The organism is Fictibacillus sp. 5RED26 (assembly GCF_015903895.1).
GTDB lineage: Bacteria > Bacillota > Bacilli > Bacillales > Fictibacillaceae > Fictibacillus > Fictibacillus phosphorivorans.
On record NZ_JACZDU010000001.1, the window covers coordinates 1,090,134 to 1,320,819 of the forward strand.

238 protein-coding genes, 2 tRNA genes, 1 other RNA gene and 4 pseudogenes (2 of these 245 only partly in view) are annotated in these 230,686 nt (G+C 38.5%); 213 read left to right on the plus strand and 32 right to left on the minus strand.

All coding sequences use genetic code 11. The features are described 5' to 3' along the window. From lepB to hfq, 109 genes are all read left to right on the plus strand, one after another. A protein-coding gene (lepB, locus tag IHV10_RS05735; RefSeq protein WP_144700811.1) for a signal peptidase I crosses the window boundary here: on the plus strand, positions 1 to 312 show its 3' portion. The gene continues 240 nt to the left of window position 1, outside the view; only the last 312 of its 552 coding nucleotides appear in the window; its start codon lies beyond the left edge, outside the window; the stop codon is at positions 310 to 312. Between the two features lie 11 nt (positions 313 to 323). Then, positions 324 to 1,187, plus strand: coding sequence for a ribosome biogenesis GTPase YlqF (ylqF, locus tag IHV10_RS05740; RefSeq protein ID WP_197127703.1), 864 nt, complete (start codon positions 324 to 326; stop codon positions 1,185 to 1,187). 390 nt (positions 1,188 to 1,577) lie between these two features. Further along, complete coding sequence (locus tag IHV10_RS05745) at positions 1,578 to 2,363, plus strand: ribonuclease HII (RefSeq protein ID WP_197127704.1); 786 nt, start codon at positions 1,578 to 1,580, stop codon at positions 2,361 to 2,363. Further along, on the plus strand, positions 2,356 to 3,822 hold the full coding sequence (locus IHV10_RS05750) for a hypothetical protein (RefSeq protein WP_197127705.1): 1,467 nt from the start codon (positions 2,356 to 2,358) through the stop codon (positions 3,820 to 3,822). The genes IHV10_RS05745 and IHV10_RS05750 overlap by 8 nt, the downstream gene beginning before the upstream one ends. Further along, positions 3,819 to 4,094, plus strand: coding sequence for an EscU/YscU/HrcU family type III secretion system export apparatus switch protein (locus tag IHV10_RS05755; RefSeq protein WP_197127706.1), 276 nt, complete (start codon positions 3,819 to 3,821; stop codon positions 4,092 to 4,094). Before IHV10_RS05750 ends, IHV10_RS05755 begins: the two co-directional genes overlap by 4 nt. Before the next feature lie 46 nt (positions 4,095 to 4,140). Then, positions 4,141 to 4,299, plus strand: coding sequence for a small, acid-soluble spore protein, alpha/beta type (locus IHV10_RS05760; RefSeq protein ID WP_197127707.1), 159 nt, complete (start codon positions 4,141 to 4,143; stop codon positions 4,297 to 4,299). 202 nt (positions 4,300 to 4,501) lie between these two features. Beyond that, on the plus strand, positions 4,502 to 5,662 hold the full coding sequence (sucC, locus tag IHV10_RS05765) for an ADP-forming succinate--CoA ligase subunit beta (protein WP_137789680.1): 1,161 nt from the start codon (positions 4,502 to 4,504) through the stop codon (positions 5,660 to 5,662). A gap of 34 nt (positions 5,663 to 5,696) precedes the next feature. Then, entirely contained in the window at positions 5,697 to 6,611 is a 915-nt protein-coding gene (sucD, locus tag IHV10_RS05770) for a succinate--CoA ligase subunit alpha (protein WP_153238551.1), read from the plus strand. Between the two features lie 78 nt (positions 6,612 to 6,689). Beyond that, a complete protein-coding gene (gene dprA, locus IHV10_RS05775) occupies positions 6,690 to 7,556 on the plus strand; it encodes a DNA-processing protein DprA (RefSeq protein WP_197127708.1) in 867 nt (288 codons plus the stop codon). 99 nt (positions 7,557 to 7,655) lie between these two features. Further along, the gene (gene topA, locus IHV10_RS05780; RefSeq protein ID WP_197127709.1) at positions 7,656 to 9,731 is read left to right on the plus strand and encodes a type I DNA topoisomerase; all 2,076 of its coding nucleotides are present in this window, start codon (positions 7,656 to 7,658) and stop codon (positions 9,729 to 9,731) included. 13 nt (positions 9,732 to 9,744) lie between these two features. Continuing rightward, positions 9,745 to 11,049: an FADH(2)-oxidizing methylenetetrahydrofolate--tRNA-(uracil(54)-C(5))-methyltransferase TrmFO gene (trmFO, locus tag IHV10_RS05785; protein ID WP_197127710.1), complete on the plus strand. Its 1,305-nt coding sequence runs from the start codon at positions 9,745 to 9,747 to the stop codon at positions 11,047 to 11,049. 61 nt (positions 11,050 to 11,110) lie between these two features. After that, a complete protein-coding gene (xerC, locus tag IHV10_RS05790) occupies positions 11,111 to 12,016 on the plus strand; it encodes a tyrosine recombinase XerC (protein WP_197127711.1) in 906 nt (301 codons plus the stop codon). Positions 12,017 to 12,040: 24 nt separating this feature from the next. Then, positions 12,041 to 12,580, plus strand: coding sequence for an ATP-dependent protease subunit HslV (gene hslV, locus IHV10_RS05795; protein WP_137789675.1), 540 nt, complete (start codon positions 12,041 to 12,043; stop codon positions 12,578 to 12,580). Between the two features lie 22 nt (positions 12,581 to 12,602). Beyond that, complete coding sequence (hslU, locus tag IHV10_RS05800) at positions 12,603 to 13,997, plus strand: HslU--HslV peptidase ATPase subunit (protein WP_197127712.1); 1,395 nt, start codon at positions 12,603 to 12,605, stop codon at positions 13,995 to 13,997. Positions 13,998 to 14,021: 24 nt separating this feature from the next. Then, positions 14,022 to 14,801: a GTP-sensing pleiotropic transcriptional regulator CodY gene (gene codY / locus IHV10_RS05805; RefSeq protein ID WP_197127713.1), complete on the plus strand. Its 780-nt coding sequence runs from the start codon at positions 14,022 to 14,024 to the stop codon at positions 14,799 to 14,801. A 439-nt stretch (positions 14,802 to 15,240) separates the two neighbouring features. Then, positions 15,241 to 15,627 (plus strand): flagellar basal body rod protein FlgB, encoded by a 387-nt coding sequence (gene flgB / locus IHV10_RS05810; RefSeq protein ID WP_197127714.1) that lies wholly within the window; start codon positions 15,241 to 15,243, stop codon positions 15,625 to 15,627. Positions 15,628 to 15,629: 2 nt separating this feature from the next. Further along, a complete protein-coding gene (gene flgC / locus IHV10_RS05815; RefSeq protein WP_197127715.1) occupies positions 15,630 to 16,076 on the plus strand; it encodes a flagellar basal body rod protein FlgC in 447 nt (148 codons plus the stop codon). A gap of 12 nt (positions 16,077 to 16,088) precedes the next feature. Continuing rightward, entirely contained in the window at positions 16,089 to 16,391 is a 303-nt protein-coding gene (fliE, locus tag IHV10_RS05820) for a flagellar hook-basal body complex protein FliE (protein WP_231618137.1), read from the plus strand. A gap of 81 nt (positions 16,392 to 16,472) precedes the next feature. After that, positions 16,473 to 18,065, plus strand: coding sequence for a flagellar basal-body MS-ring/collar protein FliF (fliF, locus tag IHV10_RS05825; protein WP_197127716.1), 1,593 nt, complete (start codon positions 16,473 to 16,475; stop codon positions 18,063 to 18,065). Positions 18,066 to 18,079: 14 nt separating this feature from the next. Beyond that, on the plus strand, positions 18,080 to 19,093 hold the full coding sequence (gene fliG, locus IHV10_RS05830) for a flagellar motor switch protein FliG (RefSeq protein ID WP_197127717.1): 1,014 nt from the start codon (positions 18,080 to 18,082) through the stop codon (positions 19,091 to 19,093). Beyond that, positions 19,086 to 19,883, plus strand: a complete 798-nt coding sequence (gene fliH, locus IHV10_RS05835; RefSeq protein WP_197127718.1) for a flagellar assembly protein FliH — start codon at positions 19,086 to 19,088, stop codon at positions 19,881 to 19,883. The genes fliG and fliH overlap by 8 nt, the downstream gene beginning before the upstream one ends. Beyond that, the gene (gene fliI, locus IHV10_RS05840; RefSeq protein WP_197127719.1) at positions 19,880 to 21,196 is read left to right on the plus strand and encodes a flagellar protein export ATPase FliI; all 1,317 of its coding nucleotides are present in this window, start codon (positions 19,880 to 19,882) and stop codon (positions 21,194 to 21,196) included. Before fliH ends, fliI begins: the two co-directional genes overlap by 4 nt. Further along, the gene (gene fliJ / locus IHV10_RS05845) at positions 21,196 to 21,633 is read left to right on the plus strand and encodes a flagellar export protein FliJ (RefSeq protein WP_197127720.1); all 438 of its coding nucleotides are present in this window, start codon (positions 21,196 to 21,198) and stop codon (positions 21,631 to 21,633) included. The genes fliI and fliJ overlap by 1 nt, the downstream gene beginning before the upstream one ends. A 14-nt stretch (positions 21,634 to 21,647) precedes the next feature. Further along, entirely contained in the window at positions 21,648 to 22,214 is a 567-nt protein-coding gene (locus IHV10_RS05850; RefSeq protein WP_197127721.1) for a MotE family protein, read from the plus strand. Between the two features lie 25 nt (positions 22,215 to 22,239). Then, the gene (locus tag IHV10_RS05855) at positions 22,240 to 23,397 is read left to right on the plus strand and encodes a flagellar hook-length control protein FliK (protein ID WP_231619472.1); all 1,158 of its coding nucleotides are present in this window, start codon (positions 22,240 to 22,242) and stop codon (positions 23,395 to 23,397) included. Positions 23,398 to 23,403: 6 nt separating this feature from the next. Next, positions 23,404 to 23,856: a flagellar hook assembly protein FlgD gene (flgD, locus tag IHV10_RS05860; RefSeq protein ID WP_197127723.1), complete on the plus strand. Its 453-nt coding sequence runs from the start codon at positions 23,404 to 23,406 to the stop codon at positions 23,854 to 23,856. Between the two features lie 12 nt (positions 23,857 to 23,868). Then, positions 23,869 to 24,243 (plus strand): TIGR02530 family flagellar biosynthesis protein, encoded by a 375-nt coding sequence (locus tag IHV10_RS05865; RefSeq protein ID WP_197127724.1) that lies wholly within the window; start codon positions 23,869 to 23,871, stop codon positions 24,241 to 24,243. A gap of 83 nt (positions 24,244 to 24,326) precedes the next feature. Further along, on the plus strand, positions 24,327 to 25,199 hold the full coding sequence (gene flgG, locus IHV10_RS05870; protein WP_197127725.1) for a flagellar basal body rod protein FlgG: 873 nt from the start codon (positions 24,327 to 24,329) through the stop codon (positions 25,197 to 25,199). A 48-nt stretch (positions 25,200 to 25,247) separates the two neighbouring features. Beyond that, entirely contained in the window at positions 25,248 to 25,460 is a 213-nt protein-coding gene (locus IHV10_RS05875) for a flagellar FlbD family protein (protein WP_197127726.1), read from the plus strand. Further along, positions 25,461 to 25,889 (plus strand): flagellar basal body-associated protein FliL, encoded by a 429-nt coding sequence (gene fliL, locus IHV10_RS05880; RefSeq protein WP_197127727.1) that lies wholly within the window; start codon positions 25,461 to 25,463, stop codon positions 25,887 to 25,889. A 34-nt stretch (positions 25,890 to 25,923) separates the two neighbouring features. Continuing rightward, positions 25,924 to 26,916: a flagellar motor switch protein FliM gene (gene fliM, locus IHV10_RS05885; protein ID WP_137789658.1), complete on the plus strand. Its 993-nt coding sequence runs from the start codon at positions 25,924 to 25,926 to the stop codon at positions 26,914 to 26,916. Continuing rightward, on the plus strand, positions 26,910 to 28,046 hold the full coding sequence (fliY, locus tag IHV10_RS05890) for a flagellar motor switch phosphatase FliY (RefSeq protein ID WP_197127728.1): 1,137 nt from the start codon (positions 26,910 to 26,912) through the stop codon (positions 28,044 to 28,046). Before fliM ends, fliY begins: the two co-directional genes overlap by 7 nt. 18 nt (positions 28,047 to 28,064) lie before the next feature. After that, positions 28,065 to 28,427 carry a response regulator gene (locus IHV10_RS05895; protein ID WP_197127729.1) on the plus strand — a complete coding sequence of 121 codons (363 nt, stop codon included), beginning with the start codon at positions 28,065 to 28,067 and terminating at the stop codon, positions 28,425 to 28,427. 7 nt (positions 28,428 to 28,434) lie between these two features. Then, on the plus strand, positions 28,435 to 29,106 hold the full coding sequence (locus tag IHV10_RS05900; protein ID WP_197127730.1) for a flagellar biosynthetic protein FliO: 672 nt from the start codon (positions 28,435 to 28,437) through the stop codon (positions 29,104 to 29,106). Continuing rightward, positions 29,099 to 29,779, plus strand: a complete 681-nt coding sequence (gene fliP, locus IHV10_RS05905) for a flagellar type III secretion system pore protein FliP (RefSeq protein WP_137789655.1) — start codon at positions 29,099 to 29,101, stop codon at positions 29,777 to 29,779. Before IHV10_RS05900 ends, fliP begins: the two co-directional genes overlap by 8 nt. A gap of 13 nt (positions 29,780 to 29,792) precedes the next feature. Continuing rightward, a complete protein-coding gene (gene fliQ / locus IHV10_RS05910; protein ID WP_066393686.1) occupies positions 29,793 to 30,062 on the plus strand; it encodes a flagellar biosynthesis protein FliQ in 270 nt (89 codons plus the stop codon). Between the two features lie 4 nt (positions 30,063 to 30,066). After that, on the plus strand, positions 30,067 to 30,840 hold the full coding sequence (gene fliR / locus IHV10_RS05915; protein ID WP_197127731.1) for a flagellar biosynthetic protein FliR: 774 nt from the start codon (positions 30,067 to 30,069) through the stop codon (positions 30,838 to 30,840). 4 nt (positions 30,841 to 30,844) lie between these two features. Next, on the plus strand, positions 30,845 to 31,924 hold the full coding sequence (gene flhB / locus IHV10_RS05920) for a flagellar biosynthesis protein FlhB (protein ID WP_197128219.1): 1,080 nt from the start codon (positions 30,845 to 30,847) through the stop codon (positions 31,922 to 31,924). A gap of 23 nt (positions 31,925 to 31,947) precedes the next feature. Then, positions 31,948 to 33,981 (plus strand): flagellar biosynthesis protein FlhA, encoded by a 2,034-nt coding sequence (gene flhA / locus IHV10_RS05925; RefSeq protein WP_197127732.1) that lies wholly within the window; start codon positions 31,948 to 31,950, stop codon positions 33,979 to 33,981. After that, positions 33,981 to 35,102, plus strand: a complete 1,122-nt coding sequence (gene flhF, locus IHV10_RS05930; protein ID WP_197127733.1) for a flagellar biosynthesis protein FlhF — start codon at positions 33,981 to 33,983, stop codon at positions 35,100 to 35,102. Before flhA ends, flhF begins: the two co-directional genes overlap by 1 nt. Further along, positions 35,095 to 35,952 (plus strand): MinD/ParA family protein, encoded by an 858-nt coding sequence (locus IHV10_RS05935; protein WP_197127734.1) that lies wholly within the window; start codon positions 35,095 to 35,097, stop codon positions 35,950 to 35,952. Before flhF ends, IHV10_RS05935 begins: the two co-directional genes overlap by 8 nt. A gap of 7 nt (positions 35,953 to 35,959) precedes the next feature. Then, the gene (locus IHV10_RS05940; protein ID WP_197127735.1) at positions 35,960 to 37,006 is read left to right on the plus strand and encodes a protein-glutamate methylesterase/protein-glutamine glutaminase; all 1,047 of its coding nucleotides are present in this window, start codon (positions 35,960 to 35,962) and stop codon (positions 37,004 to 37,006) included. 18 nt (positions 37,007 to 37,024) lie between these two features. Then, positions 37,025 to 39,031, plus strand: a complete 2,007-nt coding sequence (locus IHV10_RS05945) for a chemotaxis protein CheA (protein ID WP_197127736.1) — start codon at positions 37,025 to 37,027, stop codon at positions 39,029 to 39,031. A gap of 11 nt (positions 39,032 to 39,042) precedes the next feature. Further along, entirely contained in the window at positions 39,043 to 39,507 is a 465-nt protein-coding gene (locus IHV10_RS05950; protein WP_231618138.1) for a chemotaxis protein CheW, read from the plus strand. 1 nt (position 39,508) lies between these two features. Next, the gene (locus IHV10_RS05955) at positions 39,509 to 40,141 is read left to right on the plus strand and encodes a chemotaxis protein CheC (protein WP_197127737.1); all 633 of its coding nucleotides are present in this window, start codon (positions 39,509 to 39,511) and stop codon (positions 40,139 to 40,141) included. Continuing rightward, entirely contained in the window at positions 40,134 to 40,622 is a 489-nt protein-coding gene (locus IHV10_RS05960; RefSeq protein WP_197127738.1) for a chemotaxis protein CheD, read from the plus strand. The genes IHV10_RS05955 and IHV10_RS05960 overlap by 8 nt, the downstream gene beginning before the upstream one ends. A gap of 29 nt (positions 40,623 to 40,651) precedes the next feature. Next, positions 40,652 to 41,416: a FliA/WhiG family RNA polymerase sigma factor gene (locus IHV10_RS05965; RefSeq protein ID WP_197127739.1), complete on the plus strand. Its 765-nt coding sequence runs from the start codon at positions 40,652 to 40,654 to the stop codon at positions 41,414 to 41,416. 11 nt (positions 41,417 to 41,427) lie between these two features. After that, positions 41,428 to 42,768: a DUF342 domain-containing protein gene (locus tag IHV10_RS05970; RefSeq protein ID WP_197127740.1), complete on the plus strand. Its 1,341-nt coding sequence runs from the start codon at positions 41,428 to 41,430 to the stop codon at positions 42,766 to 42,768. 18 nt (positions 42,769 to 42,786) lie between these two features. Beyond that, the gene (locus IHV10_RS05975) at positions 42,787 to 43,056 is read left to right on the plus strand and encodes a hypothetical protein (protein WP_197127741.1); all 270 of its coding nucleotides are present in this window, start codon (positions 42,787 to 42,789) and stop codon (positions 43,054 to 43,056) included. A gap of 10 nt (positions 43,057 to 43,066) precedes the next feature. Continuing rightward, complete coding sequence (locus tag IHV10_RS05980) at positions 43,067 to 43,489, plus strand: DUF6115 domain-containing protein (RefSeq protein ID WP_197127742.1); 423 nt, start codon at positions 43,067 to 43,069, stop codon at positions 43,487 to 43,489. Between the two features lie 157 nt (positions 43,490 to 43,646). Next, on the plus strand, positions 43,647 to 44,372 hold the full coding sequence (rpsB, locus tag IHV10_RS05985; RefSeq protein ID WP_137789641.1) for a 30S ribosomal protein S2: 726 nt from the start codon (positions 43,647 to 43,649) through the stop codon (positions 44,370 to 44,372). Positions 44,373 to 44,474: 102 nt separating this feature from the next. After that, complete coding sequence (tsf, locus tag IHV10_RS05990) at positions 44,475 to 45,353, plus strand: translation elongation factor Ts (protein ID WP_197127743.1); 879 nt, start codon at positions 44,475 to 44,477, stop codon at positions 45,351 to 45,353. A 325-nt stretch (positions 45,354 to 45,678) separates the two neighbouring features. Further along, positions 45,679 to 46,404 carry a UMP kinase gene (gene pyrH / locus IHV10_RS05995; RefSeq protein WP_066393724.1) on the plus strand — a complete coding sequence of 242 codons (726 nt, stop codon included), beginning with the start codon at positions 45,679 to 45,681 and terminating at the stop codon, positions 46,402 to 46,404. Continuing rightward, positions 46,404 to 46,961: a ribosome recycling factor gene (gene frr, locus IHV10_RS06000; RefSeq protein WP_137789640.1), complete on the plus strand. Its 558-nt coding sequence runs from the start codon at positions 46,404 to 46,406 to the stop codon at positions 46,959 to 46,961. Before pyrH ends, frr begins: the two co-directional genes overlap by 1 nt. Before the next feature lie 169 nt (positions 46,962 to 47,130). Beyond that, on the plus strand, positions 47,131 to 47,886 hold the full coding sequence (locus IHV10_RS06005; RefSeq protein ID WP_197127744.1) for an isoprenyl transferase: 756 nt from the start codon (positions 47,131 to 47,133) through the stop codon (positions 47,884 to 47,886). A gap of 13 nt (positions 47,887 to 47,899) precedes the next feature. Then, entirely contained in the window at positions 47,900 to 48,688 is a 789-nt protein-coding gene (locus tag IHV10_RS06010) for a phosphatidate cytidylyltransferase (RefSeq protein WP_197127745.1), read from the plus strand. Between the two features lie 16 nt (positions 48,689 to 48,704). Beyond that, entirely contained in the window at positions 48,705 to 49,862 is a 1,158-nt protein-coding gene (gene dxr, locus IHV10_RS06015) for a 1-deoxy-D-xylulose-5-phosphate reductoisomerase (RefSeq protein ID WP_197127746.1), read from the plus strand. Positions 49,863 to 49,867: 5 nt separating this feature from the next. Then, positions 49,868 to 51,130, plus strand: a complete 1,263-nt coding sequence (rseP, locus tag IHV10_RS06020; RefSeq protein ID WP_197127747.1) for an RIP metalloprotease RseP — start codon at positions 49,868 to 49,870, stop codon at positions 51,128 to 51,130. A gap of 27 nt (positions 51,131 to 51,157) precedes the next feature. Beyond that, positions 51,158 to 52,870, plus strand: a complete 1,713-nt coding sequence (locus tag IHV10_RS06025; protein ID WP_197127748.1) for a proline--tRNA ligase — start codon at positions 51,158 to 51,160, stop codon at positions 52,868 to 52,870. A 219-nt stretch (positions 52,871 to 53,089) separates the two neighbouring features. After that, complete coding sequence (locus IHV10_RS06030) at positions 53,090 to 57,391, plus strand: PolC-type DNA polymerase III (RefSeq protein ID WP_197127749.1); 4,302 nt, start codon at positions 53,090 to 53,092, stop codon at positions 57,389 to 57,391. A gap of 156 nt (positions 57,392 to 57,547) precedes the next feature. Further along, positions 57,548 to 58,018: a ribosome maturation factor RimP gene (gene rimP / locus IHV10_RS06035; protein ID WP_197127750.1), complete on the plus strand. Its 471-nt coding sequence runs from the start codon at positions 57,548 to 57,550 to the stop codon at positions 58,016 to 58,018. 19 nt (positions 58,019 to 58,037) lie between these two features. Continuing rightward, entirely contained in the window at positions 58,038 to 59,141 is a 1,104-nt protein-coding gene (gene nusA / locus IHV10_RS06040) for a transcription termination factor NusA (RefSeq protein WP_066393741.1), read from the plus strand. A 20-nt stretch (positions 59,142 to 59,161) separates the two neighbouring features. Next, a complete protein-coding gene (gene rnpM, locus IHV10_RS06045; RefSeq protein ID WP_197127751.1) occupies positions 59,162 to 59,428 on the plus strand; it encodes an RNase P modulator RnpM in 267 nt (88 codons plus the stop codon). Beyond that, positions 59,425 to 59,730, plus strand: coding sequence for a YlxQ family RNA-binding protein (locus IHV10_RS06050; protein ID WP_197127752.1), 306 nt, complete (start codon positions 59,425 to 59,427; stop codon positions 59,728 to 59,730). Before rnpM ends, IHV10_RS06050 begins: the two co-directional genes overlap by 4 nt. A 15-nt stretch (positions 59,731 to 59,745) precedes the next feature. Next, positions 59,746 to 62,064: a translation initiation factor IF-2 gene (infB, locus tag IHV10_RS06055; RefSeq protein ID WP_197127753.1), complete on the plus strand. Its 2,319-nt coding sequence runs from the start codon at positions 59,746 to 59,748 to the stop codon at positions 62,062 to 62,064. Then, complete coding sequence (locus IHV10_RS06060; RefSeq protein WP_144700710.1) at positions 62,061 to 62,339, plus strand: DUF503 domain-containing protein; 279 nt, start codon at positions 62,061 to 62,063, stop codon at positions 62,337 to 62,339. Before infB ends, IHV10_RS06060 begins: the two co-directional genes overlap by 4 nt. Before the next feature lie 31 nt (positions 62,340 to 62,370). Further along, positions 62,371 to 62,754 (plus strand): 30S ribosome-binding factor RbfA, encoded by a 384-nt coding sequence (gene rbfA / locus IHV10_RS06065; protein WP_197127754.1) that lies wholly within the window; start codon positions 62,371 to 62,373, stop codon positions 62,752 to 62,754. A gap of 82 nt (positions 62,755 to 62,836) precedes the next feature. Next, positions 62,837 to 63,748 (plus strand): tRNA pseudouridine(55) synthase TruB, encoded by a 912-nt coding sequence (gene truB, locus IHV10_RS06070; RefSeq protein WP_197127755.1) that lies wholly within the window; start codon positions 62,837 to 62,839, stop codon positions 63,746 to 63,748. A 25-nt stretch (positions 63,749 to 63,773) separates the two neighbouring features. Then, on the plus strand, positions 63,774 to 64,712 hold the full coding sequence (gene ribF, locus IHV10_RS06075) for a riboflavin biosynthesis protein RibF (RefSeq protein WP_197127756.1): 939 nt from the start codon (positions 63,774 to 63,776) through the stop codon (positions 64,710 to 64,712). A 139-nt stretch (positions 64,713 to 64,851) separates the two neighbouring features. After that, positions 64,852 to 65,121 carry a 30S ribosomal protein S15 gene (gene rpsO, locus IHV10_RS06080; RefSeq protein WP_066240919.1) on the plus strand — a complete coding sequence of 90 codons (270 nt, stop codon included), beginning with the start codon at positions 64,852 to 64,854 and terminating at the stop codon, positions 65,119 to 65,121. A 193-nt stretch (positions 65,122 to 65,314) separates the two neighbouring features. After that, positions 65,315 to 67,429 carry a polyribonucleotide nucleotidyltransferase gene (pnp, locus tag IHV10_RS06085; RefSeq protein ID WP_197127757.1) on the plus strand — a complete coding sequence of 705 codons (2,115 nt, stop codon included), beginning with the start codon at positions 65,315 to 65,317 and terminating at the stop codon, positions 67,427 to 67,429. Positions 67,430 to 67,628: 199 nt separating this feature from the next. Beyond that, positions 67,629 to 68,603 (plus strand): polysaccharide deacetylase family protein, encoded by a 975-nt coding sequence (locus IHV10_RS06090; protein ID WP_197127758.1) that lies wholly within the window; start codon positions 67,629 to 67,631, stop codon positions 68,601 to 68,603. Between the two features lie 76 nt (positions 68,604 to 68,679). Further along, positions 68,680 to 69,921, plus strand: a complete 1,242-nt coding sequence (locus IHV10_RS06095) for a M16 family metallopeptidase (RefSeq protein WP_197127759.1) — start codon at positions 68,680 to 68,682, stop codon at positions 69,919 to 69,921. A gap of 305 nt (positions 69,922 to 70,226) precedes the next feature. Continuing rightward, on the plus strand, positions 70,227 to 71,117 hold the full coding sequence (dpaA, locus tag IHV10_RS06100; RefSeq protein WP_197127760.1) for a dipicolinic acid synthetase subunit A: 891 nt from the start codon (positions 70,227 to 70,229) through the stop codon (positions 71,115 to 71,117). Positions 71,118 to 71,122: 5 nt separating this feature from the next. Then, positions 71,123 to 71,716 (plus strand): dipicolinate synthase subunit B, encoded by a 594-nt coding sequence (gene dpaB, locus IHV10_RS06105; RefSeq protein ID WP_197127761.1) that lies wholly within the window; start codon positions 71,123 to 71,125, stop codon positions 71,714 to 71,716. A gap of 153 nt (positions 71,717 to 71,869) precedes the next feature. Beyond that, positions 71,870 to 72,913 (plus strand): aspartate-semialdehyde dehydrogenase, encoded by a 1,044-nt coding sequence (asd, locus tag IHV10_RS06110; RefSeq protein ID WP_197127762.1) that lies wholly within the window; start codon positions 71,870 to 71,872, stop codon positions 72,911 to 72,913. Between the two features lie 21 nt (positions 72,914 to 72,934). Beyond that, complete coding sequence (gene dapG / locus IHV10_RS06115; RefSeq protein ID WP_197127763.1) at positions 72,935 to 74,200, plus strand: aspartate kinase; 1,266 nt, start codon at positions 72,935 to 72,937, stop codon at positions 74,198 to 74,200. Between the two features lie 12 nt (positions 74,201 to 74,212). Beyond that, positions 74,213 to 75,082 carry a 4-hydroxy-tetrahydrodipicolinate synthase gene (dapA, locus tag IHV10_RS06120; protein ID WP_197127764.1) on the plus strand — a complete coding sequence of 290 codons (870 nt, stop codon included), beginning with the start codon at positions 74,213 to 74,215 and terminating at the stop codon, positions 75,080 to 75,082. Positions 75,083 to 75,578: 496 nt separating this feature from the next. Continuing rightward, positions 75,579 to 77,246, plus strand: a complete 1,668-nt coding sequence (locus IHV10_RS06125; protein ID WP_197127765.1) for a ribonuclease J — start codon at positions 75,579 to 75,581, stop codon at positions 77,244 to 77,246. Between the two features lie 91 nt (positions 77,247 to 77,337). Beyond that, positions 77,338 to 78,081, plus strand: coding sequence for a ClpP family protease (locus IHV10_RS06130; RefSeq protein WP_197127766.1), 744 nt, complete (start codon positions 77,338 to 77,340; stop codon positions 78,079 to 78,081). Beyond that, a complete protein-coding gene (locus IHV10_RS06135) occupies positions 78,078 to 78,287 on the plus strand; it encodes a YlzJ-like family protein (protein ID WP_197127767.1) in 210 nt (69 codons plus the stop codon). The genes IHV10_RS06130 and IHV10_RS06135 overlap by 4 nt, the downstream gene beginning before the upstream one ends. Positions 78,288 to 78,406: 119 nt before the next feature. After that, positions 78,407 to 80,767, plus strand: a complete 2,361-nt coding sequence (locus IHV10_RS06140; protein ID WP_197127768.1) for a DNA translocase FtsK — start codon at positions 78,407 to 78,409, stop codon at positions 80,765 to 80,767. A gap of 196 nt (positions 80,768 to 80,963) precedes the next feature. Beyond that, on the plus strand, positions 80,964 to 81,689 hold the full coding sequence (locus IHV10_RS06145; protein ID WP_197127769.1) for a GntR family transcriptional regulator: 726 nt from the start codon (positions 80,964 to 80,966) through the stop codon (positions 81,687 to 81,689). 90 nt (positions 81,690 to 81,779) lie between these two features. After that, on the plus strand, positions 81,780 to 82,847 hold the full coding sequence (locus IHV10_RS06150) for a BMP family lipoprotein (RefSeq protein WP_305069412.1): 1,068 nt from the start codon (positions 81,780 to 81,782) through the stop codon (positions 82,845 to 82,847). Between the two features lie 82 nt (positions 82,848 to 82,929). Then, the gene (locus IHV10_RS06155; protein WP_197127770.1) at positions 82,930 to 84,456 is read left to right on the plus strand and encodes an ABC transporter ATP-binding protein; all 1,527 of its coding nucleotides are present in this window, start codon (positions 82,930 to 82,932) and stop codon (positions 84,454 to 84,456) included. After that, entirely contained in the window at positions 84,446 to 85,498 is a 1,053-nt protein-coding gene (locus IHV10_RS06160) for an ABC transporter permease (RefSeq protein WP_197127771.1), read from the plus strand. Before IHV10_RS06155 ends, IHV10_RS06160 begins: the two co-directional genes overlap by 11 nt. Further along, positions 85,498 to 86,460, plus strand: coding sequence for an ABC transporter permease (locus tag IHV10_RS06165; RefSeq protein ID WP_197127772.1), 963 nt, complete (start codon positions 85,498 to 85,500; stop codon positions 86,458 to 86,460). Before IHV10_RS06160 ends, IHV10_RS06165 begins: the two co-directional genes overlap by 1 nt. 113 nt (positions 86,461 to 86,573) lie before the next feature. Continuing rightward, on the plus strand, positions 86,574 to 87,878 hold the full coding sequence (gene yfmF / locus IHV10_RS06170; RefSeq protein WP_197127773.1) for an EF-P 5-aminopentanol modification-associated protein YfmF: 1,305 nt from the start codon (positions 86,574 to 86,576) through the stop codon (positions 87,876 to 87,878). Beyond that, positions 87,859 to 89,148: an EF-P 5-aminopentanol modification-associated protein YfmH gene (gene yfmH / locus IHV10_RS06175; protein ID WP_197127774.1), complete on the plus strand. Its 1,290-nt coding sequence runs from the start codon at positions 87,859 to 87,861 to the stop codon at positions 89,146 to 89,148. The genes yfmF and yfmH overlap by 20 nt, the downstream gene beginning before the upstream one ends. A gap of 59 nt (positions 89,149 to 89,207) precedes the next feature. After that, positions 89,208 to 89,936, plus strand: a complete 729-nt coding sequence (gene ymfI, locus IHV10_RS06180) for an elongation factor P 5-aminopentanone reductase (RefSeq protein ID WP_197128222.1) — start codon at positions 89,208 to 89,210, stop codon at positions 89,934 to 89,936. Positions 89,937 to 90,005: 69 nt separating this feature from the next. Next, complete coding sequence (locus IHV10_RS06185; RefSeq protein WP_066393818.1) at positions 90,006 to 90,263, plus strand: DUF3243 domain-containing protein; 258 nt, start codon at positions 90,006 to 90,008, stop codon at positions 90,261 to 90,263. 134 nt (positions 90,264 to 90,397) lie between these two features. Next, positions 90,398 to 91,174, plus strand: coding sequence for a DUF3388 domain-containing protein (locus IHV10_RS06190; protein WP_066393823.1), 777 nt, complete (start codon positions 90,398 to 90,400; stop codon positions 91,172 to 91,174). 18 nt (positions 91,175 to 91,192) lie between these two features. Continuing rightward, positions 91,193 to 92,059 (plus strand): helix-turn-helix domain-containing protein, encoded by an 867-nt coding sequence (locus IHV10_RS06195; RefSeq protein ID WP_197127775.1) that lies wholly within the window; start codon positions 91,193 to 91,195, stop codon positions 92,057 to 92,059. Positions 92,060 to 92,101: 42 nt separating this feature from the next. Continuing rightward, positions 92,102 to 92,680 carry a CDP-diacylglycerol--glycerol-3-phosphate 3-phosphatidyltransferase gene (gene pgsA, locus IHV10_RS06200; protein ID WP_066393829.1) on the plus strand — a complete coding sequence of 193 codons (579 nt, stop codon included), beginning with the start codon at positions 92,102 to 92,104 and terminating at the stop codon, positions 92,678 to 92,680. Between the two features lie 154 nt (positions 92,681 to 92,834). Continuing rightward, positions 92,835 to 94,076, plus strand: a complete 1,242-nt coding sequence (locus IHV10_RS06205; protein WP_197127776.1) for a competence/damage-inducible protein A — start codon at positions 92,835 to 92,837, stop codon at positions 94,074 to 94,076. Positions 94,077 to 94,202: 126 nt separating this feature from the next. Continuing rightward, the gene (gene recA, locus IHV10_RS06210; protein ID WP_197127777.1) at positions 94,203 to 95,249 is read left to right on the plus strand and encodes a recombinase RecA; all 1,047 of its coding nucleotides are present in this window, start codon (positions 94,203 to 94,205) and stop codon (positions 95,247 to 95,249) included. Between the two features lie 404 nt (positions 95,250 to 95,653). Then, on the plus strand, positions 95,654 to 97,219 hold the full coding sequence (gene rny / locus IHV10_RS06215; protein ID WP_197127778.1) for a ribonuclease Y: 1,566 nt from the start codon (positions 95,654 to 95,656) through the stop codon (positions 97,217 to 97,219). A gap of 340 nt (positions 97,220 to 97,559) precedes the next feature. Continuing rightward, on the plus strand, positions 97,560 to 97,820 hold the full coding sequence (gene spoVS / locus IHV10_RS06220; protein ID WP_010193268.1) for a stage V sporulation protein SpoVS: 261 nt from the start codon (positions 97,560 to 97,562) through the stop codon (positions 97,818 to 97,820). A 355-nt stretch (positions 97,821 to 98,175) separates the two neighbouring features. Further along, positions 98,176 to 99,918: a 2-oxoacid:acceptor oxidoreductase subunit alpha gene (locus IHV10_RS06225; RefSeq protein ID WP_197127779.1), complete on the plus strand. Its 1,743-nt coding sequence runs from the start codon at positions 98,176 to 98,178 to the stop codon at positions 99,916 to 99,918. 1 nt (position 99,919) lies between these two features. After that, positions 99,920 to 100,786, plus strand: coding sequence for a 2-oxoacid:ferredoxin oxidoreductase subunit beta (locus IHV10_RS06230; RefSeq protein WP_197127780.1), 867 nt, complete (start codon positions 99,920 to 99,922; stop codon positions 100,784 to 100,786). Positions 100,787 to 100,964: 178 nt separating this feature from the next. Then, complete coding sequence (gene tdh, locus IHV10_RS06235) at positions 100,965 to 102,005, plus strand: L-threonine 3-dehydrogenase (RefSeq protein WP_370568645.1); 1,041 nt, start codon at positions 100,965 to 100,967, stop codon at positions 102,003 to 102,005. Positions 102,006 to 102,028: 23 nt separating this feature from the next. After that, entirely contained in the window at positions 102,029 to 103,204 is a 1,176-nt protein-coding gene (locus IHV10_RS06240) for a glycine C-acetyltransferase (RefSeq protein WP_197128224.1), read from the plus strand. 230 nt (positions 103,205 to 103,434) lie between these two features. Continuing rightward, the gene (gene miaB / locus IHV10_RS06245; protein ID WP_197127781.1) at positions 103,435 to 104,955 is read left to right on the plus strand and encodes a tRNA (N6-isopentenyl adenosine(37)-C2)-methylthiotransferase MiaB; all 1,521 of its coding nucleotides are present in this window, start codon (positions 103,435 to 103,437) and stop codon (positions 104,953 to 104,955) included. Continuing rightward, a complete protein-coding gene (locus IHV10_RS06250) occupies positions 104,955 to 105,389 on the plus strand; it encodes a RicAFT regulatory complex protein RicA family protein (protein ID WP_197127782.1) in 435 nt (144 codons plus the stop codon). The genes miaB and IHV10_RS06250 overlap by 1 nt, the downstream gene beginning before the upstream one ends. Positions 105,390 to 105,847: 458 nt before the next feature. Beyond that, the gene (gene cotE, locus IHV10_RS06255) at positions 105,848 to 106,420 is read left to right on the plus strand and encodes an outer spore coat protein CotE (protein WP_144700658.1); all 573 of its coding nucleotides are present in this window, start codon (positions 105,848 to 105,850) and stop codon (positions 106,418 to 106,420) included. 104 nt (positions 106,421 to 106,524) lie between these two features. Next, a complete protein-coding gene (mutS, locus tag IHV10_RS06260; RefSeq protein WP_197127783.1) occupies positions 106,525 to 109,116 on the plus strand; it encodes a DNA mismatch repair protein MutS in 2,592 nt (863 codons plus the stop codon). A gap of 14 nt (positions 109,117 to 109,130) precedes the next feature. Continuing rightward, positions 109,131 to 111,005: a DNA mismatch repair endonuclease MutL gene (gene mutL, locus IHV10_RS06265; RefSeq protein WP_197127784.1), complete on the plus strand. Its 1,875-nt coding sequence runs from the start codon at positions 109,131 to 109,133 to the stop codon at positions 111,003 to 111,005. 9 nt (positions 111,006 to 111,014) lie between these two features. After that, on the plus strand, positions 111,015 to 111,965 hold the full coding sequence (gene miaA, locus IHV10_RS06270; RefSeq protein ID WP_305069413.1) for a tRNA (adenosine(37)-N6)-dimethylallyltransferase MiaA: 951 nt from the start codon (positions 111,015 to 111,017) through the stop codon (positions 111,963 to 111,965). Between the two features lie 31 nt (positions 111,966 to 111,996). After that, entirely contained in the window at positions 111,997 to 112,233 is a 237-nt protein-coding gene (gene hfq / locus IHV10_RS06275) for an RNA chaperone Hfq (protein WP_066393852.1), read from the plus strand. 62 nt (positions 112,234 to 112,295) lie between these two features. On the opposite strand, the gene IHV10_RS06280 is transcribed toward hfq, so the two are convergent. Next, a complete protein-coding gene (locus tag IHV10_RS06280; protein WP_197127786.1) occupies positions 112,296 to 113,273 on the minus strand; it encodes a tyrosine-type recombinase/integrase in 978 nt (325 codons plus the stop codon). Positions 113,274 to 113,375: 102 nt separating this feature from the next. On the opposite strand from IHV10_RS06280, the gene IHV10_RS06285 reads away from it, so the two are divergent. Next, positions 113,376 to 113,954, plus strand: coding sequence for a YhcN/YlaJ family sporulation lipoprotein (locus IHV10_RS06285; protein ID WP_197127787.1), 579 nt, complete (start codon positions 113,376 to 113,378; stop codon positions 113,952 to 113,954). 127 nt (positions 113,955 to 114,081) lie between these two features. Here IHV10_RS06285 and IHV10_RS06290 read toward each other — a convergent pair whose 3' ends face one another. Next, positions 114,082 to 114,705 carry a YitT family protein gene (locus IHV10_RS06290; protein WP_197127788.1) on the minus strand — a complete coding sequence of 208 codons (624 nt, stop codon included), beginning with the start codon at positions 114,703 to 114,705 and terminating at the stop codon, positions 114,082 to 114,084. Between the two features lie 274 nt (positions 114,706 to 114,979). Between IHV10_RS06290 and spoVK the strand changes: the two genes are divergently transcribed. The 5 genes from spoVK to glnA all read left to right on the plus strand — a co-directional run bounded on the left by spoVK (position 114,980) and on the right by glnA (position 120,446). Then, positions 114,980 to 115,933: a stage V sporulation protein K gene (gene spoVK, locus IHV10_RS06295; protein ID WP_197127789.1), complete on the plus strand. Its 954-nt coding sequence runs from the start codon at positions 114,980 to 114,982 to the stop codon at positions 115,931 to 115,933. A gap of 39 nt (positions 115,934 to 115,972) precedes the next feature. After that, the gene (gene hflX, locus IHV10_RS06300) at positions 115,973 to 117,229 is read left to right on the plus strand and encodes a GTPase HflX (RefSeq protein ID WP_197127790.1); all 1,257 of its coding nucleotides are present in this window, start codon (positions 115,973 to 115,975) and stop codon (positions 117,227 to 117,229) included. A gap of 1 nt (position 117,230) precedes the next feature. Continuing rightward, on the plus strand, positions 117,231 to 118,499 hold the full coding sequence (locus IHV10_RS06305) for an aminotransferase class I/II-fold pyridoxal phosphate-dependent enzyme (protein WP_197127791.1): 1,269 nt from the start codon (positions 117,231 to 117,233) through the stop codon (positions 118,497 to 118,499). A 136-nt stretch (positions 118,500 to 118,635) separates the two neighbouring features. After that, positions 118,636 to 119,037 (plus strand): MerR family transcriptional regulator, encoded by a 402-nt coding sequence (locus tag IHV10_RS06310; protein ID WP_066393870.1) that lies wholly within the window; start codon positions 118,636 to 118,638, stop codon positions 119,035 to 119,037. A 74-nt stretch (positions 119,038 to 119,111) separates the two neighbouring features. Beyond that, the gene (gene glnA / locus IHV10_RS06315; protein ID WP_197127792.1) at positions 119,112 to 120,446 is read left to right on the plus strand and encodes a type I glutamate--ammonia ligase; all 1,335 of its coding nucleotides are present in this window, start codon (positions 119,112 to 119,114) and stop codon (positions 120,444 to 120,446) included. A gap of 41 nt (positions 120,447 to 120,487) precedes the next feature. Here glnA and IHV10_RS06320 read toward each other — a convergent pair whose 3' ends face one another. Next, positions 120,488 to 121,327, minus strand: a complete 840-nt coding sequence (locus tag IHV10_RS06320) for a LysR family transcriptional regulator (RefSeq protein WP_197127793.1) — start codon at positions 121,325 to 121,327, stop codon at positions 120,488 to 120,490. A gap of 103 nt (positions 121,328 to 121,430) precedes the next feature. Here IHV10_RS06320 and IHV10_RS06325 point away from each other — a divergent pair, with 103 nt between their 5' ends. Then, positions 121,431 to 122,273 (plus strand): sulfite exporter TauE/SafE family protein, encoded by an 843-nt coding sequence (locus IHV10_RS06325; RefSeq protein ID WP_197127794.1) that lies wholly within the window; start codon positions 121,431 to 121,433, stop codon positions 122,271 to 122,273. Between the two features lie 93 nt (positions 122,274 to 122,366). Next, positions 122,367 to 122,663, plus strand: coding sequence for a rhodanese-like domain-containing protein (locus IHV10_RS06330; protein ID WP_197127795.1), 297 nt, complete (start codon positions 122,367 to 122,369; stop codon positions 122,661 to 122,663). Between the two features lie 57 nt (positions 122,664 to 122,720). On the opposite strand, the pseudogene IHV10_RS06335 reads toward IHV10_RS06330, so the two are convergent. Further along, a pseudogene (locus tag IHV10_RS06335) lies at positions 122,721 to 123,230 on the minus strand (hypothetical protein); the annotation flags it as partial. Positions 123,231 to 123,662: 432 nt separating this feature from the next. Continuing rightward, positions 123,663 to 124,277, minus strand: a complete 615-nt coding sequence (gene lexA, locus IHV10_RS06340; RefSeq protein ID WP_197127797.1) for a transcriptional repressor LexA — start codon at positions 124,275 to 124,277, stop codon at positions 123,663 to 123,665. 160 nt (positions 124,278 to 124,437) lie between these two features. On the opposite strand from lexA, the gene yneA reads away from it, so the two are divergent. The 28 genes from yneA (at position 124,438) to IHV10_RS06475 (ending at position 145,789) form a co-directional block, all read left to right on the plus strand. Continuing rightward, positions 124,438 to 124,704, plus strand: a complete 267-nt coding sequence (gene yneA / locus IHV10_RS06345; protein ID WP_066393884.1) for a cell division suppressor protein YneA — start codon at positions 124,438 to 124,440, stop codon at positions 124,702 to 124,704. Positions 124,705 to 124,722: 18 nt separating this feature from the next. Then, positions 124,723 to 125,367: a YneB family resolvase-like protein gene (locus IHV10_RS06350; protein WP_197127798.1), complete on the plus strand. Its 645-nt coding sequence runs from the start codon at positions 124,723 to 124,725 to the stop codon at positions 125,365 to 125,367. A gap of 60 nt (positions 125,368 to 125,427) precedes the next feature. After that, positions 125,428 to 125,667, plus strand: a complete 240-nt coding sequence (locus tag IHV10_RS06355; protein WP_197127799.1) for a DUF896 domain-containing protein — start codon at positions 125,428 to 125,430, stop codon at positions 125,665 to 125,667. Positions 125,668 to 125,771: 104 nt separating this feature from the next. Further along, entirely contained in the window at positions 125,772 to 126,056 is a 285-nt protein-coding gene (locus tag IHV10_RS06360; RefSeq protein WP_197127800.1) for a HesB/YadR/YfhF family protein, read from the plus strand. A gap of 173 nt (positions 126,057 to 126,229) precedes the next feature. Next, positions 126,230 to 128,233 (plus strand): transketolase, encoded by a 2,004-nt coding sequence (tkt, locus tag IHV10_RS06365; RefSeq protein WP_370568809.1) that lies wholly within the window; start codon positions 126,230 to 126,232, stop codon positions 128,231 to 128,233. Positions 128,234 to 128,383: 150 nt separating this feature from the next. After that, on the plus strand, positions 128,384 to 128,824 hold the full coding sequence (gene sirA, locus IHV10_RS06370; protein WP_197127802.1) for a sporulation inhibitor of replication protein SirA: 441 nt from the start codon (positions 128,384 to 128,386) through the stop codon (positions 128,822 to 128,824). Between the two features lie 77 nt (positions 128,825 to 128,901). Further along, complete coding sequence (locus IHV10_RS06375; RefSeq protein ID WP_066241071.1) at positions 128,902 to 129,120, plus strand: YneF family protein; 219 nt, start codon at positions 128,902 to 128,904, stop codon at positions 129,118 to 129,120. Positions 129,121 to 129,306: 186 nt separating this feature from the next. Beyond that, positions 129,307 to 129,792 carry a tyrosine-type recombinase/integrase gene (locus IHV10_RS22745; RefSeq protein ID WP_231619423.1) on the plus strand — a complete coding sequence of 162 codons (486 nt, stop codon included), beginning with the start codon at positions 129,307 to 129,309 and terminating at the stop codon, positions 129,790 to 129,792. Further along, entirely contained in the window at positions 129,789 to 130,217 is a 429-nt protein-coding gene (locus tag IHV10_RS22750; protein ID WP_370629641.1) for a tyrosine-type recombinase/integrase, read from the plus strand. The genes IHV10_RS22745 and IHV10_RS22750 overlap by 4 nt, the downstream gene beginning before the upstream one ends. A 665-nt stretch (positions 130,218 to 130,882) precedes the next feature. After that, positions 130,883 to 131,152 (plus strand): hypothetical protein, encoded by a 270-nt coding sequence (locus IHV10_RS06385; RefSeq protein WP_197127803.1) that lies wholly within the window; start codon positions 130,883 to 130,885, stop codon positions 131,150 to 131,152. 24 nt (positions 131,153 to 131,176) lie between these two features. Then, positions 131,177 to 132,130: a hypothetical protein gene (locus IHV10_RS06390; protein ID WP_197127804.1), complete on the plus strand. Its 954-nt coding sequence runs from the start codon at positions 131,177 to 131,179 to the stop codon at positions 132,128 to 132,130. A 314-nt stretch (positions 132,131 to 132,444) separates the two neighbouring features. Continuing rightward, on the plus strand, positions 132,445 to 132,639 hold the full coding sequence (locus IHV10_RS06395; protein WP_197127805.1) for a hypothetical protein: 195 nt from the start codon (positions 132,445 to 132,447) through the stop codon (positions 132,637 to 132,639). Positions 132,640 to 132,792: 153 nt separating this feature from the next. Then, entirely contained in the window at positions 132,793 to 132,981 is a 189-nt protein-coding gene (locus tag IHV10_RS06400) for a DUF5659 domain-containing protein (protein WP_197127806.1), read from the plus strand. A gap of 19 nt (positions 132,982 to 133,000) precedes the next feature. Beyond that, a complete protein-coding gene (locus IHV10_RS06405) occupies positions 133,001 to 134,071 on the plus strand; it encodes a hypothetical protein (protein WP_197127807.1) in 1,071 nt (356 codons plus the stop codon). Positions 134,072 to 134,294: 223 nt separating this feature from the next. Next, complete coding sequence (locus IHV10_RS06410; protein ID WP_197127808.1) at positions 134,295 to 137,606, plus strand: RNA dependent RNA polymerase; 3,312 nt, start codon at positions 134,295 to 134,297, stop codon at positions 137,604 to 137,606. Positions 137,607 to 137,901: 295 nt separating this feature from the next. Further along, positions 137,902 to 138,459 (plus strand): hypothetical protein, encoded by a 558-nt coding sequence (locus tag IHV10_RS06415; protein ID WP_197127809.1) that lies wholly within the window; start codon positions 137,902 to 137,904, stop codon positions 138,457 to 138,459. A 240-nt stretch (positions 138,460 to 138,699) separates the two neighbouring features. Beyond that, a complete protein-coding gene (locus IHV10_RS06420; protein WP_197127810.1) occupies positions 138,700 to 138,864 on the plus strand; it encodes a hypothetical protein in 165 nt (54 codons plus the stop codon). Positions 138,865 to 138,945: 81 nt separating this feature from the next. Continuing rightward, the gene (locus IHV10_RS06425) at positions 138,946 to 139,188 is read left to right on the plus strand and encodes a hypothetical protein (RefSeq protein ID WP_197127811.1); all 243 of its coding nucleotides are present in this window, start codon (positions 138,946 to 138,948) and stop codon (positions 139,186 to 139,188) included. Positions 139,189 to 139,279: 91 nt separating this feature from the next. Further along, positions 139,280 to 139,471, plus strand: a complete 192-nt coding sequence (locus IHV10_RS06430) for a hypothetical protein (protein WP_197127812.1) — start codon at positions 139,280 to 139,282, stop codon at positions 139,469 to 139,471. A gap of 44 nt (positions 139,472 to 139,515) precedes the next feature. After that, positions 139,516 to 139,959, plus strand: coding sequence for a hypothetical protein (locus tag IHV10_RS06435; RefSeq protein ID WP_197127813.1), 444 nt, complete (start codon positions 139,516 to 139,518; stop codon positions 139,957 to 139,959). A 66-nt stretch (positions 139,960 to 140,025) separates the two neighbouring features. Next, the gene (locus IHV10_RS06440) at positions 140,026 to 140,505 is read left to right on the plus strand and encodes a hypothetical protein (protein ID WP_197127814.1); all 480 of its coding nucleotides are present in this window, start codon (positions 140,026 to 140,028) and stop codon (positions 140,503 to 140,505) included. Positions 140,506 to 140,592: 87 nt separating this feature from the next. Next, positions 140,593 to 140,997, plus strand: coding sequence for a terminase small subunit (locus IHV10_RS06445; protein WP_197127815.1), 405 nt, complete (start codon positions 140,593 to 140,595; stop codon positions 140,995 to 140,997). A 128-nt stretch (positions 140,998 to 141,125) separates the two neighbouring features. Further along, entirely contained in the window at positions 141,126 to 141,710 is a 585-nt protein-coding gene (locus IHV10_RS06450) for a recombinase family protein (RefSeq protein WP_197127816.1), read from the plus strand. 37 nt (positions 141,711 to 141,747) lie between these two features. Further along, entirely contained in the window at positions 141,748 to 142,911 is a 1,164-nt protein-coding gene (locus IHV10_RS06455; RefSeq protein ID WP_197127817.1) for a PBSX family phage terminase large subunit, read from the plus strand. 228 nt (positions 142,912 to 143,139) lie between these two features. After that, positions 143,140 to 143,499, plus strand: coding sequence for a hypothetical protein (locus IHV10_RS06460; protein WP_197127818.1), 360 nt, complete (start codon positions 143,140 to 143,142; stop codon positions 143,497 to 143,499). 1 nt (position 143,500) lies between these two features. After that, positions 143,501 to 144,739, plus strand: coding sequence for an FtsK/SpoIIIE domain-containing protein (locus IHV10_RS06465; RefSeq protein ID WP_197127819.1), 1,239 nt, complete (start codon positions 143,501 to 143,503; stop codon positions 144,737 to 144,739). Then, positions 144,729 to 145,337 (plus strand): replication-relaxation family protein, encoded by a 609-nt coding sequence (locus IHV10_RS06470; RefSeq protein ID WP_197127820.1) that lies wholly within the window; start codon positions 144,729 to 144,731, stop codon positions 145,335 to 145,337. Before IHV10_RS06465 ends, IHV10_RS06470 begins: the two co-directional genes overlap by 11 nt. A gap of 53 nt (positions 145,338 to 145,390) precedes the next feature. Further along, entirely contained in the window at positions 145,391 to 145,789 is a 399-nt protein-coding gene (locus IHV10_RS06475) for a hypothetical protein (RefSeq protein WP_197127821.1), read from the plus strand. A gap of 11 nt (positions 145,790 to 145,800) precedes the next feature. Here IHV10_RS06475 and IHV10_RS06480 read toward each other — a convergent pair whose 3' ends face one another. Then, the gene (locus IHV10_RS06480) at positions 145,801 to 146,040 is read right to left on the minus strand and encodes a hypothetical protein (RefSeq protein ID WP_197127822.1); all 240 of its coding nucleotides are present in this window, start codon (positions 146,038 to 146,040) and stop codon (positions 145,801 to 145,803) included. A 17-nt stretch (positions 146,041 to 146,057) separates the two neighbouring features. Beyond that, positions 146,058 to 146,336 (minus strand): XRE family transcriptional regulator, encoded by a 279-nt coding sequence (locus IHV10_RS06485; protein WP_370629642.1) that lies wholly within the window; start codon positions 146,334 to 146,336, stop codon positions 146,058 to 146,060. A 143-nt stretch (positions 146,337 to 146,479) separates the two neighbouring features. Here IHV10_RS06485 and IHV10_RS06490 point away from each other — a divergent pair, with 143 nt between their 5' ends. The 10 genes and pseudogenes from IHV10_RS06490 to IHV10_RS06535 all read left to right on the plus strand — a co-directional run bounded on the left by IHV10_RS06490 (position 146,480) and on the right by IHV10_RS06535 (position 155,792). Beyond that, positions 146,480 to 146,923 (plus strand): hypothetical protein, encoded by a 444-nt coding sequence (locus tag IHV10_RS06490; protein ID WP_197127823.1) that lies wholly within the window; start codon positions 146,480 to 146,482, stop codon positions 146,921 to 146,923. A gap of 87 nt (positions 146,924 to 147,010) precedes the next feature. After that, positions 147,011 to 147,685 carry a hypothetical protein gene (locus IHV10_RS06495; RefSeq protein WP_197127824.1) on the plus strand — a complete coding sequence of 225 codons (675 nt, stop codon included), beginning with the start codon at positions 147,011 to 147,013 and terminating at the stop codon, positions 147,683 to 147,685. A gap of 138 nt (positions 147,686 to 147,823) precedes the next feature. Continuing rightward, positions 147,824 to 147,904 (plus strand): annotated as a pseudogene (locus IHV10_RS06500) (YneF family protein); the annotation flags it as partial. An 88-nt stretch (positions 147,905 to 147,992) separates the two neighbouring features. Further along, positions 147,993 to 149,039 (plus strand): tRNA 2-selenouridine(34) synthase MnmH, encoded by a 1,047-nt coding sequence (gene mnmH, locus IHV10_RS06505; protein WP_197127825.1) that lies wholly within the window; start codon positions 147,993 to 147,995, stop codon positions 149,037 to 149,039. Between the two features lie 138 nt (positions 149,040 to 149,177). After that, the gene (locus IHV10_RS06510) at positions 149,178 to 150,929 is read left to right on the plus strand and encodes an ABC transporter transmembrane domain-containing protein (protein ID WP_197127826.1); all 1,752 of its coding nucleotides are present in this window, start codon (positions 149,178 to 149,180) and stop codon (positions 150,927 to 150,929) included. Further along, positions 150,926 to 152,728: an ABC transporter ATP-binding protein gene (locus IHV10_RS06515; protein WP_370629643.1), complete on the plus strand. Its 1,803-nt coding sequence runs from the start codon at positions 150,926 to 150,928 to the stop codon at positions 152,726 to 152,728. Before IHV10_RS06510 ends, IHV10_RS06515 begins: the two co-directional genes overlap by 4 nt. A gap of 452 nt (positions 152,729 to 153,180) precedes the next feature. Next, entirely contained in the window at positions 153,181 to 154,026 is an 846-nt protein-coding gene (locus IHV10_RS06520; RefSeq protein WP_231619425.1) for a M15 family metallopeptidase, read from the plus strand. A 105-nt stretch (positions 154,027 to 154,131) separates the two neighbouring features. Beyond that, positions 154,132 to 154,842 carry a cytochrome c biogenesis CcdA family protein gene (locus IHV10_RS06525; RefSeq protein WP_197127827.1) on the plus strand — a complete coding sequence of 237 codons (711 nt, stop codon included), beginning with the start codon at positions 154,132 to 154,134 and terminating at the stop codon, positions 154,840 to 154,842. Between the two features lie 24 nt (positions 154,843 to 154,866). Continuing rightward, the gene (locus tag IHV10_RS06530) at positions 154,867 to 155,325 is read left to right on the plus strand and encodes a Na(+)/H(+) antiporter subunit B (protein ID WP_260858765.1); all 459 of its coding nucleotides are present in this window, start codon (positions 154,867 to 154,869) and stop codon (positions 155,323 to 155,325) included. Positions 155,326 to 155,327: 2 nt separating this feature from the next. Beyond that, positions 155,328 to 155,792, plus strand: a complete 465-nt coding sequence (locus IHV10_RS06535; RefSeq protein WP_197127828.1) for a CcdC family protein — start codon at positions 155,328 to 155,330, stop codon at positions 155,790 to 155,792. A 44-nt stretch (positions 155,793 to 155,836) separates the two neighbouring features. On the opposite strand, the gene IHV10_RS06540 is transcribed toward IHV10_RS06535, so the two are convergent. Next, positions 155,837 to 156,262 (minus strand): DUF2621 domain-containing protein, encoded by a 426-nt coding sequence (locus tag IHV10_RS06540; RefSeq protein ID WP_255520071.1) that lies wholly within the window; start codon positions 156,260 to 156,262, stop codon positions 155,837 to 155,839. 28 nt (positions 156,263 to 156,290) lie between these two features. Next, positions 156,291 to 156,387: transfer RNA gene (locus IHV10_RS06545), tRNA-Sec, on the minus strand. A gap of 401 nt (positions 156,388 to 156,788) precedes the next feature. On the opposite strand from IHV10_RS06545, the gene selB reads away from it, so the two are divergent. The 5 genes from selB to phnC are packed head-to-tail and all read left to right on the plus strand — an operon-like array spanning position 156,789 to position 162,109. Then, positions 156,789 to 158,681 (plus strand): selenocysteine-specific translation elongation factor, encoded by a 1,893-nt coding sequence (selB, locus tag IHV10_RS06550; protein WP_197127829.1) that lies wholly within the window; start codon positions 156,789 to 156,791, stop codon positions 158,679 to 158,681. Continuing rightward, positions 158,682 to 159,677: a glycosyltransferase gene (locus tag IHV10_RS06555; RefSeq protein WP_197127830.1), complete on the plus strand. Its 996-nt coding sequence runs from the start codon at positions 158,682 to 158,684 to the stop codon at positions 159,675 to 159,677. Positions 159,678 to 159,698: 21 nt separating this feature from the next. Further along, positions 159,699 to 160,592 carry a phosphate/phosphite/phosphonate ABC transporter substrate-binding protein gene (gene phnD / locus IHV10_RS06560; RefSeq protein ID WP_197128228.1) on the plus strand — a complete coding sequence of 298 codons (894 nt, stop codon included), beginning with the start codon at positions 159,699 to 159,701 and terminating at the stop codon, positions 160,590 to 160,592. Between the two features lie 9 nt (positions 160,593 to 160,601). Continuing rightward, positions 160,602 to 161,360: a phosphonate ABC transporter, permease protein PhnE gene (phnE, locus tag IHV10_RS06565; protein WP_197127831.1), complete on the plus strand. Its 759-nt coding sequence runs from the start codon at positions 160,602 to 160,604 to the stop codon at positions 161,358 to 161,360. Between the two features lie 8 nt (positions 161,361 to 161,368). Further along, positions 161,369 to 162,109, plus strand: a complete 741-nt coding sequence (gene phnC / locus IHV10_RS06570; protein ID WP_197127832.1) for a phosphonate ABC transporter ATP-binding protein — start codon at positions 161,369 to 161,371, stop codon at positions 162,107 to 162,109. Positions 162,110 to 162,145: 36 nt separating this feature from the next. On the opposite strand, the gene selD is transcribed toward phnC, so the two are convergent. Then, positions 162,146 to 163,201, minus strand: a complete 1,056-nt coding sequence (selD, locus tag IHV10_RS06575; RefSeq protein ID WP_197127833.1) for a selenide, water dikinase SelD — start codon at positions 163,199 to 163,201, stop codon at positions 162,146 to 162,148. A 93-nt stretch (positions 163,202 to 163,294) separates the two neighbouring features. On the opposite strand from selD, the gene IHV10_RS22940 reads away from it, so the two are divergent. Together IHV10_RS22940 and selA are read left to right on the plus strand one after the other, a co-directional pair. Further along, complete coding sequence (locus IHV10_RS22940) at positions 163,295 to 163,531, plus strand: Rdx family protein (protein WP_305069352.1); 237 nt, start codon at positions 163,295 to 163,297, stop codon at positions 163,529 to 163,531. 50 nt (positions 163,532 to 163,581) lie between these two features. Further along, positions 163,582 to 164,961 carry an L-seryl-tRNA(Sec) selenium transferase gene (gene selA, locus IHV10_RS06585; protein WP_231619426.1) on the plus strand — a complete coding sequence of 460 codons (1,380 nt, stop codon included), beginning with the start codon at positions 163,582 to 163,584 and terminating at the stop codon, positions 164,959 to 164,961. A 46-nt stretch (positions 164,962 to 165,007) separates the two neighbouring features. On the opposite strand, the gene IHV10_RS06590 is transcribed toward selA, so the two are convergent. Beyond that, positions 165,008 to 165,148, minus strand: a complete 141-nt coding sequence (locus tag IHV10_RS06590; RefSeq protein ID WP_137789571.1) for a small acid-soluble spore protein P — start codon at positions 165,146 to 165,148, stop codon at positions 165,008 to 165,010. A gap of 241 nt (positions 165,149 to 165,389) precedes the next feature. On the opposite strand from IHV10_RS06590, the gene IHV10_RS06595 reads away from it, so the two are divergent. Beyond that, positions 165,390 to 165,647: a hypothetical protein gene (locus IHV10_RS06595; protein WP_197127834.1), complete on the plus strand. Its 258-nt coding sequence runs from the start codon at positions 165,390 to 165,392 to the stop codon at positions 165,645 to 165,647. On the opposite strand, the gene sspO is transcribed toward IHV10_RS06595, so the two are convergent. Together sspO and IHV10_RS06605 are read right to left on the minus strand one after the other, a co-directional pair. Further along, positions 165,644 to 165,814, minus strand: coding sequence for a small acid-soluble spore protein O (gene sspO / locus IHV10_RS06600; protein WP_137789569.1), 171 nt, complete (start codon positions 165,812 to 165,814; stop codon positions 165,644 to 165,646). The genes IHV10_RS06595 and sspO overlap by 4 nt on opposite strands. Before the next feature lie 81 nt (positions 165,815 to 165,895). Then, positions 165,896 to 166,084, minus strand: a complete 189-nt coding sequence (locus IHV10_RS06605) for a DUF378 domain-containing protein (RefSeq protein WP_197127835.1) — start codon at positions 166,082 to 166,084, stop codon at positions 165,896 to 165,898. Between the two features lie 283 nt (positions 166,085 to 166,367). On the opposite strand from IHV10_RS06605, the gene acnA reads away from it, so the two are divergent. After that, positions 166,368 to 169,094, plus strand: coding sequence for an aconitate hydratase AcnA (acnA, locus tag IHV10_RS06610; RefSeq protein WP_197127836.1), 2,727 nt, complete (start codon positions 166,368 to 166,370; stop codon positions 169,092 to 169,094). Between the two features lie 41 nt (positions 169,095 to 169,135). Here the strand turns inward: acnA and IHV10_RS06615 are convergent, their stop codons facing one another. Continuing rightward, on the minus strand, positions 169,136 to 169,264 hold the full coding sequence (locus IHV10_RS06615) for an FbpB family small basic protein (protein ID WP_197127837.1): 129 nt from the start codon (positions 169,262 to 169,264) through the stop codon (positions 169,136 to 169,138). 148 nt (positions 169,265 to 169,412) lie between these two features. Here IHV10_RS06615 and IHV10_RS06620 point away from each other — a divergent pair, with 148 nt between their 5' ends. The 5 genes from IHV10_RS06620 to IHV10_RS06640 all read left to right on the plus strand — a co-directional run bounded on the left by IHV10_RS06620 (position 169,413) and on the right by IHV10_RS06640 (position 171,282). Further along, entirely contained in the window at positions 169,413 to 169,556 is a 144-nt protein-coding gene (locus IHV10_RS06620; protein WP_066241162.1) for an acid-soluble spore protein N, read from the plus strand. 108 nt (positions 169,557 to 169,664) lie between these two features. Then, a complete protein-coding gene (locus IHV10_RS06625) occupies positions 169,665 to 170,174 on the plus strand; it encodes a hypothetical protein (protein WP_066393947.1) in 510 nt (169 codons plus the stop codon). 66 nt (positions 170,175 to 170,240) lie between these two features. Next, entirely contained in the window at positions 170,241 to 170,477 is a 237-nt protein-coding gene (gene tlp, locus IHV10_RS06630) for a small acid-soluble spore protein Tlp (protein WP_066393949.1), read from the plus strand. Positions 170,478 to 170,563: 86 nt separating this feature from the next. Beyond that, positions 170,564 to 170,986, plus strand: a complete 423-nt coding sequence (locus IHV10_RS06635; protein WP_197127838.1) for an acyl-CoA thioesterase — start codon at positions 170,564 to 170,566, stop codon at positions 170,984 to 170,986. Next, positions 170,986 to 171,282, plus strand: a complete 297-nt coding sequence (locus IHV10_RS06640; protein ID WP_137789564.1) for a hypothetical protein — start codon at positions 170,986 to 170,988, stop codon at positions 171,280 to 171,282. The genes IHV10_RS06635 and IHV10_RS06640 overlap by 1 nt, the downstream gene beginning before the upstream one ends. Position 171,283: 1 nt before the next feature. Here the strand turns inward: IHV10_RS06640 and IHV10_RS06645 are convergent, their stop codons facing one another. Beyond that, entirely contained in the window at positions 171,284 to 171,577 is a 294-nt protein-coding gene (locus IHV10_RS06645) for a HesB/YadR/YfhF family protein (protein ID WP_231619427.1), read from the minus strand. A 99-nt stretch (positions 171,578 to 171,676) separates the two neighbouring features. Between IHV10_RS06645 and IHV10_RS06650 the strand changes: the two genes are divergently transcribed. Continuing rightward, a complete protein-coding gene (locus IHV10_RS06650) occupies positions 171,677 to 172,303 on the plus strand; it encodes a uracil-DNA glycosylase family protein (protein ID WP_197127839.1) in 627 nt (208 codons plus the stop codon). A gap of 10 nt (positions 172,304 to 172,313) precedes the next feature. Here the strand turns inward: IHV10_RS06650 and IHV10_RS06655 are convergent, their stop codons facing one another. Beyond that, the gene (locus IHV10_RS06655; protein WP_197127840.1) at positions 172,314 to 173,726 is read right to left on the minus strand and encodes a Na+/H+ antiporter NhaC family protein; all 1,413 of its coding nucleotides are present in this window, start codon (positions 173,724 to 173,726) and stop codon (positions 172,314 to 172,316) included. Positions 173,727 to 174,198: 472 nt separating this feature from the next. Here IHV10_RS06655 and IHV10_RS06660 point away from each other — a divergent pair, with 472 nt between their 5' ends. From IHV10_RS06660 to IHV10_RS06675, 4 genes are all read left to right on the plus strand, one after another. Beyond that, positions 174,199 to 175,737 carry a DEAD/DEAH box helicase gene (locus IHV10_RS06660; RefSeq protein ID WP_197127841.1) on the plus strand — a complete coding sequence of 513 codons (1,539 nt, stop codon included), beginning with the start codon at positions 174,199 to 174,201 and terminating at the stop codon, positions 175,735 to 175,737. 148 nt (positions 175,738 to 175,885) lie between these two features. Next, entirely contained in the window at positions 175,886 to 176,386 is a 501-nt protein-coding gene (locus IHV10_RS06665) for a metallophosphoesterase family protein (RefSeq protein WP_197127842.1), read from the plus strand. Between the two features lie 67 nt (positions 176,387 to 176,453). Beyond that, complete coding sequence (locus IHV10_RS06670) at positions 176,454 to 177,002, plus strand: GNAT family N-acetyltransferase (protein WP_197127843.1); 549 nt, start codon at positions 176,454 to 176,456, stop codon at positions 177,000 to 177,002. A 100-nt stretch (positions 177,003 to 177,102) separates the two neighbouring features. After that, positions 177,103 to 180,624, plus strand: coding sequence for a dynamin family protein (locus tag IHV10_RS06675; RefSeq protein ID WP_197127844.1), 3,522 nt, complete (start codon positions 177,103 to 177,105; stop codon positions 180,622 to 180,624). 154 nt (positions 180,625 to 180,778) lie between these two features. Here IHV10_RS06675 and IHV10_RS06680 read toward each other — a convergent pair whose 3' ends face one another. Both IHV10_RS06680 and IHV10_RS06685 read right to left on the minus strand, forming a co-directional pair. After that, a complete protein-coding gene (locus tag IHV10_RS06680; RefSeq protein ID WP_197127845.1) occupies positions 180,779 to 182,233 on the minus strand; it encodes a UDP-N-acetylmuramoyl-L-alanyl-D-glutamate--2,6-diaminopimelate ligase in 1,455 nt (484 codons plus the stop codon). Between the two features lie 128 nt (positions 182,234 to 182,361). Beyond that, a complete protein-coding gene (locus IHV10_RS06685; protein WP_197127846.1) occupies positions 182,362 to 183,519 on the minus strand; it encodes an aminotransferase A in 1,158 nt (385 codons plus the stop codon). A 161-nt stretch (positions 183,520 to 183,680) separates the two neighbouring features. Between IHV10_RS06685 and IHV10_RS06690 the strand changes: the two genes are divergently transcribed. After that, positions 183,681 to 184,940: an MFS transporter gene (locus IHV10_RS06690; RefSeq protein WP_197127847.1), complete on the plus strand. Its 1,260-nt coding sequence runs from the start codon at positions 183,681 to 183,683 to the stop codon at positions 184,938 to 184,940. A 59-nt stretch (positions 184,941 to 184,999) separates the two neighbouring features. Here the strand turns inward: IHV10_RS06690 and IHV10_RS06695 are convergent, their stop codons facing one another. Together IHV10_RS06695 and zwf are read right to left on the minus strand one after the other, a co-directional pair. Further along, a complete protein-coding gene (locus IHV10_RS06695) occupies positions 185,000 to 185,611 on the minus strand; it encodes a cyclase family protein (protein WP_197127848.1) in 612 nt (203 codons plus the stop codon). Positions 185,612 to 185,614: 3 nt separating this feature from the next. Then, positions 185,615 to 187,117, minus strand: coding sequence for a glucose-6-phosphate dehydrogenase (gene zwf / locus IHV10_RS06700; RefSeq protein ID WP_197127849.1), 1,503 nt, complete (start codon positions 187,115 to 187,117; stop codon positions 185,615 to 185,617). A gap of 95 nt (positions 187,118 to 187,212) precedes the next feature. Here zwf and IHV10_RS06705 point away from each other — a divergent pair, with 95 nt between their 5' ends. From IHV10_RS06705 to IHV10_RS06770, 13 genes are all read left to right on the plus strand, one after another. Further along, the gene (locus tag IHV10_RS06705) at positions 187,213 to 188,052 is read left to right on the plus strand and encodes a sulfurtransferase (protein ID WP_197127850.1); all 840 of its coding nucleotides are present in this window, start codon (positions 187,213 to 187,215) and stop codon (positions 188,050 to 188,052) included. Between the two features lie 43 nt (positions 188,053 to 188,095). Continuing rightward, positions 188,096 to 189,592, plus strand: a complete 1,497-nt coding sequence (locus IHV10_RS23085) for a TRIC cation channel family protein (protein ID WP_370629644.1) — start codon at positions 188,096 to 188,098, stop codon at positions 189,590 to 189,592. Positions 189,593 to 189,829: 237 nt separating this feature from the next. Further along, positions 189,830 to 190,684 (plus strand): putative beta-lysine N-acetyltransferase, encoded by an 855-nt coding sequence (gene ablB / locus IHV10_RS06720; RefSeq protein ID WP_197127851.1) that lies wholly within the window; start codon positions 189,830 to 189,832, stop codon positions 190,682 to 190,684. Between the two features lie 46 nt (positions 190,685 to 190,730). After that, on the plus strand, positions 190,731 to 192,137 hold the full coding sequence (locus tag IHV10_RS06725) for a sigma-54 interaction domain-containing protein (RefSeq protein ID WP_370629645.1): 1,407 nt from the start codon (positions 190,731 to 190,733) through the stop codon (positions 192,135 to 192,137). A gap of 168 nt (positions 192,138 to 192,305) precedes the next feature. Beyond that, entirely contained in the window at positions 192,306 to 193,733 is a 1,428-nt protein-coding gene (gene ablA, locus IHV10_RS06730; protein WP_197127852.1) for a lysine 2,3-aminomutase, read from the plus strand. 13 nt (positions 193,734 to 193,746) lie between these two features. Continuing rightward, positions 193,747 to 194,019, plus strand: a complete 273-nt coding sequence (locus IHV10_RS06735; protein WP_197127853.1) for a YokU family protein — start codon at positions 193,747 to 193,749, stop codon at positions 194,017 to 194,019. Positions 194,020 to 194,194: 175 nt separating this feature from the next. Further along, entirely contained in the window at positions 194,195 to 195,562 is a 1,368-nt protein-coding gene (locus IHV10_RS06740; protein WP_197127854.1) for an aspartate aminotransferase family protein, read from the plus strand. A gap of 14 nt (positions 195,563 to 195,576) precedes the next feature. Continuing rightward, positions 195,577 to 196,308 carry a CoA transferase subunit A gene (locus IHV10_RS06745; protein ID WP_197127855.1) on the plus strand — a complete coding sequence of 244 codons (732 nt, stop codon included), beginning with the start codon at positions 195,577 to 195,579 and terminating at the stop codon, positions 196,306 to 196,308. Beyond that, positions 196,251 to 196,913, plus strand: coding sequence for a 3-oxoacid CoA-transferase subunit B (locus IHV10_RS06750; RefSeq protein WP_197127856.1), 663 nt, complete (start codon positions 196,251 to 196,253; stop codon positions 196,911 to 196,913). Before IHV10_RS06745 ends, IHV10_RS06750 begins: the two co-directional genes overlap by 58 nt. A 19-nt stretch (positions 196,914 to 196,932) precedes the next feature. Then, positions 196,933 to 198,195, plus strand: a complete 1,263-nt coding sequence (locus IHV10_RS06755; protein ID WP_197127857.1) for a peptidase — start codon at positions 196,933 to 196,935, stop codon at positions 198,193 to 198,195. Next, positions 198,192 to 199,499: a 4-aminobutyrate--2-oxoglutarate transaminase gene (gene gabT, locus IHV10_RS06760; RefSeq protein WP_197127858.1), complete on the plus strand. Its 1,308-nt coding sequence runs from the start codon at positions 198,192 to 198,194 to the stop codon at positions 199,497 to 199,499. The genes IHV10_RS06755 and gabT overlap by 4 nt, the downstream gene beginning before the upstream one ends. Positions 199,500 to 199,640: 141 nt before the next feature. After that, positions 199,641 to 201,095, plus strand: a complete 1,455-nt coding sequence (locus IHV10_RS06765) for a hypothetical protein (protein ID WP_197127859.1) — start codon at positions 199,641 to 199,643, stop codon at positions 201,093 to 201,095. A 36-nt stretch (positions 201,096 to 201,131) separates the two neighbouring features. Beyond that, the gene (locus IHV10_RS06770; RefSeq protein ID WP_197127860.1) at positions 201,132 to 202,568 is read left to right on the plus strand and encodes a hypothetical protein; all 1,437 of its coding nucleotides are present in this window, start codon (positions 201,132 to 201,134) and stop codon (positions 202,566 to 202,568) included. Between the two features lie 38 nt (positions 202,569 to 202,606). Here IHV10_RS06770 and IHV10_RS06775 read toward each other — a convergent pair whose 3' ends face one another. After that, positions 202,607 to 202,858, minus strand: coding sequence for a DNA alkylation repair protein (locus IHV10_RS06775; protein WP_137789538.1), 252 nt, complete (start codon positions 202,856 to 202,858; stop codon positions 202,607 to 202,609). A gap of 107 nt (positions 202,859 to 202,965) precedes the next feature. On the opposite strand from IHV10_RS06775, the gene IHV10_RS06780 reads away from it, so the two are divergent. From IHV10_RS06780 to IHV10_RS06790, 3 genes are all read left to right on the plus strand, one after another. Then, positions 202,966 to 203,106 (plus strand): hypothetical protein, encoded by a 141-nt coding sequence (locus tag IHV10_RS06780; RefSeq protein ID WP_197127861.1) that lies wholly within the window; start codon positions 202,966 to 202,968, stop codon positions 203,104 to 203,106. A gap of 30 nt (positions 203,107 to 203,136) precedes the next feature. Continuing rightward, positions 203,137 to 203,321: non-coding RNA, 6S RNA (gene ssrS / locus IHV10_RS06785), on the plus strand. Positions 203,322 to 203,402: 81 nt separating this feature from the next. Further along, on the plus strand, positions 203,403 to 204,290 hold the full coding sequence (locus IHV10_RS06790; protein ID WP_197127862.1) for a 5'-3' exonuclease: 888 nt from the start codon (positions 203,403 to 203,405) through the stop codon (positions 204,288 to 204,290). On the opposite strand, the gene IHV10_RS06795 is transcribed toward IHV10_RS06790, so the two are convergent. Together IHV10_RS06795 and IHV10_RS06800 are read right to left on the minus strand one after the other, a co-directional pair. Next, positions 204,287 to 205,216 (minus strand): DMT family transporter, encoded by a 930-nt coding sequence (locus IHV10_RS06795; protein ID WP_197127863.1) that lies wholly within the window; start codon positions 205,214 to 205,216, stop codon positions 204,287 to 204,289. The two genes, IHV10_RS06790 and IHV10_RS06795, sit on opposite strands and share 4 nt — an antisense overlap. Then, entirely contained in the window at positions 205,209 to 205,616 is a 408-nt protein-coding gene (locus IHV10_RS06800) for a reverse transcriptase-like protein (protein ID WP_197127864.1), read from the minus strand. The genes IHV10_RS06795 and IHV10_RS06800 overlap by 8 nt, the downstream gene beginning before the upstream one ends. Positions 205,617 to 205,686: 70 nt before the next feature. Between IHV10_RS06800 and IHV10_RS06805 the strand changes: the two genes are divergently transcribed. The 3 genes from IHV10_RS06805 to IHV10_RS06815 are packed head-to-tail and all read left to right on the plus strand — an operon-like array spanning position 205,687 to position 207,354. Beyond that, the gene (locus IHV10_RS06805; RefSeq protein ID WP_197127865.1) at positions 205,687 to 206,355 is read left to right on the plus strand and encodes a reverse transcriptase-like protein; all 669 of its coding nucleotides are present in this window, start codon (positions 205,687 to 205,689) and stop codon (positions 206,353 to 206,355) included. Positions 206,356 to 206,407: 52 nt separating this feature from the next. Continuing rightward, positions 206,408 to 206,707, plus strand: coding sequence for a DUF6123 family protein (locus tag IHV10_RS06810; protein WP_197127866.1), 300 nt, complete (start codon positions 206,408 to 206,410; stop codon positions 206,705 to 206,707). A 2-nt stretch (positions 206,708 to 206,709) separates the two neighbouring features. Then, the gene (locus IHV10_RS06815; protein WP_197127867.1) at positions 206,710 to 207,354 is read left to right on the plus strand and encodes an HD domain-containing protein; all 645 of its coding nucleotides are present in this window, start codon (positions 206,710 to 206,712) and stop codon (positions 207,352 to 207,354) included. A gap of 131 nt (positions 207,355 to 207,485) precedes the next feature. Here the strand turns inward: IHV10_RS06815 and IHV10_RS06820 are convergent, their stop codons facing one another. Continuing rightward, the gene (locus tag IHV10_RS06820) at positions 207,486 to 207,812 is read right to left on the minus strand and encodes a 2Fe-2S iron-sulfur cluster-binding protein (RefSeq protein ID WP_137789531.1); all 327 of its coding nucleotides are present in this window, start codon (positions 207,810 to 207,812) and stop codon (positions 207,486 to 207,488) included. A gap of 179 nt (positions 207,813 to 207,991) precedes the next feature. Here IHV10_RS06820 and IHV10_RS06825 point away from each other — a divergent pair, with 179 nt between their 5' ends. The 4 genes from IHV10_RS06825 (at position 207,992) to IHV10_RS06840 (ending at position 212,429) form a co-directional block, all read left to right on the plus strand. Beyond that, positions 207,992 to 209,680, plus strand: coding sequence for a formate--tetrahydrofolate ligase (locus IHV10_RS06825; RefSeq protein WP_197127868.1), 1,689 nt, complete (start codon positions 207,992 to 207,994; stop codon positions 209,678 to 209,680). A gap of 54 nt (positions 209,681 to 209,734) precedes the next feature. After that, positions 209,735 to 209,884 carry a YycC family protein gene (locus IHV10_RS06830; protein WP_082861366.1) on the plus strand — a complete coding sequence of 50 codons (150 nt, stop codon included), beginning with the start codon at positions 209,735 to 209,737 and terminating at the stop codon, positions 209,882 to 209,884. Positions 209,885 to 209,963: 79 nt separating this feature from the next. Continuing rightward, positions 209,964 to 210,824: a CvfB family protein gene (locus IHV10_RS06835; RefSeq protein WP_197127869.1), complete on the plus strand. Its 861-nt coding sequence runs from the start codon at positions 209,964 to 209,966 to the stop codon at positions 210,822 to 210,824. Positions 210,825 to 211,010: 186 nt separating this feature from the next. Continuing rightward, a complete protein-coding gene (locus tag IHV10_RS06840; protein ID WP_197128234.1) occupies positions 211,011 to 212,429 on the plus strand; it encodes an amino acid permease in 1,419 nt (472 codons plus the stop codon). A 180-nt stretch (positions 212,430 to 212,609) separates the two neighbouring features. Here IHV10_RS06840 and IHV10_RS06845 read toward each other — a convergent pair whose 3' ends face one another. After that, positions 212,610 to 214,151, minus strand: coding sequence for a solute symporter family protein (locus IHV10_RS06845; protein ID WP_197127870.1), 1,542 nt, complete (start codon positions 214,149 to 214,151; stop codon positions 212,610 to 212,612). Further along, a complete protein-coding gene (locus IHV10_RS06850) occupies positions 214,148 to 214,483 on the minus strand; it encodes a DUF485 domain-containing protein (protein WP_197127871.1) in 336 nt (111 codons plus the stop codon). The genes IHV10_RS06845 and IHV10_RS06850 overlap by 4 nt, the downstream gene beginning before the upstream one ends. Before the next feature lie 209 nt (positions 214,484 to 214,692). Between IHV10_RS06850 and IHV10_RS06855 the strand changes: the two genes are divergently transcribed. Together IHV10_RS06855 and IHV10_RS23090 are read left to right on the plus strand one after the other, a co-directional pair. Further along, the gene (locus tag IHV10_RS06855; protein WP_197127872.1) at positions 214,693 to 215,373 is read left to right on the plus strand and encodes an MgtC/SapB family protein; all 681 of its coding nucleotides are present in this window, start codon (positions 214,693 to 214,695) and stop codon (positions 215,371 to 215,373) included. A gap of 19 nt (positions 215,374 to 215,392) precedes the next feature. Continuing rightward, positions 215,393 to 215,881: pseudogene (locus tag IHV10_RS23090) on the plus strand (cysteine hydrolase family protein); the annotation flags it as partial. Between the two features lie 30 nt (positions 215,882 to 215,911). On the opposite strand, the gene IHV10_RS06865 reads toward IHV10_RS23090, so the two are convergent. After that, positions 215,912 to 216,976: an SDR family oxidoreductase gene (locus IHV10_RS06865; RefSeq protein ID WP_197127873.1), complete on the minus strand. Its 1,065-nt coding sequence runs from the start codon at positions 216,974 to 216,976 to the stop codon at positions 215,912 to 215,914. 60 nt (positions 216,977 to 217,036) lie between these two features. Here IHV10_RS06865 and IHV10_RS06870 point away from each other — a divergent pair, with 60 nt between their 5' ends. Both IHV10_RS06870 and IHV10_RS06875 read left to right on the plus strand, forming a co-directional pair. Beyond that, positions 217,037 to 217,708, plus strand: coding sequence for an NAD(P)H-binding protein (locus IHV10_RS06870; RefSeq protein ID WP_197127874.1), 672 nt, complete (start codon positions 217,037 to 217,039; stop codon positions 217,706 to 217,708). 60 nt (positions 217,709 to 217,768) lie between these two features. Further along, positions 217,769 to 218,197, plus strand: a complete 429-nt coding sequence (locus tag IHV10_RS06875) for a BrxA/BrxB family bacilliredoxin (RefSeq protein WP_197127875.1) — start codon at positions 217,769 to 217,771, stop codon at positions 218,195 to 218,197. A gap of 158 nt (positions 218,198 to 218,355) precedes the next feature. Here the strand turns inward: IHV10_RS06875 and IHV10_RS06880 are convergent. From IHV10_RS06880 to IHV10_RS06890, 3 genes and pseudogenes are all read right to left on the minus strand, one after another. Continuing rightward, a pseudogene (locus IHV10_RS06880) lies at positions 218,356 to 218,469 on the minus strand (YjcZ family sporulation protein); the annotation flags it as partial. Positions 218,470 to 218,777: 308 nt separating this feature from the next. Further along, the gene (plsY, locus tag IHV10_RS06885) at positions 218,778 to 219,365 is read right to left on the minus strand and encodes a glycerol-3-phosphate 1-O-acyltransferase PlsY (protein WP_197127876.1); all 588 of its coding nucleotides are present in this window, start codon (positions 219,363 to 219,365) and stop codon (positions 218,778 to 218,780) included. Positions 219,366 to 219,454: 89 nt separating this feature from the next. Then, entirely contained in the window at positions 219,455 to 221,641 is a 2,187-nt protein-coding gene (locus IHV10_RS06890) for an MMPL family transporter (protein WP_197127877.1), read from the minus strand. A gap of 145 nt (positions 221,642 to 221,786) precedes the next feature. Between IHV10_RS06890 and IHV10_RS06895 the strand changes: the two genes are divergently transcribed. Together IHV10_RS06895 and ltaE are read left to right on the plus strand one after the other, a co-directional pair. Next, complete coding sequence (locus tag IHV10_RS06895) at positions 221,787 to 222,551, plus strand: class I SAM-dependent methyltransferase (protein ID WP_197127878.1); 765 nt, start codon at positions 221,787 to 221,789, stop codon at positions 222,549 to 222,551. A gap of 33 nt (positions 222,552 to 222,584) precedes the next feature. Then, on the plus strand, positions 222,585 to 223,607 hold the full coding sequence (gene ltaE / locus IHV10_RS06900) for a low-specificity L-threonine aldolase (RefSeq protein ID WP_197127879.1): 1,023 nt from the start codon (positions 222,585 to 222,587) through the stop codon (positions 223,605 to 223,607). A gap of 219 nt (positions 223,608 to 223,826) precedes the next feature. Here the strand turns inward: ltaE and IHV10_RS06905 are convergent, their stop codons facing one another. Both IHV10_RS06905 and IHV10_RS06910 read right to left on the minus strand, forming a co-directional pair. Beyond that, positions 223,827 to 225,281: an amidase family protein gene (locus tag IHV10_RS06905; protein ID WP_197127880.1), complete on the minus strand. Its 1,455-nt coding sequence runs from the start codon at positions 225,279 to 225,281 to the stop codon at positions 223,827 to 223,829. Positions 225,282 to 225,420: 139 nt separating this feature from the next. Beyond that, positions 225,421 to 226,161 (minus strand): DUF6081 family protein, encoded by a 741-nt coding sequence (locus IHV10_RS06910; protein ID WP_197127881.1) that lies wholly within the window; start codon positions 226,159 to 226,161, stop codon positions 225,421 to 225,423. Between the two features lie 188 nt (positions 226,162 to 226,349). Here IHV10_RS06910 and IHV10_RS06915 point away from each other — a divergent pair, with 188 nt between their 5' ends. The 9 genes from IHV10_RS06915 to dat all read left to right on the plus strand — a co-directional run. Then, positions 226,350 to 226,634 carry a hypothetical protein gene (locus IHV10_RS06915; protein ID WP_197127882.1) on the plus strand — a complete coding sequence of 95 codons (285 nt, stop codon included), beginning with the start codon at positions 226,350 to 226,352 and terminating at the stop codon, positions 226,632 to 226,634. Positions 226,635 to 226,733: 99 nt separating this feature from the next. Next, complete coding sequence (locus IHV10_RS06920; protein ID WP_197127883.1) at positions 226,734 to 227,108, plus strand: DUF2203 domain-containing protein; 375 nt, start codon at positions 226,734 to 226,736, stop codon at positions 227,106 to 227,108. A gap of 79 nt (positions 227,109 to 227,187) precedes the next feature. Beyond that, positions 227,188 to 227,262: transfer RNA gene (locus IHV10_RS06925), tRNA-Arg, on the plus strand. A 135-nt stretch (positions 227,263 to 227,397) separates the two neighbouring features. Further along, the gene (locus tag IHV10_RS06930; RefSeq protein WP_197128236.1) at positions 227,398 to 228,306 is read left to right on the plus strand and encodes a rhodanese-related sulfurtransferase; all 909 of its coding nucleotides are present in this window, start codon (positions 227,398 to 227,400) and stop codon (positions 228,304 to 228,306) included. Between the two features lie 128 nt (positions 228,307 to 228,434). Then, entirely contained in the window at positions 228,435 to 228,755 is a 321-nt protein-coding gene (locus IHV10_RS06935) for a hypothetical protein (RefSeq protein ID WP_197127884.1), read from the plus strand. Continuing rightward, a complete protein-coding gene (locus tag IHV10_RS06940; RefSeq protein WP_197127885.1) occupies positions 228,748 to 229,122 on the plus strand; it encodes a kinase-associated lipoprotein B in 375 nt (124 codons plus the stop codon). The genes IHV10_RS06935 and IHV10_RS06940 overlap by 8 nt, the downstream gene beginning before the upstream one ends. 53 nt (positions 229,123 to 229,175) lie before the next feature. Continuing rightward, the gene (nadE, locus tag IHV10_RS06945; protein ID WP_197127886.1) at positions 229,176 to 229,997 is read left to right on the plus strand and encodes an ammonia-dependent NAD(+) synthetase; all 822 of its coding nucleotides are present in this window, start codon (positions 229,176 to 229,178) and stop codon (positions 229,995 to 229,997) included. Between the two features lie 91 nt (positions 229,998 to 230,088). Next, positions 230,089 to 230,340: a hypothetical protein gene (locus IHV10_RS06950; RefSeq protein ID WP_137789510.1), complete on the plus strand. Its 252-nt coding sequence runs from the start codon at positions 230,089 to 230,091 to the stop codon at positions 230,338 to 230,340. A 209-nt stretch (positions 230,341 to 230,549) separates the two neighbouring features. Further along, a protein-coding gene (gene dat, locus IHV10_RS06955) for a D-amino-acid transaminase (RefSeq protein WP_197127887.1) crosses the window boundary here: on the plus strand, positions 230,550 to 230,686 show its beginning. 730 nt of this gene lie beyond the right edge of the window; only the first 137 of its 867 coding nucleotides appear in the window; it begins with the start codon at positions 230,550 to 230,552; the stop codon falls past the right edge of the window.

Consider the following 230,686-nt stretch of genomic DNA (forward strand, 5'->3'; position numbering starts at 1 on the left):
AGAGTAATCGGGTTACCTGGAGATACGGTCGAATATAAAGATGACACCCTATATGTAAATGGTAAACAGGTAAAAGAAGAATATTTAGAAGCGTATAAAAAGAAAACAAAAGATGGAAACTTCACTTATGATTTTAAGTTACTCGAAGTAACGGGTAAGCAAAAGGTTCCTCAAGGTCAGCTATTTGTATTAGGTGACAACCGAAGAAATTCTCAAGACAGCCGAAATATTGGAACTGTGGATGATGATACAATCTTAGGAAAAGCATCTTTCCGTTTCTGGCCGTTAAAGGATATTGGATTTGTAAAGTAGGGTGAGATAAAATGACCATTCAATGGTTTCCTGGACATATGGCCAAAGCGCGCCGGGAGATAACTGAAAAACTCAAAATGATCGATGTGGTATTTGAGTTAGTGGATGCTAGAATTCCTCTAGCTTCTAGAAATCCTATGATCGATGAAATTCTTGGACAGAAACCTCGAATTGTTCTTTTGAACAAAGCAGATATGGCTGATCCAAAAGTAACATCCATGTGGGAAAGTTATTTTTCAGAAAAAGGAATTCCCTCTCTTGCTATTAACTCGCAAGATGGTAAAGGGATTAAAAAAATAGAACCGCTTGCTCATGAGCTAGTAAAAGAAAAGTTCGATAAGATGAGAGCAAAGGGAATCGTTAAACCACGTGCGGTTAGAGCACTTATTGTCGGCATACCTAACGTTGGTAAGTCCACGATCATCAACCGTATGGCGGGAAAGAACATTGCTGTAACAGGTGACAAGCCTGGTGTAACAAAAAAACAGCAATGGATCAAAGCGGGTAAGACATTAGAATTATTAGATACCCCAGGGATATTGTGGCCGAAATTTGAAGACCAAACAATTGGTTTGAAATTAGCGGTTACAGGAGCTATTAAAGAAACGCTCTTTGATTTTACTGAAGTAGTGTTGTATGCGATCAAGTATTTAAAAGAGCACTATGAAGAGCGTCTAGTGGAACGATACAAGTTGTCTGAGATTCCAGATGATTCGTTGCCTCTTTTCGAAGAAATCGGAAAGAAACGTGGCTGTATGATGAGTGGCGGAGAAGTGGATCTTGAAAAGACCGCTGAGATTGTTCTACGAGATCTTCGTGCAGAAAAGCTAGGGCGCTTGTCATATGAGCGACCAAATGAGTTTGAAATTAAATAGTATTAACCGAACAGGCGCTGATGAAAGTGCCTGTTTTTAAAATTATAAAGGCTCTCTAAAAGTTTTTTTAAAGACAAAATTGTTTTTTGGAAGTGGTTGATTTCCATTATAGGTTGCTCGGTTTCCGGGGGCCGTGCGCCACCTATGCTTTCTTGGAAAAATATTTGCTCCTCCGTCTACAAGCAATGCTACTGAAGTGTGGGCTTCCTCGTCGCATGCCTTACAAGATGATTCATGCAGAAGGCACGCTGATCCCCCAGGAGTCTCGCACCTTGCACTCCTATCAACTTGTCAATGATGCCAATGAATAATAAACAATCTAATATGAAACACCTTCTAAAAAGAACTTATATATAAACCGATATTACATACATAAAGAGCGTGATAAACATGAAACTGTCGATAAAAGAATGGGAACTAAAATTAAAAGCTTGTGAAGATACTGAGTTGGTATCTCTACTGAGCATCCTCTCTGAAGATGAAAGAGTAGGTGCAAAAAAATTATTCCAATCTTTCTCGAAACGCTTAGAGCGAGAAGAAGCTGAGAGAACAAGACTGAAATTAATGCATACTTACGAAGAGCAATGCCAAAGACAGGGTAAAACTTTGATCGCGGGTGTAGATGAAGTCGGCCGTGGACCGTTAGCTGGTCCCGTCGTGGCTGCTGCGGTTATTTTACCTTTAGGGTACATGCTACCAGGGGTCAATGATTCTAAAAAATTGTCCGAGAAAAAAAGAGATGCCCTTTATGAGATCATTTTGAAGGATGCGATTTCTTACTGTGTCCATTTCGTGCAACCTGATCAGATCGACGCGATCAACATATATCAAGCATCTAAGTTAGCGATGACAGAAGCTGTGCGCTCGCTAAATGTTACTCCAGATCAGCTATTAATTGATGCTATGGAAGTCCCATTAGCGATCGATCAATTGAAAATCATTAAAGGGGATGAGAAGAGTATTTCTATCGCGGCTGCATCAATCGTTGCAAAAGTTACAAGAGACCGCCATATGAAGATGTTAGATGGAAAATATCCCCAATATGGATTCGAATCAAATATGGGTTATGGAACGAAGGATCATTTAAACGCCCTTCAGCAGTATGGGCCAACAGAGATTCATCGTAAATCATTTAGTCCGGTAGGAGAACTTATAAAAATTACAGGAAGTGATTAACCTGTTACAATTCAACCAAATTCATGGTAAACCGTTAACTCCGGCTAGAACAATGGATCAGCCATTGTTGTTAAAGCTTAATCAGTTTATAACTGCTAAGATTTTAGAAATCTTCCCTGATCAATCAGCGAAGGTTCTTTATAATGGGTCAACACTTCATGCCAAATTAGAAGCACCATTAATCAAAGGAGATAACTATCTATTTGAAGTGTCAGAGAAAAACAATACGATCTATTTGAAAAAGGTAGATACGGATCCAGTTAAGTCTACTTCAGAGCAGATTTTATCGAGATGGAGCCTTCCAGCATCCGATATAAACAAAAAAGCAGTTGAATTTGCCATCATAGAAAAGTTACCTCTATTAAAAGAGAACATAAAAACCGTTTCCGAGGTTATGAAATTCACAAACGAGTTGCCACTACATGAAAAAAAAGCAGTAGTTCAGCGTATGATGGAGCTTCAATTGCCTCCTAAGCAAGAGATCGTTCAAGCAGTTGCTTTCAGTCTAAAAAGCCATGCAGGATCAAGTAATGAATTCAAACAGCTCTATGAGGCTCTCATGCCCTTTATTCATAAAGATAAAGCTGTTTCGAAAACCATTGAGCTATTACAAGAACTCTATGCATTTAAAGGTAATGAGGCAAGTAAGCAACAGGCTGCCATTCAAGATAGAGTACGAAGTATGGATTTAAAAAACACAGCAGACATCGTTATGCCGTTGAATGGAAAACTTCCAGATCCATTAAAGGTTCAGACAACAAGTATATATGACGTGCAAGAAAATCTACCCACACAATTAAAAGGCGATGTAATGAAGGTTTCTAAAGAAACAAATCTGAACCCATCAGAAGAATTTATTACAGCCGCAAAAAAGTGGTTGATTAAATCTGGTCTACTGCATGAAAAAAACATTTTATTAGACCCGATACAACTAAAACAAACGGAAACGCTAAAGTCACAACTACTGAACCTGCAACAGAACGCTGACCGCATAGAGCTGCCTGAGATCATACAGCAAAAAACAGAACAAGCCTTAAATAAACTTACAGCTCAACAGTTACAGAATATACAAAGCAACGAGAACATGCAGCAATTTATCCTTCATATTCCGTTTAATGGATCGGAAAATCCGAAAGAGATGACCGTTCGTTGGGAAAGCAAAAAGCAAGATGGAAAAGGGATCGATCCAGACCATTGTAGGATGCTTTTTTGGTTAGAGATGAAGCATCTAAAAGATGTAGCTGTAGATGTGCATATTCAAAACAGAATCGTTTCATTAAAAGTGTACAATTCGCATCCAGCTATCGAAAAATTTTCAGAACCGTTATTGAACACGTTAAAGATTAGTATGAAGAACATGAATTATACACTAACATCCGTAACATTCAGTTCTCAAAATAAGAAGATAAAAAATACCGAAACTTCTATTTCATACAAAGGATTGGATCTGAGAATATGAGTGAAAGTAAAAAAGAAGCTGTGGCGTTAAAGTATAGTCCTCTTGAATCTAACTCGCCTGTCGTTATCGCGAAGGGTAAGGGCGAAACAGCCGAGCGTATACTAAGGTCAGCTGAAAATCATGATATTCCTATTCAGGAAGATCCGTCTCTTGTCCATTTATTATCGAAGCTAGAGATCGACGAGAGTATACCTGAAGAATTGTATGAAGTGGTCGCTGAACTGTTTGCTTTTATTTATAAATTAGATAAAGAAGCAGGGGAAACTACATAAATATAATTGAAACGGGGCATTCCTATCTTTAAAGGAGTGTGTTTTAATGCCTAGAAATAAATTAGTCGTACAGCAATCGGAACAACTAGTGAACCAATTTAAAGAAGAGATGGCTGAAGAGTTTGGGATGTATCGTTCAGTAGCCGAATCTGAAGCGATAACACCAAAAATAATCAAGAAACAGAAAAACGAAAAAAATAAATGAAAAAAGAAAGTGTTTTCGTTCCTAAAGGGGACGAAAAAGCGATGAAACCAAAGTCATTTTATAGTGATTTTGGTTTTTTATTTTGGCTAAAAAAGGTGTATGCGCTTGCAATTTTCTGAAGAATAGTAGACATAATAGACTAGGTCTTATACAATGATAACGGTACTTTAAGTTTTCACCATGATAGGAGGATGGAGAGTAAATGAATATCCACGAATACCAAGGTAAAGAGATACTTAGAAAATATGGTGTGGCTGTTCCAAACGGGAAAGTAGCATTTACCGTTGAAGAAGCAGTAGAAGCTGCTAATGAGCTGGGGAGCACTGTATCTGTTGTTAAAGCACAGATCCACGCAGGTGGCCGCGGTAAAGCAGGTGGCGTAAAAGTCGCTAAAAATATCGATGAAGTGCGTACATACGCAAATGAAATTTTAGGAAAAGTTCTTGTAACTCATCAAACAGGTCCAGAAGGTAAAGAAGTTAAGCGCTTACTTATCGAAGAGGGCTGTGATATTAAGAAAGAATACTATATCGGTCTTGTATTAGATCGTGCAACATCTAGTGTTGTTATGATGGGATCTGAAGAAGGCGGAACTGAAATTGAAGAAGTGGCTGAAAAGACACCTGAAAAAATCTTCAAAGAAGTAATCGATCCAGCGATCGGCCTTCAAGCATTCCAAGCAAGAAGACTTGCTTATAACATCAACATCCCTACTGAATTAGTAGGAAAAGCAGTGAAATTCATGATTGGTCTATATACGGCTTTCGTTGAAAAAGACTGTTCAATCGCAGAAATCAATCCATTAGTTGTAACAGGTGACGGAAATGTTATGGCACTTGATGCAAAGATGAACTTTGATTCTAATGCTTTATACCGTCACAAAGACATCTTAGAATACAGAGATTTAGAAGAAGAAGATGCAAAAGAAATCGAAGCATCTAAATACGATCTTAGCTATATTTCTCTTGATGGAAATATTGGCTGCATGGTTAATGGTGCTGGACTTGCTATGGCAACGATGGACATCATTAAACATTACGGCGGCGACCCGGCTAACTTCCTTGACGTTGGGGGCGGCGCGACTACTGAGAAGGTAACAGAAGCATTCAAAATCATTCTTTCTGACCAAAATGTTAAAGGGATCTTTGTTAACATTTTCGGTGGAATTATGAAATGTGATATCATCGCGAACGGCGTTGTTGAAGCAACGAAACAAGTTGGTCTTGAGTTACCTCTTGTTGTGCGTTTAGAAGGTACTAACGTTGATCTTGGTAAAAAGATTCTTAAAGAATCTGGTCTAAACATTACAGCTGCAGATTCTATGGCTGATGGTGCAGAAAAGATCGTAGCTTTAGTTAAGTAATAGAGAAAACATCGTAGGAAGGATGGATTGATGCATGAGCATTTTTATTAATAAAGATACAAAAGTTATCGTTCAAGGTATTACAGGTTCTGTTGGTCTTTTTCATACAAAACAAATGCTTGAATATGGTACGAAAATTGTAGGCGGTGTTACACCAGGTAAAGGTGGTACGGAAGTTGAAGGTCTTCCTGTTTTCAACACGGTTGTTGATGCAGTTAAAGAAACAGGAGCTAACGCTTCTGTCATCTATGTTCCGCCTGCATTTGCTGCAGAAGCGATCATTGAAGCTGTTGACGCTGAACTTGATCTAGCAATCTGTATTACTGAAGGTATTCCAGTATTGGATATGGTAAAAGTTAAGCGTTATATGGAAGGCAAGAAGACACGTCTAGTTGGTCCGAACTGCCCGGGTGTAATCACTCCTGAAGAATGTAAGATCGGTATCATGCCAGGCTATATCCATACAAAAGGCCATGTTGGCGTAGTGTCACGTTCTGGAACATTAACTTATGAAGCTGTACACCAGCTTACAGAGCGTGGAATCGGTCAATCTACTGCAGTTGGTATCGGTGGTGACCCAGTCAATGGTACAGACTTTATCGACGTATTAAAGGCATTTAACGAAGATGAGGACACATATGCTGTAATCATGATCGGTGAGATCGGTGGAACAGCAGAAGAAGAAGCTGCTGAATGGGTAAAGGCGAACATGACTAAACCTGTAGTAGGTTTCATCGGTGGTCAAACAGCACCTCCAGGAAAACGTATGGGGCATGCTGGTGCGATCATCTCTGGTGGTAAAGGTACGGCAGATGAGAAGATCAAAACGATGAAAGCTTGTGGAATTAAAGTTGCAGCAACACCATCTGTTATGGGTGAGACTTTAGTTGAAGCTTTAAAAGAAAACGATCTATATGATCGCTGTGTAACAAACAAAGCAAAAGCGTAATAACGATTACAACGTGAAAAGCTCCCAGATCGGGAGCTTTTTATTTACATTGAATGGTTTCATGAGGAGGAATGAAGTTTGGATAAAGAACGCTTAATTTTTCTTCATCATTGCGAAGGACTCACTTGGAATCAATTAAAATCAATAGTTGTTGCTGATCCTGAACTAAAATCTGTTTTTTCAATGGACATTCGCAGGTTGAAAATGTCGTATGGTTTGAGTGAACTGACGGCAAAGCGTCTCTATCATCACATGAAACAAAATAATAGTACATACATAATGAAGAATCTAGTAAAACGATCTATTTCAGCTGTAACGATATTCGATGGAAATTACCCTCCGCTATTAAAGAATATTTATGACCCGCCATGGGTTCTTTATGGACAAGGCGATTGGACGGTCCTAAATCGGGATAAAATGATTAGTGTGGTCGGCACTCGAAATCCTAGCAGCCATGGAAAACAAGCGTTACGAAAGGTTCTTAGTCCTTTAATTGATGATAGATGGGTCGTGATCAGCGGATTGGCTAAAGGAATCGACACGTTCGCTCATGAGTTAAGTATACAAAAGAATTCTTTGACTGCAGCTGTTCTGGGCTCAGGGTTATTACAGGTCTATCCGAATGAAAATAGAGAACTCGCACATAAAATAAGTGAGCAAGGAATTGTATTATCGGAGTTTTCACCACACGTTTCACCAAAACGCTGGCATTTTCCGTTGCGTAACCGTATAATAAGCGGTCTCACCCGTGCAACGCTTGTTGCTGAAGCAAGAACAAAGAGTGGTTCGTTGATTACAGCTGATCAAGCACTCGAGCAAGGAAGAGATGTGTTTGCGATTCCAGGATCGATTTTAGAAGAGTGTGCAAACGGGACCAATTTTTTGATTCAAAATGGAGCAAAATTGGTCATGAGTGCAGAAGATATTCAAAATGAAAGTTTCTAACCGTTTTCATTTAAATGAGGAAACAGTTTGACAAATGCAGATACATTATTTAATAATAGGGAAGATTTCACTAAACCCTTAAAGGGGGATAAACTGTAAATGGAAAAATATTTAGTCATTGTTGAGTCTCCCGCAAAAGCAAAGACAATAAAAAAGTATCTAGGGAGCAAATATGACGTTAAAGCATCTATGGGACATGTTCGTGATCTTCCCAGAAGCCAGACTGGCGTAGATGTAGAAGCAAACTATGAACCGAAATACATTACGATTCGTGGTAAAGGTCCAATTTTAAAAGACTTGAAAACTGCAGCGAAAAAAGCGAAACGCATTTTTCTCGCAGCTGACCCGGATCGCGAAGGTGAAGCAATTGCATGGCATCTTGCTCACAGTTTGGACATGGATTTAGATTCTGAATGTAGAGTTGTGTTTAATGAGATTACAAAAAATGCGATAAAAGATTCTTTTAAACGACCAAGAAAGATCAATATGGACTTAGTTGATGCGCAGCAAGCAAGAAGGGTGCTAGACAGACTAGTAGGATACAAAGTCAGTCCATTATTATGGAAGAAAATAAAAAAAGGGTTGAGCGCTGGCCGTGTACAAACGGTGGCGGTTCGATTGATCGTTGAACGTGAGAAAGAAATAGAAGCTTTCCAACCGGAAGAGTATTGGAAGATTAAAGGAACCTTCAGTGCTTCTGGAGAGGAATTTGAAGCTCAGTTTCATGGAGTCGGCGGCAAGAAAAAAGATCTATCAAATGAAGAAGAAGTAAACGATATTCTAAAGACGATAAAAGGCAAACAATTTAAGATTGATTCTGTTCAGAAGAAAGAAAGACGCAGAAATCCTTCACCACCTTTTATCACTTCTTCACTACAACAGGAAGCGGCCAGAAAATTAAACTTCCGTGCTAAAAAGACAATGATGCTCGCACAACAATTATATGAAGGAATTGATCTAGGAAAAGAAGGTACTGTCGGTCTGATCACGTATATGCGTACAGACTCTACACGTATTTCAGATACAGCTAAAACCGAAGCTGCTGAATTCATAGAGAAAGAATATGGAGAGCAGTTCGTCAACAAATCAAGAGTGGAAAAGAAATCTGGTAAGAACGCTCAAGATGCCCATGAAGCGATTCGTCCTACTTCTGTTATGTATCACCCACGAGATTTGAAGACTTACCTTTCAAGAGATCAACTCAGATTATATAAATTAATCTTTGAGCGATTCTTAGCAAGCCAAATGGCATCAGCAGTTCTTGATACGATGACAGTGGATCTAGAGAACAATGGAGTCTACTTCCGTGCGACAGGATCTAAAGTTAAGTTTCCTGGATTCATGAAAGTCTATGTTGAAGGCAACGATGATGGAAAAAAAGAAGAAGATCGTATTCTTCCAGATGTTCAAGAAGGCATGAAGGTAGAAAAGAAAGAACTTGAACCAACTCAGCATTTTACGCAGCCTCCTCCACGTTATACAGAAGCTAGGCTTGTTCGTACGATGGAAGAACTGGGTATAGGCAGACCGTCAACATATGCACCAACACTTGATACCATTCAAAAACGTGGATATGTAGCTCTCGATGAAAAGAAGTTTGTTCCAACAGAACTGGGTGGTCTTGTTTTAGAGATGACATTGGAATTCTTTCCTGAAGTATTCAACGTTGAATTTACCGCTAAGATGGAAAGCGATCTTGACGAAGTAGAAGACGGAAAAGAGAACTGGATCAGAATCATCGATGACTTCTACAAAGGCTTTGAAAAGAAGCTTAAGATTGCAGAAGAAGAGATGCAAAAAGTAGAGATTAAAGATGAGCCAGCCGGTGAAGACTGTGAGAAATGTGGACATGAGATGGTCTATAAGATGGGACGCTTTGGAAAGTTTATGGCTTGTTCAAACTTCCCAGATTGCCGAAACACGAAACCAATCGTGAAAGATATCGGTGTTACGTGTCCGACCTGTCATGAAGGAACAATCGTAGAGCGGAAGAGTAAGAAAAAAAGACTGTTCTATGGATGTAACCGTTATCCAGATTGTGAATTCGTTTCTTGGGACAAACCTATTGCCAGAACATGTCCGAAGTGTAATAGTATGTTAGTAGAAAAGAAAACGAAAAAAGGCAAAGTCGTACAATGTGTATCTTGCGATTATGCTGAAGAGGAAGCAAAGTAAGGAGTTTATCTTCATGAATCAACATGTAAACGTAATCGGTGCAGGTCTTGCTGGCAGTGAAGCAGCTTGGCAGATCGCTAGCCGAGGAATTCAAGTAAAATTATACGAGATGAGACCGGTTAGACAAACGCCGGCTCATCATACAGAGAAGTTTGCAGAACTAGTGTGTTCGAACTCACTTCGTGCTAATACACTTACAAACGCTGTTGGTGTACTAAAAGAAGAGATGAGAAAATTAGATTCTGTTATTATTTCATCAGCAGATGATTGTGCTGTTCCAGCTGGTGGAGCTCTGGCGGTTGACCGTCATGAATTTGCTAGCCTTGTAACAGAGCGGGTTAAGAACCATCCAAATGTAGAAGTAATCACTGAAGAAGTAACAGAGATTCCAGAAGGTCCGACCATTATTGCGACAGGACCTTTAACTTCTGATAACTTATCAAAATCGCTAAACTCGTTAACGGGTGAAGAGTACCTCTATTTTTACGATGCAGCTGCTCCGATCATCGAAGTAGACAGCATCGACATGGACAAGGTGTACTTAAAGTCTCGTTACGACAAAGGCGAAGCAGCTTATTTAAACTGTCCGATGACAGAAGAAGAGTTTGACCGTTTTTATGAAGCATTGATCACTTCAGAAACAGTCCCTTTAAAAGAATTTGAAAAAGAGATCTTTTTTGAAGGATGTATGCCAGTTGAAGTAATGGCTAAAAGAGGAAAGAAAACATTATTGTTCGGACCGATGAAGCCTGTTGGCCTCGAGGATCCAAAAACAGGAAAGATTCCTTATGCTGTTGTTCAATTACGACAAGATAACAGTGCAGGAACTTTATATAATATCGTAGGTTTCCAAACACATCTAAAATGGGGACCACAAAAAGAGCTTCTAAGACTGATTCCAGGCTTAGAGAATGCTGAGGTAGTACGTTACGGTGTAATGCATAGGAATACATTCCTGAACTCGCCACGCCTCTTAGAAGAGACGTATCAGTTAAAAGCAAGAAAAGATCTTTTCTTTGCAGGTCAGATGACTGGAGTAGAAGGGTACGTTGAAAGTGCGGCTTCAGGTTTGATCGCAGGAATCAATGCAGCGAAGCTGATAAAAGGCGAAGAACTGGCTGTATTCCCGAAAGAAACAGCGATTGGAAGCATGGCGTATTATATTACTACGGCTAACCCAGATAATTTTCAGCCGATGAATGCTAATTTTGGCCTTCTCCCACCTCTTGAAAAGAGAATCAAAAACAAACAAGAACGCAATACAGCTCTAGCTGAAAGAGCACTGGAAACTATTCAGAATTTTATAACAAATTTGTGAACATGTATTGATTTAGCCCCTAAATTGTGTTACGATTTAGGGGCTTTGTGAGGTGTATGAAATGGTATCAGAACGCCAACATGTGGTGGATTTCTTGAATTATTTAATGATCGAGAAGAACTGTTCACCTTATACGATTGAACACTATGAAAAAGACATTAATGATTTTACTTCTTTTTTGAAACAGCAAGCAATCGAAGGATTCGCTGCTGTTTCTTATGTTTTAGTCAGGCAATATTTAGTGACGCTTCATGAGAAGAAGTATGCTCGAAATACGGTAGCAAGAAAGATATCGGCGATGAGAAGTTTTTATCGTTTTTTGAACCGCGAAAAAATCGTTGAAGAACATAACCCTTTCGCTATGGCATCACTCCCTAAAAAAGCAAGAATGCTTCCTCAATTTCTTTATGAAAAAGAGTTGGAGAGGCTTTTTGATGTGTCTGATGTTACAACACCCATGGGACAGAGAAATCAAGCAATCCTCGAAATACTGTACGGAACTGGAATGCGTGTCAGTGAATTGTGTAAGATGCAGTTGAAGGATCTTGATTTGAATGTAGAGATAGCGCTTGTTAAAGGAAAAGGAAAAAAAGAAAGATATGTACCGATCGGATCGTTTGCAAGAGAATCTCTTGCAAAGTATATACAAAACGGCCGCAACCTGCTGCTTGAAAAAACAGAAAAGAAGTCGGATGCATTATTTTTAAACTATAAAGGGGAACCTTTAACCGCGAGAGGCGTAAGAACTATATTAAATAAACTAATTGAGGAATCTTCCCTTACCATACATATCAGTCCGCATGTTTTGCGGCACACGTTTGCGACGCACATGCTGAATGAAGGTGCAGATCTAAGAGCAGTACAGGAACTTTTAGGGCACTCAAACCTTTCCTCTACACAAGTTTATACACACGTTTCAAAAAGTCATTTAAAAAAAATCTATAATAATGCGCATCCTCGAGCATAAAAACAAAAAGGGAGGGATTTTTCAATGTCAACATTTCATGCTACTACAATTTTTGCGATTCAGCATAACGGCAAATCCGCTATGACTGGAGATGGTCAGGTTACGTTCGGCAACGCAGTTGTAATGAAACATACAGCCAAGAAGGTTAGAAAGCTGTTTGGAGGAAAAGTGCTTGCCGGATTTGCAGGATCGGTTGCAGATGCATTTACGCTTTATGAAAAGTTTGAGAGCAAGTTAGAAGAATATAGCGGAAATCTGCAACGCGCTTCAGTAGAGATGGCTAAAGAATGGAGAACGGATCAAGTTCTAAGAAAACTTGAAGCTCTGCTTATCGTAATGAACGAAGAGCATATGTTATTGATTTCAGGTACTGGTGAAGTAATTGAGCCGGATGACGGGATTCTCGCGATTGGATCAGGTGGCAACTACGCTCTGGCTGCTGGTCGGGCACTGAAGAATCATGCACCTGAACTCTCTGCAAAAGAAATCGCACTTGCATCTTTAAAGACTGCTGGCGAAATTTGTGTTTACACAAACACAGAGATTGTTTTAGAAGAATTGTAAAAAAAGTAAAGGAGCGGTTGCAATGAACAGTCAATTAACTCCAAGGCAGATTGTTGAAAAGTTAGATCAGTATATTATAGGTCAAAATGATGCAAAGAAAGCTGTCGCTGTTGCGCTTCGAAATCGTTATAGAAGAAGTTTGCTCGACGACAAGCTGCGTGATGAAGTTTCACCTAAAAATATACTGATGATCGGACCTACGGGTGTAGGAAAGACAGAGATTGCTAGAAGATTAGCAAAGCTAGCTCAAGCTCCTTTCATTAAACTAGAAGCAACTAAATTTACTGAAGTTGGTTATGTAGGACGTGACGTTGATTCGATGGTTCGTGACCTAGTAGAAACTTCAGTAAGACTCGTAAAAGAGCTAAAGATGAATGATGTAAAAGACAAAGCTGAGCAAAATGCCAATAAGAGACTGGTAGAGCTTTTAGTTCCTGGTAAAAAAACAGAAACGAGCTTCAAAAACCCGCTAGAGATGTTCTTTGGTGGCGGTAATGGAGAACAAGAGCAAAAACCACAGCAAGACGATGTAGCGGATCTTAGACAGAGACGAAATCAAATGGCGCAGAAGCTGGCGCTCGGTGAGATGGAGGATCATCTTGTTTCGGTAGAAGTTGAAGAACAGAATCCTTCGATGCTAGACATGTTTCAAGGTTCAGGTCTCGAACAAGTAGGTATGAACATGCAAGACATGATCGGCGGTCTTATGCCGAAGAAAAAGAAAAAACGAAAACTCACTGTTCGAGAAGCTCGTAAAGTATTGACGCAAGATGAAGCGGCAAAGCTAATCGATATGGACGATGTTACGAGTGAAGCAGTTTACAAGACCGAACAAACAGGTATTATATTTATAGATGAGATCGATAAGATTGCAGGAAAGAACCAAAACTCTGCGGATGTGAGCCGTGAAGGTGTACAGCGAGACATCCTTCCGATCGTTGAAGGTTCTACGGTAATGACGAAATATGGTTCGATTAAGACGGATCATATACTGTTTATTGCAGCTGGAGCTTTTCATATTTCTAAGCCATCTGATCTCATTCCAGAGCTACAAGGAAGATTTCCGATCCGAGTTGAACTAAATAGCTTGTCTGTTGAGGATTTTACACGTATATTAATAGAGCCTGATAATGCGATCATAAAACAGTATAAAGCTCTATTGAGTACGGAAGGTATAAATGTTGAATTTTCTGACGATGCTATTGCTAAGATTGCAAGCATTGCTTATGAAGTGAATCAAGACACCGATAATATCGGTGCACGAAGACTTCATACCATATTAGAACGCTTATTAGAGGATCTATCTTTTGAAGCGCCTGATATCAGCTTAGATCAAATTACCATTACACCCGAGTATGTAGAAGAAAAACTGGCTAACATCGCAAAGAACAAGGATCTGAGCCAATATATATTATAGGATGCAGTAGGAGGAAGAAATACAATGAACTTATTGAACAAAGCAAGAAGTATCAACTCGATGCTTCAACAAACAGGTGGTAAACAAGTAAACTTTAAAGAGATGGCTGAAACACTAAGTACGGTGATTGAAGCAAATATTTTCGTAGTCAGCCGTCGCGGTAAACTGTTAGGCCTCGCTCTTAAACAAGAAATTGAGAACGAGCGTATGAAGAAGATGATCGAGGATCGTCAATTCCCTACAGATTACACGAAGAATCTTTTTAACATTACAGAATCACTTTCGAATATTGATATAGAGAGCGATTATACGGCGTTTCCAGTTGAAAACAAAGATTTGTTCTCTACAGGATTAACTACGATTGTTCCAATCGTAGGTGGCGGTGAAAGACTAGGAACTCTTATCCTTTCTAGACTTTCTACAGCGTTTGAAGAAGATGATCTAGTTCTAGCAGAGTATGGTGCTACAGTAGTTGGAATGGAGATCCTTCGTGAGAAAGCAGAAGAGATCGAAGAGGAAGCTCGTAACAAAGCAGTTGTTCAAATGGCGATCAGTTCACTATCATACAGTGAGCTTGAAGCGATCGAACACATTTTTGAAGAATTAGAAGGAAACGAAGGATTGCTTGTAGCAAGTAAGATTGCAGACAGAGTGGGAATTACACGATCTGTTATCGTCAATGCACTTCGTAAACTAGAGAGTGCTGGTGTAATTGAATCACGTTCTCTAGGTATGAAAGGTACGTATATCAAAGTGTTGAACGACAAATTCTTGCTTGAACTCGAAAAGCTTAAAACTTCATAACAATAAACGATAAAAAACCAGTTCTGAAAAATCAGAGCTGGTTTTTTTGTTGAATATACTAGATACATGTAAAAGGTAGGATTTTTTTGTTTTAGTTGTTCTTTTTAGAGAGCAGTGAGACAAGTGAGTATTTTTATAGAAAACATACAAATTCTTTATCCATTTTTATTATCCATGTAAAGGTATTGTGTTAAATTGTAAATAATTGTCGAGTTGGTCAAATATGGTAAAGAGGTACCAAAAACCGTATAAATATAGGGATTTTCTTACTAGTTTTAAATTTGGGTATAAAGTCACGGTCGAAATATAGTCCTTTCTATCGAAAAAAGTCAGTTTGGGAAAAAATACATAGACACTTTTTGGATATATCCCTTAAAATATGATAGTGAGGTAAGATTTAACATAATATGAAACTTCTATAGTAAAAAAGAGGGAAGTGGTGAACTTGTTCTCTGGCTCAGTCTTGAAAAACTTAGAAATGGCATTAGATGGATCTGCATTAAAACAAAAGACCATTTCAAATAACTTGGCTAATGTGGACACACCTGGATATAAAGCAAAAGAAACTGTTTTTAGCCAGGAATTCAAAAAAAGCTTGCAAGCACATCGAACAGATCAGCGACATTATTCATTCGGTAATGAATCATCAACTTCTTTTAGTGTTAAAGAAAAAACGAATACTGTGATGAATCATAACGGAAATAATGTAGATGTAGATAAAGAGATGGCTGAATTAGCGAAGAATCAGCTTTATTATCAGACACTTGTACAGCGGATTAATGGAAAGTTTAATTCGATTAAGATGGTTGTTAAAGGTGGGAGATAAATATGGGAGTTTTTGATGCAATGAATGTATCGGCATCCGGCTTAACCGCTCAACGGCTTAGGATGGATGTTGCTTCCTCGAATATGGCGAATGTCGATTCGACACGTGGAGAATTTAAGAATGGTGTGTGGGAACCTTATCGACGCAAAATGGTCGTATTAGGTTCAGGCGAATCTAGCTTTAAGAACATGTTTAATAAAGCAGTGAATAACGGAAAAATGTCTGGCGTTAAAGTCAATGGAGTAATCAGTGATCAAACTCCATTTAAAACGGTTTATCAACCTGAACATCCTGATGCTAACGAAGAAGGATTTGTTCGACTTCCAAATGTAGATCCACTAAAAGAAATGGTTGACTTAATGAGTGCTACTCGATCTTATGAAGCAAATGTTACTGCATTAAACGCAGCAAAAGGAATGTACTTAAAAGCATTAGAAATTGGCCGTTAGGGGTGTTAAAACATGGACAAAATTTCAATGAGTTCACTTCAGAATATTAGTAACCCTACATCATCAGTTGCAAAAGTGACACCATATGAAGCTCAAGAAGACTTTAAAAGCTATCTTAAGGGAGCTTTAGATACGCTGAGTGAAACACAAGCACAATCTAATCAAGCTACTCAAGGTTTGATGAACGGAAACATGGATAATCTTCACCAAGTTATGATCACTGCCGAAAAAGCAAGTGTAACGATGCAAACGACTCTTGAGATTCGTAATAAAGTTGTTGAGGCCTACCAAGAAATTATGAGGATGCAGGTATAGGCTCTGTTATATGATTCGATATTAGCATTCGATTTTGGGGGTAGCTTTTAAAAATTTTTATTGCGTTTATCGGGGGAAAAAATGAAAGAAAAATGGAAAAACATCATCAAGCATACTACAGAGCGGTTTAAAACTCGTTCCAATTTACAAAAGGGATTTATTCTCGGAGGAATCTTTCTAATTATCGCAGCTTTTATCTTTGTAACCATCATGATGTCATCACCCAACCTTGTTCCTTTGTATTCAAATCTTTCCCCTCAGGAAGCTGGTCAAATACAGGAGAATTTAAATAGCAAAGGTGTGGCAAATGAAGTACAAGATGGCGGGAAAACAATATTAGTTCCTGAAGAACAAGTAAACAACCTTCAAGTGCAGCTTGCTGCAGAAGGATTGCCTGAAAGCGGGAATATTGATTTTTCATATTTTGGTGAGAAATCAGGTTTTGGAATAACAGACAAAGAGTTTGGTGTTCTAGAAAGAGAAGCGACACAGACCGAGATTGCTAGTTTAATAAAGAGCATAAACGGGGTTGAAGATGCGAGCGTTATGATCACACTTCCTGAAAGCAGTGTTTGGGTGAATCAGGAAGAAGAGAAGGCATCAGCTTCTGTTGTCCTATCTTTAGGAGCGGGAGCCAAATTAGATGAAGATCAAGTAAAAGCTCTTTATCACCTTGTCTCAAAGAGTGTAAGTAATCTACCGATGGAAAATATCGTCATTACGGATCAATACTTTAACTATTATGATTTAAATTCTGTGAACTCTAGTTCTTCAGCTTCTAAATATGAGGAACAGAGAAAGATTAAACAAGATGTTGAAAGAGATTTACAACGAAGAGTTCAACAGATGTTATCAACGATCATGGGACAAGGAAAAGTGGTTGCTACTGTTACTACAGATATTGACTTTACGGAGGAAAAACGTGAAGAAAACATTGTAGAACCCGTTGACAAAGAGAACATGAAAGGCATTGAAGTAAGCGTAGAACGAATAAGAGAGACGTTTACAGGAGAAGGTGCAGGAGAAGGCGGAGTTGGAGGAACGGGTGATCAAGAGGTACCTACCTATCCAGGTTCAGCTGCAGGCTCAAACGGTGACTATGAAAAAGTTGAAGAACGTATCAATAACGAAGTCAACAAGATTCGTAAAGAAATCGTGGAAAGTCCTTACGAGATAAGAGATCTAGGTATTCAAGTCATGGTAGAGCCACCGACTCCAAACAAACCAGAATCGTTACCACAAGAACGATTAGATGATATTGAACAAATTTTGAGTGCGATCGTTAGAACAAGTATCTCAAAAGATATAAATGAAACATTATCAGAAGATGATATTCAAGAAAAAATCTTTGTATCTGCTCAGCCGTTCAACGGTAAGCAAGAAGCAACTGCCGTTAAGACTGGAATTCCAGTATGGATCTATATTGTAGGTGGAATCTTGTTAATCGTTATCCTTCTATTAATCTTCTTGCTTACTAGAAAAAGAAGAAGTGAGACGGAAAGCAAGATTGAAGAGTTTGAGATGGATGAACCACAAGAGTCGTACTATGTACCTGATGTAAACCAAGAAAAAGGGTCAGAGGGGACAGTTCGTAAGGAACAATTAGAAAGAATGGCAAAAGAAAAGCCAGAAGAATTCGCTAAGCTAGTAAGAACATGGCTATCAGAAGAGTAAGGAGGTAACGATCGATGGCAAAAGGCATGAAAGAACTATCAGGTAAAGAGAAAGCGGCAATCCTCGTTATCTCTTTAGGACCTGATGTGGCTGCGCAAGTATATAAACATTTAAGTGAAGAAGAGATTGAGAGATTAACACTTCAAATCTCACAAGTTAGAAAAGTAGATTCAACGTTAAAAGATGATATTATCACACAATTTCATCAGCTAGCTCTTGCTCAAGATTATATTACCCAAGGTGGAATCGGCTACGCGAAGACGGTACTTGAGAAAGCGGTAGGTAAAGATGAAGCGATGCAGATCATCAATCGTTTAACTTCGACTTTACAAGTAAGACCGTTTGACTTTGCTCGAAAAGCAGATCCAGGTCAAATATTAAACTTTATTCAAAACGAGCACCCGCAAACGATTGCTCTGATCTTATCATATTTGGATTCTTCTCAAGCTGGACAGATACTTTCTGAACTTCCACAAGAGATGCAAGCAGATATTGCTAAAAGAATTGCATTAATGGATCGAACATCACCTGAAGTGATCAATGAAGTGGAGCAGATTTTAGAAAGAAAGTTATCTGCTACTGTTACACAAGATTTCACACAAGCTGGTGGAGTTGAAGCGGTTGTTGAAGTGTTGAACGGTGTAGACCGGAGCACGGAACGAACGATTCTGGATGCGCTTGAAATCCAAGATCCGGAGTTAGCGGAAGAGATCAAGAAAAGAATGTTCGTGTTCGAAGATATCGTTACCCTTGATAACCGTGCAATTCAAAGAGTTATACGTGAAGTGCAAAACGAAGATCTGCTTCTTGCTTTACGTGCATCAAGCGAGGAAGTAAAAGAAGTGATGTTCAATAACATGTCACAGCGTATGGCCGAGAACTTTAAGGAAGAAATGGAGTTTATGGGTCCTGTTAGACTTCGTGATGTAGAAGAAGCTCAGTCTAGGATCGTTGGAACCATTAGAAGACTTGAAGAAGCCGGAGAGCTCGTTATCGCTCGAGGCGGAGGAGATGATGTGATTGTCTAAAGTCATAAAATCTTTTCACGATCACAAAGAAAAAGCGGAAAAAAATGAAATAGTGATCGGTATTCAAGCACTTTCATTATTTAACACGAGAAACTATGCAAGTTTAGAAGATGAGGATGAAGAGACAAAGGTCATCCGTTTAAAAAATCAAGCGTATACCTTGCTCGAAGAAGCAAAGAGCGAAGCGGCTTCTATAACAAAGGAAGTAGAAGAATATAAGGCTGCGCAAATCAAAAGCTTAGCTGAAGAAGAGGCCGCTTGGAAGTTGAAATTAGAAAGTGCTTATGAACAGGCGAAGAATGAAGGATACGATGCTGGCTTTCAAAATGGTTTAGAACAAGGCCATGAAAGCTGGGCTTCGCAATTAAATGAAGTCAAAAGCTTTATGGATACGTTAAGAAACGACTATCATAACATCCTGAGTGAAGCAGAGCCACAGATAGTTATCCTCGCTATGGCAGCTGCTGAGAAAATCTTAGGAAAAAAGCTACAAGAAGCACCTGAAACATGGATTGCTATCGTAAAGCAACTTGTAAAAGAAGCTCGAGAGTTTGAAGAGATAAAGCTCTATGTTCCACCACAATGGTTCGAACTTACGCAAAACTATCGTGAGGAACTAAAGAACATGCTTCAATCGACAGCGACTCTTTTCATCTATCCAGACGAGAACTTATCTGAGAATGGTGCAGTAATCGAGTTTCCGTTTGGAAAGATCGACGCAACACTAGACGTTCAGTTAAAAGAGATCAGAGAAAAACTGCTAGAACAACTTGAGGTGTCAGATCAATGAACGTGGAACACATGATCGACTCCCTTCAATCACTAGATTCATATAAAAGATATGGAAAAGTGATCAGGGTAGTTGGGCTAATGATCGAATCAAAAGGACCTAAAACGTCAATCGGTGATGTCTGTTATATACACACTGGGAATAACAAGCAAAGAATTAAAGCAGAAGTAGTTGGCTTTCAGGAAGAGAATGTCTTGTTGATGCCATTTACATATGTGAAAAATATTGCAGTTGGCAGTTTGGTAGAAGCAACACATCGAGCGTTGGAAATAAAGGTTGGACCTTCTTTGATCGGAAAAGTACTTGATGGTATGGGTGTTCCTTTAGATGGCTCTCCTCTGCCTCGCGGGTTGTTTCGCTATCCTTCAGAGAACGAGCCGCCGAATCCGATGGAAAGACCAAGAATTCATGAAAGCATTCAGCTCGGTATTCGGTCGATCGATAGTTTGTTGACGGTCGGGAAAGGCCAGCGGGTAGGTATTTTTGCCGGAAGTGGAGTGGGTAAGAGTACGTTGCTTGGTATGGTGGCACGTAATTCGACTGCTGACCTGAATGTTATCGCTCTAATCGGTGAACGAGGACGCGAAGTTCTTGATTTTATTGAACGAGATCTAGGTGAAGAAGGTTTAAAGCGATCCATTGTAATCGTTGCGACTTCAGATCAACCGGCTTTAATGCGGATAAAAGGTGCATTGACGGCAACGAGTATCGCAGAATATTTTCGAGACCAAGGGAAGAACGTCATGTTGATGATGGATTCAGTAACTCGTGTTGCTATGGCGCAACGTGAGATCGGTTTAGCTGTTGGTGAGCCGCCAACAACAAAGGGATACACACCAAGCGTATTTGCAGTTCTTCCAAAATTATTAGAACGGTCTGGAACGAATAAGAATGGAACGATTACAGCATTTTACACGGTTTTAGTAGATGGAGATGATTTCAACGAGCCGATTTCAGATACTGTTCGAGGAATTCTAGATGGACACTTTATCTTAGATCGAAACTTAGCTAACAAAGGGCAGTTTCCTGCTGTAAATATTCTAAAGAGTATTAGCAGGGTTATGAATGATATCGTTCCAAAAGAGCATCGACAAGCTGCTGAACGACTTCGAGAACTTTTGTCTTCCTACGTCGAAGCAGAAGACTTGATCAGCATTGGCGCATATAAGAGGGGATCCTCTAAATCAGTGGATGAAGCGATTCAGATGTACCCTAACATTCTAGCGTTTTTGAAGCAGCAAGTAGATGAAGATGTTAGTTATGAACAAGCTCTTGAGCGGCTGTTGATTGAATTTGGAAAGGATGAACGTTGATGTCATTTCATTTTTCTATGGAAAAAGTTTTGTCTGTTAAACAAAAGGAGAAAGAATCGATTGAACAAGAATTAGGAGAAGCTGTACAAGCGTTCGAGAGCATCGCAGAAGAGATATACAGCCTCCTTAAGAGGAAAGAAGACATTGAGAACCAATCGAATTATACCTTTCAGCAGAGAATCATAGTAAATGATCTTCAGAATACACAGCGTTTTCTTTTATCCATGACAAACAAGATCAAAGAATTACAGCCGTTATTACAAAGAGCAAGAGAAAGAATGCAAGTTATCCAGCAAAGGTTATTACAGCAGACGATTGAAGTGAAAAAATACGAAAAGCTAAAAGAAAGACAACTCAGCGCATATAAAGTGGAAGTTGCTTCTTATGAGAATAAGCAGAACGACGAATTTTCGGTTTTGCGTTTTGCGAAGTCATAAAATCGGGTGATCAGATGAAACAGAACGAAAAATCCAGCAGAATGGTTTGGTTTTTATTAGTAGTCTTCGTACCTTTCGTTTTTGCACTAACTGTATTCGGTATCGTTCTGTCGTTCATGGGAGTGGACGTATGGGAAGAGGCAAAGAACACGAGTAAAAACATGCCTATAATTAAAAATATTTTTAGCGAAAAGTCCGAAGTAGCTGTAACAAACAATGGACAAGAGAAACAGTGGAAATCAAAGTTCGATGAGCAAGAAGATTACATCAAAATACTATCTGCTGATCTGCAAAAGAAAGAAAAAGAAGTCAGGGATTTAAAAAGTAATATTGCACTATTAGAAAAGCAAGTAGAAGATGCAGAAACTAGTGTGAAAGAAGAAGAGAATGAACAATTAAAAAAATTATATGAAGCAATGTCAGCAAAAGATGCTGCGGCCGTAATGTCAGAGATGAACAACAATCAAATCATGGGCATCTTAATGCTTTTAAAATCGGAAACACAAGCTGCGATTCTTGCCAAACTTGATGCAAAACGTGCAGCAGAGCTTACGGTACTCATGGCAAACAAGTCTCTATAAAAGGAGGTGTAAAAACGTGCAAATAATGATTTCGCAGCCAGCTGTTTCAGGAGCACAGACATCACAAATATCAGTTTCTTCGGAAAAAGGAAACAATGTGGATTCTCTCTTTTCTCAATTGCTAGCATCTTCTGGCGCAGAGAGTGAACAGCTTCCTGAAGGTTTAGGAGATATGATCGCAAGTGTCTTAGGAAGCATTGAGGGGCTTGACTGGAATGCTGACCTACTGAATAACGAGACCGTTCAATCATTATTAAACGAACTGCCACCAGAAATGAAGGAAGTTATTGAAAACCTTCTTGAGAATGAGATCGATTTCTCACACCTTGTAGTAAACGCCACTCCTGAGATGAAACTAGCAATCTTATTGCAGGTTGCTTTTAACGAAGAGGCAGGTCCATTATCTCAAAAAGACCAGAAGCAAATGGCAGATATTATAGGACGATGGTTTCCGGGAGTGAAGCTAGACCAAAAAGATTCAATACCAAAACAAACAGAGCAGATCTTTGGAGAGATAAAAAAGCTTTTGAGTGACTCAACAAGTAATGATAAGAATGCTTTCATGAAAGTCTTTGAAACCTTATCAGCCGAGAAAAAGGTAAAAAGCTTTGCAGATCATGCATTTCAACGGTTCGTCCCGACAAAATCGATCGAACCAAATGTTTCAGCTCCAAAGGAACTGCAAACCGTTCAAGCTCCACTTTCTCCTATAGAACAATGGACGTTGAAGGTTCCTGCTACAGGAGGAGAAGGACAAAAAGAACAATTTGTTCGTGAGGTTCAACAGATTATTTCAAGAGGAAAGCTGGTCGTTACAGAAACTGGATTTACGAAAATGCAGATTCGTTTAACACCTGAACATCTCGGTAACATCGAGATTCAGCTTATCCAAAAACATGGTGAGATCACTGCAAAGATCATCGCATCTAGTCAAGGTGCAAAAGATGCCTTAGATAGTCAACTCACACAATTGAAACAAGCTTTCACTAGTCAAGATATAGACTTTGAAAAGATTGATGTCTTTCTAAACGGAGACGAACAGTCCTTTGATTTCCGTGATCAAAGTAATCAAGAATTTGAAGATCAACAGCAAACAGATGAAAGTATGTCTGAGGAAGATATATCAGAACATCTATCATTTGATGAACAATTATCACAATTGGTATTAAACGAAAAGGTGTGATGAGTCATGACCAAGATCTCTGAAGATCTGATGCTTTCTAATTATCAAGCAAAAACAAAGCAAACAGGTTCAAACATTTTGGGGAAAGATGATTTTTTAAAGATATTAATTACACAGCTTCAAAACCAAGACCCAACAAGTCCGATGCAAGACCGAGAGTTTATCGCACAGATGGCAAGCTTTTCATCACTAGAACAGATGACAAACATGAACCAAACGATGCAGCAGTTCTTATCGTTTCAAACAGAATCTTCCTTGTTACAACAAAGCGAGATGATCGGTAAACAAGTAACGTACGAAACCGAAACAGTAGATGAAGAAGGTAACAAAAAGATAGAGGAAAAAGAAGGTCTAGTTAAATCTGTGTTATTTGAAAAAGGATCTGTCATGTTGGAAATGAGTGATGGAACAAAGATCACAAGTTACCAAGTGATCAAAATATCTGATCAGGCAAAGTAAGGAGTGGATAACATGAGCGAACGTATACACGCTCATCAATTGTACCAGCCGATCCTTTACCCGAATCATCAACAGCAGAAAAAAGTAAATCGATCTTTTCAGTCAGTTCTTTATAAAGAGCTTGAAAACCAACTAACCGTTAGTAAACACGCTCAAAAAAGATTGCAAGATAGAAATATTACGATATCAGAAACAAGCTGGAACAAGATAAGTGAAAAGGTGATTGAAGCTGGGCAAAAAGGCATTAAAGACTCGTTGGTGATCATGAAGAATGTCACTCTTGTCGTAAATGCTCCGAATCAAACCGTAATCACAGCGTTAGATCGAAACGAAAGCACATCTCAGATCTTCACAAACATCAATGGTGCCATCGTCATAGACGAATAAACGAGCTGGACCTTTACAGGAGGCTCACAAAACTGCCGATTGACAGAGGCAGTCATTAAACCAAGTAAGGGAGATAAAAACAAATGTTACGTTCTATGTATTCAGGAATCAGCGGTATGAAAAATTTTCAGGTGAAGCTAGATGTAATCGGAAATAACATCGCAAACGTTAATACGTATGGCTTTAAGAAAGGCCGTACAACTTTTAAAGATCTTGTGAGTCAGCAGATTGCTGGGGCGAGTGCACCAACTCCTGGAGCTGGGGGCAGAGGTGGGGTTAATCCTAAACAAGTCGGATTAGGGTCTCAATTGGCAACCATTGATACGGTGCATACTCAAGGTAGTTTACAAACAACTGCTCGACCTTTGGATTTAGGAATTTCAGGAGATGGTTTTTTTGTTGTAAACGATGGAACAAATGATTATTTAACAAGAGCAGGGAACTTCTATCTCGATAAATCAGGAAATTTAGTGAATTCAGATGGAATGTTTGTAAAAGGTTATGAACCAAATCCATCAAATAGTGGGGTAAATACAACAAATGCAAGTAATATTGTAATTCCTTCTACTGCAAAAAGTTTCAGTATTGGACCTGATGGAACCGTCAATTACATTATTGAAGGTTCAAGTGAACCAAAAGTAGCAGGTCAAATCTTTATTGCAAAGTTTTCAAATGATGGAGCATTAGAAAAAGCTGGTGGTAATCTTTATCGCGAAAGTGCAAACTCAGGTCTACCACTAAAGAATAGTGCAACAACTTACAATGGAGCAGTTGTTTCTGCACCAGGTAAAAATGGAGCAGGTACACTAGTAGCTGGTGCTCTTGAAATGTCCAACGTAGACTTATCTGAAGAGTTCACGGAGATGATTGTTGCACAGCGTGGGTTTCAAGCGAATACAAGAATCATTACAACATCTGATGAGATCCTTCAGGAGCTTGTGAACTTAAAACGTTAACGTGAAGGGAGGCAGGGGTGAGCAGGAAAAGGCTTAGCTCCGAAACTCATGATTTCTTTAACTCAGTTAAACGGGAATACGTTTACGCTGAATGCGATCTATATTGAACAGATCCAATCGTTTCCCGATACGACGATCACTTTAACAACAGGCAAAAAGTATGTTGTTAAAGAAAGTGAAGAACAGGTTGCTCAATTGATATCAACTTTTTATAGAAATATTAATTTGCTGCCACTAAGTCAGAAAAAGGAGGGTCTGTAGTTGGGAAAAAATAAAGCGGTAACGATCATGATCTCTATGCTCGTAGCGATCGGTTTAATCGGTGCAGCAGGATATTACGGGTTTAAGCAGTTCTCACCTAAAACCGAAGCTTCAGAACCTACAGCAGAAGAGCTGGACAAGCTGATGGTCGAAACCAATGAAATGACAACCAATCTTGCAGATCAATCTTATGTGAAGATTCAGTTCAAGATTCAAGCGGATAATGAAGATGCGAAACACGAACTTGAAAAAAGATTATTTCAAGTAAACAACCTTATCATCTATGAGATCTCGAACAAGAAAACAGAAGAACTATCTGGGCAACAAGGATTGATCTCTCTTGAAGACAAGTTGAAAACAGAGATTAATAAGGTTATGCAAGATGGGAAAGTAGTCAGAGTCTACACAACTCAAAAGATCATACAATAATTCACTAAAAACGGCATGAAAAGAGGTGAGACTCTTGGTTGATGTTTTGTCACAAAACGAAATAGATGCTCTTCTCTCCGCCCTTTCCACAGGAGAGATGGATGCAGAAGAGCTTAAAAAGGAAGAGTCAGAGAATAAGGTTAAAGTTTACGATTTTAAAAGAGCCCTTCGTTTTTCGAAAGAGCAGATCCGCAGTTTAACGAGATTGCATGAGAACTTTGCAAGACTCTTAACGACTTATTTTTCGGCACAGCTTAGAACGTACGTCCAGATAGGGGTAGCGTCTGTTGATCAGCTACCATATGAGGAATTTATTCGTTCTGTTCCGAAGATGACTTTATTGAATGTGTTTGAAGCACATCCGTTTGAAGGGCGCATCTTAATGGAAGTAAATCCGAATATCGCATATGCCATGCTTGATAGAGTGATGGGCGGCAGCGGGGCAGGGATGAATAAGATCGAGAATTTAACTGAGATTGAGACACGAATCATGAATCAGTTATTTGAAAACACACTTGATAGTTTTAAAGAGGCTTGGACAAGTGTGATCGAACTGGAGCCGTTCATGCTCGATTTGGAAGTAAATCCACAATTTTTACAGATGGTTTCTCCGAACGAAACGGTTGTCGTCATCTCGTTAAACACGACGATTGGCGAAACGAGCGGAATGATTAATATTTGCCTTCCGCATGTTGTCATAGAGCCGATCATACCAAAGCTATCTGTTCATCATTGGATGCAGAATAAAAAGAAGACAAGAATTCCGGGAGAAACTGAATTTATTGAACAAAAGATAAAGAACGCCTTTTTGCCATTTAAGGTTGAGTTAGGATCTTCAGACATGTCGATCGAGGAGTTTCTGAATTTATCTATCGGTGACTGTATTGAATTAGATCAACGAATCAATCAACCGCTCGTGATTAAAGTAGAAAACAATCCTAAGTTCTACGGTCAACCCGGAAAGGTGAAGAAAAAGTTAGCCGTTCAAATTATCGAAACCATTAAGGAGGATGAGGATCAATGGTAAGTGGAGATATGCTTTCACAAGACGAAATTGATGCTTTGTTGAATGGTGGAAGTCCTTCCTCGTCCGGAGCGACCGAAACCGAAGAATACCTATCATCGATTGAACGAGATGCGTTAGGTGAGATCGGAAACATCTCATTTGGAAGTGCTGCAACAGCACTATCCACCCTGTTAAATCAAAAGGTAGATATTACGACGCCACAAGTAACAGTCGTAAAACGCACTGAGTTAAAAGATGAGTTTCCGATTCCACATGTTGCGGTTCAAGTTACATACACAGAAGGCATCGAAGGAGCAAACTTGTTAGTGATCCGTAAGACGGATGCACAGATCATTGCAGATTTGATGCTTGGTGGTGAGGGTACTAATCCTTCTCCGGATTTTGGAGAACTGCAATTAAGTGCTGTTGGTGAAGCGATGAATCAGATGATGGGGTCCGCTTCAACATCGATGTCTACGATCTTTAATAAAAAGGTAGACATATCGCCGCCAAAGATTGATTTTCTGGATGTTGAATCAAACACGAGTTTGATTCCTGATGAAGAGATTTTAGTAAAAGTTTCTTTCAGACTTAAAGTGGGTGAACTGATCGATTCAAATATCATGCAGCTGATTGATGCTGAGTTCTCAAAGGACCTTGTACATAAGCTAATGAATCCTGAACCTGTTGTTGAAAATGAGCCGGTTGCCGATTATGTCCCTCATGAAGAAGTGGCTCCACCATCTCTACCGGTAGATTCTTATCAAGAACGTGTTCATAGTGAGCCGAGAAATGACCATCAACCTGCTTATCAATCTCAGATGAGAGACGTTTCCATTCAGCCGGCAAGTTTTTCGGACTTTGGAGATTATGAGACGAATCAAAGAGATACAAAAAACCTAGACATGTTGTTAGACATTCCGCTTCAAGTCACAGTGGAGCTAGGAAGAACAAAGAAAACAATCAAAGATATTTTGGAAATGTCTCAAGGTTCGATTGTAGAGCTCGATAAACTAGCTGGTGAACCAGTGGATATCTTTGTTAACCATAAGATGATCGCAAAAGGCGAGGTCGTTGTTATTGATGAAAATTTTGGAGTCCGCGTAACAGAGATTTTAAGCCAGCGTGATCGTTTAGAAAAATTGAAATAATTATCGGAGGTAAGTGAAATGGGAGAGCGTATTTTAGTTGTTGATGATGCAGCATTTATGAGAATGATGATCAAGGATATCTTAGTTAAGAATGGATTCGATGTTGTCGGTGAAGCGGCTGACGGTGCACAAGCGATCGAGAAATTTCAAGAGTTAAAACCAGATCTAGTTACGATGGATATTACGATGCCTGAAATGGACGGCATATCAGCTTTAAAAGAGATCAAAAAAACAAACCCTGATGCAAAAATTATCATGTGTTCAGCCATGGGACAGCAAGCGATGGTAATCGATGCGATCCAAGCTGGGGCAAAAGACTTTATCGTTAAGCCCTTTGCAGCTGACCGTGTAATTGAAGCGATCAAGAAGACTTTAGGCTAAGCGTTTCATGTATCGATGGTTAATTAGTTTTTTTGCAGCAGTTTGTCTCTCGCTTGTACCGATTAGTGTACAAGCGGAAGGCAGCAGTTCAGGGAAAAGTGTTTATGACACCATAAATAACTCAGATCAAAAGGGCGAGAAGGAAAAATCACCAGCAGAAACTAGCCCTGTGAATGCTAAGAGCGAAAGCACATTTATGATGCTCGTCAAGCTCGTGTTTATGCTTGGAATTGTTCTAGCGATCTTATTTTTTGTTTTACGATTTATTCAAAGAAAGTCTGTTAGTTTTCAAGACGGTAAAAATCTTCAGTCTTTAGGAGGAATCGGAATCGGACAGAACCGTTCTGTGCAACTCATCAAAACAGGTAATTCTGTCTTGGTAGTAGGTGTTGGAGATTCGGTAACACTTCTAAAAGAGATTACCAATGAAGATGAAGTTCAGATGATGCTCGATCAGCGTCCATCCCAAAACGTTTCAACGATGACGAACCAATTGAAACAAAAATGGCTGAAAAGTAGAACCGAAGAGTCAAGTAAGACTTCCAATGAAACAAGACCAGCAGAAACTAAAGATCATACGCAATCTTTTAAGACTATGCTTCAATCGATCGTTCAAGATAAGAAGAATCAGCAAAAAGATCTTCAGAGAGTACTTGAGAAAGGGAAACATCATGAATGAATTTATTCCTGGATTAGACTTGGATTTTATAAATAATAGCGATCCAGCGAACATGGAAACTACCATTCAGCTGTTGCTGCTCTTAACGGTCCTTTCGCTTGCTCCAAGTATATTAATACTTATGACTTGTTTTACGAGGATCATTATCGTTCTGTCCTTTGTTAGAACTTCACTGGCAACGCAGCAGATGCCACCTAACCAAGTTCTGATTGGGATTGCTTTGTTCTTAACTTTTTTTATCATGGCGCCAGTGATGCATGAAGTAAACAAAGAGGCGGTTCAGCCGTTAGTAAAAGGTGAGATTTCTCAGGAGGAAGCCTTTGATAAAGGAAGTCTTCCCATCAAAGAGTTTATGGCTAAGCATACACGACAAAAAGATCTTATGCTGTTTATGGAATATTCAGGTGCTAAGAAACCGGAAAGTATTAAAGACATCCCTTTAACGACTCTTGTTCCAGCGTTTGCGATTAGTGAATTAAAGACAGCTTTTCAGATTGGGTTCATGATTTTTGTTCCTTTTTTGATCATTGATATGGTCGTTGCGTCTATTTTAATGGCTATGGGGATGATGATGCTGCCACCCGTGATGATATCACTGCCATTTAAGATCTTATTATTCGTACTGGTTGATGGCTGGTACCTCATCGTTAAATCATTGCTATTAAGCTATTAAGGCAGGTGTAAACATGGATTCTCAATTTGTAATTTCTTTAGCTGAAAAAGGGGTATACATGACCTTGCTTTTGTGCGGTCCGCTTATGCTATTAGCCCTGATTGTAGGTTTGATCGTCAGTATTTTTCAAGCAACAACACAGATTCAGGAACAAACACTCGCATTTATACCAAAGATTGTTGCCGTTTTAGTAGGACTCGTGTTTTTCGGACCTTGGATGCTATCACAAATATTAGGTTTCACATCAAATATCTTTCAAAATTTACACACTTATATAGGATGATAAAATGGTAGATTTAGTTGCTTTCCCTGCTTTTTTATTAATCCTAACTAGAGTATCGGCATTTTTCTTAACAATTCCTGTGTTTTCCAATAAAAATTTACCTGTTATGCATAAAATCGGATTATCCCTATTTTTATCGTGGATCATGTTGTACGCGATTGACCCAAAACCGATTCCGTTAGATGGTTCATTTTTTCTGTTAATCATTAAAGAAGCGATGGTAGGACTATCCATCGGATTTATTGCAGCGATTGTTTTCTACGCGATTCAAGTAGCTGGTGGATTTATTGATCTTCAGATGGGTTTTGCGATAGCGAACGTGTTTGATCCGCAGACAGGCATTCAGACTCCTTTGATGGGTAGGTATCTGTATACGTTTGCGATTCTTTTCTTGTTAGCTACCGATGCTCATCACATGTTACTCGATGGAATCTTTTATAGTTATCAATTTTTACCGCTTGATTCAACCATATCTAATTTTGGAGATGGCGGGATTACGAGATTTGTAATAAGTGTGTTCTCAGGTATGTTCTTAGTTGCTCTGCAGATGGCGATTCCGATCGTAGGCACGTTGTTTCTAGCAGATCTAGCACTTGGGATCGTAGCAAGAACCGTTCCTCAGATGAACATTTTTGTTATCGGCCTACCAGTGAAAATATTAATTGCTCTTGTGTTGTTTTTAGTAGTAATGCCCGCATTCTTCGTATCTGTTCAGATGCTAGTCGATCAGATGCGTGACAGCATGATTAACTTAATGGAATTGTTGGGAGCGGCTTAAGTTGATGAGATATCCAATTACTTTACAGTACTTTTCAGGAGAAAAAACAGAAAAAGCAACACCGAAAAAAAGGCAGGAGAGCAGGAAAAAAGGTCAAGTAGCCAAAAGTGCTGACATCAACGCTGCACTTGTACTGTTTGCATCCGTTATGTTTCTTTCCTTTATGGGAAGCTGGATGGGTCAGAGGTTGCTTCATCTCTTCGCATATAGTTTAGATAAGAAACTTCTCTATAACGTAACTGAATCGAGTATTCCTAAACTATTTTGGGAGCTTTCGCTTGAAGTCGCGATCATCATAGCTCCCGTAATGATTGCGGCTATGATAGCCGGAGTCTTAGGAAACTATTTGCAAGTTGGGTTTTTGTTATCAACAGAAGCGATTCAGATGAAACTCGAACGAATCAATCCTTTATCTGGATTTAAGAGGATCTACTCGGTGCGTGCATTAGTAGAGCTATCAAAATCAATACTTAAAATTCTGCTTATCGGTGGAGTGACATTTTTTATCCTTTGGAGTGAACGTGATATCTATTTAAGAATGAGCCTAGTGAGTATTGAATCTTCACTTCCTGTCTTTGGAGGACTTGCTGTCAAGATGGGTTTTGCAGCTTCACTCGTTTTACTTTTTCTTGCGTTTCTTGACTATATGTACCAAAAATACGATTTTGAAAAAAATATTAGGATGTCGAAACAAGATATCAAAGATGAATACAAAAAATCTGAAGGTGATCCAAAGATTAAAGGGAAGATCAAGGAAAAACAAAGGCAGATGGCTATGAGGCGAATGATGCAAGAAGTGCCTAAAGCAGATGTGATCATCACAAATCCTACACACTATGCGATCTGTTTAAAGTATGACGATAACAACATGGATGCTCCCGTTGTTGTGGCAAAGGGAGTGGATCTTATCGCTCAACGCATCAAAGAAATCGCAAAAGAGCATAACGTAGCGGTTGTAGAAAACAAGCCTCTAGCAAGAACGCTTTACGCTCGCGTTGAGATAGGGCATGTGATTCCTGAAGATCTTTTTAAAGCAGTAGCTGAAATTTTAGCCTTTGTATACCGTGTAAAGAAAAAAGCGTAAGGAATGAATAGGAGAGTTAACAGATGAAAGCTAGAGACATGAGTGTTTTAGCGGGCGTTATTCTCATTATCGCCATGCTCGTCATACCAATGCCAACGTTTATGTTGGACTTCTTAATCATAACAAATATATCTCTGGCACTTTTAATCATATTGATTGCCATGAATACAACACAGCCTCTCCAATTTTCTATATTTCCGTCATTGTTATTGTTAGTGACGCTTTTCAGACTTGGGCTAAACGTTTCGACAACGAGGAGTATCCTTTCAACCGGAGATGCAGGAAACGTTGTACATACTTTCGGTGAATTTGTAGTTGGTGGAAATATTCTTGTTGGTATCGTTGTATTTTTCATTCTAATCATCATTCAATTTATCGTAATTACGAAAGGATCTGAACGTGTATCAGAAGTAGCGGCAAGATTTACACTTGATGCGATGCCTGGTAAGCAGATGAGTATCGATGCAGACTTAAACGCTGGCATGATTTCAGATCGGGAAGCGAAAGAAAGACGTGAAACGATTGAACGCGAAGCAGATTTTTATGGAGCGATGGATGGTGCGAGTAAATTTGTAAAAGGTGATGCTATAGCAGGTATAATCATCGTTTTGATCAATATGTTGTTCGGAATCATCATCGGAATGCTTCAGATGGGTCTAAGTTTTGGTGAGAGTGCAGAATTGTTTACAAGAATGACGGTTGGTGATGGATTAGTATCTCAGATCCCTGCGCTTATCATTTCAACAGCGACAGGAATTATTGTTACTCGTGCGGCCTCAGAAGGAAATTTAGGGTTTGATATCAGTAAACAATTGCTTGCATATCCTATCATGCTTTTTGTTGCTGGCGGCACCATCATCATGCTTGGCTTGTTCACACCGATCAATGACTTTTTCACGATTACGATCGGAGGAATTTTAGCAATCGGCGGCTATCTTCTATTAAAAGCAGAACGTGAACAAAAAGTAAAAGAAGAAGTGGTGGAAGAGGATATTCAGACAGAACAGCTGAAAAGCCCTGAATCTGTTGTGAACCTTCTACAGATCGACCCGATCGAATTTGAATTCGGCTACAGTCTTATTCCATTAGCAGACACTTCGCAAGGCGGTGACCTGTTGGATAGGATTGTTATGATCAGAAGGCAGCTTGCATTAGAACTTGGAATGATCGTACCGGTCGTTCGAATTCGCGACAACATTCAGCTTCAGCCGAATGAATACAGAATTAAAATAAAAGGAAGCCAAGTCGCAAAAGGTGAGCTGCTGTTGGATCATTATTTAGCGATGAGCCCAGGTATCGACGATGAAGAGGTGCAAGGTATCGAAACGATGGAACCAGCTTTTGGTCTACCAGCTATTTGGATCGGTGAAGAGATGAAAGAGCGAGCTGAATACTCAGGATATACAGTCGTAGATCCGCCGTCAGTCGTCTCGACGCATTTAACAGAAGTAATCAAGAAGCACGCACACGAATTGATTGGCAGACAAGAAACGAAACAACTTGTAGATCACTTAAAAGAATCGTATCCAGCGATCGTGGAAGAGGTAACTCCGGATGCTCTTACCATCGGAGAGGTTCAAAAAGTGTTATCAAAACTTTTACGAGAACGAATCTCAATTCGAAACTTAGCAGTAATTTTTGAAACGTTAGCTGATTTTGCAAAAATGACAAAAGATACAGATCTATTAACAGAGTATGTAAGACAAGGCTTATCCAGACAGATCTCAAAAAGCTATAGTAATGAAAATGAGCCTCTGCATGTTATCACACTTGGCGGTTCGGTGGAAAAGAAGATAGCTGATGCAGTTCAGCAAACCGAACACGGGAATTATCTGTCTTTAGATCCGCAAGATTCTCAAGTGATCTTTGACAGCATTACTACTGAACTTGAATCCGGGCGGGGTTTTGACCAATCTGTTGTTCTCTTATGTTCACCGGCTGTAAGAATGTATGTAAGACAACTCATTGAACGTTATCTTCCTGATGTCGCGGTTTTATCATACAACGAATTGGAACCTGAGCTCGAAGTGAAAAGTGTAGGGGTGGTGAACATCTGATGAAAGTGAAGAAATATACAGCGCAGAACTTGCCAGAAGCTATGAAATTAGTTAGAGCGGATCTGGGCAGTGGTGCAGTCATTTTAAATACAAGAGAGGTTCAAGTTGGTGGCTTCTTCGGATTTTTCACAAAGAAGAACGTTGAAATTTTCGCTGGATTGGATCAAGACGTAGATTATCATCCAACAAAGAACACTAACAAGAATATTGTGAAAGAAAAGCAAGCTGTGTTCCAGGACGAGGAGCTGACAAAGGAAATTCGTCAGCTGAAGAACATGGTTCACTCTTTGACCGTACAATCAAAATCTGCAGATGATGCAGCTCCATTCTTTAAAGAATGGGAAAATTTTCTTTTAAGTCAAGAAGTAGACTTAACGATAATCGAAGAACTCATCCCTTCTTTATCAAATAAATACGAAAGTCTCGATGAAATGGAGCGAGACAGCTATGACTGGAATACATGGATCAGCAGCTACTTAAGCGCAAGAATGGCTAAAAGCGAATTTGGCGGCTTTCATTATGAAACAAAATTCTTAAACTTAATCGGACCTACCGGTGTTGGTAAAACAACCACCATAGCAAAGATTGGAGCAAAAGCGGTTTTAAAAGACGGAAAAAAAGTGGCGTTTATTACGACTGATACGTATCGTATTGCAGCTATCGACCAACTAAAAACGTACGCTGAGATATTAAACATACCATGTGAAGTCGCTTATACTGCTGATGATTTTAAGAAGGCTAAGGAAAAGTTTGAAGATTATGATCTAGTCCTCGTAGATTCGGCAGGCAGAAACTTCTTAAATCGTTTTTACATCGAAGAATTGCAACGTATCATTCATTTTGATAAAGATATGAAAAACTATCTCGTTCTTTCTTTAACTTCAAAATACCGGGATATGGAGACGATTTATAGTCAGTTTAAGAGTCTGCCGGTTCATAAGGTGATATTTACGAAGAAAGATGAAACGACGACGTACGGTTCATTATTGAATCTTGCAATCTTAAACAGTGTACCGATCGGATATGTTACGAATGGCCAGAACGTACCTGATGACATGTTTGAGGCTGACGCGGATGAACTTGTTCAGGCTCTAGTAAAGGAAAAGCTACTTCATGCTTGATCAAGCGATAAGTCTTCGTAAACAATTAATCTCTGCCTCATCAAACAGTGCAAGAGTTATCTCTGTAGTCAGTGGTAAAGGTGGAGTGGGTAAAACGAACGTCACGGTGAATCTTGCTCTTTCCTTGGTTGAAATGAAAAAACGTGTGTTAGTACTAGATCTTGATATAGGTATGGGAAATGTAGATTTGATTCTAGGCAGAAGATCTGACAAGCATATGATGGATATGCTGCAGAATCAATTATCCGTATGGGAGATCATCGAAGAGGGTAAAGACGGACTTCATACGATAGCCGGAGGAAGGAATTTCGGTTCGCTTACAAGCATAACGGATGACATGTTGGTACATTTTATGAAGCAACTGGAAGAATTAGAGAGGTTTTATGACTATATTTTTTTAGACATGGGTGCAGGTGCAACAGAAACAGCTTTAAAATTTGTACTTTCCAGTCATGAGATATTGGTGATAGCTACACCTGAGATCACCTCACTAACAGATGCATATTCTATGATGAAATTCATTTATATGAAAGATAAGGACCTGCCCTTTTACTTGGTCATCAATCGATATGAAAATGTGAGAGAAGGAAAAGAAACGGTTGAAAAGTTAAGTCATGTTTGTAAACAGTTTCTGCAAAAAGAGCTGATCTGTTTAGGTAAGATACCGATGGATCAGGATGTATTACATGCTGTGAAAAAACAGATTCCCTTTTCTATTCATAAACCTTCATCAATAGCATCCAGAGCTGTATTTCAGCTAGCGGAAACCTATGTTGGTACAGTAAAACAGCAAGAAGTATCTTATAAGTCTTTCATCGGTAAGCTAAAGTCATTTTTCAGAGAAAGGTAGATGCTGCATGAAACAGATCAGAGTGCTAATTGTGGATGATTCTGCCTTTATGAGGAAGCTGATCAAAGAGTTCTTAAGCGAAGATCCTAGAATTTTGGTGATCGATACAGCAAGAAATGGACAAGAAGCAGTTGAAAAAACACTAAAAATAAAACCAGACGTGATAACGATGGATGTTGAGATGCCCATTTTAAATGGGATCGACGCAGCGAGAACGATTATGAAGAGTTTTCCTGTTCCAATCATCATGTTATCTAGCACAACAAAAGTCGGTGCAGAAAATACGATTCTAGCTATGGAAGCAGGAGCTATTGATTTTATCGCTAAGCCATCAGGAGCTATATCCTTAGATTTACATAAGGTAAAGACTAGTTTGATAGAAAAAGTGATTGCTTCCTCTAAAGCGAATATTGTAACAAAAAAAGCACTGTCGCCTTATACACTTGAAAACAAAGCGCCTAAAAGATCAAACAGAATTGATCATAGAGAGAAGCTAGTCTTAATAGGTACATCTACAGGCGGCCCAAGAGCTTTACAACAAGTGATTACTAAGCTACCTATAGACCTGGATGCACCTGTTGTTGTCGTACAACATATGCCAGCAGGATTTACGAAATCATTAGCAGATCGATTGAATTCACTATCAGACATCTTTGTAAAAGAGGCTGAGCATCATGAACGGCTACAAAAAGGTCATGTTTACATCGCACCCGGCGGTTTTCATGTACGACTATACGAAAAAATGGGACGGTTATATGTTTCGTTAGATAGTGATGCTCCAGTAGGAGGTCATCGACCAGCGGTTAATGTGCTTTTCAGTTCAGCCTGCAAGCTTAAAAACTATCAAAAGGTCGCTGTCATCATGACTGGAATGGGCTCCGACGGTACAAATGGAATCGTAGACTTAAAAGAAGCTGGTTCAACCGTAGTTATTGCGGAAGCTGAAGAATCTTGCATCGTTTATGGAATGCCAAAAGCCGCGGTTCTCACTAAAAAAGTAGATGAAGTTGTTCATTTAGAGTCAATTGGATTAGCTATTCAGAACCATTTGTAAATTAGGAGGAATTATACGATGGAAATGACACAATATCTTGACATATTCATTGAGGAAAGCAAAGAGCATTTACAATCTATTAATCAACAAGTGCTTCTGCTGGAGAAAAGACCAGGAGAGCTTACAATCGTAAATGAGATATTTCGTTCTGCTCATACTTTAAAAGGAATGTCAGCTACGATGGGTTATGAGGATCTGGCCAATCTTACGCACTGTATGGAAAATGTTCTTGATGCGATTCGAAATAACAAAATAGAAGTTTCATCTTCTGTCCTAGATGTTCTGTTCGCGTCGCTTGATCATTTAGAAGCGATGGTAGTGGAGATTTCAGAAGGTGGAAGCGGTAAACGTGATGTGACGAAGACAGTGAGAGATTTAGAGACCCTTGAAAAGGGAGAAGCTCCGAAGATGATTCAAGCTGAATCAAAAAAGGAAGCAGAGTCGTTACATGTTTATGATCAATATGAAAAGCAGATTATCATTCAATCAAAAGAACAAGGATTTAACGCTTACGAGCTTTCGATCTCATTAAGGGACGACTGTATCTTAAAAGCTGCAAGAGTATATATGGTCTTCGAAGTGATCGAACAGATCGGTGAGATCATAAAAACGATGCCAGCAGTAGACATGCTTGAAACAGAACAATTCGGAACTCATTTTACTCTTTCCATCCTCACGAAAGAGTCCGCCGAAAACGTACAGGAACGTATCTTAAAAGTGTCTGAGGTAGATGTAGTAGAAGTGGTTGACATTCAAGGAGATAAACTCAACATCTCGTCAAACACTGAGAGCGACAAGAATGATAAATTAGAGCAACAAGAAGTGAAACTAGAAGATAAAAAAAGCGAACCTCAACAAACTTCAATTTCAGGAAGCAGCGGAAAAACGATTCGTGTCAATATTGAAAGGCTCGATCAGCTCATGAACTTGTTTGAGGAACTCGTTATTGACCGAGGACGGCTTGAAGAGATATCGAAATCATTAAAAAGCATGGAACTCAATGAAACGGTTGAACGAATGTCTCGTGTTTCAGGAGACCTTCAAAATATTATCCTGACGATGAGAATGGTACCGGTAGAACAAGTTTTCAATCGCTTTCCAAGGATGATCAGAGGATTAGCGAAAGATCTCGGTAAAAAAGTAAACCTTGAGATCGTAGGTGCTGAGACTGAGCTTGATCGAACCGTAATCGATGAGATCGGTGATCCGCTTGTTCATCTACTTCGAAACTCGATTGACCATGGCATCGAAAACCCAGGGGAACGCTCTTCTAAAGGCAAAAATGAAACGGGGACCATCTATTTAAGAGCATTTCATAGCGGAAATCATGTGTTTATAGAGATTCAAGATGATGGAGCGGGTATAAATAAGCAAAAGGTATTGAGTAAGGCGATTGAAAATGGGGTCATCACGAAAGAAATGTCTGAAAATTTGACCGATAAACAGTGTTTTGAATTATTGTTCGCTTCAGGCTTTTCTACAGCCGATGTTGTTTCTGACATTTCAGGCCGTGGAGTGGGATTAGATGTTGTGAAGAATAAGATTGAATCGTTAGGTGGTTCTATCGCTGTCGATTCAACCGAAGGCTCTGGGACGATTTTTTCCATACAGCTTCCTCTTACTTTATCAATCATGTCAGTTATGCTCGTTGAAATTAGTCGTGAGAAATATGCGATTCCACTATCATCAATTATTGAAACGGCCATTATTAAGAAAGAAGATATTCTTTCAGCTCATAATCAGAAAGTGATTGATTTTAGAGGTAAAGTCGTACCGCTTGTAAACATGAAGGACATTTTTGAAGTCCCTGGTTCAACTGAAGCCAGTCAGCACGTTCCTGTAGTGGTAGTGAGAAAAGGTGACAAGATGGCAGCATTAGTCGTTGATTCGTTTATTGGACAGCAAGAAATTGTCTTGAAATCACTTGGTCAGTATTTGACATCTGTATTTGCTATCTCTGGTGCAACGATTCTAGGAGATGGACAAGTAGCATTAATTCTCGATTGCAATGCACTCATAAAATAAGGTGGTTAATCATGATGAATGAAGAAAAAGTGATCATATTTCAATTAAAAGATGAAGAATATGCAGTTCCTGTTCAGCACGTAAAATCGATTGAAAGAATGCAACCGATTACGAGAATTCCAAGAACAGTTTCTTTCGTAAAAGGGGTAATTAACTTAAGAGGAGTCGTTACTCCCATTATCGATCTGCGTTCACGATTCGAAATTGAAGAAGTAAGTCATACGGATACAACTCGCATCATCATTGTTTCAGTAGGTTCCATTGAAGCTGGACTGATTGTCGATGCAGCAAACGATGTAATCGATCTGGATAAAGAGTCGATCGAGCCTCCTCCTGAAGTAGTAGGTGGTGTAGATGCAGAGTATATCCATGGGGTTGCGAAGATTGAAAAGCGACTATTGATCTTGCTCGACCTTGTGAAGGTGTTGAATCCAGAAAAGTTGGATGTTCAACCTACAAAGGAGAGTATCCTTTGAGATGGATTTTTTAAAAATTCAGCCGATTCATCTGGATGTCTTACGAGAGATCGGAAATATTGGAGCAGGACATGCAGCCACAGCCTTATCAACGATGCTGAACAAAGCTGTTGATATGAAAGTTCCTTCAGTAAACGTGATCTCATTTGAAGAGATATCTGAGATGGTTGGCGGAGCAGAGAACGTTGTGGCATCTGTTTTCTTGAGAATCGTTGGCGATGCTCCTGGATGTATGTTCTTCATGCTTCCAGTTGAGCAAGCTGAGCAGCTTTTAGAAGACTTATTAATCGGCCAGACAGTGAAGTTAACAAACGGAGAAGAATCTGACATCTCATTATCTGCTCTTCAGGAAGTGGGAAACATTCTATCAGGCTCATATCTAACATCGTTCTCTGATTTCACAGGGTTGAATTTACAGCCATCAGTACCTGCAACAAGTATTGATATGGCAGGGGCGATCTTGAGTTTTGGACTTTTCGAAATTTCCACTGTGAGCGATTATGCCATTGTTATTGATACTGCTTTTACAGATATAGAAAGACAAGACGAGGTAAAAGGTCACTTCTTCTTGTTGCCTGATCCTCTTTCCTTCTCAAAAATTTTTGAAGCATTAGGAGTTCCGTTGGATGAGTGAAATCATAAAAGTTGGAATCGCTGATATAAACGTCGTTTCCCCTCCAAACACAATTAGAACAACAGGTCTTGGTTCATGTGTGGGCGTTATACTTTTCGATCAAGTAAAAAAAAAGGCAGGGATGGCGCATATCATGCTTCCGGATTCGTCTTTATCAAAAACTCCCACATTGAATGAAGGAAAGTATGCGGATACAGCAATCAAGAGTTTATACGACATGCTGATCAAGAGTGGTGCTAACGGAAAAGCGCTAAAAGCAAAAATTGCTGGCGGCGCGCAGATGTTTAAGTTCTCATCCGGAAGTGAAATGATGCGAATCGGCCCAAGAAACGTAGAACGTGTCAAAGAAGAGTTGTCTGCTCTGAAAATTCCTTTACTAGCAAGTGATGTAGGAGGTTCGAGTGGCAGGACCATTGAGTTCAATCCAGAGAACACATTACTAACGATTAAAACAGTTAATGCAGGAACGAAAGTAATTTAGAAGTTCACAAAAAAACGAGGAGGATTACCATGACGGAGCCATCTTTAGTAGAAGAACAATCTTGCTGGGAAAAGTGGAACACTAGTCGTGATCGAGAAGCAGGTGACGAACTGATGCGTGCATATTTACCACTTGTCAATTATCATGTACAACGTATATCGGTTGGTTTGCCGAAAAGTGTTAACAAAGATGAACTCCGATCCCTCGGTATGCTAGGGTTATACGACGCTCTTAAAAAGTTTGAGCCTGAAAGAGACCTGAAATTTGATACATACGCATCATTTCGAGTTCGTGGTGCTATTTTGGACGGCTTAAGAAGAGAAGATTGGCTGCCAAGAAGTTTAAGAGAAAAAACGAAAAAAGTTGAAGCTGCCATTGAGAGGTTAGAACAAGAAAATCTGCGTTCTGTAAGCGCGAAAGAAGTTGCTGATGAATTAGGATACTCAGAAAATGAAGTAACAACCGTAATGTCTGAAAGTTTTCTTGCCAATGTATTATCGATCGATGAAGAGAATAAAGAAACAGAAAGTCGTGAAAAAGTTAGTTATACAATTGAAGATAAAAAAGCGATTACACCTGAAAATAGTTTGCTGCAAGAAGAACTTCATGGCGAACTTGCATTAGTGATCAAGGAATTATCTGAAAAAGAGCAGCTTGTAGTGAGTTTGTTCTACTTTGAAGAATTAACATTGACTGAAATCGGTCAAGTACTTGGTCTATCGACATCCAGAATATCTCAAATACACTCAAAAGCACTCTTTAGAATTCGACAGGTTCTACAACGATATATGTAAGGGGTAGGGATATGGATCAATGGTTTCATGTTAAATATGAAGATAATGAAACGCAGGCTCTTTTATTAAAAAAAGAAGTTGAAATCCCATCTGGAGAAGTCACATTTTCGAGTCTTTTAGCTTGGATCGAATCAAAAGGTATACGACATGGAATTCGAAATGAAGTATTGAGTTTGATAGCAGAGAATCTAGATACATTTATTTTCCCGGCTGAAATCGCAAAAGGAAAACAACCGAAGGACGGAGAACCTGCAAGACTTATACCGTCTATCTCAAATGAGAAAGTTGTTACGGTCAACGAAAATGCGAAGCTGGATTTTAAACGACTTTTTACAATTCCAACAGCTGAGTTCGGAGAGATCCTAGCAAGAAAAGTAAATGGTACAAAAGGCATCGCAGGAATAAGTGTTTTCGGAAAAGTGCTACCTGCAAAAAACGGAAATGATCTGCTAGTGAAAAATGGTATGAACACCGTATTTAACGAATCAGAGCAATACGTTTATGCTTCAGCAAGCGGGGAAGTAACCTTTCAAAAGAACAGAGTAAATATTTATCCCGTTTATCGAGTGGATGGAGATGTTTCTTTAAAGACTGGTCACATAGATTTTGTTGGAAATGTTCATATAACGGGCGATGTTCCTTCCGGATTTAAAATATCAGCAAAAGGTGATGTGAGGATTGAAGGAGTCGTAGAAGCAGCAGATATCACTACAGACGGAAACGTTGTTATCGGTGGTGGTGTCTTAGGCCAAGGTAAAGGAACGATCCGTTGTGGAGGAGACTTTACTTCACTGTATATTAGTCAAGGAAATGTCTACGCCAATGGAAATATAATGGTAGCTCAAACGATTCTACACAGTCATTGTGAGGCAGAATTGACTGTTACATGTACAAGCGGAAAAGGGAATATATCGGGTGGTACATGTATTGCTGGGAACGGAATATCAGCGATTGATATAGGCAATGAAACGTACTCCAAAACGCTATTACACATAAAAACAAATGCTAAAATGGAGAACGATATCGTAAAATACGAACAAAAAATTCTTGAACTGCAAACAAATTTAGAGAAATTAAATCATTTAAAGACTGTGTTGATTCAGAAAAATTCAGAACGACAAACGATTAATCGTATCATTAATACAATCTCTCAAGCGAAACACGAGATCGTTGACCTACAAAAGAAAATCCAAAGATGTAAAAGTTCTTCAAACTCATCTATAAATATAAAAGGCACGCTTCACCCTAATGTTGAGATCTGTATTGGAAAATACAAACGAAAAATTCAATCTCCATTTAATGCTGCAAAAGTATTTATAGAAGAGAAAGAAATTGTTGTTCACTCCCTATAAGAATTGGATGTGGATGCTGTGAGTCTGAAATTAATAGAACTTCAAGTTGCAATTCCAAGAACAGTTGATGCGTCAAAAGCAAGTCTAGATCTAATGAACAGAGGACTTCTACAACAACATCAGACCACTGAAGAAATACGTAAGAAAGACAAGAATGAATCGAAACGGGTCAATCAGAAAGAAGCGGCTGATGCAGGCTTGTTTCAATCAAATCAACAACAAGAAAAGACGAGTTCTAGAAGTCAGAATCATCCTTATAAAGGGAAGAAAATTGATTATACAGGTTAGGATGAATGTGATGTACTCCTTAGTTTTTCTAAGTTTCTTATTAAATGTAATCTGTCTTTATTCTGTTTTTAATTTGCGCAAAAAACTACAGCAGCAGAGTGCCTCAAATGACACAAGAATAAGTGAAGAGGTAGAAGAACTTCTGGAGCTGTTCTCAGAAGAGATGAAGCTTGAAAATGAACGTTTGCATAAGATGATTTTAAAATTCACAGAAGAGCAACAGCAGAAATATCATTCGACAGTGGTTAATGAGATTTCTCCAATCCAATCTGTAGAGACCCAAACTGACAATACTTCTCTAGATGATCACTTATCTAAAGATACGAACGAAGTATTAACATTAGCTCAAGAAGGATATAATGCTGAAGAAATTGCAAAAATGCTGCAAAGAGGTAAAGGCGAAGTAGAGTTACTTTTAAAATTTTATCGATAACAAGCAAAAAGACTTGCAGAAATTACACGAAACATGTTATATTATTTCTCGGTGTTAATCACACACGTTTGCGGATTTGAGTAATGTGGTGCTGACTAAGTCAGTTATTGCTCAAAGGTGAAACAAACGGAGGTAAACAAACCTAGGAGGTGCCATTATGGCAGTAATTTCAATGAAACAATTGTTAGAAGCTGGTGTACACTTTGGTCATCAGACTCGCCGTTGGAATCCGAAAATGTCTCGTTACATTTTCACAGAAAGAAACGGTATCTACATCATCGATCTTCAAAAGACAGTAAAGAAAGTTGAAGAGTGCTACAATGTTATGCGTAACATCGCAGCTGACGGTGGAAAGATCCTTTTCGTAGGAACTAAGAAACAAGCTCAAGATTCAGTAAAGGAAGAAGCTGAACGTTCTGACATGTACTACATCAACCAACGTTGGTTAGGTGGAACATTAACAAACTTCGGTACAATCCGCAAGCGTATCAACCGCTTAAAAGATCTTGAAAAAATGCAAGAAGACGGTACTTTTGAAGTACTTCCTAAGAAAGAAGTTATTCTTCTTAAAAAGGAAATGGATCGTCTTGAAAAGTTCCTAGGCGGAATTAAAGACATGAACAAGCTTCCTGACGCATTATTCGTAGTTGACCCTCGTAAAGAGCGCATTGCGATTGCAGAAGCTCGTAAATTAAACATCCCGATCATCGCTATCGTTGATACGAACTGTGATCCGGACGAAGTTGATCACGTTATCCCTGGTAACGATGATGCAATTCGTGCAGTTAAACTTCTTACTGGTAAGATGGCAGATGCTATCATCGAAGCTAACCAAGGCGGAGAAGAAGTAGCAGAAGCAGCTGAAGAAGAAACTACTGCTTAATTAAATGGAATGCTCAAGGGTGGTAGAGGGGATGACCCTTTATCACCCTTTTTATGTAAAAGCACAACTAGCACTACATATCCCATAAGGAGGCAAAAACACATGGCTATTACAGCACAAATGGTTAAAGAATTGCGTGAGAAAACTGGCGCAGGTATGATGGATTGTAAGAAAGCATTAACTGAAACAGATGGTAACATGGAGGCGGCAATTGATTACCTTCGTGAAAAAGGGATCGCGAAAGCTGCTAAGAAAGCTGACCGTATCGCTGCAGAAGGTTTAACTTCTGTAATCGTTGAAGGCAACAAAGCAGTAATCCTTGAAGTAAACTCTGAAACAGATTTCGTTGCAAAAAACGAAAACTTCAAAAACTTAATCGCTGAACTTGGTAACCACTTGTTGGCTACAGAGCCTGCTTCTGTTGAAGATGCATTGGCTTCTGAGTTTAACGGAACTACTGTAAATGATTACATCAACGCAGCAATTGCAAAAATCGGTGAAAAACTTACTCTTCGCCGTTTCGAAATCTTGAAAAAAGACGACAATGCAGCATTCGGCGCATACCTACACATGGGTGGTCGTATTGGAGTTCTTTCAGTTGTTGAAGGGACTACAGAAGAAGAAGTTGCAAAAGACGTTTCTATGCACGTTGCAGCAGTAAACCCTAAATACATCTCTCGTGACGAAGTTAGTGAAGAAGAAGTATCACGTGAGCGTAAAGTGTTAACTGAACAAGCACTTAACGAAGGAAAGCCTGAAAACATCGTAGCTAAAATGGTAGAAGGACGTCTTGGTAAATACTTCGAAGATATTTGCTTAAACGACCAATCTTTCATTAAAGATCCAGACCAAAAAGTAGGTAAATATGTAGCTTCCAAAGGTGCTACTGTTAAAGCCTTCATTCGCTTTGAAGTAGGAGAAGGTCTTGAAAAGCGTGAAGACAACTTCGCTGAAGAAGTAATGTCTCAAGTTAAAAAGTAAGCACAGTTTGAAAAAGAGGGGAGCACGTTGTGTTCCTCTTTTTTTACAGAAATAACCTTGGTTTATTAATGGTTTTCAAAAAAGATTGCTGCTTATGCTTGATAAAGACATCTTTGACTAGTTGATTGAAGTGTAAGGTGCGAGACTCCTGCGGGACGAGCGGTCAGGTGAGACACTTAAAGGCGCAAAGCGGCAAGTGGCTCACCGGTCGCCCCGCGGAAAGCGAGCACCTGAAACGGAGATTAACTACTTTCATAAGCAACATAGCTTTACAGAAAAGCCTTAACACCAAAGTAAATACATTTTTTAGGTGATGGAGGGACAAATGACTACTTCAAAATATAAACGAGTCGTCTTGAAACTAAGCGGAGAAGCATTAGCAGGTGAACAAACTTCTGGAATCGATCCAAAAATCGTTCAGTCAATTGCTGAACAAGTAAAAGAAATCGTTGAACTCGACGTAGAAGTTGCTGTAGTTGTAGGCGGCGGAAACCTATGGCGCGGTAAGACGGGTAGTGAGATGGGAATGGACCGTGCCTCAGCAGATTATATGGGCATGCTTGCTACAGTTATGAATTCATTAGCTCTTCAAGACAGTCTTGAAAACATCGGGGTTCAAACAAGAGTACAAACATCAATAGAAATGCGTCAGGTTGCAGAACCTTATATCAGAAGAAAAGCCATTCGTCACCTTGAAAAAAAGCGCGTTGTCATATTTGCAGCAGGAACGGGTAACCCGTATTTCTCAACCGATACGACAGCAGCACTGAGAGCAGCAGAAATTGAAGCGGAAGTCATCTTGATGGCTAAGAACAACGTGGATGGCGTGTATTCTGCAGATCCGAAGTTGGATGAGAATGCAGTGAAGTATACGACATTATCTTATCTTGATCTTTTAAAAGACGGACTAGCTGTAATGGATACAACAGCTTCGTCACTATGTATGGACAATGACATCCCGTTAGTTGTTTTCTCGATCATGGAAGAAGGAAACATCAAACGAGCAGTTGCTGGAGAAAAAATTGGAACCGTTATAAGGGGGAGAAACTAATGGCAAAAGAAGTTTTAACTCAAGCAGAAGAAAAGATGCAAAAAGCAATCGGAGCTCTAAGACGCGAATATTCAACACTTCGTGCAGGTAGAGCAAATCCTTCTCTATTAGACCGAGTACAAGTTGATTACTACGGAACTCAAACACCAATCAATCAATTAGCAGGTGTAACCACTCCAGAAGCTAGACTTTTAGTTATTCAGCCTTACGACAAATCTGCAATGGCAGATATTGAAAAGGCGATCCTAAAGTCTGATCTTGGTCTAACACCTTCTAACGATGGGCAAGTGATTCGTATTGCGATTCCAGCTCTAACAGAAGAGCGCAGAAAAGAATTAGTTAAACTTGTTAAGAAGTTTGCTGAAGAAGCGAAAGTAGCTTTAAGAAACGTTCGCCGCGATGCGAATGATGATTTGAAGAAACTTGAAAAAGAAGCTGAGATTACAGAAGATGAACTACGCCGTTATAACGATGATGTTCAAAAGCTTACTGATAAATACACAGCTGAAGCTGATTCTGTAAGTTCTGCTAAAGAAAAAGAAATCATGGAAGTATAAAGCTTTTCCATGTACAATTAAATATAAAAAGCCCTCTATAAAAGGGGGCTTTTTTATTAGACAATATCGCCATTTTGCTAGATTTAAATTGATAAGTGGTGATAGGCATTAGGAGAAAATCTCTTATAGAGGTTGATTCTATGAAGTCTAAGAAGATGGAGGCTTATACATGCTTGACAAGCTTTTCTTTAAGAAAAAAAGTCCAGAGAATCATACATTTAAAGAAGAAAACATCCCTAAACATGTAGCTATTATTATGGATGGTAATGGTCGGTGGGCAAGGAAACGAGCGATGCCACGAATTGCCGGACATCATGAAGGGATGAAAACAGTTCGGAAAATCGTTAAAGAAGCGAATAAGATTGGGATTGAAGTGCTGACCCTTTATGCGTTTTCAACTGAAAATTGGAAACGGCCACGTGAAGAAGTCGACTTTTTAATGAAGCTTCCTGGAGAATTTTTAAATACTTTTCTGCCAGATTTGATTAAAGAGAACGTACAAGTGCGAATAATGGGTAAAAAAGAGTTATTGCCCCTTCATACTGTTAAAGCAGTAGATGAGGCGATTAACAAGACGAAGAACAATACAGGGTTAATCTTAAACTTCGCTCTTAATTATGGCAGTCGTGATGAGATTACAGCTGCAGTAAAAGCATTGGCTTCTGAAGTTAAACAAGGAAGATTAGAGCCTTCAGATATTGATGATTCTATGATCGAGCAGCATTTAATGACGCATGATCTAAAGGACCCTGATTTATTGATTCGTACAAGCGGTGAAGTTCGATTAAGTAACTTTATGCTATGGCAGCTTGCGTATTCTGAATTTTGGTTTACTGAAGTGTTATGGCCAGATTTTTCTGAGGAGCATTTAAGAGAAGCTGTATCACAATTTGCCGGACGAGGCAGGCGGTATGGCGGTGTTTAATTAAGGAGGACTTATGAAACAACGGATAATAACAGGTGTAATCGCAGCCGTTTTATTTATAGGGATTACCCTTTATGGAAGCTGGCCGTTCTCACTATTAATACTATTGCTAACTGGGATTGGCATGTTTGAATTATTACGTATGAAAGGGATGGAGCGAAGTTTCGTCGGGGGAATCGGCTATCTTTTAGCAGTCTTGGTGGCATTGCCAGAAGATTGGATGAGTTCATTAGAACCCTTTACTAAAACTGATGCCATTATACTTGCAGTTCTTCTGCTGCTAGTCGTAACGGTCATACAAAAGAACAATACAGATTACAATCATATTTCTTTTGTACTATTTAGTTCTATTTATGTAGGATTTGGCTTTTTCTATCTACTAGAAACGAGAATATTAGAGGACGGTGTCCAGCTACTATTCTTGATACTATTCATGATTTGGGCGACTGACTCTGGAGCATATTTTGTTGGGAAATCGATTGGAAAGCGAAAACTTTGGCCGGTTATCTCCCCAAACAAAACGATAGAAGGTGCAGTTGGCGGAATCTTCTTTAGTATTGTTGTAGGGGTGATCAGCTATTTCACTTCTTTCGTTGATACGTCGATATTTAATATTCTACTTATCTCACTTGTCGTAGGCATATTTGGTCAGATTGGTGACTTGGCAGAATCGGCATTCAAACGAATCTACGATGTAAAAGATTCTGGTACTTTACTTCCTGGTCATGGTGGGATATTAGATAGACTAGACAGTGCGTTGTTTGTATTCCCGTTGCTTCACGTGCTTCATTTGATAGGATAACGCTAGGAGGTATTGTATGAAATCAGTTAGTTTACTTGGTGCAACAGGTTCGATCGGCATTCAGACCTTAGATGTTATCGCCTCTCATCCACAAAAGTTCAAATTAAGTTCGATGTCTGTAGGTAAGAATATTGAGGATGCTGAAAAAATCATACAGAAATTCCAGCCTGAAATTTGTGCCGTTCAAAACGAAGAAGATGCAAAAGTACTTCGGTCTAGGGTGAATTCATCAACAAAAGTTGTTTCAGGGATGGATGGATTGATTGAAGCCGCGGTTTCTACTGATTCAACGGTTGTTGTGAACGCAGTAATCGGTAGTGTAGGCTTACTTCCTACATTAAAAGCAATCGAAGCAAAAAAAACGATCGCTTTAGCTAATAAAGAAACACTTGTGACTGCAGGTCACCTTGTTATGGAAAAAGCGAAAAAACACAACGTACCTATTCTTCCGGTCGATTCAGAACATTCAGCGATCTATCAGTGTTTAAACGGTGAAGACCCAAACCGTGTAGAGAAGTTGATATTGACTGCTTCTGGTGGAAGTTTTAGAGACCGAACTCGTGAAGAATTAAAAAACGTTACAGTGCAGGAAGCTTTAAATCATCCAAACTGGTCTATGGGTGCGAAAATAACGATTGATTCCGCAACAATGATGAATAAAGGGTTAGAAGTTATTGAAGCTCACTGGTTATTTTCCTTTGATTATTCGAAAATAGACGTCATTTTACATAAGGAAAGTATCATACACTCTATGGTAGAGTTTGTTGATACAAGCATTATCGCTCATTTGGGACAACCAGATATGAGAGTGCCGATACAGTACGCTCTTACATATCCCGATCGGCTTGAATTAATAAACGGGAAAAGGTTAAACTTATGGGAAGTTGGGAAGTTACATTTTCAAGAAATGGACTACGACCGGTTCAGGTGTTTAAAACTGGCATTTCAAGCAGGAAAAGCAGGAGGCTTGATGCCGACGGTTTTAAATGCTGCGAACGAAAAAGCGGTTGAGCTATTCTTGAATGGTCATATCTCGTTTCTTGAGATTGAAGAGATGATTGAACGTGCTATGCAAGAGTTGTCTAATGTCAGTACGCCAGACCTTGAGACAATACAAGAAACAGATAATAGGACTCGTCAATATGTGGAGTCACTACTTAGTAAAGGCAGGTAATGGGAATGAACACTGTGATAGCCATTATCATCATTTTAGGTGCTTTAATTTTCTTTCATGAACTCGGACATCTATTGCTAGCAAAACGTGCAGGCATCTTGTGTCGTGAGTTTGCAATTGGATTCGGCCCAAAAGTGTTTGCCTTCAAGAAAGGGGAAACGGTCTATACGATCCGTCTTTTACCACTTGGAGGGTTCGTGCGCATGGCTGGAGAAGATCCAGAAGGTATTGAACTTAAGGCAGGTCACAGAGTTGGTTTGATCTTCAACCAAGCAGAAGAAGTGGAGAAGATCGTTGTAAATCACCGTGATAAGTATCCGGTTCAAAAGACGATCACCATTGAAAAAGCTGATCTAGAACGCGAATTGTATTTGACAGGTTTTGAAAATGAAGACTCTGGATCTTCGACTTACAAAGTTAAAGAAGATGCATTATTTGTAGCAGATCACCAAGAGATGCAAATCGCACCTTATAATCGACAGTTTGGATCAAAGACGATCATGCAGAGAACACTTGCTATCTTTGCTGGTCCAGCTATGAACTTTCTACTTGCTTTTGTGATCTTGGTCGTATTCTCACTCATGCAAGGTATACCGACAAATGAATCAAGACTTGGTACCCTTCAAGAAGGAGCAGGCGCTGAGAAAGCCGGTTTAGTAAAAGGGGATAAAATTATTGCGGTTCAGGGCGAAAAAATGGACGACTGGAAAGAGTTAGTTTCCGTAATCCAAGAAAATCCTGGCGAAAAGTTAATGTTTACGATAAACCGTGATGGTGAAGAGAAAGTGGTTCCTGTTACGCTTGGCTCTCGCAAAGGTGCTGATGATAAGAACGAAGGATTTATCGGAGCACATCCATATACTGAATCCTCTTTTGTTGGTTCATTAGAATATGGAGCTAAACAAACATGGTTTATGACAACAGCTATATTTACGGGTCTCGGACAGCTTATTACTGGTCAGCATGGAATCGACCAACTTTCGGGGCCGCTCGGAATCTATGAATATACAGATCAAGCTGCTAAAGCTGGTGTTTATATGCTACTTCAGTGGGCAGCTATACTAAGTGTAAACTTAGGAATCTTTAACTTGTTGCCTTTACCGGCACTTGACGGAGGACGCCTTTTATTCTTAGGTGTTGAAGCATTGAGAGGAAAACCGATCGATCCACAAAAAGAAGGAATGGTTCATTTTATCGGATTTGCCTTTTTGATGCTATTGATGCTTGTTGTAACATGGAATGATATACAGAAAATTTTTCTTGGTTAATCAGGGATGATTTGAGGAGTAGAGATAATGAGACAAAGTCAATTGTTTATGCCAACATTAAGAGAAGTTCCTGCAGATGCAGACGTAAAAAGTCACCAGCTCTTATTAAGAGCTGGCTTTATACGTCAGAATGCTGCCGGCATTTACTCATTTCTACCTTTGGGGAAAAAGGTTCTTCATAAAGTAGAGAATATTGTACGAGAAGAAATGAATCGTGCTGGTTCACAAGAGATGATGATGCCCGCACTGCAGCTTGCTGAACTTTGGCAAGAAAGTGGCCGATGGTATAGCTACGGTCCGGAACTTATGAGACTAAAGGACCGACACGAGCGTGATTTTGCTCTTGGAGCTACACATGAAGAAGTGATTACAAGCATCGTTCGAGACGAAGTGAAATCATATAAGAAGCTTCCTCTTAACTTATATCAAATTCAAACGAAGTTCAGGGATGAAAAGCGTCCTCGTTTCGGACTGCTGCGCGGAAGAGAGTTCATTATGAAAGACGCATACTCTTTCCATGATAAACAAGAAAGTCTTGATGCTACGTATGAAGCGATGAAAGATGCCTACTCCGCTATCTTTAGCCGCTGCGGACTAAACTTCCGAGCGGTTTTAGCAGACTCAGGCGCAATCGGTGGTAAAGATAATCATGAGTTCATGGTCTTATCAGAAATCGGTGAAGATTTGATCGCGTATTCAACGGATTCAGATTTTGCAGCGAACATCGAGATGGCTCCTGTTGTAATACGTGAAGAGCGTTCATCTGAAACACTTATGGAGCTTGAGAAAGTAGAAACAAAACAAGCAAAAACAATTCAGGAAGTTTCAGAGCTATTAAAGGTTACACCATCAAAAGTTATGAAATCTTTGCTTTATATCGCTGACGAACAACCTGTTTTAGTGTTAGTCCGAGGAGATCATGAGGTTAATGAGATCAAGCTTAAGAATGTGCTTTCTGCTAAAGAAGTAGAATTAGCTTCAGCGGAAGAAACAAAAAAATGGTTGAACGCGGAACACGGATCTATCGGACCGGTCAACTTGTCAAAAGACGTTAAAATCATCGCAGATCAAACAGTCCCTTATATGGTTAACGCAGTTTGTGGCGCGAATGAAACAGGCTACCATTATACGAATGTTAATCCAAATAGAGATTTTGAGTTTAATGAAACAGCTGATCTTCGTTTTGTTGTGGAAGGTGATCTGTCACCTGATGGTAAAGGGACAATCGTTTTTGCAAAAGGAATTGAAGTCGGTCATGTGTTCAAACTTGGTAAAGTATACAGTGAGCCAATGAAAGCCTCTTACTTGGACGAAAATGGCAAGAATCAGATTATGTCAATGGGTTGTTACGGGATAGGTGTTTCTCGTACATTAGCTGCAGTAGCAGAAGAAAACAATGACGAAAAAGGATTAATCTGGCCGTTATCACTAACTCCGTTCGATGTTCATTTAATTGCTGTCAACAGTAAGAATGCCGAACAAGCAGCACTTTCAGATGAATTGTATATTCAGATCAAGAATGATGGTTTTGATTGCTTATATGATGACCGCCCTGAACGTGCTGGTGTGAAATTTACAGATAGCGACCTTATCGGATTGCCAATTCGTGTTATGGTTGGCAAGCGTGCTTCAGAAGGAATCGTTGAAGTGAAGATTCGTAAGAGCGGAGAATCTTTCGAAGTGCCAGTTTCTGAACTTAGCGATTTTATGAAAAACGAGTGGGACAAACTTAAGAATTAAAGTGAATTTTTGTGTTAATCTATAAAACTAATAGAGGAGGTGCCTCTCATTCAAGAGGTGCCTTTCTCTTTGTACTTTACGAATTAGAATCTAATCTTTATGATGATATTCGAGGCTGAAAGATTTATAGCTATAGTATAATAAATAAAGACACGTATAAAAAAATACGTAGGTTAGTCATGTGAAAACATAATTAAACCCCTTTAAAAGGAGGTTCGTATGAGCGGAAATGATCAGCAGATTAGACAAGAAAGGCTATCGCTTCTTTTAGAACAACTAGGTATGCCCCTTGAGATGAAAGCCGGTTTTTCGGAAGGAACGATCGAAAAACTTACGATAGATAAAGCAAATAGAAGCTGGCATTTTATTATAGGCCTCCTGCGCCCATTAACGCCGGACAGCTATGCTTGGTTTAGTGCCAGCCTTCGCCAAACTTTTCAACATATTGCTACAGTGTCTTTTTCTATTCAAACGAAGGAGAGTTTTCAAGCAGAAGAGCTTCTTGGTTTTTGGCCGTTGTGCAAAGAAAAGTTAGTAGAGACAGCGGCACCGAGTCTAGGAAGCATGCTTTCTACACAAGATCCTATTGCCGAAGGAAATTTTTTGTGTTTGACCGTAAGAAATGATGCGGAAGAAGCATTGGTGCAGAGAAAGCTATCTCCTGTTATCAAAGAGATGTACAGTCAGTTTGGTTTCCATTCTGTAATGGTAAAAACAGAGATTAAACACTCTGAAGAAGATTTTCAAAAGTTTATCGAACAGAGAAAACAAGAAGATCAGAATAAAGTAATGGAAGCTTTAGTTGAAAAAGAAAAAGCTGCCAATCGATCTGAAGGTCCTGCAGCAAGAACAGATATTATGATCGGATATTCGATCAAGGATGATCCTGTTCCGATTCAAACGATTCAAGATGAAGAAAGACGCATAACGATCCAAGGTTACGTCTTTCATTCCGAAACGAGAGAGCTTAGAAGCGGACGTACGCTTTTAACGTTTAAAATTACCGATTACACGGATTCTCTACTCATTAAAATTTTCTCTCGAGACAAAGAAGATATCCCTATCCTACAAGGTATTCAAAAGGGAATGTGGTTAAAAGTTCGAGGCGGAATACAAAATGATACGTTTGTAAGAGATCTGGTCATGATCGCTAACGATATTAATGAGATCAAACCTGAATTCAGAAAAGATTTAGCGGAAGAAGACAACAAACGTGTTGAGCTTCACCTTCACACACCGATGAGTCAGATGGACGCGATATCCTCTGTCTCCTCTTTAGTGGGACAAGCGAAAAAATGGGGTCATCCAGCTATTGCGATAACTGATCATGCTGGTGTTCAGTCTTTTCCAGAAGCTTATAATGCAGGAAAGAAAAACGGAATCAAAATCCTGTATGGACTTGAAGCAAATCTTGTAGATGATGGTGTACCGATCGCATATAATGAGGCGCCGAGAAAATTAACGGATGAAACATACATTGTCTTTGACGTTGAGACGACAGGTTTATCAGCCGTTTATAATAAAATCATTGAACTCGCTGCTGTGAAGATACGTGGTGGAGAGATCATTGATCGTTTTGAAAGGTTCGCGAATCCTCATGAATCTCTATCTCAAACAACGATTGAATTAACTGGAATTACAGATGATATGGTCGAGAACGCACCTGAGATCGAAGAAGTGCTTCGTGATTTTCACACGTTTATGGGTGATGATATCCTAGTAGCTCATAACGCGAGCTTTGACATGGGGTTCTTGAACGAAGGTTTACGAAAGATAGGATTAGGCGAAGCGAAGAATCCTGTTATTGATACACTTGAATTGGCAAGATTTCTGCTGCCGCAATTAAAGAATCATAGATTGAACACCCTTTGTAAAAGGTTCGATATCGAACTTACTCAGCATCACCGAGCCATCTATGATGCAGAAGCAACCGGTTATCTGCTATGGAAACTGTTAAAAGAGACGTTTGAAAAAGAAATCTTCTATCACGACCGTTTGAACGATAACATGGGGCAAGGTGGATTTCAGCGATCAAGACCGTTTCATTGTACGCTCTTAGCTGCAACCCAAGAAGGTTTAAAGAATTTATACAAGCTCGTTTCTGAGTCACATCTATCTTATTTTTATCGAACACCACGTATCCCTAGATCACGATTAAGCAAACTTCGAGAAGGTATACTCGTCGGTTCAGCTTGTGATAAAGGTGAAGTGTTTGAAGGTATGATGCAAAAACCGATCGAAGAAGTTGAAAAGATCGCGGAGTTTTATGATTACTTAGAAGTTCAGCCGCCAAGTAACTATTATCATCTTATCGAAAGAGAATTAGTCGCAGATGAGATGAACTTAAGAGAGATCCTTTCTAATATCGTTCAGCTTGGAGAGAAATTGAACAAACCGGTTGTCGCAACAGGAAACGTTCATTATTTAAACCCTGAAGATGCGATCTATCGAAAGATCTTGATCTCTTCTCAAGGTGGAGCGAACCCTCTAAACAGACAAACTCTTCCAGATGTTCATTTTAGAACAACGGATGAGATGTTAGACTTGTTCTCTTTCTTAGGTGAGGAAAAAGCACAAAAAGTAGTTTGTGAAAATACGAGACAGGTCGCTGACATGATACAGGAGATCAAACCGATCCCTGATGATCTATATACTCCGAAGATCGAGGGCGCAGATGACGAAGTACGCTCGATGAGTTATAACAGAGCTAAAAGCATCTATGGAGAGAACCTTCCTGAGTTAGTTGAAAAGAGACTGGAAAAAGAATTAAAGAGTATTATCGGACACGGATTTGCGGTTATTTACTTGATCTCACATAAACTTGTGAAGAAATCCTTGATCGATGGATATCTTGTAGGATCGCGTGGATCGGTCGGTTCGTCGTTTGTTGCGACAATGACTGAGATTACTGAAGTGAACCCACTGCCTCCGCATTATGTTTGTCCGAAATGTAAAGAATCCCATTTCTTTAATGATGGTTCCGTAGGATCCGGTTATGACCTTCCAGATAAAGAATGTCCAACATGCGAAGTGCTTTATATAAAAGATGGACAAGATATACCGTTTGAAACGTTCCTTGGATTTAAAGGAGATAAGGTACCGGATATCGACTTGAACTTCTCTGGTGAATATCAGCCTAGAGCGCATAATTACACGAAAGAATTGTTTGGTGAAGATTATGTGTATCGTGCAGGTACGATTGGTACGGTAGCTGAAAAAACGGCTTACGGTTATGTAAAAGGATACGCAGGAGACAATAACTTAACGATTCGATCTGCAGAAGTAGATCGCCTCGTATCTGGATGTACAGGAGTAAAGAGAACTACAGGTCAGCATCCGGGTGGAATCATTGTTGTTCCAGATTATATGGATATTTATGATTTTTGCCCTGTTCAGTTCCCAGCCGACGATAGTGGTTCAGAATGGAAGACGACTCATTTTGATTTTCACTCGATTCACGATAACTTATTGAAACTTGATATACTAGGGCACGATGATCCAACTGTTATCCGGATGCTTCAAGATTTAAGCGGTATTGATCCGAAGACCATTCCTGCATCAGATCCAGAAGTAATGAAAATCTTCTCAGGCCCAGAAGTATTAGGTGTATCAGAAGAACAGATCATGTGTAAAACGGGCACTCTAGGAATTCCAGAGTTTGGAACAAAGTTCGTAAGACAGATGCTTGAAGAAACAAAACCAAGTACTTTTTCTGAACTTGTACAGATTTCAGGACTCTCTCATGGTACAGACGTATGGCTGAACAATGCCAACGAACTGATCGCAAACGGCACTTGTGTGCTAAAAGACGTTATCGGATGTCGTGATGATATAATGGTCTATCTGATTTATAAAGGCCTTGAGCCATCACTTGCATTTAAGATCATGGAAAGTGTACGTAAAGGAAAAGGTCTGCCGGATGAGTGGATCGAAGAGATGAAGAAGAACGATGTACCTGATTGGTATATTGGTTCATGCTTGAAGATCAAGTACATGTTCCCTAAAGCCCATGCAGCAGCATACGTGTTGATGGCCGTTCGTATCGCATATTTTAAAGTTCGCTATCCAATTTGGTTCTATGCGGCATATTTCACCGTAAGAGCGGATGATTTTGATGTGGAGTCTATGATCAGAGGATCTAAAGCATTACGAACAAAGATTGAAGAGATCTCAGCTAAAGGTCTTGATGCTTCTACAAAAGAGAAGAACTTGCAAACGGTTCTAGAACTTGCACTTGAGATGTGTGAAAGAGGGCTATCATTCCAAAAGATCGATCTGTATCGATCGAGCGCAACAGACTTCCTAGTAGAAGGTGATACATTAATACCACCTTTCAATTCAATCGCAGGCTTAGGTACAAATGCAGCATTAAACATTGTAAAAGCAAGAGAACAAGGTGAATTTCTTTCTAAGGAAGATCTTCAGCAGCGTGCGAAGTTATCTAAGACCATTATTGAGTACTTAGATGACCAAGGATGTTTAGAAGGAATGCCTGATGCAAACCAGCTTTCGCTCTTTTAACAAGGGCTTTCTGAAGGCTTGATAAGTTGCAGTATTTTATTGGTTATGGTATAGTATTTTTGGAAATACTGTTGAATGAATAACTGTCGGCGAAAGAGTGGGGCTCCCCACTCTTTCGTTACGTTTTGAGGTCATTCAGTAAGAAGGAGGGCAGCAATGAGTCAGAAGATTACAGAGCTCACAACAGAGCTTGTAACCCCAATCGTTGAAAAACTAGGACTTGAACTTGTTGACGTTGAATTTGTTAAAGAGGGTAAAAACTGGTTTCTCCGTGTATATATCGATTCCACGGATGGGATTGATATTGAGGAATGCGGGACTGTCAGTGAACAATTAAGTGAAAAATTAGATGAACTTGATCCGATCGAACAGCCCTACTTTTTAGAAGTATCTTCTCCAGGTGTTGAAAGACCGCTAAAGAAACCTGAAGATGTAAAAAATGCTATCGGCAAAAATGTAAACATTAAACTTTATGAGCCATTAAACGGCGAAAAAGTATATGAAGGACTTTTAAAAGACTTTGACGGTGAAACGCTGTTCATGGAGATTAGAGTGAAAACGCAAGTGAAAAAGGTAGAGTTACCTTATGCTAAAGTGGCCAACGCCCGTCTTGCGGTTGTTTTTTAATGAAGAGGGGAGAAGACAAATGAGTACCGAGCTTTTGGATGCACTTACATTGTTAGAAAAGGAAAAAGGGATTAGTAAAGAAGTTATTATTGAAGCAATTGAAGCAGCCCTTATTTCTGCGTACAAGCGCAATTTTCATCAAGCGCAAAATGTTCGTGTTGATTTTAACAGAGACACAGGAAGTATCCGTGTTTTTTCAAGAAAAAATGTGGTTGAAGAAGTTGAGGACGATCGTCAAGAGATCTCAGTGGCAGAAGCTCAAGCGATCAACCCTGGCTATGAATTAGAAGATATCGTAGAAGAAGAAGTTACACCAAAAGATTTTGGTCGTATTGCTGCTCAAACAGCTAAACAAGTAGTTACACAGCGCGTACGTGAAGCAGAGCGAGGCATCATCTTCTCAGAATTTATTGATCGTGAAGAAGATATCATCACAGGAATCGTTCAACGACAAGACCACCGTTATATGTATGTCAGCCTAGGCAGAGTGGAAGCTCTTCTTCCTGCTGCTGAACAGATGCCTGGGGAATCTCATACCACGAACGACCGCATCAAAGTGTACATTACTAAAGTTGAAAAGACGACAAAAGGTCCTCAAATTTTAGTATCAAGAACTCACCCAGGTCTTTTAAAACGCTTATTCGAGCTTGAAGTGCCAGAGATCTATGATGGTACGGTTGAGATTAAATCGATCGCTCGTGAAGCGGGTGACCGTTCAAAGATTGCCGTTCATGCTGCTGATCCAGAAGTAGATCCGGTTGGTTCTTGTGTTGGACAAAAAGGTGCACGCGTTCAAACAATCGTAAACGAATTGAACGGAGAAAAGATCGATATCGTTCGATGGAGTGAAGATCCGGTCGTATATGTAGCTAATTCACTTAGTCCAGCTAAAGTTCTAGAAGTACAAGTGAATGAAGAGGAAAAGATGACAACGGTTATCGTTCCAGACTATCAACTTTCGTTAGCGATCGGTAAAAGAGGCCAAAATGCGCGTCTAGCTGCAAAGTTAACAGGTTGGAAGATTGATATTAAAAGTGAAACAGAAGCAATAGAATCAGGTGTGTACGATCCATCAAACGCTCGCAGTGATTTTTTTGAAGATACTGATGAGGATGAAGAGTAAGAAAAGACGAGGTGGAGACAATGAAAACACGTAAAATTCCGATGAGAAAATGCGTAGCCTGTCAAGAGATGAAGGCTAAAAAAGAATTAACACGTATTGTCCGCTCACCAGAAGGAGAAGTCTCTGTCGACACGACGGGGAAAAAATCCGGAAGAGGAGCCTACCTTTGTCATGAACCAGCTTGTATTGAACAAGCAAAAAAGAAAAAGGTTCTTGAGTCACATCTCAAAACAAAGATTCCAGCTGATCTATTTGAACAGCTAGAAAAAGGAAGTCATACATCTTGAAACCAACTCCTTGGGCAAACTTTCTTGGAATAGCAGCTCGAGCCGGTAAAGTCATTTCCGGCGAAGAACTAGTTGTGAAAAGCATCCAAAAGCAAAACGCTAAAATTGTTCTGCTATCAAAAGATGCTTCTGATAATACAAAGAAAAAAGTTACCGATAAGTGCCTTTACTATAAAATAGATCTTGCTTGGATAGAAGATCGCAATATTTTAGGCAGGGCTATCGGTAAGGAGCAACGAGTTGTAGTTGCTGTAAATGATCAAGGATTTTCAAAGAAATTAAAGGAACTTCTTGATCACTAACTCGGGGGTGAACATATGAGTAAAATCCGCGTATATGAATATGCGAAACAGAAAAATGTTCAAAGTAAAGACATTATTGAAAAGCTTAAAACGATGGATGTCCACGTTGCGAATCATATGTCTATGATTGATCAGGCAGCTCTTAAAAAATTGGATGAAGCATATCGTCCAAAGTCTAACAAAGATCAACCAAAATCAACAAATCAAAATCAACTCCCTAAATCAGATGTGAAAAATAGCAACCCTGGTAATGACACCAAATCTAATAAAAAGGAAGTTCAAAAAGAGAGTAATATGAAAATAAAAAAAGAGAACAATAACTCGTCACAAGCTAAAGGATCAAAGTCCACTAATACTAACAGCCAAAATAATCAAAACAAAACTAGCAACAGCAATCAGAACAAAAGCACTAACAGCAACCAAAACAAGAGCAATAACAGCAATTCAAACAACAAGAATAACAACAACAGAAACCAAAACAACAATAGAAACAACAACAAGAACAACAACAATCGCAACAAGCAAAACAGAGGCGGCGGAAACCAGCAACAACAAGCTCCTCAAAAGAAAGTACTAGAAACGCCAAGTAAGATTACGTTTACTGATTCACTACAAGTTGGTGAACTTGCTAAAAAGTTGAACAAAGATACTTCTGAGATTATTAAAAAGTTAATGGGTCTTGGAATCATGGCAACGATCAATCAAGAGCTTGATAAAGAAGCGATTGAATTGATCGCAGCTGACTACGATGTAGAAGTAGAAGAAGAAATCATCGTTGATGAGACTGAATTCGAAAACTACGAAATCGTAGATGAAGAAAAAGATCTTCAAGTTCGTCCGCCAGTCGTTACGATCATGGGTCACGTTGACCACGGTAAAACAACGCTTCTTGATGCGATCCGTAACACGAAGGTGACTGCAGGCGAAGCGGGTGGTATCACACAGCATATCGGTGCATATCAAATTACGAACAACGGAAAACAAATTACGTTCCTAGATACTCCTGGACATGCTGCGTTTACAACGATGCGTGCTCGTGGAGCTCAAGTAACGGATATCACGATTCTTGTTGTAGCTGCTGATGACGGTGTTATGCCTCAAACAGTAGAAGCGATCAACCACGCAAAAGCAGCAGAAGTTCCAATCATCGTTGCTGTAAACAAAATGGATAAAGAATCTGCTAACCCAGATCGTGTTATGCAAGAACTAACTGAGCACGGACTTGTTTCTGAAGCTTGGGGTGGAGATACGATCTTCGTAAACGTTTCTGCGATAAAAGGTGATGGAATTGACGATCTGCTTGAAATGATCAACCTTGTTTCTGAAGTTGAAGAATTAAAAGCAAATCCAAACCGTACAGCAATTGGAACTGTGATTGAAGCACAGCTTGATAAGGGCCGTGGTTCTGTTGCAACTCTTCTTGTTCAATCAGGTACGTTAAACGTTGGAGATCCAATCGTTGTTGGACACACATTTGGTCGTGTTCGTGCGATGGTGAACGATCTTGGACGTAGAGTTAAAACGGTAGGACCTTCAACACCTGTTGAAATTACTGGATTGAATGATGTTCCACAAGCCGGAGATCAGTTCATGGTCTTCGCTGATGAGAAAAAAGCTCGTCAAGTTGGTGAATCTCGCTTCAAAAAACAGCAGGATGCACAGCGTAAAGAGTCTTCTAAACTAAACCTTGATGACCTCTTTAATCAAATTAAAGAAGGTGACATCAAAGAAATTAATGTTATCATCAAAGGTGATGTTCAAGGTTCTGTTGAGGCACTTGCAGGTTCATTACAAAAAATCGATGTTGAAGGCGTAAAAGTTAAAATCATCCACTCTGGTGTTGGAGCGATCAACGAGTATGACATCATGCTTGCTTCTGCTTCAAACGCAATCGTGATTGGTTTCAACGTTCGTCCTGATAATGGTGCGAAACGTACGGCTGACGCTGAAAAAGTCGATGTTCGTCTGCATAGAATTATCTACAACGTAATCGAAGAGATCGAATCAGCGATGAAAGGGATGCTTGATCCGGAATTCGAAGAAAAAGTTATCGGGCAAGTTGAAGTTCGTACGACTTTCAAAGTTTCTAAAGTGGGTACGATCGCTGGATGTTACGTAACGGAAGGTAAGATCACAAGAGATTCCACAGTTCGCTTGATTCGTGACGGCGTAGTATCTTACGAAGGTAAGATCGATGCACTTAAACGTTTTAAAGACGATGCTAAAGAAGTATCTGCTGGATACGAATGTGGAATCACGTTAGAAAAGTTCAATGATATTAAAGAGGGCGACATCATTGAAGCTTATATCATGGAAGAAATTAAAGTAAAATGATCGGGTTCTTAACGGTTGAGTTTTTCATCTATGAAGCACAGTCGTTAAAAGATAAACGTTCAGTTGTTCAAAAAGCGGTAAACAGGCTGCGTCAACGATTAAACGTGGCTGTATCCGAAACAGATCATCAAGATTTGTGGCAGCGCGCCGAGATAAGTATGGTTACCGTTTCTTCGGACAAAATAATAGCAGAAAAAGAATTGCAAAGAGCACTTGCGATTATTACATCTATTACTGAGTTGGAAGTTACACGTTCAAACATCGAGTGGCTGTAACGCAAGTGGCAAGAAACGGGGTGTAGTAAAAATGGGCACAATCCGTTCCAATCGTATTGGGGAACAGATGAAAAAAGAGCTTAGTGACATTATAGGCCGAAAAATCAAAGACCCCCGCGTAGGTTTTGTGACCGTTACGGCGGTAGATTTAACAGGTGATTTACAGCAGGCTACTGTTTATGTTTCTGTGTTTGGTGATGCCGATCAAAAGGAACAAACATTACGAAGCTTAGCGAAAGCAACAGGTTTTATTCGTACAGAAATCGGAAAACGCATCCGCATGCGTAAAACACCAGACATCTTTTTTAAATTTGATGAATCTCTAAATTATGGAAGCAAGATCGAGAGTCTTTTGTCTGATATCAAACGTGAGGATGAAGAAGACGAAGAAAATGAAGAGCATCCGAAGCCATAATAGCAAATGGATAGGCAATTAATTTTGTCTATCCATTTTTTGCTTATTAAAAAGAGATAATGTGATCAAAGGAGAAGCTTTTATGAGTGCAAGACAAGGAATTTTGGCATTGAAGAAACCTGCTGGTATGACATCACATGATTGCGTGGCAAAGATACGAAGAATCTTTTCAACGAAAAAAGTGGGTCACACAGGTACATTAGATCCTGAGGTGACAGGAGTTCTTCCTATATGTATAGGGAGAGCGACGAAGGTCGCAGAGTACATGTCAGACTATGGCAAGGAATATATAGGTGAAGTCACTTTAGGATACTCTACAGAAACAGAAGATGCTCACGGTGAAAAAGTACTAGAGAAACAAGTAGTAAAAGATATCTCATTTTCTGATATAAAAGACATTTTAAAGGCTTTACAAGGAGAGATTGAACAGGTTCCTCCGATGTATTCAGCGGTTAAAGTAAACGGAAAGAAACTTTATGAATATGCGAGACAAGGACTCACTGTTGAACGCCCGAAACGAAATGTGACCATCCATGAACTCGAATTAATTGACGATGGTGACGTTTTAAGTAAAGATCAACCTGTATTTTCATTTAGAGTACGATGTTCTAAAGGTACATACGTGAGGACGCTTGCTGTTGAGATCGGTGAAAGACTTGGATACCCTGCACACATGTCATCTTTGATCAGAACAGCATCTGGACCTTTTTCTATTGAAGACTGCGTAACATTTGAGCAGCTTGAAAGCGGAGAGACGCCATTAGAAGATTACTTGTTTCCACTTGAAAAAGGAATTTCTCACTTTCCTAAATGGACAGTTTCAGAAGAGCTGTTGTTCAAGATAAAAAATGGTTCTGTGCTTGAAGCGCCAAAAGATTTGGTACAAAGCCCGTTTGGTGTTTATAATGAAGAAGGAAAATGTCTAGCCATATATGAGCTTCATCCTTCAAAACCAGGTTTAATAAAACCGGTTAAAGTGTTAGCCATTGATTAATGAAAGAAGTTAGTAGGTGAGTTTTTTGGAAACGATTGTTATAAGTCATCCGCATCATTTTCAACAAGATGACCTTCCACCAACTTTTTTGGCTCTAGGTTATTTTGACGGAATTCATGTAGGACACCAACGTGTGATCAACACCGCAGTAGAACTTGCTAAGAAGAACAACGCTGTTCCTGCTGTTATGAGCTTTCACCCGCATCCGTCTGTCGTGTTAGGCAAGAGTGATCATAATTGGACATACATCACACCTCTTGAAGAAAAAAAGAAGATTCTAGAGGAGATGGGTGTAGAAAGATTTTATCTTGTAAAATTTGATCATGTTTTTGCGGGTCTAGATACGCAGGAGTTTGTTGATCAGTATGTGATTGGTTTGAATGTGGTCCACGTTGTTACCGGTTTTGATTTTTCATATGGAAAGTATGGAAAAGGTAATGTTGAAACTTTAGTGAAAGAATCTAACGGTCAATTTGGGCAGACTGTTATTGAAAAGATCGAAAAAGATGGTCAAAAAATAAGCTCCACATTGATTCGAAACCATCTTAAAGAAGGTCTAGTCGATGAGCTTCAGCCTTACCTTGGTAGAAGGTATACACTCACCGGCACAGTGATACATGGCGATAAACGTGGTCGGACGATAGGATTTCCAACAGCGAACTTAGACACCGATCAATATTCATTGCCAAAAGTAGGAGTTTACGCAGTAGAAGTTATCATCGATAATAAGAGTTATTTCGCGATGGCGAACGTAGGGTACAAACCTACATTTAAAGATGATCAAAAAAAACCATCTCTCGAAGTTCATATCTTCGATTTCAACAAAGAGATATATGGGGAAGATGTTCGAATCACTTGGTTGAAGAGAATTCGTGATGAGAAGAAATTTAGCGGAATAGACGAACTTATTGCCCAGCTTCATGCTGATAAAAGCAGAACATTTGAAATCATACAGTCCCTGTAATAAAAAACTTGCATTTATTCTATAAAAAGTCTATGATAATAACTGTACATTTTAATGTGCATATAACCATTGCTTGGCAAATCGAGTCACCGACGTTTGCTCGGTAATTGGTGTTTCTATTATTAAGGAGGTGAAAAGGATGGCTATTACTCAAGAGCGTAAGAACGAACTAATCAGCGAGTATAAGGTACATGATACGGACACTGGATCTCCAGAAGTTCAAATCGCTATCCTTACTGAACAAATCAATGAGTTGAATGATCACTTGCGTACACACAAGAAAGATCACCACTCACGTCGTGGTCTATTGAAAATGGTTGGTAAGCGCCGTAACTTGTTAACGTATCTACGTAACAAGGACATCACGCGTTACCGCGAATTGATCGGAAGACTTGGATTACGTCGTTAATCCAGCAAAGCGGGATATATTTCCCGCTTTTTTTATTGCAAGCATTCATCCATAAACGGCACTAAACATGTTATTCTTGGTATGTATGAGTAAATTCTTTCGAGTTTTTCTTTTTAGGAAGGACTACGTTAGGATATAATAGAACCATAATATGATAGGATTTTTCTAAGTGTTGAGAGGAGTACCAAGTAAAATGGATCAACAAAAAAGAACTTTTACAATGGACTGGGCGGGTAGAACGCTTACGTTCGAAATTGGAGAATTAGCAAAACAAGCGAACGGTGCTGTAATGGTCAGATATGGCGATACTGCAGTACTTTCAACAGCTGTTGCATCAAAACAGCCTAAAAATCTTAGCTTCTTTCCGCTGACAGTAAACTACGAAGAGCGTTTATATGCAGTAGGTAAAATCCCAGGTGGATTTATTAAACGTGAAGGACGACCAAGCGAAAAAGCGGTATTAGCGAGTCGTTTGATCGACCGCCCTATCCGTCCTTTATTCGCAGATGGGTTCCGTAACGAAGTACAAGTTGTCAGCACAGTAATGAGTGTGGATCAAAACTGTTCTTCAGAAATGGCTGCAATGATTGGATCATCACTTGCGTTGTCTATTTCTGATATTCCTTTTGAAGGACCGATCGCTGGAGTAACAGTTGGTCGAATCGAAGGCAAATTTGTGATTAATCCAACGGTTGAACAAAATGAAAAGAGTGATATTCAACTGATTGTGGCAGGTACTAAACATGCCATCAACATGGTTGAGGCTGGTGCAGAAGAAGTTTCTGAAGAAGTTATGCTTGAAGCGATCATGTTCGGTCACGAAGAGATCAAACGCTTAATCGCTTTCCAAGAAGAGATTGTTTCTGAAATCGGTAAAGAAAAGATGGAGATCGTTCTTCATGAGCTAGATAAAGATGTGGAACAAGAAGTTCGTGAATTTGTTGGAAACGATGTGAAAGAAGCAGTTAAAGTTGTTGAAAAGCATGCTCGTCAAGAAGCTTTAGACGCTGTAAGTGCAAACGTCGCTTCTCGTTACGAAGAAGATGAAGATAAAGCCAGCGAAGCTAAAGAGGTTTTACATAAACTCATCAAAGAAGAAGTGAGACGCTTGATCCTTAAGGAGAAAGTACGTCCGGATGGAAGGAAGACAGATGAAATCCGTCAACTTTCTTCAAAAGTCGGCATCTTAGCAAGAACGCATGGTTCGGGTCTATTTACACGTGGACAAACTCAAGCCCTCAGCATCTGTACGTTAGGAGCTCTTGGCGACGTTCAAGTTCTAGATGGTCTAGGTGTAGAAGAATCAAAACGATTCATGCACCAATATAACTTCCCTCCATTCAGTGTGGGTGAGACAGGATTTATGCGCGGACCAGGTAGACGTGAGATCGGACATGGTGCATTAGGTGAGCGTGCTTTAGAGCAAGTGATTCCGAACGAAGAGGAGTTTCCATACACGATCCGTCTTGTTTCAGAAGTATTAGAGTCAAATGGTTCTACATCGCAAGCAAGTATTTGTGCAAGTACGCTTGCATTGATGGATGCTGGTGTCCCGATCAAAGCTCCAGTTGCTGGTATCGCTATGGGTCTGATCTCAGACGGTGAAGATGTAACGGTTCTAACAGATATTCAAGGTATGGAAGATCATCTTGGAGATATGGACTTTAAAGTGGCAGGAACTCCGAACGGTATCACTGCTCTTCAAATGGATATTAAAATTTCAGGTATCAACCGTGAAATTCTTCAAGAAGCTTTAACTCAAGCAAAAGAAGGACGTATGATCATTCTGAAGTCTATGCTCGCTACACTTTCAGAATCTCGTACACAACTTTCTCAATATGCACCTAAGATCTTAACGATGAAGATCAACCCAGATAAGATCCGTGATGTAATCGGGCCAAGCGGGAAAATCATCAATAAGATCATCGAAGAAACCGGTGTTAAGATTGATATCGAGCAAGATGGTACAGTCTTCATCGCTTCAACTGACGAATCTATGAACAAAAAAGCGAAGAAGATCATTGAAGATATTGTTCGTGAAGTTCAAGTTGGAGAATACTACATGGGTAAAGTTAAACGTATTGAAAAGTTTGGTGCGTTTGTAGAACTATTCAGCGGCAAAGATGGACTCGTTCATATCTCTGAACTTGCTGAAGAACGTGTAGGAAAAGTTGAAGATGTTGTGAAGCTCGGTGACGAGATCATGGTTAAAGTTATGGAGATCGATAATCAAGGTCGCGTAAACTTATCTCGCAAAGTTGTGTTGAAAGAAGAAAAAGCAAAGAACGAACAGCAGCAAAACGTGTAATATAGGAAGTAAAAAGACTGCACCAAAAACGGATACCTCTGTATCCGGTTGGTCAGTCTTTTTTTTGTTTATTTTTCGATTTGATTTGAATATAAACTTGATAATGCAGCCATACTAAATCTCTCTTCCCTACGAGAATCGTATAAACGTTCTAACCTGTCCAACACATACATACCTTGATTACAGGGAGGGAGTTTACGTGAAAAATAAAATTCTTCAATGGTCCTTAGTAGTATTTGTTATCACTGCGATAGCGTTTTCGTTGCATAATCCATTTACAAGCACCTATATCGAAAGTTTGAAGGCTCAGAGCACAGCCGTTTCACAAATGGAGTCTAATTCAATCTATCAGCAGATCAAAGAAAAAGCGAAGGAGCTAAATCGTCCTCCTAAAAATGCAGAGATCGATCCAGTCTGGAAAGCCACTCCCGGTTATAATGGCATTGTTGTTGACATGGAAGCATCCTTTAAAGCGATGAAGAAAGCAAATAAATTTGATGAGAATAAACTTGTTATAAAGCAAATAAATCCAAGTGTTCATCTTGAAAACCTTCCTGCATCTCCGATCTATAGAGGTAATCCAGAAAAGCCTATGGTTACAATGTTAGTGAACGTAGCATGGGGTAATGAGTACCTGCCTGGTATGCTTCAGACGATGAAAAAGAATAATGTGAAGTCAACGTATTTTCTAGATGGGTCTTGGGTGAAAAAGAACCCGTCACTCGCGAAAATGATTGCAGAAGAAAAACATGAGATCGGTAATCACGCTTACTCTCATCCGGATTTAAAAAAGATGACCAATTCACGGATTACAGAGGAACTCAAACAGACCAACGAAGTGATACATGCAACACTAGACATCCATCCAAAATGGTTTGCGCCTCCAAGTGGAAGTTTTCGAAACGACGTTGTGCAGATCGCCTCAGAGATGGATATGAAAACGATACTTTGGACGGTTGATACGATCGATTGGAGAAAACCTAATCCTGACGAAATGGTAAGCAGAGTTCTTAGCAAAGTACATCCTGGTGCAATGATTCTAATGCACCCAACAGAATCATCTTCAGCTGGTTTAGATAAATTAATTAAAGGAATAAAAGAAAAAGGATACAGCATCGGAACGGTGTCAGATTTGATGGATGAGAAGAGATTAGTCCCTAAAACAATCAAGTAAAGTTGTGTACGTGTTATGATAATGGTATATTGTTCCTATGATTAGTGGAACAACTGACAGCTAGGGGGAAACAAGTTTGATTAACAGATATACATGCTCAAACGGCGTGCGAATTGTTTTGGAAAACATTCCAACAGTACGCTCTGTTGCGATCGGTGTATGGATCGGCACAGGCTCCAGATTTGAAAACACAAAAAATAACGGAATCTCGCATTTTCTGGAGCATATGTTCTTCAAAGGTACAAAGACAAGAACAGCACGAGAAATTGCAGAATCTTTTGATAGCATCGGTGGACAAGTGAATGCTTTCACTTCAAAAGAATACACATGTTATTATGCAAAAGTTCTTGATACGCATTCACCATATGCTCTTGAAGTACTAGCAGATATGTTTTTTAACTCAACCTTTGACGAAGGAGAGTTATTAAAAGAAAAGAATGTTGTGTTAGAAGAAATTAAAATGTATGAAGATACACCAGATGATATTGTTCACGATATGTTGAGCCGTGCTAGCTTTCAAAACCACGAACTCGGATTTCCTATATTAGGAACGGAAGAAACATTGAACACGTTTACGGGGAATACACTTCGAGATTATATGGATACTCATTACGTTCCGGAAGAAGTAGTCATCTCTGTCGCAGGAAACGTTGATGAATCTTTCATAAAGGAAGTTGAAAAATGGTTCGGTGACTACAAAACAAGTGGAGTTATTAAACCAGTAATTGAAACGCCGGTTTTCTATCCAGAGAAACTTTCTCGTAAGAAAGAAACAGAACAAGCACATCTATGTCTTGGTTTTCCAGGACTTTCTCTTAAAGATAAACGCAGCTACAGTTTGATCATTCTCAATAACATTTTTGGATCAAGCATGTCTAGCCGTTTGTTTCAAGAAGTAAGGGAGCAGAAGGGATTAGCTTATTCGGTGTTCTCTTACCATTCAGCGTTTCAGGATAATGGGATCTTTACTATTTATGGAGGAACAGCTCCACATCAATTAGATGAGCTGTATGATACGGTCTTAAATATAGTTGATGATTTAAAAGAGAACGGAATTACTGACAAAGAGCTGAAAAACTCTAAAGAACAGATAAAAGGAAACTTGATGCTGAGTCTTGAGAGCACGAACAGCAGAATGAGCCGCAATGGAAAACATGAGCTCATCTTAGGTTATCATCGTACCCTTGATGATATGGTCGAATCGATCGATAAAGTGTCCAAAGACGATGTGGACACGTTAGTTCAGTCTATCTTTAGTGAAGGATGTTCAGCATCTCTAGTGAGTCCAAATGGAGAACTTCCAAAAGGACTTCAATAGCATACAGTTATTCTTAAAAAACCCGGAGTTCATCCGGGTTTTTTGCGTTTTCAAAAAACCTCTTTAAAAATGGGCTAAACGTTTCCTAAAATGCCCCAAACATAGGAGTTGCTCGTGAATATAATGATGTTGATTGAAAACTTATGATCGTGTTACTTAGCGTATTGAAATGATGACTTTAAATATCAGTTTTACCGTTGTACAGAAAGTCTTTCTGTAACCAGATAGGCGGGGTGTTCATATGATGTTGAGCGTGGATAGCAATCCCCTGCAAGAAATGGAACAACGGAGAAAGGGGAGAAAGAATGTTAACGGATTTGCATATCGCAGTTTTTGGCGGCGATGCGAGACAGTTAGAGGTTATTCGGAAACTAACAGAACTGGATGCGATACTTACACTTATCGGTTATGACCAACTTGATCACGGATTCACTGGGGCTTCAAAAATGAATATAGATGAAGTAGATTTCTCAAAGTTAGACAGTATCATTCTGCCTGTGAGTGGAACTGGACTGCAAGGGGAGATCGATACCATTTTCTCTAATAAAAAAATGATTCTAACAGAAGATCATCTTAAAAAGACGAAAGACCACTGCCAAGTATTTTCAGGAATCAGCAATTCTTATTTAGATGGTATTACAACAAACAGCAACAGAAAACTAACGAAGTTGTTTGAAAGAGATGATGTTGCGATCTATAACAGCATTCCTACTGTTGAAGGAACGATCATGATGGTCATCCAACACACAGATATAACCATCCATCAATCTAATACGGTTGTTCTAGGCTTTGGACGTGTAGGAATGAGCGTTGCAAGAACTTTCCAAGCATTAGGGGCACGCGTAAAAGTCGGAGCGAGAAAATCTGAACATATGGCTAGGATCTCAGAGATGGGGATGATTCCGTTTCATTTAGATGATCTGAAAAATGAGGTCTATGAAACGGATGTTTGTATCAATACGATTCCTACACAGATTGTTAATGCTGATGTAATCTCAAAGTTTCCTTCACATACATTAGTTGTTGATCTGGCTTCAAAGCCTGGAGGCACTGACTTTAGGTATGCAGAAAAACGAGGGATTAAAGCACTTCTTGCACCTGGACTGCCAGGAATTGTTGCACCTAAAACAGCGGGTAAGATCGTTGCAAACGTACTTTCGCAGCTCTTAATCAATGAATTTAAGCGGAAGGGGTAATTATAATGGATTTTAAAGGTAAACATATCGGTTTTGGTCTAACGGGATCTCATTGTACGTATGATGCCGTATTTCCACAGATTCAAAAGCTAGTAGAGCTCGGGGCGAATGTTTCTCCATTCTTTACACATACCGTAGGGCACACGTCTACACGCTTTGGAGAAGAAGGAGAATGGGTGGAAAAGATTAAACAGATCACAGGAAATGATCCAGTGGATTCCATCGTAAAGGCTGAACCATTTGGACCAAAAACACCACTAGATTGTATGGTTATTGCTCCGTTGACCGGAAATTCGATAAGCAAGTTTGCTAATGCTATGACAGATTCTCCTGTATTGATGGGAGCAAAAGCAACACTTCGTAACCAAAAACCGGTTGTTCTCGGAATATCGACAAACGATGGTCTTGGATTGAACGGTGTAAATATCATGAGGTTGATGGCGACAAAGAACATCTATTTTATTCCGTTCAGTCAAGATGATCCAGTCAAAAAGCAAAATTCATTAGTCGCTCACATGGATACCCTTATTGAAACAATCGAGCTAGCCATACAAGGGAAACAGCTCCAGCCCGTTCTTAGGGTAAGAGATTTAGGGTAATAGATTGAAACAACAGAAGAAAATCCGTTCATAACCTCAAAGTTTATGATAAAATATGATAAATTATATGGATTAACTAGGAGAAACTAAAACTTTGAGTTTCTCCTTCTGTTGTAGATTGCTTACCTTAAACAATAAAGGAGTTAATAAAGTATGAGCCAAAAATCATTTCATGTAGCTGTAGTAGGAGCAACTGGCGCAGTTGGCCAGCAGATGTTAAACACGTTAAGTGAAAAAAATTTTCCAATAAAGAAACTATCCCTTCTTGCAAGTAAACGTTCAGCAGGACAGGTCATTTCCTTTAATGGAGAATCTCATACGATTCAAGAAGCAACACCAGAAGCATTTGAAGGTGTAGATCTTGCTTTGTTCTCTGCTGGAGGTTCAGTTTCAAAAGCTCTTGCACACGAAGCGGTGAAAAGAGGAGCAATCGTTGTAGACAACACGAGCGCATTCAGGATGGATCCGAACGTACCACTCGTTGTACCAGAGGTAAACGAACAAGATCTATTAAAACATAATGGAATTATTGCAAATCCGAACTGTTCGACCATACAGATGGTCGTTGCTCTTCAGCCTCTTCACGAAAAGTTCGGCCTTAAAAAAGTTATTGTTTCTACTTATCAAGCTGTTTCAGGAGCAGGAGCAAAAGCAGTTGAGGAATTAAAAGAACAATCAAGAGCGATTCTAAACGATGAATCTTTCGAGGCTTCCATCATGCCTTGTGCTTCAGACAAAAAGCACTATCAGATCGCTTTCAACGCGGTTCCACAAATTGATAAATTTGAAGAGAACGGCTATACATTTGAAGAGTTGAAAATGATGAACGAAACAAAAAAGATTATGCACTTAGAAAATCTAGAGATCGCAGCAACGTGTGTGCGATTACCTGTTGAGACAGGACACTCAGAATCTTTGTATGCAGAATTTGAGAATGGCAATCCTACCGTTCAAGAAATAAGAGAACTATTAAAAACATCTCCAGGCATCACGCTTCAGGATCAGCCTGAAGAACAGATCTACCCTATGCCTGCAATAGCTGCAGGTCTGCCTGATGTTTTTGTTGGCAGAATACGTAAAGACTTAGACCGTGATAACGCCTATCACATGTGGGTAGTATCAGATAACTTACTTAAAGGTGCTGCATATAACTCCGTTCAAATCGCAGAGAGCTTAATCAAATTAGATCTGCTTTAATTTTATAAAGAAGGTGCATTCATGAAGATAATCGTTCAAAAATTTGGGGGAACTTCTTTAAAAGATGACACAGGACGTGTTGAAGCGATCCGTCATATTAAAAATGCTGTAGAAGAAGGCTATAAAGTGGTTTGTGTCGTTTCAGCAATGGGACGTTTCGGTGATCCTTATGCTACTGATACTTTATTAAGCCTTGTAGGGGATAAAAATAAGATTTCTAACAGAGAACAAGACCTCTTGTTGTCTTGCGGAGAAATCATTTCATCAGTTGTATTCTCTGGAATGTTAAATACAACAGGTCTTTCATCTGTAGCCTTAACAGGTCCACAAGCAGGCTTTAGAACCAATGATGACTTCTCAAATGCTAGAATTATAGATATGAAAGTAGATCGGATAAAGTCAGAACTTGAACATCATCAAGTAGTAGTTGTTGCAGGTTTTCAAGGCCAATCTAAAACTGGAGATATCGCAACACTTGGTAGAGGTGGAAGTGATACGAGTGCTTCGGCATTAGGAGCTGCTTTAGAAGCTGAGTTTATTGATATTTTTACAGATGTAGAAGGGGTAATGACTGCTGACCCTAGACTTGTTAAAGATGCAAGACCGCTATCCGTCGTAACATATGCTGAAATTTGCAACATGGCTTATCAAGGAGCAAAGGTCATTCATCCACGTGCTGTAGAGATCGCCATGCAAGCCAAGATCCCGTTAAGAATTCGTTCAACCTATTCAGATCTTCCAGGAACCCTTGTTACATCAGCCGTAAAGGGACCTGCTGGTAAAGACGTTCAGGAATCGATCATCACGGGTATTGCACATGTTTCAAACATTACTCAAATTAAAGTGTATGCCAACGATGGTCAGTATGACCTTCATACAAAAGTGTTCAAAGCCATGGCCCAAGAACAAATTTCAGTAGACTTTATCAACATCAGTCCAAAAGGTGTCGTATATACGATCATGGAAGACAAGACGGATATGGCTTTAGCAAAATTAAAAGATCTTGGATATGAACCTGAAGTGAACCGTGATTGTGCTAAAGTATCAGCAGTGGGAGCTGGCATCGCAGGAACGCCAGGGGTTACAGCAGCTATCGTAGAATCATTATCTAGCAGGAACATACAAATCTTACAATCTGCTGATTCGCATACGACGATCTGGGTGCTGGTTAAGAAAGCAGATCTGATTGAATCGGTAAATGCTCTTCATTCCGCTTTTCGTTTGAATGAGGAAGGAATATCTGCGAACTTACAAGAAATTGTACAGCAGCAGTTTAATGAGTATTGAGGAGTGAAGTAAATGAATTTTGGTAGTATTAGCACTGCGATGGTAACGCCTTTTGACAGCAAAGGGAACATCGATTTTGGCAGAACGACGAAACTGGTTAACCATCTGCTTAACAATGGAACGGATAGTCTAGTAGTAGCTGGGACTACCGGAGAGTCTGCGACTTTGACTACAGAAGAAAAAATAGCGCTTTTTAAACATGTTGTAAAAGTAGTCGATGGCAGAGTACCTGTGGTTGCAGGAACAGGAAGTAACAATACGAAAGCATCCATTGATCTTTCAAAAAAAGCTGAAGAAATCGGTGTGGATGCAATTATGATCGTAGCACCGTATTATAATAAACCAAGTCAAGAGGGTATCATCGCTCATTATAAAGCTATTGCAAGTGCAATCAGCCTTCCAATCATGGCGTATAACATACCGGGAAGATCAGTAATTACGTTTTCGGTTGAAACCGTGCTTCGACTAGCTGAAGTACCGAACATTGTTGCATTAAAAGATGCAGGCGGAAATTTAGATACAATGAGTGAAGTTATTGAGAATACTCCGGACGACTTTGTTGTTTACAGCGGTGACGACGGTCTAACCCTTCCTTCTTTAGCAATAGGAAGTGCGGGAATCGTTTCAGTAGCTTCACATGTGATCGGTAACGAGATGCAAACGATGATTAAAGCGTTTAGCAATGGCGAAAATAAAGAAGCTGCTCGTATTCACCGAAAGTTGCTCCCGGTTATGCAGGAGCTCTTTAAAGCACCGAGTCCCGCTCCTGTAAAGACAGCGCTACAATTAAGAGGGCTTGATGTTGGTGGAGTCAGATTGCCGTTATTACCTTTAAATCAATCTGAAAGAGAAGCACTCTCAAACAGATTAAACAGCTTGTAAAACAGTAAAACAGGGCTTCGCATGTGATTTGTATGCGCTGCCCTTTTTTGATGTTGCCGCATTTTGTCGAAAATCGGTTAAATAATTTTATCCGTGAAATTATTGGCTCTATATGTGAATATATTTTGATTTACCGTGAAAATAAAATATATTACCGTGAAATTATTTAACTTTGCGATTTCCACAAACAAAACGAACGTTTCAATCTAGATCAAACAGCGGCAACGGCTCCCATGTAAAACAAAAAAGCCCTGATTCAATCAAGAAACATCGAATCAGAGACTTAATTCTACTCATTATTGATCGTACTGACAGCTGGTGTCTAAATACAGAAAAACTTAGTCCAAAGTTTCAATACTATTACGTACAACGATAACCTTATTTTTATTTGTCTTTTGCTCAGTCTTGTTTTGTATTCCTCTCATAGAGTATAATGTCTTTAAGTGACGTGATCGGGAAATATTTTTTTACATACAACATAGGAGGAATATACACATTGTCAAAACAAAATAGAGATAAAATTAAAGTTTTTGCCTTGGGCGGAGTCGGTGAGATCGGCAAAAACATGTATGTAGTGGATACAGGTGAGGAAATTTTTGTTATGGACTCAGGTCTTATGTTCCCTCAAGAGGAAATGCTTGGAATCGACATCGTCATACCAGATGTGACCTACTTGAAGGAAAACCTGGAGCGTGTGACTGGAATCTTCTTAACTCATGCCCATGAAGACCATATCGGTGGCCTTCCATATGTCTTAAGACAAGTACCTGTACCTGTTTATGGAACGCGTTTGACATTAGGACTAGTAGAAGCAAAATTAAAAGAAGCGGGACTTTTGCGATCCACAGAATTAAATATGATTGAAACGAACCAAAAGCTTTCATTCAACAGTGCGAAGGTAAGCTTCTTCCACGTAAATCACAGTATTCCAGATGCAGTAGGAATTGCAATTCACACGTCACAGGGAATTATTGCAAATACTGGTGATTTTAAAATCGATCATACACCGATCGATGGACAGCATACCGAATTTGGGAAGATTTCAAGCCTAGCTGAAGAAGGAGTATTGTGTCTGCTTTCAGACAGTACGAATGCAGAACGACCAGGATCTACAGGTCCAGAAGCACAAGTTGGACAAGAGATCCTTGATGTATTCCAAGCGGCAAAGGGAAGAATCATCATTGCATCATTTGCTTCAAATGTTCATCGTGTTCAGCAAGTAATGAACGCAGCTGCCAAAACAAACAGAAAAGTAGCTGTTAACGGAAGAAGTATGGTAAAAGTTGTTGATATTGCATCACAGCTAGGTTATTTGACGATAGAAAAAGATCTGTTAGTTACGATCGATCAAGCAAACGATTACAGCGATGAAAAGGTTGTCATCTTAACAACAGGAAGCCAAGGAGAATCAATGGCGGCGTTGTCTAGAATGGCGCAAAAATCACATAAACAGATCGCACTTCGACCTTCAGATACAGTCGTTATTGCCGCTACCCCGATACCTGGCAATGAAACTTCTGTCGCGAAGATGGTTGATAAACTGATGCGTACAGGAGCAGATGTTATCTTTGGCCAGAAGAAGGTTCATGTATCAGGACACGGTAGTGCTGAAGAGCTTAAGTTCATGCTCAGTATGATGAGACCTAAATATTTTATGCCGGTTCACGGTGAATATAAGATGCAAAAAGCGCATCAAAAATTAGCGATTGAAGTTGGAGTTGAAAAAGACAACATTTTTATCGTTGATAAAGGTGAAGTGGTAGAGTTCGCTAACGGATTCGCGCAAAAAACCGGAAAAGTGCCTTCAGGAAACGTATTAGTAGATGGACTCGGTGTAGGAGATATCGGAAACATCGTGCTTCGTGACCGTAAACTTTTATCACAAGATGGAATCTTAGTCGTTGTCGTTACGATCAGCAAAGATTCACATAAGCTGATCTCAGGACCTGAGATCATCTCAAGAGGCTTTGTATATGTTCGTGAAAGTGAAGCTCTTCTTCACGAAGCAAATACAAAAGTTCGTGATGTACTTGAAAAGTGCATGAACGAAAATATGAAAGAATGGTCTAGTCTGAAATCAAACGTCAGAGATACATTAAGTCAGTATCTATTTGAAAAAACAAAGAGAAGACCAATGATCATGCCGATTATTATGGAAATTTAACCCGCTGATAAAGCGGGTTTTTATTTTTTTCTCATATGAATGGAAATTACGCCCATACTAAGAAGAACCTAACTTAGAAGGGGTATGAATTATGGATCAGACACCAGAAACAGAAGCACCACAAACAGATGCACCATCAAAGAAGGACGAAAGCTCAGGACTTATTCAGAAGATACAGTCGCTAGGACAGACGAACGTTCCCACAATGGAAGGCTCAAGCATACATTGTTTGACGATTGTAGGTCAGATCGAAGGACATATGCAGCTTCCTCCTAACAACAAAGCGACCAAATACGAACATTTGATACCGCAATTAGTAGCCATTGAACAGAATCATAAGATCGAAGGGCTACTTGTAATCTTGAACACAGTTGGTGGAGATGTGGAAGCTGGCCTTGCTATCTCTGAGATGATCGCCTCTCTTTCAAAGCCAAGTGTATCCCTCGTATTAGGAGGAGGACATTCCATAGGAGTTCCAATAGCGGTAAGCGCTAATTATTCGTTCATCGCACCAACGGCTACCATGACGATCCATCCGGTTCGATTAACAGGTCTGGTCATTGGGGTGCCGCAAACGTTTGAGTATTTAGATAAGATGCAGGACCGTGTGATCTCTTTCGTAACGAGCCATTCAGATATCACGGAAGAGCGATTTAAAGAACTGATGTTTTCTAAAGGGAACCTGACACGAGATATTGGTACGAATGTCATTGGAACAGATGCGGTGAGTGATGGACTCATAAACGCAGTAGGCGGAGTGGGTCAAGCGATCAAGAAGTTGAATGAGTTGATCGAAGCGAACAAAAAAGAAGAGGATAAAGGGTTGCCGCAATGATCTGGTATACGATGCAGCCTTTTGAATTGATGTTTCCGGAAGAAGGAAACGAACCGTCGGCGCAGAATGTAATACTTTATAATAATGTCCCTGTCCTCGTAGAACGTATCGGTGATGAGAAAAGAATCGTTCAGATCATGAGCACAGATCCTTCTCATTTTTTACTAGAAGACTGTCAACCTGGAATGGTGCTGCGAAATTTTTAAAAAAGTCATCTAAGAATTATGCTATACTATTTTAAAGCAGCCTTCTGATTTGCAGGGCTGCTTTTCTTTCTATTTTTGTTCATACATACATAATATTGCATGCTAGTGAGGTGAAAAAAATGGCAAAAAACAAAAAAAAGAAAGCTAAAAATAAAGGCAGATGGAAAGAGCAGCTGACGTTTGAGATTGCAGGACTCACCATCCTCGCATTATCATCTCTAGCACTTGCTAAGATGGGTAATGTAGGAATGGCATTTGTTCATCTACTGCGATTCTTTAGTGGAGAATGGTACGGTATACTTCTGCTTGCTTGTATATTATTATCTTTTTATTTGATATGGAAAAGAAGCTGGCCGGTCTTGGTATCCAAAAAATTAACAGGTGTGTATATACTCTTCTTCTCATTTCTAGTATTGAGCCACCTAACCTTGTTTGAACATTTAACGAACGGTGGGGAATGGAAAGACGCTTCTGTTATAAGAAACACTTGGGATCTGTATTGGATGCAGCTTCAAGGGGAAACCTCAACCAACGATATTGGCGGGGGACTTGTAGGATCTATCGGTTTTGCTCTATTTTATTTTTTGTTTGGAGCTGGTGGAACAAAGCTTGTCATCTTCTTTTTAATAATAGGGAGCCTTTTGTTGATCTCGGGTAAATCGTTATCCGTTCTTCTTCAGAAACTAGTCGATACATCCAGTTCAGCAACTTCTAAAATGAAAGAATACATACAAGAAAAGAAAACGTCACTTGCTGAAGAAAGAACAAAAAAAATAAAAGAAAAGAAAAATTTAACGCCGGCAACTGTAGATGATGAAGAAGATACGGAAGAGATCATCATCTCTGAAGATCCAGTAATTGAAGATTTTACAAAAAGGGTTCAACAAACAGAGAGCGGCGTTCAGTTGAAATTTGCTCCTCAGGTGTACGGTGAGAATGAAGAAAAAGAAGATGTAAAGGATGCTAGAGGGTCTGAAGATGAGCCGACACCTTCACCTTTACCTGTTAATTTTGGTGATGAAGTAATCCAGAACGAACATTATCAGCTTCCGACGATGAAACATCTTAGAACGCCTCAAAATAGTGGTCAGCACAAAGACAAGCAATATGCTGCAAGCAAGAGCAACGCGAAGAAACTTGAAAAAACGTTTGAAAGCTTTGGGGTAAAAGCAAAAGTTCTTAAAGTTCACCTGGGACCGGCCGTTACAAAGTATGAAGTGTACCCAGATGTAGGTGTTAAAGTAAGTAAGATTGTTAATTTATCAGATGACTTGGCTCTTGCATTAGCAGCTAAAGATATACGGATCGAAGCACCGATACCAGGAAAATCAGCTGTTGGAATCGAGGTGCCCAATCAGGAGATCTCGATGGTAACATTAAGAGAAGTGCTGGAGGCACCACAATTCTCTGGACAACAATCACCACTCGCTATCGGTCTAGGAAGAGATATCTCAGGTGAACCGATCATCGCAGATCTTTCTAAGATGCCTCACTTACTTGTGGCAGGAGCAACCGGAAGCGGTAAAAGTGTGTGTGTAAACGGCATTATTACGAGTATTCTAATGAGAGCTAAACCACACGAAGTGAAAATGATGATGATTGATCCAAAGATGGTGGAATTAAATATGTATAACGGGATACCACATCTCTTGGCGCCAGTCGTCACTGAACCGAAGAAGGCAGCTCAAGCATTAAAAAGAGTGGTCTCTGAGATGGAGCGTAGGTATGAGCTATTTTCCCATAGCGGTACACGAAACATCGAAGGTTACAATGAATCGATAAGAAAACAAAATGCTAAAGGTGATGCAAAACAGCCTTTTTTACCTTATATCGTAGTTATAGTTGATGAACTAGCTGATTTGATGATGGTTGCTTCAGGTGACGTAGAGGATGCGATCACTCGTCTTGCTCAGATGGCTCGAGCAGCAGGGATTCACTTAATTATTGCGACACAGCGTCCGTCTGTTGATGTAATAACAGGTGTTATTAAAGCGAACATTCCGTCACGAATTGCGTTTAGTGTTTCTTCACAAACTGACTCTAGAACGATACTTGATATGGGAGGGGCAGAGAAGCTTTTAGGGAGAGGAGATATGTTGTTCTTCCCTTCAGGAGCATCAAAACCCGTTCGCGTTCAAGGGGCGTTTCTATCAGATGAAGAAGTAGAAGCGATCGTAGATCACTGTGTGACACAGCAAAGAGCTCAATACCAAGCAGAGATGATTCCTACTGAAGAAGCAGAACCTGCGGTCATGGAGTCTGAAGATGACCTGTTTGGTGACGCTGTAAGATTAGTCGTTGATATGCAGACAGCTTCAGTTTCTATGCTTCAAAGAAGATTTCGCATCGGTTATTCAAGGGCGGCAAGATTAATCGACTCGATGGAATCGAAAGGAATCGTAGGACCCTATGAGGGATCCAAACCTCGTGAAGTGCTGATATCTGCTATGCCGGACGAAAAAGAAGCTTCTAGTTCATAGGTCATAGGAAAACGGGCTCATACGGGCTCGTTTTCCTTTTTTGTTGGAATTTAATTCAATTTATGTAAAATCCAAAGAATACCTATTAAAAATTTGTAAAAATAGTATTTATTTATAGAAATAAAAATGGTATAGTAATGTCGATTCTACTAATAATTTGTCATACGTCGAACAACTTAGTTAAGGTGGTTTTGGAATGTCAATAAAGGCTGACCATCGCTTGTTATATATAAAAGTGATTGAAAAGTTAAAAAAAGATATTGAAGAAGGTATTTATAAAGAAGGAGAAAAACTTCCTTCTGAGTTTGAACTATCAAAACAGCTTGGAATCTCAAGAGCTACACTGCGTGAGGCGCTTCGTATTTTAGAAGATGAAAACGTACTCATTCGAAAACATGGTGTGGGTACTTTTGTAAGAACTCGTGCTTTGTTCTCATCTGGCATTGAAGAACTTTACAGTGTGACCGATATGATAGAAAGAGGCGGCAAACGCGCTGGGACTATTTTCCTAAAGTCCCAGATGACTGACGTTACAGAAGAACTACTTAGCAAGTTTAACGATTCATTGCCTGAAGGACTCATGATGATGGAGCGTGTCCGTACTGCAGATGGTGAACCAGTCGTTTTTTGTATTGATCATATGCCAGCGCACCTTTTCCCTGCAAAAGGATTGCACGATTATGAATCATTCTTAGAGATGTTGGAAAAAGAAACGGGTAGACGTGTTATGTATGCGGTAACAAACATTGAACCGATCGGATATCACGAAAGAGTTTCTGAAATATTGGAAAGCGATGAACGCGTTCCACTCCTCATCTTAAAACAAATGCATTACGATCAATTTGATGAACCTGTACTCTATTCTTGCAACTATTTTAGATCTGATAAGTTTTTGTTCTCTGTTTTAAGAAAGCGCTTATAGTTAAAGTCTTTTTTAGGGGGTGATCGGTACTTTATTTTGCAGCATTGGTTTTAGTCATTAAAATGAAAACACTTACAGGGGGAAAATGACTTGAAAAAGAAATTAGGATTAATGGTAACTGCAATGTTAACTGCCGGTACGATTCTTGCCGGATGTGGATCTTCTGATGACGGGAAGTCTTCTGACGGAGGAGAGAAAAAAGACTTTAAAGTAGCGATGGTAACAGACACTGGCGGTGTAGACGATAAGTCTTTCAACCAGTCAGCTTGGGAAGGTCTAACAAAGTTTGGTAAAGATAATAGTTTAGAAGAGAGCAAAGGATACAAGTACTTGCAATCTACTGCACAAAGTGATTACAAGCCGAACCTAAACTCACTTATTCGTCAAAAATACGATGTAGTTTTTGGAATCGGATTCTTGATGGGAACTGATGTAGAAACAGTAGCGAAACAACAGCCTGATGCAAAACTTGCAATCGTTGATATGGTTGTTAAAGGTGATAACGTAGCGAATATTACTTTCTCTGAACATGAAGGTTCGTTCTTAGTAGGTCTAGTTGCTGGTATGCAATCTAAATCGAACAAAGTAGGATTCGTTGGTGGTGTTAACAGTGAACTGATCAAGAAGTTTGAAAATGGATTTAAAGCGGGAGTTCTAACAGCGAACCCTAAAGCTGAAGTTCTTGTTCAATATGCAGAAGACTTCAACAAAGCTGAAAAAGGACAACAGATCGCGAACACGTTCTATCAACAAGGTGCTGATGTAATCTATCATGCTGCTGGTGGAACAGGTATGGGTGTGTTCACTGAAGCGAAGAACCGTAAGAAAAACGGTGAAGATGTTTGGGTAATCGGAGTTGACCGTGACCAACACGAAGAAGGTATGCCTGAGAACGTAACACTTACTTCAATGGTAAAACGTGTAGACCAAGCAGTTTACGAAGTTTCTGAACAAGCGATGAACGGTAAGTTCCCAGGTGGGAAAATCGTAGAATTCGGTCTTAAAGAAGATGGAGTAGGTATCGCTCCAACTCAAGAGAACGTTGAAGAGAAATCACTTCAATCTGTAGAAGATTTCAAAAAGAAAATCATCGCTGGCGAAGTGAAAGTTCCTAAGACAGACGCTGAATTTGAAGAGTTCAAGAAGAACTTAAAATAATTCAAGTGAAACAAGTTAAATAATTGGCCAGGACTTGGCATAAGCCAAGTCCTTCCTTATGCAATAAGGGGGGAGCAAGAATATGGAATATGTAATCGATATGCGCAACATCCGAAAAGAATTCCCTGGAATCGTCGCGAATGATAACATCACGCTTCAAGTAAAAAAAGGGGAGATCCATGCATTACTAGGAGAGAATGGTGCAGGAAAATCAACGTTAATGAATGTTTTGTTCGGTCTTTACGAACCTGAACAAGGGGAGATCTTCGTAAAAGGAAATAAAGTGGTGAACAATGATCCGAATATTGCCAACTCGCTTGGTATTGGGATGGTTCATCAGCACTTTATGCTCGTTGATAAGTTTACTGTTACCGAAAATATCATTCTTGGAAAAGAACCTACTAAAGGCGGAAGAGTAGATTTACAAACAGCTGCAAAAGAAGTACAAGCTCTTTCAGATCAATATGGACTTCGTGTAGATCCTAACGCAAAGATTGAAGATATTTCAGTTGGTATGCAGCAACGTGTAGAAATTTTGAAAACGCTTTATAGAGGAGCGGATATTCTCATTTTTGATGAGCCGACAGCCGTTTTAACTCCTCAAGAAATCGTAGAACTTATTCAGATCATGAAAAAGCTTGTTAATGAAGGCAAGTCTATCATCCTTATCACTCATAAATTAAAAGAGATCATGGAAGTTTGTGACCGCTGTACGGTTATAAGAAGAGGGAGAGGCGTTGGTACGGTAGACGTTAGCGATTCTAACCCTGATTCTTTGGCAGCGATGATGGTTGGTCGTGAAGTAAACTTTAAAGTTGAAAAAAATGATGCTGTTCCTAAAGAGGCTGTATTGAAGATTAAAGATCTTGTCGTTCAGGATAGCAGAAAGGTGCCTGCGGTTAACGGTCTGAACTTAACTGTTCATGCTGGGGAGATTGTTGGAATCGCAGGCGTTGACGGAAACGGACAATCTGAACTATTAGAAGCAATCACAGGTCTTCATAAAGTTCACGAAGGATCTATACATCTGCGTGATAAAGAGATTACGAATAAGTCTCCTCGAAATGTTACAGAGAACGGTCTGAGTCATATTCCGCAAGATAGGCATAAACATGGGCTTGTATTGGACTTTTCAGTAGGAGAGAACATGGTACTCCAAACGTATTATCAAAAGCCATATTCTAAGTCTGGAATTTTAAACTTTAAACCGATTTTTGATAAAGCGAAAAAATTGATCGAAGAATACGATGTTCGTACACCTGATGCTTATACGCCAGCACGTGCACTATCCGGTGGGAATCAGCAAAAAGCGATCATCGCTAGAGAAGTTGACCGTGATCCGGACTTTTTGATCGCCGCTCAGCCAACTCGCGGTCTTGATGTTGGGGCGATTGAATTCATTCATTCCAAGCTGATCGAACAAAGGGATAATGGAAAAGCGGTTCTGCTTGTTTCTTTTGAGTTGGAAGAGATCATCAACGTGAGTGACCGAATCGCAGTGATGTATGAAGGAAAGATCGTTGCGATCGTAAATCCGAAAGAAACAACAGAACAAGAATTGGGTCTACTGATGGCTGGAGGAAAGAGAGGTACCGTTCATGCAGAATAATACAAAGAAAATAAAATTTATAGTGCCTCTTATTTCTGTATTTCTAGGTCTATTGATTGGTGGCATCATCATGCTGATCAGCGGATATAAGCCGATTGAAGCTTATGTAGCGCTTTTTCAAGGTATTTTTGGTGGATCATATTATATAGGTGAAACAATTAGGCAGATGTCACCTCTTATCTTGTCAGGACTTGCTGTTGCATTTGCGTTTAGAACCGGATTATTTAATATCGGAGTAGAAGGACAGCTTTTAGTCGGTTGGTTAGCTGCTGTTTATGTAGGGATTTTTGTTGATGCCCCGGCGATCATTCATATTCCACTCGCTGTACTTGCTGCAGGTGTTGCCGGTGCATTATGGGGATCTGTTCCTGGTATTTTAAAAGCGCGCTTTAAAGTTCATGAAGTTATTACAACGATTATGATGAACTATATCGCACTTTATAGCACAAATGAAATCATCCGTAATTTTATGCTTGCTCCGGGTGAGCGAACGGAGAACGTAAAAGAATCTGCTTCTCTTGCTTCACCGTTTTTACAAAGTATTACTGAATTTTCGACATTGCATTTTGGAATCATTGTAGCGATCGTTGCAGCAGTAATCATGTGGTTCTTATTATGGAGAACAACATTAGGTTATGAACTACGTGCTGTAGGTTTCAATCAGCATGCATCTCAGTACGCTGGAATCAACGTTTCGAAAAACATCGTTCTATCCATGGCGATCTCAGGAGCATTCGCAGGGATTGCAGGAAGTATGGAAGGATTAGGTACGTATCAATACATGACGATCAATGCCGGATTTACCGGTGTAGGATTTGATGGGATCGCCGTTGCACTTTTAGGTGCGAACAGTGCGATCGGTGTTATTTTAGGTGCTGCACTATTCGGCGGACTAAAGATTGGTGCCCTGAACATGCAAGCTATTGCAGGTGTTCCAACTGAACTTGTAGGTGTTGTAATTGCTCTAATCATCTTCTTTGTAGCGTGCAGCTATCTTGTTCATTGGTTGATGAACCGTGTGAACAGAGGAGGTAAGATCTGATGAGTTTTATGGATATTCTAGCACTAATCATACCTGCTGCAATCGTGTCTGCTGCTCCTTTAATCTTTACCGCTCTAGGTGGCGTTTTTAGTGAACGGTCTGGAGTTGTAAATATCGGATTAGAAGGTCTCATGCTTTTTGGTGCTTTTACAGGAGCCGTAACGATCTATTACGGAGAACAGTTCGGATTAGATGGTGCAGCACCATGGGTCAGTTTTGTTGTAGCTATGATCGTAGGAGCACTATTTGCATCTATTCATGCCGTTGCAAGTATCTCGTTAAAAGCGGACCAAGTTGTTAGTGGAGTTGCAATCAACTTCTTGGCGGCTGGACTCGCGATCTTCTTAACGAAAAAAATCTTTAATGCAGGACAAACACCTGTTATTTCAGAACGTATCTCAAAAAGTGACATTCCGTTCTTATCAGATATTCCGATAATCGGTAAACTATTTTTCTCAAATGCGTATCTGACTTCTTATCTAGCAGTATTTGTAGCCCTAATCGTGTGGTATGTTCTTTACAAAACCCCATTTGGTCTTCGCCTTCGTTCAGTAGGTGAACACCCGATGGCTGCAGATACGATGGGAATCAATGTTAAAAAGATGCGTTATGTCGGAGTTCTGTTGAGTGGTGCTCTAGCTGGTCTAGGTGGAGCTGTTTATGTAGCTTCTATCTCAGGTAACTTCACGCACTCTACGATCACAGGACAAGGCTTCATGGCTCTAGCTGCCATGATCTTTGGTAAATGGCATCCACTTGGAGCTTTAGGAGCTGCTTTATTCTTTGGACTAGCACAAGCGATCAGTATCTCTGGCGCACAGATTCCAGGTCTTCAAGATATTCCAAAAGTATTTCTGCTGATCGCACCATACGTTCTTACGATATTAGCTTTAGCTGGACTTGTAGGACGTGCGGATGCGCCGAAAGCTCTTGGTACACCTTACGAAAAAGGAAAAAGGTAACAAAAAAGTCCGCCATTCGGTGGACTTTTTTTGTTTTACAAGGAGGAATGTCATGTCAGGTATCGAAAATGGGTAAACTAGGATGTAGACATAATGAAAGGGGTACTTATTCAATGGGAATTGTTAATCATAAAAAAACCAATCTCCACGGCATGACTGTACATACGATCGAAACAAAAAAGTATAAGACCACATCGTTCATACTTCAGGTAAAAGAACCGATCAACGAAAAGAATGTAACAAAGCGAGCTCTGCTTGCTTATGTTTTACAGAGCGGAACGAAGGATTTTCCTTCTTCAAAAGAGTTGAGAAGTGCTTTGGATGATCTTTATGGAGCTACATTGAATGCTGATCTTTCTAAAAAAGGTGAGAATCAAGTGATCAGTATTCGGATGGAGGTAGCGAACGAGAAATTTTTATCCAATTCAGAACCTGTTCTAGATAAAGCCTTCCATCTATTATCTCAAGTTCTTCTAGCGCCACCTTTAGAAGGTGACGTGTTTAAAGAGGGAATTGTAAAAAAAGAAAAACGCAGTCTGAAACAACAGATCGAATCGATCTATGATGACAAGATGCGTTATGCAAACAAACGACTGTTAGAAGAGATGTATGACACAGAGCCATACCGGTTAAATGTGTATGGAAACGGTGATGAAGTGGATTCGATAACATCAAAAGAGCTGTATGATTATTATCAAGAAGTGATTAGAAACGATAAAATCGATCTTTATGTGATCGGTGATATTTCAACAGATGAGATGGTTGATAAGGTTAGTAAGCATTTTCGTTTTTCGAAAGATAGAAAAGAAGATGAGACTAAAGCTGTGAATGCTAGAGATGAAAAAAGAATCTCTGAAGTTAAAGAAATCTTTGAAGAACAGGATGTACAACAAGGAAAGCTGCACATGGGTTATCGCACGTATACCACTTATGCAGATGATGATTATTTCGCTCTACAAGTGTTTAACGGTATTTTCGGAGGCTTTTCTCATTCCAAGTTGTTCATGAACGTTCGTGAAAAAGAAAGTTTGGCTTATTATGCAGCTTCTCGGTTCGAGAGCCATAAAGGAGCTGTTTTTGTAATGAGCGGAATTGAGACTGCCAATTACGAAAAAGCTGTAAAAATTATTAAAGAACAACATGAAGAAATGAAAAAGGGTAACATCACGGACTCTGAATTTGAACAGACGAAAGCGATGATTAACAACCAAGTGTTAGAGACGATCGACCATCCGATCGGTCTATCGGAAGTACTATATCATAATGTTGTTGCAGGGACAGATCGCTCCATCGAAGAGTGGCTGGAAGGAATAAAGAAAGTAACAAAAGACGATGTGGTTGCAGTAGCAAAAAAAGTAACACTTGATACGATTTTCTTCTTGAAGGGAGCTGGCACGAATGGGAATGAAAACGTTTGATCAATTAGATGAAACCCTGCACTATGAAGAACTGCCGAACGGGTTAAAGGTATATGTTCTTGAAAAGAAAGGATTTAACAAGACATACGCTACGTTTACGACTCATTATGGATCTGTGGATAATCACTTTAAACCATTAGGTAAAGATGAAAATGTCAAAGTTCCTGATGGAATCGCACATTTTCTGGAGCACAAACTTTTTGAAAAAGAGCATGGAGATGTTTTTCAAGATTTTAGTAAACAAGGTGCTTCTGCCAACGCGTTCACGACATTTAACAGAACCGCTTATCTGTTTTCGACAACCGGTGATGTGAAGAAGAACTTAACCACTTTGATCGACTTCGTACAAGAACCATATTTTACAGAAAAGACGGTCGAGAAAGAAAAAGGAATCATCGGTCAAGAGATCAGAATGTACGATGATAACCCGGATTGGCGCGTTTATTTTGGCCTGATTGAAAATATGTATCACCATCATCCGGTCAAGATCGATATCGCTGGAACAGAAAAATCCATCGCTAAGATTACAAAAGATGATCTTTATGAATGTTATGAGACGTTTTATCACCCTAGCAACATGATTCTTTTTATCGTAGGGCCAATAGATGCTAAAGAAATTTTAAATTTCGTTAAAGACAATCAATCACAAAAATCGTTTAAGGAAAAAGAACACATCGAAAGATTTTTTGATGAGGAGCCACAAACGGTCGCAAAATCAAAGAAAGTCATCGAGATGACGGTGCAGACGCCGAAATGCTATATGGGTTATAAAGAAGCTACTCCTAATCGCCAAGGAAAAGAGTTGATGAAACATGAACTAAGTGTCAACCTTCTTCTAGAAATGATGTTCGGGAAAAGCTCGCCGAATTATGAAACATTGTATGAAGAAGGGTTGATCGACCAGACGTTCTCTTTTGATTACACAGAAGAAAATGGATTTGGATTCAGCATGCTCGGAGGAGATACTCGTTCTCCAGATGGATTCGTTGAAAGAATCTCTGGGATGGTTGAAGCCTTTAAACAACAGTCGATCGATGAAGGTTCATTTAATCGTGCTCGTAAAAAGAAGATCGGTGCTTTTTTAAGATCATTGAACTCACCGGAGTTTATTGCAAATCAGTTCACTCGCTATGCGTTCAATGAAATGGACCTTTTTGATGTGATTCCGGTTTTCGAATCACTTACAGTTCCCGATGTTGAAGAAGTCTTACAGAATCACTTTAAAAAAGAAGCGATGACCGTTTGCCAAGTTCAAAAAAAGAAGTCATAATAAATGAAAAAAAAACATCCTGCTGAGGTAGGGTGTTTTTTTAGAGCAATGAGGGATTAATATTGAAAAATGCGCTTGTCACAGGAGCATCCGGAGCAATCGGGAGCGAGATCAGCCATATGTTGGCATCAAATGGTTGTGGATTATACCTTCACTACAACACCAATCTAAGTGCAGCAGAAAAGCTGCAGAAAGAATTAAAGGATAAATACGGAGTACCTGTCTTTATCGTGTCTGCTGACCTGTCTAAAGCAGAGGGACCAAAAGAATTGTTGAATCAAATTCAAGAGCCCATCGATGTGTTCGTTTTTAATTGTGGTTCTGCTCAATTTGGTCTACTCACTGATTTTACTGAACAATCCATAACAGAGACGATGCAGTTGCACCTTTTAAGTGCGATCTCACTAACAAAAGCCATTGTTCCTAACATGATTCAGAAAAAATCAGGAAAGATCGTCATGATCTCTTCTGTTTGGGGAGAAGTAGGTGCTGCGTGTGAAACTGTATACTCTGCTGCAAAAGGAGGGTTGAATACGTTTGTTAAAGCACTGTCAAAAGAATTAGCTCCTAGTCACATTCAAGTGAATGGTGTTTCTCCTGGGGTCATCTCGACGCCAATGATGGATCAGTTTTCAGACGAGGAGAAGCGTATGTTAACTGAGGACATACCTGCAGGACGTTTTGGAGAACCACGTGAAGTTGCTCATGCTGTTGAATTTTTAATGAGCGAAAAAGCAGACTATATCTCCGGTCACATCCTTTCTATAAACGGATCGTGGTTTACTTAAAAAAACATGTATAAAAAGAGTGAAACTAAGAGATATTAATGCTGTATCAACCTTGAAGGAGGAGACAGCATGTCTGTATTAGACAACTTTGGTCAATGGAAAGATTTCTTGGCAGAGCGTTTAAATCACGCGGAACACGAAGGTATGAACCACGATACGATCTCGAACTTAGCAACGGAGATCGGTGGATACTTAGCGAACCACGTTGAACCAAAAAACGAGGAAGAAAAAGTTCTTGCCGATCTTTGGAAAGTGGCTGATGAAAACGAAAGACACGCCATCGCTAACATGATGGTAAAGCTAGTTCAAAACGACGGTAGCCGCTAAATGGTGAAGGATGTTAAGAATTTTTTCTTAACATCCTTTTATTTTGCTTTCATAATAAATTGAAATCATTTATTATTAGAAACAAGAATAGATGTAGAATTTTGTTTCATTTTGAAAGAATAAGGAGATGAATTATGGGAGAGCAAGAATGGTATTTAGAGTATGAGATACATAAAAACCGGCCGGGTCTCCTAGGGGATATATCTTCCTTATTAGGTATGCTTGGAATTAACATCGTCACGATTAACGGTGTTGATAACGAGCGACGTGGAATGCTTCTGATCATTGATAACGAAGAAAAGATCAACCGGCTTCAATCGATCTTAGATTCAATGGATAACATTACAGTAACCAAGTTTCGAAAACCGAAGCTTCGCGATCGTCTCGCTGTAAGACACGGCAGATATATTGAACGCGACGCTGACGATAAGAAAACGTTTCGTTTTATTAGAGATGAACTTGGTATATTAGTTGACTTTTTAGCTGAATTATATAAAGTTGAAGGACATAAATTAATCGGCGTTAGAGGCATGCCGCGTGTGGGGAAAACTGAGAGTATCGTTGCATCCAGTGTTTGTGCGAATAAACGTTGGGTCTTTATTTCATCGACGTTATTACGTCAGACCGTTAGGAGCATGCTAGCGGATGATGAATACGATTCTGACCACGTTTTTATTATTGATGGTGCAGTCTCAGCACGTAATATGAATGATAAGCATTGGCAGCTCATACGAGAGATCATGAGGCTTCCTGCAGCGAAAGTTGTGGAACATCCTGATCTTTTTGTTCAGCAAACGGAATATACACTTGATGATTTTGACTACATTATCGAGCTAAAAAGTCATCGTGATGAAGAAATTACATATGAAGCTCTGAAACAAGATCAAACAGGATTCGGAAATTTAGAATGACGTAAGTAGGTGGGAAGGTTGACAGAACTCGGTAAGTTATTAAAAGAAAAACGTGAAGAAAAAGGAATGTCACTCGAAGAACTTCAAACAGCGACAAAGATACAAAAACGATATCTAGTAGCGATTGAAGAAGGAAAGTATGAAGTACTTCCTGGATCGTTTTATGCTCGAGCGTTTATTAAAAATTATTGTGAAGCTGTAGGTTTGCATTATGAGACCATCTTTGATGAATATTCTCATGAGATTCCAAAATCGGCAAAAGAACCGACAACAGAGTTCGAACCCCGTTCAAAAAGAGAGAGATCCGGAGTATCAGAAGACCATTCACTTTTAAAGAGATTGATTCCAATCATACTTATTGGAATCTTAATCGTGGTTGTTCTCTTTGTCGTTTGGAAGCTTCTTCCTGATGGGAATGATCAAGCTAAGAGCGGGAATGATGCGCCAGGTGTTTTATTAGATGCAGATGAAAACAAACCACAGAAAAAAGAAGAAACAAAAAAAGACAAAGAAGATTCTACTGAAGAAAAAGATTCTGAAGCTCCAAAAGAAGAAGTGAAACAACAAACGTTAACAAAGCTTGAAACGATCGGAAAAGTAACGACTTATGATCTGAAAGATACGGATAAACTCGTTGTAGAGCTTAGCGCAAATGGTCCTAGTTACGTAGGTATTCAAGATGAGACGAAGAAAAGCTATTTCGATAACCAGATGAAAAAGGGTCAAACAGAAACTTTTGATCTATCTTCTGCAAAAGAGGTAACACTAAATATTGGCGCGTCTCATGTAACATCTATTAAGATCAATGGGGAAGCATTCACATATCCTGTCCCTGCTACTGATCTGATCCATCAAAAAATCGTGATTCGTAAGGCTCAACAATAGTTATAACAAAATTGATTTTGACCGTATTTTGGAGGAATTTCATTGAACTTACCTAATAAGATTACCATTTCTAGAATTTTTTTAATTCCACTCTTTATGATCGTTCTTTTAGGCGATTTTGATTGGGGAGTCTGGAAAATTGCTGGTGAAGAATTGCCTGTCACTCATTTTGTTGCTGCGCTGATCTTTATCTTTGCATCCAGCACCGATTGGGTTGACGGCTATTATGCACGAAAATATAATCTCGTTACGAATTTGGGGAAATTCTTGGACCCATTAGCAGACAAGCTACTCGTTTCGGCTGCACTTGTAGGATTAGTTGAACTTGGAGCTGCTCCTGCATGGATGGTTATCGTTATCCTTAGCCGAGAGTTTGCTGTTACAGGCATCCGTGCTGTTGCTTCAGCAGAAGGCGAGGTCATTGCAGCAGGACAGATGGGCAAGCTGAAGATGTGGATTCAAATTATTGCGATCTCCGCGTTGTTGCTTCATAATCTTCCATTTGCATGGATCGGATTACCATTTGCAACGATCAGTCTTTGGGCAGCAACACTCATTACCTTGTATTCTGGCTGGGAGTATTTCGTGAACAGCAAACATATTCTATTAAAATCAAAGTAATCCAGAATGAAGAAAAAACAGGAGCAGATAACTCCTGTTTTTTTATTAGCCGTAGTAGAAATTGCAGAAAACATGAAGAAAAGATAGAGAATCTTAGAATAGTTAAAGTTGAATGATGTGATATCAGAGAATACAATCAGGGAGCGTGTATGAGTTGAACGCAGAAATCATAGCAGTTGGCAGTGAACTTTTATTAGGACAGATCGCAAACACGAATGCTCAATTTATTTCAAAAGGACTGGCTGACATCGGAGTGAACGTCTTTTATCACTCAGTAGCGGGTGATAATCAAAACCGTCTCTCATCTGTCATTCAAACAGCTAGGACAAGATCCGATCTGATCATCTTTACTGGAGGTCTAGGACCAACAAAAGACGATCTTACTAAAGAAACAATCGCAAAACTGTTTCAGAAGGAATTGGTTCATGACGAAGCTGCGTTAGAGTATATAACCAATTATTTTGTTCAAACCAATCGAGAGATGACACCTAACAATAAGAAGCAAGCCCTCATAATAGAAGGATCTGTCGTCTTGCCAAACGATAACGGTATGGCGCCGGGAATGGCGTTTACTCACGGTAACAACACGTGTATACTCCTACCTGGACCACCTAGTGAGATGAGACCGATGTTTAACAACTATGTTATTCCTTATCTTTATTCTAAGATGGATGTACAGACTAAGTTTCATTCGCGGGTATTAAAGTTTTTTGGTATTGGAGAATCGGTCTTAGAAACGAAGCTTCAAGATTTGATTGAAAAACAAAGCAATCCTACTATTGCGCCGTTAGCATCTGAACATGAAGTTACGATTCGGCTAACTGCAGCTCACCCTTCAGAAACTGAGGCGAAGAGACTGCTAGATGAAGTAGAACAAGAAGTATTAAGTCGTACAGGTTCCTATTTTTATGGATATAACGATGAAACGCTAGAGAGTCAAACTTTCGACCTTCTTCTAAATAATCAGCTGACGATCGCTTCGGCAGAGAGCTTGACTGGAGGACTATTCAGCAAGATCATCACTGATTTTCCTGGTGCTTCTGCTGTTTATCAGGGAGGAGTCGTTGTTTATTCAAACGCATTAAAACAATCGATGCTTAAGGTACCTCTTAACTTGATCACAGATCATGGTGTTGTTAGCTCAGAATGTGCAGAGTGGATGGCAGAGGAGATTAGAAAGCAATCAAAGACTGACATCGGCATCAGCTTTACTGGTGTTGCGGGTCCTGATGCACAAGAAGACAAGCCTGCAGGAACAGTGTTCATCGGAATTTCAATTGGGAATCAAACCTATTCTTATTCAATAAAACTTGCAGGATCAAGAAAAGGGATTCGAGAAAGAGCAGTAAAGCATGGATTTCGCTATTTAAATCAATTGGTCAAAGAAGGACAATAAAAAAATCGAATAAATGTTCGTAAAATGATTGGCAAATGAACAAAAAAGAGATATGATAGAGAAGTAGCAAGTAACAGAATTAATGAAACAAAAATACATGTAAAATGAATTTGAGGAGTGAATTGAATGAGCGATAGAAAAGCAGCTTTAGATATGGCTCTACGCCAAATTGAAAAGCAGTTCGGTAAAGGTTCTATTATGAAATTGGGTGAACAAACCGAACAGCGAATTTCAACAGTATCCAGTGGATCGATCACTTTGGACATCGCACTTGGAATCGGTGGATATCCTCGCGGAAGAATTATCGAAGTTTACGGTCCTGAATCATCAGGTAAAACAACTGTTGCCCTTCATGCCATCGCAGAAGTTCAACGTAATGGTGGACAAGCTGCATTTATTGATGCAGAGCATGCGCTTGATCCTGAATATGCACAAAAGCTAGGCGTGAATATCGATGAGCTCTTGTTGTCTCAGCCGGATACAGGTGAACAAGCACTAGAGATCGCTGAAGCTCTTGTAAGAAGTGGAGCAGTAGATATTTTAATTATTGACTCCGTTGCTGCCCTTGTTCCTAAAGCTGAGATTGAAGGGGAAATGGGAGATTCTCATGTTGGTCTTCAAGCTCGTCTTATGTCCCAAGCACTTCGTAAACTTTCGGGTGCCATTAATAAATCGAAAACCATCGCAGTATTTATCAACCAAATTCGTGAAAAAGTTGGCGTTATGTTCGGAAACCCTGAAACGACACCAGGGGGAAGAGCGCTTAAATTCTACTCATCCGTTCGTTTAGAAGTACGTCGTGCTGAACAGTTGAAACAAGGTCAGGATGTTGTTGGTAATAAAACAAAGATTAAAGTTGTAAAAAATAAAGTTGCTCCTCCGTTTAGAACGGCTGAAGTGGATATTATGTACGGAGAAGGAATTTCATATCAAGGTGAGATTCTCGATATCGGTTCGGACATTGATATCGTTCAAAAGAGTGGTGCTTGGTATTCTTACGAAGGCGAACGTTTAGGTCAAGGACGTGAGAACTCTAAGCAATTCCTTAAAGAAAATCCTGAGATTGCATCAGCAATCGTTGCAGAGATCCGCAACTATTATCAGCTAGAAGGCAAAGCAACAGCTGAAGTAGAAGCTCCTTCAGCAGAAGAAGAGTTTGAGTTAACAGAATAGTAAAGAGTGAAGACTGGTCAAGTGCGACCGGTCTTTTTTCTATAACCGGATCATTTTTAAAAGAATGGTTGCTTAAAACGATATATTTTCATAGCCAAGTGAAGAGCAAAAGTTGGAGATGGAGGTGAACTCCTTTTCGAGTGTAACAATATAACCAAAGCAATATTCGCTATTATTGCAGGCAAAATATGCTCCTTGCTATTTTTAAGTCAACCAATTATTATAGAAGATTGACTCTCTTGACAAGCCTTTGGCACACCTATAAAATGAAGATATATTTTGATTTCTTATGAAATTAAAAGATATGTATAGAATTTGTACGACATGAATGGTGCACAGCACATGTAAGACGATTGACGCCAAAAATGCAGTATGAAAAGCAGAAAGCAAGAGGAGGTGGGAATATGCCAAGTTTAGCAGTATTCATCTCCAGTTTGCTTGTCTCACTAGGTGTCGGTGCTATTGTCGGATATCTTGTTAGGAAATCAATTGCTGAAGCGAAGATTTCAAGCGCAGAACGAGCAGCTGCGCAAATTGTTGAAGATGCAAAGCGCGATGCTGACGCCAGCAAGAAAGAAGCGCTGTTAGAAGCAAAAGATGAAATCCATAAGCTACGTACCGAAGCTGAACGCGAAATTCGCGAACGTCGAAACGAGCTTCAAAAACAAGAACATCGATTGGTTCAAAAAGAAGAGATCCTAGACAGAAAAAGTGAAACTCTTGACAAAAAAGAGGAATCTTTAGAGCGACGTGAGGAGTCTCTCACCAAAAAACAGCGACAAATTGAAGAGATTGAAAGCAAAGTGGAGGAATTGCTGAAAGAACAACAGCGAGAGCTTGAGCGCATTTCCAGCATTACCAGGGATGAAGCCCGCCAAATTATCATGACGGAAACTGAGAACGAGATGACACATGAGTTGGCGATGATGGTAAAAGAGATGGAAAACCGTGCAAAAGAAGAAGCGGACAAGAAAGCAAAAGAAATTCTTTCCCTAGCTATCCAACGCTGTGCAGCCGATCACGTAGCAGAAACTACAGTTTCTGTAGTAAACCTTCCTAACGATGAAATGAAGGGAAGAATTATTGGACGTGAAGGGCGAAACATCAGGACGTTAGAAACGTTAACTGGAATTGACTTGATTATTGATGATACTCCAGAAGCCGTTATTCTGTCTGGATTTGATCCGATCCGCCGTGAAATTGCACGGATGGCTTTGGACAAGCTTGTACAGGATGGAAGAATTCACCCTGCACGAATTGAAGAGATGGTTGAAAAATCACGTCGAGAAGTGGATGAGTATATCCGCGAAGTAGGAGAGCAGACAACGTTCGAAGTTGGTGTTCACGGACTTCATCCTGATTTGATTAAAATTCTTGGACGTTTGAAGTATCGTACAAGTTACGGTCAAAACGTACTAAAACATTCAACTGAAGTGGCTTACTTAGCTGGATTAATGGCAGCTGAAGTAGGAGAAGACGTTCATCTTGCAAGACGAGCTGGTTTGCTTCATGACATTGGTAAGGCGATTGATCATGAAGTTGAAGGCAGTCACGTTGACATTGGTGTGGAACTTGCTACGAAGTACAAGGAACACCCAGTAGTCATCAACAGCATTGCGTCTCATCACGGAGACACTGAAGCAACTTCGATCATAGCTACTCTAGTTGCAGCAGCAGATGCACTTTCTGCAGCAAGACCAGGAGCACGCCGTGAAACACTTGAAACGTATATACGCAGACTTGAAAAGTTAGAAGAAATTTCAGAATCATTTGATGGTGTTGAAAAATCTTTTGCGATACAAGCAGGCCGTGAGATACGTATCATGGTTAAACCGGATCTGATCGATGATGTAGCATCATACCGACTAGCACGTGATATTACGAAAAAGATTGAAAGTGAACTGGATTATCCAGGACACATTAAAGTTACAGTCATTCGTGAGACTCGAGCAGTTGAATACGCAAAATAAACAAACAAAGCGGTGGGAGATCAATCCCATCGCTTTTTTATATGAAGAAATTTCGTAACTAGTAGAAGGTGTGGAATTTGAGCAGGAGTAAACCGAAGATCGCTCACATAGAAAGCTGTATACGTATACAGTGAATCGCAGTTTTTTTCCGAAAAAACCACATTATGGTTTGAAAGAAGTTTGTTAAGGGTACTAGAATACCGGGGTTTATTCATAGGGCAGCTGCTTTAACAAAACAACAAAATAGAGAGAGTAAGCACAATTTTGTTTCGGCAGGAATACAAGCCTTAATCAATGAATATAGTAGAACAGGTATCTATCCTGAAGGAGGTTCAAAACAATGGAAATATTAAAAGTTTCAGCAAAATCCAACCCCAACTCTGTAGCTGGTGCACTTGCTGGTGTTCTCCGGGAACGTGGAGGCGCTGAAATTCAGGCAATCGGAGCAGGTGCATTAAACCAAGCTGTTAAAGCAGTAGCTATCGCACGAGGGTTCGTAGCACCGAGCGGAGTTGACCTCATTTGTATTCCAGCATTTACAGATATCTTAATCGATGGGGAAGAAAGAACGGCCATTAAATTAATTGTTGAACCGCGCTAATTAAAGTGAAACCTGCTTGCTCGTTCGATAGAGCAAGCAGGTTTTTAGTTTTGTAGACTTATTTTCATTTTGTAAGGGATGCCGAGAATCGTAGAAGGAAATGCGGAAACAAATCTAGAATTTATATAGAGAAGCATCTTAATTAAAGCGTTTTCATTTATTTACTTTTTTTGTAATAGTTTGAATTATACTAGGCGAATACTTGCATTTTTATGAAGTTAAGTCTAGAATTGTAGACGTTTAGTACATAATTTAAGTAAACGTGATAATGCGCGTTCAACACAACATGAAACCATACTAAATCAAACTATTGATTGAAAAAATTAACGTTTGGGTTACTGAAAGGGTGGAGTACATGATTGATCAACTTTCTTGGAAAGTTGGCGGACAGCAAGGTGAAGGAATTGATAGTACAGGTGAAATTTTTGCGATGGCACTCAACCGCCAAGGCTACTATCTGTATAGCTATCGACACTTTTCTTCCAGAATTAAAGGCGGTCATACCAACAATAAAATTCGTGTAAGCACGAGTGAAACCCGTTCGATCTCTGATGATCTTGATATTTTAATAGCATTCGATCAAGAAACAATTGATGTGAATGTACATGAGCTTCGCGATGGAGGAGTTGTGATTGGAGATTCAAAATTCAATCCTACTGTTCCTGAGGACCTTAATGTTAGATTATATGCTGTACCATTTACAGAGATTGCAAGTGAACTTGGCACATCTCTAATGAAAAACATGGTAGCGATCGGAGCGACGAGCGCTGTTTTAGGTCTTCCTGTAGAAAGCTATTTAGAAGTTGTAGAAGAGATTTTTGCTCGTAAAGGAGCAAAAGTAGTAGAAAAGAATATGGAAGCTATTCAAAAAGGCGCTGATCGTTTCAATGAATTATCTGGTGGCCAGATCGATGGTTTTCAATTAAATAAAGCGGATGGCAAGAAGCGAATGTTCATGATCGGAAACGATGCGATTGCTCTAGGATTCGTTGCAGGAGGCGTACGGTTCATGTCCGCTTATCCGATCACACCGGCATCTGAGATCATGGAATACCTAATTAAAAAACTGCCTGAGTTTGGCGGGACTGTCATTCAAACAGAAGATGAGATTGCCGCTTGTACGATGGCGATCGGAGCGAACTATGCAGGTGTTCGTACGATTACATCATCAGCAGGACCAGGTCTATCATTAATGATGGAAGCGTTAGGTCTATCTGGAATGACAGAAGTTCCTTTAGTTGTCGTAGATACACAGCGTGGAGGTCCATCAACAGGACTGCCTACAAAACAAGAACAATCTGATTTGATGGCGATGATCTATGGTACTCATGGTGAGATTCCAAAAGTGGTTATGGCACCAAGTACGGTTGAAGAAGCCTTCTATGATGCTGTTGAGGCGTTAAATATTGCAGAAGAATATCAGATTCCTGTTATCTTACTGACAGATCTTCAACTTTCTCTAGGGAAGCAATCGGTAGAACCGTTAGATTATAGCCGCGTAGAGATTCGTCGCGGTAAGCTTGATCCGAAAGAAGAGCTACCTGATACGGATGATAAAGATGGGTACTTTAAGCGCTATGAAGTAACAGAAGACGGTATTTCTCCTCGTGTAATACCAGGTATGAAGAATGGTATCCACCATGTAACAGGTGTTGAGCATGATGAGACAGGAAAGCCTTCTGAAGTAGCAGCTAACCGTCAAAAGCAGATGGATAAACGTTTACGTAAACTTCAAAATCTGCGTTTTAACGTTCCGGTTGTTAAGCAGGCCCCTCATGAAGAAGCAGATATCCTTTTAGTCGGGTTCAATTCAACAAGAGGAGTTATTGAAGAAGCGATCCCTCGTTTAGAAGCAGATGGATTAAAAGTCAATCATGCTCATATTCGTTTGATTCATCCGTTCCCTGCCGATGAGATGAGATCAATGATCGACAAAGCAAAGAACGTAATTGTAGTCGAGAACAATGCGACAGGACAGCTGGCGAACATTTTAAAGATGAATGTTGGACAGCATGAGAAGATTAAAAACTTGTTAAAATATGATGGGAATCCTTTCTTGCCATCAGAAGTTGTCATGAAATGCAAGGAGCTGGTTTAATATGGCTACATTTAAAGATTTTCGTAACAGCATCAAACCGAACTGGTGTCCAGGATGTGGAGATTTTTCTGTACAGGCGGCTATTCAAAGAGCAGCTGCAAATGTAGGTTTAGAACCAGATAATCTAGCTGTAGTATCAGGAATCGGCTGTTCAGGACGTATTTCAGGGTATATTAAGTCTTATGGTTTTCATGGTATTCACGGCCGCTCATTGCCAATCGCACAAGGTGTTAAGATGGCAAACCGTGATCTGACAGTTATTGCTTCAGGTGGAGACGGAGATGGGTTCGCGATCGGAATGGGTCATACCGTACATGCGATCAGAAGAAACATCGATATTACCTATATTGTTATGGACAACCAGATTTATGGTTTAACAAAAGGACAAACATCACCTCGATCTGATGTTGGATTTAAAACAAAGAGTACGCCAGAAGGATCTGTAGAGTCAGCGATTGGCGTTATGGAACTTGCTTTAACGGCTGGTGCTACGTTTGTGGCTCAAAGTTTCTCAACAGACTTAAAAGAGTTAACTTCGATTATCGAAGCTGGGATCAATCATAAAGGGTTCTCGTTGATCAATGTATTCTCTCCATGTGTTACTTACAATAAAGTAAACACATATGATTGGTTTAAAGAGCATCTCGTATCCTTAGGCACGATCGAAGACTATGATTCTTCAAACCGTATGATGGCTATGCAGACATTGATGGAAAACAAAGGTCTTGTAAAAGGGATCATCTATCAAGACAAGGTAAAGCCTTCATACCAAGATCTGGCTCATGGATACAGTAAGAAAGCACTTGCGAAGGTAGACTTGAATTTACCTGAGGAAAAGTTCAATCAATTGATGTCAGAATTCATGTAAGACCGAGCCCTTCTCCTAAAATTAGGAGAGGGTTTTTTTCTAAATAAAAAAATTTCCGCAATTTTTTTTGGTATCTGCGATTGTCCACGTGAAATGGACACTGCTCTTTACCTTGTTGTTCAATCCATGTACAATTATTATGGATATGATATTTAAGGTTTTAGTGAGGGGTGTTTCTGTGCAAGGAAAAATGAAAGCAATTGTTAAGCATCATGCGGGTTATGGAGCTAGATTAGAAACAGTAGATATTCCTGAAATCAACGAGAGTGAAGTATTAATCAAAGTTAAAGCGACTTCAATCTGTGGAACAGATGTCCATATTTACACATGGGATGAGTGGTCACAGAGTCGTGTGAAAACGCCATATGTATTTGGACATGAGTTTTCAGGGGTTGTTGAAAAAGTTGGAAGCGCTGTTACTAATGTATCTGTTGGAGATCATGTATCAGCTGAAACACATATAGTCTGTCATTCTTGTCCACAATGTTTAAAAGGACAGTTTCACATCTGTAAGAACACGAAGATCATCGGTGTCGATACGCACGGGTGTTTTGCAGAGTATGTAGCAATGCCATCTGAGAACATCTGGAAAAACGATCCTAAGATGCCATTTGAACATGGATCGATTCAAGAGCCGATGGGAAATGCTGTTCATACTGTTTTAGCTGGTGATGTTGCTGGGAAAACAGTGGCTGTCATCGGATGCGGACCGATCGGTGTCATGGCGGTTAACGTTGCTAAAGCGGCAGGTGCAAGCCAGGTGATCGCTATCGATCTGAATGATTATCGTCTAGATCTTGCTAAAAAGATAGGTGCGACAGAAGTGATCAATCCAAAATCGATCGACCCTGTTGAAAGAGTAATGGAACTAACAGATGGTAATGGTGTGGATGTTGTTTGTGAGATGAGCGGTCATCCTGTTGCGATTGACCAAGGGTTTAAAATGATCACAAACGGCGGTCGCGTTTCTATTTTAAGTCTGCCTGTTAAACCTGTTGAGATCGATCTAACAAACGATGTTGTGTTTAAAGGAGTTACCGTACAAGGGATCACAGGAAGAAAAATGTATGAAACATGGCAACAAGTCTCAGGTCTTTTACAGTCAGGAAGCATGCACCCTGAAGCAATCATTACTCACACACTTCCACTTGAAAAGTTTGAAGAAGGCTTTGACTTAATGATAAAGGGGAATTGCGGGAAAGTAGTACTTATTCCTTAAAATCGAAAGGGGCAAACATCGTGATGAAAGGTTTTGAATACCTACAAGAAGAATTGGACCATATGAAAGAAGAAGGTACGTTTAGAAAGCTTGTACCACTAGAATCAGAGCAAGGTTCTAAAGTTGTGATCAACGGAAAAGAAGTGATTCAGCTTTCTTCCAACAACTACTTAGGACTTACAAGTCACCCTAAAATGAAAGAAGCAGCCCTACAAGCTGTAGAAGAATTTGGCGTTGGTACGGGCTCTGTGCGTACGATTGCTGGAACACTTTCTATGCATGAAGAATTTGAAAAAAAATTAGCTGAATTCAAACACACAGAAGCATGTCTTGTCTTCCAATCTGGTTTTTCAACGAACCAAGGAATTCTTTCTGCTATATTAACAGATCAAGACGTTGTTATTTCTGATGAGTTGAACCATGCATCGATTATTGATGGCATTCGTTTAACGAAAGCAAAAAGAAGAATCTACAAACACGTTGATCTAGAAGATTTAGAAGCGGCTTTAAAAGAGACACAAGAGTTTAGAAAAAGAATCGTCGTAACAGACGGGGTTTTCTCTATGGATGGAAACATTGCACCACTTCCTGGAATCGTAGAATTAGCTGAGAAGTACGATGCACTCGTAATGGTAGACGATGCTCATGCGAGTGGTGTACTAGGAACGAACGGTCGCGGTACGATCGATCATTTTAACTTGAACGGTCGTGTTCACATTCAAGTGGGAACATTAAGTAAAGCAATTGGTGTACTAGGTGGCTATATTGCGAGTACGCAAACGTTAAGAGACTACCTGATTCATAAAGGTCGTCCGTTCTTGTTTAGCACATCACATCCGCCAGCAGTAATCGCAGCAAGTTCAGCGGCGATCGACGTGTTAGAAGAAGAGCCAGAACATATGGAAAGACTATGGGAGAACACGAAGTTCTTTAAAGCGGGATTAAAAGAACTAGGATTCAATACAGGAGTTAGTGAGACACCTATTACACCAGTACTTGTAGGTGATGACGCGCTTGCGCATAAACTATCGGATACTTTATTAAAATACGGTGTATTCGCTCAAGGTATCGCTTTCCCAACAGTAGCTAAAGGTAAAGCTCGCGTAAGAACAATCGTAACAGCTCAGCATACGAAAGAAGAACTACAAGCTGCGTTAGATGCATTTGAAAAAGCAGGAAAAGAATTAAATATCATTTAAATACGTGTAAAGTTGACTTTAAAGGCGCATCAGGAAGCTTTTGGGGTCAACTTTTTTTATTGACCCTACCAAAAGGCACCTTTTAATAACCGTAATTTTATTATGTAAACTAAAACGATTACAAGTTTAACTATAATCCAATTTTTGATATAATGTTACAGTTGGATGAAAAACTAGATTTAAGATGAACGGATTACCAAGCAGTAAAGGCAATAAGGAGTGAATATGTCTTGGATATTACGAAAGACAATCAAAAAGTGAAGACAAACGAAAAAGAAAGAGACTACTCACAATACTTTCAATCTACGTATGCACCGCCTTCTTTAAAAGACGCGAAAAAGCGTGGTAAAGAGCAAGTACAAATATTAAAAGATTTTTCTATTCCGGAAAATTTAAAAAATATTGGTGTTGGTAAAAAGTTCTATATTCGTACGTATGGCTGTCAGATGAACGAACATGATACAGAGGTTATGGCAGGAATTCTGAATGAAATGGGTTATGAAATCACTTATTCTACTGAAGATGCCGATGTGATCCTTCTTAACACATGTGCCATTCGAGAAAATGCAGAGAACAAAGTGTTCGGTGAACTGGGACATTTAAAACATACGAAAGCGAACAACCCTAATCTACTTCTTGGAGTATGTGGCTGCATGTCACAAGAAGAATCTGTTGTTAACCGTATTCTTTCCACGTACCCTCAAGTTGATATGATCTTTGGTACTCATAACATTCATCGTCTGCCTCAAATCATCGAGAACGCATTATTCTCAAAAGAGATGGTAGTTGAAGTTTGGTCTAAAGAAGGGGATATCGTCGAGAACCTGCCAAGAAAGCGTAAAGGAAACGTTAAAGGCTGGGTCAACATTATGTACGGCTGCGACAAATTCTGTACATATTGTATTGTTCCTTACACGCGAGGAAAAGAAAGAAGCCGTTATCCTCAAGATATCATCGAAGAAGTAAGACAGCTTGCGAGAGAAGGATATAAAGAAGTAACGCTTCTCGGTCAGAACGTGAATGCATACGGCAAAGATTTTGAAGATCTAGAGTATGGTCTTGGCGATCTAATGGATGAGATCCGTAAGATCGATATTCCAAGACTGCGTTTTACAACAAGTCATCCACGAGATTTTGATGATCGGTTAATTGAAGTACTAGCTAAAGGCGGTAACATTGTAGATCATGTGCATCTGCCTGTCCAACACGGAAACAGCGATGTACTCAAATTAATGGCTCGTAAATATACACGTGAACATTATTTAGAGCTTGTAAACAAGATCAAAGTTGCAATGCCGAATGTAGCATTAACTACGGATATTATTGTTGGGTTTCCAAATGAGACGGAAGAACAATTCCAAGAGACTTTATCTCTAGTAAAAGAAGTGCAGTATGATGCTGCTTACACGTTTATCTATTCCCCGCGTGAAGGCACTCCAGCTGCGAAGATGCAAGACAATGTTCCGATGGAAGTGAAACGAGAGCGTCTGCAAAGACTGAACGCCATGCTGAATGATATCTCATTAGAAAAGAACAAAGCATATATCGGTAAAGTCGTAGAAGTGCTGGTTGAAGGAGAAAGTAAAAAGAATCCTGATGTACTAACAGGTCACACAGGTTCCAACAAAGTAGTAAACTTTAAAGCTCCTAAGCACTTAATAGGTGAAATCGTCAAAGTTCAGATTACCGATGCTAAAACATGGAACCTTGGCGGCGATTGGGTAGAAGAAAAATCAGAGGTGGTAGGCTAATGAGCACATATACGAAAGAAGAAATCTTGGGAAAAGCTAAAGAACTGGCTAAAATGATCGCAACGACTGATGAAGTAGAATTCTTCAAAAAAGCAGAAGCTCAGATCAATACAAATTCAAATGTAGCAAGATTGATGGGACAGATTAAGAATCTTCAAAAACAAGCTGTCAATCTTCAACATTATCAAAAGCATGAAGCATCAAGAGAAGTAGAAGAAAAAATCGATGCACTGATGGCAGAGCTTGATAGCATTCCAGTCGTACAAGAGTTCAAACAATCTCAAAGTGATGTGAATGATATCTTACAGATGGTTTCACATACGATCTCGAACAAAGTAACAGATGAGATCATTGAATCCACTGGCGGGGACCTTTTAAAAGGAACTACTGGTTCTCAAGAAGGCTGTTCTCCGGGCGGCTGCGGTTGTCACTAACCATAAACACGATGTCTTTTGTAGACATCGTGTTTTTATTTGAGATTCATTCCAGTTTATTGGATGTTTCGCACATACCCATAGAGGTATTAGGTTCCTTCAATCCAGAAGTTTTGGTATGCAATCCAAAAGTTTCTGCTGTTTATCCACGAGATTTGGCTCTCAATCCAAAAGTTTTCCCCATTTATCCACGAGTCTACAAACCTCGACAAATTCCGCATTGCGTTTTAGACTCACATACCCGTTAAGAGAGTATCCTAGAGGGATAATCAACCACTTGCAAAAGCAATAAAAACGCAAAAATAATTTCACGTACCGTTTACCACATATAATATTTTGAGAACATTGGACAACAAACGCCCATATACTTAGACTAATTGTGTTTCAAATAAATGAAGACACAATAGGCATCCGCCCAGCATATACTGTATGGAGATTGGTAGAGGAGGGATTCATGTATGTCAAGACGCGTAGAACAAGAGTTGACTTACAGAGAAATCATCACAAAAGCGGTCTGCGGCAAAGGGAGAAAATTTTCTCAAGCAACGCATACCATTGCACCGAGTCATCGTCCGAGCAGCATTTTAGGATGCTGGATCATCAACCATGCATATAAACCGAAGCGGAATGGTGAAGCAGTAGATGTAGAAGGAAGCTATGATATCAACGTGTGGTATTCATACAATGATAATACTCGTACGGAAGTCGTAACAGAGACCATTCATTTTGTAGATAAAGTGGATCTCAGTGTAAGAGATAAGAATGCGTTAGGCAATCAATATGAAGTTACGTGCCGTGCACTTCAAGAACCCAATACGTTAGAAGCGACGATCTCTCCGAACGGAAATAAAGTGATTGTTCAAGTAGAAAGAGAGTTCGTTTGTGAAATTATCGGAGAAACAAAAGTTTGTGTATATGTGAATCCGGACGGTTTTGATGATGTAGAGACAAGAGATTGGGAATATGATGTAGAAGATGAGAATTTTGAAGACCTGGATCCGAACTTTTTAATAGGTGATTTGGAAGAATAGAAAACGGGGAGAGAGCTTCCCGTTTTTTTCATGCAGAGAAAACGATAGATGCTGTGAATTATGTTATAATAGCGACATTGAAATGTTATGAAAAAGGTGAAATTATGGCTCAATATACTCCAATGATACAACAATATTTATCAATTAAGGCAGCTCATCAGGATGCCTTTTTATTTTTCCGTCTAGGAGATTTTTATGAAATGTTTTTTGAAGATGCTGTTCGAGCATCTCAAATCCTTGAAATTACACTAACAAGCAGAGATGGAGGCTCTCAAGATCGAATTCCGATGTGTGGGATACCTTATCATTCGTCAGCAGGTTATATAAAAACATTAGTTGAGAACGGACATAGAGTAGCGATCTGTGAACAAGTAGAAGATCCTAAACTATCTGTTGGGGTAGTGAAACGTGAAGTCATCCAGATTATTACGCCAGGAACGGTTATTGATGACCACCTTCTTCAAGATAGAGAGAACAATTTTCTTGTATCGATAGAAAAAGAAAACGATTCTTATGGATACGTTCTTTGTGATCTTTCAACAGGTGAGTTGAAGGGATATACATATGACGGAAATCAGTTATCGTTCATTCAATTACTTTTAAGTCACGGTGTAAAAGAGATTGTTGGAAACAAAGAATTGTATGATGCTTGGACGCACACAGTTACACAGACAGGACAAGCTTCCGTTTCTATCCAAGAAGAGAATTCTATAGATAGTCAGTTTAATCAACTTGTTCAGACGATCTCTGATCCAATCTTATTACGTGCTTCAGGACGGTTGTTCAACTATCTATCTCATACGCAAAAACGATCTTTCCACCATATAAAAGCTGTTGAATTTCAGCAGAACGATAAAAGAATGAAGCTTGATGCCTTTTCAAAACGGAATTTAGAATTAACAGAATCAATCAGAGCAAAAGGAAAAAAAGGTTCACTATTATGGCTGTTAGATGCCACGATGACAGCAATGGGTGCTAGAAAGCTTAAACAATGGGTGGAAGAGCCGTTGTTCGTAAAAGAAACGATTGAGAAGCGGCTTCAGCTCGTTGAAAACTTAATCGGAGAATTCTTTATTCGTGAAGAGATCAAAGAACAATTGAAGTCTGTTTATGATATGGAACGATTGATAGCCAAAATATCTTATGGAAACGCTAGTCCAAGAGATCTTGTACAATTGAAAAGATCTCTGTTCAGTGTTCCGGTCTTAAAAGAAAAGATCAAGAGTATTGAAGGGAAATACGCACTCGAGCTTCATGCGAAGATGAATGAACATAAAACACTCAGAGACTATTTAGATTCTGCTATTCATGATGATGCACCCATTCAAATTAAAGAAGGTGGTCTGATCAAAGCAGGTTACAATGAGCAGCTGGATCAATATAAAGATGCGAGCAGTAACGGTAAAGCCTGGATCGCTTCTCTTGAGCAACAAGAAAAGGCAGCTTCAGGCATTAAGTCTTTAAAAATAGGTTTTAATAAGATTTTTGGATACTACATTGAGGTTACAAAATCGAACCTTTCACAAGTACCAGATCGTTATGAACGAAAACAGACGCTCGCGAACGCTGAAAGATATGTTACGCCAGAACTGAAAGAGAAAGAAAGAATCATCTTAGAAGCAGAAGAGAAGATCTCTGGATTAGAATATACACTCTTTTTGGAAGTGAGAGAGTATGTAAAACAATTCATTCCAGGGCTTCAAGAGCTTGCATCAGCCATTTCTGAACTAGATGTCATGCAATCTTTTGCTGCAATCAGTGAGCAGTACCGTTATGTAAGACCGATAGTATCAGAGGATGGAATCGTTAATATTGTGAACGGCAGACATCCGGTTGTAGAAAAAGTCATGGATGCCCAAGAATACGTACCTAACGACATTGTTTTAAATAATGATAGAAATATGCTCCTTATAACGGGTCCAAACATGGCAGGTAAGAGTACGTATATGCGCCAGTTGGCACTTACAGCTGTCATGATGCAGATCGGCTGCTTTGTTCCAGCAGATCGTGCTGAGCTTCCAATGTTTGATCAGATCTTTACGCGGATTGGAGCTGCTGATGATCTAGTAGGAGGGCAAAGTACGTTTATGGTCGAGATGCTCGAGACGAACTTTGCTCTGACGAGTGCAACTGAGAACAGTTTGATCCTTTTAGATGAGATCGGACGAGGGACTTCCACATATGATGGGATGGCATTAGCGCAATCAATCATTGAATTCATTCATGAAGAAATAGCTGCAAAAACATTATTCTCTACTCATTATCATGAACTTACTGTCTTAGAAGAGTCTCTTCAATCTTTAAAAAATGTGTTTGTAAGTGCAGTTGAAGAGAATGGAAGTCTCGTATTTTTGCATAAAGTCATTGATGGACAAGCAGATAAAAGTTTTGGTATACAAGTGGCGGAACTCGCTGAACTACCAGAACCAGTGATCTCTAGAGCAAAAACAATTTTACAAACCTATGAAAATCAAGAAAAACGAGAGGCGCTTCCCATTCAAGAAGTTTCAGTGACCAGGGAAGAGGATCTTCAAGAAAGTCAATTGAGTCTTTTTGTAGAAAAAAAGGATACGACGAATAGAAGAGACAATAAAGAGCAAGAGTTGATCAAAGAGTTAAGAAATTTAAACGTATTAGAGATGACTCCTCTTGATGCGATGAACGCGTTATACAAACTGCAAAAAAAAGTAAGATAAAGGAGGCGTGACGAATGGGCAAAATTGTACAACTAGATGAACATCTTTCCAATAAAATCGCTGCTGGTGAAGTTGTTGAACGCCCAGCCTCTGTCGTTAAAGAGCTTGTTGAAAATTCAATCGATGCGAACGCGACGAGAATAGAGATCGAAGTTGAAGAAGGTGGGTTATCACTCATTCGTGTACTAGATAACGGGGACGGAATCGAGCCGGAGGATTGCGTGCTCGCTTTTAACCGCCATGCAACGAGTAAGATTAAAAGTGAGCAAGATTTAATCCACATTCGTACCATGGGGTTTAGAGGAGAAGCATTACCGAGTATCTCCTCTGTTTCTCAAGTCGAACTGAAATCATCAACGGGTGACGGACCAGGTGCTTACTTGTTTATCGAGAATGGTAAAATCATAAAACAGCAGCAGACGAACAGCAGAAAAGGCACAGACTTTACTGTTCGTAACTTATTCTATAACACACCAGCTAGATTGAAGCATGTTAAGACCATTCAGACGGAACTAGGCACGATCAGTGATCTAGTGAACAGACTGGCTCTTGCTAACCCAGATGTTTCTTTTCGTTTAAAGCATAACGGAAAAGAACTTCTCCACACGTCTGGTAACGGAAATATGCTGCAGATCATTGCATCTGTTTATGGGATACAAACAGCTAAAAACATGATCTCAGTCTCATTTTCTTCATTAGATTATGAAGTAAGGGGATATATAGCAAAACCAGAGATGAACCGAGCTTCACGTCAGTATATGTCCTTTTTTATGAACGGAAGATATATTAAGAACTATGCACTATCAAAAGCTGTACAAAATGCTTATCATACGTTCCTGCCGATCGGTCGCTTTCCGATCGCTATCTTATCGGTTAAGATGGATCCGACAATTATTGATGTCAACGTTCATCCTTCAAAACATGAAGCAAGGTTGAGTAAAGAAACTGAACTGGTTCAGCTTATTGAAAACGAACTCAGAAAAGTGATCAGAAATCAGCAGTTGATCCCTGATGTTCAGTTTAAGAAAAAAGAACAAAGACAGAATGATCGAGAAGAACAGCCTTCATTTTCTTTTGATTATCAAAGGAAAAAGGAAGAAGTTCAAACCGACGTAACTGCAATTTTAGAAACGACTCTAAGTGCCAACCGTTCAATTATTGAATCTGATGCTGTTCCTTCTCATATTAGAGAAGCATCGCATCCAGTTATCGAGAATGAGGATCTTCCGGTGGAATCATTTCATCCCGAAATGAATCAAGCACCAGATTCCCTAGAGCATGAACATCTTAGAGATGAGTCAATTGATAAAATTCCCGTTATGTATCCGATCGGACAGATGCATGGTACGTATATCATTGCTCAAAATGAGAAGGGATTATATCTAATCGATCAGCATGCTGCCCAAGAACGCATTAAATATGAGTATTTCAGAAAAAAGGTGGGGCAAGTGGATCGAGAAACTCAACTGTTAGCAGTTCCATATACCTTTGAATTTACAGCGAGTGAATCTGCCTTTCTAGAGAGTCACTTAGAGACTCTCAGCGAAGTGGGTCTGTTTTTAGAAACCTTTGGACAGAATACTTTTATCGTTAGAGAGCATCCACAATGGTTTCCGAACGGATATGAAAAAGAGATCATACTGGATATCATCCAGCAGGTACTCGATGATAAAAAAATCGATATCGATAAATTAAGAGAAGATGCAGCGATCATGATGTCATGTAAAGGATCTATCAAAGCGAACCATCATTTAAGGAACGATGAAATTTTTGCTTTGTTAGAATCTCTTCGAACTTCAAGAGATCCTTATACTTGTCCACACGGCAGACCAATAACGATCCATCTATCAAAGTATGAACTTGAGAAGATGTTCAAAAGAGTGATGTAGGAGTTAATGATGAAAGATAAATTAGTTGTGATCGTAGGCCCAACGGCTGTTGGGAAAACAAGAACCAGTATCGAACTTGCTAAGGCGATCGATGGTGAGATCATTAGCGGGGACTCTATGCAGATCTATAGAGGTCTCGACATAGGTACAGCAAAGATTACGGAGGAAGAGAAAGAAGGAATCCCTCATTATCTTATTGATATTAAAGATCCTAAGGAAGCATTCTCAGTTGCTGAGTTCCAAAAGTTAGCTAGAGAACGAATATCAGATATAAATAGAAGAGGTAAGATTCCGATTATTGTTGGTGGTACGGGGTTGTACGTAAGGGCTGTTACTCATCACTATGAATTTTCTGATGCGAACCGAAATAACGAGATGCGAAATGAACTTCAAAAAAAGGCAGAAATCGAAGGGCCAGAGGCATTGCACGCTGAACTACTAGAAGTCGACCCGGAGCGTGCTAAAGAAATTCATCCGAACAATGTACAACGTGTTATAAGAGCGCTTGAAATTTACTATACAACAGGAAATGCTCCTTCTATTGAACAAGGAAAGAAAAAGAGTGATGAGGAATCGCTTTATCAGCTAGCTTTAGTAGGATTGACGATGGATAGAGAGCACTTATACAAACGAATAAACGAGCGAGTGGACCTTATGGTTCAACAAGGGGTACTTAACGAAGCGAAGATGCTTTTTGAACAAGACATTACGAATAGTCTGGCAGCTAAAGCGATAGGCTACAAAGAGTTTTTTCCATATCTTTCAGGGGAAAGTACTTTAGAAGAAGCGATCACATTGTTAAAAAGAGACTCAAGGCGATACGCAAAAAGACAATTCACATGGTTTCGCAACCAGATGGATGTAGAATGGTTTAGTATGGACGAAGATCCCTTTCACAAAAAATTTCAAGAAATTCAGCACTTTGTTGAAGGGAAATTAGAAATTTCCGAGAATGTATAAGGGTAATGCCCAAAGAGGAGGATCTGTTCACATGAAGCAATCAATCAATTTACAGGATCATTACTTAAACCAATTACGTCGCGAAAACATTTATGTGACCGTATATTTGCTGAATGGTTTTCAGCTTAAAGGTTTAGTAAAGGGGTTTGACAACTTTACGGTTGTACTAGAGGCAGAAGGAAAACAGCACCTCATTTACAAGCATGCCATTTCAACGTTCACCCCACATCGAAATGTCGATTTGTCTTCTGCAAATACAAATGAATAAAAAATACTCCCTGTTGACCTTTAAGAGGTCGATAGGGAGTTTTTAATGTCTACATATTCGTCTTATTGCTTTACTTCAGCTGCTTCTAAGTATGCTTCATAGCGGTTTAAAGTAAGGTTTGATTTTAATCCGAACCACAATTGAACATCTTCTTCATCTTTTCCTTCTTTTAAAAGATTTAAAATGGCTGTTCTTCTTAAGTGTTGAGAACTGATCCCTTCTCTTAGTCCAGAACGACGGACCTCTTGTCTCAGCATCTTCTGTATAGCGATAACAGTTAACGGTTTTGGCTCATACTTCCCATAATCAAATCGATACGTTCCTCTCTGGTAATCAAACGCGATAAAGAAACGATCTGAAGAATAAACCCTTGGCCGAATAACTTCAGGAATCTTTTCCTTGTATTCATATAATAATTGTTGTGTCTCATCATCAAGAGCGATCAGTCTTGTTTCTTTTTTGTTGATCACTGTTAATTCATGCTGTGTGAAATGAACATGTTTCATTTCAATATTCGTGATTTCCTGTAGTGTAATGCCATACCGATAAAGAAGTGAAAGGATGGCTTCATTTCTTTTGATCAACAGGTGCCTATATTTTTGTTGTTTCTCCGTTAGTCCCTCATAAGAAGAGAGAGTTTGGAAAAGGGTCTTGTATTCCTCATCCGAAATAAAGTCATCATCTGTAAATTGAGTGTCTTCTTTAAGGGTTTGCTCCAGTTCATTAAATGGATTCGATGAAATTTTTCTATTTGTATGCAGATAGAAAAAGAGACTTTTTATAACTGTGAAAACTCGTTTGCTTGTGGCAGTTCGATATTCTCTCTGCTCTGAAAGAAAAAGAAAATATTCTTTTAGCGTCAACGTATCTAGGCTTTGTATCACTCTTAAGTCATCTGTTTTCTTAATAACTCGAACCCATGCAAAAAAATCTAAAAGATCATAATAATAACGCTTTATCGTACTCTTTGTTCTATCTTTTTTCTGTAAGTGCACAATAAATGAATCGGCATATTCGGGTAAGTGTGGATAATCTTCCATAATTGCCTCCTATAACCTCTTTTTACCATTATAACAAAGGGTGTTTTTTTTGCATATTTCTACAATGTCCAAAGGAAACTATAGAAAAAAGGATGGTTAAATATGCGGAAATTAGGAGTGCTCGTTCTATCTTCAGTTTTCATTTTTAGTGCTTGTTCAGGCAAAACCGGTTCTGGAGATGAAACTCTAGATACAGAGCAAGTGAAATACGATTCATCAGAAAGAAAACCAAACACACAGATAGATTCACCATTAGTCGTTGAAAAGTCTGATGAAGTTCATCAATCAAAGGATCTTGTGCAGCTTGCGGAAAAAATAAACGGAGTAGATCAGGCGTATGTCATTGTAAGTGGTATTTACACACTAGTTGGCATCGTTCCGAATGAGCCTGTTTCACCGGGGAAAGAAAACGATCAACTAAGAAGAGAAGTTTATAATGGAATTAAGGGGAATGCACATGGAAGGAATGCAGCGATCACTACGGACCCTGATAAGATAGAGCAAATAAAGAAGCTTGGAAACACTGCGTCACATAGTAAACATGATTCAAAAAGTGGAGTCTATAATGAGCTAGGGATATTAATTGGGAAAATTAAACCGTTAAAAGGGCAGTCGAAATCAACAGAGAGGCAAGAAATGCATGAAGAGAAGAATCGCACGCGGGATGATCTCTACGAATAAAAGCTTTTATTTCCTAAGCAAGCGCAGAAAATGACAACAATAGACATTTGTTTACATAATAATTACTATGTAAACAAATGGTGATTAGAGGAATAAAAAAAGCATTCTCCTATTGCGGAGAGTGCTTTTAACTATTTTGAAGTGTTTCTGTATCAGTTGATCGATAAACAGCTTCTGATGGCTTAACTGTGCTTTTTAATTTTCCAGTTAAGAAGGAAGCTATAGTTATTGCAATGATGGATATCAGAGCGTTTCTAAAACCAAACATGACTACAGCAGATGACACGATAATAAAATCTGTAACAAACAAGGAGATTCCTCGATTTATATTAGATTTTTGCTCTAAATATAGAGCTAGAATATGTATGCCACCTAATGATGCTCCTGAATTCAATACAAAACTTACGCCTATACCTATCAAACTTCCGGCAATGATCGCAGCAGCAATCGGGGAGATTAGCGGAAGAGCAAGATAATCCATGAGATCGGATATGGCTGAAATGAGGATGATGCAAAGAAACGTTAAAAGTGAGAAATTCCATCCCAATTTTTTGATTGATAAAATAAAGAAAGGTAGGTTCACAATAAGGAATAGAATGCCCCATGTCCAATTCGTCATAAATGAAACCAAAGTTGCGATTCCTGCAGTTCCACCGAACGTTAATGTGTGTATGTTAAGTAATTTTATCCCGATCGCAGTTAAAAACAGCCCGATCAAGATATACAAGCTTTTCTGTAATTTTATATGCATGATTTCTTCTTCCATTCAATTCGTACTTTTTTCACATTATTTAACATAACACGGAAATACTGCATACTTGAGTATTTTTATTCATCTGAAAATAGAAAACGCTTACAAATTCATTGGTAATTATTCATTGTAAAAACAAGGCTTGTCTTTGTAGTAGATCATAAGACTACAACATAAATTGATAACAGTGGATCAAGAAACAATATAGGCATTTGTCACGGAAACATATAGTGTTGCGTATAATGATTTGACTGGCAAAGTGAGGTGGTTCCTTTTGAATGAACCTATTGCGATAAAAAAGCAAAGGCAGATCAATATCGTTTTGAATCAAACGAATGAAAAATCAAAGATTGATGATGGAGCTGCACTAGCAGGAAAAAAAGAGAAGACAATTGAAAAGCACCAACCGCTAATAAAGATGGAAAAAGATTTGAACCGTTTAGTCGGAATGGATGATTTAAAATTTCATGTTAAAGAGATCTATGCATGGCTTCATATTAATAAATGTCGTCAAGAATTAGGGTTAAAAGCTGAGAAACAAGCTCTTCATATGTTATTCAAAGGAAACCCAGGTACTGGAAAAACCACGGTAGCTAGAAAATTAGGCACTTTGTTTCATGAGATGAAAGTACTCTCAAAAGGTCATCTGATCGAAGCAGAGCGCGCTGATCTTGTCGGTGAATATATTGGGCATACTGCTCAAAAAACGCGAGAGCTCTTAAAGAAGGCAAGCGGTGGGATATTGTTCATAGATGAAGCCTATTCCTTAGGCCGCGGAGGAGAAAAAGACTTTGGGAAAGAGGCCATTGATACACTCGTAAAAGCTATGGAAGACCAGCAACACGATTTCATACTCATTTTGGCAGGTTATCCTAAAGAAATGGATCGTTTCTTAAAACTCAATCCGGGTTTACCTTCTAGGTTTCCAATTGTTATATCGTTTCCTGATTATTCGGTCGAAGAATTAATGGAAATTGCTAAAAGAATGATCACAGAAAGGGAATACATGCTGACAAGAGATTGTGAATGGAAACTAAAAAGTCATATCGAGCGGATAAAGAACAGCAATCCCGGATCATTTTCAAATGGAAGATACATTCGTAATATGGTTGAAAAAGCGGTCAGAAGGCAATCAGTAAGGCTACTGAACGAAACGAATCAAGACAGAAGAGCGTTGATGACGATTCAAAGTGATGACCTTGTGCTAGAAGAACGGGATTCGATTTGATATGATGAGAGGAGACTATGGAAAGCAGGGATCGCAAATTTGAACAAAAACAAAGATTCAGTTCATGAAAAAGCGATACTCGTCGGATGTCAGCTTCCACGGCAGAACGACGAGCGTTTTTTTTATTCAATGGAAGAATTAAAATCTTTAACAAAAACAGCTCAAGGGACTGTGTGTACTGTTGTTACACAAAAAAGAGACCGATATGATTCAGCTACTTTTATTGGTAAAGGTAAAGTAGAGGAAATTATCACCCTTGAAGAAGAACTTGAAGCAGATATCATTATTTTTAACAGTGAATTATCTCCTTCTCAAGTTCGCAATTTATCATCGCATTTCAACGCAAGAGTCATTGATCGAACACAACTGATATTGGATATCTTTGCGCAAAGAGCGAAGACGAGAGAAGGGAAGCTTCAAGTAGAACTCGCTCAGCTTGAATACTTACTGCCCCGTTTATCAGGTATCGGCGCCAGTCTTTCGAGGTTAGGTGGGGGAATCGGAACACGTGGTCCTGGTGAGACCAAACTTGAAAAAGATAGACGTCATATTCGGTTTCGTATACATGAGCTTAAAACACAGATCAATTCTGTTGTAAGTCATAGAGAAAGATATAGAGAACGCCGCAAACATCAAGGCGCTTTTCAAGCAGCACTTGTTGGCTATACGAACGCAGGAAAGTCGACGATCTTTAACAAATTAGCAGAAGCTGATAGTTATGAAGAAGATCAATTATTTGCGACGTTAGATCCGTTGACTCGAAAAGTAAAACTGAAAAGCGGGTTTCAGATGCTATTAACAGATACGGTAGGCTTCATTCAAGATCTACCAACATCATTGATCGCGGCCTTCAGGTCAACTTTAGAAGAAGCCGCAGAAGCAAATCTTCTTATTCATGTGATCGACGGTTCTAGTGAGGATCGCATTCAACATGAACAAACGGTTAAACGTATTTTAAGCGAGCTGAAGGCATCTCATATACCTATGCTCACGGTTTATAATAAAAAAGACCAGTTCAAAGACGATTTCATTCCAGAGAATCCGTCCATTTCTATTTCTGCATTAGAGAATAAGGATATTTCTTCATTACTTGAAACGATTGAAAAAGAAGTGATGAAGCAGATGACATACTATGAAGTTAAAGTTTTAGCACATGATGGTAAGCTTCTATCACAACTTCGTGGAGAAACCATACTTATCACACAAGAATTCAATAAAGAAGAATTGGTCTATGAATGCAAGGGATACGCGTTATCTTCCTCTTCCATTCCGTCCATCAGCAACAAAGGAGAATAACATGTATTCACAGTTTCAAAATGAAGACGTACTTAAAAAAACTACTGAAAAAGTAACAGAACGAATTGCAGAACAACATAAACTGATCGATGAGAAAAGTGAATTTAATCAGTTAAAGGTGTTGAGAGCCTTTCAAAACAATCAAGTAGGAGATCACCATTTTCATCCTTCAACAGGATATGGATACGATGATACGGGTCGTGATACTCTCGAAAAGGTATATGCGGATGTTTTTGGAGCAGAGGCTGCAATCGTTAGGCCACAAATCATCTCTGGTACTCATGCGATCACTCTGTCTTTATTCGGAATGCTCCGTCCTGGAGATGAACTCCTCTATATCACGGGTAAACCTTATGATACGCTCGAAGAAATCGTAGGGATCAGGGGAACGGGTGAAGGGTCCTTAAAAGATTACAACATTTCGTATCAACATGTAGATCTGACTTCTGAAGGAGCGATTAACTTTACAGAAGTCCAACGTGCAATTTCGGAAAAAACGAAAGTGATCGGAATTCAACGCTCAAAAGGTTATGCTGATCGTCCATCTTTTACAGTGAATGAAATAGAAGAAATGATATCTTTCGTAAAAGAAATCAAATCTGATGTGATCGTATTTGTGGATAATTGTTATGGAGAGTTTGTTGAAGAAAGAGAACCGATCGAAGCAGGAGCCGATGTAATTGCAGGTTCTTTGATTAAAAATCCTGGCGGTGGTCTTGCTAAAACAGGTGGCTATATCGCTGGAAAAGAGAATTTGATCGACAGGATCTCTTACCGATTAACTTCCCCTGGAATCGGCCGTGAAGCAGGAGCGTCACTTTACAGTCTTCAAGAGATGTATCAAGGGTTCTTCCTTGCGCCTCATGTAACGGCACAAGCATTGAAAGGAGCGGTGTTTACAGCTGCTTTCTTAGAAGAATTAGGAATGGAAACGCGTCCTTCATATGATGCAAAGAGAACAGATCTTATCCAATCTGTAGTCTTTAATGATCGAGAGCGTATGATCAAATTCTGTCAAGCTATTCAAAAGGCATCTCCGATCAACTCTTATGCGATTCCATACCCTGATTATATGCCTGGTTATGAAGACGATGTAATCATGGCAGCGGGTACTTTTATTCAAGGTGCAAGCATCGAGCTAACAGCTGATGGTCCGATCAGACCGCCATACATAGCGTTTGTGCAGGGTGGGCTAACGTATGAACATGTTAAGATTGCCGTATTATCAGCTGTCGATGAACTTTTAACACAAGGGCTTATTAGTAGATAACTTATCCTTAAAAGAAACAAGAAAAAGAGGCGGTAAGCCTCTTTTTTGTTTTGATGTTAATTTTTCTAACATTAGGATTGACATGTGAGCTTTTGTGACATAAGATATAAAAAGAAGTTGAAAGGAGGTAGGCAATATGAACGATATGAATCGTAGGAACTTACCTTTGTTCCCCATCAGCATCGTCATGCAGCTGACTGAACTATCAGCTCGTCAGATTCGTTATTACGAAGAGCATGATCTTATTCATCCTGCACGAACTGAAGGGAACCGTCGTTTATTCTCATTTAATGATGTTGATAAACTTCTTGAGATCAAAGCACTACTTGAACAAGGTGTGAATTTAGCCGGTATCAAACGAGTCTTTGAGCTAAATGAACAGGCAGCAGAATTAATTAAGAACCAGCCGAATGTGCAAGGTGTTCAACAAATTTCCGAATCTGCGCTTCATCGCAGGTTAAAAAGGGAATTGATTCATGCTGGCAGACATGGAAAAACCTCATTGATTCAAGGAGAACTATCCAGGTTTTTTCATTAAAAATCATTTAATAATACTTACGATGTGAACAATCGCCATAACCAGGCGCTTTATATTTAAAGGAGGAGAAAGATTTGTCTAAGTACACTAAAGAAGATATCTTAAGAATGGTAAAAGAAGAAAACGTAAGATTTATCCGTTTGCAATTTACTGATTTATTGGGTGTTATCAAAAATGTTGAGATTCCGATTGGTCAACTTGAAAAAGCTTTAGAGAACAAGATGATGTTTGACGGATCTTCTATTGAAGGATTCGTTAGAATAGAAGAATCAGATATGAATCTTTATCCTGATTTAGATACATTCATGATCTTCCCATGGACTTCTGAAAAAGGTAAAGTTGCACGTTTGATCTGTGACATTTTCATGCCTGACGGAAATCCGTTTGATGGAGATCCTCGTGGAATCTTAAAGCGCGTATTAAAAGAGATGAAAGACCTAGGGTTCTCTGATTTCAATATTGGACCTGAACCAGAATTCTTCTTATTCAAGAATGACGAGAAGGGTGAGCCGACTCTAGAACTAAACGATAAAGGTGGATATTTCGACTTAGCTCCAACTGACCTTGGTGAAAACTGCCGTAGAGATATCGTTTTAGAACTTGAAGATATGGGCTTTGAAATCGAAGCTTCTCACCATGAAGTAGCACCTGGTCAGCATGAGATCGATTTTAAATATGCTGATGCAGTAAGCACATGTGATAACATTCAAACGTTTAAGTTAGCTGTAAAAACGATCGCACGTAAACATGGTCTTCATGCAACATTCATGGCTAAACCATTGTTCGGTGTGAACGGATCAGGTATGCACGCAAATATGTCTCTATTCAAAGATGGAGAAAACGTGTTTTATGATGCGAAATCTGAAACAGGATTAAGCGAAACAGCAATGCATTTCCTAGCAGGTATCTTAAAGCATGCACAAGATTTTACAGCGATCACGAACCCAACTGTAAACTCTTATAAGCGTCTTGTACCTGGTTACGAAGCGCCTTGTTACGTTGCATGGTCTATGCAAAACAGAAGCCCGCTTATTCGTATTCCAGCTTCTCGCGGCATAAGTACTCGTATTGAGGTAAGAAGCGTTGACCCAACGGCTAACCCTTATCTTGCTATGGCAGTATTGCTTGCAGCAGGTCTTGATGGAATCAAGAACAAGCTAAACGCTCCAAAGCCAATCGATAGAAACATCTATGTGATGGATAAAGAAGAGCGCGAAGCAGAAGGAATCAAAGATCTTCCAGCAACATTAAAAGAAGCCCTAACTCTATTCAGCAAAAACGAAGTTCTTACAACAGCTCTAGGAGCACATGCTACAGAGCACTTCATTGAAGCGAAAGAGATCGAGTGGGATATGTTCCGTACACAAGTTCACCCTTGGGAACGCGAACAATATATGAGCATGTACTAAAAGGATTACCCCTGATATCATTATCAGGGGTTTTTTTGTTCTTAAGAAAATTTCCGAAGTACCTTCAATACTTCTGAATAAATGGTGCCTATGGCGTACTCTTCAGCATATACCGCATAAAAGGGACGATAAACAACATGTGGATCGAGTGGGACAAGCTTTCCTTCTGATACTTCATCCTTAACCATCCAATAGGATAGAAATCCAATGCCAAGTCCTCTAACAGCTAACTGTTTAATCAAATAATGACTGCTTGCTTCAATGATCTCTGTCGGTTCAATTCTTTCGGAACGCAGAAGTTGATCAGCATATTCCCTTGTACCAGATCCTTTCTCTCTAAGAATAAGTGGAGAGTTTTCAAGAGACATTTTATGCTGTGCATAAAAGCGCAGCTCATCTCTGCTGACTACTTCTACCTGAAAAGGATCTAATCCACTTGTTCCTTCAACTAAAGCTATATCAATCTTCTTCTTTTGTAATTCCTCGACTATTTGTTCGTGATTATGAATCATGAGCTTTAGACGGATAAATGGATAGAGTAACTTTATCTTCTTTACGAAGTCTGGTAATAATACGTCGCTTACGGTATGTGTTGCTCCGATTCGGAGTAGAATTTCTTCATTTTTTTCTTTTATTGATTCAATCGTTCTTGAAATTTCTAACATTTTCTTACCTTGTTCGAATACTTGTACCCCAGCGTTTGTTAATTCAAAAGATTGATTCATTCCAGACCTTTGAATAAGCTTCAAACCTAAATAATCCTCTAGCTTTCTGATGTGGACGCTTATAGTGGGTTGAGATAGGTTTAGGAATTCGCTTGTTTTTGTAAAATGTTTTAGGTGAGCAAGTGTCACAAAACTTCTGATCCAATCTAATTGCATAATGAAACCTCCATTAAGATTCGTAATGGTTCCAATAATATTTATTCATTTTTATTATAAATTAACTGGAGTTACAATGAAAGGAGGAAGGAAGTGTTATGAAATGGAGTGGCTTTTGTTTATTATTGGTGGAGCAGCAATCGGTGTTATCTCCGGTTTTTTTGGGATTGGCGGGGGTATTATACTGACTCCTGTACTTTTAGTACTTGGTTACGAACCTAGCGGAGCCATTATACTCTCTTTAATGTTGACATTGGGCTCAACAGTTACTGGCACACTATCTCACATAAAAATGAAAAATGTAAACGTTCGTTTGGCGTGTATACTCGGATTATTCGGGGTAATAGGGGCTGTTTCAACTGTGCCATTCGTACATTGGCTCGAAAAAATAAATGGAGCATCAACGGTTATTTCAACTGTATATGTTCTGATCTTGAGCTGGTTCGCACTTCAATTTTTAACCAATAGACAATCTGTTAGAAAAGAGAGGGGAAAGTCTTGGATTCCTTTAATTGGTTTGTTTACAGGAATCATATCATCACTTATGGGGGTTAGTGGTGGTTTCGTGATGACACCATTACTTACAAAGAAAGTTGATATTGAACTCAATAAAGCAATCGGTACAAGTGTTGCGGCAGCTTCGATTATTGTGATCTCTGGAATCGGATCTTATGTGTATGGAGGAGCAGAAATGGATTATCGCCACGGTTTGCTACTGATCGTCGGAGCACTTATTGGTACTCCATTTGGTATCTTCAATTTGAAGAAGTTTTCTGAAGATAGGGTGAAAGAAATGCTTGCTGTCTTTTATATTGTAGTCGCATTGAGTGTGGTTTTTAAAATGTTATCTTTAACGATATTATCTCTTGGACTGTTACTCACAGCGGTAGGACTATTCTTTATCGTACTATTTTATAACAAAGTTTCTCGATTATTAAGAGCTTAATGAGATTGGCTTCTGACATTTGGGAGAGAGGAACACCTTGGCAATATACCCCATCAGGGTATATTGCGGTCACATGTATAGGAGGAATAGAGAGTGAAACAGTTAACGGCTAAAGAACTTGAGAAAAAATTAAAAGAAGGGCAATCTCTTCATATGATTGATGTTCGTGAAACATCTGAAGTGAAAGAAGGAAAAATACCAACAACCATGAATATCCCACTAGGTTTGTTAGAGTTTCGTATACATGAATTGGACAAATCTAAAGAGTACGTATTAGTTTGTCGTTCTGGAGGTAGAAGCAGTCGGGCATATAAGCTTCTTCAAAGCTACGGTTTTAATGTGATCAATATGGTAGGTGGTATGGAAGCATGGGAAGGGAACACCGAATAACTTTATACTACTTAGAAACAAAACCCCTGACAGCATAAGAAGTCAGGGGTTTTAAAATCATTTGATCTCGATAGCGGAAGCAATATTGTTCCAGTCAGATGCCATGTTTGCAGTCTTACCATACCAATCAGAGTGCTTAAATAAGACTCCTTTTCCATAGCCTTGTGATGAAGTATGCTGCCAGAGCGTGGTCGAGTAGCTTGATGAAGGTGATGCAGTGCTTAGTGATGAGATTCTATCATTCCAGCTTGAAGGGAGGTTCTTAAAACCGTCTCTCCAATAAATGTAGGCGCCACCTTTGTTCTTGTTCTCATAAAAGTCTGTACAACAAGCACCTGTACCCATCGTATCGATTTTCTTTTGTTGTTTAAGCTTGTCCTTTTCGACATAGGCATTTAATTCTTTCATGTTTGTGAATCCATATGCCAACCAATCGCCGCTCTTATTCTGTTTTGGAAGTACCATAGTCACTTTGATGTGATCATCTAGTAGCTTAAAAGCATTAGATTCGACAGCTTTACCGTCCACATTCACGTAGTCAAATGACTTAATCGTATACTCTTTTTCTGCATATGTCTTAGGTGAAAATACTACTGCGGCAAGAGCAAAACAAATCATATAAAGATATAGTTTTTTGCGCATTATTCTCACTCCCATTATTCGTAATTTTTTATTCTGAAATAATAACACTTGTCCTCCCTTCGATCACCTCCTATCAATTCATACGATTGTTATTAAAATGATTAAAGTTAAACGAAGAGAAAAGGAGTTTTGGTTAACCTCGTTACATTGCCAATTTAAACTATTTAGGTATAATATGTAAATGGATAAAAAGACTTAATATTCAGTCAATTAATTGAACTAATCCTTCATTAGTCGAGCACCGGAGTGCCTATGAATGATCTTTTAAAAGTATTATTAATCTATGAATTAGTAAAGTAATAGGACGAAAAAAAGAAGTATCTAGTCAATTAGATACTTCTTCTAAGGAAAATTCAGTTAATGAATACTTCGGTATACGCCGATTACTTTACCTAAAATCGTACAGCTCTGTAAGATGATCGGTTCCATCGATGAATTTTCAGGTTGCAAGCGGATATGGTTTCTTTCTTTGAAGAATCTTTTTACAGTCGCTTCATCTTCATCGGTCATAGCTACGATGATATCTCCATTATTTGCTGTAGGCTGCTGTTTTACAACAACTAAGTCCCTATTGAAAATTCCTGCTTCAATCATACTATCACCAACAACAGATAACATGAATACGTTCTCGTCCCCAACAACGTGCTCAGGTAGAGGGAAGTATTCTTCTACGTTCTCAACTGCACTGATTGGAAGACCTGCCGTAACTTTACCGATCACAGGGATTGAAACAGAACGAACAGAAGGGATGTTGTCTTCTAGACCTAATACTTCAATTGCTCTTGGCTTTGTTGGATCTCGCCTTATAAGCCCCTTTTTTTCAAGTCTTGCTAAATGTCCGTGAACGGTAGAGCTTGATGCAAGGCCAACTGCCTCTCCAATTTCACGAACTGAAGGCGGATACCCTTTTTGTGATACTTCCTCTTTTATGAAAGCCAATATATCCAATTGTCGTCTGGATAATTTAGTCATTTTTTAGCACCTCACCGAATTTTTTATCTATAAAAAGTATATCATGGAGAATTAAGAGATACAAACATAAGTTCGAAAAAATAGTTGACACCGAACAAACGTTCCAGTTATTATGAATGTAAGAGATGCGAACAAACGTTTGTTGAAAGGGGATATCACAATGAAACAAGGGACAATGCATGTTATTGTATTTTTAGGGTTGTTAGGTGGTATATTTTTTACGTTATCAAATCTTGCCTCACAAGAAGCTCAATATATCGAAGTAACCATACAGGAGGGGGACTCACTGTGGAGTCTTTCTGAAGAGTATAATGCCAAGCACCATTATTCCAATTGGGAATTTATAAAATGGGTCGAAAAGAAGAACAGTGTAAATGCGGCAGCTGTTTTTCCAGGTCAGAAAGTAATCATACCAGTCAATAAATAAAAAAGCGGGTTTAAAACAATGAAAGCAATCATTTACTCCAGAGTTAGTACAGATAAAGATGAACAAATAACTTCATTAGAAAGACAAGAAGCGGAACTAAAGAAGTTAGCACTACAATTTAAATTTGAAGTTGTGAATTGTTACCGTGAAAAAGCAAGTGGTTTCTCTTTAGATCGAGAAGAGTTGCTAAATATATTAGATCTTGCAAGGGATGGAGAGTTTCAGTGCCTTCTTGTACAAGATGATACTCGTTTAGGCAGAGGAAAAGCTAAGATGGCATTACTTCATCAGTTGATCAAATACAACATTAAAGTTTATACGCTCTCTAATAACGGAGAATACACATTAACAGAAGCGGACGAAATGGTGCTTGATATTGTGTCTACTGTAGAAGAATACCAACGAAAGCTTCATAATATGAAGATCAAGCGTGGAATGAGAAAAGCTGTTAAAGAAGGGTATAAACCTCAAAAGAATTTAAAAAATCAAACTGGTGGTGGCAGAGACAAAAAGGAAGTGCCAATCTCTGAAATCGTACGATTAAAGAACATGAAGCTTACATTTCATGACATTGCTTTAACGCTTAGAGGGCTGGGCTTTGATGTGTCTAAAGCAACCGTACATAGAAGATATAAAGAACATGTGGAAAATACAGATAACTAGAAATTCCTTTCATTCTGCTGTAGGATAGAGTGAAGAATGCTTTAAAAAGGAGTTTTTACTATGTTATCTAAAGATAAGATGCAACGTATAAATGAACTGTCTAGAAAATCTAAACAATCAGATTTAACATCAGCAGAAAAAGCTGAACAAAAAAAACTACGAGAAGAATATTTACAAGTTTTCCGTAAATCCTTCGTTCAAGATTTGCATGGTATGACCTTTGTTGATCCGAACGGGGATGATGTAACACCTGAAAAATTAAAACGAAGTAAAGATAATAAAAATAACCTCAAACATTAATAAGAAATGCCTATTTACTCACTGTAAATAGGCATTTTTTTCTGTTGCAATCTATACACATTAGTATATACTGTTATATAACAACTTTGAAAGGGGAGAATATTTTGACTTTTTCAATTACAAGTGCAGCTGCGAACCTTTATAAGGATATTGCTTTAGAAGCGTCAGAGGCTTTAAGACTTTTCGTAAAATATGCAGGAAGTGGTGACTCGGGAGGTTTTTCCCTTGGTGTGACCGCTGATGTGCCTGAAGAGAACGATTACATTCAAGAGATTGAAGGTCTTCGATTTTTTGTTCGAAACGAAGATAAATGGTTCGTTGAGAATATGAAACTTGATTATGATGAAAATACGGATCATTTTTCATGTCACTTACCAGGTCTCGCATAATAAAATTTAACCGCCTGTTCTAATACAACGAAAAAGTTGTAGGATAACAGGCGGTTTTTGTATGTTTTCATGAGTAGATGGTAAAATAACTATAGTTAAAAATGTGTTTGTCTTGTCTAATTGCATTTGAACGTTTATTATGAAAGTCAAAACTGTTTAGTACATATGAAGGGATGATTTTTTTGTCACGAACTATTGATGAATTAGCAATTAATACAATAAGAACACTTTCTATCGACAGCATAGAAAAAGCGAACTCAGGGCATCCAGGTATGCCGATGGGTGCTGCGCCTATGGCATATAGCTTATGGTCTAAATTCATGAACCATAATCCTGCAAATCCTGAATGGTTCAATCGTGACCGTTTTGTACTATCAGCAGGACATGGATCGATGTTGTTATATAGCTTGCTACATTTGAGTGGATATGGTTTAACAATTGATGATCTGAAGAATTTCAGACAATGGGGAAGTAAGACTCCAGGTCACCCAGAATTCGGTCATACGGTTGGTGTTGAAGCAACAACTGGCCCGCTTGGTCAAGGGATTGCGATGGCTGTAGGTATGGCTATGGCTGAGCGTCACTTAGCTGCAAAATATAACCGTGATGGACATGAAGTGATCGATCACTTTACTTATTCTATCTGTGGTGATGGAGACCTTATGGAGGGTGTTTCTGCTGAAGCAGCTTCACTTGCAGGTCATCTTGCGCTTGGTAGAATGATCGTACTTTACGATTCAAATGATATTTCTTTGGATGGGGACCTTCATCACTCATTCTCTGAAAGTGTAAAACAAAGATTTGAAGCTTATGGCTGGCAAGTCCTTTATGTGGAAGATGGAACAGATCTTGATGAGATCGAAAAAGCACTATCAGAAGCGCGTGAAGAACTTAACAAGCCAACTCTTATTGAAGTGAAGACTGTGATCGGACATGGTTCACCAAATAAATCAGGAAAATCTGCTTCTCATGGAGCGCCGCTAGGTAAAGATGAGATCTTACTAACAAAAGAAGCGTACAAATGGACGTTTGAGCAAGATTTCCATGTTCCTGAAGAAGTACAATCACACTTTGAACAACTGAAGAGTGAAGGACAAACAAAAGAAGAAGAGTGGAACAAGCAATTCGATGCTTATGCAGAAGCTTATCCAGAATTAGCTAACGAGCTTCAAGAAGCAATCAAAGGAAATCTTCCTGAGAATTGGGACAAAGACCTTCCTGACTACGACAAAGCTATAGCTACTCGTTCATCTTCAGGTAAGGCGATCAATGCTTTAGCTAAGAGTGTGCCATCACTATTTGGTGGATCTGCTGACTTAGCAGGATCAAATAAAACACTTATTGAAGGCGAAAATAATTTCAGTCGCAACGACTACAGCGGACGTAACATCTGGTTTGGTGTTCGTGAGTTCGCTATGGGAGCAGCACTGAACGGAATGGCTCTGCATGGCGGACTGAATGTGTTCGGTGGAACATTCTTTGTGTTCTCTGATTATGTAAGACCTGCTATTCGATTATCTGCTCTAATGGGGCTTCCTGTAACGTATGTATTAACGCATGACAGTGTAATGGTAGGAGAAGATGGTCCAACTCATGAACCAGTTGAGCAACTTGCTTCTCTTCGTGCGATGCCAAATCTTAACGTGATTCGTCCGGCTGATGGATATGAGTCAAACGCAGCTTGGAAGTTAGCGCTTGAGAGCAAGAACCAGCCGACTGCATTGGTATTAAGCCGTCATGACCTACCGATCTTAAAGAACACAAAAGAGAATGCTTATGAAGGTGTTAAGCGAGGAGCTTATGTTGTTTCGCCAGCTGAAGCTGATGCAGATGTATTGCTTCTTTCTGCAGGATCTGAAGTTAGTATTGCAGTTGCTGCACAAGAACTACTTCAAAAAGAAGGAATTTCAGCTTCAGTCGTTTCTATGCCATCTTGGGAAAGTTTTGATAAGCAAGATAACGACTATAAAGAATCTGTACTTCCAAAGAATATTACGAAGCGTTTAGCGATTGAAATGGGAGCTTCACTCGGTTGGCATAAATATGTTGGCCTTGAAGGAGATACGCTAACAATCGATACGTTTGGTGCATCTGCTCCTGGAGAAGTCATTCAAAAAGAATTCGGATTTACTCCAGAGAACATCGTAAAACGTGTTAAAGACATGTTAAATAAATAAAAAATTCGCATGAATAAGGAGGTTTCCGAGAGGAAACCTCCTTTTCTTACTGATTCGACAAAAGTAGTTAGAATCTGCACACCTTTTTAGACAAGCTTCTTTACGTATATTGTATATACTTTTAGAAAATGATTGGAGAGGAGCTTGTTCATGAGAGAATTTTATATCTATCTAATCACAAAAGAAGTTGCTCATTCCTATTATGGCAAGGAAAATAAGCTGTTTCAGTTGTTTTTCGAAGAACAGCGCTCAAATGGCTTATCTAAAACCATCCTACAAAAGCAGATCAGTTACATAACCTCTCTATTATCTGTTTCTCAACTAGAAAAACACTTTTGGAACCATTTAAGTGGTGCACAGGAATGGCGTTCAGAAGGAGAAACATATTCTTTATCTTGCAAAGATAGCATCGTGAGAATAGAACTCACTGATCAATATATCCACCTTTACAGTATCGGAAACTTTGAAGCAGAAACGATTATATTTGAGGCGCTTCGCCAATATGAACCTTACTTTCTTGCGATGGACTATGGTGAAAGAAAATTTGGATGGCTTTCACCGTTTAAATTGAACATGGTCTATGCCACTTAATTCTCTTTCAATCTTGTATGTGTAGGTAAACTTGTAGTAAACTAGTTCTAGACAACATGAAGGAGGAAGTTTTAACAATGGGTACTGGTATGATAATCCTTGTGTGTGCACTCTCACTGATTGCAGGTGTTGCGATCGGATTTTTTATTGCCCGCAAGTATATGATGAGTTATTTACAAAAAAATCCACCGATTAATGAAAATATGTTGCGTGTGATGATGATGCAGATGGGGCAAAAGCCTTCACAGAAGAAAATTAATCAAATGATGCAGGCTATGAACAAGCAGATGAAGTAAGAAAACCCTTTAATATCAAGGGTTTAGAGACTTCTAATGAGACTGAAACAAGTCATTCCTATAGGAATGACTTAATCTTTCTCAATCAAAACGAGTGATTACAGCTTAATCATTCAAAAACGAATGATAAACCACTTTTTTCTATTGAATTCTTAACCAATTCATAGAGGAAGGTGGTTTTTTATTTTGCAGTTAGAAGATGTTTTAGAAGAGTATTTGTACCATTGTATGGCTCTTAATTTTACACATAAGACAATGATTAATAAGCGTCAAGAATACAAGCATCTTTTATTGTTCCTTAGAGAAAAACGAGGAATAACTCATTTAGAAAGTGTTACGGAACATGATCTAAAATCCTACATACGAGGTAAACAGCTAGAAGGGTTACAGCCAGTAAGTATAGTTGCTAAATGTAAGTTAATTAAAGCTTTTTTTAATTGGTGTGTAAAAGATGAGGGTTATCTGTCTGTGAATCCTATGGACAGAGTAGAGATTCCAAAGGTAGCGAAAAAAGTTAAACAAGGATTAAGTGTAGATGAAATACAAGCTATGATAGATTCTTTTAGTTATAAGAGTTATTTAGAGGCTCGTAATAAGGCGATTATCGCTTGTTTGGCTGATCTAGGACACTTAGGTCTATTGAGCTTAGAACTCTTCTTACAACCAATGTGAAGGACTCTACAATATTGGTTACAGGTAAAGGAAACAAAGAACGGTTACTGTCAATAAGTCCTATATTAAAAAAGATATTAATTAAGTATGAACGACATAAAAAACAGTATTTCAGTGAGAGACTGGTTAAGTCAGATAAATACTTTCTTTCATACACAGGTGATGAATTAAGTCATGTGGGACTATACAACATAACGAGGTTAGCAGCGAAGAGAGCTGGAATTAAAAACAAGAAAATTCATCCTCATTTATTCCGTCACTTCTACGCTTTGAAGAGTTTAGAGAGGTTGGATCTACACAGTTTAAGCCTGTTGCTAGGACACTCAGAAGTAAATACCACACAGATATATTTATCTTCTATGAGTAATCAACAATTATTAGACAAGGCAATAGCCTGTAGTCCATTAATGAATCTTAGAAAGTAAAAAATAAACAAAAAAAATGAGGCTCAGCTGTTGTCGCAGCTAAACCTCCAAAAAGTTTTATCGAATCCCATACAATTAAATATGGAATAACCCTAAGCTTATCATATCTCAAAAAAATAAGATGTGTCAAGTTGTATTAAGTATTGTCTTTTTTAGGGCTTCCCTTGCTGGACTGCCAACTTACAGCAAGTAAAAATAAACTGGAAAGCTTATGACTTAAGCGATGCAATGACTAAGTCTAGGAAAGCACAAGTACAGTTCCCTATTTCTGTATGCTTTCTGAATGTGGAGAACGCACATAATCGGTTCGGATGAGGAAGGTTTGAAGCATATACGCTTGCAAGATGATTCATACAGGTGATCAATTCACTAAACTGTCAGGGCAAACTGTAGCAGTAGAATCATTTGAGAGAAAATCTCACGACAAATAGGGTGAAGCGATTCGATCACAGAGCCGATATACAAAAGTTTCAGTCGATTGCCAGTTGTCATTGATTTTTTTATCTTTGATACCTGGCAACAACTTTGCTCATCTCCTCCATCGCCTCAACCAAAAGTAAAAGGTCAAGATCTTCCAGTCAAGCGTTTTATAAAAAAATATATCCATTCCAATCCAGATATCCTATAATTGCATTATATTGAAACTATTGGGAGTTGGAGTGAAAGTGGGTATTAGGACAACGCTTGTTATTGGATTATCAATTGTATTGGCAATCTTTTGTTACAGTAAGTTTGTAGATGTTGATTCTTCATCTAAAGTAAGTAGCCAGGAAACATGTTCAGATCCAGATATTAAAGGTAATCAAACTACTTACAACGGAGAACTTATTTACCATCTGCCAGGTGGAAGATACTACGAGGTAACTAATGCAGAAGAATGGTTTTGTACAGAAGAAGAAGCAGAAGAAGCTGGTTATAGAGCAAGTGAGTATTAAAAGATGTAGAAGGTGGTGCTTAAATTGTACGTTGATCCCTTTAAAAACGTTGATCCCTTTAAAAACATTGATCCATTTAAAAATAGTCCATTATTAAAGACAATAGAGCAAAATCAAAAATGGATTGAAATTGCTAATCAACAGCAAAAAAATATGGATGAATTGGTTAAGCCTTTAATTCAACATCAAAAAAGAATTGATGAAATGCTTGGACCTTTTAGAGAAGCTCAAAAAATTACTGAAACATTTAAGAAGATTGCAGATGGATTTATAGAAACTGAAGAAGATATTAAGACGTTTAAAGTGGCTATAGTAGAGCTTGGTTATCCTCCTCATGATACTATTGACATTCCACTCTTAAAAAAAATAGCAAGGGATTATAGAGATAATGGAAAAGAACATGTACAAGAATATATAGATGAGTTTATGGTTAGTTACTATGATGAAGAGACTATTCAAGAAATAGGTAGTGAATGGGAAGAAAAAGACCACCTTAAAAAAAGATTACCTCTCTTAAAAGAAGTTATTAAAGCGAATGAATTAAAAATGTACAACCTTATTGTTCCTTCTTTATTATCTCAATTTGAAGGTTTATTGATTGATGCTTTTAAAATAAAAGGTCACGTTAATGGAGCAATTCAGACTATACTTCTTGACTATTTATTAATAAATAATAAAGAAGATCAAAGCGTTCTAAGTTTTGATAATTCGATTCATAGGTATTACTCTGGTAATATTTTAGTTAGTTTCGCTCATGGGAAAGCAATAGCTTCCGATATTAGTCGCCATGCAATTCTCCATGGCGCTGATACAGAGTTTGGAAAAGAAACCGTATCTTTAAAGGTAATTTTACTTTTTGATTATATTTCTAATGCTATTGAAAAACTCGATGCTGAAAGAGTAGAGGCAGGCAGAAATGCTGTTAATGATTATAGAGAAGAAAACCGAAGAAATAATAAAAAGAAAAAAACTTCTTAACCTAGAGTGCAAATTGCACTCTTTTTTATTTGGAAATCGCACGACGATATTCGACAGTTATACAATGTTTTTGAATAAATATAATTTATATTGACTATCTAATGTCATTATAGGGGCATTTAAGGCTTAACAATGCAGTGTTAACCGTATGGAAATAACTTCTCAAAACTATATATTTATTCATTATTCCGTTATATATTGTACTTATAAAAAGGAAAGGAGTTGTAAATGTGACTAAGTAGTAAATAAATTTTGTATTTGTATCTGTGTAAATCCCTCATTCTATCTAAAGTGAAAGGAAGGTGAACCAAAAGATGAAATCCGAATTTGAAATGATGAAGGAAAATATTTTAAAACAAACATATGAAAATTTAGAAATATCAAAACATCAATTAAAAATGGCAAGAGCAGAACTTGAAGTGTTAAACAGCTTTCATGAAAAAGGAAACATATTAGAGGAAGAGCTTAATATTACAGTAGATATAATTGAAAGAGTAAGGAATACATAGAGGTGAGTATTTGCTTTAGGGGACTATTTCAACTCGTTCCCCTAAAGTCTAACTATTTCACGGCTAACCGCCGTGTGTGGCGGAAGATAATGAGAATTAATTATCTTCAATAAATAATCTTACAACTTAATCAAATATTGGAGGTTTTACATAATGGAAAATGTTAGTGAGAAAGACTTTGTAGTATTCAGTCAACGTATGGCAGGTTATTTAATGATGAATAGCTGTCGATTGAAGAAAATGAAAGTTGATAAAGACAACTCTACAAAATTTGTATATTTCTTTACGGACAATCAAAATGTTCGAAAGTTAGCAGCTCAGTATAAATTTATAAACAAATAAATTAAACGGAGGGTAATTATTGAAAACAGAAAAGTTAAAAGCAGGTCAAAGCATCAAGAATTACAAAGCATTATGTGAGTTGTTAGAAATACCAGTTAAAAGTAGTAGCAAGAGTAAGATGTATCAATTTAAAGAATTAGAACGGTTCTGTAGTTATAGAAAATCAGGACATAACATCCTTATAGATGAAGTTTTTGAGGAAGAAAAAGAAAAGGTTGAAAACAGAGGTAAAAGTGCTGGTAGTCGAAGAAATATTTACGGTAATGCTATTCAGTTATTGATTGTTGATTTACTTGCTCAATGTAATGGTCATATATCAATAAGTAGAAGTAGGTTATTAAACAGAATCGGAATGATAAACAACAACTATGGTGGATGTGGTGAGCTTGTCCCAAAACTATCCAAGTATACAAGAATTAATGAAAAGGTTATTTATGATTTCTACAATACAAGTAACAGTAACTTCAAAAGTACAATTGAATCCGCTTTAAATAATCTTATGGATAAACGGATCATCATGTACAACACAGTAATTAAGGTTAGAGAAAAAGGAGAATTTATAACAAGGATTGCCTCAGAAAATGAATTATCAGTCATTATGGATTGTGAAAAAGAAGTCCTCGAGAAAATGAAATATAAGAAAATGTCACATGTAAGGATTTCTAGGGACTGGAAAAAGTTTAAAGGTAAAGTAAAAAAATATCTAAATGAATATAGTGATATTGAATACTATTATACCGCCTATGACATTAATGTAAATGAGAAATACATAGAACAGGAATTAATTGAACTAGCAGACTTATTACTTGAAGAAGTTAAACGAGAAGAAGAAAAGAATAACTTAAATACTACGGTAATAGACAACTTGTTAAAGAATGCTGAACACAGAAATGAAAATTCATTTACAGCAGGTAAGATGGGAAAAGTTAGATCAGAAGTTACATACATAGATAATATTAAAAAATTGGCTAGTTTGCTAATAGATAAAAGTACATCTGACATTACTCAAAATGTGATGGATGTTTCACTTGAAACACTTCCACAAGACTTATTAGACGACATAGAAGAAGCATTTTTAATGTTCGGATAAAATGACACCTTTCAAGTACCTATAAGTATCATTTTAACATATAGGTATCTGAAAAGTATCACAATATATTTTTACAAAATTACAATCCGAGTGAAAAACGAAGTTTTGAACTCGCAAGCTAGTAAATGGAAGGCACTTCTCCATTTACGTAGCGCAATCTTTTGAACTTGTATTTTCTACATAATAATCAAATTACCAATAAACAAAGGGAGTAGATAAATAGATGTCACTTAAACGTAAACAGTACCATGTAAATTATTATAAATTCTCAAATTTAATCTCAAATGGAGGAACACGCTTAGAATTCTCAAAAGAAGATGCAATTGTGTATCAGAACAGTGAGAACATACTTTATTCCACAGTTCATAGGTTAATGGATCGTACTTTTAATGAATCAACTAAGAATTTTGTTAATGAAGTATTCGTTTTGAACGCTGAGAATATTTCAACAAAAGAAGAAGAGGGTCAACTAGTATTATATAAGCAGTTAATGAGTAACGGTGTTTACATAGATGGTGTTAAATATATCCGTTTTGGAAAGTCATCAAGTATGGCTATGAATCAAAGAACATTGTTTGTCACTGAGAATTTACATAACCTGCTAAAAGAATACATCTCTTTATCCAAACAACCTGAACAAACAGTTATATCTAAATATGAGACTGCATTAGGATTAACTTTAAGCAGCGTTAACCTAATTCAAGGATTGCCGAGAATTGCAATCATTTCTGACTTTGAAACATCGGTAATAGAAGACGTTAAAATGGTGAAGAAATTTACTGTTGATGAGTCTGCTCCTGAATATCAAGAATACCTGAAAGTTAAGGAACTTGAAGAAAAATATAAGAAGAAAACTGACTTGCTAAAAGATTTGAATCCGCCTTCAGTGATTAGACAAACGCCACTTTCTATAGATAAAAGTGATAAAGGTAAGTCTGCATGGATTAGAGAAGGACGAAGAGTTAAGCTAGACCAACTTGAAAAACCGAGAGGATATAAAGTCTACAATGATGTTCCCTATTATGTTTACTCGGTTGATCAGACGGAAGAATGTCCTGATCTTATTAACAAGTACAGTCTTGGTTATGAAATACAAGTTGTTGAAAATCATGAAAACAAAATAGAACCGTTCGATGGTCAGGGATTAATTAGCCTTCAATATGCAGAGAAGATATCCAAGAAATTAAAGCTTGGTTACGTGAGTAATGGCTTTCAGATTCGGTTACCTTATGTGAAAGGGTTAGTCATAAGCGTAGATTTTAAGTCGTGGTTTTCTGAGAACAGTGTAACTCTTATTACAGACATCTGGAACAATCCTGTTGATATTAATGAAGTGGATATTATCCTTACAGAAAGTTGCTTTAAAGCCAAAATGGAAGCAACAGAAGGTAAGAGTAAGCAATTATTTTTAAGTATGGATGAGTATGTTTCATTACTTGAAAAATACGGTCATGATTACATTGGTATAGCAAACCATGTTAAATCACATGAAGAAACGGATATTTATACCGATCTAAATTACCAGTTTATCAATTCGTTGAACTTGAGTTTACAAGACCTTGTTACCTTATCAAAAAAGCCAGGTAAGTTCTATATGGATATTTTAAACCGTGGAGATACGGCAGCAGTTAAAGCTTTTCTTAACATGATGGTAAAAGATGATGAAACATACGAGATGAGTAGACTTGATACTGACGTACAAAAGGCGATAGAGTTAGATGCCCGAATGATATTTGATCCTAGGGTACAGAAGTATTTGAGAAGGCAAGTTCAGAAGGCTATTGAGAAGTTGGCTATTGGAAGAATCCCTGTAAAGGGAAATTACAAATTCACAACTGGTGATGTAATTGCATTTTTAGAATTTGCAGCAGGGTTTGATGACGTAGAAGGATTTTTAAATAAAGATGAGTACTACTGTTCAGGTAAACTAGGTGAACATGTCATGATGAGAAATCCCTTAACATCTTGGCATGAAGTGAAGAAGGGTAACTTTGTAACTTACGAAAATAGGTATGTTGAGCATTTGAATAATGTCATCCAGATAAACACTAAGGATCTGACTATGCCTCAACTTTCGGGACTAGATAACGATGGGGACAAAATTCTTTTAACTGATTCATCTGTTATTCGAAAAGCTGTAATAGAAGATTTAGTTATTGTAAATGATGATGACAAGATTCCAGGTAAAACCCAATCTTATGCAATGGATAGTATTCTTGATTTTGAACTAAGAAACTTATCGAACATGACTCCTATTGTTACAAACATTGATACGTTTATTCAATCGAAGGCATTAGAAGTGGGAGATTTAAGAGGTAGTGAATTAGCAATAGCAACATGTAAGCAGCTCCAGGCTGAATTCATTGACTCAGTTAAAAAGGGAACTAATCCTCAGATACCTGATGTACTTCTTGAAAAACAAAATTTCAAACCATACTTTCAAAAGTTTATCTATGAGGATATGGATAATACGATTAAAGACTACAAGTATTTGAAGATTAACAGTCCCTTGAATGAATTTGCTTATAAGATTGAAGAAAGACTTGCTAAGTTAAAGGAAAAGAAAATTTTTGATCCATTTGGGTATTTAGATAAAAGTACATTTGATTTAATTATAGATGAATCAAAGTATGACAAAGAAACTTTTTTCAGCCTTTGTGAACAAATCATCCCTATTTACAATGAATATGCGGAAAAAAGTGGGGAGATATGGAAAGCACAAAAAGCAGTTAAGAAAGTACGTGCTAGTGCTGAAGATAAGGAAGCACTTAAGATCATTAAACTGAAGTATAGAGAGTTAGGCAATAAAATTAGGACTAGGTTAAATGCGGTTTGTGATAATCCTAGTGTGTTAACTTCAGTATGTGCCTATATTGATTATCATGAAGCTAAGATTGGAACCGTAAAAGATAAAACAGTAGTGAGAACAGCTAGTTATCTTTTCCCTTGGATTTGTACTGAAGATGCTGCTGGATTACTTGAGAATCTAAAAACGAATGAAGATAAGAATAAGATTGATGTTCTAGAAGTTAAAGAATTAAACCGAAAAGAAAATGAGTATGTAGGAATTCTAATGGTTAATGATGGTATTGCTTCAGTTAATGATGAGTCATTTAAGACTACATTAAAGGATGGAAAATACAGATTACAGAACCAAATGGGATACCATTTCATTGATTATAATAAAGAAAGGGAAGCAACAGAAATTGTTTCAAGTGAAAGTAAGAGTATGAAGAATAGTGTAAACACAGAATTAGTATTATTAAAGGATTACAAAATTAGATTGCATACCGGTGTAAAAACTGGTGAAGAAGTTCAAAACTTGATTAATGATAATCTAGTAGAGCTTAAGAAAAACGGAGAATACTTGAGACTTGTTATAGGTGAAGATGATATCTGTGGAATTTATAATGAGTATGAAAGAGATATTAGTAATCGTATTTTCCTTTGTGATTATATTGGGAAGAAATTTAATGTGAAAGTGGAGAAGGTAAATAACAAGAGTTTAACCGTATCGTTAGACTTAGTTAAATAGGTGACTACCGTCACCTGTGGTGAGAATTGATGAGGTTTCATTAGTTTTCATTATTATTTCTCCTAATAATAATTGTACTTGGACACTAACTTAATTGTTGGTGTCCTTTTTTTATTTTCCACTTAGCATTTATTAATTGAATGTTAATTGGAGTATAAAAATAAGTTCATGTCGTGATGACACAACTTTCAAATTAAATTAGATGATCTAAGAAGAAGAGGCCGCCTTTACTCCAAAGGTTGAAGGTCTCTTTTTGCTTTGGACAAACAATAAAATTTGAAGGAATGATATATAGATGGAAGTACAAGTTAATGGTGCAAAGGTTTTACTAACTCCTATACCAGGAGCGTTTAGTAATTACAGATGTGATGTAGTAAATGGTCGAGTTTATAGCTTAGAGTTAGGTAGATTTCTCATTTCTAACCCAGGTAAACGTTTTGGTTACTGTAAAGTTAGAATGAAAAAAGATGATGGATCATGGAAGGTACTCGGAGTTCATGAAGTTGTTATGTCTTCTGCAATGGGAGTAGAAGTATCTTGGTGGAGAAATCAGACTCCTAAATTAGAAGTACATCACTTGGACGATGCAAAAGTAAAAATTAATAATGGTATTGCAAATCTAGAACTCACAACTAGAAAGAAGAATATGCAACAGTCTAGTCATAAATTTGGTGATACTAAGCGACTAGGTTCAGATTTAGCCCTAATGATTAAGTTAGAATTTAAAAAGTTTGATGGGAAGAAATCAGAATTCATTAATGGTTGGTTAAAATTATTGAATCATGAATTTACATACAGTTCGATTGAAAACGTAGTTATTGGTAAGACTTATAAGAATTTAGAGATGAATTAATACTTAATTTGCTCAAGATGTTGTAAGTCTTATTTTGTGATATGCTGTCTCTTCAACTGAGAAATGACAACGAGGAGACAGTGTACCATGATAAGAAATGTTCCGAAGGACGGTAAGATTACTCATAAAGGTTCATGCGATTTAGAAAAAAAGAGTAATCTAGATCGAGCAATAGCTAATTTGATTTTAGAAGTACACCACAATACCAAGAAGAAAATAGAGTTACAGGGTAAGTAAATCATGAATAAAAAGTTTAATCAGAATGAAGTTAAGAAGAAAAAAGTTAGTAGGGTTCGTACAGATCGAGTGAGAGATTATAGCAACACAAATAAACTTTTAAATAATCAAGAGTTTTTGGAAAGGTTGCTAGGAGCTATTAATAAAGCATATTTAGACGAAGAATAACAAAATATAGCATTTTTATTGTAAATTCAGCAGGAATCTTCCTTTTGATCTTGAAATATATGGTAGAAAGGGGGTGTTGATATGTCAAATCCAACAATTTATGAAGTGGAAAAGCAGTACTTAGTTAGAGCGGATTATTCTTCAAATGTAACTCGCAATTGGGATGTTTACATAGCTTCAAAGGGTGAAGAATATTATGGTAAAGCTGAATGTCAAGACGAAAACGGTGGTCGCCGTGAAATCCCTTGGATTAAGTTAAAAAACGAAAGTGTATCACCTTTGGATGAAATAATTTCTATTATGAAAACAGCTTACGAAGAATAAATTATTTTATTTAAAGAGTCATCCATTTAGTGGATGGCTTTTTACTTTAGAATGAATAGCCTCATACCGATAAATTATATGAGGTGAAATAATGGAGCCAGAACAAATATTAAATATTGATACACTAATGCCTGCTGCACCAATATTCTTATTATTAGTTATATTTATCGTAATTTCTTTAGTTGTAATCGTAATGACAAGAAAACTACCTAAACATGTGACATTGGTATTATTAGGTGTGAGTTGGACAATAGGATTAATGTGGTGGCTGAATATGTTATAAATAATATTTAAATATCAAAAGTTATCACCGATATAAATTGGGGGGTGATTATAATAGAAATTAAAGACTTAGAGAAGATTTTATTGGAACAAAACTTTAAATTGTTTTATGGTTTTATCAAGAATCTCAGAGAAGAACCTACTTTAGAAAAGAAAAATGAAAAACTATATTTATTAAGACAGCTTGAAGAAGAAGTTATAATGTTTACAATAGCAAAAGCAGAGGCTATAGAATCATATTATGACCATTCTAAGTATTTTGCTGCATATGTTGCAATTATGGTTGCGTTTCTTTTAGCGTTTTCCAAAGTTGTTCCATCTTATGTTTCATTTATTGTGACAGCTATAATATTGCTAGGTATTTTATATGCAGCAGTTATTGAAAAGAAAAGAAGAGTTGAAGCAATTTATTTAAAAAGTTTGTTAAACCAAATTAATATTGATAAGAAGAATAAATACAATGAATTAGAAAAGAAAGCCGCTGTTTAAAAGTGGCTTTTTTATATTGCCTTTTATACCACCTTTTGACAGAATATTGTTGAGAGGGGTTTATACATGGACATAAAATTAATTAGTGGATTAGTCTCTGCAACGGTAGCTTTATTAATAGCAATTTTAAATCATTTTATTATTACACCCATTAAAGAAAACAGAGAAAGAAAGCGTCAACAGCTTAAGAATTTATACGCACCTTTATATAGTTTGCTAAATACTCGTATAAATATGGTTAAGGATATGTCAATAAAATATAATAGGATTATGCTTGGTACCAGAACTGATGTTAAATATTTCAATAAAGAATATATGGAAATATTCCTCTTAGAGAATACGGGATACGCAAGTGATGAGTTAATCTCAGTGTGGATAAGGTACAGTAGTTCATTAACTATTGATGAAAAAGAGACAATTGAATTTGTCCAAACAGTTGTAAAAGAATTTAACCAACTAAAAAAAGATCTTGGACTCTCATTTAATCAGCAGGAATTAATTACAGGTATACCAGAAGTTATTAAAGAATTTAGAGATAAATTGTAATATTTAGCTCCCAATTAACCTTGGGTGCTTTTTTATTTTGTATGCGGAAGTAATCATAAATAGTTTAGATTGGAGAGTGAGGTGATAATGATGAATGAAGAAAAACGAAAAGTTGGAAGACCGAAGAAATTCCAATCTGTTGAAGAGTTAGAAGAAAAGATTGATGCTTATTTTGCTGAATGTGATGAAAAGGAAGAACCCTATACCATGACAGGGTTAGCCTTAGCATTAGATACAACGAGGGAAACTTTATTAGATTATAAGTTAAATTATGATGAAGAATATTCTTACTCGATTAAAAAGGCTAAAACTCGTTGTGAAGCTTATGCAGAAAAACACCTATTCAAAGGGAAAAATGGAGTAGTAGGGGCAATATTCAACCTTAAAAATAACTATTCTCGCTGGGTTGATAAGCAGGAAATTGTTAAAACTGAAGCTCCTACAATTCAAATTAAGCGTACACGATCTGAAGAAAAAGTAAATGAAGAGTAAATTAGTTTAAAATTTACATTTTATTGTATCATTTGACTACACCCTATTGACGCGTTTTAGATATGTTGATATTATTGATTTAACAACGTCTCATATACATGTTTCAAAAATGAAGGGTGGAATTAGTGATGAAATATGGTTATGCCCGAGTTTCCTCAAAAGGACAGGATCTTACCGTTCAGATTAACTCTTTAAATGAAAATGGTTGTAGTACTATTTTTAAAGAGAAGTTAAGCGGTAGAAAAAAAGACGAAAGACCTGAATTTAATAAACTATTGGAAACTGTTCAAAGTGGAGATTATATAGTAGTCACAAAATTAGATCGTTTCGCTCGAAGTACAAAAGATGCCTTGAATACAATAGAATACCTTAATAATAAAGGTGTGGGATTAATCGTTCTCAATATGGGCGGAGATAAAATTGATACATCTACTGCTATTGGAAAGCTGATGATTACTGTATTGTCTGGTATAGCTGAATTTGAAGCAGATATGATAAAGGAACGACAAATAGAAGGTATCGCTTTAGCAAAAGAGCGTGGTGTATATAAAGGTAGACCTAAGAAATACACAGATAAGAATAAAGGCTTGCAATATGCAATTGACCTATTCAATAACAGAGATTCAAATGGTATGACTGTTAAGGAAATTGAAGAAATAACTAAAATTAGCAAAGCGACAATATATCGAGCGATTAGAGACATTGGAAAATAACCAGTGTCTTTTTCTTTTTATAAAGGTAGGTGAAAATATGGCAAACAATAAGCAAATTAATATTGAGTTCGATGTATCTGTAGTAAATAGTTGTTATCGTGATTTATTAGACAATGAATCACGTTATCTCATTCTATATGGCGGAGCTGGTTCGGGTAAGTCAGTCTTTGCTGCACAGAAGTTAGTACTAAGAATGTTAGAGGAATCTAATCACAAGATACTTATAGTGCGTAAGGTTGCAAAGACTCTTAGAGAATCAACGTTCTCATTAATACGTGGAGTTATTAGTGATTGGGGATTATCACACTTGTTTGATGTAAATAAGACTGATATGACTATTACTTGTAATACCAATGGTAATCATATCATACACGCAGGCTTAGATGACGTTGAGAAGATGAAATCAATTCATGGTATTACAGCAATATGGATAGAGGAAGCTTCAGAAGTAGAACAACAAGACTTTCAACAATTAGACTTGCGTTTACGTGGTTTCACATCTAATTATAAACAAGTGATAATTTCATTTAACCCAATTTCAGCATTACACTGGCTTAAATCAGTATTCTTTGATAAACAACGTAAAGGCGCAACTGTTAAACATACTACATACTTAGATAATGAATTTATTGATGATGATTATAAGCAAGTACTGGAGAGTATGAAGGAAGATGATCCTTACTATTACCAAGTATACGCGTTAGGTATGTGGGGAGTAACAGGAAAGACAATCTTTAATGCTCAAAAGGTCACAGAGAGATTATCAGAGTTACAAACAATTAAGCCTATTAAACGAGGCTTTTTTATTTTTGACTATAAAAATGAGAAGATACAGGATAAATCAATTAAGTGGATTCAAGATGACAATGGTTATATCTCGATTTATGAAGATGTTAGATCACATATTCCCTATGTTTTAGGTGGCGATACCTCAGGTGCAGGAAGTGATTACTTTACAGGTCACGTTCTCGATAACATAACTGGTAAACAAGTAGCTGTATTCCATAATCAGTTAGATGAAGATCTATATACTCGTCAAATCTACTGTTTAGGAAAGTATTATAACACTGCTCTAATTGGCTTAGAGTCTAACTTTAGTACTTATCCTATCAATGAACTTTTAAGACTAGGTTATCGCAAACAATATGTCAGAGAAGTACCTGATACATACACTGGTAAGGTAAAACGCTGTGTGAGTTAGAGCCTATCGAAGCAACGCAATGGTTAAACGAGGATGAGCTTTTCTATTACGCTGATAAATGTCACAGTCTTAAAGCACCTTTTCAACCAGCACTAGACCACGTAAACAACTTCATAGAAAACGGTAAAGCCTTAAGGGATCATTCACAGTTTGTAATGCCTGATTGGATGGATACAGTAGTTGAGTACAGCTTAGAAGTTCTATCATGTATCTTTGGGGGAATGTGAGATGGTTATTAAAATTAATGGTTGCGAGGTTCAGCATAGACTTCACAAAATCAATTCTAAGCTTCAGAAACCAATAAAGAGACACATTTGGAAGGACAGTAGACTATTAGGAATAGTTGCACCCACCTTGAGCACTTTACTTCATTTTTCACCTGAAATGAAACTAGCTTATATTGTTGTTTGTGGTGTCGGAATGACCTTAGTGTCAGTGGGTTTAATTGAAAACGTGTTTATTTCAATTGGAAACACTAGGACAGCAGAGATAATTGAACGGATAACAAAAGGAATATTACTAGCTGGAACATCCATAGGAATTGGATACTTTATCTTTAATGCTCCTATGTGGCATTGGGGTAGATGACATGTTTAATGAATGGTTAGTTACTCAAAAATATAAGAGCCAATTAAAGAAAGCATTTTATTCAGGTGGCTTGTATCTCACTCACAAAAAGAAGAGTTACGTTCATTACATCTTACCAAAGATACACACTGTAAAATTGAAGGACAATTCTATGCAAATTGTATTTACACTTCCATTAGGTTTAGATCCAAAAGAAGTAATAAAGAGTGATTGGTTGTTTAAGCAGCAGTTTGGTGAAAATGTAAAGTTAAAACAAGAAAATAAGAAGTTTGTATTAACCATATACAATGAAGGATTAAAGAAAGTCATTCCTTATAGGTTTGAAACACTTCATCCAATCATGAAAGAATATAAGCTTCCAGTCGTAATTGGTAAGGATAAAAACGGTAAGATCATACTTGTTGATTTAATAAAGCATCCTCATTTACTTGTTGCTGGGGAAACAGGAAGTGGGAAAAGTGTATTTTTAAGAACAATGATTACTTCATTAATACAACACATGAAACCTGGTCAATTAGAACTTTATCTTGGAGATCCTAAAATGGTTGAGTTCTTTCTTTTTGAAAATGTACCTATAGTAAAAGGTTTTGCTAATGAACCTGATGAAATTGGAAAGATGGTACAGAAAGTTGTTAAACAAATGAAGACACGCAAGAAGTTAATGAAGGAAGAAAAAGTACCTCACATTGATAAATACAATAAGAAAGCTGAAAAGAAACTTCCTTATATTCTTCTATGCATTGATGAATTCGCAGAGTTACAAAGTGAAGGTTCAATAAAAAAGGACATTGAGTGGATTAGTTCACAAGGAAGAGCATTCGGAATAATCCTTTGCCTAAGTTTACAACGTCCTGACAGAGACACAATGGATGGAAAACTTAAGAACAATATGACTATGAGAATAGCTTTTAAGATGGCTGATAAGGTCAATAGTCGTATCATCTTAGATTCTTATGAAGCAGCAAGTATCAGTTCAGAAGATAGTGGTCGTATGTTCTACAAATTAAATGGAATACATGAAGCGCAAGCCTTCTATTTAGATGAGGAAGATGCCGAAACGATATTAGAAGAATATAAGTCAATTGAAGAAGAAGTTAATATAGTTGAAACGATAGTGCAAGATGAACCAACAACTATATCTGAAGATACAACAGTAACTATAGTAGATAGTATAGAAGAATCTCCAGTTAAACCTACATTTAAAGCTAACTTATTAGGGAGTGGAGAAGATGGTAAATAGAGATAAGTTAATCCTTGATGACTTAAAGAAATTTCGTATATTAAATCGTGATCAGATTATTGCAATGCACTTTAACCATTTAAAACAGAAAGTTGTAGTTTGTAACAATGTGATGAAGAGATTAAGACGAGATGGCTATGTTACAGCATGTACTGAAAGTCAACCTTATAACTACTTTCTAAACCCTTCTCCAATAAAAAAGGATTCAAAGAAGATTCCTCATTTTAATGCTATAAGTAGTTTTTATATTGAAGCCTGCAAGTATCAAAAGCCTACTTTGGTGCAGATTGAACCAAAGCTTGCAGAGAAATCAACCATTGAACCAGACATTTTTATGATTTGGTTAGGAAGTCCGTTATTTGTGGAGATACAGAGGAGCATTTATTCAGCAAAAGTTATGCAGCAGAAGATAAATAGATATAAAACGTACTTTGAAAGTGAAGAGTGGATGAAGGCTAGCTGGCAAAAAGACAAGAAAGTGTTTCCTTACATTTGGATTATAACAGATTACAAATATAAATTAGATGATGTATCCCCATTGCAGATATTTCAAACTAAAGATGTAGATGAGTTTATGAAAACTATAGTTAAACAATAACATAAACAGATAAACCTTCCTCATATAATCAACCAAAAGGGAGGTAGGCGAAAATGAAAAGTGAAATGAAGTGCTTGGTGTGCAATGGAAGTCATTTTCAAAAAGGATCTTACATTATTGATACTGAGGTAAATGTCTATTCAACTGCTTATAATAGCGTAAGAGCTGATTCAAGAGTAAGTTCGTATAACTCGGATTACAACATTGATGTTGATACAGATGTTGATGTTTCCACTCAAATTGATAATGAAGTAAATGCTGATTCAGATATGGTATTCCAATTACAATTAGATAATAAGGAATATGAGAATATTTCACCTTACAAATATGCTTGTGAAGATTGCGGTTATATTATGAGTTTTAGTAAATCAAAAAATGTTGAGAGTAAAGAAGGAGAACGTAAACGCAAACAAAGAGAAAAGGCATATGATTGGTCAAACTTTAAGAAATAAAGACTCCCGAATTACTGGGAGTCTTCTTTTTCGATAATATTTAAATTTGAGTAATCATTAAAAACTGAAAAGATCGAACTAAATAAAATAATACCTAAACAAATCCCTATTATATATTTTGATAGTGTTTCAAGATCTTTATTCTTTATAGTTTTAAGTAAAAGATAAAAAAAGCCTACCACCCATATGCCTGCTTGAAAGAATGTTATAACTGCTTTGCTTGTCAGTCCTAAGAAAGTTGAAATATCCACTTATAATCCCCCAATTATTAATTCATATCTTTATTATTCATTAAAAATACATCTTCAACATTAAATCTTTTCTGACTTCCTTTTTCTTCTGCTATTCGATTAAGCGTTACAAGTATTTCCTTAAGTGTTTTAAAGCTGATTTGTTTGGCATTTCCACTAACAAGTTCATTAATAGTTGCTGGTCTTACTTTAGCTTCCACAGCAAGAGCATTTCTAGTTACATCAAGATGCTTTAAAGAGTCCTCTAATGTTGGAATAAATCCGTATTCTGTCATTGGGTCAGTTTTTGGTTTCACATAAATTCCTCCCTTATATACGAGTGTACAATAAACTTCTTAACAAGTAAAACTTTTTTAGTTTTACTTGTTGACAACTTTAAATGAATGATATATATTTTACTTAACAAGTAAAACTTAATAAGAAGGAAGGTGTAGGTAAATTGAGTCGTGTTTCTAAATGGAGAAAATATGTTGATGAGAAACTAGCTTACAGAGACATGAAAGAACCTTTAGAAAAAGCTTTAGGGAGAAAATTAACTAAAGATGAATATGTATCTATCTTATGTTTATCGGATTCAGGATGGCTAACAGTAGGCACTTTAGTAGGTATGTTTGAAGAATTAGCAAATAAAAACCAATTTGAAACTGGGGGAATTAAAATGATGAAAAAGTATACGGTTATGGGGAATGTAAGTTTTGATGTTCAATTAGAGGTTAATTCAGAGAGTCATGAAGAGGCTGTAATGAAAGCTGAGACACTAATTAATTCTTATAATGTCATCATGAGAGAATTACAACTGCTCACTATGAGCAGTGACTACATAAAAGTTAAATTAAACGATGTTGAGGTAGACTGGCAAACAGCATCTGACGAAGAAGAATAATTGACTGTCTGAAAGGGCAGTTTTATTTTTTGAACTTAATAAATTTTCGATATTTTCATTGTATAATCACAATAGGGGGGTGTGATATTGAGAAAATTAATGCCTAGTGAAATTATGAATGGGACAGTTATAGGCTACATACCAGAAGAAGAAAGAGATCCTTTTTTTGAAAAATGGACAGAGCTTGTATTATCTGAAGCAACTTTATATAAAGTCACAAAATACGTAGAAGCGCCTATTGAAGTGTTAATGCAGATAAGAACTGAAATTGAAAAATTAAGAGATGTAGTGTGGAAGTCTTCACTAAAATATATTTATACTCCAACTATGGCGAAGTTCAATTTCTTGTTGAATGGTAATATTTACGTAACGAACAATGAAGATTTTCCTTATGAAAAAAGAAATGAAAAGGAGCAAACAAAGATGAAAAACATTTATGACAATAAACCAAAAGATGGGACAGTTATTGGCAAAGTGACTGATGAAGAATTGCATGAAATTAAAGAACTAGATATAAAATTCTCTGCAATTGATCAATTATCAAATCATGTTCAAGGAAGAGTTAACGCAAAAGAGTTCTTAGAACTATATAAGTTAGTTGAAGAGATGGAACGCAAGAGAATAGATATCTGGTTGCCTATACACAAACGATTAAACGCATCTATTGAATGGAAACTATTTGTTGACTACACCAACAACGATGTCTATGTTCAAAATTATGAATTACCTTATTATAATGATGATTCCAGTGAAGATGAATAAGTGTAGTGGATAGTCGGAATGATTAACCATTTGAAATGAAGAATCTATGAAAAACTAGACAAGTCTCTATTAAAAATGGTATATTTTTCTCAATAGAAAAAGTGGTTTTAAATAAGCTGTAAAGCTTTATATATCAACGTTTTGATGCAGATGGGGCAAAAGCCTTCACAGAAGAAAATTAATCAAATGATGCAGGCTATGAACAAGCAGATGAAGTAAGAGTTGGACAAGCACCCTGATGAATAATCGGGTGCTTGTTTTCGTTCTCTTTACAAATAGCGTTATGTATCAATAAAGGATGATGGCAATGAACAACGTTGAGACGATTTCCATAGATGAGATAGATGCAAATCATTATTTGCTTTTTGATGTAAGATCTCCGAAAGAATTTGAAGAGTACCATATTCCTGGTGCGTTTAATGTGAGTATATTTTCAAATGAGGAAAGAGCAGAAATAGGTACGTTGTACAAACAGGAAAGTAAAGAAGCTGCGATGGAGCGTGGACTGCAAGTTGTTGCACCCAAGCTTCCGTCTTTATATAATCAGATAAATTCCCAAAGTAAAGAAAATCCTGAAAAACAGGTTGTTATCTATTGCGCAAGAGGTGGATTTCGTTCAAGGAGTATCGCTCAAACGATGAGCATGATGGGGATAAAGACCCTACAGCTCGATGGAGGCATACGGTCGTATAGAAAGAAGATTGATGCTTTTTTTAGAGAGATGGAGGCTGAACCAAGAAAGATCATCGTACTTGAAGGTCATACTGGTACGATGAAAACGAAACTACTGAAACAACTGCAAGAAGAAGGATATCCAGTACTGAACCTTGAAGAAATGGCAGGACATAAAGGCTCGATTTTCGGAAAGATCGGAGAACACCCCTCTTCGCAGAAGAAGTTTGAATCAAGACTTTATGAACAACTTCAGAAGTCGGAGAAATCTACAGCGATTATTATTGAATCAGAGAGTAAACGTATTGGGAGAGTAGTCGTTCCTAATTTTCTGTTAGAAGGTAAATACAGCGGTGTTCGAATTCATGTGGAGCTACCTTTTCATTTAAGGGTTAAATATATTTGTAATGTGTACGAGCCGCTTCTGCATAAAGATGAGATTATTGAAGCGGTCAATAAGCTGTCAAAAAGAATTCCCACAGCAATCATGTTAGACATTCAAGAAAACCTGAAAACGTTAAATTATGAAAATGTAGTATCACTGCTGCTTGAGAATTATTATGATCCTAAATATGATTACGCACAACAGCAATATGAAAGTGAGTGCATCAAACTGAATAGTGATTCCTATCAAGGCGTCTATACAAAAGTAAAGAACGTATTAGATCAGTATTTGCGCTAAAAAATCTAAATCAGTTACAGATGATTTCAAAAAGGCCCTTTTAATGGGGTCTATTTTTGTGAAACTTTTTCCTTTTCGGAATTTTCATATATTGGTAAACTAGAATTGTTTTGATATAGAATCAAGGGGGAACGGGCGTTGAGGGTTTTTCTGCAGTTGATGTGGTATTTTAAACAAGAAAAGTGGCGGTATATAGGCGGAATCGTAATGCTTGCCTTCGTGTCACTGGGATTATTGGTCCCTCCAAAAGTGGTCGGGCTCATTGTCGATCATATTGAAGAAGGTACGATAACCGAAGAGATCTTATGGAAATATGCTGCAGTTTTAATCAGCATTGCGATAGGTATCTATGTTCTTCGGTATATCTGGAGAATATTAATCTTCGGTTCAGCTGTTAAATTGGCGATGTTACTAAGAAATAGGCTGTACGAACATTTTACGAAAAAATCACAGGAGTTCTATCAAAAGAGACGTGTAGGAGACTTGATGGCTCATTCTACGAACGATCTTCAGGCTATTCAACAGACTGCTGGGGATGGCGTTTTAACGCTAGTAGATTCATTGATGATGGGTGGTTTTACATTAATCGCAATGGCAACAACGATCAGTTGGAAATTAACACTTGTCAGTCTTCTGCCCTTACCAATTATGGCGTGGGCAACAAACAAATATGGTACGATGCTGCACAAAAGGTTTCATAGTGCACAAGAAGCATTCTCAACTTTGAACGATAAAGTGCAAGAAAGTATCTCTGGTACGAGGGTAATTAAAGCTTTTGGTCAAGAAAAAGATGATATTGACAGCTTTTCGGATCTCTCGAAAGATGCAGTTAGGAAAAATATGGCTGTTGCTCGTGTTGATTCTTTGTTCGACCCTACTATATCTCTGATCATTGGATTCTCCTTTTTTCTAGCGGTCGGTTATGGATCGATTCTCGTAACGCGTAATGAACTAACAATAGGAGAACTTGTTTCATTTACTAGTTATCTCGGATTGTTAATATGGCCGATGCTTGCATTTGGCTGGTTGTTTAATATTGTAGAGCGAGGAAGAGCTTCTTATGATCGTGTTGAATCACTTCTTGCTGTAAAAGAAGATATTGAAGACAATGGTTCAATCGAAAACAGTCCCAAAGGTGATATTTCATTCCTATTAAAGCAATTTTCTTACACTACAGGTGCTTCTGTTTTAAGTGATATCCATTTTACTTTAAAACGAGGTCAGACTCTTGGGGTCGTCGGAAAGACAGGTAGCGGTAAAACAACACTATGCAAGTTATTGCTGCGTGAATTTCAATTAAGATCAGACGACATTATTTTAGATAATCATGATATTTGTGAATACAAATTGGATGCGTTACGAAGTTCGATCGGTTATGTACCACAGGACCATTTTTTATTTTCAGCTACCATAGCAGAAAATATTGCTTTTTCAAAAGTCGATTCACCTTTTTCAGAAATAAAAGAAGCGGCAGAGCTTGCCTCGATTCATAAAGACATTTCTCACTTTAAATATGGATATGAAACAGTAGTAGGTGAGAGGGGAGTCACACTTTCAGGAGGACAAAAGCAAAGAATCTCAATTGCAAGGGCATTGATAAAAAATCCAGAAATGTTAATTCTAGACGACTCCCTTTCTGCAGTTGATGCTAAAACAGAGGAATCCATCCTTCGGCAATTAAAGAACAAACGGCAAAATCAAACGACGATTATAACTGCTCATCGACTATCATCGATCGCGCATTGCGATCTAATCATCGTTTTGGAAAATGGAACAATCGTACAACGAGGTACTCATCACAGCTTGTTGAACGAAGAAGGATGGTACAAAGAAACATATGAAAAACAAGCTTTGGAAACGCTGATTTCACAGGGAGGTGTGATCAAATGAGTGCCGAACAAGAACCTACACTCGATGAATTGCAGCAAATGAAGCAGTGGACTGTTTTTAAAAGACTCATGTCTTATACAAAACCACACAAAAAACGTTTGGCATTCGCCTTCTTTTTGTTATTAGTCGCAACAGCAGCTGAATTAACGGGTCCAATTCTCGTTAAAACGTTCATCGACGATTTTGTCACACCTCGAAATTTTGAACAAAGAGCTTTGGTGATACTCGCTACAGGATACATTGGATTAATCATAATCTCAGCGGTTGTAAACTATGTTCAATTTGTTTTGTTCCAATCTGTAGCACTTGAAATTATTCAAACTCTGCGGATCCAAGTGTATACAAAGGTCCATTCATTAGGATTAAAATTCTTTGATCGCACACCAGTAGGAAGCTTAGTTTCACGAATTACGAACGACACAGAAGCAGTTAAAGATCTTTATGTAAGTGTACTCTCGACGTTTGTTCAAAATATCGTATTCTTATTTGGTATCTTTGGATTCATGTTCTATTTGAATGTCAAACTTGCACTATTCTGTTTGTGTATTTTGCCGTTCATTGTTTTGATCATGTGGCTGTATCGTAAATATAGTTCTAGGTCGTTTTATGACATGAGAGAAAAACTTAGCCAGTTGAATGCAAAATTAAATGAATCTCTTCAAGGGATGTCCATCGTACAAGCGTTCAATCAGCAAAAGAGGCTTCGAAAAGAGTTTGCAAAAATCAATCAAGAACATAATGATGCACAATTCAGAAATATAAAATACAACGGTTTGTTGCTTAGACCTGCCGTTGATCTTGTTTATATGCTTGCATTGTTGATGATTCTTTCCTTTTTTGGCATCAAATCATTTAATTCTCCTGTTGAGATCGGTGTGATTTATGCTTTTATCAATTATCTGGATCGCTTTTTTGAACCTGTTAATATGATGATGATGCGCCTTTCTATTTTTCAGCAAGCTATCGTATCAGCAGGACGCGTATTTACAGTCATGGATGAAGAAGAGTTTGCACCGGTGAAGAAAGGGAATACGGTTCCGGCGATTTCAAGAGGTAAGATTGAATTTAAAGATGTTTCATTTTCTTATGATGGAGAGCAGGAAGTTCTTAAAGGGATCTCTTTCACTGCAGAGCCGGGTCAAACAGTGGCTCTTGTCGGTCATACCGGAAGTGGTAAGAGCTCAATCATCAATTTACTCATGCGCTTTTATGAAGTGAATAAAGGTCAGATTTTGATCGATGACATTCCTTTATCAAACTACGAAAACAATGAGTTAAGAAACAAGATGGGACTCGTTTTGCAAGATCCCTTTTTATTTGTTGGCGATATTATGCAAAACGTAAGATTATACGACAAAACCATTACGGACGAAGACGTAATGAATGCAGCAAGATTTGTTCAGGCATCATCGTTTATCGAAAGACTTCCTGAGGGTTATCAAACAGAGTTAGGAGAAAGAGGGGCAACCTTTTCAAGTGGACAAAGACAACTGATCTCTTTTGCGCGAACGATGGCTTACTCTCCTAAAATCTTGATACTCGACGAAGCGACGGCAAACATCGATACAGAGACCGAAGAAGAGATACAAGAAGCGCTTCATAAAATGCGCAGCGGCAGAACGACAATTGCTATTGCACACAGACTATCCACGATACAAGACGCAGAACTCATTCTTGTGTTGCATAAAGGGGAAATTGTTGAAAGAGGGACTCACCAAGAACTATTAAGACAGCGAGGTTTGTATCATAAGATGTTCCTATTGCAACATGGAAAAGATTCTATGAACGATGTAGGTTAACAAACTTAATGATTTATGTATTATGTGACAGCTCTTCTAAGAAGAAGAGCTGTTTTAATTTGTGTGACTTTCTATAAAAAAGATTGTTGCCCTCAAATCTTTGTCTTATCTGATAGTTGATTGGAGTGGAAGGTGCGTGCCTACCTCCTGAAATACATCTCGCAAGGCATGCGACGAGGAAGCTAAATACGGTAGCTTTAACTTGTAGGCGCAGGAGCGTGGAATCTAGTATGAGACACTTAAAAGTGAATCGCAAGAATGTGGCTCACCGCCTGCCCCGCGGAAAGCGAGCACCTGTAACGGAAATCAACTACTTCCAAGAGCTACAAATTTTTTACTTTAATTTTTCGAAAATATGAACTTCTGTTTTAAGTGATTGACTTATTTGCAAATTATTCTATTATAAGATAGCATACACGTACAGACAAACTGAATAAAAGGATGAGAATGCTTTGAAGAAATATGTTCTACCAACAATGTTGATCGGCAGCATGTTTGTCCTTTCGGCATGTAAGCCAGTTGATTGGGCAGAAAAGAAATGGGACGCTGCCTTTAATGAAGAAAATTCTAAAAAGAACGAAAAACAGATTTCAAATGAACAAACAAAGCCAAAACCAAATGATGAAAACAAAACAGAAAATAACCATGAACAACCATCAGCAGAAGCTGATCTGCCTTGGTTAGAAGAAACGGTAACGGTATCTGGTGACGGGAAAGCGGTTGTACAGAATCTAGACGATCTTTTGATCGTTGCGAACAAGGAAAGAAACCTACCCGATAATTATGAACCGAAAGATTTAGTTACACCAAATGTTCCGTTTCCTTTTAAAGAGGATCTACCTAAGAAAAAATTAAGAAAAGAGGCAGCTCTTTCTTTAGAAGTATTGTTTAAGGCAGCTGAAGAGGACGGTCTCGAGTTGCTAGCACAATCCGGGTATCGCTCTTATGATACCCAAGTGTCTATCTTCGCCTTTAATGCTGAGCAAAAAGGGGAAGAAGTAGCGAACAAAACGAGCTCAAAGCCAGGACAGAGTGAGCATCAGACTGGATTATCAATGGATGTTACATCACAAGAAGTGAACTTTGAACTTGTAGAAGCCTTTGGCGAGACAAAAGAAGGAAAATGGCTAGCAGATAATGCTCATAAGTATGGATTCATCATCAGATATCTGAAAGGAAAAGAAGATATTACTGGATATCAATATGAACCTTGGCATCTCCGATATGTTGGGGTAGATCATGCCAAAGCAATTCACGAGCAGGGCATCACGCTCGAAGAGTATTTACAAAAACCATAAACATCTCTGACAGCTTTTTTCTAAGCTGTCTTTCTTTATGTTTGAACAAAATGGATATTCCCTTTAATATAGAGAGAGAACTGTAAAAAAGGGGCTTACTAAAAAATGACCGATCTTAATATTCTGCTTGCTTTTGGAGCTGGCTTGCTCTCCTTTATTTCACCTTGCTGTTTACCATTGTATCCTGCTTTTCTATCTTACATAACTGGGATCTCTGTTCAGGAACTTAAAGAAGAAAACGCCATGCTAAGAAAAACGGCGCTTCTACATACTACATTTTTCTTAATAGGATTTTCGATCATATTTATTTTCCTTGGTCTATCGACTACGATAATCGGTGATCTATTCGTACAATATCAAACACTGTTAAGGCAAATTGGAGCTATTGTAATCATCTTTTTCGGTCTTGTCGTGATGGGATTCATAACTCCTACATTTTTGATGAAGGATAAGAAGGTAAGGTTTCAATCTCGTCCTACTGGTTATCTAGGTTCCGTGTTGATCGGTATTGGTTTTGCAGCAGGATGGACACCTTGTATGGGTCCCATTCTAGCAGGCGTTATTGCGCTTGGGGTGTCAAATCCGGCAGCATCTATGACGTATATGGTCGCGTATGTTTTAGGATTTGCTGTTCCTTTCTTTGTTTTAAGCTTCTTTTTGGATAAACTAAAGGTAATAAAAAAGTTCAACCGTCAGTTTATGTTGGTAGGAGGGACTCTTATGGTCGTTATGGGAATCCTGCTATACTTTGATTGGCTGACACAATTAACGTCATTTCTAACAAACCGTGTGTTTGGAGGATTCAAAGGTTTTTAAGAGTAATATGGAAAGGGGATATACATCATGCATTCACGATCGAATGACCTTATCTTAAAAACAACAACAAATATCATTGTTTTTGTTATTCTAGCTTTTTCAATTAACATGCTTTTTTCAGGGCATAATGCTCCAGGTGGAGGATTTATCGGAGGATTGATGGGAGCGGGAGCATTTCTTCTTCTCTATGTTTCCTACGGGTTACAACCTGTACATAGAATATTGCCGATAAACTTTACGTACATGATCGCAGCTGGATTATTGATCGCCATTCTCACCGGCGCAGGTTCCTTTGTTTTAGGTGTTCCGTTTTTGAGTCACAGTTTTGGCTATTTTCAACTCCCTTTGTTAGGGAAAACAGAGCTTGCTACAGCGATGCTTTTTGATTTAGGTGTATATTTGACAGTAATCGGAGTTACGATGACCATTATCCTCTCAATTGCAGAAGATAAGATCGAGAAAGAAGTAGGGGAAGGGAACTAACCGTGTTTTTTATTGCGAGTACATGCTTTGCCATTATTATGGCAGTGATTATTTTTAATTTTCGAATGAAAGAAACAAGAGAACCGGTTACCACAAAAAAGATCATCATTCCCCCGTTGGCTATGAGCACAGGCTTTCTTCAGTTCGTGATTCCTGCTTTTCACATCACCTGGACGGAAGCAGGGGAGGCTTTCTTAGTAGGTATCATGTTTTCGATATTTCTTATCATGACAAGTAAATTCGAAATTAAAGGTGATCATGTATACTTGGTTCGATCGAAAGCCTTTATTTTTATCATTATCGGATTGTTTGCCATCCGCTTAGCTTTAAAATGGTATATTGGTTCTACGATATCTATCTTTGAAACAAGTTCATTATTCTTCATCGTTGCGTTTGGGATGATCTTACCGTGGAGACTTGCCATGCTCGTTTTGTTCAATAAAAAGAAAAATGAGATCGCATTATAACATAGAGAAGAGAACCCCCTGAATCTTTAGATTCAGGGGGTTCTTTATGCGAGTAAAGAATGATAAGGTTTAATGTCTATGTTTTTCTTTTTTAGTGTCTTGATCAACCATTTGTGATCTCTTTTGGGTGTTGCGATGATATAGCCGCGAATGATTAAGTCTTGTGACATTGAACTTGCTTTTTCTTGTAATGCTAACTCACCGATCTTGCCAGCGATCTTCTCTTTTGCTACATCCCTAAAGAGTTCAGGAACCGGGGCTACTAATTCGTTTAAAAGTTTCTTCTGATCATCAGTCCATAGATGAATGGTTTGGTCGATGTAATGTTCTTGCCAATCTAAGATTGATTTTCCATCTTCTTTAGGTAAGCGTTTTAGGAATTTGCGAAACATAAAATATCCGCCGATTGCAAACATGGTAAATAAAAAAACGGACCATAACACGATAAAAGTGATGAACCATCCAGACAATGCGTCCACCTCGTATGTATAAATTTTTTGGCGGGACCATGTGGGAATCGAACCCACCGGAGACGGCACGCGCCTCCCAAAAGGTTTTGAAGACCCAGGCAAGCACCAGCTACGCATCTGGCCCCAAATAGAATTTCTAGCTCGCTATTGCATTATACAGCATTTTACCACGTTAGGACAAGGCTTGTGAATTATTACATACGATAGGGGAGTGTAGGTTTGTCGAACGATGGAAAAGAACGACTGTAACAGAGAGGATAATGAACTATAACAGCTTTCCGCTATAACAGATTATTTTCTCCACTATAACAGTTCACCCTGTGGACAAGTGTGAATAACTTGTTCTGTGGATAACCTGTGGGTATACAGGCGTGAATAAATATACATTCATTTATGGCGACTTGGGAAATAATATTGATCAGGCAAACTTCGCTATTTTTCAACAATGAATAATGCGTTATCCTTGTTTTTTACATCTCCTTTTCATAAAGTGTAGAAGAGTATGTACATATAGGTGGTTAAACATATGACGATTAAATATTATACGATCGGAATGGCAGGACACATCGATCATGGAAAAACGACACTTACTAAAGCATTAAGTGGCATCGACACAGACACGCTCAAAGAAGAAAAAGCTCGCAAGATAACGATTGAACCAGGGTTTGCACCTTTTCCGTTAACGAAGGATCTGCATACTTCCATCGTAGATGTACCAGGGCATGAAAAGCTCATCCGTCAAATGATCGCTGGTGTAGCAGGAATTGATCTTGTTCTCCTTGTAATAGCGGGAGATGAAGGAGTGATGCCTCAAACGAGAGAACACTTTGAAATTCTTTCCTTCTTAGGCATTGAAAAGGGAATCATCGTTGTTACGAAGTCAGATATGATTGATGACGAGATGCGTTTGTTAGTTGAAGAAGACATTTTGGAGCTTACAAACTCATCGGTGTTTGAACATTTTCCAATACATTTTGTAGACAGTGTTTCTTCTGCTGGAATAGACCAGTTGAAGAGTGAAATCATTAACCTCTTAAAAGACAAACCTGTTAGATCTTCACAAGGCGCTTTTCGCATGCCGATTGATCATATCTTTACGGTGAAAGGACAAGGGACTGTTATAAGAGGTACTGTCTATGAAGGTGAAGTACAGGAAGGTGATGAACTTTTTGTTCAGCCTGGGAACGTTAAAGTGAAGATTCGAAAACTTCAAGTGCATAAACAAGAAGTTCATTCCGCTAGAGCCGGTCAAAGAGCAGCGATAAATCTTTCAGGAGGTTCTAAAGCGGATTGGAAAAGAGGGCATGTTCTAGTAGAACCGAATGTCTATTCGACCACGAACACTATCGATCTCGTATTATCAACGGGTGAAGGGTGGAAAGGGAAGTTGAAACAGCGCTCTTCCGTGAAGTTTTATAGTGGTACGTCGGAAGTGATGGGTAAACTCGTCCTTTTTGACCGAAATGAGTTAGATGTCAATGAAGATCAAATATATTGTCAAGTTCGATTAGATCAAGAGGTCGTAACAAAACGAGGTGATCGTTTCATCTTAAGACGGCCGACTCCTGAGGAAACGATCGGAGGAGGAGAGGTTATCGACCCGAACGGATCTGTTTATAGATTTGGAACGGAGACGATCGAACGATTGAGGAGTAAACATGAAGGAACTCCAAATGAGCGGGTCCTACAGTTGCTTAATAAAGTAGGATCGATGACAGAACGAGAACTTAAGAGCTCGAGTGGAATGGATGATGAAGTTCTTCAACACACGTTGGATGAACTAATAAGTGAGGGTTCTGTTGCTCGAATACAAAATTTTTTGGTTGCTGATTCTAAGGTAAAGCATATAAAATCTAGCATCATGAACAAACTTCAAAACTTCCATAGCGAGTATAGTTTAAGGCAAGGTATTCCAAAGGCAGAAATTGTTCAATCGTTCCAAAATGAAGTAAATCCGAAAATAGTTAACACGCTTCTTGAAAAATGGATAACAGATTCAACCGTTTCGATCACAGACTATTTTGTTCATTTATCACATTTCAAACCGCATTATCCGGAAAAATGGGCGAAAAGGATGGCGAATGTTCTTGCCACCTTGGAAGAAGCACAGCTCGAGCCGGATGACCTACAGAACATCTATAACGCTCAACAACTTCCAGAACCACTTTATCATGAGTTTAAGTATTTTTTGATTAAATCCAATGAAGTGGTATTGCTGTTTGATGAAGTGATGTTGAGTAGAAAGGCATTTGATTCAGCAGTTGAACATTTGCGAATCAATACGGATTCAACGTTTTCCGTGCAGGATGCTAAAGCGGTTCTTCATACATCAAGAAAGTTCTTAATACCGATATTGGAATGTATGGATTCAAAAGGGTATACGATGCGGGAATCTAATGTTAGGAAATGGGTGCAATAAGTGAGAGTCGTCTTTTTCACTCCGTATTATAAACAAAATCGTGGAAATTCTACTACGGCCAAACGATTAGAACATGGATTGTCTGAGAAAGTTGAGTTTTCTTTTTTTCCATATGAAGAAATTGGTGTTAATCCTACTCTTTTTGAATGGATGGAGAAAGCGGATATCTATCACATCCTTCATTTTTCTAGATTCGTTCAATGGGCTGAAAAAAATGATGTTACGTTGGATAAACCTTATATCGTTACTTCTGGAGGAACAGATCTCAATCATTCGCTAGAAGAAGACGAAAAAAGGTATCTTCCTCTGTTGCGTGAAGCGAAAGCAATCACAGTTTTTACTCAAAAAGCTAAACAATTGCTCGTCGAAGACTATGGACTAAGTGATCATTCGATCCATGTAATACCTCAAAGTATTTATTTACCTTCTATTGAAAATAAGAATGAAGCGTTCACTTTGCCCGATGGAAAGCCTAAACTTTTACTGCCAGCTGGAATTCGCCCAGTTAAGGATGTTCTTTTTGCATTGCGGAGTATGATTAAATTGTCTAGCGATTATCCTGATCTCACCTTTTTAATAGTAGGACCCAACTTAGATTCTGAAGAATTTAAAAAAATGAAAGAAGCAGAAAATAAGTATGATTGGCTGTATTATTTACCAGAAGTAGAGCTCGGTCAGATGAAAAAGCTTTATGAATGGGGAGATGTAGTATTGAATACATCGATCTCAGAAGGACAGTCGACAGCATTATTAGAAGCGATGAGTTTTAAGAAGCCTGTAATCGCAAGGGAGAACGTTGGAAACTCTAGCATCATACAACACGGAAATAACGGATTGCTGTTTCAATCTCATGAAGAATTATACCAATCTATAAAGATTGTGATATCTGATCAAGAATTTTATAAACAACTTAGTGATAGAGGGTTTCAAACCATAGAAGAGAAGCACACTATTAAAAAAGAAATAGCTTCATACATGGAACTATATAAAAATTAATAGAAAAAAGGAGAGAATATGATGAAAAAACTTAGTTTGTTGCTGCTGACTATGATCTTACTCTTATCAGCTTGCGGAACGAATAACGATGATAAGAAGAATGCAAAATCGAATAAAGATGAGGTCTTTACGATTGGGGTAATCCCAGCCCAAACGGAAGGTGAGATGAAGGGGGCACTTGATAAACTTCAGAAAGTGCTTAGTGAGAAGATGGACAGAGAAGTTAAGATCACATCTTATCCGGATTACAACGGTGTTGTTGAGGCGATGAACTATGATAAGATCGACATGGCTTATTTCGGACCTCTTACATACGTTGTTGCTCATGAAGAAAGTGGAGCTAAAGCGATCGTAACACAATTGATCAAAGGTGAACCATACTATTATTCTTATTTGATCACCCATAAAGACAGCAAATATTCAAACCTTGAGGATATGGTATCTGATGCTAAGAACGTAAAGTTTGCTTTTGGTGATCCATCCTCAACTTCGGGCTCTTTGATTCCGAGTATCAAACTAAAAGATGAAGGCATCTATAGAAGTGAATCTGATAGTGATTTTAATAATGTTAGGTTTACCGGTTCTCATGATGCAACCGCTCTTGCTGTTCAAAACAAACAAGTGGATGTTGGTGCGATCGACAGCGCGATATACGATAAATTAATCGAAGAAGGAACGATCGACGGAGATCAGTTTAAAGTGATCTGGAAGTCAGAGAAATTGTTCCAATATCCTTGGGCTGTATCTAAAAGTACAGATGAGAAAACGATGAAAAAACTTCAAGAGATCTTTTTAGATATTAAAGATAAAGAAATTTTGGATGCTTTTGGCGCAACTGGATTTACGAAAGCCGCAAATAAGGATTACGAAAGTATCCGAAAAGCGGCTATTAAAGAGGGTACCATTCAAGAATAGAGGGGAACCATGGTTTGGTTTAAGAGGAGCCAATTATTAATCATATTATGCTTAACAATACTCGTGTTAGGTAGCATGAAGTTAACGGAGTTTGATCTTTCAAAATTTAGTGACTTTCAGAATATGGGTGACTTTTTGTCGAAATGGTTTCCGATGAACACAGAGAGTCTACCATATCTGTTTCAAGAAAGTTTATTAACGATCGCTATCGCATTTTTGGGGAGCTTATTCGGATTAATCATCGCACTTCCGTTAAGCTTTATCGCCGCTCGAAACACGAGTAGAAATCGTTTTGTATATTCAATGACACGTTTCTTACTTAGCTTCTTACGATCAGTTCCTGAATTCGTGTTCGGTTTAATTCTTTTAACAACGCTCGGACTAGGACCATTTCCTGCTGTTATCGCCATCGTCTTGCATAACATCGGGGTATTAGGTAAGTTGATTTCTGAACTGATCGAGGCGGCAGATAAGGGTCCGATCGAAGCGATGTCGGCGGTTGGAGCAAGTAAGTGGATCGGAAATCTATTTGCAGTGCTACCACAAATATGGCCGAATGTACTGTCTCAATTCTTTTACAGATTTGAAGTAGCTATACGTACTTCACTCATCTTAGGTCTTATTGGTGGTGGGGGAATCGGACAACAGTTGTTTATTCATTTTAAAACGTTTCAATATCAGCTAGTCTCTGTTGACGTTCTACTCATCATGATCATGGTGATCTTGGTGGATTATATTGGCGGAAAAATTCGGGAAAAGGTTATTTAGGTGATAACATGATTGAATTTGAGAATGTATCTGTCACATATCCTGGTACTAAAGAACCTGCTTTAACAGATGTAAGTATTACTTTCCAAAAAGGGGAGTTCGTTTGTGTACTAGGTAGAAGCGGTGCAGGTAAATCAACGTTTATAAGATGTATTAACGGTCTGCAGCCTGTTTCTGAGGGTTATGTGAAATGGGGAGATAAAACGTTGAGTGAGATGACTCACAAAGAAACGTTAGAAGTCCGGCGTAAAACAGGTATGATCTTTCAGCATTTTAACTTAATACCGAGGATGAGTGTGGTTCAGAACATCTTAACAGGTCTTTTCGGATACAAAAAATCTTATGAAAATCTGTTAGGATTGTTTAAACCCACTGATCGATTGCAAGCTCTAGAAGCTATTGAACAAGTTGAGCTAACGGTTGAACCAACAAGAAGAGTGGAGAAGTTAAGCGGTGGACAAAAACAAAGAGTTGCGATCGCGCGAGCACTCGTGCAGAACCCTAAAGTGTTTTTGGGAGACGAACCTGTCGCAAGCTTAGATCCTGGAACAGCTGAAAGGATTTTTCAACTATTAAAAGAAACACATGTAAAACGAAATCTCGTATCAATCATTAATGTGCATGATGTGGTTCTTGCAAAAAAATTCGCTACAAGAATTATTGCGTTAAAAAACGGAAAGCTAGTTTTTGACGGTGCACCTAAAGATTTTGATGAAACCGTGTACGCGGAGATTTATAACCATCTATAAAAAACAAAAAAACTCCGATGTCGGAGTTTTTTGTTTTTAATTGGCTTTGATCGGTTTTTCAGAGATCTCATGAACACGACCGACGATACTTGCGTCACCTATACCTTTATCGTGAAGTCTCTTAAGATATTCTGCAGCTTCTTCTTCAGAAAGACTCACGAGTAAACCGCCAGAAGTCACAGCATCACATAAAATCCATTGCTGCCACTCATAAAGTTCATTGCCATAGAGCACATCATCTTTTATCCAGCGATGATTTGCTTTAGTACCACCAGGCACGATTCCTTCTTGCGCAAGCTCTGTGGTACCTGGTAAAAGAGGTACACTGTGATAATCAATCTCGATGGTAATATCTCCCGTTCCTTTTGCCATCTCAGTCGCATGACCGAGAAGGCCGAAACCTGTTACATCGGTTACAGCGTTTGGAAATAGACCTTCCAAGCATTCTGCTGCTGTTTTATTCAATGTGGCCATCGTTTTGCTGACTAACTGAAGCTGATCGTCAGTAAGCTTGTCTTTTTTAATAGCAGTGGTTTGAATACCGACACCGATAGGTTTTGTTAATACAAGAACATCTCCTGGTCTTGCTCCTACATTTTTATATACTTTAGAAGGATGTACGAGTCCTGTGACGGACAGACCAAACTTAGGTTCAGAATCATCGATCGAGTGTCCTCCAACAAGCACCGCACCTGATTCCTTCACTTTGTCAGCTGCTCCTTTTAGAATCTCGGCGAGCACATCATGACCAAGTGTGTTGATCGGAAAGCCTACAATATTCATTACTGTTGTAGGGTGTCCCCCCATCGCATAAACGTCACTTAGTGAATTAGCAGCAGCGATTTGTCCGAACATATATGGATCATCTACAATAGGTGTGAAAAAGTCGACAGTCTGGATCATGGCAAGGTCATCAGTTAACTTATAGACACCTGCATCGTCTGAAGTATCTAAACCAACTAAAAGGTTAGGGTCATATTCGCGTTTTGGTAGATGACGCAAAACTTGCGCCAGGTCTTCTGGACCAATTTTACAGCCTCAACCACCTTTTGAGGAAAGGTGAGTGAGCTTTACTTTATCTTCGCTTGTCATAATTTAACGACACCTCCTTTTGTTAGTATAAACATTATTTTTGTGATTTGCCTAAGGATATACTAAAATAGTCTTAAAAAAGGAGGATGTATCATGAAAGTATCTATTGAATTCTGCATGATGTGAAACTTTGCACCAAAAGCCGCGAGTCTCGCGGAAGACCTGTTCAACCATTTTCGATCTAAAGTTTCATCGCTTGAACTGATTCCAAGTTCTGGCGGAGTTTTTGAAGTTATTGTTGATGGTGATAAGATTTATTCAAAAAAAGAGACCGGAGAATTTCCGGATCACGACCTGATCATTCAACACTTAGAAAAATTAAAGGCTTAACAACGATAGCCTCCTTAAGGAGATCGTTGATACCTTAAGGAGGCTTCATTTTGTCAAAATCAGATTTATTAAGGCAGCTTCCTGCCGTGCATGAGGCAGTGAAAGATATCAGTTCTGAAGTGAATGGCAAACCAGAAAAGGAAATAACACGAGCTGTTCAAGAGGCGATCAATCATTGGCGAGAGTATATTCTTAAAGCCCCCCATGCAATTGACTTGAAAACTGATATCAGAATACTTGTTTTGAATTCAGCAAGGGCAAAATTAGCTCATCCTAAAGATCAGATTCGTTCACTGATCAATGCTAGCGGAATCGTTATCCATACAAATCTTGGTCGCTCTAGACTCAGTGAAAAAAGCGTAGCGCGGATGAGTGAAACAGCAAGAATGTATTCGAATTTAGAATATAACTTGGAGGAAGGGAAAAGAGGCTCTAGGCATGATCTAACAGAGGAGCTAATTAAACAAGTGACAGGATCAGAAGCAGCAATGGTCGTGAACAATAATGCTGCAGCCGTTTATTTAGTTCTCAAAGCACTAGCAAAAAACAAAGAAGTCATTGTTTCAAGAGGTGAACTTGTAGAGATCGGAGGCTCATTTCGTGTTTCTTCTATAATGGAAGAAAGTGGTGCGGAGCTGCGGGAAGTTGGAACTACGAATAAAACACATTTTTTTGATTATGAACGAGCGATAACGGATAAAACCGGTATGATCATGAAGGTTCACACAAGTAATTTCAAGGTGATTGGGTTCACAAAAGAAGTTTCTTCTAGCGAGTTGATGCAGTTGAAAAAGAATCACCCGGAACTAATTGTATATGAAGATCTGGGAAGTGGTGCACTCTATCCTTTTCAGTCCGTTGGAATAGGTGATGAACCCTTAATCTCCTCTGTTATCAACAAAGGTATAGATGTTGTTTCTTTTAGCGGAGATAAACTTTTGGGAGGCCCACAAGCTGGGATTATTGCAGGGAAAAAGGAAATCATCGGCATATTAAAGAAACATCAACTAGCTCGAGTTTTAAGAGTGGATAAATTTACGATCGCAGCCTTAAACGAAACGTTGCAGGCGTATTTAAACGAAGAATATTCAACGATTCCTACAGTTAGAGATATTTTAAAAACTCCTGAAGAGATCAGAGAGATAGTTTGGAGACTAAAAAGAAAGGTTGAAGATCATTCTTCTTTAACAATCAGAATTCTGGAAGATTTCTCTCAAGTTGGGGGAGGAACGATGCCAGATGTGAAGTTGCCAACTTTTTGTCTTGGTATTAAACACTCTAAAGGTGCAGATTACTTAGCAAGAGCTTTTCGGAACTATCAAACCCCTGTTATCGTGAGGATCAAAGAGGAAGAAGTACTATTAGATCTTAGAACGATTTCAGAAGAAGAGCTTTTGACACTTGAAGATGCGATACGTTCAATCGACTAAGAAAAGGGACTGACAGAGAATCTGTCAGTCCTTTATGTTTTTTGTATTATCTGCCTTCTCCAGAGTTTTGTCCTGTATGATTACGCTGCTTCACTTTTTTAGAACCACTCATAGGAGCTGGTTGTCCAGGGTTTTCCCCTTTTGGAGCGTTCTTTCGAATATCTTTAAACGTATTATGCTCTCCCATAATAAGCCTCCTTTTTTTATCCGGCGCCTTGAAAGCAGTTGATTTCCGCTTTTGGTGCTCGCTTTCCGGGGGGCGGGCGGTGAGCTACTGATCCCCCAGGAGTCTCACACCTTACACTCCAACCAACTTGTCAAAGATGTCTTTCGTATGGACACCTTAATCAACAACAGAAAGCAATTTATTGAATAATTATAGCTAAAATTGGAACGTTAAAGGTAAACCAAAACAAAGGATGGTAATTATGCCCTATCATAAAAACAAACAACAAGCATATCAAGCTGCTGAGCAAGGTTATCAACATGCGATGGATATCTCCAAAACATTGGATGCTTCAAACAGTGAATATGGAGTGTTCTATGCTCATTTTATGACAGAAAATGAAAAGGCTTGTCAACAAATACAAAACGCACTTGAAACGGCTTCAGAACATCAACAGCCACAGTTAGAAAGCTTTCTAAATGAGCTTCAACAGCTTCAGAGCCAGTTTCCAAAACCTTAATGTCGTTTTTTCGTTTTCTTATTGTTTTGACGCTCAGCTTCACTTAGCTTTTCGTTCGGTAAGGAAAGCGATTCATTACCGAATTCGGTATCATACCCAGCACCTTTACCTTGAGCTTTTGCTGCGTTCATTCCAGGACGCGAGTGATTTGCTTTATTTCTTCCCATTTTTTTGTCACCTCCGTAATCATTAGTTTGCACAATATCAAAAAGAAGAAGCACTCCAAAATAAGGAGTGCCTCTTTACGTTCACGATTTATATTTACTGAGCAAGAGCCAGACGCCAGAAAGTCCGATCAAACTGTATAAAACTTTTGTCACCGTGGTAGCGCTTCCAAAAATTTCTGTAACAAAGTTTGTATCAAAAAGTCCGATCGCTCCCCAGTTTAATGCTCCGATCAACACGAGTAACGCAGCAAGTTTTTTTAACCATTCCATCCTGTTTCCCTCCGATCTATTGAAGAGTGGTTTTTAAGCGGAAAACAAAAAGAAGTATTACGTAAATTACTATATGCGAGCAAGAGAATGATGGTGATATTCACACCATAAGTAAAACTTATGTCGATTGATAACCATTAACTATTTTACTTATGAAAGGGTTTTACGTATGATAATAGAGGGAAAAAAAGATTCTGTGTGATTGACTGTGAAATTGAACACATTTTTTCGACAATTTTTCTCATAATCGTGTATGATTGTTAGTGAAGGGAGAGAGTGGAACATGAAAAGAAATGATGTATTTAATGCCCGTTCTACTTTTGATGTGAACGGTAAGGAATATAGCTATTACCGTTTAGGAGCGTTAGAAGAAGCGGGAATTGGTAATGTATCGAAATTACCCTACTCTGTAAAAGTATTATTGGAATCTGTATTAAGACAATTTGATGGAAAAGTAATCAACAAAGAACACGTTGAAAATCTTGCAAAGTGGGGCACGAGTGAACTAAAAGATATCGATGTTCCTTTTAAGCCTTCACGTGTTATTCTTCAGGATTTTACAGGAGTACCAGCTGTTGTTGACTTAGCTTCTCTTCGTAAAGCAATGAAGGATATGGGTGGAGACCCTTCTCAGATCAACCCTGAAATTCCAGTTGATCTTGTAGTTGACCACTCTGTACAAGTTGATAAGGCAGGTACTGAAGACTCACTTGCTTTCAACATGAACCTTGAATTTGCTCGAAATGAAGAACGTTACAAACTCTTGAGCTGGGCTCAATCTGCGTTTGACAACTACCGTGCTGTACCTCCTGCAACAGGAATCGTCCACCAAGTTAACTTAGAGTACTTGGCGCCTGTAGTCCTTACGAGCGAATCTGAAGGTGAAACAATCGCATTCCCTGATTCATTAGTAGGTACTGATTCTCATACAACAATGATCAACGGTCTTGGTGTATTAGGATGGGGTGTCGGTGGGATTGAAGCAGAAGCAGGCATGTTAGGACAGCCTTCTTACTTCCCAGTTCCAGAAGTAATCGGTGTTAAATTAACAGGAACGCTTCCAAACGGAACGACTGCAACTGACCTTGCACTTAAAGTAACGCAAGTATTGCGTGAAAAGAAAGTAGTAGGGAAGTTCGTCGAGTTCTTCGGTCCAGGACTTGCGGATATGCCGCTTGCAGACCGTGCTACGGTTTCAAACATGGCTCCTGAATATGGAGCAACTTGTGGTTTCTTCCCAGTTGACGAAGAAGCATTAAACTATCTTCGTCTGACAGGTAGAACTGAAGATCAAATTCAGCTTGTAGAAGCGTATTGCAAAGCAAACGGATTGTTCTACACAGCAGGAGATGCTGATCCTGAATTTACAGACGTAGTCGAAATCAATCTTTCTGAAATCGAACCAAACTTGTCAGGACCAAAACGCCCACAAGATTTGATTCCTTTATCTCAGATGAAAGAAAGCTTTAATAAAGCGCTTGTAGCTCCACAAGGAAATGCAGGGTTCGGACTAACAGCTGATGAGATCAATAAAGAAGTTACTGTTAAGCATCCGAACAACGAAACTTCGACGATGAAGACTGGTGCTGTTGCGATCGCTGCAATCACAAGCTGTACGAACACTTCTAATCCATACGTAATGTTAGGTGCTGGATTAGTTGCTAAGAAAGCGATTGAAAAAGGCTTAAAAGTTCCTGGCTATGTAAAAACATCATTAGCCCCAGGTTCTAAAGTTGTTACACGTTATTTAGAAGAAGCAGGCTTAATGAGCTATATGGATCAGTTAGGGTTCAATCTTGTTGGTTACGGCTGTACAACATGTATCGGTAACTCAGGTCCTTTGGCGCTTGAAGTTGAAAATGCGATCTCTAAGAACGATCTCACTGTAACTTCAGTCCTTTCAGGTAATAGAAACTTTGAAGGACGTATCCACCCGCTTGTAAAAGCTAACTACTTAGCTTCTCCACCATTAGTAGTAGCGTATGCACTAGCTGGAACTGTAGATTTCAACCTTCAATCTGATTCTTTCGGAACAGACAAAGAGGGCAACGAAGTTTACTTTAAAGATATCTGGCCTTCATCAGAAGAGATCAATGAAGCGATGAAGAAAGCAGTAACTCCAGAATTGTTCAAAAAGGAATACGAGCGTGTATTTGATGAGAACGAACGCTGGAACGAACTGAAGACTTCAGCTGACCAACTATATGGTTTTGATACATCATCAACATACATTCAAAACCCTCCGTTCTTTGAAGAGCTTTCTGCAGAACTTAAAGAGATCCAACCGCTTAAAGATCTTAAGCTTATCGCTAAATTCGGAGATTCTGTAACGACTGATCACATTTCTCCAGCTGGTGCGATCGGAAAAGATACTCCTGCAGGAAGATACTTGATTCAAAATGGTGTTGAGCCACGTGACTTTAACTCTTACGGTTCTCGTCGTGGTAACCATGAAGTAATGATGCGTGGTACGTTTGCGAATATCCGTATTCGTAATGCTGTAGCTCCTGGTACTGAAGGTGGCTGGACAACTTTCTGGCCGACTAACCAAGTGATGAGCATTTATGATGCTGCGATGAAATACAAAGAGAATGGTACGGGTCTTATGGTAATCGCAGGAAAAGATTACGGAATGGGATCTTCTCGTGATTGGGCAGCAAAAGGTACTACTTTACTAGGAATTCAAACTGTACTTGCTGAAAGCTTCGAACGTATCCACCGTTCAAACCTTGTGTTGATGGGTGTACTTCCTCTTCAATTCAAAGATGGTGAGAATGCTGAGACATTTGGACTTACAGGAAAAGAGTCTTTCACGGTTTCTGTTGATGAAACGGTTAAACCGCGTGATCTTGTTCAAGTTAAAGCAGTTTTTGAAGATGGAACTGAAAAAACATTTGAAGTTGTAGCTCGTTTTGACAGCGAAGTTGAAATTGAGTACTACCGTCATGGTGGTATCCTTCCTATGGTGCTTCGTAACAAGCTTGCTCATTCTTCTCAAACGCAAAACTAATAAAAAAATCCTTTGCCAATATCTTTAGGCAAAGGATTTTTTTATGCTTTTTTCGTATGTTTTTCGTCGAGTTTGATCTCGAGTTGTTCAATATAGGACTCATCTTTCAACAATTGTCTTTTGTTCTCGTTCACGAGCTCTCTGAAATTCATTTTTCTATTTTTCCTCATCACTGCACCTCTTTATTGGGATAGTACCAATATAGCCAAGATAAAATCGAAATAATCAGACTTTGAAAAAAATAATTGCCACTTTACTTATGAATAGTTGATTTTGATTAATGGAAAAGTATAAAGAAGACGAAAGGAGGTTGGACCTTTGAGTAATCCAAAACGTTTTCCAGAAGATTTCGTACCAAATCATATTGGCACTCAGCCGCGTGAGAGCAACAGTAATAATGGAAAAAAGATGGCTAATAAGTCGCACGATCATGCAGATTATGTACCACCTAAAGGGAAATAACAAAGTACTTTCTAAAAATTACCTCTCCATAATTTTTTCTTTTGACTCCCATATACGAAAGATTTTGTCGAAAAAGTGTATGTAGTGAAAGAATTAGGAGGGGTACGTTTGATCACGGCATCTGTCAAACCATTACCTGTATCACATAACAAAGATGATCAGGATTATTTATATCGTCAGTTAGAGATTGAAATGCAGCGATTAGGGCATCTTGTTCCTTTTCGTGAAGAGTTGAACTGGGATAAAGAAATTACAACGATGGAACTAGGAAATGTAGAAACGCTAGAAAAGTTAAAAAAAGCCGCAGCAAAAAATGATGGGGTATTTTTGTTCTATGCCAAGCTTACAAAAGGAACCGTTTATCAGCATATTATCCTGCATCCGAACACGGAAGGATTCTATCTTCCGTTTCGATTTGAAGAACCATTTCAAATAACAGTGAAAAACAAAAAATATTGGATTGGTTCATCGATCAGGCTCGCCGAAGAGTTAGCATGGCTTGAGATTACAATGAAAAATCTTGAAGATGACAGTGTAGTGGAATATTGGAAATACCTGTCTGAACTTTGTCAATCCAGCGTTCAAAACATGAGTCCGATCTTATTACAAAAAAATTAAAGAATAATCCTATTGGTGATTAGTACAAACTATGATGGTACGAACTTTCTACAAAGGAGAATCATCATGAACAAACCAAACCGAGACGATAGAAGTAATAACGTTGAACGATTAGAACAAATGGTTCAGAACACAGAACAAAATATTTCTGAAGCTAATCAGACTGCGGCTAACACAGAGCTGACTGCAAGCCAAAAAGAGCAGATCAAAGAGAAGAATCAACATAGACAAGAATCCATAGAGCAGTTTCAAAATGAGATTCAAGAAGAAAAGGCTTATAGAGAAGGTAACGACCTTCAATAAGAGAAAGACCGGCATATTGCTGGTCTTTTTTTTCATTTTCTACTAAAGTGATAAGAAAAGACAACACGAAGGGAAACAGATGATTTATGAAATTTGTTGAAAGTAGCGTTGATGTTAGATATGCAGAGACAGATCAGATGGGTGTCGTGTATCATGCGAACTATTTGATTTGGTTTGAGATCGGTAGAACAAAGCTCATTGAACATTTAGGGTTTAAATATGCAGACATGGAAAGGGAAGGGATACTTTCTCCCGTAACAGACATTCAAGCTTCTTATAAAAAACCCTTAACATATGGACAAAAAGCACATATTAGAACAGCTGTAAAAGAATATTCGGGAATCAAGGTTGTTTATTATTATGAGATCTTTAACGATCAAAACGAGTTATGTGTTATAGGCGAATCCACTCATGTTTGTGTAAAAAAAGAAAATTTTCGACCGATCTCTATAAAAAAATATTTTCCTGATTGGCATGAAGCCTACGTAGAAATGAGCTCAGCAGAATAATGGCTTTCGGAATAAAACGTGCTGACTTAAAAAGATGGAAAGATGAAGTAGAGATGGGTAACATCGCATTCCTCACCCATTTTTGGTATGATTCACGATTTCCAACAGCAAAGAGTGTAACAAAAGTAGGTTGTAACGATCGGAAAAGATTATCTGAGTGGGGAAGAACTTACGGTTTAAAGGAAGAGTGGATTCATGAACGAGATGCTTACCCCCATTTTGACCTTATCGGGGATAAGCAAGTAGAGATCATGAAAAGAGAAGGAAGAATCCAGGAACTTCAAAAGTTCATATAGCCTAGTTTTTGTTCTCGTTAAAATCGTATTTAATTTCTCCATCCGTAATGGAAACCGTTAGATCGTTTCCGTCAAAGAACCATTCATCTTCTTGCTCGATGAAGAATTTATGATTTTCTACAACGATTTCAGCAGCAGGATGTTTTGGTGTATCTTTTGTAAGTCCTAATGAAAAGCCGTCTTGAACCGTGCTGCATCCTCCAAGGCGAACGAAAAAACGGATGGAATCGTCCGATGATGCTTGTAGGTCATTGATCACATAATTTGCAGTATCTTCATTCATAATGATTTTCAAAGTATATTCACTCCTTAAGAATGTCTTTAAAGTAATGATGATATTGTGGCATACGAATAAAGAAAGCACAATTATTTACGATTGAAGGAGGCAGATTTGGTGGACATTCATTCATTTTTTGAAGAAGCATCAGAACGATATCGTGTTCAAGATTTAATTTCTGAACATACGAATATGATATTTATTTTAGAATCGCCTCATAAAGAGGAAATCAAATTTGGAGTACCTTTGGCCGGTCTCTCAGGCAGATCGATGGCAAAAGAATTATTTGCAGTCGAAGATAGTCCTCCGATGGGAAAGGTGTTAAAGCAGTACATAGACGAAAAAAAGAAGACAGTATTTGGAATCGTAAATGTTTGTCCGTTTCCTTTGCAAGGTGCTGCATTTCCCGATCATACTTTTGTTAACAGATATAGAGATGAGATTAAAGTTGCTGAAGCAGTAAGAACGAGTTCGGTAAAAGTCTATAAAGACGAAGCGAGAGCTCATTTCGATCAATTGTTATTAAACCAATTCGAAAGTAGGTTAACCTCACTGATTAAAGAAAACACGGTCATCGTTCCATGCGGAAGATTTGCAGAAAAATACGTTAACAAACTGTCTAATAAAGACAGGTTAACCATTATAGAAGGTGTACCACATCCTTCTTATCATTCATGGTCTCGAGATCGCTATCAAGAAGTGATAAATAAAGTAAGAGAAGAAGGAAAAAAAAGAACCTCCTAAATCAGGAGGTTCAAATGAAGAATACAGTTGCTCCGTATAGTACCGCTGTTATGCCAGCAGCAATTAGTGCAGGTTTTAACTTGTATCGTGCATAGGTGATAACAGATAGGTTTAAAATACGGGCAATCGTATTCGTATCATCACTTAACGGTGAAGCGAATGCTCCGAATGTCCCACTTGCAAAGACAGCTCCAATCACAAGAGGAAGAGAAACATCTGCCACTCCTGCCATTGATACCCCTAGAGGCATTAATATTCCCCACGTACCCCAGGCAGATCCGATAAAATAGGAGACAGCACAACCGAAGATAAACAGCAATGGGACGATAACTGATCCAGGGATCCATCCTGCGTATCGTGTTACAAAAGCAGAGAAACCAAGTTCTTCAGTAACAGACGATAAGCCCCAAACAACAGCTAACAGCACGATAACACTCATCAATTCGTTGCCACCGAAAATAAATCCATTCAACAGATCACCCGTTTTCATTTTCTGAAATCGTAGAAAAAGAAACGTGAATATGGTTGTAAACAACAGAGCGATCAGCATCGCATCCATAACATCTGCTGAAATGAAAGCCTCAAAAAAACTATCTTTCGTTTTTTTGTAACCATCCCACCATGTTAACAATAGAGTAAGGAAGACGACTAAGATGAGCGGAATGAGTAAGTTCAATGGTTTGTTCGGAAGTTCTCTATTAACGGCAGGATCACAACTATGCCAGTCGTCCTCTTCACTTTCTCCAACATCTTTAGGATCGGTTTCTTCTGTTGATTTTGAATGGTGAAAAAAGCTGAGGTATACCCCTACGATGATCATGACAAAAGAGAAAAAATTAAACGGGATGCTTTGTATAAAAAGAGAGTATGGATCTGCGTTAATGTTTTCGTTTTTCAAAGAGATATCTACAATAGAAGTCATGTATCCAACAAAAGCGGTAGCGATTGGTATCAACACAATGATGGGAGTTGCTGTTGTTTCAATGACAAAGCCGAGCTCTTGGGTAGACATCTTTACCTTTTTTAAAAGAGCTCTCATGATCGGAGCAATCGTGACGAAACGAAAACTTGGAGCAGCAAAAGTGCCGATTGTAGACACATAAGTAAGCAACAATGCCCCTTTTTTTGTTTCAATCCTGTTAGAAGCTTCTTCTACAAAGCCTTTGATTCCACCAGAAAGTTTAATCATGGAAATGAGTCCGGAAAAAGCATACAAAAACACTAATATTTTTATGTTTTTAGGGTCTACAAGCCCTTTGACTAGAAATTGGACCATCTTCTCTAGACCACCCACAAGAGTAGGGTGGAGAAGGTATGAGCCAGTCAAAAGACCAGCGATCAAACCTGGGAGAACTTGTTTAGTCTTGATAGCTATAGGGATTACCACTAAGAACGGAATAACAGAAACCCAATTTTGATCCATGAGAGGTCCTTCTTTCATACAAGAGATAATACTGTTAGCGTGTGATGCTTTTTAAAATTTATTCTTTATTAACAAAAGAAAAGACGTTTCATCTAAAACCCCATTGGTTAGAATAATAGCGTCCAAGTGAAACATCACATGTTTAAAGAGTGGGGTGAATAAACTTTAAACATCACTTCTAAATGTAAAGAGTTGCATTTATTAGGTTTACGTGATAAGTTTAACAACGGAATATATATGGACGGAACAAGTTTGAATTACGGATAGCCTTGTAACTATTAACGTTTAATTTTTACGCATATTCACATGGCTAAGCATTTCCCATCAATATGTTATAAGGAAATGCTATTTTATGTGCAAATCATGATGTATTTTGAAAAAACAAATTGGTCGGCAGCTTAACATTACAAACCATGCCGGATCCACGAGGTTATCGTAAAACCTTTTTCGTCACAGAAAAGGAGATAGAACATTGACAACATTTCAAGAACTAGGACTAAGTCCTGAGTTGCTTCAATCCATTAATAATATGGGATTTGAGGAAGCAACACCGATTCAGCGTGATACCATTCCAACAGCACTTAAGGGGACTGACCTTATTGGCCAGGCACAAACAGGGACTGGTAAGACAGCTGCGTTTGGTATACCGCTAATCGAAAAAATGGATACTAGATCACGATTCGTTCAAGGAATCGTATTAGCTCCAACTCGTGAGTTAGCTGTTCAAGTAGCAGAAGAACTCAACAAAATCGGTCAATTTAAAGGAATTAAAACATTGCCGATTTATGGTGGACAATCCATTGTTCGACAAATTAAAGCATTAAAAAATGGTCCACACATCGTAGTAGGTACACCAGGACGTGTGCAAGACCACATCAATAGAAAAACATTGAAGCTTGATAGCGTTCATACAGTTGTGCTTGATGAAGCGGATGAAATGCTTAACATGGGATTCGTTGAAGATATTGAAAAGATCTTAGAAAACGTTCCTACAGAACGTCACACGATGCTTTTCTCTGCAACAATGCCTAAGCAGATTCAAAACTTGGCTGCTAAATTCATGAAGGATGTTCTGCTTATTAAAGTAAAAGCTTCTGAAATGACAGTTAAGAACATTGAGCAAGAATATGTTGAAGTAAAAGAACGTCAAAAGTTTGATGCGCTATGCCGTTTCATGGATATTCACTCTCCAGAGCTTGCGATCGTTTTCGGACGTACGAAGCGTCGTGTAGATGAATTGTCTGAAGCTTTAAGCAAACGCGGTTATTCCGCTGAAGGGATTCACGGTGACCTTCCGCAAGCAAAACGTGACAAAGTGTTACGTGCGTTTAAGAACAACACGATTGAAGTTCTTGTTGCAACTGACGTAGCTGCTCGTGGTCTTGACATCTCTGGTGTTTCTCACGTTTATAACTTCGATATTCCTCAAGATCCAGAAAGCTATGTTCACCGTATTGGACGTACTGGCCGTGCAGGAAAAACAGGTTATGCATTAACATTTATCACGCCTCGTGAAATCGATCACCTATACACGATCGAAAAAATCACAAAGCGTAAAATGGTAAAACGTGCGATTCCTTCTGTTTCAGAAGCAATGGAAGGACAACAGCAAATCACGCTTGAAAAGCTGATGGAAGTTGTTGGAGAAGATAACTTTAACGGTTATAAGCAAACAGCAGTTGAGTTACTAGAAGAGAACGATTCTGTTACACTTTTAGCTGCAGCGCTTAAGCTTCTTACAAAAGAACCTGATATGACTCCGATCAATCTTACAGATGAGCCGCCACTATCAGTTAAAAAGAGACGTCCTAATAATCGTTTCTCTGATCGTAGACGTTCTGGAGGAGGCCCTAAAAGAGAGGGTGGAGGCGGAAGAGATAATCGCCGTTCTGGATACTCTAAAGGCGAGCGCAGTGGTTCTCGAGATGGTGGAAACCGCAGTAGCAGCGGCAGCCGTGATCAATCATATCGTTCACAAAAACGTGTTCGTGAAGATTTCAAAAACAGATAAGACTTTAGGAAGCAAGGGAGAAGTTTTCCCTTGCTTTTTTTGTATTGGACGAAAGCTATGATGAAATTAAAAATATAATGTTTCTATCTCACAGCAAAAAACACTGATTTCAAACTAACAGCTCATAATGAAGGGAGAATAATGGGATTTGAAAAAAATATTAATCATTTCTGATACCCACATGCCTAAAAAAGGAACGGCGTTTCCTGAACCCATTCTAGATATATTAAGGAAGCATATCGATTACATATTTCATGCAGGAGACTGGACGGAGAAATCTGTATACGAAGAACTTAAAACGTTTGCACCTGTTTATGCAGTGAGAGGTAACGTAGATCAGGATAGCTGGAGTAGTACTCTTCCTGATAAAGTACTTGTAGATATTGAGAATGTGAAGGTTGCGATGGTTCATGGTCATCTTGGAAAGGGAAGATCGACACCTGAACGTGCATACAGTGAATGTCAAAGAGATGGAGCTGATCTGATCATATTTGGTCATTCCCACATTCCTTTTCATGATGAAAAAGGTGATAGTATACTTTTTAATCCCGGTTCGCCAACGGATAAAAGAAGGCAGAAACAATTCTCGTTTGGTATTGCTGAGATTGATCAATCAACCATTATACTCACTCATCATTATTTTTCCTGATGAATGACAACCTGTAAAGAAGACATAATAATACAATCACAACACAACACTTGGAGGAATAAAAATCATGCCGAATGGGGATAACTTCTTCTTTACAGCGAAAAATGGTGAAGAGATCACCTTAAGACCCGTAGAAGAAAAAGATGCAGCAGATATTACTCGACACGTAGAAGCAATCGTAAAAGCAGGTAGATATCTTCAAAAAGAGGAGCCTCATTCAGTTGAAGAAGAGGTTGAGTTTATTCTTGATGTTAAGCGTAAGGGTAATTTGTACACAGCGGTCGAACGAAACGGAAAGGTAGTAGGTATAGCTAGAGTACTAAAAGGTGAACTTCAAATGAAAAGACACACCGGTGTCTTTAGAACTTGGATTCATCCCGAGGCTCAAGGTCTAGGAATAGGAAAAGAACTGCTGGCTCATACGTTAAGGTGGGGTGAGAAAAATAACCTACATAAGATATGGCTTACTGTTTTCTCCGGAAATGAGAAGGCAGTAAAGGTTTATGAGAAAGCCGGTTTTATTATAGAAGGGAAACAAAAAGATCAGGTAATCATAGAAGGTGAGTTTGAAGATGAATACTTCATGGCGTATTTTTTTAGATCTACTTCAAAATAAACTCAATCGGATTCCAAGAGAATAGATAATCAATGGTGAAATCGCTATCATATATATGGTAAAGTGGATAGTGATACAGTATTGAAGACAGGTGGATACGATGAAGTCAACTGAAAAAGAATTATTGATAACAGAAAAACAAAGATTGATCGGTTTATATGAAGCATTCCAAAAAATGAACAATCGAAAAGAAGAAGAACAATTAAGCAAACTATTCCTCAAAGTAGCGAAGGAAGAGTTTGCTATAGCTTTTTGCGGCCATTTTTCTGCAGGAAAATCAAGCTTGATCAATGCACTTTCTCAAACAGGAATTCTACCATCCTCTCCAATTCCTACAAGTGCAAACATCGTCAAAATGGTCAAGGGAGAGGAAAAGGCGGTTGTTCAGCTCAAAAGTAAAGAAGTGGTTACTTTTGAGCATCCTTATGACGTAAATGAAATAAAAGAACTATGTAAAGATGCCGAACTAGTTGAGGCGATCGAGATCTATTACGGCGGTAATGAAGAGGATACAGAGAATATAGCATACTACGACACACCAGGAATCGATTCTACAGATCCGCTCCATAAAAAAGCGACTGAAAACGTTGTCTATTTAGCTGATCTGATCTTTTATGTAATGGACTATAACCATATACTCTCTGAGACGAACATAGAATTCATTTCATCTTTGATTCAGAGAGGAAAAGATGTCCGCCTAATCGTTAACCAAATTGATAAGCATCGTGAAGAAGAGTTGAAGTTTACAGCTTTTAAAGAAAACGTTTTTGACTCTTTTCAATCTCATGGAATACCGAAAGAACATATCTTTTTCACAAGTGTTAAGAAACAAAATGTTGCTCATAATGACCTAACTGCTCTTATGGCTTATATCAAAAGAATGGAGCAAAACAAAGATGCTCTTCTATTAAAACAAGTGAATAATCAGCTTCAGCATTTTGTGCATGACTATGTAGAAAGAACAGAAGAAGGTATAGCAACTATTGATGTTGTAAGTCAGAGACTAGCTTCTTTTTCTAAAGAACATGAAGATCTTTTAAAACGACTATCACAAAAAGAACAGGTTATCATCGAAAAAGAGGAAAGTGTTAAGAACCAACTTGTTAACATTTTAGAATCTGCGCAATTAATGCCCTATGAGACAAGAGAAAGCGCAGGCTTGTTTATCGAATCTGCTAAAAAAGACTTTAAAGTAGGGATTTTCTTCTCTAAACAAAAAACAGAACAAGAACGAAACGATCGAACAAAAGATTTATCAGAAAAACTACAAAAGTCGATCGATGCTCATATCAACTGGCATGCGCAAAACTATGTAAGCACTCTTCAAAAAGAAGTGGACCATAACCTCCCAGATTGGGAACCTGTTAAAGTAAATAAAGAATTGTTACATTCATTCGTTACACCAGGTCTTTCAGCTCAAGGGCAAGGTCTTTTAAACTATTGCAACAACATTTCAAATGAAGTGAAAAGACTAGCACGTCACCAGATTACAAATTGTATAAATTCTGTAAAATCATGTTTAAATATAAAAGTTGGCCGTGAGTTATCCAACTTAAAAGAAGAGTTGAATAGGTTAGAGGATGAGATAAAAACGCTGCAGCAGGATAAAGAGATCGCGGAAAATTGGGATGAGCAAAAACATGAACTTTATGAGATGCTGTATGCTGATTTACCAGGTGATCGATCTGTATATGAATTTGAAAGAAAGTTTCTTGCTGAATATCAGCCTTTATCTATCGAGATGTTTAAGAAAAAGTTTGAAAAAGAACCAATTGATAACTTGAAGGAGCAATATGAAGAGGAACATAACATTACGTTACATTCAAGTAATGATTCTCTCTTGAAAGAAACCGAAAAATTATCAATAGCCGCTTCTATACTAAAGCCGATCAGAGGGCTTTCTCACCTAGCGTCAGAGATGGAAGAGCTGCAGAAGAGACTAGATAAACGATCGTTTACGATGGTTCTCTTTGGTGCGTTTTCAGCTGGTAAATCATCGTTTGCTAACGCCTTATTCGGGGAAAGTATTCTTCCTTCCTCACCAAACCCTACGACAGCTGCAATTAATGAGATACGATGCCCAGATCGTGATCACCACCATGGTTCGATCATGATTGAGATGAAGAGTGAAGAAGAACTAAAACAAGAGCTTAACAATGTCTTAAAAACAACAGAGAAAGAATTGAACGATTTATTGGATTCATCAGACAAGGAACTGGCTTCATACAAAGCAGGCTACGCATGGGCGAGAGAACAACTAGGCAATGTACTAAATAAAGAAATTTCTGAGATTGGCGAATATGCTGCAGATGAAACAAAAGCTTGTTTCATTAAAAAAATCACGATCTATTACAGCTGTCCGTTAACAGAAAAAGGTCTTGTGCTCGTTGATACACCGGGAGCTAACTCGATTCATTCTCGCCATACTGAAGTCGCGTTTGAATACATGAAGGATGCAGATATCATCATTTATCTTACGTACTTTAACCATGCATTTTCATATGCAGACCGCGAATTTTTGATCCAGTTAGGAAGAATTAAAGATACTTTTTCATCAGATAAGATGTTCTTTGCGATCAATGCTGCCGATCTAGCTGAAACGGAAGAAGACAAGAACGATGTCGTACATCATGTGAAGAGCAATCTTCTGACATTTGGTATCAGAAATCCAAGATTATTTCCGGTTTCTAGTAAAAATGAACTGATTCCTAGTAAGCGTGCAGAAAGTGGTTTTTATGCATTTTCATCTAGCTTAACTCATTACATCGAACATGAGTTAGAAAACGCAATGATCAAGAGTGCAAGATCATCTGTAAAACACGCAAGCGCGGTCATAGAAAATATGATCAAAGAAACCGTTCAAAGAATGGAGAAAGAAGACGAGTATTTAGAGAGTCTTCAAAAGAGAGAGAACACGTTAGTTGATTTCAGTAATGATTACATTAGTATATCGAAAAAACAATTTCTGCAAGAACAAAAAGAACTTCTCTATTATATAAAACAGCGTGTATTGATTCGTTATCATGATTTTTATAAAGAGACGATCCATCCGGCTGCGGTTCAAAATTCTAAGAATGCTTTAGCTGAATGTATAAGAGAACTTCACGCAAAGATCTCACACGATTTGCACCAAGAATTTAAAGCCTGTTCATTACGATTAGATCATTGGATACAAAAAGATATGAAAGATAAAATGGAGCATCTGATCTCTAAAGCAGCTCAAGAAGGTGTGAGTTTACAGGAGAGAGATGAAACAGGGAATCAATTTAAAACACCATCCTTTTCCTTAGATTTTGAAAATAAGGATGAAACGAAACTTAAGAAATGGTTATCATATTTTAAAAATCCGAAGCAGTTCTTTGAACAAAGTGGTTCGAATGAGCTAAAAAATCATCTTGTGGATGAGATAGATCATGAAGTGGAGAATTGGTTGGTAGAAGCTGATAAAAAGCTTACCCAGCATTATGAAGATGTGTTAGTCAACACAGAAAAAGAAGCAAAGACTTACATTGTAAATCAGGTAGTTTCCTACTTTGAAGAATTGAAAAAGCCTGGCGATCTAGAGGCAAGAATTCAAGAATTAAATCAATCTTTATCAAAGTTTGAACAAATCGAAGAATAATCTTAACATGTACTCGATAGCTTCGTGGAAAGCAAGCACCTGGAACGAAGACCAACTACATCCAAATGCAACTAAGATTTCAAAAAGACTTTTAAAAAATAAGAACAGCATCCTCATTGATGAGGATGCTGTTCTTTTATAAAGATTGCTATTTTTATATGAAAGTCGGTTTGTTTAAAGTCTGATACAGCTCTACAGAAGCAAGATCAGAGGTTGAAGGATGATTGTATGTTTCTTTATACTTTTCAGGTCCTTTACCCGTTATGATTACTACTGAGTTTGCTGGAGCTTCTTTTAGAGCAAAGAATATTGCATCAGTCCGATCTCCTATGATTACAGGTTGCTGAGAAGATCTAGGGATCGCTTCTTTTGTTTCTAGAAGAAGTTGATCACGATCTATACCGTTCAAATCATCTACCGTTAAGACAGTCTTCGTACTGTACTCTAAAGAGATCTTAATCATATCAGTCCGTTTTGTTAGATCTCTGTTTCCTCTAAATCCAAATACATGATAAAGGGGTTTGTCTCCCGCTTTTTTGCTCGCTGCTTCAAGCACTTGAGAGACTCCATCAGGTGTATGTGCATAATCCACGATCACTTCTGTCCCGTTATGAAGTGTGATCTCTTCAAAGCGACCAGGGATTCCACCGAAGCTTTTTAAATATTCAACAGAGTTTTTTATAGGAATCCCATAATCTAAAGCAGCGGCGATCGCGGCAGTCGTGTTAAGGGCGTTATATTCTCCTGGTAATGGTAACGAAACGGTTACCTGTAGTGTTTCATGCACAAGGTTAAAAGAATCTATTCCGACGTCTTCAATATAAAAATCATCAGACTTTCGTTTACCATAGGTCCAAATCTGCAAGTCATTTTCTGACCGCAGTTCATCCCGTAACCGCTTGCCGTATTCACCTTCACTGCAGATGATGGCCGTTCCTCTATTCTTCAAATATGAAAATAATTTAGATTTACAGAGGAAATATGATTCCATCGTTCCATGATAATCAAGATGATCGTGAGTTAAATTGAGAAAAATCGCTTGATCATACGTAATCCCATCAATCCTATTCTGTTCGATCCCATGTGAACTCACTTCCATAACAACTACATCATCATTACTTTCTAAGAGCATCTTCTGTAGAGTAACAGGATCTGGTGTAGTGTGTGAACTTTTCACAATTTCAGAATTGATATAATGATATACCGTACCGAGAAGAGCGGAAGTCATACCGTGAACATGGAGGATATGCTGTAATAAAAAGGATGTTGTTGTTTTTCCGTTCGTTCCTGTAATACCCGTCATCTTATGTTTCTTATAGGGCTCTTCATAAAAGTAGGAAGCGGCTAGACTTAATAAACGCTTCGTTTCTTCAGCGTAAATATAAACACCAGGACCGATGTTCTCATCATATTCACCGATCACAGCTGCTGCCCCATTCTCAAATGCTTCTTGTATGTACTGATGGCCATCAGCTTGAACACCTGAGATCGCAAAAAACAAGTTTCCGGGCTTAACTTTCTTAGAGTGGGATGTAATGCCGGTGATCTCTGGGTCATCCTCAATGATAGATCGTATAGATAAGTGACTTAATATAGCTTTTAACTTCACAAAAACGCATCCTTTGAATAAATTAATTTTAGTTTTTTTCTAATTTAAGTTCTTATTCAGGAACTTTAAATTAACCGTAATATGTTTATGTTAACTTATTCGAAAAAACTGCCCAGTTTGAGGGCAGTTTACGTAAGGGAATTTATAAAGTTTTCTATGCCATCCATACCTTTTTTTAACTGTTCTAGCGAAGCCGCATAGGAGATTCGTACATAACCTTCTCCGATAACTGTAAAAGCATCACCTGGTACTACAGCCACTTCTTGTTCTTGTAAAAGCTTTAAAGCAAAATCATAAGAGGAGAGTCCATATTTTTTTATCGAAATAAAGAGATAAAATGCACCATTTGGTTTTTCGAACGTTAACCCCATCTCGTGAAGTCGATCGTAACAATAATCTAACCGTTCTTTGTAAGCGTTACGCATATCGAACGCGTCATTCTTGCCTTCCGTTAATGCCCGAATCGCAGCCGCTTGAGAAATGGTTGAAGCACATGTGACATTATACTGATGAACTTTCAAAACATGCTGCATGAGATTACTTGGTCCGAAAAGCAATCCGATTCTCCAACCGGTCATGCTGTGTGACTTTGAAAGTCCGTTGATAACAAATGTTTTTTCACGCATGCCTTCATAGTTCGCGATCGATCGATGTTCACCTTCGTATTTTAGTTCGCTATAGATCTCATCAGATATTACAAAGATTTCTTTATTAGAAAAGTAGTGAGCAAGAGCCTGTAAATCATGATCCTCTAAAACAATACCTGTCGGATTAGAAGGAGAGGGAATGATGATGGCTTTCGTCTTTTTTGTTATATGTTTTTCAATTAGTTCGGGCGTCACTTTAAAACCTGTTTGTGTTGTATCAATATAGATAGTATTCGCACCGCAAAGAGTAATTACGGGTTCATAACCAGGATAGATGGGAGCAGGAAGAAGAACATCATCACCTTCACTTAAGATGGTTCGCAAGGTTATGTCGATCGCTTCACTCGCCCCGGCTGTTACGATTATTTCTGAAGCAGGATCATAATGAAGAGAATATTTTTCTTGTAAGAAAGAAGAGGCAGCTTCTCTTAGCTCTATATATCCTGCGTTATGAGAATATACCGTTTGATTATTATGTATCGCTCTTATCGCAGCTTCTTTTACATGCATAGGAGTTGGAAAGTCAGGTTGTCCTAATGTTAATGAGATCGCGTTAGGGAACTTAGAAACTTCATTAAAGAATTTACGAATTCCTGAAATTTGAATGTCTTTAGCTTTGCTGTTTAATAAATGTTCCACAAAAATTAACTTCCTTTCTACATTTCGCACCGATTAACAAATGAAACGTTGCCATTAGTGTAGCTTTATTTGGTTTCTAGAGTCAATGGGTGGATTTTCTTGTATGGTTTTATGACTTTTTACAATACTAAAGATGTAATAGTACGGTTTTGGAGGAAATTATGGAAGCAAAGAAAAAGTGGGACTTACTTGCACTCGCATCCATTCCCCTTGTGATGACTTTGGGGAATTCTATGCTCATACCCGTTTTGCCTGAAATCGGTAAAGAACTAAATATAAGCTCTTTTCAGGTTTCGTTGATCATTACGGTGTATTCGATCGTTGCGATCTTGCTAATACCAATCGCTGGATATCTGTCAGACCGTTTTGGGCGTAAAAAAGTAATCATCCCAAGTCTTTTTATAGCCGGAATCGGAGGTTTAATCTGTGGTTGGGCAGCATGGCAATCCGATCATGCATTTACTTTTATACTTATCGGAAGATTTTTTCAAGGTGTTGGTTCTTCAGGAGCTGCACCCGTCGTCCTGCCATTAGTAGGAGACATGTTTAAGGATGAAGAAGAAGTGAGTTCAGGGTTAGGGTTGATCGAAACATCCAATACTGTGGGTAAAGTTTTAAGTCCTATTCTAGGAGCATTTCTTGCAACAATCGTATGGTTTTTACCGTTTTGGCTCATCCCTGTATTTTGTGTTGTTTCCATCTTGTTAGTTCTGTTCTTAGTTAAAGTACCTAAAAAGGATCAAGAAAAGCAACCATTTAAAGAATATTTAAAAAATGTAAAGAAAATTTTCCATAACGAAGGAAGATGGTTGTTTGCCATTTTTTTAATCGGTGGCATCATCATGTTTGTTCTGTTTGGTATCTTGTTTTATCTATCGACCATATTAGAAGAGAAATATGGTGTGAAGGGTGTTATGAAAGGATTAGTAATCGCTGTACCGTTATTAGCACTTTCCATAGCCTCCTTTATTGCAGGAAAGAAGATCAAACAAAATAAAATCGTCATGAAGTGGTGTACGTTTATCTCTATGGCGTTGTTAGGCGGGTCAGTCTTTTTAATTACGTTTACAGAGAACGTCTATTTTCTTTTAGGTGCTCTATTTGTGGCTGGTATAGGGATTGGTGCTGCTCTACCGAGTTTAGATGCCCTTATTACAGAAGGAATTGAAAAAGAGGCAAGAGGGACGATAACCTCGATCTATAGTTCGATGAGGTTTGTTGGTGTCGCGCTCGGACCTCCCATCTATGCTATCTTGATGAAACAGTCACATGAGATTGTTTTCTACACTTCCGCAGGTGTGAGTATGGTTGGTGCGATAGCTGCATTTTTTGCTATCAAGCCAGAAAAGGAAAAGGGTGGGGGAGACGAAGAGAAAAAAGACCCTAAACCAACGCAACCATTAAAACCTGCTTTAGAATAGAAAAAGACAGTGAAAAAACAAGGGCATTGCATGAAAATATATGCAAGCCCTTGTTTTTATTATTGTTCAATGAGTACGATTCTTGCAGGTGATGCATCTAGCCCTCTTATTTTAAGAGGAGCAGCCACCATTAAATATTCACCTTCAGGAACGTCCTTTAACTGAAGTCCTTCTATAATAATGATGTTGTTTTGGAAAAGCTGTTTATGAGTTGGATGATTTTCTTGTGCTCTCTCTACACCTAAAGCATCGATTCCAACACCTGCTACACCGATTTCAGCCAATACTTTAGCCGCATCACTGTTAACGTAGATAAATTCAAAATTGAATTCTGTGTCCCAGGAATTTTTTGTTTTAAAAAGGACAAAATCATCTTTTTGAATATCTTTATCAGCCAGATCTTCAGCTGAAATGAAACCTGTGGAACTTGTAAGGTCGATTACTTTAGCTTTACGAACGAGTTTTTCGATCGGAAGGGTTTCAATCGTATCTCCACCAGGAACCATGTGCAGAGGAGCATCCACATGTGTGCCTGTATGAACATCCATAGAAATACGTGTTTCGGTTACATGACCATTTTGTGCTGTGTTGAACTCTGGTTGTTTTTCAGGCTTGTTTTTATAGACTGGCATTCCTTCAAAAATCGGTAACGAAACATCAAATATTTTCATGTACTAACATTCCTCTCTAACTTTTGTAGGTTCCCACCAAGAATGCCCATCAGCTTTTAAAAGTTCGTCTGCTTCGATGGGTCCCATGCTGCCTGATGGATAATTTGTGATCGGAGCTCCTGTTCCTTCAGCCCAAGATTTTGTGATACGGTCAATAAAATCCCAGCTGAGTGCAACTTCGTCCCAACGTGTGAAATAAGTGGAATTACCTAGAAGACAATCGTGCAGAAGCTTCTCGTATGCTTCAGGTGAATTCATTTCTGCCGTATTATTGTTGTTGTAAGTCATATCGATCGGTAAGAGATCAGGAGTATCACCTTTTGGTTTAGCATTAAGTGTAAGGCTAACACCTTCATCTGGTTGAACATGAATTCTTAATAAGTTAGGCTGATAATTTTCTGTGTTGGCATGATAGAGTGCCATCGGACCTTGTTTAAATTGAATGACGATCTCAGTAGATTTCACAGCCATGCGCTTACCTGTTCTGATGTAGAATGGGACGCCTGTCCAACGGAAATTATCAATAAATAGCTTAGCTGCTACAAATGTTTCTGTCTTAGACTCAGGGTCAACATTATCTTCGTTCAAATAACGAGGTACTTGTTTGCCATTCATCGTTCCTTCAGAATATTGTCCGCGGATCACATTCTTCTTCACTTCTTCTTCATTAAAGAAGCGGAGGGATCGAAGAACTTTTACTTTTTCGTCCCGAATATGTTCAGGTTTCAGTTCACCTGGTGGTTCCATTGCAACCATCATGACCATCTGTAGCATATGGTTTTGAACCATATCAAGTAGAGCACCGGATTTTTCATAATAAGCGGCTCGATCTTCAACACCTAGTGTTTCACTCGATGTAATCTGAACAGAGTCAATATACTTGTTGTTCCAGATGGATTCAAAGATCGCATTTCCAAAACGGATCACTTGTATATTTTGAACCATCTCTTTTCCAAGATAGTGGTCGATACGGTAAATATCATTTTCATTAAAACTTTGTTGAATCTCTTCGTTCAATTTTGTCGCAGAAGGCAAGTCATTACCGAATGGTTTTTCGATTACGATTCGTTGCCAGCCCTCAGTGTTCGTGATTCCTTCTGACTTTAAGAAAGTAGGAATCGTTCCGAAGAACCTTGGTGCCATCGCAAGATAGTACAGGCGATTTCCGTTTGTTTGATAATCTCTATCAAGTACGTTCAATAGTTCTTCGAGCTCATGATAGCTCGAAGAACTCGATACATCCATCTTTAGGTAATAAAAATGAGATGCAAACTTTTCTACGATTTGTTGATCTGCACCTTGTGCATGTTCATGAATAGCAGATATAACTTCAGTTTGAAACTCTTCGTGAGAGAATTCTTTTCTTGAAACACCAACAACAGAAAAGTTCTCTTTCATATGTCCCTTTTGATACAATTGATAAAGAGCAGGGAAAAGTTTTCTGTGAGCAAGGTCACCAGTCGCTCCGAACAAAACGATGGATGCGTTAGGAATACTATGTATCATCTGTACGTCACTTCTTTCTATCTTTTTCTAATAGTTACAGCTTTCCCTAGATGTAGTTAAAATAACGAACTACTTCATAAAACAGGAGGTCAAATATGTCAAATTTCGTAAGTCCTGAATGGGTGAACCAAAAAGTAAACAGTGCTGATATCGTGATCTTTGATTGCAGATTCTCACTAGCTGAACCATTAAAGGGTTATGAACTGTATAAGAACGATCACATCGAAGGTGCCATTTATGCTGATCTTGAGCAACATCTCTCGAGCACCGTATCAACCCATGGTGGCCGGCATCCATTACCTTCCGTAAACATACTATCACAATTTTTTGGCCGTTGTGGAGTTGACGAAGAAAAAATTGTCGTCGCCTATGATGATCAATCCGGCAGCATGGCTGCAAGACTTTGGTGGATCTTGAAATACTTAGGGCACGGTAACGTATATGTCATGCAAGGCGGCTATAAACACTATAAAGAAAAAGGATATGTCATCTCAAGTAAAATGCCTGTCGAAAAACTTGTACATTTTACACCAAAAGTAAGAGATGAAATGTTAAGGAATAAAGATGACGTCATTCATGAAATGAACAATAAAGATACTCTTATCATAGATGCACGAGAACCAAAACGATTTAAAGGAGAGATCGAGCCAATCGATCATAAGGCAGGGCATATACCGAATGCCATAAACATACCTTGGGAAAGTCATATACAAAAGCCCGGATGGTGGAAAAGCCGACAAGAACTAGAAGCGAAGTATAGTGGAATGAATGAAAGCAAACCTGTTGTAGTATATTGTGGTTCTGGTGTAACGGCCTGCGTCAACATACTGGCTATGGATGAAGCGGGAATCACGAATAAAGCTTTATATGCTGGCAGTTGGAGTGATTGGATCAGCTATGATGAGAATCCAATAATAAAAGAAATCACTAAATAAAATTTCACGTACCGTAATTAAATAATGTTTTTAGGAGATGAAAATGAAACAAAGCGACTTACATACCCATACCACTGCATCTGACGGGACCTTTACTCCTGCTTCAAATATTAGGCGAGCGGTTGAAAAGGGTCTTGGCGCGATAGCAATCACAGATCATGATACAGTCAATGGAATTCATGAAGCGATAATAGAAGCCAAGAAGCATGAAGGTTTTACTTGTATTCCAGGTATTGAGATAAGTACTTTATACGAAGGTCAAGATATTCATATGTTAGGCTATTTTATTGACTATGAAGATGTAGAATTTTTAGAAGCATTAAGCAAGCTAACTTCTGTCAGAGATAAAAGAAATAGAATGATCCTAGAAAATTTAAACAACCTTGGAATCCCTGTAAAGGAATCTGAGTTAGAAGCGAAAAGACATGGCAAAGGAAATGTAGGAAGAGGGCACATTGCAGAGATTCTAATGGAAAAAGGGATCGTAAAATCACTTCCTGAAGCTTTTGAAAAGTATTTAGGAAAGGGAAAACCTGCTTACGCTTCAACTGACCGCATCTCTCCGATCGAAGCGGTCCAAATGATCAAGAAAGCTAAGGGAGTTCCTGTACTAGCTCATCCTGGCATTTACGGAGCAGATGAACTCATTCCAATCTTAAGTGAGAACGGCTTGGTTGGACTTGAGTATAATCACCCTGATCATACGAGAAAGCAAGTTGCCTTTTATGAAGATCTAGCAGATAAACACTCCTTAATAAAAACAGCAGGTAGTGATTTTCATGGGTTCCGTAACGGAGAAGTTTTTCATGGAGACCTTGGCAGCTGTTCTGTCCCGATCAGCACGTTAGATGTTTTGAGAAGTTTTAGAAATAATGCTTGCCAGTCGGCCGAGAACCTTATAAGATTCAATACGGAACATATTGATTGGAGAGGAAGAAAGGGTTTGACTTGGGATTTATTAAACATCATTGGAACGATCGCATTTGCCATTTCAGGTGCATTAGTTGCAATGGAAGAAGATTATGATATTCTAGGCGTATTTATTTTAGGGCTAGTCACGGCATTTGGTGGAGGAATATTGCGTAATGTATTGATCGGTCTCCCTGTAGATTCGATTTGGGAGCAAGGGCTTCTTTTAAAATCAGCACTTGCCTCTATGGGGATCGTATTCTTTATGCCAGAGAGCATGATTCAATTTTCAAAGAGGAGCCTTCACTTTTTTGATGCAATCGGCCTTTCAGCATTTGCGATTCAAGGTGCGATCGCTGCTTCAAGCATGAATCATCCTATAAGTGCGGTTATCGTTGCCGCAATATTAACAGGTATTGGCGGTGGAATGATTCGTGACGTGTTGGCTGGTCGAAAGCCGGTCGTATTGCGTGAAGAAATATATGCAGTATGGGCCTTATTAGGCGGTTTAGTCGTTGGCCTTAACATAGTGAACAGCACAGTGGAATATATGATTCTCTTTGTTTCTTTAGTTATATTTAGAATGTTGTCACTCAAACTGAATTGGAGACTTCCACATAGAGCTTTGTGATTTGATTTTATGGTTTTTTCTAAAAGAATGAATCAGCAAGAGGCTCACAGCACGCCCTATGGAATGCGAGCAAGCGTGAACGGAAATCAACTCCTGCCAAAGCATCAAATATACGAAAATAACCTAAATTTAATAGCCTTTGATCTTAACCACCCTATAGAGAGGGTGGTTTTTTGTGCAGGAATTTAAGCATATACTATGGAAATTATGAAACAGGAAGTTATAGGAGGGGAAACAATGAAGACTACATATTACGAAAACAGAAAAATCAAAGAGACTCATTTTATCGCAGATATATGTTTTGATTATTATAGCGAACGCTTAAGAGCAGATGATTATCGAGGTAACGTAACTCTATTTGCAAAATGGCTTGAAGAAGAATCGCAAAAGAATAATTTTCATAAAATCATTGTAAAATCCATAGTAGATGATGTCTCTTATTGGCAGGAGCTTGGCTATGTGAACGAAGGTGAGTTTAAAGGTTACTTTAATGGTGGATCAGCATTCGCAATGTGCAAGTACTTAAAAAAAGAAAGAAGAAACAGTGAGTACTGGGTGGACGAAGATCGCATTTTAAGTGATGTCATAAAGATACCAAAAGGGGCAACAAATCTTCCTTTACCGAGCAACTATTTGTTAAGGATGGCTGACATTCAGGATGCAAAGTCCCTAGCAGAGCTTTATGGAGAAGTGTTTGAAGTGTATCCAACACCTATGAACGATGCAGAGTATGTAAGGAAGATGATCGAATCAGGCACTCTTTTTTGTGTAATAGAGCATGAAAAAAGAATCATCAGTGCTGCTTCTGCAGATGTGAACGAAACGTATAACAACGCGGAGATAACAGATTGTGCAACAACACCCGAGCACCGAAAGTTTGGTCTTATGAAGCATTTGATCGATCAGCTTGAAAAAGAGTTGTTTCAAAGAAACATCTATTGTTCTTATTCGATCGCTAGAGCGCTATCTTTTGGAATGAATGCTGTGTTTCATCAAAAAAGCTATGTATATAAAGGAAGGCTCGCGAACAACTGTAAGATTTTTGATAAATACGAGGATATGAACATTTGGGTAAAGGATTTATCAGTATGAGTGCCGAATTTTAGGCATAAGTGACAAAAATTAAGCACTCTTGGTGGTGATCACTTTGATATCTAAATCATTAGAAACGGCAGAAACTCTAAATGCTATTTTAAAGACGATTGATGAAGGAATTCATGTCGTGGATGCAGATGGAATCACTATTTTTTATAATTCAGTAGCGGCTTCATTAGATGGATTAACAACAGATGAGGTTCATCATCATCATGTACTTGATGCGTTTCCATCTCTAACAAAGGAAACGAGCACACTTCTCAAAGTAATAGAAACAGGTAAACCCATCTATAATGAACATCAATCCTACACGAATCGCAAAGGTAAACAGATCGATACGGTGAATTCTACGCTGCCACTTTGGTTGAATGGAGAACTGGTCGGGGCTGTAGAGGTAGCGAAAGATCTATCGAAAATAAAAGTGCTTTCTGAACAGCTGATCGATCTGCAAAAAAAGATGAAAGTTAAGAAAAAAACAAATAAAGATCAACCTTTTGCTGCTTATCATTTTTCTGATATCATCACGACCGATTCCGAGCTAAAAGAGGTTAAACTACAATGTAACCAAGCTTCTCAAACCAACTCGCCGATCATGTTATTTGGAGAAACAGGTACAGGTAAAGAGATGTTTGTTCAAGCGATACACAATTCTTCTCAACGTGCTACCCATCCTTTTGTCGTTCAAAACTGCGCTGCGATTCCGGGGCCACTGCTTGAAGGGATCTTATTCGGTACGACTAAAGGCAGCTTTACAGGTGCCATTGATCGGCCAGGAGTGTTTGAGTTGGCAGATGGAGGCACTTTATTCTTAGATGAACTCAATTCGATGCCTGTTGAACTACAAGCAAAGCTCTTGAGGGTCGTTCAAGAAGGAGTAGTAGAGCGAATAGGAAGTCATGTTTCTCGAAGCGTGGATGTTAGGATTATTTCTGCGTTAAACGAACGACCTGACGTTTGTATGGATAAAGGAAAGCTGCGAAGGGACCTTTATTATCGATTGAATGTTGTTTATTTTGAACTCCCACCTTTAAGGGATAGAAAAAGAGATATTGCTTACTTAGTGAATCATTTTATCAACCACTTTAATCTTAAGTTCGGCAAAAAGGTAAGAGGATTCACACCTGAAGCTGAAAAGCTCATACAACGTTATTCTTGGCCAGGTAATGTTCGAGAACTCAAGCATGCGATTGAGCACTGTATGAATTTTGCTGAAGATGATTCATTAATCGAGGCTTCATTACTTCCGAAACATGTAACGATCAATAATGAACCTGAAGTAGCAATAAGACAAGAATTAACAACCATACCTTCATTGAGACAGGCGCTAGGAGATTATGAGAAACAAATCATTGAGATGGCACTCCAACATACTTCTGGCAATATTCTTCAAGCTGCAAAAATTCTAGGAGTACCGAGACAAACCCTGCAATATAAAATAAAACAAAAATGAACTGCCGAAAATTCAGCAGTTCATTTTTGTTTTATTCCTCTCAATTAAAGGCCCACATTGAAAGGAGTATGCATAAACTATAGTATTAATCGTTATATTCTGAAATTTCTGTAACTTGGCACGCTTCTTGCATGAAACAATAGTGTAGAAATAAAGGAGGTCATTAGAATGCCTGTAGTGAATGGATTATTCAAACCGAAGAAACATTGGAGTGAATTTGAATTATGGAAAGATGTCACAGAAGAGCAATGGAATGATTGGCTGTGGCAGCTTACTAACACCATCAGAAATTTAAAAGATCTTAAGAGCATCATTAACTTGACGCCTGAAGAAGAAGAAGGCGTCAAAATTTCCACGATGACGATACCTTTAAACATTACACCTTATTATGCATGGCTCATGGACCAAGATGACCCTAGATGTCCGATTCGTATGCAGTCCGTTCCGATCGGTAAGGAAATCTTAAAGACGAAATACGACTTGGAAGATCCTTTGCACGAAGATGAAGATTCGCCTGTTCCAGGTCTTACACATCGCTATCCTGACCGTGTTCTTTTTCTTGTAACGAATCAGTGCTCTATGTATTGCCGTTATTGTACGAGAAGACGTTTTTCTGGGCAGATCGGTATGGGTGTACCAAAGAAACAATTGGATGCAGCCATTAATTATATTAGAAATAATCCACAAGTTAGAGATTGTTTGATCTCAGGCGGCGACGGATTATTAATTAATGACAACATCTTAGAATATATATTAAAGAACTTAAGAGAAATTCCTCATCTAGAGATCATTAGGATCGGCACACGTGCTCCGGTGGTTTTTCCGCAAAGAATTACAGAGAATTTATGCAACATCTTAAAGAAGTATCACCCGGTTTGGTTAAACACGCATTTTAACACCTCTATCGAGATTACGGAAGAGTCTAAAAGAGCGTGTGAAATGCTCGCGAATGCTGGGGTCCCTGTAGGCAATCAATCTGTTATTCTCGCAGGGATCAATGATAGTGTTCCTATCATGAAAAAGCTGATGCATGATCTCGTTAAGATTAGAGTCAGACCATACTATATCTATCAATGTGATCTATCTGAAGGTATCGGACATTTCCGTGCACCTGTTTCAAAAGGTTTAGAGATTATTGAAGGTTTGCGAGGTCATACGTCTGGTTATGCTGTTCCGACGTTCGTGGTAGATGCTCCTGGAGGCGGAGGGAAAATAGCTGTTCAGCCAAACTATCTTATCTCTCAATCACCAGAAAAAGTAGTGCTACGTAACTTTGAAGGAGTGATTACCTCTTATCCTGAGCCTCAAAACTATCAAGCTGGCAGAGCGGATGCTTATTTCAATGAAGTGATGGGAACAGATCACATCAAACCTGCGATTGGAGTTTCGGCGCTCATGAGCGATGAAGCGTTCAACCTCGTTCCTAAAGGATTAAAACGCCTTGAACGAAGAGAAAATTATGATACGAATCCGGAGCATAGTTCATTAAAAGATAAGCGTGATAAACGTGATGAATTGAAAGAGAAAAAATATAAGTTTGAACAGACAAAAGACGAAGGAATTTCAGCTACTACTGAAGAACAAAGAAATGCATAGAGAGGAGGATAACATGAAGTGCTTATGGTGTGAGAGTGAAGAAGCAGAGCAGGCAGGATTAACAGGGTATTGGGAACTGCCGGATGGTTCAAGAGCCGTTCAAATAACTGTAATCCCTTCTGTATCCTGTTCTTCTTGTGGTATGGAATATCAAGAGGATCATATTGTAGATGAGATTGAAGATCAACTCATGTTAATAGATACAAAGAAGATAGATTCAAAGATTTCCTATTCAGAATTAATGAGCATACCGAGGTTTTTAAAGAAAAATTATTTTAAGTTGTAACATCAGTAGAGTAAGGAAATATCTTTTTTATATGGTTGTTTTCGCAAACTTTGTTGCTATTGGAAGTGTTGCTTTCCGTTTCAGGCTGCTCGCTAAACTTTTTGATAGAGACAGTGAAAATAGCTATAAATAAAGATATTTCCTTTTTAACCTTCATGAGGAAGGAGCCTTTTTTATGAGAAAATCACATCTCATCAAACCGGTTCTAGGAAGCGATTATCCTGTAATTAGTCACGGCAAAGGAATCTATTTATACGATAAAGACGGTAAGCAATATATTGATGGATCGTCAGGTGCAATCACATGTAATATCGGTCACGGTGTTCATGAAGTTGCAGAAGCAATGTGGAATCAAGCAAATCATGTATCATTCGTATACCGTTCGCAGTTTACGAGTGAATCAGCAGAACATCTAGCAGAAAAACTCGCACATTATGCACCAGGAGATTTGAATTCAGTGTTCTTTGTAAATAGTGGATCAGAAGCAACCGAGACAGCACTAAAGGTTGCTATTCAGTATTTTCAAGAACAAGGAAACATGACGAAAACAAAAATCATATCAAGATGGACCAGTTATCATGGAATCACACTCGGCGCACTATCAATGTCTGGTCACAAATTAAGACGACAACGATTCACATCATTGCTTGAAGATTTCCCTGCTGCGCATCCACCTTATTGTTATCAGTGTCCACTAAAAGAGACGTATCCTAGTTGTGGTGTGAAATGTGCAGATGATTTGGAAACATCGATTCAAGCCATTGGTCCAGATCAAATCGCTGCATTTATCGCAGAACCGATCATCGGTGCATCTGGAGGAGCGATCGTTCCACCAGACGAGTACTTCGGAAAAATAAGAGAAATCTGTGACAAATATAATATTTTAATGATCGCTGATGAAGTGATGACAGGCATGGGACGTACGGGGAAAATGTTTGCGATGGATCATTGGAATGTAACTCCTGACATTATTGCGATAGGAAAAGGCATGAGTGCAGGCTATACACCGATGGCGGCAACCATCGTGTCAGACCGTATTATGAACGTCATCGAATCGGGAAGTAAAATTATTATGAGCGGACACACGTTTAGCGCAAATCCACAATCAGCTGCGGTTTGCCTTGCTGTTATCGATTATATGGAAAGAAATAGACTTCAGGAAAATGCAGAAGCTATGGGCCAATATCTGATTAATCATCTGCAACGTCTTCAGTGGAAGTACCCGTTAATCGGTGATGTAAGAGGCAAGGGTTTATTATGTGGCATTGAATTTGTTAAGGATCCGATCACAAGAGAACCTTTTGAGATCACTTCAAAAGTTACAGACCGGCTATTATCCATCTGTTTTGACAACGGACTGCTCGTTTACCCGGCAGTAGGTGGAGTAACAGGGTTTTCAGGAGACTCTATTTTAATCTCCCCACCATTGAACGTTACGAAGGAACAGATTACAGATATCATGGAGATCCTAGATCAATCCATCGGAGAACTGACCAAAGAGCTTATTACAGAAGGTTTATATATTACTGAGGCGACCAGTTGAAAGAGGTGTTGTGAATGGCCAAAGGTGTAGATAAACAAATTACACTTGAAAGTGCTTCTGCCTATTTTCGTAATGGCATGTCACTAATGGTCGGTGGTTTTGGAGGAGTAGGTGCTCCTCCTACACTTGTTAATCTGATATTGGAAAAGAATATTAACGATATCTTTCTTATTAGTAACGATACAGGTTTTCCTTGGATCGGACCCGGTAAGCTGATTACGGAAAAAAGGGTGAAGAAATTAATCGCCTCTCATATAGGCTCAAATCCTGAAGCGGGTAAACAGATGCAAGAAGGTTCATTAGAAGTGCAATTTGTTCCGCAGGGCACTCTCGCTGAAAAAATAAGAGCTGGTGGTATGGGGCTTGGCGGTATATTGGTCGATGTTGGTCTTGGAACGGTTGTTGAAGTGAACAAAGAGAAAGTTAGTGTAAACAACAAAGAATATATGATCGAACCCGCTTTAATTGCAGATGTGTCGATCGTATATGCAAAAAAAGCCGATCGGTATGGAAACCTTATCTATGATAAGAGTGCGAGAAATACGAATCCACTCGTGGCTACAGCCGGACAGATAACGATTGCAGAAGTAGAAGAGATCGTGCCGGTAGGCTCCCTTGACCCGGAAGAGATCGTCACGCCAGGTGTCTTTATTGACTATATTATTCAGAGTAAAGGAGTGGACTGGAAATGGGTCTGGGAATTGAAACAAGGCACAGGATCGCAAGAAGGGCAGCCCTCGAAATAAGTTATGGAATGATCGTTAATCTTGGCATCGGTATTCCCACTCTCGTTGCAGATTATATTGAAAATGACCTACATATCATGCTGCACACAGAGAACGGTATCTTAGGTATGGGTGGGTCACCAGAAGCAGGCAGTGAGGATGGTAACTTATCCAATGCAGGGGGATATCCCGTTTCCATTCACCCAGGTGCCTCTTATTTTGATAGCGCTACTGCGTTTGGAATCATTAGAAAAGGATTGCTTGATGTGACGATACTAGGAGCTCTAGAAGTAAGTGAACGTGGTGATATTGCCAATTGGATCGTACCAGGCAAGCGGGTTCCTGGAATGGGTGGTGCGATCGATCTTGCCCAAAAAGCAAAGAAAGTCATCATCTTAATGAACCACACCGATAAGTATGGAAATCCTAAGATTGTGAGAAACTGTTCACTTCCGCTTACTGTCAAGGAAGGCGCAGACATGATCATCACAGAGAAAGCAGTATTTCATTGTGAAGATGGAAAGCTAGTTCTTCGTGAGATCATGAGTCCTTATACGTTAGAGGATGTTATCCAGACAACAGGTGCTTCTATCGTTGTAGATGAACACATTTCTGTTTTCCAATGAGATGTTAGGGAGGTAAAACATGTTAGTTAAAGAAAAACTCTCAAACTGGTTGATGAACGAACAAGAAAACGCTATTCATTTTTTACAAAAGACGGTTCAAGAAGCGAGCACGACTGGAAATGAAACGGGTGTACAAAAATTGATCGCAAAAAAACTCGAGGAAATTGGACTCGAGGTGGATATGTGGTATCCGGATGGTGAAGAATTAGCAAACCATCCTAATTTTTGTGCTAGCCGGACAGATTTCAGTACAAGTCCTAACGTTGTTGGGATATGGCGGGGAAAAGGAAACGGGCGTTCACTTGTTCTAAACGGTCATGTTGATGTCGTCCCAGAAGGTGATCTGAACCAATGGAACGACTATCCTTACAGTGGGAAAATAATAGATGGCAAACTTTACGGCAGAGGTTCAACAGATATGAAAGGTGGAAACCTCTCCCTTTTACTAGCCATTCAAGCACTTAAAGAAACCGGGATCCAATTACAAGGCGATTTATTTTTTCATAGTGTAATAGAAGAAGAGAGTGGCGGTGCAGGTACGCTTGCTGCGGTACTACGCGGGTACAAAGCAGACGCAGCTATTATTCCAGAACCTACTAATATGAAGATCTTTCCTGCTCAACAAGGTTCTATGTGGTTCCGGTTAACCGTGAAAGGGAAAGCAGCACACGGCGGAACTCGTTATGAAGGAGTTAGTGCTATCGAAAAAGCGGTAATCGTATTAGATGCTATTAAACAATTGGAAATCATCAGAAATGATAGAGTAACAGATCCTCTATACAAGGATATTCCTATCCCCGTCCCGATCAATGTAGGGAAGATCTCAGGAGGTAACTGGCCATCATCCGTTCCAGATACAGTTGAAGTTGAAGGAAGGATTGGCGTTGCTCCTAATGAAACATTGGAAGAAGTAAAAAACGAACTTCAGAGCTATCTATCCAATCTTTCTGATCCGTGGCTAGAAGAGCATAAGATCTCTGTTGAATGGTTCGGTGCACAGTGGCTGCCAGGATTGATTGAAACTCATCATCCCCTCATGAACATGCTCTCAAAGAATTATGAAGATGTAGTTGGAGATCAACCCATTATCGAAGCGTCACCATGGGGAACGGATGGTGGCTTATTATCTCATGTCGGCGACACTCCGGCGATCGTGTTCGGGCCAGGCGTTACTTCGGTCGCCCATTATCCGAACGAATATATTGAGATTTCAAAGATCATGGAAGCAGCTGAAATCATAGCTTTAACAATCTATGACTGGTGTGGAGGCGAGAATGGATGAAGAAATCAGAAGAGCTATTAAAACGAAAAGAATTAAACGTCCCAAGGGGTCCTTTTAATACGGTCTTAAATTTTGTGGATCATGCTAGCGGAAGTATGATGGTTGATGTTGATGGTAACGAATATATTGATTTTGCTGGAGCGATCGGAACGTTAAACGTCGGTCATTGTCCGCCTAGAGTAGTGGAAGCCCTAAAAAACCAAATAGAAAAATACATCCATCCATGTTTTCACGTGATGATGTACGAACCTTACGTTCAGCTAGCAGAAAAACTAAACGAAATCACACCAGGAGACCATCATAAAAAAACGTTCTTTTTAAATAGTGGTGCAGAAGCTGTAGAAAACGCGGTTAAAATCGCAAGAAAATATACGGGCAGAAAAGCCATCATCTCATTCGAACGAGGATTTCACGGCAGGACGTTGCTCGCCATGTCTTTAACAAGCAAAGTAAAACCATATAAGTTTGAGTTTGGACCTTTTGCGCCAGAAACATATAAGATGCCCTATCCATATTATTACCGAGAAGACCGTAACGTTGAAGAAACCGATAAAGCGATCTTAAAGAAATTCGAAGACTTTTTCTTAGGAGAGGTTCCACCTGAGGAAATTGCAGCGATCATCTTTGAACCCGTTCAAGGTGAAGGAGGATTCGTTATTCCTTCTAAAACGTTCGTTAAAGGTCTTCGCGAGATTTGTGATAAATACAATATCCTGTTAATCGCCGATGAGATACAGACTGGATTTGGCCGTACAGGAAAAATGTTTGCGATGGAACACTTTGATGTTGTCCCAGATCTCATGACCCTGTCAAAATCGATAGCGGCTGGCCTGCCGATCTCAGCTGTAACAGGCAGAGCGGAAATCATGGATGCACCAGCTCCTGGTGAGATCGGGGGTACCTATGGAGGAAGCCCATTAGGATGCGTTGCTGCGTTAGAGGTCATCTCCATGATTGAAGAAGAAGGATTGTTGACAAGAGCAAATCAGATTGGTGAAATGATCACCAATACCTTTTCAAAATGGAGAGACCAATACGAATTTATCGGTGATGTCAGAGGTATAGGAGCCATGTGTGCGCTCGAAATCGTCAAAGATAAAGTGACGAAAACCCCCGACCCAGATCGTGCGAAAAAAATCATTGCACTTTGTAACCAAAATGGTGTAGCCATTATGGGGGCTGGCCTTTACAGTAACGTTATCCGTATTCTTTCTCCACTTGTAATCTCTGATGAACAGCTTCTTAAAGGTTTGAACGTGATTGAGAAACAGCTCGCAAAGGTAAGTGAAATGGTATCGTCATAAATACGGATTGTAACCTCGTCTCTTCAGACGAGGTTACTTTATTATTTCAAAGGTTTTTTTCAAATTAATGGATATTAACGGAATGAAAATTCGGAAAATTATGCTAATATGATGGTATAGATACAAAAGGGGCTGTACGATTTGCAAATCATAAAAAAATTGATGATTGGTTCTGTCTTAATCGGAGGATTTGTTGTTTATACACAGTACGAAAAAAGTGCTGAACCAACTTGGACAGTAAATAAGGAACAATTTTCTGTCGTAAACTCATTCAAAGATGGAATGAAAAGAGAATATATTAAGTTCGATGAATTAGAGATGATAGATAGATACGGTTTTCTTAAAAAGGTAAACAAGACAGTGACGCTAAAAGAATCGTATCGAACGTTAAAGATCGAAAAGATTTGGAATATGGATGGTCGTATGTATCTGTTATACAGTGTGGATGTAAAAGAGAGAGATAAGGACGAGTATAATATTCCACGGCTCTCTGTTAATAACATGCAGTTTCAAACAAAAGAGGGTAAGGAGCTCGTCCTCAAGGCTGGTGAAGAAATGGGTCAGCCAGGTACAAGGGACGAAGGGTTCGTTTATAAGCATCGTTTATACCGTTCTATGATGCTGATGCCTAGTATGTTCGATTCTTCAGAGAACGATTGGTCGATCGTATCAAAAGCTAACGTCGTTCGGCTACAGGATCTTACGATTTCTTCTAAAAACAATGGGGTAGACTCGATTGAGGATATTGCGTTAACGCTGCCCTCAGATGATCCTTACACAAAAGTATTGAAAAGTGAGCCGATCGATCAAACGTTTACATATGAAGATAACAAAAAAGTAAAGATTAAATCAATAGATGCATTACTTTATGAACAGAGACTAAGCGTAGAAATCCCAAATGATGAAAGTTTAATCGGATTTGCTAGCAAAGACAATCAATTACAAGATCAACCTTTGGCATATGGGATTTTAGGAACTAATAAAAGCGGGTTTTACATTCCCATCTATGATATGACAGGTGATGTTAACAAGAAAAAAGAAAGGTCTGTCACGTTTACTTCTTCTGTACATAAAGATCCTCGTTCATTCTCATGGACAATTCCAAAGAAAGATATTGAAACGTTTTTAGCGACTAAAAATCAACCGGTATTAAAAAACCAAGAAATCTTAAAGATTGGTAATACGATTATAGTTTATGAAGGGATGACCATGTTTGAGGGGAGCCCTAGGATTAAGGTGAGCATATCCACGGATTCTAGTCAGCACTTACATCACCTGCGCCTTATTCCTGATCATTATTATAGTGATGCCGAAGTACCTGACGATTATGAACGGGTGTATAAAAACAATACTATCTCGATTTCAGATGAGAAGAAAACGAGAATTAATAACTTTGAAGTGCATAGTTCAGAAGAAAAAAATAAAGCTACCTACTATATCACGTTTTATAACAAAGAAGAGATGGAAAATGGTGAGATGAAACCAATCATGATTCCAGAGAGTGACTTGACGATCACGATATCGAATCTCTCTTATTTAAAGCCTCTTAAAAATCCGGTGGACATTAAGTATAAGAACATCATGATCGTGAACTGATCATACCGATGAATGTGGTAAAGGAGATAGGTTACTTTGAGCACCAAGCGAAATAAGATCATCATTGGGCTTTTGTTATTAATTGGATTTGTTATATACACGCAATATGAAAAAAATGCAGAGCCAACATGGCAAGTTAACGATGAAAATTTTCTTGTGATGAAAGACTGGGAAGAACTAATGGATGCAGAGAAATCAAAATTTAGTGACCTTAAGTTTGCTCATCATTTCAAGTTATTAGAAAATAGTCAGATCTCTATTCCGTTAGCGAATAATCAGCGGAAGTTCCAGGTTGAAAGAACATATAGCTTCGGGCAACAGCTGTACATACTATACAGTGTAGACCTTGCAGAACGGGATAAAGAGGAGAGTGATATTCCTCGATTATCGTTTAATCAAGTTGAGATTACATCCAAGAAGGGAAAAACTTTTCATTTTCCTATCGATATCTATGAAGGAGAAGGCGCGATCGGTGGTGTTGTGTACAAGCATAAATTGTACCGGTCCATGACGATACATATCCAATACGATAAAGTTGAAACGGATGAAGAGTGGAAAGAGGTTCTTAGCAGTGAGACGGTTAAGCTGCTTAACCCAACATTCACTTCGAACAAAGGAAAGACGAAAATTGATAACTTAACTTTTAAAATCAAGCCTCATAATGTCTTTGACGTACCGCCTGTTCTGGCTACCGAAACGATTGATAAATCCCTAGAGCTTTTCAATGACCAAAAGATTCATTTAGATGCATTTGAAGTCTATCAAATGGGATCTAGAATCAAGTTGGATTCAAAGGTTGATCAGGATCTTGTTTCGCTATTTGGAACCATTGAAAATGGACAGAGTCTTTACACGTTACATACAGATATCACAGAAAATGAGGATTCAGATTACTATCTGGAAACGTATTCAGCTCTAGATGAACTTCTTAATATGAATGATTCAGATTCTTTAAGATTGTCGTTTACTCACTCCGTTCATAGAACGGACAAATCGTATGCATTTTCAGTATTTAAACAAGATCTAGTGCAATTTGCCAGCAATCCTGAAAAAGATATTAAGAAAAATGAAGTGATCGCTGACGACACTGATTTTAAAGTGGTTTACAGAGGAATTGAAAATGATGTTTCCAATAACGAAAAAGGAATTCGGTTTTCTATAGAAAGCAAAGTAGAGAATGTAGGACACGACGAATACCTTTATTTTCAACCCAACTACAATGAGAATAGAATCCAAAACCAAGAACGTTTTATGAACAACCTCGTCACGATCAAAAATTCATCAGGAGAAACACTGCAAAATTTTGATGTGATGGGAACTTACTACAGTGAGCAATCGGGGTTCTTATTATTTTTTCATGACGGACTTCCGAAAGGTGACCTCACCGTTACTCTTTCAAAAATAGCAAAAATTCACCCTTTAAAAGAAAAGGTAGAAGTTCCTTTAAAACTTCCTGGACTTAATAAACAGTAGAAAAAAGACTGCCGCAATGCTAAACGGCAGTCTTTTTTCTACGCTCTCGGATTACTTTGAGCACGTTTGATATACATCTCTTCTTCTCCAACAATTCCACATGCGCCACACTGAATCAATCGTTCTGAACCTTTATACGGAAGATGGAACATATCTAACTCACCATCTTCATATTGTTGAACTACATCACCAGTGGATGGATCAAGCTTAACCGATACAGGATTTTGTTCGATCACGTTAAAACGCGTTCTGTTCGTCTTACAGTTTGGACATAAATAAGGATTTGCCATTTTTAAGAAACCCTCCTTTTTAGTCTTAAGTTAACCAGTCAAGGAAATATTATGTAAGTTATATTTTTATTTTCTTTAGCCATAGTAAGGAAAAGGAGGGATACATTATGGGTAAACAGAAAAAAGCCAACGCTAATGCACAGCGCAATAACAACGTGAAAGAAAACGGTGCAGAACACCAAACCGAATTTGCGTCTTATGCTGAGATGGAAGTGGAAAAGATGCATCACGGCAAAAAAACAAAATGATTTTACTTCTTAAGTAACTGGTAGTATAATAAAATTCTGCGATGTTCGTGGCTTTTCCATGTCTTTAACCTATGTGCTAATGACGGGAATCCAATATGATCTGTCAGACAGTCAAGCCTAGCATTCGACTTGGAAGGCTGTAACGGCAGCTGCGGATACCCACCTGAGAGATCAGGTTCCAAAGGCATATAAAGTCACGGCAGAGCGGATTTTACTTAAACGACAACAAGCGTATTTTACATCACATGTAAAATGCGCTTTTTTCATAACATATTTTACCGGGGGATAAAAAGAAGATGGAAAAGAAAGAAGTATTACTGTTAATTGATGGATTTAATCTGCTTAGCAGATGTTATTTTGCAACAGCTTATGGAAAAGAAATGCATGATCTTCCTCGAAACTCAAAAGGGCAGTTTACGAATGCCATACGTGTTACCATTCAGAAACTGCTTATGCTCGTTCGAGATCATGAGCCTTCTCACATTGTAGTAGCTTGGGATGTTAAACGTGATGAGACACTCCGAAGAGAAAAGTTTGCTGATTACAAAGGGACAAGAAACGAGTTGCCTGAGCCTCTTATCCAGCAATTTGAGACACTTGTTCAACTTTTTGATAACATCGGAATCACGCAGCTTACGATTCCTAGATATGAAGCGGATGATATCATCGGTACACTTGCGTATCGCTGGAGAAACGAACGTGACGGAGAATGTATCATCTACAGCAACGACCGCGATCTTTTACAGCTTCTATGCGAGAAGACTTCGCAGCTTATTACAGTAAAAAGAGATGAGCTGAAGTATACACTGAATCACTTCCAAGAAGAGTATGGAATCACACCTGCACAGTGGATTGATGTGAAAGCTTTATTAGGTGATAAGAGTGATAATATTCCTGGTGTAGCGGGAGTTGGTGATAAAGCGGCACTTCCACTCATACAACAATATGGTGCTGTTGAATCGATTTATGAAAATTTTGAGACTCTAGATCCTAGATATAAGAGGTATCTGAAGAAACTTGAAGCAGGGCGCGAGATGGCTGTTCTTAGCAAAGATTTATGTACGATTTTTACAGATGTTCCTGAAGTAGTCGACAGAGACTTAGAAGAATGCAGATATACTTTAGATAAACAGAGTGTTCGAAGCGCATTAGAAGAATTAGAGATTCAAATAAGAGTGGGTTAAGTAAGATCCCACTCTTTTTGTTTGCGTTTTATCAACTTTTTATTGAACCTTATTTCAGATAAAATCATGCCGAGTAAAATCAACCCGCATCCTAACAATGATTTTGAACCCAGTCGTTCATTCAGCATGATATAAGCAGTAAGTGCCGCAAAAACAGGTTCCATCGCAAAGATTAAAGCCACTCGTGCAGGCGTTGTAAACGATTGAAAGTGTGTTTGAGCCAAAAAAGCGAGAGCAGTTGCAAAGAATGAGGTGATTAGTAGAGCACTGATTACTTCCGGCTGTTGAACCAACTGGGCCGTGAACATCTGCTGCCAATCTTCCATCATGATTGCAGTTATAAAACTAAATACAGCAACGGTCACAAGTTGGATAATCGTTAGACATATAGCGTTGTATGATGAAGCAAACTTTCCTGTGAACACGATATGAAGAGCAAATGAAATAGCACATAATAGTACATAACCATCGCCAGTGTTCAACGAGAGGCTGTTGTGGATCGTTAATAAATATAAACCGATTACAGCTAAAAGAGAGCTAATCCCTACTTGCCAATTCAGTTTGTTTCTTAACAATAAATAGCTGAACAAAGGCACTAAGACAACACTTAATCCTGTTATGAACCCAGCTTTTGAAGACGTGGTATATAACAATCCGACGGTCTGAAATCCGTACCCTAAAAATAGCCAAAAGCCGAGTATGATACCGCTGCTCCATATACTTCTGTCTGTAAAATGACTGAGTGACGAACGGTTAAACAAGAAGATAAATAGCAATAATGTTATGGCGGCAATGGAAAAACGCACGCTGTTAAATGAATAAGGTTCTAAAAATGCAATCGCTTTCTGGACGATAACGAAAGTCGAACCCCAGATCAGAGCTACAAGGAGTAGATTGAAGTCTGCAAACCAAGTCTTTCTAAACATCTGACGGTCTCTTGTTTAATTGAATGGCTTGTCGTGCAAGTTCGTCAGCGATCTTATTTTGCTTTGAAGGAATCCACTTAATAAAGAACAGATCCAATTGCTCTGAAAGCGCTAGAGCTTCTTCTAAAAGTTTTGTATACCGTTTATCTTTAGCAAATTTTTTATCCACAGCGCTCTCAACTGCTTGAGAGTCTGTTCGGAACGATACGATTCTCCAATTATGTTCAATACATAATTCTAAACCATGTATAAGAGCTCTATATTCTGCTTCATGGTTACTCATCGTACCGATTGGAAAACGATACGAATGTGTAGTGCCGTTTCCGACTTTTACATATACGCCAGCTCCTGAAAGCCCGGGATCACCTGCACTTGCACCATCAATGTATATCTCTATCAATTCTTTCTCTCCTCTATATGATTATATTCGTATTATAAAGGACTTTATAAAAAACAAAAAGGAGATTACTATGAACTTCTCAATCGAGTATATGTATAAACATCCAAAATCCCCCTTTAAGGTTCGATTTGTTTCTGACCCTATGCCGCTTACTGAAGCCCTTTTTACTGCAACTGATTTAGAGAAGACCGGAAGAGTGTCTGAATTGGTCTTCATCGATACAAAAGATGTAACTTGGACGAAGAAAGAGCTGACTAAATTAACGCAAGTCAAAAAAGAAGAACCAAAAGATATCTCTATTTATTTCGATGGAGGTTTTAAGTCGGAAACGGGAACTAGTGGTCAAGGCATTATTATTCATTTTTCTCAAAACGGTATAACCTATCGTATTAAAAAGAATGCAAGTCTAACCAATATTGAATCGAATAATGAATCGGAGTATGCTGCATTGTGGATTGCTGTAAAAGAACTTGAAGAACTTGGCGTCCTATATGAAGAAGTTAGGATTCAAGGAGATTCGAAGGTTGTCATCGAGCAGCTCAAAGGGGAATGGCCATGTTATGAAACGAACCTCCAGAACTGGGCAGATAAAATCGAAACACTATTGAAGAAACTTCAGATCGAACCTGTTTATGAATGGGTGGCTAGAAACAAGAACAAAGATGCAGATCATCTCGTAACACAAGCATTGAACGGAAAAATCATAAGAGCTAAGAAAGAAGTCATTGATAATTCCTAAATATAACTGGTACAATTTACTAGAATCTTTTGATTTTGGGGTTGAGGTAGACATGAATGAGAACGTTCTAGACGACTATATAGCATTATTAGCTTCAAAAGGGTTTCGTCTAAGTGATGGAGACCTTCATTTTGTAGATTTCGGGAGACATTACACGGACGCAAGTGAACCTCAAGTGAAAATAGCATTAGAAGTCACATTAATTAAACAGTTATCGTTTGACGGAAGTTACTTTATTGCAGTACTAGAGTCTTTAGTTAACGAAAATATCACCTCAAAGCAAAAAGCGTATGAACTACTAGACCGGTTACAAACCAACAACGAAAGAAAACATTCTTGTACAGTGGGGTAAGCATGAAAGAGAAAATGATCGAACAAACAGAGACGTTTGTAAAAGATAAGTTAAGAGATGAGAGCAGTGGTCATGATTGGTATCACATCTATCGTGTTAAAAATCTAGCTCTGAACATTGCAGAAAAAGAAGGTGCAGACCATTTTGTTTGTGTGATGGCTGCACTTTTACACGACATAGCTGACGAAAAAATTGCTGAAACTGAAGAAGAAGGTCTAAAAGAAGTGAAACAATGGTTAGAATCCATTTCCGTGGAAAAAGCATACATCACGCATATTATGACGATCATCTCTACGATGTCATTTAAAGGCGGCAGTGGAAAAGAGATGGAATCAATTGAGGGTAAGGTCGTCCAGGATGCCGACCGTTTAGACGCGATTGGAGCGATCGGAATCGGAAGAACATTCGCGTATTCCGGAGCAAAAGGACAATTGATGTATGACCCTGCGATTCCTATTCGAGAGACGATGACAAAAGAGCAGTATCGGAATGAAAGAAGTACAGCTATTAATCACTTCTACGAAAAGTTGTTAAAATTAAAGCATGGGATGAATACTCCTTATGCAAAAAAACTAGCAGATGACCGGCATGCCTTTCTAGAAAACTTTCTAGAGCAGTTTTTTGAAGAGTGGGAAGGCAAAAAGTGAGTAAGTTTTCATAGGAAGAGAAAATAAACATCCAAAATCAACATTCTTAATTTAGGTTGTCATTACAAAGTGAATGATCTGTATTAAAAAAAGGCCAAAATAATGGCCTTTTTAGTTATTTAGAATCTAGACTAACACTCTTCTGCTGGTCGAGGTCCAGCGTCTAATCCTTCTGATGTTACTGTAAGAACTGGATTGATCGATGCATCTTCACTCACACAAATCTGGCAAGATAATCTTACATTACCAGATAGACCCTTCGTAGCGATAATATTAGCTTCATTCTCACCGATCGGTCCTAGATCTCCTGACAATACTTCCACTCGGCATGTTGTACATTTCGCTTTGCCTCCACAGCGGTGAAGAATATCAATTCCGTTGTCTTCAAGTGCATTTACAAGTTTTTTGCCATTTTCAATCTCGTATGTACCAAATCCACGTACATCAATTTTTGCCATTTTACCTGCCTCCTTAAAATGAACACTTAGTATTTCTTTCCATTCTTATTATACGATAACCTCTTAGCAAGTAAACTACATGATTAGAAGTTGTAATAGAAAAACTAATCGCATCACATACTTGTTTCATATACAATAGAGAGTGGAGTCAATTACATATGATGGAGGGTTAAATCAACATGCTAGAAAAGGTTACGTTCAAAAGTGATATCGAGATTGCCCAATCAGCGAAAATGCTTCGAATCGAAGAAATTGTAGGACAACTAGGAATTGAAGAAGATGATTGGGAGCCTTATGGAAGATACAAAGGAAAGCTATCATTAGATCTGTTTCAAAAACTTCAGAATGTTGAGGATGGAAAAGTCGTCTTGGTAACAGCAATTAGTCCAACACCAGCTGGAGAGGGCAAGTCTACGGTAACCGTGGGGCTTGGACAAGCACTCAATCGTGTTGGAAAGAAAACGATTATCGCTTTACGTGAACCATCACTTGGCCCTAGCATGGGTATTAAAGGTGGTGCAGCAGGTGGAGGATACTCTCAAGTGATGCCGATGGAAGATATTAATCTTCACTTCACAGGAGACCTGCATGCCATAACAACTGCTAATAACGCATTAGCAGCATTGATCGATAACCATATACATCAAGGAAATGAATTGAACATAGATCCGCGCCGAATCGTTTGGAAGCGTGCATTAGATATGAATGATCGAGCATTAAGAAAGATCGTCATCGGCTTAGGCGGACCCGTTCAAGGTGTTCCACGAGAGGATGGATTCGATATTACGGTTGCATCAGAAGTGATGGCGATCTTCTGTTTGGCAAATGACCTAGAAGACTTGAAAATGAGACTTTCTAAGATGGTAGTGGCGTTTGATTACGACAATCAACCCGTTACCGCCGGACATCTGAATGCTCATGGAGCACTTACATTACTTTTAAAAGATGCGATTCGCCCGAATATTGTACAAACATTAGAAAACACGCCAGCACTTGTACATGGTGGCCCTTTTGCAAACATTGCTCATGGCTGTAACAGTGTTATCGCGACAAAGCTAGCTTCTAAACTCGGTGAGATGGTCGTAACAGAAGCAGGATTCGGGGCTGACCTTGGAGCGGAGAAGTTCTTAGATATTAAAGCGCGATATGCGGGTATCCATCCAAGTGCAGTTGTTATTGTTGCTACAGTAAGAGCACTTAAGATGCATGGAGGTCTTGCAAAAGAATATTTGAAGAACCCGGACTTAGATGCTCTTCAAAAAGGGATGCCAAACCTTGAGAAACATTTAGAAACATTGAAAGAATTTGGGGTACCTGTTGTTGTTGCGATCAACAAATTTGTGACGGACACGGACGAAGAGGTCGCTTTCATAAAAGATTGGTGCAATAGAAAAGGTGTTGCTGCCGAAGAAGCTGATGTTTGGGCTAAAGGCGGACAAGGTGGAGAGGCATTGGCGAATAGAGTGTTGGAAACCATTGAAACAGAAGCGAATAACTACAAACCTCTTTATGAACTGAATGTTTCTTTACAGGAAAAAATAGAGACGATCTGTAAAAAAGTGTACGGAGCAGGAGAAGTACAGTTCTCACCCAAAGCTGTAAAGCAAATGAAGCAGTACACTGATTTCGGGTGGGATCAATTGCCTGTATGTATGGCTAAGACTCAATATTCATTCTCAGATGATCCAAAAAAACTCGGCCGTCCAGAAAACTTTACGATTACGATCAGAGAACTTAAACCGTCGATTGGAGCTGGGTTCATCGTTGCTCTTACAGGTGATGTCATGACGATGCCAGGACTTCCAAAAGTACCTGCAGCAAACAACATGGATGTATCAGAAGACGGGAAAGCAGTAGGACTATTTTAAGAAATAGTGTAAAGTATCCTTATAAACTGCTATACTTCTGTAGGAGGGATGCATATGAAACCATTACAACTTTCAGCTGATACTGCGGTGAAATTAGCAAAAGCGCTAAACGTGCCTCTTGAACAGTTGATGCATATGCCTCAGCATATTTTAGTAAAAAAGCTGATGGAATTGGAAGCATCCAAAGAAAATAAGGATGAATAATTAAGAACAAGAAGGCGAAAACCTACTATGTAGGTTTTTTCTTTTTTATTATCTATCTTTTAAAAAAAGGAATGAAAATATGGATACAAAAAAACCTGGTTTAGTGTATACACTTAAAGTTGTTCGGATTTCTGATCTAGGCTATGTTTTAGATCTTGAAGATGGCAAAGAAGTACTTTTACATCGATCTGAAGCAAAGAGCAAACATGAAGAAGGAAATATGGTAGAGGTCTTTTTATATCAAGATCACGAAGGCAGACTTGCTGCGACAGAAACTATTCCAAAAGTTCGTCTTGATTCATTAGCTTGGCTAGAAGTAGCAGGTGTGAATCGGAAGTTAGGGGTATTTCTTCATATCGGCATTAAGAAAGATATTCTCTTATCAAAAGACGATCTTCCGGAATCATGGGATGAATGGCCGCATCTTGGTGACCGTGTATATTCAGGCATGAAATTAGATAAAAAAGGCCGAATCTTTGCTGACTTAGCTACAGAAGAAGAGATGGTAGAACAAGCAGAAGCGGCAACAGAAGAAATGTTTAATCAACAAACTTCAGGATATGTTTATAAGATTAATGAAGCGGGTGTACTTCTGTTCACTGAGTCACAGCACATCGGATTCATTCATAACGATGAGTTAAAGGTTAAGCCTCGTCTTGGTCAGAAGCTAGGAGCTCGTGTAGCGTTCGTTCGAGAAGATGGAAGAATGAACTTATCGATGAGAGCTAGAAAAGAAATTGCCTATAGTGAGGATTCTGAACGCATCTATCAATATTTAAGAGAAAACAAAGGACAGATGCCTCTAACAGATAAGTCATCTCCAGAAGAGATCAAAGAGACTTTTCAGATGAGTAAAGCTGCATTCAAACGAGCTCTTGGTAAACTTATGAAAGAAGAAAAAATCGTTCAAGAAGACGGAAAAACATATCTTCAAATCTAAGGGGAAAGGCCTGATAATCAGGCTTTTTTTCTTTTTGAGAGGTATTTTCTATATATATATGCTTATATTTTTTATCACTAATTTTTTTATTTTCGATTCTTACTTTTCATATAGCCTTTCTAATCCATATAACAACAGGATTTGCAATGTCCTTCATTGGGTAAAATAAGCCTAGAGGAAGGTGGAATTACTTTGAAAAGAAATCTGGGCTTTTGGGTTTTAACAGCGCTTGTAGTAGGAAATATGGTAGGATCGGGTATTTTCATGTTGCCACGATCATTAGCAGAAGTAGCTAGTCCATCTGGTGTATTAACAGCCTGGCTGATTACAGGTTTTGGTGTATTGATGACAGCTCTTGTATTCGGAAATTTGAGTTTAAGAAAGCCAGAGTTAAATGGAGGGCCACAAAACTATGCGAAAGCTTTGTTCAAACAAGATTCGCAATCATCACTATTAGCCGGGTACCTTGTAAGCTGGGGATATTGGGTAGCTAATTGGTCAGGTAATGTGGCGATCATCACTACGTTTGCAAGTTATCTTTCTACCTTTTTCCCTGTTATGACGAACGGAACAATTTTATTTACTGTGATGGGTACATCTGTGAAACTAGGAGGAGTCATCACCTTTATTATCTGTTCTATTCTTTTATGGAGCGTTCACTTTTTGATTCTTAACGGCATTGAGGGAGCAGGGAAGGTAAACTTTATAGCTACTTTAGCTAAAGTTTTAGGATTCTTACTATTTATACTAGCATGTCTATTTGCGTTCCAAAGCAGCAATCTCGTCCCTTTTTATGAGCCGATCGAGAGTGAAGGCGGTGTTACTTCTGGTTTTCTATCGCAGATAAATAATGCTGCAATCGCAACATTATGGGCATTTGTAGGAGTAGAATCTGCAGTTGTTTTTGCAACACGTGCTAAAAAGAAAAGCGATGTAAAAAAAGCGACGATCCTAGGACTTTTAATAGCACTTGCTTTATATCTAAGTATTACATTGCTAGTTATGGGAACACTGCAGCAACAGGAATTGATCAACTCTCAAAAACCTCTAGTTGATTCGTTAATGGCAGCTATCGGGCCTTCTGGAAGCATGATCATGGCTGCTTTAGGAGTGATCTCATTATTGGGAGCAACTGTAGGTTGGGTTTTACTTTCTGCAGAAGTCCCTTTTCAGGCAGCACAGCAACGAATGTTCATAACAAACTTTTTGAAAGAAAACAAAAAAGGCGCACCCGTTTTCTCTCTTTGGATCACGAACCTATGCACACAGCTTTTCTTGTTTTCTGTGATTTCTCAATCGATGGCATCTGCTTTTGATTTTATGATTTTTATAGCAACATTAGCTTTTCTAGTACCATATTTGTTCGCGTCTCTTTATCAGTTGAAGCTCGTTATGAGAGGAGAGACGTATGAAAAATCAGGAAGAAATCGAACAACAGATGGGATCATTGCAGCAGTAGCTGCCATTTATTCGTTGTGGGTCATCTATGCTGGTACCGCAGATATCAAAACCTTCTTGTTCGGAATCGCTTTACTGGCATCAGGGATCTTATTTTATCCCTTTGTTCCAAAACAATCTGAATCCATCAAAAAACCGGCTGATTAATAGCCGGTTTTTTTGATAAAGCGTTTTCTAATAGATTGTACTTTTAAGTCTTTTTATTTACTTCTTAGACTTTTGATTGTAGTGGAAGGATCGAGACGCCTGCCCCACGGAAAGCGAGCATCTGAAACGGAAATCAATACTTTCAATAGCAACAATGAATACAAAAACAGCCTTTTATCATCAAGCACCTTTACGAAGGCCGGACCCTGTATTTGCTTTTACTAAAATTTCATTAAACTTATCAACGTCTGATGGTTTAGTAAGCAACGTTCCGATGATAGCGCCTAAGAACCCTAGTGGTATGGAAACAATCCCTGGGTTAGCAAGTGGAAAGATGGCTTCCCCCGTAAGAATTGCCGCTCCTTCTACAGGAGACCATACACTTGGTGAGATCATAACCAAAACAAGTGAACTAATGAGTCCTACTAGCATTCCCGTCACGGCTCCTGCTGTATTAAAGCGCTTCCAAAAAATTGTTAAAAGAATGATTGGAAGATTCGCGCTAGCTGCTACAGCGAAGGCGAGAGAGACTAAGAAAGCGACGTTTAGTTTTTGTGCGAACAATGCCAGTATGATGGAGATGATCGCTACCCCTACTGAAGCCCATTTTGCGGCTTTCATCTGTTCTTTTTCTGTTGCATGACCTTTTCTGATGATATGTGTATAAAAGTCATGAGCAAAAGCAGAAGCTGCTGACAAAACCAAACCAGCTACGACAGCTAGGATGGTAGCGAACGCAACAGCAGAAACAAAAGCAAACAAAAACTCTCCTCCAAGTACTTCGGCTAACAGTGGAGCTGCCATATTTCCAGCTGCATTTGCAGCTACGATCTGATCTTGTCCTACAAAAGCTGCAGCACCAAATCCTAAAAAGATTGTCATGATGTAAAAAGCGCCAATCAACCAAGTCGCGTAAACAACCGATTTTCTAGCAGTAGGAGCATCTTTTACCGTAAAGAAACGGATAAGTATATGAGGAAGACCTGCAGTTCCTAAGACAAGTGCTAAGTTTAAAGAGATCGTATCAAGCGGATCTTTGAACTTATTACCGGGGTTCAAGAACGATTCGCCTAGTGGGGTGGCGTTTTTAACTTGATTGAACATTTCTGTAAAGCTGAAACCAAATTTTGCGAACACCATGACAGAGATGATAAACGTACCAAGCATCAATAGAATGGCTTTTACGATTTGTACCCATGATGTGGCTGTCATACCACCGAATACCACATAAACCGTCATCAACACTCCTACGATAAGTACCGAATATATGTACTCAATACCTAGTAATAGTTTGATAAGAGCACCAGCACCTACTAATTGAGCGACCATATAGAATGTTGAGATCGCCATCGTATTCAATGCCGCAACACCACGAACCTTTTTATCATTAAACCTCGCAGCAATCATATCAGCCATCGTATACTTCCCTAGATTACGGAGAGGCTCAGCTACTAAGAACAGCACGACCAGATATGCCACAAGAAAACCGATGCTATAAAAGAAGCCATCAAACCCAGATAATGCGATCGTGCCCGCAATACCGAGGAATGAAGCGGCCGACATATAATCTCCGGCGATTGCAAGACCATTCTGCATCCCGGTCAATCCACCGTCAGCTGTGTAGAAGTCACTCGTTGTTTTTGTTTTTTTAGAAGCAAAATAGGTTATGACTAAAGTAAGAGCAACGATTCCTAGAAACAAAGAAAATGCTGTACCATTCATGAGGAAGCCTCCTTGTCCATATCGGCTATCACTTTTTCAGCGAGTTCGTCAAACCGTTTCGCTCGTTTTGTATAAATCATACACAGAGCCCACGTCATGATAAACTGAGCGAAAGCAAAGATCCAAGCCGAGGTAATATCGCCGATCGCATTCTGATTCAGTACATTTGTATAAGCAGTTAGGATGGGAAGGCTGAAATAAAACAGTAAAAAAAACACGGTCATTGGAAGGATGAAACGTTTTTTCTCAGCCATTAATTGCTGAAACTGATTCGTTTTAACGATTTCACTGTACCTTGAATGTTCGTAATTTTGCTGTTTTTTTGGTAACAATGCTTTTCCTCCTCTTATTAAAATGAATGAAATTAGTTCTCTATACCTCCTTTTACTGAATAATCTTTATTTTCTGATAAAATCAATTTCTATTATATACGGAGCAACGTCATGATTCAACGGGAATCGTTCTTGAAGTTAGAAGGATTTAATGGGATGATTTGCGTATTATTAAAAGAGGGCAAAAACAGGAGAGAGGTGTAAACATCATGAGTCTTGTCTTAGTAAAACTTGGAATGTCGGCATTCTTCGGGTTGATTATCGGTATAGAGAGGGAGTTGAAGAACAAACCCGTTGGTCTTAAAACGAGCCTTGTAATCTCCATCAGCAGTTGTTTGCTCACGATTGTTAGCATAGAATCTGCTAGACAATTTTCACTTCTATCTGGCCAAACAGTCATGGATCCTATGCGTTTAGCTGCTCAGATTGTTAGTGGGATTGGTTTTCTTGGAGCTGGTGTTATTTTAAGAAGAAGTAACGATGTCATTTCAGGACTAACAACTGCAGCTATGATATGGGGAGCATCTGGATTAGGAATTGCGGCAGGAGCTGGTTTTTATAAAGAGGCTGCTGCAGGTGCGTTTTTAATTCTTATCAGTGTGGAACTGATTCCTCTAATCATGAAATGGATCGGTCCAAAAGCATTAAGGCAGATTGACATCAAGTTAAAATTAGTCGTCAACCCAGATACGATAATGAGTGATGTTATGAAAGAGATCAATGAACTGAAAGTGAAGATCGTTAATGTTCGAATTAAGGACCTTGAGAATGACTACAAAAAAATGGAGATGGCAGCTTCCATCTACGAAAAAAGGTACACTACAGATCTTTATGATGATGTGAAAAAGATTGATGGTATCCGTAGTGTAGAAATTGAAACACTTGGTTGATCAGAGGATGTTGTGAAAGAATGATGCTAAATTAACGTGTGGCAGACCGTGCCAGCAGATTCAAGGTTGAGTTATAGAGTTAACAGAGTAGTTTCTGCAGGAAGAAGATTACGTTGTATTCTCAAATGATATACATGAAGAAACGATCGTTATGAACCTGAACGTAAACTGTTTCCTCCTCTTATGGTGAATTGAACAAAGTATATGTTGATAATCAAAAAGACGAAGCAATCAGATTCATGGTTAGATAAGACGAGGTACAGCGCATTTGCTGTAACCGACTTGGAGATTGGAGAGAAAAGGGATACTAGGGCTGCATTTGACAGGAGTTTGTACAGATATATGTGCACTACTTACTGCTGTGGATGCTTACAATAGAGGCTTCACGCTTGTCGTTCACGAAGACGCACTTTTAAAGTTTTAGCGCGTCTGGTCACGAAGGGGACTATCCCACTTTAAAGATACACTTGGTGCCAGTGTTGTCAGTAGGAATCATAATTCAGTATAAGAAAAAGGGTGACGAAGCACGTCACCCTTTTTAGTATCTTATTAAATTTTTATCTTTAGCATTGTTTTTATAATAGTGAACCATTGATCCTACATACTCTTCAAATGACCGACAAACGATGCCTGACCCTTCCAAGTCTTTTACGAGTTGTGAAGTATCATATATAGCATCATGAGAAAAATAAGATAGGGTTTCAAGTGGAACACCAAGCCACTTGGAAATGTAAGAAATGGATAAGCAACGTTCAGCTACTCTCCGGTTTAACGTCCAGCTTGGCTTTTTTCCTGATAGCTCTTGGCATAAAAGAGTATATGCTTTTTGTATGGAGGGTGAATCGGGACTAAGCACATGATACGTTTTGGATTCACCTACACGATCGTGCATGAGGAATAGAGAAGCCTCAATAATGAAATCCACTGGAACAAGGTGGATCTTAGAAGATGTTTTTCCTATATAGGGAATTGGGAACATTGCTAGCCGTTTTATAAACTGCATCATAAAATAGGGACCATCAAACTTGAGAGTTTCCCCTGTTTTTGAATCACCTACAATAATACCAGGTCGGATGATTGTAATCGGTAGTTGGTCCATCATATCACGAACAAGCACTTCAGCTTCGTGTTTTGTCTGTTCGTAATAGTTACGAAAACGATTAGGCATGCTTATGTCATTCTCCAAGATCAATCCTTTTTCATCCCCAGAAACGTAAGCGGTACTGAAATAACAAAAACGCTTTAGGTTAGGACATTTACTAACAAAAGTTAGGACGTTTTTTGTACCGGTAACATTGCAGAGATGTGCAGGTTCATAAGCAATGGTCAGATCATAAAGAGCCGCAAGATGTACAGAATGTGTAATACGTTCATAAAGTTCTACGATCGTGTTAGAAGATAGTCCGAGATCTTGTTTTGTTATATCTCCTTCTATCAGAAAAACGTTATGGAGTTGTGGTGCTAATTTTCGTTCAGCTAGTTCACGTTCATGCTTTAGAATTAATAAATAGAACGTAGAAGAAGGGTACTTTTTTTGAAGAGCATCTACAAGCTTTGAAGCTATAAATCCAGGGTAACCGGTAATAAAATAAGTATGGTTCATCCATATACACCTCAGCTCATGGTAAGATAAGTTTATTAGTAGCAGAAAGGACCGTATGATATGAATAAGAAAACAGTAATTATAGCAGGCTCAAGCGGATTAGTAGGAAAAGAAGTTGTGAAGCAATTATTGACTGATCCTATGTGTAAAGAGATCATTCTGCTTGTTAGAAAGTCATCTGATATAAAGCATGAAAAGATAAAAGAAGTTATTTTTGATTTTACAGCAGCTGATTACGAGCTAGAACAAACAGAAGCGGATGTTATGTTCATCTGTATCGGAACGACGATGAATAAAGTAAAATCTAAGAAAGCATTTGAAGAAGTAGACCTACATATTCCAATTAAACTTGGAAGACTTGCTCATACGTTAAATATACAGCATGTTTCTGTAATTTCAGCTATGGGTGCTCATGCAAACTCTACGTTTTTTTACAATCGAGTAAAAGGTAGCATGGAATCTCAGTTGATCTCAATGAGCATTCCAACTTTGACGATTGTTAGACCGTCTTTATTAATAGGGGATCGGGAAGAGTTTAGGTTCGGAGAAAGATTTGCTGAAAAATTATATAAAGCTCTACCCTTTATATATCCTAATAAATATGAACCTATTGAAGCAAGCTCTGTTGCCAGAGCAATGATACAAGAAGCTTTCAACGCTCATAACGAAACAGTGAAAATTCTAGAGAACAAGAAGATTCATGAGATAAGCAGAAACATTTTAAAAAGATAGACGGTTTACGTTATAATAACATTGTATGTAAATGAATCGTTTTCAGGAGGAATATATAATATGAATGCTTATGAAGAATATATGAAACAGATGGCTCAGCCGATGAGAGACGAACTAACACGTGCTGGATTTGAAGAATTAAAAACACCAGAAGAAGTGAATTATTTTATGCAAGAAACAGAAGGTACAGCACTAGTTGTTATCAACTCTGTTTGTGGATGTGCTGCTGGTCTTGCTCGTCCAGTCGCTGTTGCATCTATCAATCATACGGTAAAACCTGACCAATTTGTAACGGTTTTCGCTGGCCAAGATAAAGAAGCGACAGCTCAAATGAGAGAGTTTTTTGGAGAGATCCCACCATCTTCACCGTCGATGGCTGTATTAAAGGATGGAAAAGTCGTTCATTTTATTCATCGTCATAACATTGAAAATCATGCACCTGAAGAGATTCTTGAGAATCTTCTCGGAGCATATGATGAGCATTGTTAATTCACTACGTCTAGTATAAATGGATTTTTGAACATAAGAAAGAGAGAAGCTGATCTGCTTCTCTCTTTCTTTTTTTTAAATATGATGACTTAATGAGATGAGGATGAAGATGAAGATTCGTCACATTCGTATTCTTCTTCTTCTTTACAATGAAACGCAGTAGCACCGATAATGATCAACAGGATGAATAGAACAACAATAATTAAAAAGCCGCAACCGTGTCCATAGCCACCATAGCCTCCGCCATGATAATCACCATGATGAATCGGCATGTTCGCTACCGGCTTCATGTTCATGTTCATATTGTCACCATAAGGCATATTCATTTTTTTATTTTCCATTTCAGTCCCTCCAAATATTTAAGTCTAGGTCAACGTCACATTACACCATATGACCGAAACACCTAAACGGACACGGACAAATGCGGAGTTTTTAGTGAAATCGCCTGTACTTTTTTAGGAGAAGAGCCTATTTTTCGACTTTTATCAGAAAACCATATGAAAAGGGTATGAAGTAAACCTTGTCCATGTAGATCAATATGGAATAAAAAAAGAACCGTCCTTTTTTAAAAGAACGATTCCTAGATCCATTTAACTTTTGGCTCAGTTTTCTTAGCGATTCGTACAATGTTTTGTCTATGTCGATAGACTAAGAACAGTGTAAAACCGATCAAGATATACGTAGTCAGCCAATCACCTGCTATGAAGAAACTTAGTATTACAGAACCAACTCCAGCCATGATGGATGACAGAGAAACGTATTTACTTATGTATAATGTCAAAAAGAAAGTGAACAAGACGAGTACAAACAATAACGGTTGAGCGAATAATAAAACGCCACCAGAAGTAGCAACTGCTTTGCCGCCTTTGAATTTTGCGAACACAGGATAACAATGTCCGATTACAGCAGGTACTCCTGCGATGAGAGGATGAAGGTCAACATCCAGCAATATCGGTAGACTCGCAGCCAGTGTTCCTTTTAAAACATCTGCTGCAGAAACAATAAATCCAGCTTTCTTTCCTAGTGTTCTAAATGTGTTCGTACCGCCTAAGTTACCGCTTCCATGTTCTCTAATGTCAATGCCGTATCCTATTTTTCCAACTAAGAGTGCAAAGGGGATCGAGCCGAGTAAATAAGAAAGTAAAAGAATAATGATGATTTCAAACATATGAACACCCCTTAAATATGAGACTTGCTAATCTTATTATAGGATATAATGTACGGTTTTCCCACAATTACTTTTAAAAACGGCATCCCTTAAGAAAGGGTGCCGTTTTTATTTTTCTCTTTTTTCTTTATGAATGGCATCCACCAATTCCAGTCTCCTAGCAGTTTCATGAGCGAAGGAACGAAGACCATCCTCACGATGGTTGCATCAATAAATATGGCGAGTGCAATCGCTATACCAATCTGTTTCACAGGCATAACATTTGTAAAAGCAAATGATCCTGTGATTACGATCATGATTGCTGCAGCAGATGTAATGATTTTAGATGTGGAAGTTAATCCGAGTAACGTAGCACGATCATTATCGCCTGTCTCTTCATAGATCTCTTGTATTCTAGAGATCAAGAAGACTTCGTAATCCATACTGAGTCCAAAAACGATTCCAAAAGTGAAAACGGGAATCATCAGTCCGATATCAACAGGTTCCATAATGACACCGCTTTGGAAGATCCAAACAAGGATGCCGAATGTAGCGGATAAACTAAGCATGTTCATAAAGATCGCTTTAATCGGAATAAAAACGGATCGGAATGCGATCATGAGAATGAAGAGTGTCGTAATAAGAACAATAGCTAACCCATAAGGCGCTTTTTCTATGATCTCATCAAAAATCTCCTGATTAAACTTCGTAACTCCACCGATTGTTATGGACAGACCTTCATGTTCTTTTTCCCATTTTTTAACGAACTGTTTCGCATCATCACCTGTCACATCAACTGATAAATAAGCCTTAATAACTGCAGTATCTTCATTGATAAAAGGTTTCAGAACAGGGGAGAACTGCTGTTTACCTTGATCGGTCTGCAGGGCTTGAAAGAGCTCTGACCCGTTTAATTGATTTGTGTAAGTAAAAACAGATTCGGTTTTATTTACTTCTTTTTCACTTTGAAGATCATTTGTTAGTTTTTCAAGAGCTACGAGTGAACCTTCGTCTGTAAGAAATGATTTCTTAGATTCAGCTACTAATGTTACGGGATATAACTCATCTTCGCCGAACGTTTTTTCGAATTTCTCAAACGCAAGTCTTGATTCGTAATCTGGTGGAAGTGCGTCCGCTTCTGGTATGGATAGTTTCATGTCTTTCACGGGTGTAACAGATAAACCGAGTGCAAGAGCGGCGACTACAGCCATGATGATAGGTCGTTTCATAACAAAAGCAGCAAAGGTATGCCAAACCGATTTACTGTTCTCTTTCGTCTTAAATAATTTTAAAGCGTTCACTCGCTGTCCTAGAACTGCTAACATGGCCGGTAAGAACGTAATAGCATTTAGAACCGAGAGGACGACAACAACCATGCCCCCGATCGCAACGGTTTTAAAGATATCAATATCGATCAACAGCATGCCGGATAGCCCTAAGAACACACATAAACCTGAGAAGGCAATAGAACGGCCAGCCGTTTGTACAGAAATTATAGTAGCCTTTTCGATACCGCGATGAAGCTCTTCACGAAAACGGTTGACTAGTAAAAGAGCAAAGTCTATTCCTAACGCAAGACCGATCATTGGAACAACATTAAGTAAAAAAATGCTCACATTGGTTGTCTGTCCGTAAAAATAGAGAAGGCCAAGTGAACTTGCAACCGAGATCAAACCGACAATGATTGGTAAACCTGCTGCGATTAAACCGCCGAAAGCGAGGAGAAGAATGATTAGAGCCGCAGGTATTCCGATCGCCTCTGCTCTAGCGAGATCATGTTGGCTTGCAGTATTCATATCTTCAGCAATCACGGGTCCACCTGTTAAAGAAACAGAGATATCTTTGTCTTCTGGCAACCGATCTCTTATTTGATCAATAGACGTTTTAAGGTCTCCGAAACTTTTATCAAACTGAACAGAAGCAAAAGAAACGTTCTCTTTAATCGTTTTGTCAGGAACATCATAAGGACTTTGAATAGCAACAACGTCTTGGACGCCGTCCATTTTCTTGATCGCGCTCAATACAAAAGCCTTATACTCAGGATCTTCAGGAGCATATTTTTTAGAATCAAAGACAAGCATCACGGAGGATTTTGGTTGATCAAACTTATCCTGAAGAATATTTTCTACTTTTGCGAAAGATCCATCCATTTCAAACCCGCTGCCGCTTAAGATCGAAGGAAGTTTAACAGCATAAAAGCCTAAGAGAATGGTAGTTAGAACCCAAAATGTTATAATAAGCTTACGAAAACGGTATGTAAAATTTCCTAAGGTTTGAAACGATAAACCCTTTTTCATTATTGGAGCCTCCTCATACTTCTATCTTCCCATATTTTAGGTTTGTTCCATAAGATATGCAAATGATACGTGAGTCTACTTGCAGGTTTATAGGAGACAGAGGATTAATAGGAATCGTACATAATAAAACAGACAGGTGAAAACAATGATCATTACGACAGCTGGTAAAAATGCAACACGATTAAAAAACAAAGCGCAAGAAGTTGCCGTCTCGATTGACGGGATGTTTGTGGATAGAGATGGCCACTCTATCTCTTCAATCATTAGGAAATATAATGACCATGTTCTTATGATCGGAGTGGACAAAATCTCGTATCATCCAAAAGACGACAGCACACCGTTCTTTTTTCATCCGAATTCTTCTATGTTTCGCGTTAAACAGATTCTTCGAGGAGAGAAAGATGCTTTTATAGAAGCGTCGCGGCTCAAAGAGGGAATGAAAATCTTAGATTGCACGTTGGGACTAGCATCTGATGCGATCGTTGCTAGTTTGGTAACGGGTAGAAGAGGGGCTGTAGTTGGAGTTGAGAGCAGTAGAGCCATTTCATTTGTCGTGAAGAGCGGTCTTCAAGTGTGGGAGTCCAACTCTAAAGAAATGAATGATGCGATGAGAAGAATTGATGTGGTACATGAAAATCATTATGATTTTCTAAAAAAACAGCACGACAACAGTTTTGATGTGGTCTATTTTGATCCGATGTTTGAATCCACAATCTCATCTCCTGGTATACAGGGATTAAAGAGCAGTGCGGATTACGGAGTGCTTACCGACACAATCATTAAAGAAGCAAAAAGAGTAGCGTCCGAACGAGTCGTGATGAAAGATAATAAAAGCAGTACGAAGTTTAACGACTTGGGATTTTCTGTGATTAAACGAAATGCTAGTTTTTTATATGGTGTGATTGAATGATAAAAGATACGAAAAAACCGGATGAGGTGGAGTATGATTGATCTTAGAAGTGACACGTTAACACAACCTACTAAAGAAATGAGAGACGCTATCTACACGGCTACAGTTGGTGATGATGTTTATGGAGAGGATCCAACAATCAATAAGCTTGAGAAGCTTGCCGCTGAGATCACTGGAAAAGAAGCTGCTTTGTTTGTAACAAGCGGAACACAAGGAAATCAATTGGCGGTGCTTGCTCAATGTTCACCCGGAGATGAGATCATCGTTGAATCAGAGTCTCATATATTCTTTTATGAAGGAGCAGCTATCTCTGCATTAGCAGGTGTTCAGCCAAGAGTAATAACAGGTGTTCGAGGAGAGATGGATCCTGCTTTAGTCAAACAAGCGATTCGTTCTGATGATATCCATTTTCCGGATACATCGCTGATTTGTCTCGAGAATACCCATAACCGTTCAGGTGGATCTGTTGTTTCGTTAGATAACATGAAGAGCATTTATGATGTGGCTAGAGATGCAGGTATTCCTGTTCACATCGATGGGGCGAGACTTTTTAATTCTGTCGTTGCAACGAACAAGAATGTGAAGGATTTTACCCAATATTGTGATTCCGTTCAGTTTTGCTTATCTAAAGGATTAGGGTCACCAGTAGGTTCTATTCTGGCAGGAGAACGGAGATTTATCGATAAAGCCCGTAAGTGGAGAAAACGTCTAGGCGGGGGAATGAGACAAGCTGGTTTCTTAGCGGCTAGTGGAATCATTTCATTAACAAAAATGGTCGACCGATTAGCTGAAGATCATGATAAAGCACGAAAGTTAGCAGGTGCCATTGAAGATATAAACGGGCTAGTATTAGTGAATAGACCTGATACTAATATAGTAATCGTCAATATTGAAAAAACAAAACAGAGAAATGAAGAGTTTTTAGAAAGACTAAAACAAGAGGGAGTTCTTGCCGTATCGTTCGGTGAAGGTCAGATCCGGTTAACAACGCATTATGATGTTAGTGATGCAGATATCGATCATGCAATCTCTGCATTAAAAGCAGTAGTAGGGTAATATAACGTATAGTTTTAACTGAAAAAAGAGCTGGAAATAGAAGGATGAGCCTCTTCAAGAAGGCTCATCCTTTGTTTTGTTAAGGCAATCTTATGTAAGTTTTGTCGCTTTTGGAAGTAGTTGATCTCCATTCCAATCAATAGACAACGGAAAAACGACAATCATTTAGAAAAGAGAGTTATAAAGAAACATGTTGGCGAATTAAATCATTCATGTCTATTAAAATACTACAGGAACTCTCTTTTGAGAAATCTGTTCGAAGACATAAGCTGTATGTATCAATTTTTTCTCGGAGTATGCTTCTCCAGTAAAGATAACACTAAGTGGTAACCCATCATCATCAAACCCAGAAGGAACTGTAATGGAAGGATATCCTGCTTTGGCAGGAATAGCATACCATACGTCATTTGGACTGATGAGAGCCGTTAAGTTATGTTTTTCAATAATAAGATCTATTCCTCTATTTTGCGTCATCTCAAGATCGTTTAATCTCGCTTTAAGATATTCTGGACTCGTTAATGTTCCTTCAGTCATATTGCTATCTAACAACAGCTCTTGGTTGTGCTTTAAACACTTTTCCTTATTCTGTACATTAAAATCTATGACATCAGATAAAGAGGAGATCTTAATCTCTGATGAAACAGAACGTAAATAATGGTTAAGACCACTCTTGAACTCGTGTAAGAGCACTTTATAATCTGATTCATTATTCTCTAAAGGTGAGATTTGATCTAAATAAATAATTTCCCCACCTTCATCCTCAATAAGCTTTAATGCTTCATCGAAGACTGACCTTTGTTTATGATTTAAATGCTTTATGCAAAATTCGTAAGATACACCAAATCGTTTGCCTTTTAAAGTGGCTTGTTCTAATCCTTCTATATAGTTACAATGCTGTGGAGCGGACAATGTTGCAGCATCTAGTGGATCATTTCCCTGTATAGCTTCAAGGAGAATCGCAGCATCTTTAACATTTCGTGCCATGGGACCAGCCGTGTCTTGACTGATTGAAATCGGAATGATACCTGAACGAGAGACTAAACCAACAGTTGGTTTGATCCCAACGATATTATTATTTCCAGCGGGACATAGGATAGAGCCTGAAGTTTCAGTTCCTATGCTAAGTGCAGCAAAATTACTGGCGACAGCAGCAGCTGAGCCTGAACTAGATCCACTCACATCCAATACTCCTGGTCCATATGGATTAAGTACTTGTCCTCCTCGTGAACTAAAACCGTTAGGCATATCATATGCCATGAAGTTAGCCCACTCGGTCATATTTGCTTTTCCGATGATGACTACACCAGCATCTCTCAACTTCTTAACGACATAAGCATCACTTTTGGCATAATGGTTCTCTAAAGCCAGAGAACCTGCACTCGTATGCATCTGATCGGCAGTGTCGATGTTATCTTTAATGATGACAGGAACACCGTGTAGAGGTCCTCGAACTTTGCCGTTCTGTCTTTCAAAATCCAAACTTTTCGCAATGAATAATACATCAGGGTTGATCTCTAATACGGAGTTGATCATAGGTCCTTGTTTATCGTAGTTAGAGATGCGATCAAGATAAAACATGACCAGTTCAACTGATGTTAAGTCACCGTTCTCAAAATAATGCTGTACCTTTTCAAGTGTGATCTCATTTAAATCCAACACAATATTTTGTGACATTTTGCCGCTTCCTCTCTTAATTACTCAATACTTATTATATAAAACTGTCGCAAAAAAAGGAATTTTCAAAGTATTTATAGAATAAATAAAAAAAGGCCCGCATCATGCAGACCTTTAAAGGATTTAGCCGATTTCTGTATTATTCACTTATCAATACTTTCATAGGTGACCATTCACCGATAATCCCTTGACCATGAAGGGATGTACTTCCTTCAGAAGATAGGTCTTTTTCGGTCATAAGTCCTAATGCTACCGTGAACTCATTGAATTTGATCGGCACGTGTTTTTCGGTTCGAACAATATTTCCGTTCACAGAGAATATAACTTCATCGCCTGAACGATTGTATGTGATTTGGTATTCGTTCCATTCTCTTTGATTAAATTCTTGTTCTTCTTTAAAGATACAAAAGTATCTTGTTTTATCTGTCTCAGGTACGGAGACACCTGGAAATGGGAGTACGGCATAGACGCTAGCGTATTTATCGTTACCTGCAAAGAAATCAAGTGCTGCTCCTGTCGTAAAATCTAATAAGTTTACAGAAACAAAACCATCATACAGGTCATTTGCATTCGTTCCGATCGGACGTGAACGCATCTTCCACTGAAAGGTGACTGTTCCGTCTTGTGGCACTTTGATCGGTTCATTTGAATAATACATGTGTTTTGCATTATCTAAGAACTGAACAGAAGGGTGGGATTTAGTGAAAGGATTTACTCTCACATACAGTTCGTCATTTCTAACGATAACGACTGCCTCAGGCTCTCTAAACTCATGGAAGGATCCATCTGGAAGAGGGAAACCTCCGATCCTCCATGTTTCGGATTCAGACAGTATAGAATGGAAATTACCAAGTGTGATTTCATTTTGATGTTTTTTCATTAAACACAGCTCCTAGTTAATTGCTTATAAACATATTTAATCAAATTAAGATTGATGAGGCAAATGCAAGCTTTTCTATTAATACCCGTCCAAAAAAAACTAGTTTTCTAGGATGGACAAGTATAATTCAGAAAAAACTGAATAATAATGGTATTAAGAGCTCGCAAATTAAAGGGAGGGTGTTCTCTATGAAAACGGTATCTCAAATTAATTTACGAAAAGAAAAGGAAAAAACGTTCACAAGCGATGATAGAATTATGTTGTTTATAACAAAGTTCCATCTAAAATCAAAACGGGATAAATGGTTGACATTAAGGCTTCTGCTTAGAAGAGGATCTGTGGATTTAGTTGAGCAAATATTAATCAGCTCAGAATACAGAAGAGATTTTCCAGAATTACTTGAAGATGAAACAGTTAGAGATTTTTATTTAGACTTAAAGAATCCTAAGAAAGAAATATGTCTTACCGTTTAACCTTTTGGTGACCCAAAAGGTTTTCTTCTTGTCATTTTTGTGTGCAAAGTATTTATCATTTGATATAATACGAACAAGAAGATGAAGGAGTCCGATGTAATGAAGCGCTATACATTAGAAGAAGCCAACCAATTGCTTCCAGTCCTCTCAAAAGAGTTTGATTCTCTGCATAACTTACAAAGAGAGTTTGACTTGTGGTATGAATCTTTTCAGCAAGTCGAACCTCAGTTGAATGCAGAAGAAAAAGCTGCTTGGGAAAAAAGAATTCAATTCATGGAACTTGAAGCTGAAATGTTTATCTCAAATATTTTGTCTCATGGTGTATGGTTTGAAGATGCTTTTTCTTCTACACTCCATTTCCCAGCTATTTTAAATGGAGAAAAAGGTGTATTCAAATGGCATCCAGAAGAACCAGTCATTACTGTTTATGAGAGTATAGAAGAAAAAATGGATCTGCTTCATTTGGTAAATTAAGGTTTGTTTATTTAATTCATGTAAAAAATACTTGTTTTATTCTTTGAAAAAGCTTATGATATTATTCGTGACGTAATTAGCGCCTATAGTGAAATGGATATCACACGAGATTTCGGCTCTCGTATTCTGGGTTCGAATCCTGGTGGGCGCGCCACTTCCAATTAAATATCTCGAATATCGGTTAGACCGGTACTCACCACGGGGAAGGCTATTGGGACCGGTGGTTTTTTATTTGGCGTCGCAAAAATAAACTAACGTTGCAGGTTGGTGATTAATTGTGTCAGAAAAAATGAGAGTACTATTGTATTACAAGTATGTTCCGATCGATGATCCAGAGAGCTATAAAGACGAACATTTAAAGTTCTGTAAAGATCTAGGTCTTTTAGGAAGAATCATCGTTGCTCCTGAGGGAATCAATGGAACTGTGTCAGGAACGTATGAACAGACTCAAATCTATATGGATCATCTAAAAGCGGATCCGCGATTTGAAGATATTGTTTTTAAAATAGATGAAGTAGAAGAACATACATTTAAGAAGATGTTTGTTCGCCATAAGAAGGAACTAGTAACGTGGCGCTTTGAAGATGATGTTGACCCGAACCAGTTATCAGGTAAACGTTTATCTCCAAAAGAATTTTACGAAGCGCTCCAAGATGAAGATGTAATCGTAATTGATGGTCGTAACGACTATGAATATGAGATCGGACACTTTCGTGGTGCCATCCGTCCAGATGTAAAAGCTTCAAGAGACTTTCCAAAATGGGTACGCGAAAATATTAGCGAGTTTAAAGATAAAAAAGTGTTAACGTACTGTACAGGTGGAATCCGCTGTGAAAAGTTCTCAGGCTTTCTTCTTCAAGAAGGTTTTCAAGATGTATCACAGCTTGAAGGCGGAATCGTAACGTACGGTAAAGATGATGAAGTCCAAGGAAAGCTTTGGGATGGCAAACTTTATGTGTTTGATGAACGAATCTCTGTTCCCGTTAACCGTACAGAAGAAGATGTAGTGATCGCTACATGTTATTATTGCGGAAAGACAGAAGACCGTTACGTGAACTGTGCAAACCCAGAATGTAATAAACAACATGTTTGCTGTACGGAGTGTGAAGTGAAGCATAAGCGTTCTTGTTCGAAAGAATGTTTAGATCACCCGCGTAACCGTTATGAGACAGAACAAAAAGAACAACAAACTGTTTAAGCTACAAAGCCAGTGATAATACTGGCTTTTTTTATTTTCCTGTTTTAAAGTTAACGGTATATAGATGACTTTTTATTCAAAATGGAATGCAAAAACAGCGTAAAAGAGTGATTAAAGAGGTGATAGAGATGAATAATAAAGCAAACGATGTTTCTGAACAAGTGATAAGTAATTATCAAAAAGATGAAGGTATGATGATCATCATTTACGCTCAATGGTGTGTGAATAATAAGCTTGATCCTAAAGGTGTCTATCTTAAAGCGTATCCAGATCAAAGTAATAATGAGTATGTAATGCATATGCTAGAGCAAACTGTGTCGATAGAAGAAGCAGAGCATATCCCTCATGATACTGTACTACAAGTTTTATCGTTATTCGGCAATGAAGACCTTGCCTTTGTAGTGTCTAATGAAATCAATGCGATGAAGGAGACAAAAAGGGATGAATAATGAAAACCTTGTACTCGCAAGTTATAAAACCGGGCAGTATATAGGAAAAGCAGGAGAAGAGCGTAACCAGATGGTGTTATTTGAAGTTTTGGCAGTAAAACACCACCCTTGGCAAGGTGATCTTCATAACCCTAAACAAGCAGATGTCCCATTTTTCCAAGAAAGAAGAGCGCTAAGTTATGGAGAGAAAACATGGGTGCCAGTTCATACGATCAAAAGCTACGATGGTGAACTTCCCTCCTACAAAGAATCTTTAAAACATGCCTTAAATCAGTACATAGACAAGTTAGAAGTGGACGGTAGTCCTTGGGCAAAACGCTCTTTGGACTGTTTGTTTTCATTAGAAAAAGACTATAAGCTTGATTAAAAGTGGATAGACAGTGGAAAAAAGATATTATAGACCAAAAGGTGGCGATAGAATTGGAACTTCAAAATCAGGTTATTTCAGAGTTGAAAGTGGAACCAAAAATTGATGTAAAGAAAGAGATTAAATCCAGAATTCAATTTTTAAAGGACTATGTAAAAAAATCTGGTGCAAAAGGTTATGTTCTTGGCATCAGTGGTGGACAAGACTCAAGTCTTGCTGGTAAATTAGCTCAGATTGCTATGAACGAACTAAAGGATGAAACGGGAGAAACATATACTTTTGTAGCGGTTAGACTTCCATATGGCGTACAAAAAGATGAAGAAGATGCTCAGCGTGCTCTAAAATTCATCGAGCCAGATGTATCTTTAACCGTAGATATTAAACCGGCCGTTGATGCTTCAATGAGTGCCTTTACAAAGGCAACTGAAAAAGAACTTTCTAACTTTCTAAAAGGGAACACGAAAGCACGCGAAAGAATGAAAGTTCAATATGATATTGCAGGCGCTTATCAATGTTTGGTAATCGGTACAGATCATGCAGCAGAAGCGATAACTGGCTTCTTTACAAAACATGGTGACGGAGCATGCGACCTCGTTCCATTGTACGGATTAAATAAAAGACAAGGAAGAGAGCTGTTAAAAGAACTAGGCGCAGAAGAACGTCTATATTTAAAAGTTCCTACAGCTGATCTTGAAGACGACAAGCCGCTGATTCCTGATGAAACAGCACTCGGAGTAACATATGAAGAAATCGATGACTATCTGGAAGGAAAGGAAGTTTCTTCGTCATCTAAAGAAAAAATTGAAAAAAGATACATCCAGACGATGCATAAGAGAAACCATCCTGCGTCCGTTCACGATACGTGGTGGAAGTAAGAGTAGAGCACCTGGGGAAACCAGGTGTTTTTGTTTTGCCGCTTTTAGGTTATACTTGTTCTTGGAATAAAGGGGAAGGGGATACATAACTTTGAGTAAAACGGCTAAGATCATCATCTCATTAGGTATCGTATTTTTAGCATATTTTGTTTATGATACTATTAATCGCGAGAACGAAAGAAAAGATCGATTAAATGTTATCGACGAGCATTTTAAGAAACCTTTTAAGATTGAGGAAGAGTTGAAAGAACAGTATGATAATGACTTCTTGATCGAAATGGACAAGGAACTATATATCGTTACAGTAGAGGATCATAAAGTTGTTAAAACAGTAAAGCAATAATGAGAATGAAACCGCTTATAAAAGCGGTTTTTTGTATGATTGATTGTATGATGTTTAAACCTGGAAATCGAGCAACCCGTATTGAAATTCAACGATCTTCAAAGCAACGATGAATACTGACAAAGTGACACTTGAAGGCATCCACTTTTTCATTTAAAGTAGATGAAAGCTCAACTGTATACATATTATAGTGATGGGGTGGTAAAATCATGGAAAATTCATACGTTTTGTATCATGATCAAATTATTAAAGACGGATCGATACCAGTTGATCCCCAAGACAGAGGCTACCTTTTCGGAGATGGAATCTATGAAGTGGTATTTGTTTATGACAAAAAACCTTTTGC

Bases quoted from the DNA above. Each gene is read 5' to 3' on its own strand.
- ylqF (WP_197127703.1), top strand. From the start codon at position 324: ATGACCATTCAATGGTTTCCTGGACATATGGCCAAAGCGCGCCGGGAG.
- IHV10_RS05745 (WP_197127704.1), top strand. From the start codon at position 1,578: ATGAAACTGTCGATAAAAGAATGGGAACTAAAATTAAAAGCTTGTGAA.
- IHV10_RS05755 (WP_197127706.1), top strand. From the start codon at position 3,819: ATGAGTGAAAGTAAAAAAGAAGCTGTGGCGTTAAAGTATAGTCCTCTT.
- IHV10_RS05760 (WP_197127707.1), top strand. From the start codon at position 4,141: ATGCCTAGAAATAAATTAGTCGTACAGCAATCGGAACAACTAGTGAAC.
- sucC (WP_137789680.1), top strand. From the start codon at position 4,502: ATGAATATCCACGAATACCAAGGTAAAGAGATACTTAGAAAATATGGT.
- sucD (WP_153238551.1), top strand. From the start codon at position 5,697: ATGAGCATTTTTATTAATAAAGATACAAAAGTTATCGTTCAAGGTATT.
- topA (WP_197127709.1), top strand. From the start codon at position 7,656: ATGGAAAAATATTTAGTCATTGTTGAGTCTCCCGCAAAAGCAAAGACA.
- trmFO (WP_197127710.1), top strand. From the start codon at position 9,745: ATGAATCAACATGTAAACGTAATCGGTGCAGGTCTTGCTGGCAGTGAA.
- xerC (WP_197127711.1), top strand. From the start codon at position 11,111: ATGGTATCAGAACGCCAACATGTGGTGGATTTCTTGAATTATTTAATG.
- hslV (WP_137789675.1), top strand. From the start codon at position 12,041: ATGTCAACATTTCATGCTACTACAATTTTTGCGATTCAGCATAACGGC.
- hslU (WP_197127712.1), top strand. From the start codon at position 12,603: ATGAACAGTCAATTAACTCCAAGGCAGATTGTTGAAAAGTTAGATCAG.
- codY (WP_197127713.1), top strand. From the start codon at position 14,022: ATGAACTTATTGAACAAAGCAAGAAGTATCAACTCGATGCTTCAACAA.
- flgC (WP_197127715.1), top strand. From the start codon at position 15,630: ATGGGAGTTTTTGATGCAATGAATGTATCGGCATCCGGCTTAACCGCT.
- fliE (WP_231618137.1), top strand. From the start codon at position 16,089: ATGGACAAAATTTCAATGAGTTCACTTCAGAATATTAGTAACCCTACA.
- fliF (WP_197127716.1), top strand. From the start codon at position 16,473: ATGAAAGAAAAATGGAAAAACATCATCAAGCATACTACAGAGCGGTTT.
- fliG (WP_197127717.1), top strand. From the start codon at position 18,080: ATGGCAAAAGGCATGAAAGAACTATCAGGTAAAGAGAAAGCGGCAATC.
- fliI (WP_197127719.1), top strand. From the start codon at position 19,880: ATGAACGTGGAACACATGATCGACTCCCTTCAATCACTAGATTCATAT.
- fliJ (WP_197127720.1), top strand. From the start codon at position 21,196: ATGTCATTTCATTTTTCTATGGAAAAAGTTTTGTCTGTTAAACAAAAG.
- IHV10_RS05850 (WP_197127721.1), top strand. From the start codon at position 21,648: ATGAAACAGAACGAAAAATCCAGCAGAATGGTTTGGTTTTTATTAGTA.
- IHV10_RS05855 (WP_231619472.1), top strand. From the start codon at position 22,240: ATGATTTCGCAGCCAGCTGTTTCAGGAGCACAGACATCACAAATATCA.
- flgD (WP_197127723.1), top strand. From the start codon at position 23,404: ATGACCAAGATCTCTGAAGATCTGATGCTTTCTAATTATCAAGCAAAA.
- IHV10_RS05865 (WP_197127724.1), top strand. From the start codon at position 23,869: ATGAGCGAACGTATACACGCTCATCAATTGTACCAGCCGATCCTTTAC.
- flgG (WP_197127725.1), top strand. From the start codon at position 24,327: ATGTTACGTTCTATGTATTCAGGAATCAGCGGTATGAAAAATTTTCAG.
- IHV10_RS05875 (WP_197127726.1), top strand. From the start codon at position 25,248: ATGATTTCTTTAACTCAGTTAAACGGGAATACGTTTACGCTGAATGCG.
- fliY (WP_197127728.1), top strand. From the start codon at position 26,910: ATGGTAAGTGGAGATATGCTTTCACAAGACGAAATTGATGCTTTGTTG.
- IHV10_RS05895 (WP_197127729.1), top strand. From the start codon at position 28,065: ATGGGAGAGCGTATTTTAGTTGTTGATGATGCAGCATTTATGAGAATG.
- IHV10_RS05900 (WP_197127730.1), top strand. From the start codon at position 28,435: ATGTATCGATGGTTAATTAGTTTTTTTGCAGCAGTTTGTCTCTCGCTT.
- fliP (WP_137789655.1), top strand. From the start codon at position 29,099: ATGAATGAATTTATTCCTGGATTAGACTTGGATTTTATAAATAATAGC.
- fliQ (WP_066393686.1), top strand. From the start codon at position 29,793: ATGGATTCTCAATTTGTAATTTCTTTAGCTGAAAAAGGGGTATACATG.
- fliR (WP_197127731.1), top strand. From the start codon at position 30,067: ATGGTAGATTTAGTTGCTTTCCCTGCTTTTTTATTAATCCTAACTAGA.
- flhB (WP_197128219.1), top strand. From the start codon at position 30,845: ATGAGATATCCAATTACTTTACAGTACTTTTCAGGAGAAAAAACAGAA.
- flhA (WP_197127732.1), top strand. From the start codon at position 31,948: ATGAAAGCTAGAGACATGAGTGTTTTAGCGGGCGTTATTCTCATTATC.
- flhF (WP_197127733.1), top strand. From the start codon at position 33,981: ATGAAAGTGAAGAAATATACAGCGCAGAACTTGCCAGAAGCTATGAAA.
- IHV10_RS05935 (WP_197127734.1), top strand. From the start codon at position 35,095: ATGCTTGATCAAGCGATAAGTCTTCGTAAACAATTAATCTCTGCCTCA.
- IHV10_RS05940 (WP_197127735.1), top strand. From the start codon at position 35,960: ATGAAACAGATCAGAGTGCTAATTGTGGATGATTCTGCCTTTATGAGG.
- IHV10_RS05945 (WP_197127736.1), top strand. From the start codon at position 37,025: ATGGAAATGACACAATATCTTGACATATTCATTGAGGAAAGCAAAGAG.
- IHV10_RS05950 (WP_231618138.1), top strand. From the start codon at position 39,043: ATGATGAATGAAGAAAAAGTGATCATATTTCAATTAAAAGATGAAGAA.
- IHV10_RS05955 (WP_197127737.1), top strand. From the start codon at position 39,509: ATGGATTTTTTAAAAATTCAGCCGATTCATCTGGATGTCTTACGAGAG.
- IHV10_RS05960 (WP_197127738.1), top strand. From the start codon at position 40,134: ATGAGTGAAATCATAAAAGTTGGAATCGCTGATATAAACGTCGTTTCC.
- IHV10_RS05965 (WP_197127739.1), top strand. From the start codon at position 40,652: ATGACGGAGCCATCTTTAGTAGAAGAACAATCTTGCTGGGAAAAGTGG.
- IHV10_RS05970 (WP_197127740.1), top strand. From the start codon at position 41,428: ATGGATCAATGGTTTCATGTTAAATATGAAGATAATGAAACGCAGGCT.
- IHV10_RS05980 (WP_197127742.1), top strand. From the start codon at position 43,067: ATGTACTCCTTAGTTTTTCTAAGTTTCTTATTAAATGTAATCTGTCTT.
- rpsB (WP_137789641.1), top strand. From the start codon at position 43,647: ATGGCAGTAATTTCAATGAAACAATTGTTAGAAGCTGGTGTACACTTT.
- tsf (WP_197127743.1), top strand. From the start codon at position 44,475: ATGGCTATTACAGCACAAATGGTTAAAGAATTGCGTGAGAAAACTGGC.
- pyrH (WP_066393724.1), top strand. From the start codon at position 45,679: ATGACTACTTCAAAATATAAACGAGTCGTCTTGAAACTAAGCGGAGAA.
- frr (WP_137789640.1), top strand. From the start codon at position 46,404: ATGGCAAAAGAAGTTTTAACTCAAGCAGAAGAAAAGATGCAAAAAGCA.
- IHV10_RS06005 (WP_197127744.1), top strand. From the start codon at position 47,131: ATGCTTGACAAGCTTTTCTTTAAGAAAAAAAGTCCAGAGAATCATACA.
- IHV10_RS06010 (WP_197127745.1), top strand. From the start codon at position 47,900: ATGAAACAACGGATAATAACAGGTGTAATCGCAGCCGTTTTATTTATA.
- dxr (WP_197127746.1), top strand. From the start codon at position 48,705: ATGAAATCAGTTAGTTTACTTGGTGCAACAGGTTCGATCGGCATTCAG.
- rseP (WP_197127747.1), top strand. From the start codon at position 49,868: ATGAACACTGTGATAGCCATTATCATCATTTTAGGTGCTTTAATTTTC.
- IHV10_RS06025 (WP_197127748.1), top strand. From the start codon at position 51,158: ATGAGACAAAGTCAATTGTTTATGCCAACATTAAGAGAAGTTCCTGCA.
- IHV10_RS06030 (WP_197127749.1), top strand. From the start codon at position 53,090: ATGAGCGGAAATGATCAGCAGATTAGACAAGAAAGGCTATCGCTTCTT.
- rimP (WP_197127750.1), top strand. From the start codon at position 57,548: ATGAGTCAGAAGATTACAGAGCTCACAACAGAGCTTGTAACCCCAATC.
- nusA (WP_066393741.1), top strand. From the start codon at position 58,038: ATGAGTACCGAGCTTTTGGATGCACTTACATTGTTAGAAAAGGAAAAA.
- rnpM (WP_197127751.1), top strand. From the start codon at position 59,162: ATGAAAACACGTAAAATTCCGATGAGAAAATGCGTAGCCTGTCAAGAG.
- infB (WP_197127753.1), top strand. From the start codon at position 59,746: ATGAGTAAAATCCGCGTATATGAATATGCGAAACAGAAAAATGTTCAA.
- IHV10_RS06060 (WP_144700710.1), top strand. From the start codon at position 62,061: ATGATCGGGTTCTTAACGGTTGAGTTTTTCATCTATGAAGCACAGTCG.
- rbfA (WP_197127754.1), top strand. From the start codon at position 62,371: ATGGGCACAATCCGTTCCAATCGTATTGGGGAACAGATGAAAAAAGAG.
- truB (WP_197127755.1), top strand. From the start codon at position 62,837: ATGAGTGCAAGACAAGGAATTTTGGCATTGAAGAAACCTGCTGGTATG.
- rpsO (WP_066240919.1), top strand. From the start codon at position 64,852: ATGGCTATTACTCAAGAGCGTAAGAACGAACTAATCAGCGAGTATAAG.
- pnp (WP_197127757.1), top strand. From the start codon at position 65,315: ATGGATCAACAAAAAAGAACTTTTACAATGGACTGGGCGGGTAGAACG.
- dpaA (WP_197127760.1), top strand. From the start codon at position 70,227: ATGTTAACGGATTTGCATATCGCAGTTTTTGGCGGCGATGCGAGACAG.
- dpaB (WP_197127761.1), top strand. From the start codon at position 71,123: ATGGATTTTAAAGGTAAACATATCGGTTTTGGTCTAACGGGATCTCAT.
- asd (WP_197127762.1), top strand. From the start codon at position 71,870: ATGAGCCAAAAATCATTTCATGTAGCTGTAGTAGGAGCAACTGGCGCA.
- dapG (WP_197127763.1), top strand. From the start codon at position 72,935: ATGAAGATAATCGTTCAAAAATTTGGGGGAACTTCTTTAAAAGATGAC.
- dapA (WP_197127764.1), top strand. From the start codon at position 74,213: ATGAATTTTGGTAGTATTAGCACTGCGATGGTAACGCCTTTTGACAGC.
- IHV10_RS06130 (WP_197127766.1), top strand. From the start codon at position 77,338: ATGGATCAGACACCAGAAACAGAAGCACCACAAACAGATGCACCATCA.
- IHV10_RS06135 (WP_197127767.1), top strand. From the start codon at position 78,078: ATGATCTGGTATACGATGCAGCCTTTTGAATTGATGTTTCCGGAAGAA.
- IHV10_RS06140 (WP_197127768.1), top strand. From the start codon at position 78,407: ATGGCAAAAAACAAAAAAAAGAAAGCTAAAAATAAAGGCAGATGGAAA.
- IHV10_RS06145 (WP_197127769.1), top strand. From the start codon at position 80,964: ATGTCAATAAAGGCTGACCATCGCTTGTTATATATAAAAGTGATTGAA.
- IHV10_RS06155 (WP_197127770.1), top strand. From the start codon at position 82,930: ATGGAATATGTAATCGATATGCGCAACATCCGAAAAGAATTCCCTGGA.
- IHV10_RS06160 (WP_197127771.1), top strand. From the start codon at position 84,446: ATGCAGAATAATACAAAGAAAATAAAATTTATAGTGCCTCTTATTTCT.
- IHV10_RS06165 (WP_197127772.1), top strand. From the start codon at position 85,498: ATGAGTTTTATGGATATTCTAGCACTAATCATACCTGCTGCAATCGTG.
- yfmF (WP_197127773.1), top strand. From the start codon at position 86,574: ATGGGAATTGTTAATCATAAAAAAACCAATCTCCACGGCATGACTGTA.
- yfmH (WP_197127774.1), top strand. From the start codon at position 87,859: ATGGGAATGAAAACGTTTGATCAATTAGATGAAACCCTGCACTATGAA.
- IHV10_RS06185 (WP_066393818.1), top strand. From the start codon at position 90,006: ATGTCTGTATTAGACAACTTTGGTCAATGGAAAGATTTCTTGGCAGAG.
- IHV10_RS06190 (WP_066393823.1), top strand. From the start codon at position 90,398: ATGGGAGAGCAAGAATGGTATTTAGAGTATGAGATACATAAAAACCGG.
- recA (WP_197127777.1), top strand. From the start codon at position 94,203: ATGAGCGATAGAAAAGCAGCTTTAGATATGGCTCTACGCCAAATTGAA.
- rny (WP_197127778.1), top strand. From the start codon at position 95,654: ATGCCAAGTTTAGCAGTATTCATCTCCAGTTTGCTTGTCTCACTAGGT.
- spoVS (WP_010193268.1), top strand. From the start codon at position 97,560: ATGGAAATATTAAAAGTTTCAGCAAAATCCAACCCCAACTCTGTAGCT.
- IHV10_RS06225 (WP_197127779.1), top strand. From the start codon at position 98,176: ATGATTGATCAACTTTCTTGGAAAGTTGGCGGACAGCAAGGTGAAGGA.
- IHV10_RS06230 (WP_197127780.1), top strand. From the start codon at position 99,920: ATGGCTACATTTAAAGATTTTCGTAACAGCATCAAACCGAACTGGTGT.
- IHV10_RS06240 (WP_197128224.1), top strand. From the start codon at position 102,029: ATGAAAGGTTTTGAATACCTACAAGAAGAATTGGACCATATGAAAGAA.
- IHV10_RS06250 (WP_197127782.1), top strand. From the start codon at position 104,955: ATGAGCACATATACGAAAGAAGAAATCTTGGGAAAAGCTAAAGAACTG.
- cotE (WP_144700658.1), top strand. From the start codon at position 105,848: ATGTCAAGACGCGTAGAACAAGAGTTGACTTACAGAGAAATCATCACA.
- mutS (WP_197127783.1), top strand. From the start codon at position 106,525: ATGGCTCAATATACTCCAATGATACAACAATATTTATCAATTAAGGCA.
- mutL (WP_197127784.1), top strand. From the start codon at position 109,131: ATGGGCAAAATTGTACAACTAGATGAACATCTTTCCAATAAAATCGCT.
- miaA (WP_305069413.1), top strand. From the start codon at position 111,015: ATGAAAGATAAATTAGTTGTGATCGTAGGCCCAACGGCTGTTGGGAAA.
- hfq (WP_066393852.1), top strand. From the start codon at position 111,997: ATGAAGCAATCAATCAATTTACAGGATCATTACTTAAACCAATTACGT.
- IHV10_RS06280 (WP_197127786.1), bottom strand. From the start codon at position 113,273: ATGGAAGATTATCCACACTTACCCGAATATGCCGATTCATTTATTGTG.
- IHV10_RS06285 (WP_197127787.1), top strand. From the start codon at position 113,376: ATGCGGAAATTAGGAGTGCTCGTTCTATCTTCAGTTTTCATTTTTAGT.
- IHV10_RS06290 (WP_197127788.1), bottom strand. From the start codon at position 114,705: ATGCATATAAAATTACAGAAAAGCTTGTATATCTTGATCGGGCTGTTT.
- IHV10_RS06305 (WP_197127791.1), top strand. From the start codon at position 117,231: ATGTATTCACAGTTTCAAAATGAAGACGTACTTAAAAAAACTACTGAA.
- IHV10_RS06310 (WP_066393870.1), top strand. From the start codon at position 118,636: ATGAACGATATGAATCGTAGGAACTTACCTTTGTTCCCCATCAGCATC.
- IHV10_RS06320 (WP_197127793.1), bottom strand. From the start codon at position 121,327: ATGCAATTAGATTGGATCAGAAGTTTTGTGACACTTGCTCACCTAAAA.
- IHV10_RS06325 (WP_197127794.1), top strand. From the start codon at position 121,431: ATGGAGTGGCTTTTGTTTATTATTGGTGGAGCAGCAATCGGTGTTATC.
- lexA (WP_197127797.1), bottom strand. From the start codon at position 124,277: ATGACTAAATTATCCAGACGACAATTGGATATATTGGCTTTCATAAAA.
- yneA (WP_066393884.1), top strand. From the start codon at position 124,438: ATGAAACAAGGGACAATGCATGTTATTGTATTTTTAGGGTTGTTAGGT.
- IHV10_RS06350 (WP_197127798.1), top strand. From the start codon at position 124,723: ATGAAAGCAATCATTTACTCCAGAGTTAGTACAGATAAAGATGAACAA.
- IHV10_RS06355 (WP_197127799.1), top strand. From the start codon at position 125,428: ATGTTATCTAAAGATAAGATGCAACGTATAAATGAACTGTCTAGAAAA.
- tkt (WP_370568809.1), top strand. From the start codon at position 126,230: ATGATTTTTTTGTCACGAACTATTGATGAATTAGCAATTAATACAATA.
- sirA (WP_197127802.1), top strand. From the start codon at position 128,384: ATGAGAGAATTTTATATCTATCTAATCACAAAAGAAGTTGCTCATTCC.
- IHV10_RS06375 (WP_066241071.1), top strand. From the start codon at position 128,902: ATGGGTACTGGTATGATAATCCTTGTGTGTGCACTCTCACTGATTGCA.
- IHV10_RS06395 (WP_197127805.1), top strand. From the start codon at position 132,445: ATGAAATCCGAATTTGAAATGATGAAGGAAAATATTTTAAAACAAACA.
- IHV10_RS06400 (WP_197127806.1), top strand. From the start codon at position 132,793: ATGGAAAATGTTAGTGAGAAAGACTTTGTAGTATTCAGTCAACGTATG.
- IHV10_RS06410 (WP_197127808.1), top strand. From the start codon at position 134,295: ATGTCACTTAAACGTAAACAGTACCATGTAAATTATTATAAATTCTCA.
- IHV10_RS06415 (WP_197127809.1), top strand. From the start codon at position 137,902: ATGGAAGTACAAGTTAATGGTGCAAAGGTTTTACTAACTCCTATACCA.
- IHV10_RS06420 (WP_197127810.1), top strand. From the start codon at position 138,700: ATGAATAAAAAGTTTAATCAGAATGAAGTTAAGAAGAAAAAAGTTAGT.
- IHV10_RS06425 (WP_197127811.1), top strand. From the start codon at position 138,946: ATGTCAAATCCAACAATTTATGAAGTGGAAAAGCAGTACTTAGTTAGA.
- IHV10_RS06430 (WP_197127812.1), top strand. From the start codon at position 139,280: ATGGAGCCAGAACAAATATTAAATATTGATACACTAATGCCTGCTGCA.
- IHV10_RS06440 (WP_197127814.1), top strand. From the start codon at position 140,026: ATGGACATAAAATTAATTAGTGGATTAGTCTCTGCAACGGTAGCTTTA.
- IHV10_RS06445 (WP_197127815.1), top strand. From the start codon at position 140,593: ATGATGAATGAAGAAAAACGAAAAGTTGGAAGACCGAAGAAATTCCAA.
- IHV10_RS06450 (WP_197127816.1), top strand. From the start codon at position 141,126: ATGAAATATGGTTATGCCCGAGTTTCCTCAAAAGGACAGGATCTTACC.
- IHV10_RS06455 (WP_197127817.1), top strand. From the start codon at position 141,748: ATGGCAAACAATAAGCAAATTAATATTGAGTTCGATGTATCTGTAGTA.
- IHV10_RS06460 (WP_197127818.1), top strand. From the start codon at position 143,140: ATGGTTATTAAAATTAATGGTTGCGAGGTTCAGCATAGACTTCACAAA.
- IHV10_RS06465 (WP_197127819.1), top strand. From the start codon at position 143,501: ATGTTTAATGAATGGTTAGTTACTCAAAAATATAAGAGCCAATTAAAG.
- IHV10_RS06470 (WP_197127820.1), top strand. From the start codon at position 144,729: ATGGTAAATAGAGATAAGTTAATCCTTGATGACTTAAAGAAATTTCGT.
- IHV10_RS06475 (WP_197127821.1), top strand. From the start codon at position 145,391: ATGAAAAGTGAAATGAAGTGCTTGGTGTGCAATGGAAGTCATTTTCAA.
- mnmH (WP_197127825.1), top strand. From the start codon at position 147,993: ATGAACAACGTTGAGACGATTTCCATAGATGAGATAGATGCAAATCAT.
- IHV10_RS06515 (WP_370629643.1), top strand. From the start codon at position 150,926: ATGAGTGCCGAACAAGAACCTACACTCGATGAATTGCAGCAAATGAAG.
- IHV10_RS06525 (WP_197127827.1), top strand. From the start codon at position 154,132: ATGACCGATCTTAATATTCTGCTTGCTTTTGGAGCTGGCTTGCTCTCC.
- selB (WP_197127829.1), top strand. From the start codon at position 156,789: ATGACGATTAAATATTATACGATCGGAATGGCAGGACACATCGATCAT.
- phnD (WP_197128228.1), top strand. From the start codon at position 159,699: ATGAAAAAACTTAGTTTGTTGCTGCTGACTATGATCTTACTCTTATCA.
- phnE (WP_197127831.1), top strand. From the start codon at position 160,602: ATGGTTTGGTTTAAGAGGAGCCAATTATTAATCATATTATGCTTAACA.
- phnC (WP_197127832.1), top strand. From the start codon at position 161,369: ATGATTGAATTTGAGAATGTATCTGTCACATATCCTGGTACTAAAGAA.
- IHV10_RS06590 (WP_137789571.1), bottom strand. From the start codon at position 165,148: ATGGGAGAGCATAATACGTTTAAAGATATTCGAAAGAACGCTCCAAAA.
- IHV10_RS06595 (WP_197127834.1), top strand. From the start codon at position 165,390: ATGCCCTATCATAAAAACAAACAACAAGCATATCAAGCTGCTGAGCAA.
- sspO (WP_137789569.1), bottom strand. From the start codon at position 165,814: ATGGGAAGAAATAAAGCAAATCACTCGCGTCCTGGAATGAACGCAGCA.
- IHV10_RS06605 (WP_197127835.1), bottom strand. From the start codon at position 166,084: ATGGAATGGTTAAAAAAACTTGCTGCGTTACTCGTGTTGATCGGAGCA.
- acnA (WP_197127836.1), top strand. From the start codon at position 166,368: ATGAAAAGAAATGATGTATTTAATGCCCGTTCTACTTTTGATGTGAAC.
- IHV10_RS06615 (WP_197127837.1), bottom strand. From the start codon at position 169,264: ATGAGGAAAAATAGAAAAATGAATTTCAGAGAGCTCGTGAACGAGAAC.
- tlp (WP_066393949.1), top strand. From the start codon at position 170,241: ATGAACAAACCAAACCGAGACGATAGAAGTAATAACGTTGAACGATTA.
- IHV10_RS06635 (WP_197127838.1), top strand. From the start codon at position 170,564: ATGAAATTTGTTGAAAGTAGCGTTGATGTTAGATATGCAGAGACAGAT.
- IHV10_RS06640 (WP_137789564.1), top strand. From the start codon at position 170,986: ATGGCTTTCGGAATAAAACGTGCTGACTTAAAAAGATGGAAAGATGAA.
- IHV10_RS06655 (WP_197127840.1), bottom strand. From the start codon at position 173,726: ATGGATCAAAATTGGGTTTCTGTTATTCCGTTCTTAGTGGTAATCCCT.
- IHV10_RS06670 (WP_197127843.1), top strand. From the start codon at position 176,454: ATGCCGAATGGGGATAACTTCTTCTTTACAGCGAAAAATGGTGAAGAG.
- IHV10_RS06675 (WP_197127844.1), top strand. From the start codon at position 177,103: ATGAAGTCAACTGAAAAAGAATTATTGATAACAGAAAAACAAAGATTG.
- IHV10_RS06690 (WP_197127847.1), top strand. From the start codon at position 183,681: ATGGAAGCAAAGAAAAAGTGGGACTTACTTGCACTCGCATCCATTCCC.
- IHV10_RS06695 (WP_197127848.1), bottom strand. From the start codon at position 185,611: ATGAAAATATTTGATGTTTCGTTACCGATTTTTGAAGGAATGCCAGTC.
- zwf (WP_197127849.1), bottom strand. From the start codon at position 187,117: ATGATACATAGTATTCCTAACGCATCCATCGTTTTGTTCGGAGCGACT.
- IHV10_RS06705 (WP_197127850.1), top strand. From the start codon at position 187,213: ATGTCAAATTTCGTAAGTCCTGAATGGGTGAACCAAAAAGTAAACAGT.
- IHV10_RS23085 (WP_370629644.1), top strand. From the start codon at position 188,096: ATGAAACAAAGCGACTTACATACCCATACCACTGCATCTGACGGGACC.
- ablB (WP_197127851.1), top strand. From the start codon at position 189,830: ATGAAGACTACATATTACGAAAACAGAAAAATCAAAGAGACTCATTTT.
- ablA (WP_197127852.1), top strand. From the start codon at position 192,306: ATGCCTGTAGTGAATGGATTATTCAAACCGAAGAAACATTGGAGTGAA.
- IHV10_RS06735 (WP_197127853.1), top strand. From the start codon at position 193,747: ATGAAGTGCTTATGGTGTGAGAGTGAAGAAGCAGAGCAGGCAGGATTA.
- IHV10_RS06740 (WP_197127854.1), top strand. From the start codon at position 194,195: ATGAGAAAATCACATCTCATCAAACCGGTTCTAGGAAGCGATTATCCT.
- IHV10_RS06745 (WP_197127855.1), top strand. From the start codon at position 195,577: ATGGCCAAAGGTGTAGATAAACAAATTACACTTGAAAGTGCTTCTGCC.
- IHV10_RS06750 (WP_197127856.1), top strand. From the start codon at position 196,251: ATGGGTCTGGGAATTGAAACAAGGCACAGGATCGCAAGAAGGGCAGCC.
- IHV10_RS06755 (WP_197127857.1), top strand. From the start codon at position 196,933: ATGTTAGTTAAAGAAAAACTCTCAAACTGGTTGATGAACGAACAAGAA.
- gabT (WP_197127858.1), top strand. From the start codon at position 198,192: ATGAAGAAATCAGAAGAGCTATTAAAACGAAAAGAATTAAACGTCCCA.
- IHV10_RS06775 (WP_137789538.1), bottom strand. From the start codon at position 202,858: ATGGCAAATCCTTATTTATGTCCAAACTGTAAGACGAACAGAACGCGT.
- IHV10_RS06780 (WP_197127861.1), top strand. From the start codon at position 202,966: ATGGGTAAACAGAAAAAAGCCAACGCTAATGCACAGCGCAATAACAAC.
- IHV10_RS06790 (WP_197127862.1), top strand. From the start codon at position 203,403: ATGGAAAAGAAAGAAGTATTACTGTTAATTGATGGATTTAATCTGCTT.
- IHV10_RS06795 (WP_197127863.1), bottom strand. From the start codon at position 205,216: ATGTTTAGAAAGACTTGGTTTGCAGACTTCAATCTACTCCTTGTAGCT.
- IHV10_RS06805 (WP_197127865.1), top strand. From the start codon at position 205,687: ATGAACTTCTCAATCGAGTATATGTATAAACATCCAAAATCCCCCTTT.
- IHV10_RS06810 (WP_197127866.1), top strand. From the start codon at position 206,408: ATGAATGAGAACGTTCTAGACGACTATATAGCATTATTAGCTTCAAAA.
- IHV10_RS06815 (WP_197127867.1), top strand. From the start codon at position 206,710: ATGAAAGAGAAAATGATCGAACAAACAGAGACGTTTGTAAAAGATAAG.
- IHV10_RS06820 (WP_137789531.1), bottom strand. From the start codon at position 207,812: ATGGCAAAAATTGATGTACGTGGATTTGGTACATACGAGATTGAAAAT.
- IHV10_RS06825 (WP_197127868.1), top strand. From the start codon at position 207,992: ATGCTAGAAAAGGTTACGTTCAAAAGTGATATCGAGATTGCCCAATCA.
- IHV10_RS06830 (WP_082861366.1), top strand. From the start codon at position 209,735: ATGAAACCATTACAACTTTCAGCTGATACTGCGGTGAAATTAGCAAAA.
- IHV10_RS06835 (WP_197127869.1), top strand. From the start codon at position 209,964: ATGGATACAAAAAAACCTGGTTTAGTGTATACACTTAAAGTTGTTCGG.
- IHV10_RS06845 (WP_197127870.1), bottom strand. From the start codon at position 214,151: ATGAATGGTACAGCATTTTCTTTGTTTCTAGGAATCGTTGCTCTTACT.
- IHV10_RS06855 (WP_197127872.1), top strand. From the start codon at position 214,693: ATGAGTCTTGTCTTAGTAAAACTTGGAATGTCGGCATTCTTCGGGTTG.
- IHV10_RS06865 (WP_197127873.1), bottom strand. From the start codon at position 216,976: ATGAACCATACTTATTTTATTACCGGTTACCCTGGATTTATAGCTTCA.
- IHV10_RS06870 (WP_197127874.1), top strand. From the start codon at position 217,037: ATGAATAAGAAAACAGTAATTATAGCAGGCTCAAGCGGATTAGTAGGA.
- IHV10_RS06875 (WP_197127875.1), top strand. From the start codon at position 217,769: ATGAATGCTTATGAAGAATATATGAAACAGATGGCTCAGCCGATGAGA.
- plsY (WP_197127876.1), bottom strand. From the start codon at position 219,365: ATGTTTGAAATCATCATTATTCTTTTACTTTCTTATTTACTCGGCTCG.
- IHV10_RS06890 (WP_197127877.1), bottom strand. From the start codon at position 221,641: ATGAAAAAGGGTTTATCGTTTCAAACCTTAGGAAATTTTACATACCGT.
- IHV10_RS06895 (WP_197127878.1), top strand. From the start codon at position 221,787: ATGATCATTACGACAGCTGGTAAAAATGCAACACGATTAAAAAACAAA.
- ltaE (WP_197127879.1), top strand. From the start codon at position 222,585: ATGATTGATCTTAGAAGTGACACGTTAACACAACCTACTAAAGAAATG.
- IHV10_RS06905 (WP_197127880.1), bottom strand. From the start codon at position 225,281: ATGTCACAAAATATTGTGTTGGATTTAAATGAGATCACACTTGAAAAG.
- IHV10_RS06910 (WP_197127881.1), bottom strand. From the start codon at position 226,161: ATGAAAAAACATCAAAATGAAATCACACTTGGTAATTTCCATTCTATA.
- IHV10_RS06915 (WP_197127882.1), top strand. From the start codon at position 226,350: ATGAAAACGGTATCTCAAATTAATTTACGAAAAGAAAAGGAAAAAACG.
- IHV10_RS06920 (WP_197127883.1), top strand. From the start codon at position 226,734: ATGAAGCGCTATACATTAGAAGAAGCCAACCAATTGCTTCCAGTCCTC.
- IHV10_RS06930 (WP_197128236.1), top strand. From the start codon at position 227,398: ATGAGAGTACTATTGTATTACAAGTATGTTCCGATCGATGATCCAGAG.
- IHV10_RS06935 (WP_197127884.1), top strand. From the start codon at position 228,435: ATGAATAATAAAGCAAACGATGTTTCTGAACAAGTGATAAGTAATTAT.
- IHV10_RS06940 (WP_197127885.1), top strand. From the start codon at position 228,748: ATGAATAATGAAAACCTTGTACTCGCAAGTTATAAAACCGGGCAGTAT.